The organism is Microbacterium sp. Be9, assembly GCF_011754135.1.
Classification (GTDB): domain Bacteria; phylum Actinomycetota; class Actinomycetes; order Actinomycetales; family Microbacteriaceae; genus Microbacterium; species Microbacterium maritypicum_A.
In genome coordinates this window covers 1-225,781 of the sequence record NZ_WNWT01000003.1, presented here as the reverse complement: position 1 = coordinate 225,781, position 225,781 = coordinate 1, and the positions used below count along the sequence as shown (strand labels likewise).

The window sequence follows — 225,781 nt, the reverse complement described above, 5'->3', positions numbered from 1 at the left end:
AGAGGACCGCAGGTCCTTCACGATGTCCCAGTGGATGGCCGACTCGTTCTTGCCCCCGCACTGCGGGTAGGAGCGGCCGAGCGCGATGTGCACCGTGCCGAGGATCTTCTCGTCGATCAGCAGGTCGCCGGTCATCGTCTGCACATGCGGGTTGGTGCCGATACCGAGCTCGCCCACGCGGCGGGCGCCGTCGGCCTCGAGGATGCGCTCCACGAGGTCGAGGCCGCGGGTGGCCGACACCTTCTCCACCCGCCCTGCCACGAATTCGAGCCGCAGGTCGGAGATGGTCGCCCCGCCGAACCAGAACGAACCGGGGAACGTGATGTGCCCGTCGACGCCGTCTTCCACCGGAGCGGTGGCGACCTCGCCGTCGGGCAGATTCGCCTCCCCCGCGAACGGCACCCAGGTGCGGCCGGCGCAGTTCAGGCGCAGATCGGTGTCGTCGTCGAGGATGCGCACGACCGACGTGCTCTTCAACTCGACGCAGAGCTGTTCGAGGTGCGCGCGGTGCGCGGCCCAGTCGGCGAGCGTGCCGGCGAAGAACTCCCGCTCCAGTTGCGCGCGGGGCACACCGATGAGCGCCGCCCACTCAGGGGTGGGGATGCGCACGAGAGTCCACTTGGTGCCCTGCCAGCGTGCGGTCGACACGAGGCCCTTGCCCTCGCGCTGCAGGCTGAGCCTGGCGCCGTCGATCTCCTCCGCCGGCGGTTCCATACCTCGGAACGAGACGTGCACATCGGCCCACTCCATCGAAGCCAGCTCGAGCGGTGCGGCCTCACGCAGCAGCGACTCGCTCCCGTGTTCGAGCGCGAACCGGTCGTACTTCTCCTCGACGAGCAGCACCTGGGGCATCCCGCCCCGGCGATACACCTCCTCCACGAAGGCGTCCACGGCATCGAGCACCGAGGAGGTCGTCGCGAACACCGAGACCTTCGTGCCCTCGCCGACCTCGTTCACCTCGGCGAGATGCTCCGCCAGTTCCTGCCACCTGCTCATCAGTCCACCTCTCTCAGCGCGCGCAGGGCGCGGTACGTCTTCGGGAAACTCTCGTAGGCGGCCTGCAACTGCGGGGCGGGATTCTCCTGGGGTACGACCTCGCCCGAGAAGGCGACCCAGCTTGCTGCCTGCTTCTCCGTCACGGCACCCAGGCCGATCGCCGCGAGCATCGCATCCCCGTAGGCCGCCCCGAGCGTCGCGGCGGTCTGCTGACGAAGACCCGTCAGGTCACTGACCGTCTGCACCATCACCTCGTTGTGCGTTCCGCCGCCGATCGCGACCACGCGCGGCTCGGCAGCACCGGCATCGAGCAATGCGGAGACCGCGAGCGCGATCGACTCCCCGACCCCTTCGACCACCGCACGGGCGAGATCGGCACGACCGGTCGCGAGCGTGAGACCGCTGAACAAGGCCCTGGCATCGGGGTCGTGCAGGGGTGTGCGCTCCCCGCTGAAATGCGGCAGGTGCAGCACGCCGTTCGCGCCCGGCGGCGCTGAGCGCACGAGTTCCATCAGGCGCGCGAACATCGCCGTGTCGCCGTCGCCGTGGTCGAGTCCGAGCATGTCGGCGATCCATCGCGTCGCCGTGCCCGCCGTCGAGGTTCCGGCAGCGAGGACATAACGCCCGGGCAAAGCGAACGGCGCCGCCCACAGCCGCGGATCCGCATGCGGCTCGTCGGTCACGCGGATGAAGTACCCGCTCGATCCGTACATGAGCATCAGGTCGTCGGTGGCCACGACCGATGCGCCGACCGCCTCGGCGACGGCATCCGTCGTGCCCACCAGCACCGGAGTGCCCTCGGGGATGCCGGTCGCCATGGCCGCCGCGGCTGTGACCGTGCCCGCGACATCCGTCGACCACCCGAGCCGCGGCAGAGTCTCCGGGCGGATCAGGTCGTCGATCCCATCGAGGCCCCAGTCGAGCCGAGCGAGGTCATAGCCGGGGTGGAAGTACCCCGCCGTCGCGTGGTCGATCACGACTTCGCCGGTAAGGCGCGCGACCAGGTAGCTCTGACTGGTGAGATACCACCGGGTGCGTGCGGCGACTGCTGGTTCGTTGCGCTCGATCCACAGGATCTTCGGGCCCGCGGACTGACTCGTCAGCGCATTGCCCGCCCGCCGGAAGATCTCCTCGCGCCCGAGGCGCGTCTCGAGGATGTCGATCTCCGCAGTGGCCCTGGTGTCGACCCCATAGAGGATGGCCGGGCGCAGCGGACGCAGCTCGGCATCGACCGGCAGCACGCACGGACCGATCGCGCTGCAGGCGACCGCGGCGATCACGGCATCCGGCATCGCCTTCCGTAGCGTCGAGGCGACCTCGACGACATCGTGCCACCACACTGCATCGGCATCCTGCTCGACCATGCCAGGCGCGGGAGTGCTGATCCCGTGCCGGACGCGCGCCTCGGCGTGCACGTGACCTGTGGCATCGATCAGCACGCCCTTGGTCTCATAGGTTCCGACATCGATGCCGAGGAACAGTTCCATCAGGATGCCTTTCGGATGCGCGGGTCAGGCCCGGGGGATCTCTGCGAGCGCGATCGTCTCGGTCTGACTGCTGGGTGCCCGGCGCGGCCTTCGTTTGACCCTCACCTGATCGAACACCATCACCGCGATCAGGATCACCCCCTGCGCGATCGCGTACTCGTAGGCCGAGAGCCGGATCGCCGTGAAGCCGGACTGCACGACCTGCAGCACGAGCGTCGCGAGGACCACTCCGGTGATGGTCGCGAACCCGCCGGTGGGGTTCGTGCCGCCGAGCACCGCGATCACGATCACGAGCAGCACGTACGACGTGCCGTAGTCGGCGCTCGCCGTCGGGTTGCGGGAGAGGAACACCAGACCCGCGATGCCGCCGAGCACACCCGTCGTCACGTACGTGCCGTAGAGCACGCTCGTGCTGCGGATGCCGGAGTACATCGCGGCCGTCGAGTTCGCCCCCTGCAGCTGTGTGCGTCGTCCGAACGGCGTACGCGTGATCAGCACCCCGATCAGAACAGCGACCACGAGGAATTCGAGGAACAGAAGAGGGATGCCGCCGACCGTCGCCTGCCCGACCGTGGAGAGCACCGCCGGGGCGCCGTAGAGCGTGGTGCCCCCGGTCCAGACGATCGCGATGCCGTTGAAGATCTGCATCGTGGCCAGCGTCGCGAGGATAGGCGTGATGCCTACCGTCGCGATCAGGAAGCCGTTGACGGCTCCCGCGAGCGCGCCGACCAGGACGCCGACCAGGGCGATGAGGCCGCCCATCGACTCGGCGGTCGCCGGATCGCTGCTGGCGATCGCCGTGAACATCGTGCTGACGGTGATCGCCGAGAGGTTCGCGATCGCCACCAGTGACAGATCGATCCCTCCGGTGAGCATGGCGAGCGCCATGGCGATGGCGAGGATGCCGACCTCGGGCGAGGCGACCATCATGTTCTGCAGGTTGATCGGATTGAGGAAGACCCTCGGGCTCAGGATCGCGAACAGTCCGAACGCGAGTGCGAACAGCACCAGCATCCGGCCGACGCCACGATTCACGTGGATACGGCCGAGCAATGACCGCACCGACCGATCGACCTGGTCGTTCATCCGGGCGAACTGCCCGGGAGGGGTCGTCTGAGGCATGGTCACTCCTTCACCGTGTCGAGGACGAACGTCCGACGAGAGGCGCGGCGGGCCATGACGGCCTGGATCCCCACGCCGATCACCAGCAGGAACCCGACGGCGGCACGCTGCCAGGCCGTGGGCACGCCCATCAGGATGAGACTGTTGTTGATGATCTGCACCAGCAGCACGCCGAGCACGGTGCCGGTGACGGTGCCGCGTCCGCCGAAGATCGAGGCCCCGCCGAGCACGACCGCGGCGATCACGTCGAGCTCGGTGCCGACCAGGTCTTGCGGGTTGGCGCTGCGCCCGAGCACGACGTGGATGAGTCCGCCGATCGCGGCGACCGCCCCGACGAGCACGTAGAGCATGATCTGCAGGCGCACGACCGGGAAGCCGGCCCGTCGCGCCCCCTCCAGGTCGCCGCCCATGGCGTAGATGCCGCGGCCGAACATCGTGCGGCGCAGAACGAACGCGGCACCGATCACGAGCAGCACGACCGGCACGATCAGCATCGGCAGATAGGCGCGGGTCGACTCGATCGAGATGAGGTTCGCCGTCGACAGCCAGGAGATGCCATCCGGCAGCTCGGCGATGTACTTGGAGCCGATGTACGCGAGCAGCACGCCCTTGAAGATGCCCTGCGTCGCGAGAGTCACGATCAGGGTGGGGAGCCGGAACCGGGCGATCACGATGCCGTTGACGAACCCGAGGGCGCCACCGATCACGATCGCGAACGCGAGGATGCCGATCAGTCCGAAGTCGAGGGTTCCGCCCTGGGCGAGTGACACGGTCGTGTAGGCGGCGAAGATGCCGATGGCCGCGAACGACACATCGATGCCGCCGGAGATGATCACGAAGAGCACCGCGAGCGCGAAGACCATCGGCACCAGAGTGGAGCGCAGGATGGAGAACAGCGTGTGCACGCTGAAGAAGGCGGGGTTCACGGCGCACATCACGATCACCAGGACGAGGATGATGCTCGCGAGCACGAGCTCGTTCGACATGCGTCCGATGCGGGGAAGGCGGATGCGGGCGTCAGTGGCGCTCACGCGGCCATCACCTCCTGGATTCGAGGCGCGGCGATCTCGTCGCCGGCCAGTCGTGAGACGATCTCGCCGCGGCGCACCACGAGCACGCGGTTGCAGAGCGAGACGAGTTCGGGCACGTCGTCGGAGATCATGATCACGCCCATCCCGTCGTTCGCTGCCTCGCGGAGGATCTGCAGGATCTCTTCCTTCGACCCCACGTCGACACCGACCGTCGGTCCGTTCAGGATCAGCACCCGCGGCTTGGTCGCGAGCCACTTGGCCAGTACGACGCGCTGCGCATTGCCGCCGGACAGCGATCGCACGGGCGCCTCGACGCTCGGCGCCTTGATGCGCAGGCGCGAGAACAGTCGGGAGATGGTCTCGGCGGTGCGCTTTCGACTCAGCAGCACCTTGCCGACCGCGTGCTCGCTCAGGGAGCCCGCGATGATGTTGTCGGAGATCGACTTGTCGAGGAACAGGCCCTGGGTGAGCCGGTCCTCCGGCACGTATCCGATGCCCGCGTCGACGGATGCCCGGATGCTGCCTGGTCGCACGGCGCGGCCGCCGACGGTGACGGTTCCGGACTGTGGAGTGAGCAGGCCGAACAGCGCATCGGCGATCTCACCACGGCCCGAGCCGAGCAATCCGGTGAGGCCGAGGATCTCGCCCGGCTGCAGGTCGAAGGAGACATCCGTGAAGGCGCCAGGCAGATCGAGGTGCTCCACACGCAGCAGCGGCTCAGCCTCCTCGTCGACCTCGACGACGACGCGCGAGTCATCCACCGCACGGCCGGTCATGGCATGGGTGAGGGAGGCCACGTCGAACTCGTCGGCCGGACCGTTCGCGACCAGGCGCCCTGAACGCAGCACCGTGATGTCCTGCGACACCTGCAATACCTCGTCGAGCTTGTGGCTGACGAACACCAGGGCGACGCCGCGTTGCTGCAGTCGGCGCACGAGAGTGAAGAGCCGCTCGACCTCGGAGTGGGTGAGAGCCGTGGTCGGCTCATCCATGAAAATGACCCTGGCATCCTGCACGAGCGCCCGGCAGATCGCGGTGAGCTGCCGGTCGGCAACCGAGAGCCGTTCGACATCGGTGTCGAGGTCGAGGGTGAGCCCCAGCTCCTCGACGATGCGCTGCGCCTCGGGACGCCGCTTCTTCGAGCTGTAGAGCTTGCGCCGCGCGGCGATCGCGGCCGGGAGCACGATGTTCTCGGCCACGGTCAGGTTGGGGAAGAGCGAGAAGTCTTGGTAGATGACCTGGATGCCGGCGCGCAGGGCCTGCGTCGGCGAGAGATGGGTGAGCGGTTCGCCATCGAGCAGGATCTCCCCCGCCTCCGGCTTCTCGACCCCGCTGATGATCTTGATGAGCGTGGATTTGCCGCATCCGTTCTCGCCGGCCAGGCAGTGCACCCGCCCGGGGTAGAGGGTGATCGCGACGTCGTCGAGTGCGACGACCCCACCGAACACCTTCCGCACCCCTGTGACCTCGAGAACGGGCCTGGGCTCGGGTGCGTGCCCCGCCTCGGGCGCCGGCTGCGCCTGTTCTGCGTTCATGTTCTTCCTCCGGGGCGGGGCCGCACGCTGGCGACCCCGCCCTGAGTCGTGGTGGACGTCGGGTCAGAAGTCGTAGTCGTCGACGTTGTCCTTGTCGACGATGACGGCGGCGTCACCCACGTAGACGTTGTCGAAGCCGTCGAGCTTCTTCAGCGAGTTGTAGCCTTCGATGCCGAGGTCGGTGCCGTCGGTGATCTTCTCGCCGTCGACGAGCAGCTGCGCGATCTTGAGCTGCGCCTTGCCGGCCATCGCCGGGTCCCAGAAGAAGATCTTGTCGATCGAGCCGTCGACGATGTACTTCTTCGCCACGGACGGGATGCTGGTGCCCATCACGCAGACCTGATCCTCCAGACCGGCCTCCTGCACGGCGCGGGCGATACCGGCGACGTCGGTGCCGGCCGACCCCTGGAAGCCCTTGATGTCGGGGTACTTCGCGAGCAGCTCCTTCGCCCGCTGGTAGGCGACGTTCTCGTCTTCCTTGCTCTCGACCGGCTCCTCGACACGTGTCAGGTCGGGGTACTCCGCCTGCTGCTGGTCGTAGGCGCCGCCCACCCAGTCCATGTGGGTCTTGGCCGTGAGGCCTCCGACGAAGGAGACGTACTGTCCCGAGTCGCCCATGCACTCGGCGAGGTTGTCCATGATCTTCGCGCCATAGGCCCGGTTGTCGAACGCCTCGATGTCGATGTCGGCGTTCTTGATGCCTGCAGCCTCGTGGGCGACGACGATGATCCCCTGGTCCCTGGCCTGCTTGAGCACGGACTCCAGCGCCTCTGGCGAGTTGGGGACGACCGTGATCGCGGCGGGTGACTGGGCGATCAGGTCCTGGATGATCTGGATCTGCTTCTCGGGGCTGGCGTCGTCCGCACCCTCCTGGCGGGCGTCGATCCCGGTTTCCTCGGCGAACTCCTTGACGCCGACCTCCATACGGTCGAACCAGCCGACACCCGAGATCTTGACTACGGTGACCATCGCGCCGTCTTCCGCGCTTCCGCCGGTATCGCCACCACCGGTGGTGCCGCCGACCTGACCGCAGCCGGCGAGGGCGAGCATCGCCACGGCACCGAATCCGACACCTGCAAGCAACTTCGTCTTACGCATGTTCCACTCCTTCGTGTGTGAACCAGTGTTAGTTTCCACCACCCCGACGGAGGAATGGGAAGAAATCTCATCGCTGTGGAACAGTAAAACGTGATCCCGCCGGTTGTCAATGCGAAATCTCACACCCGTTGCGCAACCGTTGCGCAACGGCGAGACCGAAGGAACGACGCAGCTAGAGCGCGGGAACGGCTTCGATCTGCACACCGGCCGCACGCAGGCCGACGAGCGCGGGATGGTCCACCGCTCCGTCGGTGACCAGCAGGTCGACCTCGCCGGGACCCGCGACATTCGTCAGGTGCACCCGGCCGAGCTTCGACGCGTCGGCGACGACGATGACGCGGTCACAGGCTTCGATCGCCGCGCGCTTCACCGCTCCCTCCTCGTTGCTGTAGTCGGAGAGACCGCGCTTGCCATCGACGCCGGAGACGCCCATGACGTAGACGTCGCAGTTGTAGCGCTTGAAGGCCTCGATCGACTCGGCTCCGACCAGGCTGAGTTCGCCGGGACGCACCCTCCCGCCGGTGACGAGGATCGTGGTGTTCGGCTCGTCATGGAGCTCGAGCGCGACGAGGATGCTCGGCGTGACGACCGTGAGTCCGAGGCCTTTGCCGACGATGGCCCTGGCCACCGCGAGGGCGGTGCTGCCACTGTCGAGGACGACGGTCTCGCCGTGATTGAGATGGGCGACGGCCGCTGCCGCGATATTGATCTTCTCGCGTGCGCCCATCAACGCCCGAGAGTTGAATCCGGGCTCCACCGCCGTCCCGTGGGCGGCGATCACACCACCGGTAACCCGGCGCACGCTGCCGCGCTCCTCGAGGAGTTCCAGGTCGCGCCGAATGGTCATCTCAGAGACGTCGAACTCCAGCGCGAGGGCCTTGAACTCGGCCTCCCCATCAGAGAGGACCCGCTGTTCGATCAGCGCGCGGCGCTCATGGGCTTCCATCCCGACCTCCTCGTGTGGCAGATCCCACCTTAGGCGACACGCTTGTGTGAATGAGTAACTTGTGCTTTGCTCATCGTGAATCTTTCACAGAGTTTGTGATCCATTCCGAAGAAACGAGGAAAGACATGCCCAACTGGCTCCCCGAGGTGTTCGGCACGCAGAAGCCGATCGTGGCGATGCTGCATCTGGCCCCGCTCCCCGGCGACCCCGGCTACGACACCGCGGCCGGAATGGCCGCGATCGTGAATCGCGCCAAGGGCGAGCTCGACGCGCTGCAGAGCGGCGGCGTCGATGCCGTGCTCATCTCCAACGAATTCAGCCTCCCGTACCTCACGAAGACCGAGCCGATCACCGCGATCAGCATGGCTCGCATCATCGGCGCGCTGCAGGGCGACCTCGCCGTGCCTTTCGGCGTGAACGTGCTCTGGGACGGCCGCGCCTCCATCGATCTCGCCACCGCCACCGATGCGGCGTTCGTTCGTGAGATCTTCACCGGCGTCTACGCCAGCGACTTCGGCCTCTGGAACACGAACGTCGGTGAGGTCGCGCGCCACCGACACCGCATCGGCGCATCGAACGTGAAGCTGCTGTTCAACATCGTGCCGGAGTCGGCGGCCTACCTCGCCGAGCGCGACCTCGGGTCCATCGCCCGCTCCACGGTGTTCGCGACCAACCCCGATGCCCTCTGCGTCTCCGGGCTCACCGCCGGCGCCCCCACTGACACGCAGTCGCTGGCCATCGTGAAGGAGAACGCCGGAGACGTGCCGGTATTCGTCAACACCGGAGTGCGCGCCTCCAACGTCGCCGACCAGCTGGCAGTGGCCGACGGGGCCGTCGTGGGCACCTATTTCAAGCACGACGGCAGGTTCGAGAACCGCGCCGACCGCGCACGGGTGGAAGAGCTCATGGGTGCTGCGAAGGCGTTCCGGTCGCAGCTGGCCTGACACGCGACCGCCGGCCACACGGAGCCGCCCCGCGATCCTGGTGACCGCGGGGCGGCTCCGTGTGCCTCAGGCGCGTCCCGTGCGGCTGCGCTAGGGACGCACCGGCAGCACGTCGCTCAAGTCGGCGCGCGTGCCCGAAGCATGGATGCGTCCGCCGTCTGCGGCATCCGCCCATCGCTCCGTGCCGGTGGACACGGCGATCCAGGTCGCCGCATCCATCTCCACCACGTTCGGCGGCGTGCCACGGGTGTGTCGAGGCCCCTGGATGACCTGCACCGCACCGAAGGGAGGCACTCGCACTTCCACGCTGTTGCCCGGCGCCTTCTCGTCGAGCAGCTGCAGCAGATAGCGCACGGCGGTGGCGAGATCGGTGCGCTGCGGCTTCACGCCCGAGGCATCCGCGGAGCGGACGGCATCGAGAGCCGCGCGTCCGTCGACGATGTCGATCTTCCTGGCCATCTCTCCAGACTACGACCGACCGCGCGCGACGAGTCCTATGCTCGGACGCATGAGCATGCATCCCCAGGGCGCCCGCGCCGAGCTGCTCGCGGCAGTCGCCGACCATTCGTGGGGCGTGCGGATCCCGCCACTCGCCGACCCGCAGAGCGCGCACGACGCGGCTGTGCTCATCCTGTTCGGCGTGCTCGATCGCATCCCCGCCCCCACGACCGACGCGGCCGTCGCCCGTGACCTCGACGTGCTGCTGCAGCGACGCGCGCCCACCCTGTCGTCCCACCCCGGTCAGGTCTCATTCCCCGGTGGACGCGTGGAGCCGGACGATGCCGACGTCGTCGCCACGGCGCTGCGCGAAGCCGAGGAGGAGACCGGGCTCGATCCGGCGGGAGTCGAGATCCTGGCCACGCTGCCGGAGATCCCGCTCGCCGCGAGCAACCATCTCGTCACGCCCGTCCTGGCATGGTGGCAGTCGCCGTCGCGGGTCGTGGCGGTCGATCACGCCGAGACGGTCGAGGTGTTCCGGGTTCCCGTCGCGCAACTGCTCGCCCCCGAGACCCGGTTCACCTCGACGATCACCCGCATGGGGCACACGTTCCGGGGCCCGGCGTTCGACGTCGACGGCACGATCGTCTGGGGCTTCACCGCGATGGTGCTCGATGCGCTCTTCGACGCGGCCGGCTGGACCGTGACCTGGGATGCTGCCGTCGAACGGACCGTCGACCTCTGAGCCCCACCGAAACCCGGAGCGCGACCCTCGGTAGTCTGGACGGGTGAAGATTCTCGTCCTCGGTTCCGGTGCCCGTGAGCACGCGATCATCCTCGCCCTGCGGGCCGAGCAGACGGAGCACGAGATCTTCGTGGCTCCCGGCAACGCCGGCATGGCACAGGATGCGAGCCCCGTCTCGCTCGATCCGCTCGACGGCGGCGCAGTCACCGCGTTCGCGCACGAGCACGCGATCGACCTCGTCGTGGTGGGCCCCGAAGCTCCGCTCGTCGCCGGAGTCGCGGATGCCCTGCGCGTCCGCGGCATCCCGGTATTCGGACCGGGCAAGGCCGCAGCGCAGCTGGAGGGCTCGAAGTCGTTCGCGAAGCGGGTCATGGATGCCGCCGGCGTGCCCACCGGCCGTGCCGTGCGCGCCGCCACCACGGCAGAGGTCGAGAACGCGTTCGACGGTCTCGGCGCTCCCTACGTCGTGAAGGCCGACGGTCTGGCTGCGGGCAAGGGCGTCATCGTCACGTCCGACCGCGCCGAGGCGCTCGCGCACGCCGAGCAGTATCTTCCCGCCGGCCCGGTGCTGATCGAGGAGTTCCTGTCCGGCCCCGAGGTCTCCCTGTTCTTCCTGAGCGACGGCGACACCGTGCGCGCGCTCAGCCCCGCCCAGGACTTCAAGCGCGCACTCGACGGCGACGCCGGCCCCAACACCGGTGGCATGGGCGCCTACTCGCCGCTGCCCTGGCTCACCGAGCAGTTCGGCAGCGAGCAGGCCTTCGTCGACGAGGTCACGCGCGACGTGGCACTTCCCGTGGTGCGCCAGCTCGACGCAGAGGGCACGCCGTTCATCGGACTCCTCTACGCAGGCCTGATCCTCACCCCCGCCGGCGTGCGTGTGATCGAGTTCAATGCGCGCTTCGGAGATCCGGAGACGCAGATCGTGCTCCCGCGACTGGTCACCCCGCTGTCGGACCTGCTGTTCGCCGCAGCCTCGGGAACCCTCGAGGACCAGCCGGATCCCGTTTTCAGCGACGATGTCGCCATCACGGTCGTGCTGGCCAGCGAGGGATACCCCGAGGCACCGCAGACCGGCCGCCCGATCGAGGGCCTCGCGGAAGCCGCAGCCGTCGAGGGCGTCCGCATCGTGCACGCCGCGACCGCGAGCCCGGATGCTCCCGGCGGATCGCTCATCGCGACGGGAGGCCGTGTACTGAACGTGGTGGCGGTGGCTTCCGACTTCCGCACCGCGCGCGACCGCGCGTACGAGGCGATCGCCCGCATTCATCTCGACGGCTCCCACTACCGCACCGACATCGCCGCTCGCGTCGCCGAGTAGCCCTCCGCGCCCCGGCCCTGCCCCGTCGGCCCGTCCCGCCCCCTCTGTGTGCCCCCTCCGCCGAGCGCACGGGGTCTCGACGAGTGCACGGCTTCCCGACGCGGATACCCCGTTCGCTCGGCGAGTTCCCGTGCACTCGGGAGCACCACGAGCGGGGATACGTGAGGTGCGGTCGCGCGAATTCGGGCGAATGCGGGAAGGAATCCTGCCAACGTGCGGATCCGCGATTGACACGGGGGACTTTCTTCAAGAAAGTTAGCGGATGCCGCTCCGCTCCGACTGGTCCTCTGCGACCTGCCCCATCGCCCGCACCGCCGACGTGCTCGCCGACCCCTGGGTGCTGCTCATCCTGCGCGAGCTCTTCTCCGGTCGCACGCGTTTCGATCAGCTTCGTGACGCCACCGGCGCCGCCGACTCGGTGCTCTCCCGTCGCCTGACCGCGATGGGCGAGGCCGACCTCATCGCCCGCGAAGACCCCGACGATGCGCGCAGCGGCTATCGACTCACGGCCGCCGGACGCGAGACGCTTCCGATCCTGCACGCCTACGCGCGGTTCGCTCGCATCACCGACCCCGACGGGCCGTGGGGACTGACCGTGAGCTGCGGCCGCTGCGGCGATGTCTCGGACTCCGTCGACTGGTGCGCGACATGCGCGGCACCGCTCGACGCCGGCAGCACCCGGTGGGCACGGCGCAGCATGGGCGGGGAGCCCTTCGCCCTTCTCGCCGGAGACGCGGCATGACCGCCGAATCGCTCGACGGTCCGATCGAAGAGCCCCTGACCGGACGGCAGCGCCGCTTCCACCCTGCCTGGACCGTGGCCCTGGTGGCCCTCATCGCGCTCATCGGCGCCGCCGGGTTCCGCGCCGCGCCCGGTGTGCTCATGGTGCCGCTCGAGGAGGAGTTCGGATGGACCACGGCGGAGCTCTCGCTCGCGGTCTCGATCAACCTGCTGCTGTACGGCCTCATCGCCCCGTTCGCGGCCGCCCTCATGCAGCGCTTCGGCATCCGCGCGGTCACGGTGGTCGCACTCTTCGTCATCGGAGCGGGCGCGGCGCTGAGCGTCTTCGTGGCGACTCCCGGCCAGCTCATCCTGACCTGGGGTGTGCTGATCGGGCTCGGCACCGGATCGATGGCCCTGGTGTTCGCCGCGACCATCACCGACACCTGGTTCGCGACCCGGCGCGGGCTCGTCTCCGGCGTGCTCACCGCCGGCAGTGCGACCGGGCAGCTGATCTTCCTCCCCGTGATCGCGGCTGCCGCGGAAGACGTCGGATGGCGCGGGGCGTCGCTCATCATCGCAGGCGGCGCCCTCGCCGTCGCGCCCCTCGTCTGGATCTTCCTGCGCAACAGACCGAGCGACCTCGGGGTCGCCCGGTACGGCGAGACCACGCCCGTCATGGCGGCGGATCCCGTTCCGCGGGGCACGGCGGCTCCTCGGGGCACGGCGGCTCCTCGGGGCACGGCGTGGGGTGCGGCGAAACTCGCGATCTCCACCCTGAGGGAGGCCGCTCGCACCAAGACCTTCTGGGCACTGGCGATCGGCTTCGCGATCTGCGGAGCGACGACCAACGGACTGATCGGCACGCACTTCATCCCGAGCGCGCACGACCATGGGATGGCGACGACGACCGCGGCCGGGCTGCTGGCCGTGGTGGGCGTCTTCGACATCGTCGGCACCGTGTTCTCCGGCTGGCTCACCGACCGGGTGAACCCGCGCATCCTGCTCGCCGCCTACTACGCGCTGCGCGGAGTGAGCCTGCTGTTCCTGCCGAGCCTGCTCTCGGCCGAGGTGCAACCCAGCATCATCGTGTTCATCGTGATCTACGGGCTCGACTGGGTCGCGACCGTGCCACCGACGATCGCGCTCTGCCGTGAGGTCTTCGGAGACAAGGGCCCGCTCGTGTTCGGCTGGGTGTTCGCGGCCCACCAGATCGGCGCCGGCATCGCCTCGGTCCTCGCCGGGATCGTGCGCGACCACACTGGCCAGTACACGTTCGCCTGGTTCGCCGCCGCCGGACTGTGCGCGGTCGCCGCCCTCGTCAGCGCGACCATCCGCCGCCACCCCGTATCCGTTCGCGAGTAGCTCACCCCATCCCGCACCGCACCGCACCGCACCGCACCGCACCGCACCGCACCCGAGTGCACGGGAAGCTGCCGAATGCACGGCTTCTGAACGCAAACTTCCCGTGCACTCGGCGAGTACACGGGAAGTCGACGCGGATGTGCGCGACGCGGATGTGCGCCAGGCTCAGAGCACCTTGGAGAGGAAGTCCTTCAGGCGTTCGTTCTTGGGCGAGCCGAAGAGCTCGGCGGGCGGGGCCTCCTCGACCACGACACCGCCGTCCATGAAGACCGTGCGGCCGGAGACCTCGCGCGCGAAGCCCATCTCGTGCGTCACCAGCACCATCGTCATGCCGCCGGACGCCAGGTCGCGGATGACCTGCAGCACCTCACCGACCATCTCGGGATCGAGCGCGCTCGTGGCCTCATCGAACAGCATGATCTCGGGGTCCATCGCGAGCGCACGCGCGATCGCGACGCGCTGCTTCTGACCACCGGACAGGGATGCGGGCTTCGCATCGGCCTTCTCCGAGAGACCGACCCGCTCCAGGAGCGACAGCGCCCGCTCACGGGCCTCGGCCTTCGTCATCTTCCCGCACTCCACCGGCGCGAGGGTGATGTTCTCGAGCACCGTCATGTGCGGGAACAGGTTGAAGTGCTGGAACACCATGCCGATGCGCTGGCGCACCTCGTCGAGCTTCACGCTCTTGTCGGTCAGGTCGACGCCGTCGATGATGACGTGTCCCGACGTGGGCTCCTCGAGCTTGTTGAGGCAGCGCAGCAGCGTGGACTTGCCCGACCCCGACGGACCGATGACCGCGACGACCTCGCCGTCTTCCACCGAGAGGTTGATGCCCTTGAGCACCTCGTTGTCTCCGAACGACTTGTGCAGGTCCTGCACCACGATCTTGCTCATGCGTTGAACGTCCTCTCCAGGCGGTTCGCGAGCAGCGTCAGCAGCGTGATCACGACGAAGTAGATGATGGCGACGATCGTCAGCACCTGTGCCGACAGGTACGTCGAGGCGATGATCTGGCGAGAGACGAACGTCAGTTCCGCCAGGCCGATCACACTGATCAGCGAGGTGTCCTTCAGCGTGATGATGCCCTGGTTGACGAACGACGGGATCATGATGCGGAACGCCTGCGGGAGCACGACCTTCTGCATGGTCTTCCAGTGGCCGAGACCCAACGAGCGCGAGGCCTCGTTCTGTCCGGGATCGACCGCCTGGATGCCTCCGCGGATGATCTCGGTCATGTACGCGCCCGTGTTGAGCGAGAGCGTGATCGCTCCCGCGACGAACGGGTTGAACGTGAGGCCAGGGAACAGCTGCGGGATCGCGAAGAACACGAAGAACGCCTGGATGAGGATCGGCGTCCCGCGGAACACGTAGACGTAGGCCGTCGCGATCCAGCGGAACGGTGCGAACTTCGAGACCCGGCCGAAGCCGAAGATGAGCCCGAGGATGAAGGCGGCCACGATGGCGACGATCGTCGCGAGGATCGTGAGCCACAGGCCTTCCATGAGCGCGGGCCAGTACTGCACCGCGACCGAGATGATGTCGGTCGGCTGCGACGATTCCTCGCCGCCCGCCAGGTACGTGTCGACGATCTTGTCGTACTCGCCCGAAGACTTGAGGTTCGCGAGTCCGGCGTTGAACATCTCGATCAGTTCGGGGTTCTGCCCCTTGTTCACCGCGAAGCCGTACTCGCCGCCGAGCTCGGGCTCACCGATCAGGCGGAAGCCGGAACCCTGCTGGATGCCGTAGGCCAGCACCGGGAAGTCCTCGAAGTAGCCGACCGCCTGGCCGGCCTTCACAGCGTCGACCATGTCGGTCGTGTCCTGGTACGGGGTGACCTTGAAGCCGTACTCGTCCTTGTTCTCGTCGGCGAAGGTCTGCCCCTGCGTGCCGGTCTTCACGGCCACGGCCTTGCCGTGGAGGTCATCGAGCGACTGGATGTCGCTCGACTCGAGCACGCCGAGCTGGATGCCGCTGGTGAAGTAGGGCTCGCTGAAGTCGAAGGTCTTCTGTCGCTCCTCGGTGATCGACATGCCGGCCATGACCGCATCGACCTGGTTCGACTGCAGCGCCTGCACCGCGGCGTCGAATCCGAGCTGGCGGATCTCGACCTCGAAGCCCTGGTCCTTCGCGATCGCGCGGAGCAGGTCCATGTCGATGCCGACGAGGTTGCCGTCCTTGTCGGTGAACTCGAACGGCGCGAAGGTCGTGTCGGTGCCGATGACGTACTTGTCGCCGTCGCTCGCGGCGGTGGCGGGGGCGGCTCCGGCGAGGAGCGCTCCGACGGCGATGAAGGCGACGAGCGCGGCCGCACCGGCGGTGCGCATCGATCGGCGCAGGCGGCCCGCCGCGGCGGATGGATTTCGGATCACGACGTGTGCTCCTCGGGTCGACAGCAGCGACCGGACGACCGCCGAGGATCTACCCTAGCTCGCGGCGAGTCGGGTCCCCGAAATATCGATCCAGTACCGCCGCACGCGGGGCCGCCCGGCCTCCGGCGCATCGATCACGTCTTCGAGCTCGCCACCGGCCCCCTCGATGGTGCGGATGGACCCGATGTTGTCGTCATCGCAGGTGAGCATCACGCGTTCGTACCCCTCCGCCTTCGCCTGGCGGAGAATCTGCCGCATCGCCTCGCGCACGATCCCTTCGCGGCGACGGGAAGGGATCACCGAGTAGCCGATGTGGCCACCGAAGCGACGCAGGTAGTCGTTGAGCTCGCGGCGGAAGGAGAGGAAGCCGACCACCTGGTCCCCCTCGGTGATCCAGTAGTAATCGCAGGGCACGTGGCCCTCCGGGAGAACCGCACCGGGTGTGGCGTACAGCTCTGCGCGCTCGACGAACTCCTCGAACGCGGCCCGGTCGGGCACGAAACCCTTCTCGAGACCGCCCCCGTCGACGTGTCCGCCCTCGAACTCGCCCACTGCGGCGGCCCAGGATTCGAAGAGGTCGGTGGTCGGTCGAGAGAGTGCGATCGTCATCGCCCGATGACACCAGAAAGGGGCCGTGTCCGCAAACCGGCGGACACGACCCCTTCCCGGGTTCGACTACTCGGCCTGCACGGCCGCGGGTGCCGCCGCCGCCGTCTTGTCGTAACGACCGAGGAACAGCGAGGCGATCAGGGCGACCGCCATGACGCACGCCGGCAGCAGGATCGACTGCGACATCCCCGCCGCGAACCCTTCGGCCACCTGGGGCGGCAGCGATCCGCCGGTCGAGATGCCCGCCGGGGCGTCGGCGAGGCCCGGAAGGTTCGCCTCGAGACGCGACTGCATGAACGCGGCGATGGATGCCGAGCCGATCACCGACCCGATGGTCCTGGTCGTGTTGTAGATGCCGGCGCCCGCCCCCGCCTGACGCGGCGGCAGCTTGCGCGTCGCCGTGGTGGCGAGCGGACCCCACATGCCGGCGTTGCCGATGCCCATCAGCGCAGAGGGAAGCAGGAACATCCAGATCGGGGTGTCCATGTTGATCAGTGCCGAGTACCAGACCAGCGCTCCGGCGACGCAGAGCAGGCCGGGGATGAGGATGATGCGCGGATCGACCCGGTCGAGCAACTTGCCCGCGGCCGGGGCGAGCACCCCCGAGAGCACCGCCATCGGGATCAGGAGCAGTGCCGCTTCGGTGGGCGTGAGTCCGCGTGCCGTCTGCAGGAAGAACATCATCGGCAGCGACATGCTCGTCACCGTGAAGCCGACGGCGGCGATCGCCACGTTCGCGCCCGAGAAGTTGCGGTCGCGGAACAGGTCGAGCGGCACCAGCGGCTCGCTGCGGGTCTTGGCCTGCTGGAAGATGAACAGCCCGAGCACCACGAGGCCGACGATGATCAGGCTCCATACCGAGATCGGCCCCCAGATCACACCCCAGTCGTACTTCTCGCCCTCCTGGAGTCCGAACACGATGAGGAACAGCGCCACGGCGCTCAGCACCACACCCACGATGTCGAACCGGTGCGGATGCGTCGCGAGCTTGGGCACCAGACGCCAGGCGAGCACGAAGGCGACGATGCCGACCGGGATGTTCACGAAGAAGATCCACTCCCAGCCGAAGCCGTCGACGAGCAGACCGCCCACGAGGGGGCCGACGAGAGTCGCGACGCCAGCGGTCGCCCCCCAGAGACCCATCGCGGCGCCGCGGCGCTCGGGCGGGAAGGTGCGGGTGATCACGGCCATGGTCTGCGGCGTCATGAACGCCGCTCCGAGACCCTGCACCGCGCGGGCGACGATCAGGCCCTCGAGTGTGGTCGACAGTCCGCACCACAGCGACGCGAGGGTGAAGACCGCGAGGCCGATCAGGTAGATGTTCTTCGGGCCGAAGCGGTCACCGAGACGTCCGGTGATCAGCAGCGGCACCGCATAGGCGAGCAGGTAGGCGCTCGTGACCCACACGACGTTGTCGAGATTGTTCGTGTTCGGGTCGAGCGCCGCCTTGATGGCCGGGTTCGCGACCGACACGATCGTGGTGTCGACGAGGATCATGAAGAAGCCGATGACCAGCGCCCAGAGGGCGGGCCAGGGGCTCGTGGGCTTGTGCCCCACGGAATAGGTGCCGGTCGACGGACCGGAGGTCGAGGGCGCGGACACCGGGGGGCGGTCTCCGTCGCGAGGGGTATCTGTCATTGCTGTGCGGCCTTTCGCTGAGCGCGGTAGCGGTCTGAGTTCTGGAATGCCGTGGGACCCCACGGCAGGACTTCGGTCTGGAGGCGGTCCAGGAGGGTGTCGAGCCAGCGCAGCTCGGCGTCCAGCAGTGCCTCCTGACGCTCGATCTCGACGAGCACCTGCTCGGGCACGCTCTTCTCCCTGGCCGTCCGCAGGCCGTCGCGGTGCCGCGCGTGATCGCCGACGAGCGCCACCCGCCGCTCCTGCAGGAGGTCGATCACCTCCGGCCTCTCGAGGTTGTGGGCCTCGGCGAGCGCGATGCGGAAGTCGGCGGGTCGGTCGATGCGGGGCAGCTCGCGCCGCACCCACGTGACGACCGCGTCACGTCCGGCATCCGTCAGGGAGTAGGTCGTGCGCTCCGGACGATTGCCCTCGCGGTCGATGCCGAGCTCATCGATCAGCCCGGCACGATGCAGCCGGGACACCGTGTGGTAGAGCGTCCCGTTGGTGATCGTGATCAGGCGATCATCGTGGCGGGCCCGCATGAGCCGCACCATCTCGTAGGGGTGCATGTCGCCCTCGCGCAGCAGCGCGAGCACCATCACCCCCATGGGGGTGAGTCGGTCGACGGCATCCTTCTTCATGTCCCCACCTCAAATAGTCCATGTGGACTATACGCCCCCCAACGGACACCGACAAGACCGACATCCGCGGTCCCTCAGCTGATCAGCCCAGAGCGGCCGCGAGCTGCGTCGCGGTGAGGGGTCGGTCCGCGTAGACGAGCCGCATCACCGCAGGATCGGGGTTGCCGACATCCGGCGCGCGATGCACGAGGTGGAGGCCCAGCTTCTCCGCGACGTGCGCCGACGCGCGGTTGTGCTCCACGAGATAGGCGATGACCGGGCGATCGGGGTCGATGAGCCGCGCCTGCTCGATCCCGGCGCGCGCCAGCTCGGTCGCATACCCGTGCCCGTGCTGGTCGGCCGCGATGCGGTAGCCGACGTTCCACACCTCGCCGCGAAGCAGCGTGCAGCCGCCGTTCCCGATGATCTCGCCCGTGTCGCGCAGACGTGCCACCCATGATCCGAGTCCCGCCTGCTCCCAGCTGCGGTCCCAACGCCTCATCATGTCGAGAGTCGCGGCAGGGTCGGTGTGTCGAAGGCTCGGGAAGTGCGTCCACACCCGCGGATCATTCTGGATCGCGAAGATCGCATCGAGGTCGGCGGCCACCGCCCGCGACAGACGGAGCCGGTCGGTGAAGATGTCGTCAGCCACGCCTCCACGCTAGACACCGGCTCCGACACCCGTCGGCGCGACCCACGGACGCGGGCGATCGCGGTCGCACGGAACCGGGATAATAGGCGGGTGAGCACACCTTCAGAAGGCACGGCACAGAGCATTCCCGGCTGGCGGCACATCTACTCGGGCAAGGTCCGCGACCTGTATGCCTCGGAAGACCCGGCGGACACCCGCATCCTCGTCGTGGCCTCCGACCGCGTGAGCGCCTTCGACTTCGTGCTCTCCCCCGGCATCACCGACAAGGGCGCCCTGCTGACACAGCTGAGCCGCTGGTGGTTCGCCCAGCTCTCCGACTTCCCCAACCACATCGCCGCGGGCGAGCTGCCCGAGGCCGTCGCCGATCGCGCCATGCTCGCGCAGTCGCTCGAGATGCTGCCGATCGAGTGCGTCGTGCGCGGCTACATCACCGGTTCCGGCTGGGTCGAGTACCAGGAGAGCGGCACCGTGTGCGGCATTCCGCTCCCGGCCGGCCTGCAGAACGGCGATCGGCTGCCCGAGCCGCTGTTCACCCCGGCGTACAAGGCGCCGATGGGCGAGCACGACGAGAACATCACGTTCGAGCGCGCCGTCGAGCTCGTCGGCGCCGAGCGGGCGGCCGAACTACGCGACACCTCCCTGGCGATCTACACGGCTGCGGCCGCCATCGCTGAGGAGAAGGGCCTGATCCTCGCCGACACCAAGTTCGAGTTCGGGACGGATGCCGACGGCACCCTGCGCCTGGCCGACGAGGTGCTCACGAGCGACTCCTCCCGGTACTGGGACGCCGAGGCCTGGCGCACCGGCACGACGCCGAGCGCGCGCATGGCCAGCTTCGACAAGCAGATCGTGCGCGACTGGCTGGCCGCGAACTGGGACCAGCAGGGCGAGCCGCCGCTGCTTCCGGACGACGTGGTCGCGCGCACCGCCGACCGCTACCGCGAGCTGATCGAGCGCCTCGGCGCCTGACTCGCGACCGTCGAGGCCACTCGTCACGCAGGTCCACGGACCGGTCCGCGGACGGATGCATGACCATCGGCTGCGCGCCCCTCATGCATCCTTCATCCGCTCCTGCACCTGAGCGCAGGTCGGCGCCCGCGCTCAGGAAAAACTCAGGAATCGGTAGTGTTGCTCCAGCACTCCTGCCATCCCCCGAACCTTGAGGAGCCCGCATGGCCCTGTGGAAGCTGCACGGAAACGGCCGCACGGTCGAGCCCGGTGCCGTCGTCCGTCCCGACGAGCGCCTGAACTGGCCCGCGACGATCGCGATCGGTCTCCAGCACGTCGTGGCGATGTTCGGCGCGACGTTCCTGGTGCCGATCATCACCGGGTTCCCGGTCGCCACCACGTTGCTCTTCAGCGGTGTGGGCACGATCCTGTTCCTGCTGGTCACCCGCAACAAGCTGCCCAGCTACCTCGGTTCGTCGTTCGCGTTCATCGCGCCGGTGACCGCAGCGACCGCGTCCGCGAACATGGGCACCGCCCTGGCCGGGATCGTCGCCGTCGGCGTGCTGCTGGCGATCATCGGCGTCGTGGTGCACACGGTCGGGGTGAAGTGGGTGGACCGCTTCCTGCCGCCGGTACTCGCCGGAACGATCGTCGCCCTCATCGGTTTCAACCTCGCGGGCGCAGCGCACAACAACTACGCCGCAGCGCCGGTGACCGCGACCTTCACCCTCGCCATCACCATTCTCTTCGCCGTCGTCTTCCGCGGCTTCCTCGGCCGCATCTCGATCTTCCTCGGCGTCATCGCGGGGTACATCTTCGCGGCGTTCCGCGGTGAGCTCGACTTCGCAGCCGTCGAGAAGGCGGACTGGGTCGGCCTTCCGACCTTCACCTTCCCGAACTTCACCGAGCCCGGCACGCTCACGGCGCTTGCGATGTTCCTCCCGGTCGTTCTCGTTCTGATCGCCGAGAACGTCGGCCACGTCCGCGGCGTCGCGACCATGACCGGAGACGCGACGGTGAACCAGCAGACAGGCAAGGCGCTGATCGCGGACGGCGTCTCGACGACCCTCGCCGGCTTCTTCGGCGGTTCCGGCACGACGACCTACGGCGAGAACATCGGCGTGATGGCGTCCACCCGCGTCTACTCCACCGCCGCCTACTGGGTGGCGGGCACGGCCGCGATCCTGCTCAGCCTCTCCCCGAAGTTCGGCGAAGTCATCAACTCGGTGCCCGCCGGTGTGCTCGGCGGCGTGACGACGGCGCTCTACGGTCTGATCGGGGTCATCGGCATCAAGATCTGGGTCGACAACCGCGTCGACTTCTCGCGCCCGGTCAACCAGTACACGGCGGCCGTCGCGCTGATCATGGCCGTCGGCGGCTTCATGATCAAGGACGAGGCCTCCGGCTTCGAACTCGGCGGCATCGTCATCGCCACGGTGGCTGCGATCCTCATCTACCACCTCGGCAACCTGATCGCGCGCCTGCGCAAGACGGGTGCCGACGACCCGAAGCCGCTCGAGGCGGTCGGTCCGCTCGGCGGCGACCCCGAGTAGGCCGCGCCGCGCACAGACGGAGATCCCGGATGCCTCTCGCGAGGCATCCGGGATCTCTGCGTTTCGGATGGTGCGCCAGAACGCTCAGTCGATGACCGCGAGCACCCCATCGGCGGCGACCATCGCGGACAGCTCGACCCGCTGAGACAGCGATCCGGATCTGTGGGCGGTCACCGTGGTCTCCATCTTCATGGCGTCGAGGACCGCGACCGGCTCTCCCTCCGCGACCTCGGTGCCGTCGTCGACGAGCCAGCGCACCAGCGTGCCCGGCACCGGTGCGCGCAGTTCGGTCGGGTCGGACGTGGGCGCTGCGGGCGCGGGGGCAGCCGGACGACCGAGGCCCGACAGCAGCCCGGCCGGGAGACCCAGCATCACGCGTCGGCCGTCGATCTCGACGGGGAAGCGCTGCAGTGCGGAGTCCGACACGGCCGCCGGCCGCGACTGCGTCTCCAGCTTCGGCAGCAGGGAGCTCTCGATCCACTGCGTGTGCACCGCGAAGGTCGCCGTGCCGAACGCCCTCTCGTCGAGCGCCATCACGTCGAACGGGATCACCGTCGCCGGCCCCTCGACGGTCAGCTCACGCAGAGCCCGCCGCGCCCGCACGATGGCCGCATCGCGGGACTCGGCGTGCACGATCAGCTTGGCGATCATCGAGTCGAAGGCCGGCTGCACGACGTCGCCCTCTTCGATGCCGCTATCCCAGCGCACGCCGGGTCCGCCGGGGATCCGCAGTCTCTCGACACGACCGGGGCTCGGCAGGAAGCCGCGCCCGGGGTCCTCGGCATTGATGCGGAACTCGAACGCGTGCCCGATGGGTGCCGGCGTCTCGACGAAGGACGGACCTTCCCCGAACGCGATGCGGAACTGCTCGCGCACCAGGTCGGTTCCGGTGACCTCCTCGGTGACCGGATGCTCCACCTGGAGCCTTGTGTTCACCTCGAGGAACGAGATGGTGCCGTCGGCCGCGAGCAGGAACTCCACGGTGCCGGCCCCGCGGTACTCCACCTCGCCGCAGATCGACCGTGCCGCGTCGTGGAAACGCGTCCGCTGTTCGACGGAGAGTCCCGGAGCCGGCGCCTCCTCGATGAGCTTCTGGTTGCGACGCTGCATCGAGCAGTCGCGGTCGCCGACCACCACGACACCGCCGCGCCCGTCGCCGAGCACCTGCACCTCGATGTGCCGCGGGCTCTCGAGGAAGCGCTCCACGAAGCATTCTCCGCGACCGAATGCCGCGATCGCCTCGCGAGTGGCCGCGTCGAAAGCCGCCGCGACCTCGGACAGCTCGCGCACCACCTTGAGCCCGCGGCCGCCACCGCCGAACGCCGCCTTGATCGCGATGGGGAGTCCGTGCTCCTCGGCGAACGCCACCGCCTCCTCAGGCCCGGCCAGCGGCTGGTCGGTACCGGCGGCGAGCGGCGCTCCGACCCGCTGCGCGATACGGCGAGCGGTCATCTTGTCGCCGAGTGCATCGATGCTCTCGGGCGACGGCCCGATCCAGACCAGCCCGGCCTCCTCGACGGCCCGTGCGAACGCGGCGCTCTCCGAGAGGAAGCCGTATCCGGGGTGCACGGCGGTCGCGTCCGCCCGGCGCGCGGCGGCGAGCAGCGCCTCGACGGAAAGATACGTGTCGGCCCCCGTTGCTCCCCCCAGGCCCACGGCCTCATCGGCCAGGCGCACGTGCAGGGCATCGGCATCCTGATCCGCATAGACCGCGACCGAGGTGTATCCGGCCTCGGCGCAGGCGCGGACGACGCGCACCGCGATCTCCCCGCGGTTGGCGATCAGGACCCTCTGCGTGGTCGGCTCGGTCGACACGGTGGTCATGAGGACTCCTTGACGGTGAAACGAAGACGCACTCCCGGAGCCAGTTGACCGGCGAGGTCGAGGCTGCGGTCCGTGAGGGCGCCGATGATGGGGTATCCCCCGGTGAGCGGATGATCCGGCAGGAACAGGACGGGCTGCCCATCGGGCGGCACCTGGACGGCCCCCGTGACAGCACCCTCGCTCGGCAGTTCGCCACCGACCGCGCGCTCCAGGGGCACCTCCCCCTGGAGCCTGATGCCGACGCGATCCGAACGCGGCGTGACGGTCCACTCCTGTCCGGTGAGGGTCGCGAGCGCGTGCCCCGTGAACCAGTCGTCCCGAGGGCCGAGCGTGATCTCGAGGTCGACGAGCTCTCCCGAGGCCGGGAGCTCGCGCGGCAGCGCATCGGGCTCGACGGGATGCGGCGCCGCGCCGCCGACCGGGACGACGGCACCTGCCACGAGCGCTTCCGGGCCGAGCCCGGCGAGGGTGTCCGCCGCACGGCTGCCCAGTGCAGGCACCGCATCCAGGCCTCCTCGCACGGCGACGACGTAGCGCAGCCCGCGCTCGGGGTGACCGAGGGTCAGTTCGTCGCCGTCGACGGTGGCGAAGGGCTCACCGTGCGCCACGGAACGGACGGTGCCGCCGACCTCGGTCAGGCGGAGCGCGCCGATCGCGCCGGCGACCGCGGCGACGCCGGCTCCCCGGAATCGCAGGACGGCTCCTCCGACGCTCTCGAGCACCGCGGCGTCGCGCGCATTGCCCACGGCACGGTTCGCGTCGTGCATGGCCCGGCGGTCCGCAGCCCCGGATGCCGAGACGCCGAGTGCCGCGTAGCCCGGGCGCCCGGCGTCCTGCACGAGCAGCTGCAGCGACGGGCGGACCACCTCGACGGCAGCTCCCGCGCCGAAACCCAGACCATCTGCATCCGTCGCGGAGTGTTGCGCCGCGACGCGCGGTGCGTGCGTCGGGTCGTCTCCGTTTCGGCCCGGGTGACCGCCCTCCAGCCGAGCGGCCTCCCGCACCTGCGCGAACCGCACCGCCGTCCCGGGCGACAGCAGCGCGGGCGGGTTCCGCTCGATGTCCCACATCACGGCATCCGTGCGTCCGATGAGCTGCCATCCCCCCGGGCTCTCCCGGGGGTAGACGCCGGTGAACTGCCCGGCGAGCGCGACCGAGCCGGCGGGCACGCGTGTGCGCGGCGACGATCGGCGCGGCACGTCGAACAGGGGATCGCTGCTCACGACGTATCCGAAGCCGGGGGCGAAACCGGAGAACGCCACCCGCCAGTCCGCGGCGAGGTGCCGGTTGACGAGTTCCTCCGCCGAGACGCCCAACAGCGATGCCGCCTCGTCGAGGTCTTCGCCGTCGTACCGCACCGGTACGGTGACCTCGCCGGTGCCCGGCGGATGCGCGGTGTCGATCTCGGTCGCGGCCAGCACCGCTGAGAGATCGGCGGCCGAGACCCGGACCGGATCGAAGCGCACGAGCACGGTGCGGGCGCCGGGGATGCGCTCGACGATGCCGGGCACGCCCTCCCACGCGAGGTTCAGGCGCATCGCCTCGTCGAGGTCGGATGCCTCGACGAGGAGAGCGTGATCGGATGCCGTGAGGATGCGCATCAGACGAGGTACTCCGCATCCGGAACATCGGTGATGAACATGTACCCGGGCGCGTGCGTGATCGCGAACGGCGGCCTCGAGGCCATGATCGCGGCCTGCGGGGTGACACCGCAGGCCCAGAAGACGGGCACTTCGCCGTCGCGCACCTCGGGAGCATCCCCGAAGTCGGGATGCGCCAGGTCGTGGATGCCGAGCGATGCCGGGTCGCCGATGTGCACCGGAGCACCGTGCACCGCGGGAGTGCGGCCGGAGATCTGCACGGCATCCGCGACGCGAGCCGCGGGGATCGGACGCATCGAGACGACCATCTCTCCGCGCAGTCGTCCGGCGGGCGCGCACGACACGGAGGTGCGGTACATGGGCACGTTCCGGCCGAGCTCCTGATGGCGGATCGGGATCCCTGCCTGTACGAGTCCGGATTCGAAGGTGAAGCTGCATCCGATGAGGAAAGCCACGAGGTCGGGATGCTCCGCCCAGGCCGCAGTCGCGTCGGCGACCTCCTCGACCAGTTCCCCGTCGCGCCAGATGCGGTACCGGCCGATGTCGGTGCGGATGTCGCTGCCGGGCGCGAGCCGTGACTCCACCGCGCCCTGCTCGATCACCTCGAGCACCGGGCACGGCTTCGGGTTCCGCTGCGCGAAGAGCAGCGTCTCGAAGGCCCAGTCGGCCGGCACCGCGATGAGGTTCGCCTGGGTCAGCCCGACCGCGACTCCGCTGGTCGGCTCGGCGTGACCGGCCCGGATCGCGGCGCGAGCAGCGCGTGCGTCGGCGAGTTGGTCGGCGGTGGCGAGAACGGTCATGTCAGGCGCCCGCGAACGGGGCGATCGTGATTCCCGCCTCCTGCAGCATCCGCTTGGTCTCCGCGGCCATGGCCACCGAGCCGGGACTGTCGCCGTGCACGCAGATCGACTGCGCGACCACGGGCACATCGGTGCCGTCGATCGCACGGATCACGCCGTCGGCGGCGAGGCGCACCATGCGCTCGGCGACCGCTGCCGGGTCGTGCAGCACCGCGCCCTCCTCGGTGCGCGAGACGAGCTGCCCGTCGGGCTGATACGCGCGGTCCGCGAACGCCTCGGCGGCGACGGCGAGCCCTGCCCGCTCGGCCACGTCGAGCACGACGCCTCCGGAGAGCCCGAGCAGCACCAGACCAGGGTCGATCGCGCGGATCGCGGCCACGACGTCCTTCGACTGCCGCTCGTCGCGGGCGATCGTGTTGTAGAGAGCGCCGTGCGGCTTGACGTACGAGACCCGGCCGCCGACCGCGGAGGCGAGCCCGATGAGCGCACCGAGCTGGTACTCGACGTGCGCCTGCAGCGTGGCCGAGTCGATGTCGACCTTCGTGCGTCCGAAGTTCTCGTAGTCGCGGTAACCGGGGTGCGCGCCGATCACCACGCCGTCCGCCACGGCAGCCGCGAGCGTCTCGCGGATCCCCTCGGGGCTGCCGGCATGGAAACCGCACGACACGTTCGCGCTCGTGACGAGGCGGAGCATGCTCGCGTCGTCGCTGACGATCCGGTCGGCGACGTTCTCGCCGAGGTCCGAGTTCAGGTCGATCGATGTCATGCGATCACGCTCCGATTCCGAGGAAGGCGAAGATGGGGCCGACCGAGACGATACCCATGTACCAGGTGAGCAGCGTCACGAGCGTACCGGCGACGAGCAGCCACATCGGGTACTTCTTCGAGCCGAGCAGGTCGCGACGGAACCAGCCGATGTACATGAACACCGTGAGTCCGATCGGCAGGATCAGGCCGTTGAAGCCGCCGACGAACACGAGGATCGCCGCAGGAGCGGTACCGATCGAGAGGTACACCGCCAGCGACACCACGATGAACGCGACGGTCGCGAGCTGCAGCGGCCACCCGCCCTTGAGCTTCGTGGTGAAGGTGGAGAGGAAGGTGGCGGAGGTGTAGGCCGCACCGATGACCGAGCTGATCGCCGCGGCCCAGAAGATCGCACCGAAGATGCGGAGGCCGGCGTCGCCGAGCACCGCGCCGAACGCCTGACCCGCGGGGTTCGCGCCCTGCCCGGAGAGGTCGAGCGTGACGCCGGAGGCCACGACGCCGAGGATCGCGAGGAACAGGACGTAGCGCATCACGCCGGTGACGAGGATGCCGTTGGTCGCCGCACGCATGACGGGGCCGGCGTGCTCCGGTCCGGTGTGTCCCGAGTCGAGGTAGCGGTGGGCGCCGGAGTACGTGATGTATCCGCCGACGGTGCCGCCGACGATGGTGGTGATGGTGGCGAAATTCAGCTCGTCGGGCACGAAGGTCTGGCGCAGCGCCTCGCCGATCGGCGGCTGGGCGATCACGGCCACGACCACGGTCATGACGATCATGGCGATTCCCAGCACGACCAGCACGATGTCCATCACGGGGCCCGCCTTCTTCACCAGGAAGATGATGATCGCGAGGGCCGCGGTGACCATGCCGCCGAGCTTGGGGTCGATGCCGAGCAGGGCGTTGAGTCCCAGTCCGCCACCGGCGATGTTCCCGATGTTGAAGGCCAGCCCGCCGATCACGACGAGCACGGCGATCAGGTGTCCGGAGAAGGGGATGGCGCTGTTCGCGAGTTCGCCGGCGCGCTTGCCGGACGAGGTGATCATGCGCCAGACGTTCAGCTGCACCGCGATGTCGACGAGGATCGAGATGAGGATCGCGAACGCGAAGGCGGCCCCCATCGTCGCTGTGAACGTGGCGGTCTGCGTGATGAAGCCGGGGCCGATGGCGCTGGTGGCCATGAGGAAGATCGCGCCGATGACGGCACTGCGGCCCGCGCGCTTCTTGGCGGACGAGAGGCGGGCTTCGTCCTCCGGGGAGAGGGAGGCGGTGGTCTGCTCTGACATGCGGGGGGTTCCCATCGTCGTTGGTGGGTGTCGGGTGACCCCCAGTGTAGAACGGATAGGCATTGATTGTTCAACAATCGTGTTACGGCCGTGCTACAGAACGGTTGCTTTCGTGTGATTTCCCTCCTGCGACCGCAGACGATGCCGCGGCTCCGCCGCCTACGATGAAGGCATGAACCAGCAGGGCCCGCTCGCCGACGTCCTCCGTCAGCGCATCATCGACGGCGACTTCGCGCCGGGGTCACGACTCTCGGAATCAGCCCTCGCCGAGCAGTTCGACGTCTCGCGCAACACGCTTCGCGAAGCCTTCCGTGTGCTCGCCGAGCAGGGCCTCGTCGAGCACATCCCCCACCGCGGGGTCTCGGTGGCGTCACCGACCATCGCCGACGTGATCGACATCTATCGGGCCCGCCGCGTGATCGAATGCACCGCACTGCGCCAGTCCGAGCCCGAGCACCCCGCCGTGCAGCTCATGCGCGAAGCCCTGGCCGAGGCCGAGGAGCAGCTGCCGCACGAGGATTGGCGACGTATCGGCAGCGCGAACATGGCCTTCCACGACGCGATCGTCGCCCTCGCCGACAGCGCACGGCTCGCCCGCACCTACCGCGATGTCGCCGCCGAGCTGCGTCTCGTCTTCCTCGAGATCGACGAGCCGAGGTCGCTGCACGAGCCGTACGTCCGTCGAAACCGCGCGGTGCTCACGGCTCTGCTGGAACAGGGACCCGAAGCCGCTGCGGAAGAACTCGAGCGCTACCTCACCGCATCGGAGCGCAGTGTCCTGGGAGCTTTCGCCCGCATGGGCCACGCCTGACCCCCGACGTCTCGCCGGGACGCACACCACCTTCGACCAGAACGACGTTCGGTATTTTTGACCTGAGTGCATAAATCTGTGAACGTGCCGGGAGATGCCTTGCCATCGCGTGAGAGCCATGCTTACCGTGAGCGCACTTCGACAGGATCGGCTGCGCAGAGTTGCTCACCTTTCCGCCGGGGGCCGCGTGCCGAGGGGGCGCGCGGAATCGTTCAGATCGAAAAGGACTACTACTTTGCGACTCACGAGAAAACTGGCGTTCGCCGCTACCGCGGCTGCTGCGCTCTGCCTCGGCACGGCCATCCCCGCTGCCGCGAATTCCGCACCCGACGCCGATGACATCCCCACCTTCCAGGAGTTCGAGGCGTCGACTTACCGAGACGTCGACGGTGCCTACGTCGTCAACGGAGACGAGGTGATCTCCAACCAGGGCGAACTGCGTTCGTTCTACGAGCAGCTCCTCGGCGCCGACCCCGTGACCAACGGTCTCATCGTCAACACCGTCAACAGCATCGACGACAAGTGGTCCGACGCGCAGGTGGCGAACCTCACCTATTGCGTCAGCACTGCCTTCGGTGCACGTCACGCCGACGTCGTGAACGCGATGGAAAGCGGTGCTGCCCTCTGGGAAGCCGCATCTTCGAAGATCGACTTCATCTACGACAGCAGCGCCGATGCCAACTGCACGACGCGCAACAACGCCGTCCTGTTCTCGGTGGAGCCGGTGCAGACGACGCAGTACATCGCCAGGGCCTTTTTCCCGAGCACCGCACCGCGTCTGCAGAACGTCCTCATCGACGACTCGATCTGGACCCCCGGCTCGTCCTGGACTCCGACGAACGTGCTCGGCCATGAACTGGGCCACGTGCTCGGCTTCCGCCACGAGCACACCCGCCCGGAGGCCGGCACCTGCTTCGAGGACAACAACTGGCGTCCTCTGACGCCGTACGACTCCTCGTCGATCATGCACTACCCGCAGTGCAACGGATCATCCGACGACCTGTCGATGACGAGCGTCGACACCGCCGGAGTCGTCTCCCTCTACGGGAACTGACACCGGTCAGCACGTCGGAATCAGCGGGGCCCGGTCGTTCGCGACCGGGCCCCGCGTTCGTCCGTCGTTCAGGCGGAGTCGCCCGGCAGTTGCTCGCGCCCCCGCAGAGCCGCCGTGGCCCGCGGCCGCGGCTCACCGTCACGCAGGGGAGCCGGTGGCGCGATGGACGCCGTGGGCTCGGGGAGTCCGTACCGTCGGAACATCCAGCGGCGGGCCTCCTCGAGCGGATACGTATCGCCGAAGACGGCGGATTTCACGAAGACACCCTCGATCGTGCTGCGCAGCATCACCTCTTCGAGCGCCGGGTCCTCGGCCCCCCGCGCGCGGAAGAGGTCACGGACCGCGTCCTCCGCCGCGGTGGCGCCCGCCTCGTGCCGGGCCTCCGACTCCGCGAAGAGTCGATGCGTGGCCGGCTGCTGCTGCATCGCGAGCACCGCGCGCTGCAGCGGTATCGCATAGGCGGTGGCCGTGAGAGCACCGTCGATCACCGCGGCGAGCATCTCGTCGGGCGTGCCCTCGACGCGGGCGAAGCCGAGCACGGTCTCGAACCAGCGATCGATCACGGCGGCGACGAGTTGCTCCTTGCCACCGAAGTGATAGTTCACGAGCCCCTGGGCGACGCCGGCACGCTTCGTGATCTCGGCGATGCTCGCCCCTGCGACGCCTCGTTCGCTGAACGTCTCGATCGCCGCCTGCAGGATGTTCTCCCTGGCACGCTCGCGGGCCAACCGGTTCTGCTCGTCGGAGCGCGCCACGTGGCATCCACCTCCTGAGTCCCGCCGGTCCGTCTTTCGAAATCGCCCCCCTGCCGTATAGATTACTCACTGAATGTTCGTTCAATCTATGAACCGACACGGATTCACCCTTCCCAGGAGCACCCATGCACTCTTTCGCGAGCGTCGACTTCAACAGCGTCACCTCGATCTTCGAATGGCTCGTGAGCCAGTGGTGGGCGTGGACGATCGTCGGGGTCGTCGTGCTGTTCTTCCTCGTGATCTGGATCCTGCCGGCCGCCAAGGTCAAGGCCTCGCCCGAGCACCCCACCACCGGGGTCGAAGCCGATGAGATCGCGCTCGGCTTCCTGCAGATCGTGAACCTGCCCTCAGGCGCCTGGAACGATCCGACCGCTTCGCTCCTCGACGACCGCGAGAAGAAGGTCCTCGTCGACCAGTGGGGCGTGCACACACGAGACGAATGGCTCGCCAACATCGAGCGCCTGAGCACCGTCCGCCGCCGTCGCGAGGTATGGATGCTGTACCTCGCCGTACGCACCGAACTCGCCCAGCGCCTCGGCCGCACGCCGAAGGCCAAGGAATGGCTCGCCGCCATCGTGCAGGAGGGCGGCGACAAGCGCGATGCACGCGCTTTCGTCACCTCGATCGAGTACGCCGAGACCGAGGTGCGCAAGCGCGTGGGCAAGGACATCGTCACCCCCGGGCTCTTCGTGAAGACCCTTGATGGCTACGGCCTGGGTCAGGCCGTAGCCATGACGACCTGGGGTGTCGCGCTCGGACACGGCGACGTCGCTGAGGCACGCGCGATCATCCACCGCATCAACGTCGAAGGGCGCCCGGCGTTCGAATCATGGGCCGACTTCGGCCTGAGCTACATCGTGGGACGTGTCATGCACTGGACGGACGGCAACGTCGATGAGAAGTCGTTCGAGAAGTTCGGCGACGGCTGGTCCGATTTCCAGGCCGCAGCGTCCGAGAAGCGCAACGGCCCGTGGGCGACGCTGTCATGGAGCCTGTGACCGTAGACCTGGAACCGCTGCGACGGAGCGCGGGCCTGCGCGACATCCGCACCTACGAGCGCATCTGCGGGATCCCGCCGCATCGCCGCTTCCTGGTGATCCTGGTGGTCGTGCTGCTGTTCGCCGCCGCGATGCTGACCGGGCTCTGGTTCCTCGGCCGCAGCGACATCCTCACGGTCGCCCCGATCCTCGGGGTGTTCGTGATCGGGTACACCGTGCTCGCCGCGGTCGGCTTCCTGTGGTGGGCGGTGAGATTGAGCCGGCGGGTGAAGGTCGCCGCGTTCGCCTGGCAGAACGGATGGGCCTACGCCGACATGCTCGAGCGCACCCGTCGCCCCGGCGCCGCGTTCGCCCGCGTGGTGCACGGGCGGGAGCGCGCGGTCATCGCCTGTGACGACACGCGGATGCCGTTCGAGTTGGGCATGCATCATTCGGTGTCACACGGGCAGGAGCGCGCCACGATCCAGCGGCCGTTCGCCTTCATCGAACTGCCGCTGCCGGCTTCCGTCCCGCACATCGTGCTCGCCAACCGGAAGCGCAGCATCGTCCCCACGCTCGGCCTCGGGCGTGGCGCCGCGCGCATGGATCTGGAAGGCGAGTTCGCGAAGACGTTCCGCCTCCTCGTGCCGGAGGGCTATCAGCAGGACGCTCTCTACATCTTCACCCCGGATCTCATGGCACGGGTTCTGGACCTCGGATCCGGCGCCGAGATCGAGCTCGTCTCCGACCGGCTCTACGTGTACCTCCCCGCAAGCACCCGATTCGACCGCGCCGAGACCATGACGGCCGCTCTCGTGCTGGCCGAGGAGTTCCACCGCCGCTTCGCCGCACGCACTGAGCTGTACCGCGACGACAACGCCGGCGACATCGCTGCCAGAGCGGGTGTGGCGGTCGGGCTGCGCGGTCAGCGACTGGGTGGTCGCGGAATCTCGGTCTTCGCAGTCGCGGGCACGACCGCGGTGCTGCTGCTGTCGGCAGGGCTCACCGCATTCTCTCTGTTCGGCGGCGACCTGCTCAGTACGTTCGTCGACTGACCACAAGACCCACGGCTGTGGGCCTGGCCCGGAGGGGGCGCCAGGGCCACAGCCGTGTTCATCCCCATCCGCCGATGAGTGGGAGCCGGATGCGACTCGTCAGGCGGATGCCCGGATCACGAGCTCCGTCGGCAGGATCGTCGTGGTCGGCGGGTCCTCCCCCGCGAGCCGCGACAACAGGATCCGGGCCATGGCCTCACCCTGCGCGTACATCGGCTGGCGCATCGTGGTCAACTGCGGATCGGTCGTGAGCGCGACCGAGGAGTCGTCGAAGCCGACCAGGGCGATGTCCTCCGGCACACGCACACCCGCCGAGCGGAGGGCGGTCAGGGCGCCACGGGCCATCAGGTCGCTCGCGACGAAGATCGCATCCGGACGCCCGCCGTCGAGCAGACGCCTGGCGGCCTCCGCACCGCTCGCCTCGCTGTAGTCGCCCTCCTCCTCGGCGTACGGGGCGAGGCCGGCATCCGCCAGAGCGGCGCGGAACCCCTGCACACGATCTTCCGAGGCGACCATCGTGAGCGGACCGGAGATCGTCGCGATGCGTGTGCGGCCGATGTCGATCAACCGCTGAGTGGCGTGCTTCGCTCCGGCGACATTGTCGACGTCGACGACGTAGTCCCCGTCGTGACGGCGCACCGGGCGGCCGCCGAAGACGACCGGTACGGCATCCGCGATCCGGTCGATGAACGCGTCGCTCGTGTGGTGCGAGACGATCAGCGCACCGTCCACGCCGCCGTTGCGCACGAAGCTGGTCATCTTGTCGCCGGGGTCATCGCTCGCGATGAGCAGGTTGAGCAGGTAGTCCGATCCGCCGAGCGCCCCGGTGATGCCCGCGACGATGGCTGCGAAGAACGGGTCGCCGAAGAAACGGGTGGTGTCCTCCGGCACGATCAGGGCGATGGCATGCGTCTGCCGTGAGGCGAGCGAGCGTGCGGCCCGATTGGGCACGTAGTTCAGCTCGTCGATCGCGGCGCGCACCGCTGCGAGGGCCTCCGGGCTCACGGCCGTCGACCCGTTCACGACCCGTGACACGGTCGACCGGGAGACACCGGCGGCGGATGCCACCTCTTCGATGGTCGCTCGGGGCGACATCAGCGTACGCACTCTTCCATCGCCCTATTCTCACCGGTTCGCGGGTGCGACGACGACCGTCTCGCTCCGAGTCGCGCAAATGGTCGCATCTCGGCCCCGGATACGACCATTCACGCGATTCGAGGGGCGGGCAGCGGGGTCAGAGCGCCCGGGCCGCGATGATGCGGGCGTACTCCCGACCTGAGTCCTTGAGCGTGCGCTCCTGGGTGTCGTAGTCGACGCGTACGATGCCGAACCGCTTGTCGTATCCCCACGCCCATTCGAAGTTGTCGAACAGCGACCAGTAGAAGTAGCCGCGCACATCGACACCCGCCTCGGCGGCATCGAGCACCGCGCCCAGGTGCAGGCGAAGGAACTCGGTGCGCTCGGCGTCGTGCACGCGCGTCTCGCCGTCTTCGACCGCCACGGCATCGTCGTAGGCCGCCCCGTTCTCGGTCATGTAGAGCACGGTGCCCGCGGGCTCGGCGTACTCGTTCCAGATCCGCTGCAGCACACGGGTGAGACCCTCGGGCTGCACCTCCCAGTTCTGCGCGGTGCGGGGCAACCCCCGCTCGACCGCGTGGATGCCGTCGCTCGACGGGTAGGGGCTGCGCCGCACGCGCTCGGTCTCGGGCTCCGCGGAGACCGGCCCCTCAGCCGGAGCAGTGCCCGATACGAGGTCGCCGTGGTAGTAGTTCACCCCCTGCGTGTCGATGTGCTGCGAGATCAGCTGGAGGTCGCCGCCCTGCACGGCCGCCTCGAACTGCGCGACCGCGTCGGCATCGACCGCGCGGATGTCTTCGACGATGTCGGCGGGGTAGCTGCCGCGGTAGATCGGGTCGAGGAACCAGCGGTTGAACTGTCCGTCCACGCGACGAGCCGCATCGACATCGGCCGGATTCTGCGGGTCGGCGGGGTCGGCGACCGTGTGGTTCAGGGTGATGCCGAGGTTGAGCGAGGCGTCGCGTCTGCGGAACTCCTGCACGGTCGTGCCGTGTGCGAGAAGCAGGTGGTGCGAGGCGAGCAGCCCCTCCGCGATGCTGGTGTGCCCGGGCGCATGCTCGCCGGCAGTGTACGAGAGGAACGACGAGCACCACGGCTCGTTCAACGTGGTCCACACGTTCACCCGGTCGCCGAGCGCGTCGTGCATGGTGCCGGCGTACTCCAGGAAGCGATCGACCGTGTCGCGGTTCGTCCAGCCACCGGCCTCCTGCAGGGCCTGCGGCATGTCCCAGTGGTACAGCGTCAACCAGGGCAGGATGTCGGCGGCGAGCAGCTCGTCGACCAGGCGCTCGTAGAAGTCCATGCCCGCCGTGTTGACGGCTCCACCGTCCGGACGCACCCGTGACCACGAGGTCGAGAAGCGGTACGTCTGCAGCCCGAGCCGCGTCATGAGCGCGACGTCCTGCGGGTAGCGGTGGTAGTGGTCGCAGGCGACGTCGCCGTTCTCGGCACCGATCACCGCGCCCGGCTCGCGCGAGAACGCGTCCCAGATCGAGGCCGTGCGCCCGTCCTCGAACGCCGCCCCCTCGATCTGGTACGCCGCGGTCGCGGCGCCGAACAGGAAGTTCTCGGGGAAGGAGCGGGTCATAGGGGTCATCCTTTCACCGCGCCCGCCATGATGCCACTGACCAGCTGCCGACCGGCGACCACGAAGAGCACGAGCAGCGGGAGGGTCGCGAGCACCGCGCCGGCGAGCACGATCGAGTAGTCGATGTAGTAGCCCGACTGCAGCTGGCTGAGCGCCGTCTGCAGGGTCGGGTTCTGCGGGGAGAGCACGATCAGCGGCCACAGGTAGTCGGTCCACGCCGTCATGAAGGTGAAGAGTCCGAGGATAGCCATGGCGGGGCGGGCTGCGGGGAGTCCGACGGTCAGGAAGGTCCGGAACTGGTTGGCGCCGTCCATACGGGCGGCCTCGATCAGCTCGTCCGGGATCACATCGACCAGGTACTGCCGCATGAAGAAGACGCCGAACGCGGTGACGAGTGTCGGCACGATGACCGCACCGATCGAACCGGTCCAGCCGAGCTCGCGCATCAGCATGAACAGCGGGATGATGCCCAGCTGCGTCGGGATCGCCATCGTCGCGATCACGAAGATCATCAGCCCGTCGCGTCCCTGGAACCGGAGCTTGGCGAAGGCGTAGCCCGCGAGCGTGGAGAAGGTGACGACCGAGAGCGTGATGATGCCGGAGATCAGGAACGAGTTGCCCAGCGCCAACCAGAACGGGATCGCGTCGAAGACCTTGGCCGCGTTCGTGAAGAAGTTGCCACCGGGGATCATCGGCAGCGTCTCACCGCGGGTGGCGTTCGTGCCGCTCGCGACGACGACCGACCACCACAGCGGATACACGCTGCCGATGATGAACGCGGCCAGGAGCCCGTATGTGAGGAAGCCGGGGCGGCTGCCGATCCCGGCGGTGCCGGACGATGCACTCCGGCGACGGCGGATCTTCTCGGGGACGCTCAGCGCCTGCGTGGCGGTCATCGCGCGTTCTCCTCGGTCGTGGTGGCGATCGTCGTTCCGGCGGCCGCCGCGGTCGCGGCCGCGTCGGTGGTGTGCGCGCGGCGGCGGGCCGCACGATTCTTCGGGGCGTCTCCTGTGGAGATCCGTCGGGAGATGAGGAAGTTGATCACGCCGATCCCGACGATCAGCAGGAACAGCAGGATGGCGACGGCCGATGCCTCCCCGAGGTTGCGACGGAAGAACGCCAGTTCCCAGAGGAACAGCACGGTGGTCTGGAACTGCCGGTCGCTGCCGCCGATGCCGCCGGCGGTCGACACGTCGAACAGGCGCGGCTCGGCGAAGATCTGCAGCCCGCCGATCGTCGCCGTGATGATGACGAAGATCAGAGTGGGACGGATCGTGGGGATGGTGATCGAGAAGAAGCGGCGCGCGGCGCCGGCCCCGTCGAGGGCCGCCGACTCGTAGAGGTCACGCGGCACGGCCTGCATCGCGGCCAGCAGGATGAGGGCGTTGTAGCCCGTCCAGCGGAAGTTCACCATGACGGCGATCGCGATGTGCGACAGCGCGGTGTTGTGCTTCCACTCCTGGTCCGCGATGCCGATGAGGTTGAGCAGGTTGTTGGCCAGACCGTCGGCCTCGTTGAAGATGCTCGAGAAGATGATGGCGACCGCGACCGGGGTGACCACGAACGGGATCAGCACGCTCATGCGCCAGAACGTCGGGGCGCGCAGGCCCCGGTCGAGGAGGTAGGCGATCACGAGGGCCACGGCCAGCTGCGGGATCGCGGAGAGCAGGAAGATGCTCAGGGTGTTGCCGATCGAGTTCCAGAACATCGCGTCGCCGAGGATCTCGACGAAGTTGCCGACCCCGACGAACTCGCCTTCGCCCTTGAGCAGGTCCCACTCGTGCACCGCCACCCAGACCGTGTAGAGCAGCGGGAACAGGCCGACCAGCCCGAACAGCAGGAAGAACGGCGAGATGTAGAAGTACGGCGAGGCGTTCTGGTCGAACCGTGAGACGCGGTGGCGCCAGGAGCGTTTCGGTGCGGCATCCTTCGCGGGGGATGCCGCGCGCTGCTGTTCCGCGGGCGGGGCGGTGAGTGTCATGGGGTGTCCTTGTCCCGGGGTTCCGAGGAGTTCCGGTCGCAGTTCCTGCCGCCGGCCGTGGGGTGGCGACGGCGGGAACTGCGACCGGAAGGGGGATGTCAGCCGACGAGGTCGTTCAGCAGACCGATGGCCTGGTCCCAGGCGCCCTGGGTGTCGGTGTCGCCGCGGTCGAGGCTGCTGAGCGCCGGACCGAAGACGTTCTCCTGGATCACCGAGTCATCGGCACCCTTGAACTGGGCGACGACGCCCTTGGCGCGCTCGGCGAGGATCGCCCCGGTCGGCGCGTCGTTGAAGAACGCGTTCGGCGTCGCATCCGCGGCGAGCGTCTCCTGCGCCTTGATCGTCGAGGGGAAGTTGCCCGCGGCGGCGGACTGCTTGACCTGCTGCTCGGGCTGCGTCAGCCAGTCGGCCAGCTCGGCGGCCGCCTTCTTGTGCTGCGAAGTCTCGGGGATCGACAGGAACGCGCCGCCCCAGTTCGCCGCTCCTCCGGGGAACACGTCGGCGAAGTCCCATCCGGTCGACGCGTCGCCGCCACCGGCTTCGACCTGACCCTGCACGACACCGAGCATCCAGCCCGGGCACACGAAGGTCGCGAAGGTGCCGTCGACGAAAGACTTGCCGCCGTTCCAGTCCCACGCGGTCTGCGCGGCGGACTGGCCGCCCTCGGTCGCGGCGCCCAGCAGCTCGAAGCGCTCCTTGAGCTCGGCGTTGTCCTCGACGTTCAGCTCGCCGTCGGTCGTGTAGTAGCCCTCGTCGAGCTGGTTCACCATGGCGTTCCAGACGAAGCCGGAGTGGTCGTACCAGGCCTTGCCGGTCTTCGCGGTGTAGTCGGCGCCCACCTGGAAGTAGTTCTCCCAGTCGCCGTTGAGGAGCTCGGCCACCGACTCGCGGTCGCTCGGGAGCCCGGCCGCCTCGAATGCGGCGCCGTTGTAGCAGATGCCGCTCGGGCCGATGTCGGTGCCGTAGCCGATGACGCGGCCTTCGGCGTCGGTCGCCTGGCCGTACTTCCAGTCGACCCAGTCGTCCTTGCGGTCCTCGATGCCGTAGTCGCGCAGGTCGACGAAGGTGTCGGAGACGTCCATGATCGCGCCGAGCCAGCCCTCTTCGACCGCGACGATGTCGCTGAGGCCGGAGCCGGCGGCGATCTTGGTGAACGCATCGGTGCGGGCGTTGCCGCCGGTGTCGATGTTGGTCGCCTCGATCGTGACGTTCGGGTGAGCCTTCTCGTACTCCTTGTAGAGATCTTCGTAGCCGAAGGTGCCGAACGTGGTGACGGTCAGCGTGACCTCTTCGTCGGCGCTCCCCTCCGTGGAATCGCCGGTGCTGCCGGAGCAGCCGGCGAGGGCGAGAGCGGAGACGGATGCCACGGCGGCAATCACGAGGATCCGGTTGCGGGCACGTGTGTTCACAGTTCACTCCTTTGTGGTGGTCGTGCGGTGTGTGGTGCGTCGAGACGTTGTGGGAGCGCTCCCACGAACTGAGCAGTCACTCTATGGGAGCGCTCCCACGGTGTCAACCCAGCCGCCGCGGGGTACCCTTGGGCAGTGCCCGAAGCCACGCTCTCCCCTGCCCTCGTCCGCGCCGAAGCCCTGATCCGCAACGTGCCGGACTACCCGCAACCGGGCATCATCTTCCGCGACATCACGCCACTCCTCGCCGACGCCGAGGCCCTCCGCGTGACGACCGAGGCGATCATCGAACCCTTCGCCGGCCAGTTCGACGTGATCGCGGGCATCGAGGCGCGCGGCTTCATCCTCGCCAGCGCTGCCGCCATCGCCGCAGGCGTCGGACTCATCCCGATCCGCAAGGCCGGCAAGCTGCCGCGCCCCGCGGCATCCGTCGACTACGCCCTCGAGTACGGCACCGCCACGATCGAGATGCACGACGACCTGCCCCCCGGATCCCGCGTGCTGCTGATCGACGATGTGCTCGCCACCGGAGGGACCCTCGCGGCCGGACGCGAGCTCGTCGAGCGCCTCGGCAGCCATGTCATCGGCATCTCGGTGCTGTTCGAGATCGACGGTCTCGGCGGCCGCGAGGCGGTCGGCGACCTGCACACCGTCTTCCACTCCGCATAACCCCCACCCCCCCACTCCCTCACGCCCCCACGCCCACGCACACGCACTGCTCGTCGAGCGCACGGGTACTCGGCGAGCGCACGGCATCCCCCCGCACGCGGGCCGTGCACTCGGCGAGATGTCGTGCACTCGACGTCGAGTGGGCGGGGCGAGGGCGGGTGAGCCGAGGGCAGTAGACTGGATGCGCCCGTCCGCCCGCGACTCTTGGAGCCGTCATGCCCACCATCGTCGTCGACGTCATGCCCAAGCCCGAACTGCTCGACCCGCAGGGGAAGGCCGTCTCCGGCGCCTTCGCCCGCCTCGGCGTCGAGGGCTTCACCGACGTCCGCATCGGCAAGCGCTTCGAGCTCACCGTCGAAGGCGAGGTCACCGACGAGGTTCTCGCCGAGGCCCGGCGCATCGCCGACGAGGTGCTCTCCAACTCCGTGATCGAGGACGTCGTCGGCATCGAGGTCGCGGAGTGACCGTTCGCATCGGCGTCATCACCTTCCCCGGCTCGCTCGACGACCGCGACGCCCAGCGCGCCGTGCGCATCGCCGGCGCAGAGCCGGTCGCCCTGTGGCACGGCTCGCACGACCTCGAGGGCGTCGACGCACTCGTCCTCCCCGGTGGCTTCAGCTACGGCGATTACCTGCGCGCCGGCGCGATCGCCGCGCTCTCGCCGATCATGAGCGAGGTCAAGGATGCCGCCGCGAAGGGAATGCCCGTGCTCGGCATCTGCAACGGTTTCCAGATGCTCGTCGAGGCTCACCTGCTGCCCGGCGGCCTGATCCGCAACAACCACCAGCACTTCGTGCGTCGCGACCAGAAGCTCACGGTCGAGAACTCCGACACCGCGTGGACCAATGCGTTCCGCACCGGCCAGGAGATCGTGATCCCGCTCAAGAACGCCGACGGCGGCTACATCGCCGACGAGCAGACCCTCGACCGTATCGAGGGCGAGGGGCTCGTGGCCTTCCGCTACGCCGGAGTCAACCCGAACGGATCGCTCCGCGACATCGCCGCTCTCACCAACGAGGCGGGCAACGTGGTCGGGCTCATGCCGCACCCCGAGCACGCCACCGAGGCGGGCTTCGGCCCCGACACCGCTGTCGCCATGCGCAGCGGCATCGACGGACTCGACTTCTTCACGAGCGCCATCGCCGCGGTCGCCCGCGTCGCCGCATAACCTCAGGCGGGTCCGCCGTCAGGCGGGTCCGCCGTCAGGCCGGTCGAACGGCAGGCCGGTCCGCCGTCAGGCCGGTCGAACGGCAGGTCAGTCGGCAGGCAGGGTGAACGGCAGGTCAGTCGGCAGGCAGGGTGAACGGATTGTCCCCCGCCGCCGCGAGCAGGTACCAGGCCGTCGCGCCCGTGTGCAGGCTGGCGTAGTAGAGGTCGCCGAAACCCGAGTCGAGACCGTCGTTCGAGGTCGCGACGATCCCCTTGCCGTCACCGTTCGGAGCATCGCGCTGCGCCAGACGGATGCTGCTCAGCAACGTCTCGGCCCGGTCGGCGTCTCCCGGGCCGTCGCGGAGCGTGAGGGCGAGCGCGAGGTGTCCGCTCCCCTCGAACCAGGCCTTCGACACATCGACCTCGCTGATCGAGGGGCCCGTGTACGGGCCGTCGGTGGCGATCAGGTTCGCGAGCGTCCAGTCCAGCGCGGCGCCGTAGCGGGGGTCGCCCGTGGCGAGTGAACTCCACGTCTGCGCATCCAGCGGAATGGGACGGGTGTTGATGGTCGAACCGTCGAGGCCCGTGCCGGTGTCGACGTGGCCGTCCGCACTCTGCATGGCCGCGACGAAGCCGGCGGCGACCGCTGCCCGATCGGACCACACGGGGTCGCCGGTGAGCTGAGCCAATTGCGTGAAGAACCCCGAGACGTCGCTGTTGTGCTCGGTGGACTTCCAGGTCAGCGACGTGCCGTCCTCGAGCTGACCCCCGGTGTACCCGTACGGGGCTCGGAGCATGTCGGCCGTGTTGTCCTGGATCCACTGGCCCACACGCAGCGCGCCGTCGAGGTACCGCGAATCTCCGGTGGCGTGCGCGAGACGCGCGAGAGCCAATCCGACCCACGCCTGGTTCCCGGTGAAGCTGCCGGGGCCGGTGATCTCCACCCGCCCCTCGCGGATGCCGTGCGGTTCGTACGACGCCCGTGTGCGGCCGTCGCCGATCGGGTCGTTCTCCTGCACGAAGAGCAGGGTGTCGCCGATCGCCCGCGCGCGACGGAGGTCGTCCGGAAGCCCCCTGGCGGTGTACGCGATGATCACGAGCGCATCGTCGTAGACGAACGAGGGGGTGAAGTCCCAGCTCGGAGTGGTGAAGAATCCGCCCTCGTAGCTGCGCGGCAGACAGTGTCCGGCTCCATCGCAGAACTGGTCGACGCGCGTATCCAGGAACTCGTAGGCCAGCGCGACGGACTGCGAGGGATCCAGGCCACTCGCACCGGATGCCTGGTCATCCGACGGGCGCATGGCTCCCCACGCGGCAGGAGCCGCGCCCACCAGCACAACTGCGGCGACGAGCGCGGCGGCGACCGCCCACGGCGCCGATCGGCGCGAAGATCCGGACATCGAGACCCCTCGGTCTGAACCGCGCGCGGGTCCGCAGCACGCGGGTGACCGGCAGGTCACCCAGCGAGCCTCGCACCCCGCATGCGCTCGCAGAAGCGGCGAAGGTCTAGAGATGGCTCTCCGATCGGCGAGTCCTCCGAACCGACCCGGCTACCGGTTCGCCGGTCCCCCGGGAGGCGGAGCGGTACCTCAGGCGAGCGCCGGCGGCCAGACGCCGATGATGATCGCCATGACGACGACCGTGACCAGCTCGTGCGCGATGTTCAGTGTGGTGAGTCGGGTCGAGCGCCCCTCGAACGCGTCGTGCGTGATGAAACGGGCGGCCGTGAACCCCGCCCACAGCGTGACAGCGGTGACGACGGCGCCCCAGAAGTACGATCCGCCGTAGAAGTGCCACGCGATCGACGAGGCGCCGGCGAGCACCCAGGCCGTGATGAAGCTCACGATGACCGTGGTGATGATCGGCCAGGCCGCTGTGGCCGCAGGACGATCCATGTCGACGTTCGCGAGCTTCGACCAGCGCGTGCCGAACACCTTCGGGGCATACCAGACCGAGCCGACGAGCATGCTCGACGCGGTGGCCAGCAGGACCGCCCAGTAGTTGATCTCGGGAACCATGACAGCCTCCACTCATCGGATGCCTCACCCTACTCCCCGCCTGCGATCGCACCGCCGGCGACACCGGTATGAGACCGCGACGGATGCCTGACCACGGACGCTGGACGATCATGCGAATGACCGACCGTCATGCAAGTGGCGCGGCCTCGGCCGGCGGAATCCGCGGCACCGAACCGATTCGATCCCCGCTCTGGCATGAATGTAAGCGTTTGCACTAGCCTGTTCCCATGGCACAGCTTGAGCAGATCGCAGCCCCCGGTTCCGAGTGGTGGCGCAGCGCCGTCATCTACCAGATCTACCCCCGATCCTTCGCGGACGCCTCGGGTGACGGCATCGGCGACCTGCCGGGCATCACCAGCCGACTCGATGCGCTGCAGGAGCTCGGCGTCGACGCGATCTGGCTGAGCCCGTTCATGACCAGCCCGCAGCGCGACGCGGGTTACGACGTGGCCGACTACCGCGACGTCGACCCGCTGTTCGGCACGCTGGCCGACTTCGACGACATGCTCGAGGCTGCCCATGCCCGCAACATCCGCGTGGTGGTCGACCTGGTGCCGAACCACTCGTCCGACCAGCACGTCTGGTTCCAGCAGGCGTTGAAGGCCGGCCCGGGCAGCCCCGAGCGCGCGCGCTACATCTTCCGCGACGGCAAGGGCGAGAACGGCGAGCTCCCGCCGAACAACTGGGAATCCGTGTTCGGCGGCGGCATGTGGGAGCGCGTCGTCGAGGCCGACGGCACGCCGGGCCAGTGGTACCTGCACATCTTCGACGCCACTCAGCCCGACTTCGACTGGACCAACGAAGAGGTGCGCGAGGAGTTCCGCTCCATCCTGCGCTTCTGGCTCGACCGCGGTGTCGACGGGTTCCGCGTCGACGTGGCCCACGGCATGATCAAGGCCGATGGCCTGCCCGACTACACGCCCCCGAGCGATGCCGATTCCATGGGCGGCGGCGAGTCGAACGTGCCGTACTGGGGCCAGGACGGCGTGCACGACATCTACCGCGACTGGCACAAGGTGCTCGCCGAGTACGACGGCGACCGCGCCCTGTGCGGCGAGGCCTGGATGCCGACGCTCAAGCAGACGGCCCTGTGGGTGCGTCCGGACGAGATGCACCAGACGTTCAACTTCCCGTACCTGATGACGCCGTGGAACGCGAAGGCCCTCGGCGACGTCATCCGGGAGTCGCTCGACGACTTCGGCGCGGTCGGCGCCCCGAGCACCTGGGTGCTCTCGAACCACGATGTGGTGCGCCACGCCTCGCGCCTCGCGCTGACGGCGGACAACCCCCAGGGCGAGGGCATCGGCCCGAACACCCCGAGCAAGCCCGACACCGCGATCGGCCTGGCCCGCGCCCGCGCCGCGACCACGCTGATGCTGGCACTGCCCGGTTCGTCGTACCTGTACCAGGGCGAAGAGCTCGGCCTGCCCGAGGCCATGGAGATCCCGGACGAGTATCGTCAGGACCCGACCTGGTTCCGCACGAACGGCGAGCGCTACGGTCGTGACGGATGCCGCGTGCCCCTGCCCTGGGAGGCCGAGGCTCCGGCCTTCGGATTCAACGACACCGGTCTCTCGTGGCTCCCGCAGCCCGCAGACTGGGCGGCCTACGCCCGCGACGTCGAAGAGGTCGATCCCGCATCGACGCTCGCGCTGTACAAGCGTCTGCTGGCCGCGCGCCGCGAGCACGGCTTCGGCAGCGGCTCGCTGGTCTGGGAAGACGCCGGTCCCGACGCGGTCGCCTTCCGACGTGGTGACGTGCACGTCGTCGCGAACCTCGGCACGGCGCCGATCGAGCTGCCGGCCGACGCCTTCGTGATGCTGCAGAGCCAGCCGTTCGAAGGCGCGTCGATCCCGGTCGACACCGCCGTCTGGTACACCACAGCGACGCAGGCCTGACATGCCCTTCCGGTCGCGATTCCTGTCGCTCACGCCCGCGTGAACCGGCAGGAACCGCGACCGGAGCACTTTCGACAGAGGAACACATGGCCAGCATCGATGAGGTCGCCCGGCTCGCCGGAGTCTCCACCGCGACCGTCTCCCGCGCACTGAGCGGACGCGGTCACGTATCCGAGTCCGCGAAGGAGAGGGTGCAGGCCGCGGCGCAGTCGCTCGGCTATGTCGTCTCGTCGCGGGCGTCGAGCCTGGCCTCGGGTCGCACCCGCAACGTCGGGGTGATCGTGCCCTTCCTCGACCGGTGGTTCTTCAGCACGGTGCTCTCCGGCGTCTCCGCCGCGCTCATGCGCGAGGGCTATGACATCACGCTGTACAACATCACTGCCGACAAGGACGTACGTCGGCACGTGTTCGACACCTTCCTGCGCCGACAGCGCGTCGATGCCGTGATCGCGGTGTCGATCGAGCTCGACGAGGACGAGACGCAGTATCTGCTCGACCTCGGACTTCCTGTGATCGCGATCGGCGGTCCGAACCCGAAGCTCGACACCCTCACCGTCGACGATGTCGCGGTCGCGCAACTTGCCACCGAGCATCTGATCAGCCTGGGCCACACCGATATCGCGCACATCGGGGCGAACCCGGAGTTCGACATCGACTTCCACATCCCGACCAACCGCCGCCTGGGGTTCGAGAAGGCGCTGGCGAAGGCGGGCATCCCCCTCAACCATGCCTTCCTCGAGCCCGCCGACTTCACGGTCGAGGGCGGCTACCGGGCGGCGAAGCAGCTGCTCGGCCGCCCGGGCCCCCGCCCGACCGCCGTGTTCGCGGCCTCGGACGAGATGGCCATCGGCGCACTTCTCGCGGCCCGAGACCTGGGCTTCAGCGTTCCCGAGGAGCTGTCGATCGTCGGCATCGACGGGCATGAACTCGGCGAGTTCTTCCGCCTGACCACGGTCGATCAGTTCCCGCTCGGACAGGGCGAGCGGGCAGCCGATGCCGTGCTGGCGAAGCTCGCCACCCCCGACGCCGTGCACATCCCGTCGGCGCTGCCCTACGAGCTGAACGTGCGCGGGACCACCTCCCGCCTGCTCTAGCGTTCACACAGGGTGGCGTCGCGCCAGGTGCGATAGCCGCCGTCGAGGTTGCGCGCGTCCACGCCTCGCTGCTGGAGGATCCGCGTGGCGATGTGCCCACGCAATCCGACCTGGCAGTGCACGATGACGGGTCCATCGGAAACCTCGTCGAGCCGTTCTCTGAGCTCGTCGAGCGGCACGTTGACGGCGCCGGGAATCGCGCCGGCAGCATGCTCGGCCGTCGAGCGCACGTCGATCAGTGTCGCTCCCCCACGCTGCTCCTCAGCGAGTTCATGCCATTGGATGGTCGGAGTCGTGCCGGAGCGGGTGTTCTCGGCGACGTAGCCGAGGATGTTGACCGCGTCCTTCGCCGAGCCGAACTGCGGGGCGTAGGCGAGTTCGAGATTCGCGAGCCCGGCGGCCGTGATGCCGGCCTGCATGGCGGTCGCCACCACATCGATCCGCTTGTCGACACCGTCTCGCCCCACGACCTGCACACCGAGGATCACGTCGGAGGCCGGGTCGGCGAGCATCTTCATGGACAGCGTCTCGGCGCCGGGGTAGTAGCCGGCGTGGGATCCGGGATGCACATGCACGACGTAGAAGTCACGTCCTGCGGCCCGGAGCTGCCGTTCACTCCAGCCCACCTTCGCTGCGTCGACCCCGAACACGCGGACGATCCCGGTGCCGAGCGCGGGGCGCGCCGTCTCCGTCCTCCCCGCGATGAGGTCGGCCACCATGCGTCCATGTCGGTTCGCGAGGCCGGCCATCGTGATGAGAGCCGTGTCGCCGCCCACGAGGTCGAGCTTCTCGACGCCGTCGCCCACCGCGAACACGTCGGGGGCGCTCGTGCGGCACATCGAATCGACCGCGATGCCGCCGGTCTCACCGAGCCGGATGCCGGCACCTTCGGCGAGCGCCGTCTCCGGTACAACTCCGGAGGCATCGATCACGAGTTCGGCGGGGACGGATGCCCCATCACTCAGCGTGACCCGCCCGGATACGGCACGCACGACCTCGACGCCGAGGCGCACATCGACGCCGTGCGCGCGGACCTCGGCGGTGATCGGTGCGGCCATCTCCGCATCGAGCGGGGAGAGGAGGTGGGATCCCCGCTGCACCAGCGTCACGGATGCGCCGCGAGCGACGAGGTTCTCGACCGCTTCCAGGCCCGTGTAGCCTCCGCCGACCACCACCACCGGAACGCCCGCCCGCGAGAGCGCGGCGTCGATCGCATCCGCGTCTTCGACCGTCCGCAGACTGCGCGTGCGGATGCCCGAGGAGGGCTCGTTCAGACGGGGGCGCGCGCCGGTGGCGAGGATCAGCCTGTCGTAGCTCTGTGTGAAGCGGCGCCCCGAGTCGATGTCCATGACCTCGACGAGCTTCTGCGCAGTGTCGATTCGCGTGACATCGTGACGCACACGCACATCGAGTCGGAAGCGGCTGCGCAGAGATTCCGGCGTCTGCAGGAGCAGCGATTCGCGTTCCGCGATCACCCCTCCGACGTAATAGGGCAAGCCGCAGTTCGCGTACGAGACCTCGGGCCCTCGTTCGAACACCATGATCTGCGCGTGCTCGTCGAGGCGGCGCAGGCGTGCGGCGGCGGACATGCCCCCGGCGACCCCACCGACGATGACCACGGTGAGCGGTTGCACCGTGGTCATCGCTGGAACATCCGCGAGAAGAAGCCGCCCTGCGCCTGCTCCTTCGGGTGTCCGGAACACCACTGCGCGGCAGGCACCGTTCGCCGCACGGCGTCGACGTGCTGACCGCACCCCGCCCAGGTCGTCTTGCCGCAGGTCTTGCAACGGACCGCTCGGCACATTTTCATCGTCTCCTCACCGATACCCCCGTGGGTATCGGTCCCCACTATACCCCCGGGGGTATAGTGGGGAGTCCAGCCGACACCCAGGGAGCGACCATGTCATCCGCAGACGCCGACACCCAGCGCACGATCGCCAACCGTCTCAAGCGAGCCCGAGGACAGCTCGGCGCCGTCATCGCCGCGGTCGAAGAGGGTGGCGACTGCCGGGCGGTGGTCACACAGCTCGCCGCCGTCACCTCGGCTCTCGACAAGGCGGGTTTCCAGATCATCGCCTCCGCCATGAAGGACTGCATGACCGAGCCCGAGGCGGAGACGCAAGCGGCCACCGACACCCGTGGAGTGTCGATGGCCGAACTGGAGAAGCTGTTCCTCTCCCTCGCGTGACCGGCGGCGCGGGTCAGCTCGCGACGATGAGACCCTTCGTCGCCGTGCGGGCGGCCTCGAAGCGGCGCTGCACATCGGGCCAGTTCACGAGGTTCCAGAACGCCTTGACGTAGTCGGCGCGCACGTTGAGGTAGTCGAGGTAGTAGGCGTGCTCCCAGACGTCGAGCTGCAGCAGCGGGGTGACGCCGAGCGGCGCGTTGCCCTGCTGGTCGAACAGCTGGAAGATCACGGGACGCGCACCCACGCTGTCCCAGGCGAGCACTGCCCAACCGGATCCCTGCACACCGAGTGCGGTCGCGGTGAAGTGGGCGCGGAAGGCGTCGATCGATCCGAAGGCATCGACCAGTGCGGCCTCGAGCTCACCCTCGGGTGCTCCGCCGCCCTCGGGCGAGAGGTTCTGCCAGAACACCGAGTGGTTGATGTGGCCGCCGAGGTTGAAGGCGAGGTCCTTCTCGAGCTTGTTCACGTTCGCGAGGTCACCCGCGCTGCGGGCGGCGGCGAGCTGCTCGAGTGCGGAGTTCGCCCCCGTGACGTAGGCCTGGTGGTGCTTGGAGTGGTGCAGCTCCATGATCTTGCCCGAGATGTGCGGCTCGAGGGCCGAGTAGTCGTACGGCAGCTCGGGGAGTGTGTAGAGCGTGGTCATGACGTCTTCCTTTCAGTGGTTGTTGTCGTGTGGAAGTGCGTGGAAACGGCGATCGATGTAGACCAGGGGGCGCCCGGAGAGACCAGGCAGCACCTCGATGACCTCGGCGATGACCACGGTCGACGAACCGACGGCGACCGTCTGGATCGGACGACAGCGCAGGGCCACCCTGGCCTCGGGGAGGTGCGGTTCGCCGGTCGGCAGCGTGGCCCATCCCTGCTCGGGCGTGAACCGCTCGGACCCGCTGACCGCGAAGCTCTGGGCGAGATCGGAGTGCTCGTCGTCGATGAGGTGCACCACGAAGGTGTCGGCACCGAGGATCGCTCCTGCAGAACCGGTGGCACGGGTCACCGAGAACACGATCGCCGCGGGATCGACCGCCACCGAGGCGACGCTGGACGCGGTGAGACCGACCGGCCCTTCCGGGGTGCTCGCGGTGATGATCGCGACTCCCGCCGGGTGGGTGCGGAAGGCGGCTTTGAGCGCCTCGCCGATCGGCGTGGGTACGGGTGTCGCGGTCATCGACCTGCCTCCATCATCTGCTGCTGCTTCGCATGTGCCAGCATCTCATCACGCTCGACGAGCTTCGTCCGCTCGCGACCGCGCTCCGCTCCGGCCCCGCGCTCGGCGGCGTCGATGCGCAGCCAGCCGTCGAGGTCGACCGCCTGCGAGAGATGGGCGATCGGATCGATGTCGCGCGCCCCGCGCTCGATCGCATCGAGGTCGTCGACGACGTGGCCGATCGTCTGCGCGGCATCCGACTTGGTCGACCCGATCAGCCCGACCGGACCGCGCTTGATCCAACCGGTCGCGTACAGTCGCGGGATCGGCGCTCCGTCCGCATCGACGACGCGACCCTCGACGTGCGGCACGACGCCGAGAGCGGCGTCGAACGGCACCCCGGGAACAGGTGTCGAGCGGTAGCCCACTGCGCGGTAGACGGCTCCGACGTCATAGCGCAGCAGCTCCCCCGTGCCGACCATGCGGCCCAGCTCGTCGGATGCGGTGCGTTCCATCTCGATACCGGTGACCGCGTCCGTGCCGAGCACGCGCACCGGACGCTGCCGCAGGTGCAGGTGGATGCGGCGCGAGGCGCTGCGGCTCGCGGGATCGAGGGCTGCCCATTCGGTCATGGTGCGCACGACGATACGGCGCTGCGAGAACTGCGCCACCATCCGCTCGGCGTGCTCGTCGAGGGCGAGCTCGTGCGGGTCGACGATCACATCGACGTCGTCCTGCTCGGCGAGCTCGCGCAGCTCCATGGCCGAGAAACGCACATCGGCCGGGCCCCGACGGGCGAACAGGTGCACGTCGCGCAGCGGGCTGGCAGCGAGCTGGTCGAGCACGGCATCCGGGGTGTCGGTGTGGGTCAGCGCCGACGCATGCTTGGCGAGGATCCTCGTCACGTCGAGCGCCACATTGCCGGCGCCGAGCACCGCGACCGCCTCGGCGGCGAGCGGCCAGGTGCGCGGCGCATCGGGGTGCCCGTCGTACCAGGCGACGAAGTCGGCCGCGCCGAACGAGCCGGGCAGGTCGATGCCCGGGATGTCGAGAGCGACATCGAGGTCGGCCCCCGTGGCCACGATCACTCCGTCGTACGCGGCACGCAGCTCGTCGATCCCGATGTCCACGCCGACCTCGACGTTGCACCGCAGCCGGATGCGCGGGTTCACGAGCACCTCGTGCAGGGCATCCGTGATCTTGCGGATGCGGGGATGGTCGGGCGCGACGCCGTAGCGGACCAGACCATACGGTGCCGGGAGCTTCTCGAACAGGTCGATCGATGCGGTCGGCACCCGGTCGAGCAGGATGTCGGCCGCGTAGATGCCCGCGGGCCCCGCGCCGACGACGGCGATGCGCGGTTCGGCGTTGGTCATGCGTGTTCCCCCTGTGGTGCGAGCGCGGCGATGATCGGGTGATCGAAGGCGAGCATCCCCGTCTTCGCGGCGCCTCCCGGCGACCCGAGCTCGTCGAAGAACTCGACGTTGGCCTTGTAGTAGTCCTGCCACTCGTCGGGCAGGTCGTCTTCGTAGAAGATCGCCTCGACCGGGCACACCGGCTCGCAGGCACCGCAGTCCACGCATTCGTCCGGGTGGATGTAGAGCGAGCGTTCGCCTTCGTAGATGCAGTCGACAGGGCATTCGTCGATGCAGGCCTTGTCCTTCACATCGACGCACGGCAGGGCGATCACATAGGTCATCGCGGGGTCTTCGTCCGGGTCACGCTGTCCTCATTCGTTCGTTCGGCCCGTCTCCGAGCCACCCCTCAACCGTAAAACCTCAAGTACACTTGAGGTCAAATCGAGGGACGGCAGACGGAGGGAGAGCACGCCGGATGAGTCCGCACGCACCAGACGAGCCGCTGACGATCGGCGAGATGACCCGACGCACCGGGGTCGCCGCCTCCGCCCTGCACTTCTACGAGACGCTCGGCCTGATCGCCTCGACCCGCACGCCCGGCAACCAGCGCCGCTACGCCCGGCACATGCTGCGTCGTGTCTCGCTCATCACGGTCGCGAAGCGCCTCGGCATCCCGCTGTCGGACGTGCAGACCGCGTTCGCCGACGTGCCCCTGACCGAGACTCCGAGCCACGCCGATTGGCAACGGGCGTCGAGACGCTGGAAGCGCGAGCTCGAGAAGCGTCGCGAGGGCATCGAGCGCCTCGAGCGCGAACTGACCGGATGCATCGGCTGCGGGTGCCTGTCGATGAAGGCGTGCGGCCTGCTCAACCCCGACGACGCCCTGGGCACCCAGGGCGCCGGCCCCCAGCGCCTGCGGGACTGACGCCTCTTTCCCGCGCGGACGGTCTCTGACATGATCGCGGAAACGCCATGAAGGGACACCGCCGATGAAGAAGCTCCCCACCACCGAAGAGATCGTCAGGATCCGCCGCGACGCGCTGCTCAACCGCGCTGTCGAGGCGTACAAGTTCTTCTATCCGACGGTGTCGATGGTGCTGAACTTCGAGTCCATCGAAGAGCTCGGGGCGCCCGCCAACCGCGGTCTCCTCATCCAGCTCACCACGCCGGACCTCGTCACCCTCACCCAGAACTCGGACACCCCCTACGGACTCGGGTTGGGCGACACGACCGACGGCCCCGTCGTCGTCGAGCTCCCCGCCGGTCCGCTGATCGGCGTGATCGATGACACGAACTTCCAGTTCGTCACCAACATGGGCGTCGTCGGCGAGGACGAGGGCAAGGGCGCCAAGTACCTGTTCGTCCCCCCGGGGTACGACGGACCCCTGCCCGAGTCCGGTTACATCGTCAAGCACCCCCCGACGAACAGGTTCCTGATCTGCGCGCGCGCACCGTTCCCCGACCCGGAGAAGGGGAAGGCCCTGCTGCGCACGCTGAAGGTCTACCCCTGGGCCGACGCGGAGAACCCGGCACCGAACGTGTTCGTGGACATGTCCGACCGCAAGGCCGTCGCGAACCCCTGCGTGGTCGACGGAACCATCGACTATTGGCATGCCCTCAAGCGCGCACTCGACATGGATGTGCCGTCCCCCGCGCTCTACAACCAGTACGGCATGCTCGCCGACCTCGGCCTGCGGGCAGACCGCCCCTTCGCGCCCGACGCGGAACTCGTCTCGATCCTGTCCGAGGCAGCCGAGAAGGGGAACGAGCAGCTCGTGGTGGCGGCGTTCGCCGACGACGCACCGGAACGGCTCGTCTGGCCTGACCGCAATTGGGAGTGGGTGGTCTACTCCGAGGGAGATTTCGGGTACTACGAGAAGAACTTCCTCAACCTCTCGGTGCGGGAGCGCTGGTTCTACCAGGCCACCCTCGAAACCGACAAGATGTTCATGCACAAGGAGGGCGCCGGCTCGCTCTATTGGCTCGCCGCGGTCGATGCGGACGGGGCCGCACTGGATGGGGCCACGTCGTACACGTTGACCGTTCCCGCACCCGTGCCCGCCACTCAGTTCTGGTCTGTCACCCTCTATGACCTCGACACCCGCTCGGAGATCAACACCCCGCAGTTCAAGCCCGTGCTGACAAGCCTGCGCGACGACCTCGCGCCCGACGGATCCGGCGGGATCACCCTTCATTTCGGTCCCGATCGACCCCGGGATGAGGTGCCATGGCTGCAGACCACCCCCGGTTCGCAGTGGTTCGCCTACTTCCGGATCTACGGCCCAGGCGCCCCCGCGTTCGACGGCACCTGGAAGCCCTCCGACTTCCAGAAGGCCTGAACCGAGCACACCGGGTCGATCGCGAGGTGCGCTCGCCCGCCGCGGCGGGTCAGCGCACCTCGAAGTCGGCGGAGAGGAGCACCTCTTCGCGGGAGCTCGGGCCGACCAGCAGCTCGAACGCGCCGGCCTCGACGATGCGGTTGCCCGCGGCGTCGACGATGGTGCAGTCGGCGACCGGCAGCTCCAGGCGTACCCGCACGGATGCGCCGGGGGTGACGTCGACCTGGCGGAAGGTCTTCAGCTCCTTGTCGGTCCAGCTCACGCTCGTCACGGAGTCGCGCACGTACACCTGCACGGTCTCGCGCACCGGCCGAGTGCCCGTGTTCGACACCGTGACGTGACCGACGATCGTGTCGGACTCCCCCAGCGTCGTCGCCTCGAGCGTCAGGTCGGAGTACTCGACCGTCGTATACGACAGCCCCTCGCCGAACGCCCAGGCCGGTGACTGCGTGAGGTCGGCGTAGCGGTCACCGTGCTGTCCGCGGATCTGGTTGTAGTACGTCGGCTGCTGACCGACGTGGCGCGCGAACGAGATCGGCAGGCGCCCGGACGGCTCGGCCGCGCCGGAGATGATGTCGGCGAGCGCACGGCCACCCTGCATGCCGGGGTTCGCCGCCCAGATCACGGCGGCAGCCTTCGAGGCCGATGCCGGGAGCACGAGCGGCTTCGAGGCCAGCAGCACGATGACCACGGGCGTGCCGGTCGCGATGAGCGCATCGATCAGGGCGTTCTGCCCGCCGATGAGTTCGAGCGTCGCGGTGGAGCGCCCCTCGCCGACCAGCTCGATCCGATCACCCACGACCGCGACGACGACGTCGGACTCGGAGGCCGCGGCGACGGCTTCCGCGATCATCGCGGCATCCGGCTCGCAAGCCTTCACGACCGGCGGACGCGGCTGCTTGTCGGGGAAGAACGGCCCCTGCGGGTCTTCTTCGAGAGTGAGGATGTCGGCGCCGCGGGCGTGCGTGACGGTCCAACCGTCGATCGCCTGCAGCCCGTCGAGCACGGTGGTGATCATCTCGCGCGGCTGACCGTCGAGCCAGCCCGCCTGCCCGGAGCCGCCGGCCCAGTCGCCGAGCTGCGTCTGCGCGTCGTCGGCGAGCGGACCGGTGACCGCGACCTTCAGCGCGGAGGTGGGATCGAGCGGCAGCACGCCGTCGTTCTCGAGCAGCACGAGCGAACGGCGGGCGACCTCGAGGTTCAGCTCGGCGTGCGCGGCACTGCCCACCACGGCGTCGAGTTCCGTGCCCGGCAGGCGCGGGTTCTCGAACAGGCCCAGCTCGAACTTCAGGGTCAGGATGCGGGCGGCCGCAGCGTCGAAGGCGTCCTCGGCGAGCATGCCCCGAGCGACGGCGTCGAGCGCACCCTCGAAGAAGGCCGGCGTGGTCATGATCATGTCGTTGCCCGCCCGCACGGCCGCAGCAGCCGCGTGCGTGATGTCGGGCTGGATCCGCTGCTCCCACACCATGCGCCCGACGTTGTCCCAGTCGGTGATGAGCGTGCCGGTGTAGCCCCACTCGCCGCGCAGCACATCGCTGAGCAGCCAGTCGTTGGTCGTGATCGGCACTCCGTCGGTGGTCTGGTAGCCGAGCATGAACGTGCGGCACCCCTCGCGGGCGACGCGCTCGAACGGCGGCAGGAACCAGGAGATCAGCTTGCGCCGTGAGATGTCGGCCTCACTCGCGTCGCGCCCGCCCTGGGTCTCGGAATACCCGGCGAAGTGCTTGGCGGTCGCGAGGATCGCGGTCGGGTCGTCGAGTCCGTCGCCCTGGTAGCCGCGCACCATCGCCGAGGCCAGCTCGCCGATCAGGAACGGGTCTTCGCCGAAGGTCTCGTCGATGCGGCCCCAGCGCAGATCGCGGGCGATGCACAGCACCGGCGAGAAGGTCCAGTGGATGCCGGTCACCGCGACCTCTTCGGCCGTCGCGCGGGCCACGCGTTCGACGAGGTCGGAATCCCACGATGCGGCCATGCCCAGCTGCGTCGGGTAGATCGTCGCACCGGGCCAGAACGAGTGGCCGTGGATGCAGTCCTCTCCCACCAGCAGCGGGATGCGGAGCCGGGTCTGCGCGGTGAGCTCGTTCGCCCGCAGGATGCGCTCGGGCGAGGTGTGCAGGATCGATCCGGCGTGACGGCGGGCGATGTGGTCGTCGATGTCGTCGCGGGCATCGAGCTGGAGCATCTGCCCGACCTTCTCCTCCAGCGTCATGCGGCTGAGGAGGTCGGCCACCCGCTCGGGGATCGAGAGTGCGGGGTCCTGGTACGGGAGCTGGGTGGTCAGGGTCTGAGAGGTCATCACTTCGTGTTCTGGGTCGAGTTCGGGGTCGAGGTCTTCGAGGAATCGGAGGCGTCCGGCGAGGTCGCCGACGTTACGGGATCGGAGGTCGTCTTCGGCAGGGGCACGCTGCGGACGGCCGTGACGGCGTCGTTCACGTTCAGCCCCTTCTTCTTCATCGCCCTGGCCCGCTCGCCGGCCGAGCGCAGGCGCGGGTTGACGTACTCGTCGATGCCGAAGTTGATGAGAGAGAGGGCCACACCGATGATCGCGATGCAGAGCCCTGCGGGCACGTACCACCACCACAGACGCGGGAAGGCGCCGTTCTGCTGCGCCCAGAACAGGATCGTGCCCCAGTTCAGATTGCTCACCGGGATCACCCCGATGAACGCCAGCGTGGTGAGGCCGAGGATCGCGGCGGTCACGGTGCCGACGAAGCTGGAGGCGATGAGCGCCATCAGGTTCGGCAGCATCTCGACCGTGATGATCCGGCGCAGCGGTTCGCCGTTCGCACGCGCGGCCTGGATGAAGTCGCGGTTGCGCAGCGACATGGTCTGCGCGCGCAGCACGCGAGCGCCCCAGGCCCACCCGGTGATGCCGAGCACCGCGGCGATCACGATCAGCGGCGGGTTCTCGAACTGCGAAGCGATGATGATGATGAGCGGGATGCCGGGGATCACCAGGAACACGTTCGTCAGCGCCGAGAGCGACTCGCTCTTCCAGCCGCGTACGTAGCCGGCGATCACACCGATGGTGATCGCGATGATCGTGGCGATGAAGGCGGCGAGGAAGCCGACGACGATCACACCGCGGGTGCCGTAGATGATCTGACTCAGCACGTCCTCCCCCATGTGCGTCGTCCCCAGCCAGTGCTCCCAGGAGGGCGGTTGCCGCAACGCCGTGCGATCCTTCTGCGTCGGCCCGTAGGGTGAGATCCACGGCGCGAGGATCGCGATGAGCACGAATACCCCGAGGATGATGAGCCCGGCGATCGACTTGGGGTTGCGGAACATCGCGAACGCCTGGGCGAGCTGCGACCAGAACGTCTTGCGAGGCGGAGCGCCCGCCGGTGGGGTGCGCAGGGTCGCGGTCTCCGGCATGCCGGAGACGACGGCCGACCCGTCGGGCGCGGTGCTCGCTGCGGTGGTGGGAACGGTCATGTCAGGACTCCATCTGGCGCGTGCGCGGGTCGAGGTAGGCGTAGACGACATCCGCGAGGATGTTGGCCACGAGCACCGACAGCGTGATCACGAGGAACACGCCCTGCATGAGAGCGAAGTCCTTGGCGTTGGTCGCGTCGAGCAGCAGCTTGCCGACGCCCGGATAGCTGAACACCATCTCCATCACGATCGTGCCGCCGACGATGAAGCCGATCGACAGCGCGAAGCTCTGGATCTGCGGCAGCACGGCGTTGCGAGCGGCATAGCCCCAGAGGACGCGCTTGTTGGGCATGCCCTTGGCCTGAGCCACGGTGATGTAGTCGTCGTCGAGCACGGTCAGCATCATGTTGCGCATGCCGAGCACCCATCCGCCGAGCGAGGCGACCACGATCGTCAGCGCCGGCAGCGTGCCGTGCATGATCACCTGGCCGATGAAGTCGAAGCTCCACTCCGGGGATTGACCCTTGTCGTACGCGTGCGATGAGGGGAACCACTTCAGGGTCGAGGAGAAGATCGCGATCGCGATGAGTCCGAGCCAGAAGTACGGGATCGTGTTGAAGAACGTGGTCACCGGGATGATCGCGTCGAGCTTGCTGCCGCGCTTCCAGCCGACGACGGCCCCGGCGATCGTGCCGATCGTGAAGGAGATGATGGTCGCGATGCCGACGAGACCCAGCGTCCACGGGAGGGCGGCGGCGAGCACCTCCGCCACGGGCCGCAGACCGTGCAGGGTCGAGATGCCGAGGTCTCCGCGCAGCAGCATCCCCCAGTACTCGAGGTACTGCTGCCAGATCGACTTGTCGGTGTCGATGCCGAGCAGGATGCGCAGCGCATCGGCGGCCTCGGGGCTCACGTTGCGGTTGCGCGCGAGGTAGGAGCTGACCGCGTCGCCCTTCATGAGGCGCGGAAGGAAGAAGTTGATGGTGATGGCCGCCCACAGGGTGAACAGGTAGAAGGCGGCTCGGCCGGCGAAGAAGCGCCACGGCACACGTCGGCGTCCGCGTTCCGCCGCGGTGGCGGTGGTGCCGACCTCGAGGGCGTCGCGGGCGACCAGGTCGTTGTCGTCGAGCTGGGGGAATGCGGTGCTCACAGGGTGCCTCCGTTCGATGCGGCCTGCGCGAAGAACGTGTCCGGGTCGGGGGAAGCGGATCGCAGTTCCCGCGTGTACGGGTCCTGCGGATGGAGGATCACGTCGTCGGCGGCGCCGTACTCCACGACGCGGCCCTGGTTGAGGACCATGATCTCGTCGCTGAAGTGGCGGGCGGTCGCGAGGTCGTGCGTGATGTAGAGCACGCCGAGTCCCTCTTCGCGCTGCAGATCCGCGAGCAGGTTCAGCACGCCGAGGCGGATCGACACGTCGAGCATCGAGACCGGCTCGTCGGCGACGAGGAGCGAAGGGCGGGAGGCCAGGGCGCGGGCGATGGCCACGCGCTGCCGCTGGCCACCCGACAGCTCGTGCGGGCGTCGATCAATCACCGCGTCCGCGTCCAGGCGCACGCGCGCGAGGAGCCGGCGCACCTCGTCCTCCGTCTGCTTCTTCGGCACGACGTCGTCGAGACGGATCGGCCGCTCCAGGTGATAGCGGATCGAGTGGTACGGGTTGAGCGAGGCGAACGGATCCTGAAACACCATGCGCAGCTGCTGCCGGTACTTCCGGAGCCCCTTGCCACGACGAGGGATGGGCGTGCCGTCGAGCAGCACCTCTCCGCTGGTCGGGGTCTCGAGCTGGGTGAGGATCTTCGCGATCGTCGACTTGCCGCTCCCGGACTGGCCGACCAGCCCGATCGTGCGCCCGGAGGTCAGGGTGAAGCTCACGTCGTCGAGGGCCTTGATCTGGCCCGCCCCGCGCACGTTGTAGGCCTTGGTGACACCGCGGAATTCGAGGGTGGTCATCGCACCAGCACCCCTCTCTCCCCGGTGAGCCGGGGGAACGACGACAGCAGTGTCTTCGTGTACTCGTGCTCGGGCTGCGTCCAGATGCGTTCCGCGGTCGCGAGCTCGATGATCTCGCCCTCCCGCATGATCGCGATCCGGTCGCTGATCTCCAGGAGCAGCGGAAGGTCGTGGGTGATGAAGATCACCGAGAAGCCGAATTCGTGCCGCAGCTGCGAGATCTGCTTGAGGATCTCCCGCTGGACCAGCACATCGAGGGCGGTCGTCGGCTCGTCCATGACCATCAGCTGCGGACGCAGCGCGAGGGCCATCGCGATCATCACGCGCTGGCGCATGCCGCCGGACAGTTCGTGCGGGAAGGAGCGCACGCGCTGGCGTCCGACCTTGACGATCTCCAGCAGCTCCTCGGCTTCGGCGCGCCGCTGCTTGCGGTTCATGTCCGGGCGGTGGATCTCGAAGACGTCCTCCAGCTGCGAACCGATCGTCGCCACCGGGTTGAGGGCGTTCATCGCCCCCTGGAACACCATCGAGACCTTGTCCCAGCGGAACCGCTGCATGGCATCCACGCCGAGGGCGTTGATGTCGATGTCGACCCCGGTCACATCGTGGAAGGTCACACTGCCGCCGGTGATGACCGCGGGTGCCCGGAGCAGGCGCTGCACACCGTAGGCGAGCGTGGTCTTGCCGCATCCGCTCTCACCGGCGAGACCGAGGATCTCGCCGCGCTGCAGTTCGAGGGTGACGTTCTTCACCGCCTCGACGGGCGGATCGACGTCGTACACGACCGAGAAGTCGCGCACGCTGAGCAGGGGGTCTGGCATGAGGGTGTCCTTCGTCGACCTGATCAGGGGAGCCCGCACCGTCGTCGAGGCGGGCTCCCCTGCAGGATGCTGCTTACTCGGCGGGCTTCAGCTTCGTGAGGATCTGCACGATGTTCTGCTGAGTCGGGTCGGCAGACGCGTACGGGTCCTCTTCCGAAGGCCATCCGACGTAGTTGCGGGTGTTGAACTCGCCCAGCAGCGGGTGCGCGCCCAGCGGGATGGCCGGCACCTGCTCGGAGAAGATCGTCTGCAGCGTGTCGACCGCGGCGGTGCGCTCCTCGTCCGACGAGGCGTTGGCGTAGGAGTTCAGCGCGGCCGTCGCCGTCGGGTCGTCGAAGCGACCGAAGTTGAAGCCGGCCTTCCCGTCCGAGATCCATCGCGGGTCCATGGTCGAGGTGTACAGGCCGTAGGCCGTGCCACTGTCCTCGAGCCAGTGGATGATCGCGGAGAACGTGCCGTTGTCTCGGGGATCGGCCCAGCCGCCCCAGTCGGGCATGTCGATCTTGACCTCGGCGCCGATGGCCTCCGTGACGTCTTCGGCGATCAGCTCCTGCGCGGTGTTCCAGTCGCTCCAGCCGGAGGGGACGGAGAGCGTGAACGAGACGGGTGCGCCGTCGGGGTCGATCAGCGCGTCGTCCTTCCAGGTGTACCCGGCGGTGGTGAGCAGGTCGCGGGCCTTCTCGGCGTCGACCGCGTACTCCTTGCCCTGGAACTCGGGCTGGATCTCGTCGTCGAGGATCGAGGAGAGTCCCGTCACCGACCAGACGGCCTCGCTGGCGCCTTCGCGGGCGATGTCGACGTAGGCGTCGCGGTCGATCACCCAGGCGAGCGCCTGACGGAAGGCCGGGTCGTCGAACGGCTTCTGCTGCAGGTTCATGAACAGCGTCGCGGAACCGGTGGTGGGAGCCGCCCAGAACTTGTTGTGCTCGGGATCGGCCGAGAGGAACTGCTCCTCGATCTGCGGGATGAACGCCTGCGCCCAGTCGGCGTCGCCGTTCGCGAGGGCCGTGGTGAGAGCCGTGTTGTCGCCGTACGAGACGTAGTGCAGCTCGGGCACAGCCAGGTCGCCGCCCCAGTAGTCGTCGCGGGCGTCGAGCGTGACCGACTCGGTCGACCAGTTCGAGAGGACGTAGGGTCCGGTGCCCACCAGGTCATCGCCCTTGACGGGGTCGGTGGCCGGGTCGTCGAGGTTCTCCCAGATGTGCTTCGGGACGATCGGCACGTGCAGGGCGCGGGCCTGGTTGACGTACTTCGACGCGGCGAAGGTCAGCACGACCTTGTCGCCGTCGACGGCAGCGCTGTCGAGCTGGAGGCCCGCGGTGTCGAGGGCGGGGGTGGAGGCGAGCTCGTAGGAGTAGACGATGTCTTCGGCGGTGAAGGGCTCGCCGTCGCTCCAGGTGACGTCGGCGCGAGGAACGACAGTGAGCACCGTGTAGTCGTCGTTCCATTCCAGGCTGTCGGCGAGCCACGGAGTGACGCCGCGGTCGCCGGTCTGGTTCACGAGGGCGAGGGTCTCGAAGATCACCTTGCCGTAGCCGTACTTCGAGGCGGACGAGTCGCCGACGAAGGGGTTGTTGGATTCGGTGGTGATCGCGCCGTCGGGCTTCGCGATGGTGAGGGATGCGGAACCGGCGCCATCGTCGGATCCACCGCCAGCCGAGCATCCGGCGAGGGCCGATACGCCGAGGGCGGTGATCGCGGTCGCGGCGATCAGAGACTTTCTGAGCTTCATTGCTTCTCCTAGGGCACGGGTCTTTGTGCTGCGTCGCCGGAGGACGGGAGTCCACCGACTGTCGTGATTTGCTTACTGTCGAGAAAGTAAGCTCTCGTGAGGTTACCGAGTAGTAAGTTTGATCGCAAGCACAGCCCGACGATGGAGAGGAGGCCGCGGTGGTAGACAGCGACCAGACAGTGCGCGTGCGCCCGGCGACCCTCGCGAAACGCGAGCAGATCCTCAAAGCAGCCGTCGAGATCTTCGGCAACAAGGGCTCGACCAACGGCACTCTGGCCGACGTGGCCGAGCAGGTCGGCATCACCCACGCCGGCGTCCTGCACCACTTCGGCTCGAAGCAGAAGCTGCTGCTCGAGGTTCTCGCCTATCGCGACCAGGCCGACGTCGCCGAGCTCGCCGAGAAGCACATCCCGGACGGCCCTGAGCTGTTCCTGCATCTGGTGCGCACGGCGTTCGCGAACGAGAAGCGGCCCGGCATCGTGCAGGCCTATACGGTGCTGTCCGCCGAGTCGGTGACCGACGACCACCCGGCGCGGCACTTCTTCGAGGACCGCTACACGACCCTGCGTCGCGAGGTCACGGCGGCGTTCCACGAGCTGTGCGCCCAGGAGGGTGTGCGCGATCCCGACACGATCGCCGCAGCCGCCGCCGCGATCCTCGCGGTGATGGACGGTCTGCAGCTGCAGTGGCTCCTGCACCCCGACGTCGTCGAGCTCGGCGGAGCCAGCGAATTCGCGATCCAGGCGATCGTGAACGCCGTGCTGCACCCCGGGCCGGCGCTGCCGACGTACGTGCACCCCGCCTGATCCGTCGATCGCGGGCCCTCGGCAACGACCGCCGGCCGGGCTAAGCTCGGGCCATGACGATCGACCTCGAAGCGCTCTACATCGACCTGCACCAGCATCCTGAGCTCTCGTTCCAGGAGACGCGCACCGCCGGCATCGCCGCCCAGCACCTGCGCGATCTGGGGCTCGAGGTCGAGGAGGGCGTCGGGGTGACCGGCGTGGTCGGAGTGCTGCGCAACGGCGAAGGCCCGGTCGTCTGGGTGCGAGCCGACATGGACGCACTGCCCGTCGAGGAGCAGACCGGTCTGTCCTACGCGAGCACGGCGAAGGGCGTCGACCCCGCGGGCACCACCGTTCCCGTCATGCACGCCTGCGGTCACGACATGCACGTCACCGCCATGATCGGTGCGGTCGAGAAGCTCGTCGCCGAGCGATCCGACTGGTCGGGCACCCTCGTCGTGCTGATCCAGCCTGCCGAGGAGTACGGCGCCGGAGCGCGAGCGATGCTCGACGACGGGATCCTCGACCGCTACCCGAAGCCCGACGTGGTGCTCGGCCAGCACGTGACCCCGTTGCCCGCCGGCGTGATCGGCGTGCGCAGCGGCACGCAGATGGCCGCCTCCGACGGACTCACCGTCACCCTGCACGGCCGCGGCGGACACGGCTCGCGCCCGCATGCCACGATCGACCCCGTCGTCATGGCCGCCGCCACCGTGATGCGCCTGCAGACCATCGCCTCGCGCGAGATCGACCCGCAGGGCGTCGCCGTCGTGACCGTGGGATCGATCCACGCGGGCCTCAAGAACAACATCATCCCCGCCGAGGCGAAGCTCGAGCTCAGCCTGCGCTATCCGAACGAGGAGATGCGCGACAAGGTGCTCGCGAGCGTCGAGCGCATCGTGCGGGCAGAGGCCACCGCCTCGGGCGCCGAGCGGGAGCCCGAGATCCGCACCGACCACACGCTCCCCGCCACCATCAACGACGAGGACGCCACCGTCCGGGTGACCGCGGCCCTGCAGCGCGCCCTGGGCGAGGCGGCCGTCATCGACCCCGGAATGTTCACCGGCAGCGAAGACGTCTCGTGGTTCGCCCGCGACGCCGGGGCACCCCTCGTGTTCTGGTTCTGGGGCGGCATCGACCCCGCCCGGTTCGCCGAAGCAGTCGCCGCGGGCCGCCTGGGCGAGGACATCCCCACCAACCACTCGCCGTTCTTCGCACCGGAGATCCACCCGACGATCGAGGTCGGCGTCACCGCGCTGTCGGCCGCGGCCCGGGAGTTCCTCGCGTAGAGGGCCGGGGCGATGCGCTCACCCCGGACATGACGATGGCGGGGACGACTTGGAGTTCGTCGAGTTGGTCACGTCGGTAGTGCTTGCGGGCTGATCCGTGCAGTTCAGGCAACGTGTGCCCACTCGCGCACCGCGGCGCGAATCGCCTCAGAGCGCGTGGCGATGCCCTCGGCCTCAGCGCGCGCCGTCAGGGCAGCGATGGTGGTTGCGTCGAGCCGGACCGGAATTACCACGCCGGGCCCATCGCCCACGGTCGGTCGACCTCGACGCGGCTTGGGAAGTGTCGACAGGTCATAGCCGGCCTCGGCCTCATCTGCCCACGCCTGGATCTGCTCGTCGGTCACGGGCCTGCCGTTCAACAGGTGCTCGCTCATGCCATTGGCGTATACGAAAATCACCGATTTGTGTATACGAACAAGAAGCCGTCGCGGCCCCGCACCGCGGATCAGCCTCCGAAGTCCCGAAAGCCGTCGGTCGATAGGCTTCGGCCATGTTGGTTCGAAGAGCGACAACAGCAGACATCGATCGGCTCAGCGCCCTCAACGCCGGGGTCCAACTGCTACACGCGGAGGGGAGACCCGATCTTTTCAGAGAGCCAGAACCGGAGGCGCTGCGTGCGTTCCTCGCCGAGCAGCTAGCTGAGGGTGCGATCGTCCTCATCGCGGACGTGGACGGCGCGGTCGGCGGCTACATACTCGCCGAGGTCAACGCGCGACCTGCGAATCCGTTCCGTCACGCGTCCAAGAGCCTGTATGTGCACCACATCGCTGTCGACCCCGGCCAACGGCGACAAGGCGTCGGTCAGCAACTGATGGACGCTGCCGTCGCCATCGGGCGCGCAGAGGACGTAGATGCGGTGAGACTCGATTCGTGGTCGTTCAACCACGACGCGCACACGTTCTTCGAGGCAATGGGGTTCACTCCGATCAACGTGGTCTTCGAGCGGCGTCTTCGCTAGTCGGCCGAAGCCGAAGGATCCCCGTTCCGCCGCACTGTCGGCCGGTCGAGGACCGTGTTGTCCCAGACCCAGGTCGCCCGCTCCTGCGGTCGGGCCTCCGCGACGTACAGACGCTGCCCACCGACGTACCGGCGGTTGGACGGCGCCTCCGGATCGGGGTCGTGGCTCCCCGGGAATCGGGCGTTGCCCCGGGGGACGCTGACCTCGAACGGCGCATGGACCCAGACCGTGGCATCCCACACGGCGGCGATTTCGGGGCGCTGGAGAAAGATCCCGTCGACGAGGACGACCCCCGTCGGAGGGACGGCGATCGGTGCAGGGTCGACGGGTTCGTCACGACCGACGTCCCAGACAGCCGGCGTGATCGCCCCGTGCGCGCGCAGGGAATCGACGACACAGGCGCGGAACGCGTCGTATCGGTAGGAACCGGAGTAGAAGCCCTCCGGTCCTGTGCCCGCTGCGATGCGCTCGGCCTTCGGGCGATGGAATCCGTCGATGCTCACGCCGACGACCGGCCGGCCTTCGCGTCGTCGAGCCTGTGCTGAGAGTTCGTGAGAGAGATGCGTCTTCCCTGCGCCGTCGAAGCCGTCGAGCGCCACCAGGATCCGATCGTCTGGACGGAGACTCTCGATCTCGTCCCAGAGCTGCGACAGCACTGCCGAGCGTGATTGCGTGGTGCGCACGGGCCCGGTCAGCCGCCGATCGCGTTCATCCCGCGGGCCGGCTGCAGGAAGGAGGGGTCGTCGATCGCGTGCCCCGGCAGCTTGCCGTGCACGCACGAGCGCAGCAATGTGGCGATCTCGTCGGCGCGCTCCCCCGGCGCAGCGGCCGACTCACCGCGCAGCAGCCCGGTCAGGTCGTACTCGGCGAGTGAGAAGAGGCAGTTGCGCAGCTGGCCGTCGGCCGTCAGCCGCAGGCGGTCGCAGGCGCCGCAGAACGGGGCCGTGACCGAGGCGATCACACCGACCTCATGCGGGCCGCCGTCGATCCGCCACTTCTCGGCGGGTGCGCCTCCCCGCCCCTCGACCGGATCGAGACGCCAGCGTTCCCCGAGCGACGCGAGGATCTCCTCGCGCGTGACCATCGAGGCCCGGTCCCAGGTGTGTCCGGCGTCGAGCGGCATCTGCTCGATGAATCGCAGTTGCGCGCCGACGCTCATCGCGAACTCCACGAGGTCGACCAGCTCGTCGTCGTTGACGCCGCGCATCGCGACCGCGTTGAGCTTGAGCGGGCGGAGCTCGGATGCCGCAGCCGCAGCGATGCCCTCGAACACATCGTCGAGGCGGTCGCGCCTGGTCAGGTCGGCGAAGCGCTGACGATCGACCGTGTCGATGCTGATGTTGAGGCGAGTGAGCCCGGCATCGATCAGGGCCGGGAGCTTCTGGGCGAGGCTGATGCCGTTGGTGGTCATCGCGACCTCGACGGGGCCCTCCTCCCCCTCGATGCGGGAGATTCGCCTCACCACCTCGACGATGTCGGTCCGCAGCAGCGGCTCGCCGCCGGTGAGCCGGAAGGTGCGTATGCCGAGGGCCGCGGCCACTTCGGCCACCTCGACGATCTCGTCGGTGGAGAGGATGCTCGTGCGGGCGAGCCACTCGTTGCCCTGCTCGGGCATGCAGTACGTGCAGCGCAGGGAGCAGCGATCGGTGAGCGAGATGCGCAGATCGCGATGCACCCGGCCGTGCGTGTCGACGAGACCTCCGCCGATTCCTGCGAGAGAGGCGGCCTGCGGAGACGGATCGACGCGCGGCGCGCGCACACCGATCACGACCGGTACGGCCGCCATGGCGCTTCCCCACTCCCCGTCATCTTTTGAGAGTAACCCGCGACGACCGGGGCAGGGCCGGTTTCGTGGCGACGACCGGCAGATTGCCAGTGTCCGGAAGCGTCGGCGGCGACTTCGTCAGAGCACGGGCACGAAGCTCACGTGCGCGGGGTCTACCCGCAGGTGGACCGCATCTCCCGGCGCGAGCACGGCAGCGTCGGCGAGGGAGACATCGACGGCGCATCCCGCGGTCTGCACGCGCACACCGGCGAGGGTGGGCTCGAGTCGCGTGACCTCGGTGCGCCAGGCATCCGGATCCGCGGCGTCGACGACGCGCACGTGCTCGGGGCGGAAGACCGCAGCGAGAGGGGTGCCGTCGACTGCGGCGAGCGCGAGCGAGCCGGCATCCGTGGTCGTGAGGTGCAGATCTCCGTTCCGCCAGGCGCCGCCCGCAGCGACCCCCGCCACGCGATTGACCCCCGCGATCGACGCGACGAACTCGGAAGCCGGAGCCGACAGGACGGCGCGCACCGGTCCGCTCTGTGTGACCCGACCGGCCTCGATGATCACGAGCCGCTCCGCCAGTGCGACGGCATCCGCGGCATCGTGCGTGACCGCGATCGTGGTGATCCCGGCCAGCTGATCACGCAACATCTGTCGGATGTCGCCGGCCGTCGCCGGGTCGAGCGCCACCAGCGGCTCGTCGAGCAGCACCGCGCGCGGGGACGCGGCGAGCGCCCGGGCGACCGCGACGCGTTGCCCCTCCCCGCCGGAGAGCTCGCGGGGCATCCGTCCGCCGGCACCGCGGAGTCCCACGCGCGCGAGCCATTCGTCCGCAAGGTCGCGTGCCGAGCCGGCATCCGCCCCGGCAGCTCGGGGGCCGAAGGCCACGTTCTCGCGCACCGAGAGATGCGGGAACAGCCGTGCATCCTGTCCCAGCAGCACGATGCCCCGATTCATCGGCGTGGTCCGCACGCGGGGCGCGGACACGCGGTCGACCACGCGTCCCGCGACGTCGATCTGCCCGGCGGTCAGTGGCTCGAGTCCCGCGAGGGCCTGCAGCAGCGTCGACTTTCCCGCGCCGCTCGGTCCCATGACGGCGACCGTCTCGCCGACTGCGGCCTGCACGGCGACCTCGACGGCGAAGTGCTCGCGCTCGACCACGATGTCGGCGCGCAGTCCCGGTTCGACGGCGGCGCGGCGCTCGGCCGGCAGACCGTTCGCCAGGGTCATCGCGCCGCCCCCGGTCGCCAGCCGCGCACGAGCAGCAGCACGATGATCGCGGTGGCGAGCAGCAGCAGGGCGAGGGCGACCGCCGTGCCCTGCGACACTCCGGCACCGTTGAACGCGGTGTAGATCGCGAGCGGCATCGTCTGGGTGACTCCCGGCCGGTTCCCGGCGAACAGCGCCGTCGCGCCGAACTCGCCGATGGCCCGCGCGAAGCACAGCACGACGCCGGCGACGATGCCCGGCGCGGCGAGCGGCAGGGTGATGCGGCGCAGGATCGTCCATCGTCCGGCTCCGAGCGCTGCCGCTGTGCGCTCGTAGTCGACGCCCGAGGTGCGCACCGCGCCTTCGACGGCCAGCACCAGGAAGGGCAGGGCGACGAATGTCTGTGCCAGCACGACAGCCGGGGTGCTGAACGACAGGCCGAGCCCGCCGAGCCACCCCGCGCGCCCGAACAGGTAGAGCAGCGCGACGCCGCCCACCATGGGGGGCAGCACCAGCGGCACCGTGACGATGGCACGCAGCACCGCGGCCAGGCGGGGCCCGGAGCGGGCGATGTAGAGCGCGAGCGGCACCCCGACGACGATGCACAGCACGGTGGCCAGCAGGCCCGTGCACAGCGAAAGCAGGAGCGCCGAGAGCGCAGCCTCCGACGTCACATCGGCGAAGAAGGTCGACCACTGCACCCGCGCCACGAGTGCGGTCAGCGGCAGGATGAGGAACGACAGTCCGATGAGGGCCGGAACAGCGAGCGCGCGCGGAGCGTATCCACGTGCGCCGGTCACGCTCACGGGGCCCCGAAGCCGAAGTCCGCCAGGATCTTCTGACCCGCGTCCGACAGCACGAACGTCACGAACGCATCGGCCGCCTCGGCGTTCGGCGCATCGGACAGCGCGGCGATCGGGTAGTGGTTGACGACCTCGTCCGCACCCTCGGGCACGATCACCTCGACATCGTCGCGACCGATCACATCGGTGGCGTACACGAGTCCGGCATCGGCCTCGGAGGCGGCGACCTTCGTGAGCACGGCCGTGACGTTCTGCTCGAGACTGGCGGCGTCGACCGTCACGCCCCCCGTCGAGAGCAGTTTCGCGGAAGCCGCACCGCACGGCACCTCGGGCGCACACAGCACCGTGGTCACGTCGGCGAGATCGGAGAGGGTCTCCACCTCGCCCGGGTTGCCCGCCGGCACCGCGATCACAAGGGTGTTGGAGGCGAACAGCGTCGGATCGACCGCCACATCCGCCGCCTTGTCCATGTTCGCCTCGTCGGCGGACGCGAATACGTCGGCCGGTGCTCCTTCGAGGATCTGCGTGACGAGGGTCGACGAGCCGTCGTAGACGGGTGTGAACCGCACGTCGGGGTTCTCGGCGGTGAACGCCTCGCCGATCGCATCAAAAGCCCCGCTGAGCGATGCGGCGGCATAGACCGTGAGCTCTCCGCTCACACCGCTCTTCTCCGCCGACGGCGAGGGCGAGGCGGTGCTCTCGGTGGCGCCCGCACAGCCGGTGAGGGCGAGTGCGGCCGCGGCGAGGACGGCGGCGAGGACGGCGGCGGCGCGGAGCGTGCGGTTCATGTCACCCTTTCGGTACTTCGACCACGACCTGGGTCGCCTTGACGGAGGCGGTGGCGAGCGCGCCGACCCCGAGGTGCAGTTCGCGCGCGGCCTCGGCAGACATCAGCGAGACCACGCGATGAGGACCGGATTGGATGTCGACCTGCGCCATCAGCCCGTCGATCTGCACCCGGGTGACGATTCCCACGAAGCGGTTGCGCGCGCTGGAGAGCACATCTCCGGCACTCTTCGCCTCCTCCGCGAGCGCGACGGCCCGTTCCGCGACGGCATCGCCGGGGATCTCGGCGGGCACGGCATCGGTGACCGGAAGCAGCCCCTGTTCGATCCAACGCCGGACGGTGTCGTCGCTCACGCCGAGCAGCTGCGCTGCGCGAGCGATCCGATACGTCTGCATGGAGAGAATCTACCGCAGAAGCGGAGATTTTCCTCGAAAATCTCCGAGTCTGCAATGATCCATACCCCTTCCGCTCCGCACGTCGACAGACCGTTCCCGTGTCCCCCGAATGGCCGATAGCGCGTGCGGCAGGGGTCGGCCAAGATGAGTGTCACCATGACGGCACCGAATCCACCGGCGGACGACCTCTCCGAGTTCGCTGAACTGATGTCCCACGAGCAGGAGTTCCTCTCCCCCCGTGATCAGATCGATCCGGAGGTGCGCCGAAAGCGCAGGCGGCGGGGGCTCATCATCACCGGGGCCTGCATCTTCCTGCTGCTGGCTGCCGCCGGTGGCTACATCGGGTGGGCGCTCACCGCGCCCGTGGATCCGCCGGCGGTGACCACGCAGACGCCGCAGGTCCCGGCCGTCGATGCGGCGGCGATCACCACGCCACCGGCGGGTGCGTCAGCGATCAGCATCGCCGGCGCGGACGCCTATCTGGGCGAGGGGGCGAGTGGCATCTGGTCGTCGAGCGGGACCGGCGAACCCCTGCCCATCGCGAGCATCACCAAGCTCATCACCGCACTCGTCATCCTCGACGCGTCGCCGCTCGCCTCCGTCGATGACCCCGGTCCCACCATCACGTTCGGCAAGGCCGACCACGACCTCTACGACCGGTACTACGTGCAGGGCGCCACGATCGCGCCGATGCCCACCGGCACGTCGATGTCGCTGCGCGATGCCCTGGCGGCCATGCTGATCCCCTCGGCGAGCAACTATGCCGAGGCGCTGTCGTCGCACGTCTTCGGGTCGCAGAGCGCGTTCCTCGGCGCGACGCGGGATTGGCTCGCCGCCCAAGGACTGACCGGCACGACCATCACCGAACCCACCGGCATCAGCCCGCGCAACACGAGCACGCCTGTCGATCTCGTGGCCATCGGAAAGCTCGCCGCCGCGAACCCGGTGATCGCCCAGATCGTCGCCACCCCGTCGATCACGCTCCCCGGAGCGGGCCTGCTCTACAACACCAACGGCCTTCTCGGCACCAGCGGGATCACGGGACTGAAGACCGGCACCCTCGGCGAAGGCACCTACAGCCTGCTGTACACGGCCACCCTCGTCGTGGGCACCACCGATCCGCTGGCCGTGACCGGCGTGATCCTCGGTGGGTCGTCACGCGATTCGGTGAACGCCGGTGTGCTCGCCGCCCTGGACGGTGTCCGCGCCGGCTTCCACGAGGTGCCCGTCGCCACCCCCGACCAGGAGGTCGGGACGATCTCGACGCCGTGGGGCTCCTCCGCCCGCCTGGTCATCGGCGAGGCGGCGTCGATCTTCACGTGGTCGGACACGCCGATCACCGTGACGATGGACATCGAGACGCCGCCGACCTATCGGGACGGCTCCACCGTGGGCACCGTCACCTGGACCGCCGGCCCGAACACGGTCACCGCTCCGGTCGAGATCAAGGGGAGCATCGAGCAGCCGTCCGAGTGGTGGCGCCTCACCCACCCGTCGCAGCTCGGTTCGATCGCAGACGCTCGACGCTGAGACCGATCGCCAGGATGCTGACCAGCACCCAGGCGACAGCACCGCACCACACCGCGAGCGTGCCGACGGCGACCAGCTCCCCGACGCCTGCGGCCCTGCCGAGGGCGATGGTCGCGGTGGCGTACATGCCGATCGGGAAGACGATGCTCCACCACCCCACGGTGAACAGACGCGCGCCCGGACGCGTGCGGAGATCGCGGATGCCGAGCCCCACGAGGAACGGGATGAGGAACGTTCCGAACGACCAGAGCGCCATCGCCACGACGGTGACCGCTCCCTCCGTGCCGGGGAGGACGGCGGAGTCTGCCGTCAGCAGACGCGCGGCGGCCAGTGCGGAGATCGCGGTCGATCCCGTCAGCACCCATGCGGTCGGCGCGACGTCGATCGCAGCGATCTCCTGGCCGAGCAGCCGCACCGTCACCGCCGCCATGAGAAGCAGATACAGAACGATCCCCAGGCACCAGAGCGCGAACGCCGCAAGGCCCAGCAGGGGGTGCCCTCCGGCGGTCGCGCTCGTCAGGACCGACAGCGACTGGGTGGCGACGACGAGGAGGAACCACCCGCCGTCGACCGTGCGGAGCAGGGGCCGCCGGGAAGCGTGCGTGACGAGCCACGGCAGCATCCCGTACGTCAGAAGCGCCCAGAGCAGCGCTTCCAGGGCGAGGGCGACGGGGAGGATCCCCTCGGCCCCGAGCGACGCACCCAAGGTGGCGGTGACCCCGGTCGCCGCCACGATCGTGAAGAACCCGAATGCGCGGCCCGGGTCACCGGCGTCACGGAGCACGGCGGCCGGCGCCAGGAGCACGCGCGCGACGGTGGCGATCAGCAGGAGCGCATACCCGCCGACGGCGAGCACGTACGCCACGGCCCCGATCGGGGACAGTCCGATCGCGACGAAAGAGGTGCCGACGATGCCGGTCGCCATCACGAAGGAGAATCCCGCGGGCGGAAGCCGTTCGATCATCGTGCGCACGGACATCACTCAGATCGACCGCCGGTACTCCTGCGGCATGCGGGCGAGGGTCCCCTGCTCCGCGCCCGTCTTCTCGCCGCAGTCCACCATCCGACACCTCTCGAAGATCGTCACCGATGTCGGCCGCGGTACCGCGCGCCTCTGCAGTCGAGGATGTCAGAACATCCGCCGCGGCACGATCAGGCGAGCCGCGACGTCGCGACCCGACGGGCATACGCTGAGTCCATGCAGCCTCTCGTCGCCCCCGCTCCCGTGCTGGAGCCGGAAGAACTCGTCCGCACGGCGCGGCACGCGGTGCTCGCCGGCATCGGCGAGGAGGGACAGCGCCGCCTCAACGCCGCTCACGTCACGATCGTCGGCGCGGGCGGACTCGGATCCCCTGTGCTCCTCGCCCTGGCCGCCGCCGGGGTCGGATCGCTCACGGTGATCGACGACGACGTGGTGGAGCTCACCAATCTGCAGCGTCAGCTCGCGCACCGGGTGGAGGACATCGGGACGCGCAAGACCGCATCGGCCGCACGCGCCATCACCGCCCTCGCCCCGCACACCGTCGTGACCCCGGCCCCCGAGCGCCTGGATGCGTCCAATGCCGAGCGCCTGCTCACGGGCGCCCACGTGGTGGTCGACACGAGCGACACGTTCGCGACCCGTCGTGAGGTGGCCGCCGCCTGCGAAGCGCTCGGACTTCCCCTCGTGTGGGGAGCTGTGCAGGAGTGGCACGCGCAGGCCACGGTCTTCTGGTCGGACCCGCCCGCGGGAGAGCCGGTCGTGCTCGCCGACCTCTTCCCGGTCGGCACCGAGGGCGAACCCCCCAGCTGCGCCCAGGTCGGTGTGCTCGGCGCCCTGTGCGTGCAGGTCGGCGGGATGCTCGCCGGCGAGGTGATCAAACTCGTGACGGGCGCAGGCGAGCCGCTGCTCGGACGACTCGCGATGGTCGATGCGCTCACGTCCCGGCAGCACGAGATCGTGATCCGCCCGGCAACCGCCACGACCCCGGAGGCCACCGCGGGGGCCCGCGCATGACCGGCCGCCGCACGGTCGAGGAACAGCTCGCGCGCGTGCTCGATGCCGTCCACGTCATCGAGCACGAGACACGGCCGGTGGCGGCTGCCGCGGGGCGCACGCTCACCGCTGCCGCAGCCGCCGCCCACGACATCCCCCTGTTCGACAACTCCGCCATGGACGGCTTCGCGGTACGACGTGCGGATGTCGCCGACGCGTCCGAGGAGAATCCGGTCACCCTGCGCGTGGTCGCCGACCTGCCCGCCGGAGTCGCCCTCGACCCTGCGCTCGGCGTCGGCGAAGCCGCACGCATCATGACCGGCTCGCCCACCCCCACCGATGCCGACGTGATCGTGCCCTTCGAGGACACGGCCGGCGGTCTCGCCGACTCCCTCGGCGAGGTGACGGTGCTGCACGCCCCGGCCAAGCCCGGAGTGTTCGTGCGCCGACGCGGAGCCGACCTGCGCGCCGGCGACGAAGTCGTGCACGCCGGCGAGCGCCTCGGACCCTTCCAGCTCGCCGCCGCAGTCGCGGCCGGCATCGTCGAGGTCTCGGTGACGCGGGCTCCGCGCGTGGCCGTGGTGTCGACGGGCAGCGAACTGCTCGCGCCGGGCGAAGCCCCCGCCCGCGGACGCATCCCCGACTCGAACGGTCCCCTGCTCGAACAGCTGGTCGCCGCAGCCGACGCCGAGGTGGTGCTGGTCGCGCGGGTTCCCGACGAGGCCGACGCCGTCCGAGCCGTGACCGCCGAGGCCGTCGCGCGCGGAGCCGATGTGATCGTGTTCACCGGCGGCGTGAGCGCGGGCGCCTACGAGCCGGTGCGTGGGGCCTTCGACGGCGGCGGACAGGTCGAATTCGCCGCGGTGGCCATGCAACCGGGCAAACCGCAGGCCTTCGGGGTGCTCGAGAACGGGTCTCTGGTATTCGGACTGCCGGGCAACCCCGTGAGCGTGGCGGTGTCGTTCGAGGTGTTCGTGCGCCCCGCCCTGCTCGCGATGCAGGGGCGCTCCGCGATCCACCGACTGCGCGCCGCGTTCACCGCCGACGCATCATGGACGCCGCCGCCGGGCCGACGCCAGTACCTTCCCGCCGTCGTCGACCTCGCGGCCCGCACCGTCCGCCCGGCCACCGCCGGCGGATCGGGATCGCACCTCGCGGGCGGACTCGCCCGTGCGCACGCGTTCGCGATCGTGCCGGCCGAGGTCGAGACCGTGGCCGTGGGCGACGTCATCGATGTCATGCTGGTCGGATGAGCTTTCCTCACCTGGACGCGGTGGGCCGCGCGCACATGGTCGACGTGACCGCGAAGCAGCCGACCGTGCGCACCGCGACGGCCCGAGGCTTCGTCCGCTGCAGCCCCGACGTGATCACCGCCCTCCGCGATGGCACCGTGCCGAAGGGCGACGTGCTCGCCGTGGCACGCATCGCGGGCATCCAGGCGGCCAAGTCCACCCCCGCGCTGCTGCCGCTGGCACACGTGATCGGCGTGCATCGGGCGAGCGTCGACCTCGAGATCGTCGACGACGGCGTGCGCATCGAGGCGACGGTGGGCACCGCCGACCGCACCGGTGTCGAGATGGAGGCGCTGACGGCCGTGTCGGTCACCGCCCTCGCGATCGTCGACATGATCAAGGGCGTCGACCGCACCGTCGTGATCGAAGACGTGCGGATCGTGGCGAAGTCGGGCGGCCGTTCCGGCGACTGGGTCCGTCCGGGCGAAGCAGACCCCGGAGACCCCCGATGACGCGGGTGCGCTACTTCGCCGCTGCTGCGGAGGCTGCGGGAACCGACGTCGAGGAGCGCGGGGAGCGGTCACTCGTCGCCCTGCGCGCGGCGGTCGTCGCCGAGCATCCGGCCCTCGTCGACATCCTGCCGCGCTGCGCGGTGCTCGTCGACGGGGTGCGCACCGACGGCGACCTCGCCCTCGACGACGCGGACCTCATCGACGTGCTCCCGCCCTTCGCGGGTGGATGACCACACGCCACCTGCAGGAACGCTGGCCGCTTGCAGGACCGATGACCGGCGTTTCCTCCTGCACGCGGCAAGAGCTCATGCAGATGGCGCGTCAGGAGCGACGGCTGCCCCTGCGGCTCAGCCGCCGATGCCCTTCCACGACGACGTCCCGTCGACCTCGAGCTGACGCTTCCAGACGGGGAGGTCGCTCTTGATCGCCTCGATGACCGCCCGGCACACCTCGAAAGCCTCGGCACGGTGTTCGGAGGCGACCGCGATCACCACGGCCGCATCGCCCACGTCGAGCCGTCCGATGCGATGGCTCACGGCCACCACGGCGGGGGCTTCCGCGCCGGCACCGGCCTGCTCGGCGATCCGCCGCAGCGTCGCCTCCGCATCGGGGTGAGCGCTGTACTCCAGCCCGACCACGGGTGTCTCGGCGTCGGGGTCGTTGTCGCGCACCCGCCCGACGAAGGTCGTCACGGCCCCCAGTCGAGGATCTTCGACCGCGGCGAGGTGCGCGTCGAGATCGAGTCGCTCCTCCGATACCGCTGCGATGCGCACGTCGTTCATGAGTGGTCTCCGCCCTTCACCTGATCCAGGATGTGCCCGGCGACGCCGAGCACCACGGGGACGCCGGAGGCGACGGCCCGCGGCGAACCGGGAAGGTTCACGACGAGCGTGCCGTCAGGATCGACGATGCCGGCGAGCCCGCGTGACAGCACGGACAGCGGGGTGTCGGCGAGTCCGCTGCGACGCAGCTCCTCGGCGATCCCGGGGATCTCTCGGGTGATCACGCGCCGCGTCCCCTCGGGCGTCAGGTCACGCGGACCGACACCGGTTCCCCCGGTCGTCACCACCAGCCGGATGCCGCGGGCGACGGCCCGGCGCAGAGCGTCCGCCACCGAACCCGCGCCATCGGCGACGATCTCGGCGTCGGGACAGTGCCATCCGGCATCGCGGAGCAGGCCCACGGCGATCGGACCTCCGCGATCCTCGCGCTCTCCGGAGAATGATCGGTCCGAGACGGTGATCACGAGTGCGGGGAGCGGGCCCATGGCTCCCACACTAGGCCCGAGCCGCCGACCGCGCACGGCTCTCAGTTGACCCGGATGAGTGAACGCTGCCAGCCCGACGAACCGTTCGGTGCGATCGGCGCACGCTCCTGGATCTGCAGATCGCCGTTCTTGTTGATCGCACGCACGGCGACGTAGTGCGTGCCGGGCGTGGCATCCCACTCCATGAACCACTGCACCCAGGTGTCGTCGTTGATCGGGGTCGACAGCGTCGCCGGCATCCAGTCCCCGTCGTCGATGCTGACCTCCACGCGCTCGATACCGACCGACTGCGCCCAGGCGACTCCGGCGATCGGGATCTTCCCGGCGTCGACCGCCTCGCCGATCTTGGGGGTGTCGACGCGCGAGGCGAACTTGATCGGGGCCTCCGCGCTGTAGCCCCGGGGAGTCCAGTACGCCTCGTCCTGGGCGAAGGTGGTGACCTTGAGCTCGGTGAGCCACTTGGTCGCCGACACGTATCCGTAGAGGCCGGGCACGACCATCCGCACCGGGAATCCGTGCTCGAGGGGCAGGGGTTCACCGTTCATCCCGACGGCGAGGATCGCGTCGAGGTCGTCGTCCGTCAACGCCGAGAGCGGCGTGCTCGCGGTGTAGCCGTCGACGCTGCGTGAGAGCACCATGTCGGCACCGGACTTCACTCCCGCCTTCTTGAGCACGTCGCGCAACGGCACCCCCAGCCACTTCGCGTTGCCGACGAGCTCACCGCCGACCTCGTTGGAGACGCACGTGAGCGTGATCGCGTACTCGTCGAGGCCCATGTCGAGGATGTCCTGGAAGCTCATCTCCACACGCTGGTCGACCATCCCGTCGATCACCAGACGCCAGGTGTCCGGATCGATCGAGGGCACCGTGAGTGCGGTGTCGACGCGATAGAAGTCCTTGTTCGGGGTGAACAGCTTGCTGAGCCCGGGGATGTCGAGCTCGGCGCCCTGCGGCACGGTCACCGTGGTCTTCGGGGAGGGCAGCTTGAGCGCACCGCGGATCGCTTCGACCGACGACACCGCCATGCTCACGGTGCGGGCGGTGATGCCCACGACCAGTGCGGATGCCCCGGCGAGCGCGGCGAGGACGAAGAAGCGGCGGCGGTCGATTCCGGGGCGGACGGACTCTCCCTCGTCGTCGGCACGGAGGATCTCGTCTCCAGCGGTCGACGTGTCGCTCTTCCGTTCGCTCTCGACGCCGACGACGGAATCCCTCCATCCGCGCAGGCGACGGCACAGGAGCACGAGGACCAACGACCCCACGACGGTTCCCAGGACCGGGGGCAGGAAGGCGAGCGGAGCGACGGCGGCCCGGGTCACGATCGCCGCGGTCGAGAGCGCACCCGCGATCACGAGAGCGATCACGCCGAGCGGCGGCCGTACGAACTGCAGGATGCCGGCGATCGCCGAGGCGATCACCACGGCCAGTCCGAGGCCGGCGAGCAGGGCGATCTTGTCGTATTCGCCGAACGTGGCGATCGCGAACTCCTTGAAGGGCTGCGGCACGATGTCGATCACGAACCCGCCCACGGCGAGGATCGGACTGGCTGCGCGCGCGAAGAGCAGTGCGAACAGCTCGGCCGTGGCGAGGAAGACGCCCCCGCCGATCACGCCCGCGAGGGCGGCCCAGACGAGGAACCTCTTGCCACTGCGGCGCTGCACCATGGTCGTCTCCTGTCCGACGTCACGTCGACACCGTCGCCGGTGTGATCCCCCGTTGTTCGGAGCGGAACCACGATCGGATGGGACTATCCCGCGGCAGACGGGCTCGACGGTCAGAGGCGGCGCACGGTGACGGCCTCACGTCCTTGGAACTTCCGCAGTGTCCGCATGCATCGGGAGCACAGGATCTCGACCCGGCGCGGGTGGCCTTCGCCGCAGACGCAGTCGACCGTCACGCGCCACTTGGCCTTGCGTCCGCACGGCTGGTAGCCGTCGTCGTCGCCGTGATCGCACTCGCACCGCTGCCGGTCGCGATCGAGCCCGGCGAGGTCGTCGACGCGCGCGAACTCATCGACGTCGTGCTCGGCGTCCACGGACACGGCTTCCTGCGTTCTCACCACCCGCCGATGCTCCCAGCACCGCGGCTCCGTCGCAACACCGCCACGCAGGGAGCCGCCCGTCCGCAGCTTCTCCGGAGTTGTGGACGGGTGCTCGGCGCGTCTTCGGTCAGACCCCGACGACGCGAGGGCCGGTCGGGGCGTCCGGGATCGACGGCGGGGCAGGAGGGGGCGGCGGGGCGAGCTGACGCTGCGGCACGCCGTGCGCCTCCCGGTGCAGGCGCTCCATGCGACTGTCGAGCTCGGCGGCGGCATCCGCGGCATCCGACAGGCTGTCGACGAGATGCGAGGGCACCTGGTTCGAGAACTTGTAGTAGATCTTGTGCTCCAGGCTGGCCCAGAAGTCCATCGCTATCGTGCGGAACTGCACCTCGACCGGTACCGACAGCGCACCGGTCGACAGGAAGACGGGCACCTCGATGATCGCGTGCAGGCTCTTGTAGCCGTTGGCCTTCGGCTGCGCGATGTAGTCCTTCACCGTGCGCACCGTGACGTCGTCCTGCGCGGTGAGCAGATCGAACAGGCGGTAGACGTCGGCGACGAAGCTGCAGGTCACGCGCACACCGGCGATGTCGGTGATCTCCGCGCGGATGCGGTCGAAGTCGGGTTCGTCGATGCCCTTGCGGGCGATCTTCTCCACGATGCTGTCCGGCGACTTCAGCCGGCTCTTCACGTGCTCGATCGGGTTGTACGCGTGGTCGTGCGTGAACTCGTCGCGCAGGATCGAGATCTTCGTCTCGACCTCGCGCATCCCGAACTCGTACTCGCGCAGGAACCGCTGCAGCTCATCGCGCAGCTCGCGGGCCTGGTTGATCGTGTCCTCGGTGACGTGAACAGTCGTCATGCCATCGACGTTACGGGTTCGTGATCGGAAACCGCTGTGGATCCCCGATGTCCTCACGATTCGCGAACGGGTTGACGCGGCCTCCCCCGCCGCCTAGAACGGAGCACATGACGACCGCAGGCGAGGACTGGACCGGGGCCTACATCGAGGCATGGAGATCGAACGATCCCGAGCGGATCGGAGCACTCTTCACGCACGACGCCCGATATCTCACGAGCCCCGATTCGGAGCCGCGCGTGGGGCGCGAGGCGATCGTGTCCGGGTGGATCGACGACGGCGATGAACCGGGCTCCTGGACGTTCGAGTGGGAGGTCCTGCACGAGGTCGGCGGCTTCGTGGTCGTCCAGGGGCGCACGGAATACCCGGCCGAACGCGACTACCTCAACCTCTGGATCATCCGGCTCGCTCCCGACGGGCGGGCGACGGAGTTCACCGAGTGGTACATGCCGCGTCCCCACACGGAGAGCTGAGCCCGCGGCGTTCATCGGACCCTCAGTCGGTCATGCGTCGCGCGGAGGGGAAGCGGATGCGGGCACGCTCGGCGCAGGGCCCGCGGCACCCGCCCGCGCGTCGACGAGGTGCTGTCCGGAGACGACGCCGGGAAGTCCGCGACCGTCACGTGTCGTGAACGGCAGCACGATCGCGGCGAGGAACAGCACTGCCGCCGCGAGGCCGAAGAACCCGCCGGGCAGCTGCAGCGCGCTGATCCCGCCGATGCCGCCCGCCCAGCGCAGGAGCCGCGCGAACGGTACGGGCAGGCGCGATCCCGCGTATCGGAGCTGCACCGCGATGTCGCCCACCGAGCGCCCGCCGACCAGGATCAGCACCAGGAACAGTGCTGAGGGGACGATGGTGGCGGCGGCGGATGCGAGGGCGCCGTCGAGCACCGCGGCGCGGTCGTCCACGACGAACTCCAGCCACACCTGCACGGTCACCCCGGCCCCCACGCTCAGGAACCCGTAGGCGAGGAAGTCGCACAGCATCGCGAGCAGGCGGCGGCCGCGGCTGACCGGACGGGGACGATCAGCGTCCGGGCTCACCTTCACGCCGCGCAGCGATCGCGGGACGAGGATCGCCGCGATGCAGCCGATGACCGCGCCGAGGGTGTTCGTCATGAGGTCGCCCACGTCGAAGAAGCGATACGCGCACGGGTAGACGCCCCACACGCCGGTCAGCTGCGTGGTCTCGACCAGCAGCGACAGGCCGAAGCCGGCGGCGAGCGCCGTGAGCACCCCACGACCGGCGAGCACTCGGACGAAGAAGCCGAGCGGCACGAACAGCAGCACGTTGAAGACCAGCTGCAGCAGAGCCGGCTGACGCAGCGGATTGCCCGGGGCCGCGAAAGCCTTCCGCACATCGCGCACGACCGACATCGGATCGGTGATCGCTCCGACGCAACGGATCGTGTCGGGGTCGGGCAGCGGCAGCAGGGTATAGGTCCAGACCGCCCAGAAATAGATCAGGGCCGACAGCCAGAGCAGCGTGCGTCCGAGGCCGAGTCGCCCGCGTCGGCGATAGCTGACCGCCACGAAGGGCACGAACAGGAGGATGCCGAAAGCCACCCCCATCGCGATCGCGATGAATCCGAGCAGCACCTGATTTTCCACCGCGTGCCAGTGTAGCTTTGCGCGTAAGGATTCCGTGAGGACCGCGCATCCCACCGTAGGGATTCCGTGAGGATCGCGTGAGGATGCCATCAGGAGGCGTAGTGTCGCCGGACGTGTCAGACGAAAACAGGGAGGGCGCGGACTCACCGCCGCTCGCCAAGCGCATCCTCATCGGAGAACCGCTGACGAGCCAGCAGGTCGACGACCAGCTGCTCCCGAAGCGGATGGCTCTTCCCATCTTCGCGTCCGACGCGCTCAGCTCGGTGGCCTACGCCCCGCAGGAGCTGGTGATGATCCTGCTGATCGGCGGGCTCACCTTCCTGTCGTTCACGCCGCTCGTCGCGATCGCGGTCGTGGTGCTGCTGATCGTGGTCGTGCTCAGCTACCGCCAGCTCATCAAGGCCTATCCCTCGGGCGGTGGGGACTACGAGGTCGCGTCGAAGAACCTCGGCGAGATCCCCGGTGTGATCGTGGCCGCGGCGCTCCTGGTCGACTACGTGCTGACCGTGGCCGTGTCGGTCGCCTCCGGTGTCGACAACATCATCTCGGCCGTGCCGGGGCTCGACCCGTTCCGCGTCGAGCTCGCCGTCGGCTTCGTGATCCTCATCATCGTCGTGAACCTCCGCGGGGTGCGCGAGGCCTCCCTGGTCTTCGCGATCCCGACGTACGTGTTCATCGGCTCGGTCGGCATCATGATCGTGACCGGCCTGATCCGCACCTTCCTGGGCGACGCCCCTGTCGCCTCGAGCGCCGAGTTCTCGGTGCAGGCCGAAAGCCTCGGCCAGGCGGCCGTGATCCTGCTGATCCTGCGCGCGTTCTCGAGCGGATGCTCCGCCCTCACCGGTGTCGAGGCCGTGTCGAACGGCGTTCCCGCCTTCCGCGCCCCGAAGGTGCGCAACGCCCAGTCGACACTCGTGCTGATGGGGTCGATCGCCATCTGCCTGTTCGCCGGCCTCACCGCCCTCGCCCTGATCACCGGCGTGCACTACGCCGAGAACCCGTGCGACCTCGTCGGCTTCGACTGCACGAATCCGCAGCCCAGCCTGATGGCGCAGATCGCCGCAGCGACCTTCGGCGGCGGCAGCATCGCGTTCTTCATCGTGCAGGCCGCGACCGCGTGCGTGCTGCTGCTCGCCGCGAACACCGCCTTCAACGGCTTCCCTCTGCTGGGCGCCGTGCTCGCCCGCGACGGCTACGCGCCGAAGTCGCTCAACACCCGCGGTGACCGCCTCGTGTTCTCGAACGGCATGATCCTGCTCGGCATCGCGGCTATCGCGGTGCTGGTGATCTTCCAGGCGAAGCTGACCACGCTGATCCAGCTGTACATCATCGGCGTGTTCGTCTCGTTCTCGCTCGGACAGATCGGGATGGTACGGCACTGGCGACGCGTGCTGCGCGGACCGGTCGAGGGCACGAAGGACTCGGGGATCGACGGCGCCTCGGCATCCGACCGCCGCTCGGCGAAGGTCGGACTCATCATCAACTCCACGGGCGCCGCGATGACCGTGCTCGTGCTGGTCATCGTGACGATCACCAAGTTCACGCACGGCGCATACCTGGTCTTCTTCGCGATCCCGATCCTCGCCTTCCTGATGCTGGGGGTGAAGCGGTACTACCGCGACGTCGAGCATGAGATCGCGATCGACGACACCACGAAGTTCGGTGCGACCGGCGACCTCGCCATCGTGCTCGTCAACCGACTGCAGAAGCCCGTCGTGAAGGCCATCGACTACGCGATCGCGGCCAAGCACGGCAAGACGCTGGCGGTGCACGTGGCCGTGGCCTCCGACGATGCGGCCCAGCTGCAGAAGGACTGGGCCGACCACCTGGTGCCGATCCCGCTCGTGATCGTCGAGTCGCCGTATCGCTCGTTCGCGCAGCCGGTGACCCAGTTCATCAAGCAGTACCGCGAGAAGCACGGCTCGTCGGTCGTGACGGTGTACCTGCCGCAGTACATCGTCGGCCACTGGTGGGAGTCGTTCCTGCACAACCGCCGCGCGCGCCGTCTCGCCAACCAGCTCATGCTCGTGCACGGGGTGTCGATCACGCTCGTGCCGTGGCTGCTCGACTCGTCGGAGCTCATCTACGGACGCCGCTCCCGTCCGCTGCCCGGTCAGGAGCGTGCCGGTCGTCCGGTCGTGGTGGCAGGCCGTCGCGCCCACCGCCCCGCCGGCCCGCCGCAGGACGGCGCCCCCGAAGCCTGAGATCCGCCTTCCGGTCGCAGTTGCTGCCGCCTCCTCGGCTCGCGGGCGACAGAACTGCGACCGGAGCGGGCTGAGCGACCCCTCAGGACCCGTCGAGCACGGCGCCCAGGATGCCGGCGGCCTCCGCGAAGCGGGCGGTGTCGGCGTTCGCGTAGTTGAGGCGCACGTAGGAGCCGGAGGGCTCCGCCGGGAACCACTCGGAGCCCGGGGCGATGATCAGACCGCGCACCTCGCACTCACGGACCACCCGCGCGACATCCGTCCCCTCCGGCAGCCGCACCCACAGGTTCAGGCCGCCCACCGGAACGCTCTCGATGTGCGCGGAGGGGGCGTGCGCGGCGAGGCTCGAGACCAGCAGGTCGCGGCGCGCGCGCAAGTGCTCGCGGAAGCCGCGCAGGTGCGTGCGCCACGCGGGCTGGGTGACCACGTCGAGGGCCGCGGTCTGCAGCACCCCGCTCACGTACATCGACTCGGCCGCGCGATCCGCGAGGATGCGCTCCCGCGCGGGTCCGCGCGCGATCACGGCCGCGACGCGGAGGGCGGGCGAGGCGCTCTTCGTGAGCGAGCGCAGGTACACGACGTGTCCGTCGTCATCGGACGCGGCGACCGGGCGCGGGTCGCCGTCGATCCCCAGGTCGTGCGCCCAGTCGTCCTCGATCAGGAAGGCCCCGTGCCGACGGACGGTCTCGAGCACGGCCTCCCCCGTCGCGACCGGCCACTGCGCGCCGGTCGGGTTGGCGAAGGTCGGCTGCGCGTAGAACGCGCGGGCTCCGGTCTGCGCGAACGCCCGCTCGACGTCATCCGGATCGGGTCCGTGCGGACCGGACGGGATCGGCACCAGCACGACGCCGGCCTGCGCGGCCGCGAGCATCGCCCCCCAGTACGTCGGCGACTCGATCAGCAGCGGCTGACCGACGCCGACGACGGCACGGAAGATCGAGCTCAGCCCGCTCTGGCTGCCGGAGATGATCAGGGCATCGCGCGCCGATGCGGGGGTGACCCCCGCGGGGGCGGAGGATGCGAGTTCCGCCGCGAACCACGCCTGCAGATCGGGAATGCCTGCGGCGGGCGAACGGGTCAGCGCCGCGTCCGACCGAGCGGCACGCACCAGGGCCTGTCGCACGAGCCGCTGCGGGAGCAGGTCGACCGCGGGGTAGCCCGAGTGCAGTCCGATCGCGTCGGGGGCGACGGTGCGCTGCGTCGATGACAGGCCGATGAGTCCCGCGGGCGCCGTGCCGAGGGCGGCCGTCTGCCAGCCGTAGTCGACCGAACGGGCGGCGGGCACGGCGCGCACGAACGTGCCCGCGCCGGGCCTGGACTCGACCAGACCGAGTCGCACGAGCTGCTGCATCGCCTTCTGCACGGTGATCGGACTCGCGCCGTACTGCGCCATGAGCGCACGATTCGAGGGGACTCGTGCACCCGGCGACGCGGTGGCGATCCACTCGCGGACTCCGGCGACGATTCGGTCACTGCTATCCTGACTCATGAATGTAGACAGTAGCGTTATCGCTCAGCGATCGACAGTGCTATCGACTCGTGCGGGCCTCTGGTGGGGGCTTCTCGGCGTCTTCGCCTTCTCCTTCACCCTCCCGTTCACACGCATCGCGATCGGCGGGCTCTCACCGCTGTTCATCGGCTCCGGGCGCGCGGTCGTCGCCGCCCTCCTCGCGGGAATCGCCCTGGCCGCGACCCGCCAGCGCCCCCCGACGATGACGCAGTGGGGCCGCCTCGCGATCGTCGCCGGTGGGGTGGTGGCCGGGTTCCCGCTGCTCACCTCCTTCGCGATGACCACGACCCCCGCCAGCCACGGTGCCGTCGTGATCGGTCTGCTTCCCGCCGCGACCGCAGTCGCCGTGGTGCTCCGCACGCGCGAACGTCCCGTCCGATCCTTCTGGATCTTCGCGTTCCTTGGCGCTGCCGCGGCCGTCGTGTTCGCCGCATTGCAGAACGGCGGACTCGGATCCCTCACGGGCGCCGACCTGCTGCTGTTCGGGGCCGTCATCGCTGCGGCGATCGGATACGCGGAGGGCGGTCTGCTCGCGCGTGAACTCGGCTCCTGGCAGACCGTGTCGTGGGCGCTGATCGTCGCCGCCCCACTGATGACGGCACTCACCGTCGCGTCGGCGATCCAGCAGCCGCCCGCCGCGACGCCCGTGCAATGGCTCGCGTTCGCCTACCTCGCGGCGGTGAGCATGTTCCTCGGCTTCTTCGCCTGGTACCGCGGTCTCGCGATCGGCCCGATGGCGCAGGTGAGCCAGATCCAGCTCGTCCAACCGGTGATGAGCATCGCGTGGGCCGCGCTCCTCCTCCACGAACAGATCGGTTGGGCGACCGCCGTCGGCGGACTCGCCGTGATCGCCTGCGCCACCCTCGCGGTGCGCACCCGTCTGACCGACCGCCGAAGAGAGGAATCCTGATGCGCCACACGCCCCGCTACCTGATGACCGATCCCGACGAGGTCAAGCGCCTCATCCGCGGGAACCCCTGGGCGACGTTCGTCTCCCCGGCCAGCGGCGGCCTGGTCGCCTCGCACTATCCCGCGCTGCTGATGGAGGACGACGACGACATCGTGATCGCGAGCCACTTCGGGCGCCCGGACGAGCAGCTCCACGAACTCGGCCGGCATGAAGTGCTCGTGATCATCCAGGGACCGCATGACTACGTGTCACCGACACTGTACGCACCGGGCGATCTGGTCCCGACGTGGAACCACGTGACCGCGCACCTGTACGGCATCCCCGAGATCCTGAGCGAAGAGGAGAACTACGCCATGCTCTCGCGGCTGACCGACCACTTCGAGGATCATCAGCAGCACGGCCGACACCTGTCGGAGGACGAGGAGGGCACCCGCCGCGCCGCCAAGGGCACGGTCGGACTGCGGATGCGCGTGACCCGCTTCGATGCGCGAGCCAAACTCAGCCAGAACAAGTCGCCCGAGGTGCGCGAGAACATCACCGCACGGTTCGCCGAGACGAACAGCGCGCTCGCGGAGGAGATGCGACGGGTCGGCGGGGAGACCCCGTGATCGACGTCGCCGGCCGCGCCTAGGGTGGAGCGATGACCGACACGCGAACCCCCGAGCCGTGGCCCGCGCGGACGGCCCGGCTGCAGGTGCGCCCGTGCACGCCCGCCGACGTCGATGCGATGTGGGAGTGGCGTCGGCTCCCCGAGGTGAACCGGTGGCTCGGTGCCGCTCCCGACACGCGAGACGCGTTCCGTGAGCGGTATCTCGACCCCGAGCGGCTCGCCTCCCTGTACATCGTGGAGCTGCTGCCCGACGCCGAGGGCACCGCCCCGACCCCGATCGGTGACATCATGGTGCGGCGCGGCGACGGGTGGGCGCAGCTCGAGGTCGACGCCCGGGCGAAGGGCGTCGAGGCCGAGCTCGGCTGGGTTCTCGACCCCGCGCACACCGGGCACGGCTACGCGACAGAGGCGATCCGCGCGGTGATCGACGTGTGCTTCGGCGCATTGGGCCTGCGCCGGGTGCATGCGGGGTGCTTCGCCGACAACGAGCCGTCCTGGCGCCTCATGGAGCGGCTCGGGATGCGCCGAGAGGAGTTCAGCCGGAAGACGGCATTGCATCGCTCGGGCGAATGGCTCGACGGCATGAACTACGGCCTTCTCGCCGAGGAGTGGCCGACCGCACGCTGATCGAGGCCCCGTGACGGCTCACCGCTGGGGTGCGTCCTGCGCGGACGAGCGTCCTAGATGCTGGTCCAGCAGTAGAGGCGGTGGTCGGACGCCGCGGCACGACGAGCGAGCGCGGCGAGGTCCCGCGCGAACGCGGCCAGCTGGGCCGGATCGGCCCCTTCGAGCTCTTCGGTCTGCGACCACGGCTCCGCGACCTCTGCCAGACGGACGTCGTCGGCGGCGGCGAGAGCGGCGGCCAGCGCATCCGTCACGGTGATGACGATCCGGTCGTAGTCGTCGCTCATCGCGAGGTTGTGGCCGGCACGCGGGTCGTCGGTCACCTCGTCGTAAGGCACGCCCGTCAGCAGCGCCTCGAGCGTGCCGAGCTGCACGACCGGGTCGATGCCGCCGAGCGTTCCGGCATCGAAGCCCGACTCCTCCGCGGTCGGTCCGCCCTCCACCTGGAGGACGGTGACGGCCCGCTCGTCGTTCGGCGCGGAGAAGTAGTCGTAGAGAACGCTCATGACCGACATCCTGTCAGGCCCGGCGCACTTCCTCTTCCGGCCCGCTCCCCCTTCCGGTCGGATTTCGTGCCGCCTCCGCGCCTCGGGGACGGCAGGAGGTGCGACCGGAACGGAGCACTAGCCCGAGACGAGCCAGAGCACGAGCACGGCGGCGAGCACGGTCGGCACCGCAGCCACCACACCCCACAGCATGAAACGGCTCCATCGGATCGTGACGCCCAACGCGACGATCCGGTGATGCCACAGGAGGGTCGCGAGCGACGCCCATGGCGTGATGAGCGGGCCGATGTTCACGCCGATCAGCAGCGCCATCAGCGCGACCGGATCGCCGGCGGCGGGCTCGAGCACCAGGTATGCCGGGAGGTTGTTGATCCCGTTCGCGCTCACGGCCCCGAGCGCGGCCAGCCGGAACAGGTCGCCGGGAGCGTCGCCGTTCGCGGTCGGCGAGGTCAGGAAGTCGAGCAGGCCCTGCGCGTGCGCCGCCTCGACCAGCACGAACAGCGACGCGGCGAGCGCGAGCGCCTGCCACGGGACGAGCGAGAGCCGCAGCGCCCGGCGCCGCCGGACCGCGAACAGGCCGATCAGCGCGAGCGCGGCGACCGTGGCCGGGATCCAGACATCGTGGGTCAGGGCGAGCAGCGGCATCAGCACGAGCAGGATGCCGGTCGCGCTCCAGAACAGCGTCGGGTCGGCGGGCCGCCCTGCCACCGGGGTCTCGTACGCACCGAAGACCGTGCGCCGATGCAGGATCGTCAGGATCGCGACGGGCACGAGGATGCCGACGAGCGTCGGTGCCCAGCTGAGCGCGAAGAACGCCGCGGGGCCGTCGCCGATGGCGGGGGCGGCGAGCAGGTTGGTGAGGTTCGAGACCGGGAGCGCGAGGGATGCCGTGTTGGCGAGCCACACGGTCGCCAGGGCGAAGGGAAGGGGTGAGACGCCGATGCTCTGCGCGAGGACGACGACGACCGGGGTGACGATCACGGCGGTCGTGTCGAGCGACAGGAACACCGTGCTCACCACGGCGAGCGCGACCACCAGCGCCCACAGCACGAGCACCCGACCGCGTCCCCAGCGGGCGAGTCGTTGCGAGACGACGTCGAAGACCGCGGCGTCGCGGGCGAGCTCGGCGACGATCGTGATCGCGACGACGAACCCCAACACGGGCGCGATCCGCTCGCCCAATGCCCCGGCGTCGGAGCGCGGCAGGAACCCGGTGACGATGCACACGAGGGCGACCACGACCAGCCCGGCGACGACCCACGTCCCGGCGCCGATCCGCACTCTTCTGATTCCCACCTCGTGAGCATATGGCCGACGCGGGCCGTTCCGGTCGCACTTGCTGCCGCCCGAGAGCATCGGAAGCGACAGCAAGTGCAACCGGAACGAGATCAGGCGGGAGCGGCGGGGACACGAATGCCGTGAGCAACCCGCATGCATCCGCGCGGAGGGCGTAGGGGAAGCGTGAGGATGGCGGCTGCCGGGGCCGTGCGGGAGTTGTATCGGATCCGTGCTCGACATCATCTACATCGCGCTGACTCTCGCGCTGTTCGCCCTCGTGTCCCTGGTGGCCAAGGGGGTGGAGCGGCTGTGATCGTCTTCGAGATCCTCGCCGCCGCCCTTGCGGTCGCCGCCGTCGTCTACCTCGTGGTCGCGCTCGTCGCGCCGGAGAGGTTCTGATGGACGCGACGATCTGGTTCGGCATCCTGCAGGTCACGGCCGTCGTGGTCGTGCTCGTGCTCCTCTACCGCCCCCTCGGCGACTACATCGCCCACGTCTTCACGTCGGCGCGCGACCTGCGGGTCGAGCGCGGCGTCTATCGGCTCATCGGCGTCGACTCGTCGTCGGAGCAGACCTGGCGCGCGTACGCCCGCAGCGTGCTGGCGTTCTCGGTGGTCGGCGTTCTGCTGGTCTACGGCCTGCAGCGACTGCAGGCGTTCCTGCCGCAGTCCCTCGGCCTCCCGGCGGTGCCGGAGGGGCTGTCCTTCAACACCGCCGCCTCGTTCGTGGCCAACACCAACTGGCAGTCGTACTCCCCCGAGCAGACCATGGGCTACACGGTGCAGCTCGCGGGTCTCACCGTGCAGAACTTCGTGTCGGCGGCGGTGGGCCTCACCATCGCGATCGCCCTCATCCGCGGTCTCGCTCGCCGTGGTTCCGCCACGATCGGCAACTTCTGGGTCGACCTGATCCGCGGTCTCGGCCGCATCCTCCTCCCGATCGCCCTCATCGGCGCGGTGGCGCTGCTCGCGGGCGGCGTGATCCAGAACTTCGCGGGATTCACCGACGTCACCACGGTGTCCGGCGGCACGCAGACCATCCCGGGAGGTCCGGTGGCCTCGCAGGAGGCGATCAAGCTCCTCGGCACCAACGGCGGCGGCTTCTTCAACGCCAACTCGGCGCACCCCTTCGAGAACCCGACCGGCTTCACCAACCTGCTGCAGGTGCTGCTGATCCTCGTGATCCCGTTCGCCCTCCCCCGCACGTTCGGCCGCATGGTCGGAGACCACCGTCAGGGCTACGCGATCGCCGCCGTGATGGGCACGATCTTCCTCGTCTCGACGTTCGCCCTCTCGGCGCTCGAGCTGGCCGGCCGCGGCACCGCTCCGGAACTCGCCGGGGCCGCGATGGAGGGCAAGGAGGTGCGCTTCGGCATCCTCGGCTCCACGCTGTTCGGCAGCGCCAGCACCCTCACCTCGACGGGTGCCGTCAACTCGATGCACGACTCGTACACCGCGCTCGGCGGCATGATGCCCATGCTGAACATGATGCTCGGCGAGGTCGCCCCCGGCGGCGTCGGCTCGGGCCTGTACGGCATGCTCGTGCTCGCGATCATCGCGGTGTTCGTCGGCGGACTGCTCGTCGGCCGCACGCCGGAGTACCTGGGCAAGCGGATCGGTCCGCGGGAGATCAAGCTCGCGAGCCTGTACATCCTGGTGACGCCGACCCTCGTGCTGGCCGGCACCGCGCTGAGCTTCGCGATCCCCGGCATCCGCGCCGATGTCGAGTCGACCAGCATCCTGAACCCCGGCGTGCACGGCATGAGCGAGGTGCTCTACGCCTTCACCTCGGCGTCGAACAACAACGGCTCCGCCTTCGCCGGACTCACCGCGAACACCCCGTGGTTCAACACCGCGCTCGGCATCGCGATGCTGCTCGGCCGGTTCCTGCCGATCGTGCTCGTGCTCGCTCTGGCCGGCTCGTTCGCGGCGCAGCAGCGTGTACCGGCGACCTCCGGCACCCTGCCCACGCACCGGCCGCAGTTCGTCGGCCTGCTCCTCGCCGTGACCGTCATCGTCACCGCGCTCACCTACTTCCCCGTGCTCGCACTGGGACCCCTCGCTGAAGGACTCGTCTAACCATGACCCTCATCACCACCCCCTCCGAACAGCAGGATGCTCCGGCATCCACACCCGCACAACCGCCGCGCTCCTTCGGCTGGTCGCAGCTCGTGCAGGCCCTTCCCGGGGCCCTGCGCAAGCTCAACCCGGCAGCGCTCGTGCGCAACCCCGTCATGCTGCTGGTCTGGGTCGGCGCCGCGTTCACCACCGTGCTCGCGATCGCCGAGCCGTTCCTGGGCGGCCCGGCCGACTCCGGCGGCACCGCGGTTCCCGCCCCCTTCACCTGGGGCATCGCGATCTGGCTGTGGCTCACCGTGCTGTTCGCCAACGTGGCGGAGTCGGTCGCCGAGGGCCGAGGAAAGGCGCAGGCCGCGAGCCTGCGCAAGACCCGCACCAGCACGATGGCCCGGCGTGTGGTCGGTTACGACAAGGCAGCGGATGCCGCCGCCGAGCACGCCGCGACCGCCCAGGTCTCGTCGGCCGAGCTGCAGCGCGACGACATCGTGATCGTGACAGCGGGCGAGCTGATCCCCGGCGACGGCGACATCGTCGCGGGCATCGCCACCGTCGACGAATCGGCCATCACGGGCGAGAGCGCGCCGGTGATCCGCGAGTCCGGCGGCGACCGCAGCGCCGTGACCGGTGGCACCCGCGTGCTGTCCGACCGCATCGTGGTGCGCATCACCTCGAAGCCGGGGGAGACCTTCGTCGACCGCATGATCGCGCTGGTCGAGGGGGCCAGCCGCCAGCGCACCCCCAACGAGATCGCGCTGAACATCCTGCTCGCGAGCCTGTCGATCATCTTCGTCGTCGTGGTGCTCGCCCTGAACCCGATCGCGTCGTACGCCGCCTCTCCCGTCAGCATCCCGGTGCTGATCGCGCTGCTCGTCTGCCTCATCCCGACCACCATCGGGGCGCTGCTCTCGGCGATCGGCATCGCCGGCATGGACCGCCTCGTGCAGCGCAACGTGCTCGCGATGTCGGGGCGCGCGGTCGAGGCGGCAGGAGATGTCACCACCCTGCTGCTCGACAAGACCGGCACCATCACCTACGGCAACCGCCGCGCCCACGAGGTGCTCGCCCTCCCGGGTGTCGACGGCCAGGAGCTGCTGCACGTCGCCGCACTGTCGTCGCTTGCAGACCCCACCCCCGAGGGCGCCTCGATCGTCGAACTCGCCGCCGCGAACGACATCCGGGTGACCGCACCGGAGGACGCGGTGGTCGTGCCGTTCACGGCGCAGACGCGCATGTCGGGCCTCGACCTCGCCGACGGCACGCAGATCCGCAAGGGCGCCGGCTCCGCGGTGCGGGCCTGGCTCGGGCTCGACGGCGACGACGTCGAGCTCACGACGCGCACGGATGCCGTGGCCGAGAGCGGCGGTACCCCGCTCGTGGTCGCCGTGAAGACGCCCGGTGCCGACGGTCGCGTCCTCGGCGTGGTGCACCTCAAGGACATCGTGAAGGACGGCCTGCGCGAGCGCTTCGAGGAACTGCGCGCGATGGGCATCCGCACGGTCATGATCACGGGCGACAACCCGCTCACGGCGAAGGCGATCGCCGCTGAGGCCGGGGTCGACGACTTCCTCGCCGAGGCGACGCCCGAGGACAAGCTCGAGCTCATCCGGCGCGAGCAGGAGGGCGGCCGTCTGGTCGCGATGACCGGCGACGGCACCAACGACGCCCCCGCGCTCGCCCAGGCGGACGTCGGCGTGGCGATGAACACCGGCACCTCGGCGGCGAAGGAGGCCGGCAACATGGTCGACCTCGACTCCGACCCGACCAAGCTGATCGACATCGTGCGCATCGGCAAGCAGCTGCTCATCACGCGCGGAGCGCTCACCACGTTCTCGCTCGCCAATGACATCGCGAAGTACTTCGCGATCATCCCGGCGATGTTCATGGGCGTCTTCCCCGGACTCGCGGCGCTCAACATCATGCAGTTGCACTCGCCGGCGTCGGCCGTCACCAGCGCGATCATCTTCAACGCGATCGTGATCGTGTTCCTGATCCCCCTGGCCCTGCGCGGAGTGAAGTACCGCCCGGCGAGCGCCTCGCAGATCCTGCAGCGCAACCTGCTGATCTATGGACTCGGCGGCGTGATCGCTCCGTTCATCGGCATCAAGATCATCGACCTCGTCGTCAGTCTCATCCCGGGCTTCTGACCCGGCTCGGAAAAGGAATCCAGACATGTCCTCCACACGCACCGCGGTCCGCACCACCGGTGTCGCCGTCCGCGCGATGCTCGTCCTCACCCTCGTGCTCGGCGTCGCCTACACACTCCTGGTCACCGGCATCGGGCAGCTCCTGCTCCCGTGGCAGGCCAATGGCTCCCCCCTTCCCGACGACAGGGGCAGCTCGCTGATCGGCCAGTCCTTCACCGATGACGACGGCGAGGCGCTCCCGGAGTACTTCCAGTCGCGGCCCTCCGCCGCGGGCGACGGCTACGACGGCGCGGGCTCCAGCGGAAGCAACCTCGGCCCGGAGAACACCGACCTGGTCGCAGCGATCGCGGAGCGCAAGGCCGCGATCGCGGAGCGCGAGGGGGTCGACCCGTCGCAGGTGCCGGCCGACGCGGTCACCGCCTCGGGTTCCGGGCTCGACCCGCACATCAGCGTGGCGTACGCACTGCTGCAGGTGCCGCGCGTCGCCGAGGCCCGCGGGCTCTCCGCACAGGAGGTGCGCGACCTCGTGGAGTCTAGGATTCAAGGGCGGGATCTGGGATTCCTCGGCGCGGAGCGCATCAACGTCGCCGAGCTCAATCTCGCGCTCGATGAACGGGAGGGCGAATGACCGCAGCGCCACTTCGTCGATCTCACGGCCACTCCCGCCGGGGGCGGCTCCGGGTACTCCTCGGAGCCGCCCCCGGCGTCGGCAAGACCTACGAGATGCTCGCCGAGGGACGACGCATGCTCGACGAGGGCCATGACGTCGTGATCGCGATCGTCGAGACGCACGACCGCGCCGCGACGCAGGCGCAGACCGCCGGAATCCCCGAGGTGCCCCGCCGGGTCGACCTCCACCGCGGGATCGCCCTGACCGAACTCGACGTCGACGCCGTGCTCGAGCGGGCACCCGAGATCGCCCTCGTGGACGAGCTGGCGCACACCAACGTCCCCGGCTCGCGCAACGCCAAGCGCTGGCAGGACGTGGACGAGCTGCTGGATGCGGGCATCGACGTGGTGACCACCGTCAACGTGCAGCACATCGAGTCTTTGAACGCCGTGGTCGAGAAGATCACCGGCATCGCGCAGCAGGAGACGATCCCGGACGCCGTGGTCCGCGCCGCCGACGAGATCGAGGTCGTCGACCTCGCCCCGCAGACGCTCCGTGATCGACTCTCGGCCGGACTCGTCTACCCGGCCGAGCGGATCGACGCCGCCCTGTCGAACTACTTCCGCCTCGGCAACCTCACCGCACTGCGCGAGCTGGCCCTGCTCTGGCTCGCCGACGAGGTCGACAGCGCGCTGCGCAGCTACCGGGCGGAACAGGGCATCGAGGGCAACTGGCAGGCCAGGGAGCGCGTGGTCGTCGCCCTGACCGGCGGCCCCGAGGGCGAGACCCTGCTGCGCCGCGGCGCCAGGATCGCGGCCCGCTCCGCCGGCGGCGAACTGCTGGCGGTGCACATCACCGCGCAGGACGGCCTGCGCGACGAGACACCGGGAGCCCTCGCCGCACAACGCACGCTCGTGGAGTCGCTCGGCGGCACCTACCACCAGGTCGTGGGCGACGACATCCCCGCCACCCTGGTCGAGTTCGCGCAGGGCGCGGACGCCACGCAGCTCGTGATCGGCGTCAGCCGGCGCAGTCGCGTCACCGCTGCGCTGACCGGTCCCGGCATCGGCTCTGAGGTCATCCGCCGCTCCGGCGACATCGACGTGCACATCGTCACGCACGCCGCAGCGGGTGGGCGGATGGTGCTGCCGCGCATCACCGGCGGAGCCCTGGGCTGGCGTCGACAGCTGCTCGGTTTCGGCGTCGCGCTCGTCTTCGGACCGATCCTGTCGTGGATCATGTTCACGTTCCGCAGCCCCGAGTCGATCACCGCCGAGGTGCTCGCGTACCAGCTGCTCGTGGTCGTGGTCGCCCTCATCGGCGGCATCCGCCCTGCGGTGTTCGCGGCGGTGCTCTCGGGCGTCACGCTCGACTTCCTCTTCGTCGCTCCGCTGTTCACGATCACGATCGCGCATCCGCTGCACGTGCTCGCGCTCGCCCTCTACGTGCTCATCGCGATCCTGGTCAGCATCATCGTGGACCAGGCTGCGCGACGGGCCCGCACCGCGCAGCGCGCCGCCGCCGAGGCCGAGCTGCTCGCCGCAGTCGCCGGCAACGTGCTCCGCGGCGACAACGCCGTGCTGGCTCTGGTCAGCCGCACCCGAGAGGCGTTCGGGCTGAGCGGCGTGCGCCTGATCGCTCCCGACGGCGAGGTGCTCGCGAGCGACGGCGAACCCGTGGCCGACGGACGTGCCACGACCATCCCCGTCGGCGTCGTCCCCGGGGGCGGGCCCCGTGCGGTGCTGGAGCTGAACGGCGAGCCGCTCGCCGGACCCGAACGCCGCCTGCTGGATGCGATCGTCGCCCAGCTCTCCGCCGCGATCGAGCACACCGATCTGCGTGCCACCGCGAGCGAGGCGGAAGCACTCGCCGAGACCGACCAGGTGCGCAGCGCCCTGCTGTCGGCCGTCAGCCACGACCTGCGCCGCCCCCTCGCCTCGGCGGTCGCCGCCATCGGCGGTCTGCGCGGTGCGCACGGACTGTCGGCCTCCGATCGCGAAGAACTGCTCGCCACCGCCGACGAGAGTCTCGCGACGCTGTCGACGCTGGTCACCGACCTGCTCGACGTGAGCCGCGTGCAGGCCGGCGTGCTCGCCGTATCGTCGTCGCGGATGGATGCGGCCGGCTGCGTGCTCGCCGCCGTCGATGAGCTGGGGCTCGGGCCGTCCGACGTCGAGCTCGCCCTCGATCCCGACCTGCCGCCGCTGCACGCCGACCCCGTGCTGCTGCTGCGCGTGCTGGTCAACGTGATCGCCAACGCCCATCGACACTCCCCCGAAGACGCACGGGTCATCGTCTCCACGAGCGCCCTCGGCGGCCGCGCCGAGATCCGCATCATCGACCGGGGCGACGGCGTCTCCCCCGAGCGGCGCGACCGCATCTTCCAGCCGTTCCAGCGCTTCGGCGACACCGACAACACGACAGGGCTGGGACTCGGACTCGCCCTGTCGCGCGGGTTCACCGAGGGCATGGGCGGTACCCTGACACCCGAGGACACGCCTGGCGGAGGCCTCACCATGGTCATCTCCCTGCCGCTGGCCGCAGGACTTGCCGACACGGAGGGCACGGAGTGAAGCTGCTCATCGCCGACGACGATCCGCAGATGGTCCGCGCGCTGAGGATCACCCTCGCCGCGCACGGATACGAGGTGGTCGTGGCTCCCGACGGGGCCGCCGCCATCGCTGCGGCCGCCCAGACCCACCCCGACCTCATCATGCTCGACCTGGGGATGCCCCGACTCGACGGCATCGAGGTGATCCAGGCGCTGCGCGGATGGACCAACGTGCCGATCATCGTGGTGTCCGGTCGCACGGGTTCGGCCGACAAGGTCGAAGCGCTCGACGCCGGCGCCGACGACTTCGTGACCAAGCCCTTCCAGGTCGACGAGCTACTGGCACGGCTGCGTGCGCTCTCGCGTCGCTCTATCCCGGCCAGCGGCGAGTCGACCGTGGCCTTCGGCGATGTGGTGGTCGACCTCTCGACGAAGACGGTGACACGGGGCGGAGCGCGCGTGCACCTGACCCCGACCGAGTGGCGGATGCTGGAGCACCTCTCCCGGCATCCGGGCGCCCTGGTCACGCGCCAGGACCTGCTGAAGGAGATCTGGGGCAGCGAGCAGGTCTCCGACTCCGGCTACCTGCGCCTGTACATGTCGCAGCTGCGCAAGAAGCTCGAGCAGGAACCCGGCGCTCCCGTGCACCTGCTCACCGAATCGGGGATGGGCTACCGCCTGGTGCTCTGAGCGTCGGCGTCCACGGCGCGCGACCGGCGCAGGACCGCCACGACCCCGGTGATGACGAGCAGCACCGCCACGGTGATCGCGGCGATCGCGGTCGGCGTGCTCTGAGGTTCTCCGGTGAGCCGTCCGACAGCGAGCCATGCCAGACCCCAGGCCGTCGCGAGGGCGGGGGCGATGCGTCCGGTGATCCAGGCGGCGGCGGCTCCGATCACCAGGACGACGACCAGCACGCCGATCGCCCAGGCATCGGCGGCCTGCGCCCAGCTCTGCGGTGCGATCTGCGTGAGCCAGGCGGCGGTGTTGGCGACGGTGGCGATCGTGACCCAGCCGAAGTGCAGGCCGTTCGCGCCGTCGGTGAGGATGCGATCGGCGAGGCTGCGGGCGGGGAAGCGACCGAGCAGCACGATCACTCGAGCGAGCACGGCCAGCAGCGCCGCGATCACGACGACAGTGAGCCAAAGCGTCAGGAATCGTGCGGTCACCAGCCACAGCCCGTTCAGCACCATCGACGCGGCGATCCATCCGCCCACGGCCTGCTGACGCGGGTCCTGCCGCTGGGCGGGAAACGCCTGCCACACCGTGTAAGCGAACAGGCCGAGGTATATCAGCGACCAGATCGAGAATGCGGGCCCCGCGGGCGCGAGGTACGAGCCCTGGGCGGAGAGGGCCCCGTCCTGCAGGTCATCGACGGACGCACCGCCGAATGCCCCCGCGCCGACAGCGGCCGCGATCACCATGAACGTCGCCGCCGCGATGATCAGCGACTGACGACCGATGCCCTCTGTGCGTGATTCCATGCTCCGCAGGCTACGAGACGCCCGCGCGCGACGCATCGCCCTTGACACCGGAACGGCATTTCGCTAACCAGGTTAGTCAAAACCTCCATCATGCCCGCCTCACGCGGAAGCTCGCGCAGAAGGATCAGGCGCGCGTGAAGGCCGCATCGATCAGGACTTCGGCGGCTCCCCTGGCCTGCGCGGCCACTGCCGGGTCGGCCGAGATCGCGGCCGTGCTCTGCGCCCCCTCGGCGAGGATGGACAGCTGCGCGGCGAGCGCGGGGGGCGCGCCCGTCTGGGCGACGAGACCCGCCATGTGCTCCTGGAACGAGGCCTTGTGCGCCCGTACGATCTCGGCAACCTCGGGATTCGTGCCGCCGAGTTCACCGAACGCGTTGATGAATGCGCAGCCGCGGAAGTCGTCGGCGCAGAACCAGTTCTCGAGATAGCCGTAGACGGCGAGGAGACGTGCGCGCGGGTCGCCGCCCGCATCCGCCACGGCACCCGACAGGCCCGACTCCCACTCGGCGTGCTTGCGTGCGAGCACGGCCACGACGATGTCGGTCTTCGACGGGAACAGCGAGTAGAGGCGGCGCAGCGAGACCCCGGCCTCCTGACGCAGCTCGTCCATGCCGACGGCCGCGTACCCCTTGCGGTAGTACAGCTCCTCGGCGGTGGAGAGGATGCGCTCGCGAGCCTCGTCTTCGGTCATGTCCAGAAGTCTACTTGACACGAGAACGAACGTTCTCTAGATTGGTCACATCGAGCGAGAACGACCGTTCTCACCGGAACCGAAAGGATCAGGATCATGGGTTACATCACCGTCGGCACCGAGAACAGCACCCCGATCGAGCTCTACTATGAAGACCAGGGATCGGGTCAGCCCGTCGTCCTGATCCACGGCTATCCGCTCGACGGTCACAGCTGGGAGCGTCAGACCCGCGAGCTCCTCGCTCAGGGCTACCGCGTCATCACTTACGACCGCCGCGGCTTCGGCGGATCGTCGAAGGTGAACACCGGGTACGACTACGACACCTTCGCCGCCGACCTGAACACCGTGCTCGAGACCCTCGACCTGCGCGACGTCGTGCTGGTCGGCTTCTCGATGGGCACCGGAGAGCTCGCACGCTACGTCGCCCGCCACGGCCACGACCGCGTCGCCAAGCTCGCCTTCCTCGCCTCGCTCGAGCCCTTCCTCGTGCAGCGCGACGACAACCCCGAGGGCGTGCCGCAGGAGGTGTTCGACGGCATCGAGGCTGCCGCCAAGGGCGATCGCTTCGCGTGGTTCACCGACTTCTACAAGAACTTCTACAACCTCGACGAGAACCTGGGCTCGCGCATCAGCGAGCAGGCGGTGACCGGCAGCTGGAACGTCGCGGTCGGCAGCGCCCCCGTGGCCGCCTACGCGGTCGTGCCGGCGTGGATCGAAGACTTCCGCACCGACGTCGAGGCCGTGCGCTCCGCCGGAAAGCCCACCCTGATCCTGCACGGGACGAAGGACAACATCCTGCCGATCGATGCCACCGCCCGTCGATTCCACCAGGCAGTGCCCGACGCCGACTACGTCGAGGTCGAGGGGGCTCCGCACGGCCTGCTGTGGACCCACGCCGACGAGGTCAACGCCGCGCTGAAGGAGTTCCTCGCCAAGTAGTCCCCGTTCGAATCGCGCAGATGGTCCCCTTCCTCGACGGAAGGGGACCATCTGCGCGATTCGAGGCGGGAGCTACACGTCGCGCGAGCGCCAGAGCAGCCAGACGAAGTACGGGGCACCGATCAGCGCGACCACGAGTCCGGCCGGCAGTTGCGCGGGGGCGATGACGGTACGACCGATCGTGTCGGCCACCCCCACCAGGAGTCCGCCCAGCAGCACCGCGACCGGAATCATCCTCGAGTGCCTCGCGCCGACGAGCGCCCGCGCCGCGTGCGGAGCGACGAGACCGACGAAGCCGATCACGCCGATCGCCGTCACGCTCAGAGCCGCGAGCACGGCCGCCACGACCAGCAACGTGAGCCGCACCGGCTCGAGACGGATGCCGACGAGCCGCGGGGTGTCCTCGTCGAGCGACAGCACATCGAGCTCGCGGCGGCTCATCACCACGAGCGGCAGGGCGATGGCCAGCACGATCGCCAGGGGCAGCACCTGCTCCCAGACACGGCCGTAGGTGGTGCCCGAGAGCCAGGTGTAGATCTTCGGAGTGTCCCAGGGGCTCGACCTCAGGAGGAAGAAGGTCGTGAGCGAGACGGTGAAGTACGAGACGCCGATGCCGATCAGCAGGAACCTGTCGGCGTTCAGACCACCGCGCCACGACAGCAGGTAGACGAGGACGAAGGCCAGCAGCGCTCCGGCGATGGCACCCGCGATCATGCCCGCGGTGGACGAGACGGCGCTCGTGATCACGAGCACCGCGCCGAGTCCGCCCCCGCCCGTGACACCGAGGATGCTCGGGTCGGCGAGGGGGTTCCGACTCACCCCCTGGATGATGGCGCCGGAGAGCGCGAGCGCTCCACCGGCGACGACCGCGGCCACGATGCGCGGCGCCCGCTCGTCCAGCGCGAAGGCGATCGCCGCCGGCGCCTCGCCCTGCAGCCACAGCGCGATATCTCCGGTCAACAGCCACGTGTGCCCGGCGAGCAGGCCGAGGAGCAGCACGCCGGTCACCCCGAGCACCACGACCGCCAGGGTGATGCGGAACCGCGCCCCGCTGCGCACGCCGAAGCGCACCCGCGGAGGCTCCCGCGTCGGGCCGGCGTCGCGCAGGCGTCGAGCCATGAGCACGAGCACGATCGCCCCCAGCAGCGTCGTCGCAACTCCGGTCGGGATGAGGATCGCCGCCTCGGCCCCGATGATCGCCCGCAGCAGAGCATCCGAGAGGATCACGACGATCGCGCCGAGCAACCCGGCGGCCGGGATCAGGAGCAGATGGCGGTTCAGGCTCGGCACCACCCGCGTCAGCAGGCGGGCGAGCACGGGCGCGCACAGCCCGACGAAGCCCATCGGCCCCGCCAGCGTCACCGATACCGCGGTGAGCGTGACGGCGAGCAGGATGCCGACGGCCCGCGTCGATCGGATCGGCACGCCCAGGGAGGATGCCGTGTCGTCGCCGAGCGCCAGGATGTCGAACCGACGCGCGAGCACCAGAGCAGCCGCCGTCACCACGACCACGACCGGGGCGGCTTGCAGGAATGCGGTCAGGCCCAGCTGGGACAGGCTTCCGCTCCCCCACGCGAGCAGCCCCTTGGTCTCTTCGTCGAACAGGATGAGCAGCGTCGAGGTGCCGGCCTGGAACGCGAGCGCGAGGGCCGTGCCCGCCAGGATCAGCCGCGTGGTGGACGAACCCGCACCGCCGGCGAGACCGAGCACGATCCCCGCCGCGACGATGCCCCCGGCGAATGCGACAGCGCCCGAAGCCCACACTGGCACGGCGATGCCGAACGCAGCGAGTGCCGTGACAGCCAGGTAGGCGCCGGCCGTCACCCCCAGCGTGTCCGGCGAGGCCAGAGCGTTACGGGCGAGCGACTGGAGGAGGATGCCGGCCACGCCGAGCGCCACACCCACGGCGACGCCGGCGGCGAGACGCGGCACCCGCGACCCCCACAGCACCTCGGTCTCCGCGAACACCGCACCGCTGGTGCCCTGCGTGAGATGCCAGCACGCGACGGCGACGAGCACCACGGCCAGGGCCACGAGGACGCCTATGCCCGTGAGGAGAGCCCCGGCCCGGCGTCCCTCCGCCTCGTCGGGTGCGACCGCAGGAGCCGGACGCGCCGACTCCGTCGCGGCCGTCTCGTCGAGGCGAAGGGCACCCGTCACTTCGAGAGCACCTCGAGGTAGCCGTCGATGATCTGCTGGGTGGAGCGCGGGCCGCCGAACGTCCAGATCCCGGCGGGGAAGGCGGTCAGGCGCCCCTCGGCCACAGCGGGAAGCGAGGTCCACGCCGGGTTGTCCTGCAGCGCGTCGATGAAGCTCTCCGACTCGGGATCTTCGGTGCCGGTGTAGAACAGACTGGCGTCGCCGACCGTGGTCATGCCCTCCACATCGGTCTGCCCGAGGCCGTAAGCGGGGTCGACCTCGCCGGTCCACGCGTTCGTGAGTCCGAGCTTCTCGCCGATCTCACCGACCAGCGACCCCTGACCGAACGGACGCAGCGCGACATTGCCGCCGTCGACCCAGCCGTCGAAGAACACGAACTCCTTCGTGGGCAGGTCAAGATCGGCGAGCTCGGCAGAGGCAGCGTCGAGGTGCTCCTGGAACTCGTCGGCGACGACCTCGGCGCGCTCCTCCCGCCCTGTCACCTGGGCGATGAGGTCGAGCGTGCCGAGCATCTTCGCGATGGGGTCGGCGGCATCCGCGCCGACGGTCGCGAGCACGGGCACGTCGTAGGCCTCGAGCTGGGAGACGATGGGGTCGTCCGCCGCACTGACCTCGACGATCACGAGGTCGGGCTCGGTGCCGAACAGCGTCTCCAGGTTCGGCTCCTGGCGGGTGCCCACATCGGTCACGCCCTCCGGGAGCTCCTCCGCGGTGACCCACGTGCTGTAGCCCTCGGCGTCGGCGACCGCGACCGGCGTGACGCACAGCGACAGCGCATCCTCGATCTGCTGCCACTCCAGCACCGCGATCCGCTCGGCCGGCTTGTCGAGCTCGACCGTGCGACCGAGATCGTCGGTGACCGAGACGGCGCCCGTCGAGGTCGCGGTGGTGTCGTCGTCGCACCCCGCGCTCGTCGACGCCGACGCGTCGGAGGCGGTGGGGGCCTGAGTGGTGCCGCAGCCGGCCAGGGCCATCACGAGCGCGCCGCCGAGGGCGACCAGGGCGAGGGATTTCTTCTTCATCGTGTTCTTCCTCCGGGAGGGTGGGGGTCAGGATGTCGCAGCGGCGCGATGGCGTCCGTGGTGTCGACCGCGCGGGAGCACCCGGACGAGGCCGGTCTCCTCATCGATCTCGGTGTCGATGCGCAGGCCGTAGACGTGTGAGAGATTCGCGCCGGTGAGCACCTCGGCGGGAGTGCCGACCGCGTGCACTCGACCGGAGTGCAGCAGCACCACGTCGTCCGCCACCGATGCCGCGTGGTCGAGGTCGTGCAGCACGACGCCGAGGGCGGTGCCGTGGTCGTCGGCGAGCTCGCGGATCAGATCGAGAGTCTCCACCTGGTAGCGCAGGTCGAGATGGTTGGTCGGTTCGTCGAGCAGAAGTACGCCGGTCTCCTGCGCCAGCGCGGTCGCCAGCCACACGCGTTGGAGTTCGCCTCCCGAGAGCTGGTCGACGGGACGGGAGGCCATGGCGCCGAGTCCGGTCAGGGCGAGCGCACGGGCGACAGCGGCACGGTCCGCATCGCTGACGCCGGAGAATCGGCCCCGGTGGGGGTGGCGACCGTACGCCACCACGTCGGAGACCTCGATGCCGGACGGATGCGGCCGCGACTGCGAGAGCATCGCGACGGCCTTCGCGAACTCCTTCGCAGAAAGGGCGGCGGCGTCGCGGGTCTCGTCTCCGGCGATGCGCACGCTCCCCGCCTCGATGCGGTGCAGACGCGCGAGGGCGCGCAGGACGGTCGATTTGCCGCTGCCGTTCGGGCCGATGAGCGCGGTGACCCGGCCGGGAGCGAGCTGTAGCGACACGTCGTGCACCACCCGGGCACGGCCGTATCCGAGCACGAGGGATCGGCCGTGCAGGGAGGGGGATCCGGTCGTCATCTCAGCCTCGCATGGCGACGCCGCGACGCCAGTAGCCCATGAACGCCACCTGCCCGCGATCGATGCCGAGGTCCTTGACCAGGTGGCGACGCAGCGTGGTGACCACGCCGCTCTCCCCCGCGATCCAGAAGTAGCGTTCGGCCGCAGCATCCCCCGTGGCGATGTCCTCGCCGAGACCGGAGTAGTCCGGCGTCTCCCACAGCAGGTCCTCACCATCGATGTCCTTCACCCGGATCTCGTCCGTGGCGTCGGCGTCGCCGAGGTGGGCGAGGACGGCGGGGATGAGCCGCAAGCCGTGCGGCTCACCGATGTCACGCGGCAGCCAGTGCACCTCGACCCCCGAAGGTGCGTCGATGCGGAGGACGTCGGCGGGCGAGGGCACTTCGATGAAGGCGACGCCGCGCAGATCCTGCGGTGCGTCCTCGAGGATGCGGGCGATCGCCGGAGCGGCCGTCTCGTCGCCGGCGAGCACGACCGATGCCGCGGTCCCCGGCGCGAACTCGGCCCCTCCGTGCGCGTCGACATCCACCCCGCGGCGGGGGCCGACCAGGTAGAGCTCCTGCCCGACCGCGGCCTGGCTCGCCCACAGCGACGCGGGTCCGGTCAGTCCGGGTTCGAGGTGCAGCACGAAGTCGACGTCCACCTCGGTGCCGGTCTCGTCATCGACCCGCAGCTCGCGCACGGAGTAGGTGCGCATGGACCCGCGCTCCTCCTCGGGCACCGCGAGGAACGCCTGCCACCAGTTGTCGGATGCCCTGTCGAGCTCAGGCAGGACTCCGGATGCGGGTGGGAACACCAGCTTGATGCGGCTGTCGAACACCTCACCCGGCGTGCCGAACTCGCTCAGCTCGTCGCCGCCGAACGTCACCCGCACGAACGAGGGCGAGACGCGCGCGACCCCCCGTACCTCGGCGCGGGTCAGGATGTAGGTCGGACGGTCGGTCGTGGTCGTCTCAGCGGACATGGTGCCTCCCGATGGGTGTGACCATCGGCTTGCCGGAGACCGGATCGATGGTGATCTGATTGGCGAGGCCGAAGACCTCTTCGACGAGTTCGGCGGTGACGATGTCCTGCGGCGCACCGGTGGCGTGCACCCGCCCGTCCTTCATGGCGACCAGCTCGTCGGCGTAGCGGGCCGCGAGATTGAGGTCGTGCAGCACCATGACGATCGTGGTGCCGCGCGAGACGCTCAGGTCGGTGAGCAGGTCGAGGACCTCGACCTGGTGGGCGACGTCGAGGAAGGTGGTCGGCTCGTCGAGCAGCAGGATGTCGGTCTCCTGTGCGAGCGCCATGGCGATCCACACGCGCTGGCGCTGACCGCCCGAGAGCTCGTCGACGCTGCGGTCGGCCAGGTCGGAGATGCCGGTGGCGTCGAGGGCATCCGCCACGACCTCGTAATCGTGGGCGCTCCATCGGGCGAGCATCTTCTGATGCGGGTGCCGTCCACGGCCGACCAGATCGGCGACCGCGATGCCCTCGGGCGCGACCGGCGACTGCGGCAGCAACCCGAGGATGCGCGCGACCTCCTTGGTGGGGCGGGCGTGCACCGATCTGCCGTCGAGCACGATCTGGCCGTCGCTCGGAGACAGCAGGCGCGCCAGCGAGCGCAGCAGCGTGGACTTGCCGCATCCGTTCGCCCCCACGATGGTGGTGATGCGACCGGGGGCGATCTGCAGGTCGAGGCCGTCGATGATGGTGCGGTCACCGTAGGCGAGCGTCACCCCCTCGGCGGACAGGCTGTGCGAGACGGTCATAGCGAACCCCCGGAGCGGTTGGTGCGGATGAGCAGGTAGATCAGGTACGGCGCGCCGACGACGCCGGTGATGACGCCGACGGGATAGCGGGTGCCGAAGGCGAACTGGCCGATCAGGTCGCCGCCGAGCACGAGCACGGCTCCGACGAACGCCGACGGCAGGAGCAGGTTGGCGCCGGGGCCGGTGATGCGCGCGGCGATGGGGCCGGCCATGAAGGCGACGAATGCGATGGGGCCGGTGGCCGCGGTCGCGAACGCGAGCAGCGCGACCGCACCGAGGATGAGGAGCAGGCGGGTGGCGTTGACCCGGATGCCGAGACCGGCAGCCGAGTCGTCGCCGAGCTGAAGCGCACCGAGCGCGCGCCCCTGCGACAGCATGAGCGGCACGATGATCGCCGCGGCGATCGCCATCGGCAGCACCCGCTCCCACGAGGCGTTGTTGAGGCTCCCGGTCAACCACTGCATCGCGGTCTGGATGTCCCAGTTCGCGGCGCGCGACAGCATGTACGAGATGACGCTCTGCAGCATCGCCGCGACGCCGATCCCGATCAGGATGAGTCGGGTTCCGGCGAAGCCGCCCTTGATCGAGAGCAGGTAGATCACGAGGGCGGTGACGACGGCGCCGCCGAGAGCGAGCAGCGACACGACCGGCCCGTTCACGGACAGCACGATGATGCCGAACACGGCCGCCGCACCGGCACCGTTGGAGATGCCGATGATGTCGGGCGAGGCGAGCGGATTGCGCAGCATCGTCTGGAAGCACACACCCGCCATTCCGAATGCGATGCCGGTGAGGACGGCGAGCACCGCCCGCGGCAGTCGCAGATCGCCGACGGTGAACGAGGCGCCCGGCACCGTCTCGCCGAGGATCACGCGGATCACCTCATCCGGCGTGTAGAACGTGTTGCCGACCATGAGCGCCACCGCGAAGAGGGCGAAGACCAGGACGCCGAGGACGATCGTGGCCACCGCATGCCGGCGGTGGCGCGAGCGACGCCCCGCGACGATACGCGCGATCCGGGCGGATGCCGGCTCGTCGACCCGGTCGAGGGTGTGCTCGGTGTGCTCTGTCGTGCTCACAGCTCACGCACCTTCTGCCGGCGGACGATCCAGATGAAGAACGGGGCGCCGATGATGGCGGTGATGATACCGACCTGGATCTCCTCCGACGATGGCGCGATCACGCGCCCGACGATGTCGCTCGCGGTCAGGAGGGCGGCGCCGGCGATGGCCGAGAACGGGAGCAGCCAGCGGTGGTCGGTGCCCACGAGCATGCGGCATACGTGCGGGATGATGAGCCCGACGAAGCCGATGGGGCCGGCGATCGCGGTCGCGGCCCCGGCGAGGATCACCGCGCCCAGCGCCGAGATCATGCGCGTGCGGAACACGTTCTCCCCGAGCCCCTTGGCCATCTCGTCTCCGAGGGCGAGGGAGTTCATGCCCCGGGAGCACAGGAAGCAGATCAGGGCGCCGATGGCCAGAACCGGTGCGGTGAGCGCGATGCGCGGCCACTCCGCGCCACCGACGCCGCCGATCTGCCACGACTGGAACGTCTGCAGCAGGTCGACGCGGGGCAGCATGACGGCGCTGATGAGCGAGGCGAAGGCGGCCGAGGTGGCGGCACCCGCGAGCGCGAGCTTGAGAGGTGTCGCTCCCCCGCGTCCGAGGGATCCGACCGTGTAGACGAAGACGGCGGCGAGCCCTGCTCCGGCGATCGCGAACGCCATCTGGCCGTAGGGGTCGGCGAGACCGAAGAAGGCGATGCCGCACACCACGGCCAGCGAGGCGCCGTTCGAGACGCCGAGGATGCCGGGGTCGGCGATGGGGTTGCGCGTCACGGCCTGCATGGTCGCGCCGGAGAGGGCGAGTGCCGCACCGACGAGGAGGGCCAGGACCGTGCGGGGGATGCGCTTGACGATCGCCGCCTGCGCGATCGTGTCGGTGTGACCGGTGAGGGCTGCGGCGATGTCGTCGAATGAGACGGCGCGCACGCCGAACGAGATCGACAGGATGGTGAGGACGACGAGCACCACGAGCCCGATGAGGAGCCAGAGGGTTCGCACCAGCACCGGGCGCCGCAGGTCTGCGGCCCCCGGTGCGGGCGCGATGACGGTTGCTGAGGTCACTGGGTATTCACTCCGCGGAGGCGGATCGAACGATTACGGAGCGAGCGGTGCAGCCAGGAGCGCGAGGTAGTCGCCGAGACCCCACGGAATCGACAGCGGCGACGGGTTCGCGGAGGCCGCGATGGGGGTGGCGTCGGGAAGGACCGCGATGCGGCCCTCGGCGATCGCCGGGATCTTCGACAGCAGCGGGTCGGCCTGCAGGAGCGGGATGATCGACTCGTCACCGTAGGTGATGAACAGGTCGACGTCGTCGAACTTCTGCGCCTCTTCCGCGCTGACCGTCAGGTAGAACTGGTCGCTGTCCTTGTTCTCCTCGACGATCGAGGGGAACGGCAGACCGAGATCGTGGAGATAGCCCGGGCGGGTGTCGATCGCCGTGTAGTACCCGATCTGGCTCAGGTCGGTCGGGTCGATGTAGGAGAACAGGACCTTCTTGTCCTTCAGCACACTGTTCGCCTCGAGCGCCTTCTGCGCGTCGGCGTCCAGCTGCTCGATCAGGGCGTCGCCCTCCTTCTCGAGGCCGAGGGCCCTGGAGTCCATCTCGATCATCTCGTCGACCGAAGTGCCCCAGGCGACCTTCGGGTAGGCGATGACCGGAGCGATCTTGGAGAGGGTGTCGTACTCCTCCTGCGTGAGGCCGGAGTAGGCGGCGAGGATCACGTCGGGCTCGGTGTCGGCGACGGCCTCGTAGTCGATGCCGTCGGTCTCGTCGAACAGCACCGGCGTCTCGGCCCCCATCTCGTCGAGCTTCTCCTCGACCCAGGGCAGCACGCCGTTGTCGTCATCGTCGCCCCACGACGCCTTGCTCATGCCGACCGGAACGATGCCCAGCGCCAGCGGCACCTCGTGGTTCGCCCATGCGACGGTCGCGACGCGCTCGGGCTTCTCGGTGATCGTGGTCTCGCCGTAGACGTGCTCGACTGTGACGGGGAAGGCGTCGTCGGATGCGGGGTTGCCGCCGGCGGTCGAGGTCGACTCCGGGGCGGAGGATGCGCAGGCGGAGAGACCGATGGCGAGCGCGGCGGCCGCGCCGATGGCGAGGATTCGAGAGGTGCGCACAGGCGTTCCTTCGGGTTCGGGGTGAGGGGGCGGCGCGTCACTTGCGCCCGGGCCTTTGGTAAGCCTCGCCTAATCTAACACGGAGGTTAGGGGAACCTCACCCCGGATTCCCGGCCGCGTGCTGCCTCTCGAATCGCGCGATTCGCCGCGAATCGCCGCCGGTTGGGGCCATTCACGCGATTCGAAAGCTGCGGGTGGCACGAAAAAACCGGCCGGATCCGTGAGGATCCGACCGGCTTCAGGAAGTCAGCGCGCGCTCAGAGAGCGCGGATGTTCGCCGCCTGCATGCCCTTGGGGCCACGCTCAGCGTCGAATTCGACCTTCTGGTTCTCGCGGAGCTCCTTGAAACCGGAGCCGGCGATAGCCGAGTAGTGGGCGAAGAGGTCGTCCGAGCCGTCATCGGGAGCGATGAAGCCGAAGCCCTTTTCCGCGTTGAACCATTTCACAGTGCCAGTGGCCATGTGTTTCTACTTTCTGTTGACTTAGCCGTTTACACGGCCTACGCCGAATCGGAACATCCGAGACGCGCGCACAGTCACGCTACCACGGCAGGCTGGGCAGGGACACGGAACTGTCGATTCTTCTGCACGAGAGCAGCTTCGGTGCGTGTGCTCACGCCGAGTTTGCGCAGCACGGCCGAGACGTGCACGCTCACGGTCTTGACGCTGATGAACAGCCGCTCGCCGATCTGCCGGTTGCTCAGCCCTTCGGCGATCAGCTCGAGCACCTGCCGCTCGCGAGCCGTGAGCAGGTCGTCGCCCGACGGCGGATCGGCGGGGGCACGCAGTCCGGCATCGGTGGCGAACCGGGCGACCGCAGCCCGCACCTGGGCGTTGCCGAGTGCCTCCGCGAGGCCTGCCGCCTCGGCGAGCACCGACGCCGCGGTGACGCGCTCCCCCTCGTGGACGAGCAGACGCGCGCGCTCGAGCCGGAGCACGGCGCGGAAGACGACCGGTACGTCTTCTCCCTCGGCATGGTGGAGGGCCGCATCCAGGGCGTCATGGCGCGGGTCGAGCAGCGCATCGAGGATCGTCGACCACGCGTCGTCCTGCAACTGCGCGGGTTGCGCGCACCACGCCGCACGGACGGCATCGGATGCCGTCGTGGTGTCGGCGCCCTCGGCGCGCAGCTCGGCGATGATCGCCCCGCCCTCCAGCAGCAGCCGGCGCTGGTGCAGCAGCGCCGGATGTTCGTCGCGCAGCATCTCGAGAATGGTGTCGAGCGCCCTCCGGAGATTCCCCTCGCTCTCGGCCACAGCCACCGTCATCATGATCCGGTCGTACCAGATCTGCCGCTCCGAGCCGCCCGTCTCCTCGAACGCCGGCAACCACTCCTGCAACAGCTCTGCTGCCTCGGCCGACCGTCCGCGCCAGGCCAGCACCCGCACGCGGGTCATGCTCATGTACATGCGGAACACACGCAGGGTTCCCTGTACGAAGTCGCGCGACAGCATCTCCTCGACCCGCTCGATCTCGCCGAGTTCGAGCAGGGGCACCACCATGTTCTGGGCCATGATCGACCCCGAGGTGCGTTCGACGCGGAGCTCGCGGGCACGCCGCAGTCCCTCTTCGGCGACCTCGACCGCCTCGCGGTAGCGGCCCAGCAGCGTGAGCAGGTCGGAGTAGTTGACGCGATAGCGCATCTCGGCCGTCGTTCCGGCCGCGAGCTCACGCGCCCGCTCGTACTCGCGCACCCCTTCGTCGACCCGGCCGAGGTGGGCCAGGGAGCCGCCGCGCACGTTCGCGGCGATCGACAGCTGGTCGGTGGAGTCGGCTCCGGCCGCCCCCAGCTCAGCCTCATCCGCGAGGCGGATCGCCTCTTCTCTGTCGCCCGCGATCATGCGCCGGCTCGCGAGCTGGTTGAGCAGCTCGGCCCGGAACACCTCGTCGCCGATGCGCTCCTCCGCGATGGCCAGGGCCTGCTGCAGCAGCGGGATCGCACCGAGGCGTCCGAGGTTGACGAGGTACAGCGCCTTGTTGCGCAGGAGTCGGGCATGCAGACGCGGGTCCACTGTGGCGGGGTCGATCTCGGCGAGCGCGACGTTCGCGACCGCGAGCGCCCGCTCGCCGTCGCCCGCATTGCGCAGGATCGATCCCAGCACGAGGAGCAGGTCGAGTCTCTCGACGCGTGCCGCCGCGGCGGCGTCGGGCACGAGCGGCCACAGTTCCAGTGCCAGTTCGCCGAAGCGGGCCGCGCTCGCGAACGCGTACTGCCCCTTCGCGTGGCGCATGGCGTCGGCGGCGGCGACGAGGGCCTTCCGATCGTCTTGCGCGAGCTGCCAGTGATAGGCGAGGGCCGCGGCGTCGCTGGTGTCCGACCCCGCGCACTGCGCCTCGAGCGCCTCGGCATAGGCGCGATGCAGGCGTGCCCGCTCGCCGGGGAGCAGGTCGTCGTGCACGGCCTCGCGCAGCAGGGCATGCCGGAACCGGTAGTCGTCGTCGCCCACGACGAGGATGCCGCTGCGCGTCGCCTCGCGGATCGCCTCGTCGAGGCGTTGCTCCGGCAGATCGACGAGGCCCGTGATCAGCGGATGGGAGAGCGGACGCTCGGCGCCGGAGACGACCTGCACCACACGCCGCGCATCGTCGCCGAGCCGGTCGAAGCGGGCGAGCAGCAGGTCGCGCAGACCGTCGGGGAGCGGACCGTTCGCGCACCCCGCGATCTCCTCGATGAAGAAGGGCACGCCCTCGGCCCGCTCCTGCATGCGATCGAGGGCGCTCTCGGTCAGCGCCCGGCCGGTGATCTGCTCGGCCAGCTCACGAACCGCGGCCTCGTCGAGCCGGCCGAGGGTGAGGCGCTCGAGCAACCGCGCGCGCGTCGCCTCGCCGATGAAGCGGCTCACCGCATCCCCGCGGCGCACATCGTCAGTACGACAGGTGAGGAGCAGCAGGATGCGGCCGCGGCTCAGCGCCCGCAGCAGGAAGGAGAGGATGGCGAGCGTCGACTCGTCGGCCCAGTGCAGGTCTTCGACCACGAGCACCTGCGGGGCGCGTTCGGCCGCCGCCTCGATGAGGGAGGCGATCGCATCGCGCAGGCGCTCGGGGCTGGTGCGGTCGCGATCGGTCGGGGAGTCGACGAGTTCGGGGAGCAGCATGCCGAGTGCCTCGACCCCCACCCCCACCGACTCGCGCACCCGGTCGACGCCCATGCGTGTGACGATCGAGCGGAGGATGCCGGTGAGTGGCCCGTAGGGCGTGCGCGAGGCGCCCAGATCGAGGCACCAGCCCACATGCACGTCGGCGGTCGGCGCGATCTCGGCGGCGAACTCGCGCAGCATGCGGGACTTGCCGATGCCGGCCTCGCCCTCGACGAGCAGCGCGGCCGGGACGCCGTCGCGCACCCCGGCGAACGATCGGCGCACCTCGGCGAGCTCGGCCTCGCGGCCGACCATCGCAGCGCTCGACGCGGAAGGGGGCATGGATTCATCGTCCCACCCCCGACCGACATTCGGGACGGTCTGCGGTTCGCGCTGTGCGACGCCGCTCACTGCGCGTGTGCCGCCGCCGCTTCGCATCCGCCCGCGACACGAGCCGTCGTCGGGGCGGTCGCAGACGTGGCGACCGCCGTGCGACCGAACGCGCGGCGCAGCATCCGCCGGACCACCCCTTCCGGACGCGGCACGATCTGGTCGGCGTGCTCGATCAGACGCAGCCTCTCCGCGGCGGCGCGCTCCATCTGCTCCTGGTCGTGCCGGGTGAGCTGCTGGCTGAGATACGGGTGCTCGTACATGGGGTTCTCCTCGACGGTTCGCTGTATCCCTACAGTCCGCTCTGAGGCACCCACGGGGCATCGGGCAGTTGCCCTATCTTTCGTGCATGCCGCTCTAGGGATGCCGGGCGCGCATCAGCGACAGGCGCGCGGAGGGGCGAGACCGGGCCGGCACCAGGATCGCGAGAACCCGAACGAGCGTCGCCATCCACAGGAGTCCGAGTCCGACGACGACGGCCTCGACAGCGGTGGCCGAGAAGAGACCGAACGGCACCCACAGCACGATCGCCGCCGCCAGGAGCAGACCGACGCCGATCGAGGTGATCAGGAGCGCTCGGGGGTGCCCGGGAACAGCGGCGACCGTGGTCGCGGCCGCCACGACGAACAGGACGAGCGTGGAGACCGCGGCGATGTCGTGCGGGATGGGCACACGATGCAGCGGCAGCAGCCCGACCGCAGCCAGTGCGATTCCGGTGGCCGCCCACGACGCCACGACGACGGCGATGCGGAAGAGTGCGGAATCCCCGAGCAGCCGGTGCAGGTCACGACCGATGTACGAGCCGACGGTCGCGATGAGAAGCCCCGCGACCAGGAGGGTGCCGTTGAAGGCCCACGAACCGGAGCCCAACTGGGAGAAGTTCTGCTCCCACCAGCGCGGATCAGCGGCCGTGATCATGGCGAACAGGGTGCCGATCACGAGGAAACCGAACAGGAGCGCGGCGAGGTCTGCCGTGCGCAGGTCGACGCCGGCGCCGAAGGCGAAGCGCCCGCCGATCGCCGCCGCCAGACCGGTGAGCAGTCCGCCGCCGATCGCCGCGAGCTGCAGTCCCTGGAGCCCGGCCGCGAGCACCTCGGCGGCGAGCAGCACTCCCATCGTCGTGACGGCTCCGAACGCGACGGTGAGGGCACCAGCCGAGAGATCGGAGACCACCGCCTGCCAGCGCGGCATCGGCCTCGTCTCGCCCCCTCGGTGCATCAGTGTGCTCGTGAGGAAGGCGCCCGCCGCGATCGCTCCGGCGATGAGCGCGGCGGGCATCGCGAGCGCCCCTTCGCCCGTGAGCGGGCGGCCGGCACCGCCCAGGACGAGCATCCCGATGAGCGTGCCGATCACGAAGCAGATCGCGGTCGCCCAGACCGCTCTCGTCTCGCCACGCAGCTTCGCGTCCCGCTCCATGCGCCCATGCAAGCACGCACCTCGGACGGGCGGAAGCCCGCCCGCCCGAAGCGATGCCGTCCGCGGAGAGTCAGGCCGCCAGGCGACCCACCGCTCTGGCGCGGATGAGCACGGCCGTGCCGTCGGAGTAGGCCACCGGCAGCTCTTCCACCGCGACGACCTCGATCGTCGTGGGATCGGCGCCGGCGAGCCGGGCACGCTCGGTCGCCTCGGCGGCGGCGTCCGCCCGGGATGCCCGCTGGTCGGTGGGATCGACGCGGTAGATCTTCTCGATCTGGCCGGCGACCTCGCCGAGGGCCGCCCCCACCGCATTGGCGGCGCCGAAGTGATCGGGGCGGATCACCTCGGCGACGCCGTCGAGCGCGGTCGGGGCGATGATGCCGCCCCCGCCGACCAGGATCACCGGTACCGGCGCGGCGTTCGGCTTCATCCGATCGATCGAGTCCTCGAGGATCTCCCGCATCGCGGTCCACGCCGCGGAGCCGACCGCCTCAGGAACGGCGGGGGAGTCGAGACCGTCGATCTCGGCGCCGCCGACCGCGAGCGCCACGTCGGTGGCCGTGAGGGTGCTGCCGCCGAACGCGAGACCCTCCTGCGGAAGGCGATAGCCCACGCTGTCCGGGCCGACGGTCGCGCCCGCAGGCGTCTCCCGGATGATCGTGCCGCCGCCGAGGCCGACCGACAGCACGTCGGGCATACGGAAGTTCGTGCGGATGCCGCCGATCTCGACCGCGTGCGCCGACTGCCGTGGGAACCCGTCGACGAGCACGCCGATGTCGGTCGTGGTGCCGCCGATGTCGACCACCAGGGCGTCGGTCGCGCCCGAGAGGTGCGCGGCGCCGCGGATCGAGTTCGTCGGACCGCAGCCGATCGTCAGCACCGGGAACTCGAGCGCGTACTCGAGCTGCATGAGGGTTCCGTCGTTCTGGCCGAAGTACGGGGTGGCCGGGATGCCCCGCTCCCGCAGAGCGGCGACGAAGCCCGCGGCCATCTGCCGCAGCGTCTGCATCAGCGCCGCATTCAGCACCGTCGCGTTCTCGCGCTCGAGCAGTCCGAGCGAGCCGATGCGCGCCGACCGCGACACGGGAACACCCAGCTCTTCCGTGACGATGGCGGCGACCCGCTCCTCCTGGCTCTCGTCGATCGGGGCGAACACCCCCACGACGGCGACTGCGTCGACCTCGCCGCGCATCCGTGCACAGGCCTCGCGCACGGCATCCTCATCGATCGGGGAGAGCACCCGGCCATCGACCTCGAAGCCGCCGTCCAGCAGGTGTGCCTGCTCGCCGATCGCCGCACGCAGATCGTCCGGCCAACCCTCCAGCGGCGGGACGGCCGTGGTGGCCGGTGCGCCGAGGCGGAGGATGCCGACGCGACCGAGACCGCGACGCTCGACGATCGCGTTGGTGCAGTGAGTGGTGCCGAGCATCGCGTGCCCGATCAGGGCGGCGTCGACGCCGGAGGCCGCGAGCACGGCGTCGATCGCCGCGGCCACGCCGTCGCCCGTGTCGGCCGTGGTCGGACGCTTCACCGAGGCGACCACGTCGAGCCGCTCGTCGAGGATCACGGCATCGGTGTTGGTGCCGCCGACATCGATGCCGATGCGATAGGTGCCGGCCATCACGCGGCCTCCTCGTCCGTCGTGCGCGCACCGGAGGGCTGCGCGATGTCTTCGACGGGAACCCACTCCACGTCGTATCCGAAGTGGGCGGGCCCTGCGGTCTCCAGCCCGATCGGCGTGCGCCATTTGTCGTGGCAGGGGATCGCGATGACCGCGACCCGCGCGCCGTAGCGGAGGGACTCCGTCGTGATGGGCATGCCGGTCGCCAGGTCGAGCACCGCGATCAGGTCGGGGGTCACCGCCGCCAGCACGCCGTCACGACGCCCGAGCAGCATCTCGTTCTGGAAGTCGAGACGGAACGCACTCCCCCGGTCTTCTCCGACGCCGACGAGTTCGGCTGCTCCCCGCGTGAAACCGCCGTCGACGGAGCGCTGCAGGTCGGCCACCTTGCCGTCGAACAGCCGCACCGCGGCGAGGTCGGCGCACAGAGCGTCGATGCGCTCGTCGTCGCGCAGTTCGCGTCCGCCGCCATCGCGCCCCCGGAGGATGCGTCCGATGCGCTGGGCGAGCCCCAGAGTGCCCGGGATCGCGCACTCGCGCACGACGTCGCCGCCGTAGGCGTAGTCGATCATGGTCGCCCCTCCGCCCATCTCGACGGTGACGGCCCGCGCGATGCGCTCCGACCAGCCGCCGTCGACCGGGCGGCTGACCACCTCGTTGCCGTGGTGATCGACGAGCACCGTCGTGCCGGGTCCGTAGCCGGCGAGATGGAACGTGACCATCTGCGCCTCCGGGAAGGCGCGTCCCATCGCGTCACCGTCGACCACCGGGAGTCCGGCGAGCGCGGCGGCCGCGATCGGGATCATGGAATTGCCTCCACCGACCTCGATCGGCATCACGGCCGTGGCCTTGCGACCCACCGCGCGTTCGATCGCCTGCAGGGCCGCGAGCAGCTCGGATTCGGCCTGGATGCGCTCCACGCTCACGGAAGGCGCTCCGATCCCGCCGATCGGGATCACGAAGTCGTCGTCGGTCAGGTCGTCGACAGCCACCAGCGGCACCGGTCCGTGCAGGCGGATGAGGCGCTTGGCGATGAGCGAGCCGACGTGCGGGTCTCCTCCGCCGCCGGTACCGAGCACCGCGGCGCCCAGGGCGATCTCGTCGATGTCGGCTTCTGTGAGGAAGGGAGCGGTGGTCATGCGCTCACCTCGTCCGTGACGGGGGCGGCCGGGTCCGGTGCCACGCGGCGGCGGAGCGGAAGCAGCAGGAGGTAGGCGACGAAGCCGACGAGGAGACCGTCGAGAGCGGAGATCGAGGTGATCGTGAACCAGCCGAAGCCGGGACCGTCCGCCGGGTTCGTCGTCGCGACGGCCACGACGATGCCGACCACCCAGGCCGTGATCGACCACCCGTCGACCAGCGGCACGGTGGCGCCGTGCGCCCAGCGCGCGGTCTTTCGACCGGTGAAGAACGACGCCAGGTACACGCCGCCGTAGGGGGCGATGATCGTGCCGATCACGAGGATGAACTGCACGAAGTAGTCGGCCGCGCCGATCACTCCGACGACGATGCCGATGGCGCCGAGCACGATGGTCACGGTGCGGCGGCTCAGGCGCTCGCTGATCGACGCGAACGAGAGGCCGGCCGAGTAGAGGTTGGTCGTGTTCGTGGTCCACTGCGCCAGGATCAGCACGACCACGGCGACGCCGCCGAGACCGAGGGCGAAGAAGATCGCCATCAACTCGGTGCCGTCCATGATGCGGGCGAGAAGGATCGCGACCACCAGGATGATCGAGTTGCCGAAGAAGAAGCCGACGAACCCGGCGATCATGGCCTGCTTCGGCGTCTTCGCCCACCGCGCCATGTCGGGGGCCAGCACGACACCGAGGATGAAGATGCCCATCACGAGCGACACCGCACCGCCGAACGTGAACGTCGCCTCGACCGGGGCCTCGAGCCCTGCCGCCCCGTTCACCGTGAACGCCACGACCACGCCGACGATCAGCAGGAGGAGGAGCAGCGGCACGGCGAGGGTGCTGAGGCGGTTGATCGAGCGGTAGCCCCAGAACGCGGTGATCGCCATGAGCACGCCACCGATCGCGGTGAACACCTGCACGGGTACATCGATGCCGGTGAACTCGGCGAACGCGATCTGCGCGTTCGCTCCGAAGAAGCCCGCCTGCACGGCGTACCAGCCGACCAGGCTGATCGCGATCGCGAGGGCGAGGATCGCCCCGCCGATGCGCCCGAACACCGCGCGGGAGATCATCGCGGTGGAGAGCCCGGTGGCGGCGCCGACGTAGGCGCAGGCCATCGCGAGCAGTCCGAGCAGCAGCGAACCGAGCATCGTCGCACCGATCGCCGGCCAGAAGGCCATGCCGGAGGCGAGCGAGACACCGAGGAACGCCCCGGAGAGGTCGATGCCGATCGCGATCCACACGGTGGCGATCGACAGCCAGCTCTTGCGCTGGTCCTGGGGCACGACGCCGTGCTCGTAGTCGGTGGTGGTCATCATCTTGTCCTTGAGAAGTGGCCCTGCGAGTCCGTCGGCGGGGATTCGGGTTCCCGTGGTGCGGACGACTCGCAGGGCGGGTCGGGGGCGGCCTGTCGTTGCGGCCGTGTCGTGCGATGCCGGGTCGGAGCTCGTGGCTCGGTGCCGGCGGGTCAGGCGTGTCCCGCGTCGATGCGGCGGTGGTTCATCGGGAGAGCGTGGTGTTCATCGGGAGAGGATCGTGGAGAGGTGCCGCCAGGCCTGGTCGAACCGTTCGCGGTAGACCTCGGGCGTGTAGTGGGTGAGCTGGAGGAAGAGGCCGTCCATGACGACGAAGACCAGTGCCGTGAAACCGTCTGCGTCACCGGCGACGAACGTCCCCGTCGCGACCCCGTCGTCATATGTCTGGCGCACCGCGGCGGCGAGGGTCGACTCCGAGTCGAGGAAGATCTGCCGCAGCTGCTCGCCACCGGGACCGTATTCGGTGACCGCGGCCCGCAGGCTGAACTCCGCGAGGTCGGGCCGGTCGCGGTAGTAGGCCTCGATGCCGCCGAGGAGGTGCTGCAGACGCGCGAGCGGCTCCATATCGGAGCTGCTCCGCACGAGCTCGTCGAAGAACGCGGTGTGATCGATCGACACCGCGGCATACACCTCGGCGTAGAGCGCCTCCTTGCTCGAGAAGTGCGCGTAGAGCGAGGGCGTCTTGATCCCGACGGCTTCGGCGATCTCGCGCAGGCTCGTCTCGGCGTAGCCCTGGCGCGCGAAGATCGTGCGGGCCTCCGCGAGGATCGTTGCTCTGGTCATCTTCCGCCTCAGACTCGTTACCTAACGACTGTTAGTTAGGCAGAGCGTAACCCCGCATCTTCCCGCGACGCAAGAGCCGCGCTCGGGGCATCCGCACGACTAGCGTTGAGGTCATGCGCATCCCCGCCGCGATCCGCGCCTCCCAGCGCTCCCCGCTGCTGCAGGTCGTGAAGTCGGCCGCGGCGACCATCGCGGCGTGGCTGATCGCCGGATGGGTGTTCCCCGCACAGCTGCCCGTCTTCGCCGCCATCGCCGCGCTGCTGGTGGTGCAGCCCAGCGTGAACCAGTCGCTGTCGAAGGCGCTCGAGCGCAGCATCGGCGTGATCGCCGGTGTCGTGATCGCCGTCGCACTCGGGCTGCTGCTCGGTTCGCCGAGCTGGATCGTGCTGCTCGCGATCGTCGTCGCGATGCTGGTGGCGTGGATCTTCCGCGCCTCGCCCGGCACCGGCAATCAGGTCGCGATCTCGGCGATGCTGGTGCTGGCTCTGGGCTCGTCGAGTCCCGAGTATGCGTTCGCCCGCATCGTGGAGACGCTGATCGGGGTCGTGATCGGCATCGTCGTGAACGCCCTGATCGTGCCTCCGGTGCTCGTCGCGCCGGCCCGTCGGGACGTGGGGCTCCTCGGCCTCGAGCTCGCCGCGAGCCTGGATCGCCTGGCCGACGCACTGCCCGAACCCCAGACGCCCGCACGGCTGCAGGAGCTGATGCTGGAGGTACGGCTGCTGCGGCCGATGAAGGAGGCCGCCGAGGCCTCGATCGCCGCCGGAGAGGAATCGCTCACTCTGAACCCGCGGCGCTCGACCCATCGTGCCGATCTGCGTGAGATGCGGGCGCTGCTCGACCGGCTCTCCCCGATCGTCACGCAGACGATCGGCATGACCCGGGCCTACTTCGACCACTACGACGACCGGATCGGCGAGGAGCCCGCCGTCGCCGCGATCGCCGAGCAGCTGCGACGCGCAGGGCACGACGTACGGCTCGCCGTGCAGGTCGCCGATGCCTCGCCGGAGCCGGACACCATGACCTCGGCGATCCCCGCGCTCACCGCTCCCCTCGTGATCCGGCCGCCGTCGTCACAGCACTGGATCCTGATCGGTTCCCTCATGGAAGACCTGCGCCGCATCAGGGGCGAGCTGCTCGACGAGGACTGAGCCCGCCTACTCTGGAGGCATGTCCGACATGACCGTCGCCGAAGCCCTCGGCGAACTCGCCGCACTGGAAGACCCGAAGATGCGCGCCGCCAACGAGAAGCGGGGCGATGACCACGGCATCAACCTCAGCCGGATGCGAGCGCTGGCCAAGAAGATCAAGACCGACCAGCCCCTCGCGCAGGAGCTGTGGGCGACCGGCGAGACGCCCGCACGGCTGCTGGCCCTGCTGATCTGCCGCCCGCGCGACTTCACCGCCGACGAGCTCGACGCCGTGCTGCGCGAGACCCGCCCACCCAAGGTCAACGACTGGTTCGTCAACTACGTCGCCAAGAAGACCCCGCTCGCCGAAGAGCTGCGGCTGCGGTGGTTCGACGACGCCGACCCCACGGTGGCTGCTGCAGCCTGGTCGCTCACGACCGTGCGCGTCATGAAGGACGCCGACGGCCTGGACCTTGCGCACCTGCTCGACCTGATCGAGCGGGACATGAAGGATGCGCCGTCGCGCCTGCAGTGGTCCATGAACGAGACCCTCGCGAACATCGGCATCTTCCACCCCGAGTACCGCGCCAGGGCGCTGGCGATCGGCGAACGCCTGCAGGTGCTCGCCGACTACCCGACCGCACCCGGCTGCACCTCGCCCTTCGCCCCGCTCTGGATCGGCGAGATCGTGCGGCGACGCGAGGGGTGATCGGCGCGGTATCGCCCCCGGGGACACGGGTGCGCGGGCGCGGCGGGATGAGGCTGGCTACGCTGAGGCCATGAGCACCCACATCGCCGCAGAGCCCGGTCAGATCGCCCCCATCGTCCTGTTCCCCGGCGACCCGCTGCGGGCGAAGTGGATCGCCGAGACCTTCCTCGACGATGCCGAGCTCTACTCCGAGACGCGCGGCATGCTCGGCTTCACCGGCACCTGGGAGGGGCATCGCGTGTCGGTGCAGGGCTCGGGCATGGGGCAGCCGTCGATGGCGATCTACGCGAACGAACTGTTCGACGCGTACGACGTGCAGACGATCGTGCGGGTCGGCTCGTGCGGAGCCCTGACCGAGCGCGTCAAGATCCGCGACATCATCATCGCCAACGCCGCCAGCACCGACTCCGGCATCAACCGGAGCCGTTTCCACGGACTCGACTACGCACCCGTGGCCGACTTCTCCCTGCTGCGCGCCGCAGTTGAGGCGAGCGAGGCCGAACCTCTGGATTCGACCGTGCACGTGGGTCAGCTGTTCTCGAGCGACCAGTTCTACAGCACCCGCCCCGAGCTCATGGAGCCGTTCGTGCAGCACGGCATCCTCGGCGTCGAGATGGAGGCCGCCGGTCTCTACACTCTCGCGGCGTACTACGGTCGGCGCGCCCTCGCGATCTGCACGGTCAGCGACCACATCGTCACGGGCGAGGAGACCTCGGCGCAGGAGCGCGAGCAGACCTTCGGCGACATGATCCGCATCGCTCTGCGCGCCGCCACCGCGGTCTGAGCGTCCCCGGCGCGCTCGGCCGCTACGGCGTGTCGCCGACCGCGTGCGGACGGGGCAGAGCCAGCATGGCGCCGGTGTCGGTGAACTCCTGCTGGATCTCGTCGTCGTGCCGGTACGTGACGAGACTCACCACGACGGCCGCGATCAGAGCGAGAACGAAGGCGGGAAGCAGTTCGTAGAGCCCGGTGTCGAGAGCCTTCCAGATGAACACGGTCGCGGCGCCGACGAACATCCCCGCCAGGGCACCCCAGTTGGTGAGCTTGCGCCAGTAGAGACTGAGCAGGATGACCGGACCGAATGCGGCGCCGAATCCGGCCCAGGCGAAGGAGACGAGTCCGAGGATCGTGTCGTTCGGGGTGATCGCCAGCACCGCGGCGACGATCGCCACGCCGAGCACGCCGAGCCGCCCCATCAGCATGAGGGTCTTCTGCGAGGGCGGCGTGCGCCGGAACACGCCGTACAGGTCTTCCACGAGGGCCGAGGAGCACACGATCAGCTGGCTGGAGATCGTGCTCATGATCGCGGCGAGCACGGCCGCCAGGACGAGGCCGGCGACGAACGGATGCAGCAGCGTCTGCGACATGAGCAGCACCACGGTCTCGGGGTTGGCGAGGTCGACGCCCGTCTTGGCGATGTAGGCGATGCCGACCAGGCCCGACAGCACGGCGCCGCCGAGCGAGACGATCATCCATGAGATGCCGATGCGTCGAGCGCTCTTCGCCTCCTGCGGCGAGCGCAGAGCCATGAACCTCACGATGATGTGCGGCTGTCCGAAGTATCCGAGGCCCCAGGCGAGCGACGAGACGATGGCGAGGATGGTGCCGCCCGTGAGCGCCGTTCCGGAGAGCATGGAGAGGTGGTCCGGCGCCACCTCGTTGATCAGCTCGCCCGTCTCGGCGAGTCCCCCGATCGCGACGATCGCCGCCACCGGGATCACGACCAGCGCGATCACCATCATCAGTCCCTGCACCACATCGGTCAGTGACGCACCGAGGAACCCACCGAAGAGCGTGTACGCGAGCGTGACGCCCGTGACAAGCAGCATGCCGGTGAGGTAGTCGCCGTCGAACGAGCTCTCGAAGAAGACCCCACCGGCGACCATGCCGGAGGAGATGTAGAGGGTGAAGAAGACGAGGATGACGACACCGGAGACGACCCGCAGCAGTCGCGTCGTATCCCGGAGTCGATTCTCGAAGAAACTCGGCACCGTGATGGAGTTGCGCGACACCTGCGTGTAGGCGCGCAGCCGAGGAGCCACGAGCAGCCAGTTCAGGTAGGCGCCGATGGTGAGGCCGATCGCGATCCACGCCTCGATGAGACCGGAGACGTAGATCGCACCGGGCAGCCCCATCACGAGCCAGCCGGACATGTCGGAGGCCCCGGCGCTGAGGGCGGCCACCCACGGCGGCAGATTCCGTCCGCCGAGCATGTAGTCCTCGTGATCGCCGGTGCGCCGGAAGGCTATCCATCCGATGAGCAGCATCGCCGCGAAGTACACACCCAGCGCGGCGAAAGTGAAGATCTGGTCGGGCATCGTCGTCGTCCCCCCTCGCGGTGGAGCCACCGCATCCGGTCGTCGTTCGATGATGTCAACCGCCGGCGGTGCCGCCCAGACGTCGCCCGGCGCGGCGGCATGTCGGTCCCGCAGAGCAGGTGCCCCCGCGCATGAGGGATGATCGAATCACCATGACTTCCTCTCCGCGGCTCGACCCCGCCCTCATCCCGGACGCCGCGGACCCGGATGCCGTCTACCTCGCGTTCGTCGAATGGGCGGAATCGACGGGCATCAGCCTGTACCCCGCGCAGGACGAGGCGGTCATCGAGATCGTCTCCGGCAACAACCTGATCCTCTCCACCCCCACCGGCACCGGGAAGTCGCTCGTCGCGATCGGTGCCCACTTCAGTGCCCTGGTCGCCGGACGGCGCAGCTACTACACGGCACCGATCAAGGCGCTCGTGAGCGAGAAGTTCTTCGCCCTGGTCGATGTGTTCGGCGCCGAGAACGTCGGCATGGTCACGGGCGATTCCTCCGTGAACGCCGATGCTCCGATCATCTGCTGCACGGCCGAGATCCTCGCGAACCTCTCGCTGCGCCAGGGAACGGATGCCGACGTCGGCCAGGTCGTGATGGACGAGTTCCATTTCTACGCCGACCCCGACCGCGGGTGGGCATGGCAGGTGCCGCTGCTCGAGCTGCCTCAGGCGCAGTTCATCCTGATGTCGGCGACACTCGGCGATGTGACCGAGCTCGCCGCAGACCTCACCCTTCGCACCGGCCGCGAGACGGCCACGGTCACCGGCGTCGAGCGTCCGGTCCCCCTGCACTTCTTCTACGAGACGACGCCGATCCACGAGACCATCGACGATCTGCTGAACACCGGACAGGCGCCGATCTACGTCGTGCACTTCTCGCAGGCCGCAGCGATGGAGCGCGCGCAGGCGCTCTCCAGCACCAAGGTCGCCACCCGCGAGCAGCGCGACGAGATCGCCGCCCTGATCGCCGAGTTCCGCTTCACGACCGCGTTCGGCAAGACGCTCTCACGGTTCCTGCGCGCAGGGATCGGCGTGCACCACGCGGGCATGCTGCCGAAGTACCGGCGTCTGGTCGAGCAGCTCGCCCAGCGCGGACTGCTGCGCGTTATCTGCGGCACTGACACCCTCGGCGTGGGCATCAACGTGCCGATCCGCACGGTGCTGCTCACGGCGCTCACGAAGTTCGACGGCACCCGGATGCGGCAGCTGAACGCCCGCGAGTTCCACCAGATCGCGGGCCGCGCGGGCCGCGCGGGCTACGACACCGCCGGCACGGTCGTCGCGCAGGCGCCCGAGCACGAGAGCGAGAACGTCGCTGCGGTGAAGAAGGCCGGCGACGACCCGAAGAAGAAGCGCAAGATCGTCCGGAAGAAGGCACCGGACGGTTTCGTGTCGTGGGGCGAGCCGTCGTTCCGCAAGCTCATCGATGCCGTGCCGGAGACGCTGACCTCGCACATGCAGATCACGAGCGCGATGATGCTCAACGTGATCGCCCGCGGCGGTGACGTGTTCGGCAATATGCGCGCACTGGTATACGACAACCACGAGCCGCGGAGGCGCCAGCGGGAGCTCGCGCTACGGGCCATCGGCATCTACCGCACGCTCCGCGAATCGGGCATCGTCGAGAAGACCCCCGAAGGAGAGATCCGCCTCACGGTCGACCTGCAGCCGAACTTCGCGCTCAACCAGCCGCTGTCGCCGTTCGCCCTCGCCGCCTTCGAGCTGCTCGACCCCGATCCCGCCGCCGGCACGGGGACCGGCTCCTACGCGCTCGACATGATCTCGATCGTGGAGTCGACCCTCGACGATCCCCGCGCCGTGCTCAGTCAGCAGGAGTTCCTGGCCCGGGGCGAGGCGGTCGCCGCGATGAAGTCCGAGGGCATCGAGTATGACGAGCGGATGGAGCTGCTCGAGCAGATCACCTACCCGAAGCCGCTGGACGAGCTGCTGACCGCGGCCTTCGAGACCTTCAGCGCGGCCCAGCCGTGGATCCGCGACTTCGAGCTGCACCCCAAGTCGGTGGTGCGTGACATGTACGAACGGGCCATGTCGTTCGGGGAATATGTCGCGTACTACAAGATCGCGCGCTCCGAAGGTGTGGTGCTGCGCTACCTCTCCGACGCGTACCGCGCGGCTTCGCAGACCATCCCGGAAGAGCTCAAGGACGAGGATCTGCGCGATCTCATCGAGTGGCTCGGCGAGCTCGTCCGCCAGGTCGACTCCAGCCTGCTCGACGAGTGGGAGGAGCTGATCGCCGGCGTCGACAACGGACACTTCGATCCACACGCGCCCGATGAGCCGATCGTCCCGCCCGCACCCAAGCGCCTCACGAGCAACATCCGCGCCTTCCGCATCCTGGTGCGCAACGAACTCTTCCGCCGGGTGCAGCTGGCGGCCAGGGAAGACGTGGACGCGCTGGCCGAGCTCGATCCCGGTTTCGGCGCCGACGCCTGGTCGGACGCGCTGGACGGGTACTTCGCCGACCACGACGAGATCCTCACCGGCGCTGATGCCCGCAGCTCGAAGCTGCTGATCCTCACCGAGGGGCCCGCCGCCTGGACCGCACGGCAGATCCTCGACGATCCCGCCGGCGACCACGACTGGGGCATCTCCGCGACGATCGATCTCGCCGACTCCGACGAAGCCGGTCAGGCCGTCGTCACGGTCACCGGAGTCGACCGGCTGTAGCCGCCGCCGTCGTTCGCGTGGCCTCCGCGCTCCACGCCGACCACCCGCCCGAACCGCCCCAGCGTCTCGCGCCGGTGCGAGGCGGCGATGACCGTGCCGTCGAACCCTTCGAGCACGTCGGAGATGATGCGCTCCGACTCGGCATCCAGGCTCGCTGTGATCTCGTCGACGATGAGCACCCGGGGCTCGCGGCACAGCGCCCGCGCCAGGGCCAACCGTGCCCGTTGACCACCGGAGAGCCTCACCCCGTGCTCGCCGAGCTCGTCGTCGAGGGTGATCCAGTCGTCGGCGCCGACCCGTGTGAGCGCCTCGCGCAACTGCTCGTCGGTGCGGACGCCGACACCCCGCACGAGGTTGTCGCGCACGGTGCCGTGGAACAGGCGCGCATCCTGCTCCACCACGGCCACGGTCCGGCGAAGATCTTCATCGCGGATGCGACCCAGCGGGTACGCGACCCCCGCCGCATCGACGAGAGCGATGGTGCCCTCTGCAGGGTCCCACAGCCGCGCGGCGAGCGCGATCACGGTGCTCTTGCCGGCGCCGGACGGCCCCGCGAGGGCGATGTGCTCACCGGGGTCGACGTCGATCGACCAGCCGCGCAGAACCTCCGTGCGGTCGTCGTAGGAGAACGCGACCCTCTCGAAGCGCACACCGAGCGGCCCCGGCGGCAGCGGGAGCGGACGATCGACCGGCGCCACGACCGGGGGGCGGTGCAGCCCTGCACCCACGCGATCGGCACTGGCGATCAGCGGATGCAGCTCCGACACCGTGTGCGCGGCGTCCGCCACCGCGGCGACGCCGGCGACGGCGAGGGCGATCACCGCGGGCAGCAGTGCCGCTCGCCCGGCGTCGACCGCCCCGTCAACCGATCCGTCGAGAAGGGAGACGGCGATCACCCCGATCACGACCGCGGTGAGGATCAGCTCGCGCGTGCCGTCGACGAGCTGGGCGATCACCTCCCGGCGGCGGGTGACGCGCGCCGACCGCCGGGTACCGTCGACGGCCTCGCGAACGACCCGGCTCTGCAGCCCGAAGGCGAGGATCTCGCGCAGCGCACCGAGGGCGTCGACCAGTCGTTCGGACTGCTCCTCGCGCTCCTGCTGCTCGCGCGCACCGATACGCCGCGACGGACCCGCCCCGGCCCAGACGGTGAGCGCGACCGCGACCGCTCCGGCGAGCATCACGACCGCCGCCACCGGCATCACCAGGAACGCGCAGACCAGGGCTCCGACGAAGAGCGTGAACGCGGCACCGATCTGTGCGACCGTGTGGGCGTAGAAGAACTCCAGCTTCTCGATATCTGTCATCGCAACCGACGCGGCCCGACCGGAGTGCTCGCGACGGCGACCGGGAACGCTGCGCGAGTACGCGTCGAAGAGCGCCATCCGCAGCCGGGCGAGCACGCGGTAGGCGAGGGCGTGCGACACGTCCATCTCGCGCCACGTGAGGAAGGTGCGCAGCAGCACGAGGCCTCCGAGGGCGAACCACCAGACCGCCGGCGGCCAGGTGCCGTGCACGACGGCCCCGCCGACGCCGAGCGCGGTGAGCACCGCGATGGCGGCGAGCGCGCACAGGCTCGTGGTGGCGATCAGGTAGCTGCAGGCGATGCGCCGCCATTCGGGTCGCAGCGGCGGAAGCAGCCGAGCGAGGATGCCCGCGGACGAGGTCATGAGGCCTCCTCCACGAGCATTCCGTCACGGAGCACCCGCACATCGGCGACCCTGGCCAGGGCCTCGGGACGGTGGCTGATCATGAGCACGATCCTCTCTGCGGCGACACGTTCGAGCGTCTCGGCGACGGTCAGGGCGCTGCGGTCGTCGAGGGCGCTGGTCGGCTCGTCGACGAGAAGCACGGGGCGCCGGGCGAGCAATGCTCTGGCGAGGGCGAGACGCTGCCGCTGCCCGCCCGACAGGCTCGTCCCCGCTTCCGCCACCCTCGCGTCGAGGCCTCCGGGGATCGCCCGGATCTCGTCGAGCACACCGGCTGCGGCGCACGCATCCTCCAGCGCCTCCTGCCCGGCGTCGAACAGATCGACGTTGTCCCTGATGGTCCCGGTGAACAGGACGGGGTGCTGGGAGACCACGGCGACATCGCTCGGGCGGAGCGGGCGCCCGTCGAGCTCGACCGTTCCCGCCGGGGGCGGGAGGAAGCCGAGGACGAGGTCGAAGAGCGTGGACTTGCCCGCACCGGAGGGGCCGGCGATCGCGTGCACCTCGCCACGCCCGGCACGGAGGTCGACCCCGCGCAGGACATCGTGATCGGTGCCGGGGTATCGGTACGACAGGCCGGAGATGCGGAGCACGTCTCCCCCGCCGGTCACCGCCCCGGTCTCGGGTTCCTCGATGCGCTCGATCTCCGTCGCGACCCGTGCGGACCGACGGAACGCACCGAGGGCCGCCAGCCCGGGAACCGCCGTGAGCCCGAGGAATCCGGCATGCCAGTGGCGCGAGAGGTCACGTACCGGCCGGAACGCCTCCGAGGAGAGCAGGAGCAGGGCGTACACCTCGATGGCCGGTGGCTGTCCGGTCATCACGGACACGACGGCCAGCCCGGCGGCGACCACCACTCCGGCCTGCACCGCGAAGTCGGTGATCGCCGTCTCGGCGAGCGACGATCGCATGACGCGTTCCGTGGCCACGCGCAACGACTCCGACCTCGCCTGCAAGCGCTCACGGGTCGCGGGGACATCGCCCAGCGCCCGCAGCGTCGACATCCCCCGGAGTGCCTCGAGCATGTCGCCGCTGAGAGCCTCGTAGCTGTCCCAGTGGTCGAATCCGCGCCGGGCGAGCATCCGCTTCCAGGCCAAAGGGCCCAGCACCGCGAGCAGGATCCCCGCGGCGACGCACAGCGCGATCACGGGCGACAGCACCGCGACGAGGCACACCGCGATCAGGCTGCCGACCACGAGCTGCGCCACCGCAGGGATGTACTTCGACACATAGGCGTCGGTGCCGTCGATGCCGTCGCCGAGCGCGAGCTGGGTCGAGCCGTCGCGGAGGCGGGCATCGTGCAGTCGTTCCGGCACCAGCGCCGCGGCGACGGCCGCACCTCGGAGGTCTTCCCTGACCCGCCCTCCGAGGCGGGCGGAGGCATCGCCCTGCGCAAGCGTCAGCAGCATCCGCGCCACCCCGATCGCGAGGATCCCGCCGATGCCCGCCACCGCGCCGGCCGTGTCACCGCGCACGAAGGCGGCGAGAGACCACGCGAGGGCGAGCGCCTGCGCGAGGTGCGTCGCGAACACGAGGAGGAGGAGCAGGATGCTCATGGATAGGAGCCAGGGGTGCCGTCGCGCTTCGCGCCACAGCTCGGGGACGATCATCATCGTGCACCTCCGCGGGAGTCGAGGACGGCGATCGCGTGGAGGATCCACCGGTCCCCCGTCGAGGAGAAGCCGGAGACCGGGCGCGTGCGCCTGTCTCCGGTGAGAGCTGCCTCGTAGCAGAGGCGTGCGGCGGCGAGATGGGCGCTCCAGAGGGTGGCGCCGACGATCGTCGAGGGTGCCCTGCTCGGCAGGGACCAGGAGCGCGCTTCGGTCGCACCGCGCACCCAGCCCTGTCCGGAGGCGCGGGCGACGCGCTCGACCTCGGCGGTCGGTGAGCCCCCGATCCGATCGGCGAACTCCGCGATGGCGGGCGAGCGTCGCGTGCCGAGAGCCTGCACAGCAGCGGCGTGCGGGGTCGGCACGTGCGGGATCCCGACGGCGGCGAGCGGGATCTCCGGCGCGAGTCCTCGGCGCATCCAGGCGTCGGCATCCGCAGCCCGGGGGACGCCGAGCATCTCCCGCAGCCGTTTCGAGGGACCGACCTGCACGGGCCCGGCGCGCTCCCCCAGCAGGAATCGCACGGCGGCGACCGCGTAGGCCGCATCCGCGATCCACAGGGGCCACGCCCGGTGCCGGTAGCGGCCGAACGACCGCCCCGGCAGCACGGTGAACACCAGGCGTGCGGTGCCGTCGTCCGATGCCGGCGACGGCCATCCGTCCGCACGGTCGGATGCGAGGACGCGACGATGGAAGACCCCTTCCTGGTCGACCGTCCAGCGCACACCGGTGGGGTCGATCAGGTGGGTCTGCACCGGATAGCACGCTCCGGCCGAGGGGACGGGGCGCCGACGGATGCGGGTGGCCGAGCCGTCGGCATCCCGGTGGTACTCCCCCGGGTGCCACAGGGCGTCGACGAGCTCTGACACTCCGCGGTGAGGTTCGTCCGCGACGGCGCCGACCCGATCCCAGGCGTTCGCGCGCGGCCCCGGCGGCAGGGGACCTGCGGGCATGCGCGAGGTCAGCGCCTCGTCGAGCGGGGCAGGAAGGCCGCGGCTCTCGCGGCGTGTGCGATCCATGACGGCCCTCACATGTGCGGAGCCGGGAGGAGCGTGAAGTCCTCCGGGCCGCCGGTCCAGGTGGTGCGCCAGCCGCGCTCCTCGGCCGCCTCGCGGAACCGTGGCATTCCGAGGTACGAGAACGCCGCCGGGGCGTTGGGCACCAGTCCGGTCACGATCGAACGCACCACGCGCAGGTCGGTGCGTCGCACGTCGGAGGTCGTGAGGTCGCGGGTCAGGACGCGGTGACCGCGATCGCGCAGACGCCCGTACACCTCGTCGATCGTGACCGGGTCCACCGCACTCAGCGGACGCACGCCCTGCGCGGGCGACTGGAACCGCCGGGCCTCGTCGTGCACGCTCGGGTCGAGCCACACCTGCACGTGCGCGCCGAGGTCGATCACGTTCTCGAACTGCGGCCCGGCCGCGGCGAGGTAGTCGGCGTGCGGACGGAAGTCGAGGGTGAGGCCCTTCGCCATCAGTCCCGCAGCGACCGCGCGGAACACCCATCCGTCGTCCGTCGTGCATCCCTGCGTGTAGATCCAGGTGTGCACCGCTTCGAGCACGGCCTTCCGCGCGGCCCGCGCCGGGTCGAGCGAGGCCGAGAAGCCTGCAGCGTAGAGCCCGCGCTCCTCGTCGTGCACGAGCGCGCCGATCGCGGGAGCGAACTCCGAGGGCATCGCCACCAGCCACACCCGCAGCCTGCTCCCCTGAAGATCGTCGAGCAGGCCGGGGACCGTGGCCGGATCGATGCCGAACGTCGGTCCGTCCAGGTGCCACCACACCTCGAGCGCATCCCGTTCGATGACCTCGATCACCCCGCGGTCGCGGGCGTCGTCGAAGCCTGCGCCGGTCGCGATGCCGGCGTAGTTCAGATGGTGTGTCCGCGGCAGCGCGCGGAACCGGGACTGCCGCCAGTTCAGGTGCACGAGAGAGTCCGGCACCCACACCGAGCCACCGTTGATCTCGTCGCAGCGTGCCCAGAGCGTCGGTGTGGAGGGGAGCAGACGCTGATACGCGAACCCGGGCCGTGCGAGCTGCCAGTCGGCGAAGCGCGGCAGATCGGGCTCGGCGACGACGCTCTCGCCCTCCGCACGCAGGTCATCCGCCGAGCTGACACGGAGCTCGTCGTGAGGAAGCTCATCGGGCAGCCAGTTGCCGCAGTACCGCTCCACGCCCTCGCCGATCGCGGCGATGCGCGCCTGAGCGGGGTCGCCGAACGATGTGCCGAGCGAGACCCGATCGGCGGGCCACTCGCCGAGGATCCGGGCGTCGGCCACGGATGCCGTCAAGGCCAGGTACCGGTCTGGGGCACCGATCGGATGCGGCACCTCCCGCACCGAGCGGATGATGCCGGCCTCCGCATCGACCAGCGCCTCGGCCGACAGCGTCGCCCGCGCTGTGCGGCGGTGAAGGTTGTCGTGCACGCTCATGCTGTCCTCTCGTACCGCCAGCGGCCGGTCTCGGGTTCGAAGGCGGATCTGGTCCGGCGGCTTCGCGCCGACGCCGGTGCGGGGAGCGCGGATGCCGTGGTCGGCAGGCCGGTCTCGGCGAGCCAGGAGTCGAGTACGCCGCCGATGCCGCCCGCACTGCGCAGCCGGGAGCGGACATCGTCGTCGTCGATGTCCGCGGCCAGTCGGTGTCCCCACGGACCGTCGACCAGGTGGACGGGGCCCCGCCAGGCGGCCGCGAGTCGACCGGCATGCGTGAAGAAGAAGTCGTGATCGCCGCGGATGAGCAGCAGCGGTGCGAGGAGCGCCCCGTAGGCACGGTCCAGGTCGACGGCCGGAGCAGACCAGAGGCGTCGCCATCCGGACAGGACCTCGGAAGACCACCCCCACTCGTCGGCGGCCCGATGCACGCCCACGTCGGATGCCCGCCGGACACGGGCCGAGAGCTGCTCGTCCGACAGCGGCGCCAGGGAACGCGGGCCGCGGCCGTGCTGGTGCCACCACCCGATCCGGTCGCGCAGCTGGGGACGCCCGTTCTCGTCCCACGCGGTCTCGGCGAGCCCGAGCGCCGGCACCTGGAGCACCAGGGCCTCGACGACGACGGCCCTGGCCGCTTCGAGTGCGGTGTGCGCGGCATACGAGCCGCCGGACAGCACGAGCGGGAGCCCGGGGCTCTCGGCCCTGACCTGCTCGACCACCGCGCGCCCGTCGCTGCGTTCCGCGAGGTAGGGGCGCCATTCACCGTCGGAGGAGTGGCGTCCGCGCACGTCATGGATCACGCAGCGGTAGCCCCGCCCGACCCAGGCGCGTGCGGTGTCGCCGTGTCGCCAGGCGCCGTATGGCGTACGGATGAGCACGACGCCGCGAGGTTCCGCGGGTTCCCAGACCCAGCCGCGCAGCAGGGCGCCGTCTTCCGCGAGCACGGCATGAGGGCGGGCATCGCGCGGCGGCGTCATCGGATCACCCGGCGCGGGGCCGCGGGGAAGGGCAGCACCGTGTGCGCGCTCACGGAACCGGTTGCGGGAACGACCTTCCAGAGCGTCGTCCGCAGCCGGTCGAGTTCTGCGTCCTCCTGCGCCCACGCGAGGACGGTGTGCAGCAGTCGGGCGAGCACGAGCGCTCTGGTCGCGTCGTCGAGCGCACCAGGGGTGAGCGGACGCGCCCGCTGCCAGGCCTCGGTCGACGCGGGCGCGCTGCTCGCGGCCACCCGTCGCGCGGCCACCTGCACGGAGGTGGGGTCGCCGGGGTCGACGGCGAGCGGATCGATCAGCACGACCTCGCCCTCCCGGTGCACGTGGAGCCACGCGGTGCCCCGCTCCGGAAGCCGATCGAGCTCTGCCCAGCGGCGGCGGCCGGAGGCGTCCTCGGCATAGGCGACCACGAGCGCGGCGTGCTCGGACGGTGCCGCCTCCGGATCCAGGACGGCGACCCGGGCGCCCCAGGCGGCGAGCACGCGCTCGAGGTCGTGCACGAGCGGGCCCGTTCCGAGGAGGCAGACGTCGCGGCGCTCCTGCGGCCAGCGGTGAAGGGCATCGGCGGACTCGCGTTCCTGCACCTCGAGCGTCAGCCGGTCGAGCGCGGTCGAGCGCTCTCCGTGGGCCCCGCTCTCGAGGGCCTCGACCAGAGCGGCGGCCGGCGCGTCGACCAGGACGAGTCGTCCGGTGCGCAGACGGATCCGGGGGCGGCCGTCGGCACCGACGACGAGATGCGCCCCGGTGTCGGGGAGCGGCAGGATGCGGGGTTCGGAAGTCATGGTGTCTCTCGGTGATGGGTCCGGCCGGGCGCGAACGCCCGGCCGGACGGGAGTGCGCTCGAAAGCGCGACGGAAGGATCCGCGATCAGTCGAACGGGTTCTCGACCAGGGCGTTCGAGTGCGATGCCGACAGGTGCGCCAGCTGCTCGGACTCTTCGATCTCGGCGAGGATCTGCTTTTCCATTTCGTGCTCCTTCTGTGAGGTGTCCGCCTCGCGGGGTGCGGGGCGGTGTCCACGGTGAGTGAACACTGACGACCCTAAATGATAATGATTCTCAATATCTACTAGGATCGCTGACATGTCCTCCTCCACCCCCCTCCTCGCCGCTGATCACCGGGCCGGAGTCGTCTACGAGATCCATGACGGTTCCCGGCGTGTCGCCGTCGCCGACAGCTGGCTCGCCGAGCATGCGGGCTTCCTCCACCTCCCCGCCGGATCATCCGGCCGCTGGGCGTTCGCGGACGACCGCGGCGGTGCGCTGGTCATCGCAGACGCGGACTCCGTACGACGCGTCCCGATCGCCATCCCGGCGGAGCATCTGGCCTGCGATCCGAGCGGACGCCACGTGGTCGTCACCTCCGGTCTGGGCATGAACGAGGAAGCCTGGACCGACCTGGTGTCCGTCGTCGATCTCGCGACCGACTCCTCCGTGCGCTTCCGCGTGCGCACCGGTGAGCCGGGCGTCGTGGTCGCTCCGGATCAGGCCACGGGAGAGCCGATGATCGTGCTCCGCCATCGCGAACCCGGAGCCGTCGAGGCACTGCCCCTCGCGGCGGCGCTCGAGGTCGGAGCGCACGCACCAGTCCTGCGCGGGCACGTCATCGACGACCTCGCCGCAGACGGACACGGCGACGTGATGGACCCCGCTTCCGGCCTCATCGGCATCGCGACGAGCCGCGGTCTGGAGCGCTTCATCGTCGACGGCGGAGTTCCCCGCGCCATCGGCATCGTCCCGTGGCCCGTCGCAGGGCGCGCGTACTACCTGCGCCTCGCGGGCGACACCGGGCGCGCCACCGGCATCGTCCGCGGAGGACCGGCCTCTCCCGGATCGTGGCCGGAGTGGACCAACACCTTCGTCGATATCGACCTCGCGTCGGGAGCCTCCCGCACCGTGCCGCTGCCGCCGGGGCTCGCCTTCCGTTTCGCCCTCGCCACGGGCGTCGCAGCCGTCTCCGTCATCCATCCCGACGGGGATGTCGTGATCGTGATCGATCGGGAGGACGCGCGCATCGCGCGGATCACCCCGATCCCGGCGATGACGCACCCGCCCCGCGCAGGACGATTGCCGTGGGACGGCGTCGACGGCCGCCCCGCACAGCGCCGGTCCATCGCGATCGACCCCGGCACCGGAACGATCGCCGTCACCAGCGGCGGAGACGGCACGATCCACCTCGTCGACGACAGCGGCATCTCGACCATCGAGCTCCCCACCCCACTCGACGAGGGCGGGCACCTGCTGTGGGCCGGTGCCGACCACCGCGTCGACGATCTGGTCGGCCGATGAGCGCTCGCCGATCCGCGCTCGACGACGCCCTCGCACGTGCGGAACGTCACGGTCGACCGGGTCTTCCCGTCGGGGGCTTCATCCTCGGTCGTGCCGACGGTCGCTCTCGTCGCGGTATCCACCGCCTCGACGGCACGACCGTGATCGAGCCCGACGGGCACCTCCATCGGATCTTCCCGTCGCCCGACCGTCGGCGCATCGCCGTCGAGTGGGCGCCCACCGCCGATGAGAACGCCGTCCTCGGCATCGTCGATGCCCACGGCGGCACCCTGCAGCTGCACCCCGACATCCGTCTGCGCTACGACACCGTGCTCTGGGCACCCGACTCGCGCAGCCTCGACGTCGTCGCGAGCCGCGACCGGATGCTCGTGACCCTGGACCTGCAGACCGGCGAGCAGCGGGCGGCCGCTCTCGAGGCCGATGCACGACTGCGACTGTTCCCCGGCGGGGAGAGCGGCCTGCGCGCCCTCAGCTCGGGTTCGCGAGGCACGACGCTGACCGACCGGGGCACCGGAGCATCGCTGGGTCGCTGGCCGGCGCTCCTGCGGGCCTCCCCTCTCGGCACCGGCGTGCTGGTGTGGCACGACCGCGGGCTCGACGCCGTGCCGAACGTCGGTGCCGGGAAAGACGATGCCGGAAAAGACGATGCACTCTGGCGCTGGCACGATCCCGACGCGCTGATCGTCGATGTCGCGGTGCATGATGACCGCGTCGTCGTCCTCGCCGTCGCCGACGGGCGCAGCGTGCTCATCGACCTGATCGACGGTGTCGAGGTCGCGCGCATCGAGGCCGCGTCGAGCCCCTCCGATGCGCTCACCACCACGATGATCGGCGTCGACGACGGCGTGCTGCGTCTCGGCGTCGAGGGCCCGCTCACTCCCCCTCGCCTCCTGCAGCGCGAGCGCCGGGGGACCGTGGTGGTGCCGGCCGCTGCCGTGCGGCCCCTCGGCACGACCGTCCGCCACGACATCCGCGCCGACGACGGCGTGATCCTGACCGTCCACGTGACCTCTCCCCCGGGAACGGAGGGTCCGCTGCCGCTGATCCTGACCTGCTACGGCGGGTTCGGCGTGCCGCACCTTCCGCTCTTCGAGCCGACCGTGCCCGCCTGGGTCGAATACGGCGGAGCGTACGCCGTCGCGCAGCTCCGCGGTGGTGGCGAGCGCGGAGCTGCGTGGCGCGAGGCGGGCCGCGGCAGGAGCAAGCACCGCACGATCGCCGACCTCGCCGACATCGCGCGCGGACTCATCGAGGCCGGGATCACGCGACCCGACCTCCTCGTCCTCGCCGGGGCCTCTCTGGGCGGGGTCGTCGCAGCCGGGTGTGCGATCGCGCACCCGGAGCTGTGCGCGGGATTCGTCACCACCGCCGCTCCCCTCGATCTGCTCCACCTGGACGATCATCCGCTCGGTGCACGCTGGCGAGCGGAGTTCGGCGATGACGGCACCCGCGAATCGCGCGCTCACCTCCGGGCCCTGTCTCCGCTGGCGCAGGCCGAAGCCCTTCCGGCCGGTGCCCTGATCCCCTCCTATCTCGGCGTCGTACTCGGTGAGGACACCCGAGTGCGCGCTCGCGACACGCACCGGATGGTCGAGGCGCTACGACGAGCCGGCGGGTCCGCCCGGCTCTGGACGGCTTCGGGGGCAGGACACGGTGCGAACGAGTCCGCCGCGCTGCACGAGCTGGGACTCACCGTGCTGGACTTCGCGGCCGAACTCACGACCGAATCCACGACCGAATCCACGACCGAATCCACGACCGAATCCACGATGGGACGCGCCCGATGAGCGAATCCACCGGAGCCCTCACCGGGACGGACACACGGCGCACCCCCGTTCGGCGCATCCCGCGCCTTCGTCGGCGCACCGGCGGCCGCGTCGGCTTCCGGCGGATGCTGCCCGTCGGCCCGACCGTGACGACGATCACGGTGCTCGCGGTGTTCGTCCTCGTGCTCTCGGCCGCCACCGGACCCGTCACGGTCTCTCCTCTCGATGCCGCGAAGATCGTGATCGGCCATCTGGCCCCCGGCATGCCCTGGATGTCCGACGGCACCCTCACGCCGTTGCAGGATCAGGCCGTGTGGCAGTTCCGGGTGCCGCGGTCGCTCCTCGCCGCGCTCTCGGGCGCAGGTCTCGCCCTCGCCGGGGCGATGATGCAGGCGGTCGTGCGCAACCCGCTCGCCGAGCCGTACATCCTCGGCGTCTCCTCCGGCGCGAGTGTCGGCGCCGTGCTGGTGATCGTGTCGGGCGGCGCCACGTTCCTCGGTCTCACGATGAGCGGGGCGGCGTTCGTGGGCGCGATGGTCGCCTGCATCCTCGTGGCCATGCTCGCGCGCATCCGCGGAGAGCTGTCTCCGACCCGCATGATCCTCGCCGGCGTCGCACTGGGCGCCCTGTTGAGCGCGGTGACCAGCTACCTCACGCTCACCACCGATGCCCAGAACGTCGTCAGCGTGATGTTCTTCCTGCTCGGCAGCGTGTCGGCCGCCGACATGTCGTCGCTGCTGATCCCCGCGGTCGCACTCGCCATCGCCTGCATCGCGGCCTTCGGGCTCTCGCGGTCGATGAACGCGCTGCTCGCCGGTGACGAGTCCGCGATGGCGGTCGGCGTACGAACGACCCGGCTGCGTGGGCTGCTGCTCGTGCTCGCCTCGCTCCTGACCGGTGCGATCGTGGCCGTGAGCGGCGGCATCGGCTTCGTCGGCCTCGTCGTGCCGCACATGGCGAGACTCCTGGTCGGGTCGGATCATCGTCGGATGCTGCCGATCACGGTCCTCGGCGGCGCGCTGTTCCTCATGGTCGCCGACCTGCTGGCCCGTACGGTCGCGATGCCGACCGAGATCCCCCTCGGAATCCTCACCGCCTTCGTCGGTGCTCCCTTCTTCCTGTGGTTGATGCGCAGTGGCGGCGAGCGCGCGGGGTTCGACCGATGAGCGTGCTGTTCGACGGCGTGAGCGTCGCGCGCGGCGGTCGCACCGTGCTGCACGGCATCGACGTCGAGGTCGGCACCGGGCGCATCGTGGGACTGCTCGGCCCCAATGGCAGCGGCAAGTCCACGCTCCTGCGCGCGCTCTTCACGGGTCAACGTCCGCACACCGGGCGCGTTCTGATCGACGGCGCCGACGTGTCGCAGCTGGCCCCGCGCGCCCTCGCCCGCACGGTGTCGGTCATGCTGCAGGACTCCCCTTCCGAGTTCGACCTGACCGTGCGGGAGACCGTGCTCGTGGGCCGTTCGCCGCATCGTCCGCCCTTCAGCCGGGACACCGCGGAGGATCAGCGCATCGTGGACGAGGCTCTGCGCACCGCCGACGTGCACGACCTCGGCGACCGCCTGGTCCGTTCGCTCTCGGGCGGTCAGCGCCAGCGGGTGATGCTCGCCCGCGCTCTCGCGCAGAGCGGCGAGATCCTCGTGCTGGACGAACCGACCAACCACCTCGACATCGCGCACCAGCTCGACCTGATGCGCGTCGTGAGCGGACTCGGCACGACCGTGATCGCGGCCCTGCACGACCTCAACATCGCCGCGGCGTTCTGCGACGAGGTCGCCGTGCTCGACGAGGGCCGACTCGTGGCCTTCGGTCCGCCCGACACGGTGCTCGCCCCGGCGCTCGTCGACGAGGTCTTCCACGTCACCGCCCGCATCGCCGTCGAGGTCGACACCGGGGCACGCGCGATGACCTTCCATCCCCGAGAGCCCGTCGGCCGCTGATCCCCCGGCATCCGAACTCATACCCCCACCCCGCACCAACGAAGGAGAACACGAATGACACCCCGTACCCGAACCACCCGCCTGCTGGCCGCCGTCACCGTCGGCCTGGGCGCGATCGCCCTCACCGCATGCGGCGGTGGGGTCTCGAACGGAACGGCACCCGCCGCCTCCGGTGAGGCGATCACGATCGAGAACTGCGGCCGCACGGTCGAGATCCCGTCCACCCCCACCGCCGTCGTCGGGCTGCACCCGTCGCAGACCGAGCTGCTGCTGCGCCTCGGCCTCGCCGATGCGCTCGTCGGCCAGGCCCAGGCCACGACCCAGAAGCTGCCGTCCGACGTCGCGGACCTCGCCGCCGAGGTGCCGGTCATCGGCGGTGACGCGCCTCCGAGCCGAGAAGAGCTCCTCGCCGTCGAACCCGACTTCGTCTACTCGCCCACGACGTACGAGTTCACTGCCGAGCAGGGATTCGCCAGCATCGAGCAGCTGGCGGATGCCGGGGTCGCCACGTACACCGCGACGGGCGGCTGCTTCGACCGCCGCATGGAGGGCACGGTCGACGACCTCTTCACCGACCTCGAGAACCTCGGCGCGATCTTCCACGTGGAAGACGAGGCGGACGACCTGATCGCGTCGTCGCAGGCCGAGCTCGCCACCGTGGACACCGCGATCGAGGGACAGGATCGCCCCCGCGTCGCGCAGGTCTTCATCGAGGGGACCACCCTCACCGCCATCGGCGCCGGCATCGAGTACGACATCCTGCAGCGCGCCGGTGCCGACAACGTCTTCACGCCGGAAGACCCCGCGTTCGCCGACTTCTTCGCCGCCGAGATCACCCCCGAATCCCTCGCCGCCGAAGCACCCGACGCGCTCGTCTTCGCGGTGTCCGACCCCGCTCACGAGGCCGCCGTCCGCTCCTACCTCGCGACGACCTTCCCCGACATGCCCGCCGTGCGCGACGGCCGCCTGATCGCGGTGCCCTCGACCGATCTGTTCCCCGGCACGCTCGGCAACGTCTCGGCGGTCCGGCTGATCGCCGAGGGCCTCTACCCCGACGCCGTCTTCGGCTGAGCCGCGTCGGTAGGCACTGCGCCCCGGGGACCTCGGTCTCCGGGGCGCAGACCCTCCGGGCTCGCTGTCAGGCCTGCATCACCGCGAGCACGTTGCCCGCGGGATCGCGGAACCACGCGATGTCCGGACCCCGACCGTTGCCGCGCACGATGCCGCGTTCGTCGGACGGGAATTCCTCATCGCTGTAGATCTTGGTCTGCACGCCCCGGGCGATGAGCTCATCCACGGCGGCGTCGACATCGGCCACCGGGAAGTTCAGGATCGTGAAGCTCGCCGGGGTGTGGTTCGGCTTCGAGTAGACGAGGATCGATCCGCCGCTCGGCAGCCGCAGGTCGAGGAAACCCATCGCGTTGCGCTCGACGTCGAGCCCGAGCGCCGTGCCGTAGAACTCCTCCGCCGCGTCGATGTCGTCGACGCTGAATCCGCTGAATGCGTTGTCCGCTGTGAAGGCCGCCATGCTTCCAGCATCCGCCGTCCTCCGCCGATTGTCGAGGCCTTCCTCGAACGCCTTCATCGAGCCCCTTCATCGGCGTCATCCCTCTCCCCCGCGAGGCACCAGCCGTGCCGTGAAGCGGTCGGTCACCCGCAGCGGATCGAACAGCGCCCCGAGCCCGAAGCGCACGAGCAGCGCATGCACACCCAGGCAGATCCCGATCACGATCGCGGTGAGAAGGATGGGGGCGACGGCCTCGACCACGTCCGTCGTCCGCCCGCGCGTCGAGCGCAGGACCGCATCGATGAGGGCGAGGGGCATCATGTGCAGCACGTAGATCGGCAAGGTGCGCTGTCCGATCCAGCGCAGGGGCCGCGCGACCACGTCGACGTGGCGGTCCAGGAGCACGCTGAGCGACACCCCGAACGCCACCGCGATCAGGGCGAGCGCGGGCCACACGCCCGGCAGCAGGCGGATGGCCAGGCCCGCCACGACGGCCAGCGCCGCGACGTACACGGCGGCGAGCGCGACGGTGCTCCACACCCCGACGCTCTTCGCGAACCGTTCGACGACCGCGCGCAGCCGCAGCCCCACGAGGAAGAAGAACAGGTTCTGCACCAGCTGCCACAGGTTGCCGAGGTCGGGGATGACCCCGGCCCCGGCGACCGCCGCGATCACGAAGGCGACCGGCAGCACCACGACCGCCGGGATGCGGCGACTCAGTCGACCGATCGCCAGGTACACCGCGAGCGCGAGCAGATACCAGAGGTTCGTCGGGCTGATGGTCAGCTGCGCGAGCAGCTCCCACCCGCTGGTCGCCCGAGCCGTGTCGAAGTCGGGCACCAGAGCGAGCACGAACGTCTGGATGACGACCCAGACGATGTAGAGCATCGTCAGCCGTGCCGCGCGCCGCCGCCAGGAACTGCCGTCGTCGACGAGCACCGCGCGTGCGGCGAACATCCCGGAGACCAGGAAGAACAGCGGTATCCGCAACGGCAGCAGCTGGGCGTTCAGCGTCGCCCAGGCGTCGGTGACCGGCCCCGCACCCGGGGCCTCGATCGCGTGCTTGGTCACGACGTGCCAGAGCACCACCAGGATGATGCAGATGCCCTTCGCGACATCGGGCCATCCGACGCGTGGCGCGGGAGCCGCCGTCACGACGCCGCGCGCACGAGCCGCGCCACCAGGTCGACGTATGTCACTCCCGCCGCGGCGAACATCCGCGGCACCTGCGATGCCGCGGTCAGCCCCGGCATCGTGTTGACCTCGTTCAGCACCGGACCGCGGTCGGTCAGGAAGAAGTCCATCCTCGCCACGCCCTCGCATCCGAGGGCATCGAACACGGCGATCGCCGCCCGCTTGAGCGCCGACACCTCACCGGCGTCGAGCTGCGCCGGAACCGTGAACCGCGCGCTGCCGTCGTACTTGGTGGCCGTGTCGAACAATCCCGTCGCGTGGATCTCGAGGGGCGGAGCGGCCCAGCGGATGCCGCCCTTCTCACGCAGCACCGCCACGTCGATCTCACGCCCCCGCACGACCTCTTCGACCAGGATCCGGCGGTCGAAGCGCGCGGCCTCGTGCAGCGCGGCGAGCAGATCCTCCTCCCGCGTCACGAGACCCACACCGTGGCTGGATCCGGACGACACCGGCTTCACCACGGTCTCGCCCTCGAACTCCACGTCGCCGATGTCGTCGGCCGAGACCAGGCGACCGCGTGCAGTGCCCAGACCGACGGCATCAGCCACCAGCTTCGTCGTCCACTTGTCCATGCCGATGGCTCCGGCGCGCAGGCCCGAGCCGACCACACGCACGCCGGCGAGCGCGCACAGCGCCGCGAGGGCACCATCCTCGCCCGGAGCACCGTGCACCGCGGGGAAGACCACGTCGGTCCGCGTGAGCAGCGGAAGGGCGAGGGCGAGCGACTCGGCGGCCGAGCTCCCGTGCGGGCGGCCCTCGACGCGCCAGATCCCGTCACGGTCGATCGTCACGCACGTGACCTCGTGATCGCCCATCCGCAGGGCCGCGGCGACCGCGGCTGCCGATGCCAGCGACACCTCGTGCTCGGCGCTCTGTCCCCCGCCGATGACCAGCACCTTCGTCGTCATGCGACACTCCTCTGCACTCGCGGCCCGATTCCGGTGACGATCGTGTGCGGGATGGTTCCCGCCCACCGCGCCCACTCCTGCACCGACGGCACGGCTCCCCCTTCGGGTCCGAACACGGTTGCGATCGTGCCCCGGGGGAACCGCACGGCGCCGGTGTCGATCACGATCTGATCCATGGACACCCTCCCGACGAGCGGATACCTCACCCCGTCGATCTCCACGCCGGCGCCCGCTTCCCGTTCCCGCGGGATGCCGTCGGCGTACCCGACGCCGACGACGGCCAGGTGCGTCTCCCGATCGGTCACCGCCCCGCCTCCGTAACCGACCGCGGTTCCTTCCGGCACGCGCACGCTGTGCACGACCGGTGCCGTCCAGCGCGCGGCCCCCACCAGCGCGGTCGTCTCCGACGGGTCGATCCCGACGAGTCCCGCCCCGATCCGCACCATGCCGAAATGGGTCGCCGGGTCGGTCAGCGCTCCGGACGTCGCGGCGAGATGCACGAGTACGGGGCCGAGTCCTGCGCGCAGCACGGCGTCGCGCCCCTGTCGCATCCGGAGCACCGCTGCCGCGTTCGCCGCCGGGTCGGCCTCATCGGCGCGCGGCAGATGCCCCATGACCCCCGTGATCTCGACCCTGCCCCGCCCGGTACGCGCCAGCCGGAACAGCTCGGACCAGTCGTCGAGAGGGCACCCTCCCCGCGCCATGCCGGTGTCGAGATGCAGGTGCACGCGTACCGGATCCCCGGCATCGGCGGTCAGTTGGCGCAGCTCTTCGACCGAACCGACGGCGATGTCGATGCGGTGCTCCGCGGCGACGTCCGCGTCGACACCTGACGGGTTCAACCAGGAGAGGATCGGCACATCGAGCCCAGCATCGCGGAGCGCGACCGCATCGGCGACATCGGTCACTCCCAGCCATCCGGCTCCGGCGGCGACCGCGGCCCTGGCCACGACGACGGCCCCGTGCCCATAGCCGTCGGCCTTCACCACGGCCATGATCGGCACGGCGGTCACGGCCTGCACACGGCGCAGGTTCTCGGCGACGGCACCGGGAAGGGTGTGGAGCGTCGGCGCGTGCAGACGCGAGTACGTGGTGCGCTCGGTGGCGAGAAGGGTGGTCATCGCTTCGTCCTCGGGTCGGCGGTCGGGTCGGCGAGCATCTCGGGGCATCCGTCGTCGACGGCGTCGGGACGCAGCTCGTAGTGCCACGACTCGTTCGCGTAGATCTGGCAGAGGCCGTAGCGCGAGCCGCGCTGGGCGAGCCAGTCGAGCGCCGACCACGGTCCGAGGTCGACCGCATCGCCCGTCACGTGCTCCGAGGTCTCGGGGGTGGCCACCCAGCGGCGCGCCTCTTCTTCTGATCCGTACTGGACGATGGCATCCTGCAGCATCCACTCCTGCAACGCGGGAGAACGCCATCCGCTGTTCACACGGATGGTCACCCCGTCGGCCTCGGCGTCGGACGCGGCGCGCTGCAGCGCCGCGAGCAGAGCGGGGTCGAGGTTGCCGACGGCGACCCTGTCGACCTCGAAGACCGTGGGCTTGTCATCGTCGAGGATCACACCGTCGGCCTCGGTCGGGGCGACCACCGAGCCGGCGGATCCCCCGGTCGGAACGGGCGTCGGGGCGGGCGAGGGGATCGTGTGCGCCGCATCGGCGAATGCCGCGGACAGCGACTGCTGCACCGCGAACGCGAGGATCACGGCCGCAGCGATCGCGATCAGCGTGACGACGACACGGCGACGGCGACGCACTCGCGGTGGATGGGGGATGGTGCGGGTGTTCATGCTCCCAGTGAAGAAGGGGGCCGGTTGCCGGGGCGTATGCGCTTTTGCATATGCTCGCGATATACCGCAGTGCGTAGGATCGCAGCCATGCGTGTACTGATCGTCGAGGACGAGCCCTACCTCGCCGAGGCGGTACGTGACGGACTGCGACTGGAGGCGATCGCCGCCGATATCGCGGGCGACGGCGACACCGCGCTCGAACTGCTGAGCATCAACTCCTACGACCTCGCCGTGCTCGACCGCGACGTTCCCGGCCCTTCCGGCGACGACATCGCCCGGTGGATCGTGGCCTCCGGCAGCGGCATCCCGATCCTGATGCTGACCGCCGCCGACCGCCTCGATGACAAGGCGACCGGCTTCGAGATCGGCGCGGACGACTACCTCACCAAGCCGTTCGAGCTGCGCGAACTCGTCCTGCGACTGCGCGCCCTCGACCGTCGCCGTCAGCGCAGCCGGCCGCCCGTGCTCGAGGTCGCAGGGCTGCGCCTCGACCCCTTCCGTCGCGAGGTGTACCGCGACGACCGCTACGTCGCACTGACGCGCAAGCAGTTCGCGGTGTTGGAGGTGCTGGTCGACGCCGATGGCGGAGTTGTCAGCGCCGAGGAGCTGCTGGAGCGCGCCTGGGACGAGAATGCCGACCCGTTCACCAACGCGGTGCGCATCACGGTGTCGTCGCTGCGCAAGCGCCTGGGCGAGCCGTGGCTGATCTTGACGGTGCCCGGCGTCGGATACCGGATCGGGACGGACGCCGATGCGTAGACGCCGCGGGATGAGCGCCCGCCTCAAGCTCACCCTCAGCTATGCGGGGATCGTGCTGGTGTCGGGACTCCTGCTTCTCGCCGCCGTGGCTCTGTATCTGCTGCGGTACGTGCCGGACGTGCAGATCCCGTACTTCGAGGTCCGCGTGCCGAACCGCTCCGACCTGATCCGGGCTTTCGTGCCGGTCGCCTCCACCGTCATGGTCGTGCTGCTCGCCCTGGGCCTGGGGGGCGGATGGCTGCTCGCCGGACGGATGCTGGCGCCGCTGGAGCGCATCGGCGACGCGGCGCGGCTGGCCGCGCAGGGATCGCTCTCCCATCGGATCGCTCTCCCCGGCCCCCGCGACGAGTTCCGCGACCTCGCCGACGTCTTCGACTCGATGCTCGAACAGCTCGAGGCGCACGTCGCGGAACAGCAGCGATTCGCCGCCAACGCCTCGCACGAACTGCGCACACCTCTCGCGATCTCGCAGACGCTGCTCGAGGTCGCGCACGACGACCCGGAGCGCGACGTCGACGAGCTGATCTCACGCCTGCAACAGGTCAACACCCGCGCGATCGACCTCACCGAGGCACTGCTGCTGCTCAGCCGGGCGGACCGACGAACGTTCACCCGCGAGATCGTCGATCTGTCGCTCCTCGCGGAGGGAGCAGTCGAGGCGCTGGTGCCCCTCGCGGATCGTCGCGGTGTCGCCGTGGAGGTGGGCGGCGTACCGGCACCGGTGCTCGGCTCCGCCGCCCTCCTGCCGCAGCTGGTGACGAACCTCGTGCTCAACGCGATCGTGCACAACCTGCCGTCCGGCGGAGCCGTCGCCGTGCGCACCCACTCGATGCCCCATGCGGTCGCGCTGGTCGTCGAGAACACCGGCGAGGTGCTCCCCGCCCACCGCGTGGCGACGCTCGTCGAGCCATTCCAGCGCGGAGCCGAGCGCACCCGCAGCGACGATCATGCCGGAGCGGGGCTCGGCCTCGCGATCGTCGACCGCATCACCCAGGCGCACGGCGGCACTCTGGTGCTCACCCCGCGCACTGACGGCGGCCTGATCGTGACGGTGTGGCTCCCGCATCCCTACCCGGTGGAGCCTCCCGCCTGACCGCACGCCGGTCGGTCGTGGTTCACGCCCTCCCGTTCACGTCCCGGGTCCGGTGCCCCTCGGGTCCACCCCGGTTCACGTCCCCTCGGCCGAGGCCCTCACGTCCGCCCGGTTCAGATGTCGGAGGATTTCACGGATGTCGGGCCGGAAGGCGGTCTCCCGCCCTACATCCGTGCATCCTTCCGACGGGTGAACCGAACGCCCGACCAAACACCCGAACCAGATACCCGACGCGACGCCGAAGACGAACCGGATGCCGCTCGACTCAGGCCACTCGGGGGTCGCGAGTCGCAGCGAGCTCACGGCCGTAGGTGCGAGCGTCGGCCTCGGCGTTCTCCTTGAGCTCGCGCGCCGTGTCGGCGAAGGCGTCGAGGGCCGGGTTCACGCCGACCAGGGTGAACGGACGCTGCACGACGCGCAGGTCGAGGCCCCAGACGTCTTCGAGCACGCGGCGCAGCCACCCGGTCGAGTGGTCCCAGCCCTCCTTGGGCGAGCCGGCCGCGTAGTTGCCGCCGAGGACCGTGACCAGCGTGGCGGGCTTGCCGTTCAGCGCAGTGCCGGTCGGGTCGATGCGCGCGTCGGTGTAGGCCAGGTCGAACCAGGTCTTGAAGTGCTGCGAGACGCCGTAGTTGTACAGCGGCACCGCGAACAGGAGCGCGTCGGCGCCGATCAGCTCATCGGCGAACTGCGAGGCGAGAGCGCGGGCATCGTTCTGCGCGGGAGTGCGCTGGGCCTCGTCGACGAAGCCGCCCGTGACGGCATCCGTCCAGGCGGTCGCGGGCACCGGGTCGCTCGCCAGGTCGCGGCGGGTGACCGTGGAGTCGGGGTGGGACGCGGTCCACTCGGCCTCGACGAGGTCGGCGAGCGCTCGGCTGGCGGACGACGCGGGAAGGATGCTGGCATCCAGGCGGAACAGGGACATGGGCCTACCTCTCGTTTTCGTAGTCGCTAGGTTTTTCTTAGCGGCAGTGATTAACGTAGCACGATAGGATGAGGGCATGGCCGAGGTCGACGAAGAGCGTCAGGTGTGCGACGTTGCCGTCACACTCGCCTTCAGCGTGCTCGGAAAGCGGTGGAACGGCATGATCGTGTCGTCGCTCGGCGGGGGGCCATCGACCTTCGTCGCTCTGCGTCGGGCCGTCGCCGGAATCAGCGACACCGTGCTCTCCGACCGCCTCGCCGAACTCGCCGAGGCCGGACTCGTGGCCCGCACGGTCGACGCGGGACCGCCGGTGACCGTGTCGTACGCACTCACGCCCGCAGGGGAAGGACTCCTGCCGATCCTCGACCAGCTCGGCCGGTGGGCCTCGGCGAACCTCGCCGTCCCCGCGCACTGACGCGGTCGTCGCTGCTCAGCGGATCTGCTGCGCCACCCGCAGGACGATCTCGCGGGCCATCGTCCGATGATCGTCGCTGACACTCGGCACTCGCAGCAGCACCTGGATTCGCGAGACCACGGTGGTCAACTCCGCCTTCTGCAGCACTCGCTGAGGCGGCAGTGCCAACAGCGCTCCCGCCTGCATGCAGAGCAGGCGGACCGCGAGGTTCGGATCGACGCGCTCCCACTCCGGAACCTGGGTCTTCACGGTCCCGAAGGAGCTCAGCGCCCCGTCGGCGTCACCCAGCTGCAGTTGGGCCTGCATCATGCGCGCCACGTCGACACCGACTTCACGATGCGCCTCGCCGTGCACTGCTCGGTCGATCCGCGCCGACTCACGGTACGAATCCAGCGCGCCGCTCGCGTCGCCGGAGAGCAGCATGACATCGCCGAGTGCGTAGAGGATGCTGGCGTGGTCGTCGCTGTCGGGCGCCGCCCGCCGCTGCAGATCGATCGCCTCACCCAAGGTCCGGTGGGCCTGCGAGAGCAGCTCGGCATCCGGCGGCTGCGTCTCCTGCGCACGCAGGGTGAGCAGCCGGCCGAGATGCAGAAGGGGAAGCGCGGTGTGACTGTGCGACTCGTGGTCCTCCCGGTAGAGCTCGATCGATTCCTCAAGTGCCGTCGAGGCCTGCTCCAGCTGGCCGTCCGCGATCAGCGCCATGCCCAGATCGTTGAGGTCCCGTGCCACATGCAGGCTGCGCTCGCCTCCGACTTCCCGATCGATCCTCAAGGCACGTCGAGCGTATTCCACCGCCTCCGAGGGATGGCCGGCCTCGATGCTGCTGCGCGATGCCATCGTCAGGAAGTGGCCACGCATCTCCTCATCCGCGCGCTCGACGAGCTCCAGATACCCTGCCACGCGCTCCGCGGCCGGCACATCCGAGAGGAAGAAGTGACCGTGGAGTGACTGCACGCCCTCATCGTCCGGCATCAGGCGCAGCGTCTCCGCGATACTGCGCCGCGCAGCTGCCGGATCCCCCAGCGCCTCCTCCGCCCAGGCGATGGTCACGTGCGCGGCTGCCCGCAGGTCATCCGGCGCCGTCGCATCGGCCACCACCCGCTCCGCCGCCTGCTTCGCCTGACCTGATTCCCCCGCCAACAGATGCACGCGGGCCTCGGATTGCAGGATGAACATCTGCGCGTCGGGACTCTCGTGCACGAAGGGAACCGCACGCGCCGCCTGTATCTGACGATAGGCGCCGCTGACCGAGCCCTGCTCCGCCAGCCGCTCCGCGAGCAGGGTCCGGGCGACGACTCGCGACGCCCTCTGCGTTTCCAGCAGGGGGTCCACCGCGTCGATCACTGCGGCGAGGCCCGGCAACAGGCTGCGCCCGGGAACATCGATGAGACCCAGGACCGCTTCGACGAGCAGATCGGCGGATTCCGCGCGCAGCGGCTGCTCCGTGAGGTCAAGAACGACGGATGCGGTGAGGGCATGGCTCTGGACGAGCGCGCCGCGAATGCTCACGACGCCGATGCCGATCAGTTCACGGAACGCCTCGTCGATGCGGAGCTGCGCATCTGTCTTCTCTGCGAAGGCCTTCTCGAACAGGCGCCGGGGAACGCCGGTGCCTCCGCTGACCGCCACGGCGACGAGCAGCTGCCACGTGAGTCTCCCGCCGGCGTCGTCGCGCACGGCGGCCAGGACGCCGACGAAGCCCGCGGACTCCGGCCGCCCGGCCAGGACGCGACTGGGACTCGAGCGCATCAGCGCGACCAGGGATGCGACCGATGTACCGGTCTCTGCCACATATCCGCACGCCGTGGACACGATCAGAGGATTTCCCGCGCAGGCGCCGAGCAGCTCGTCGATCTCGCCTTCCGAGACGTCGTCGGGGAGACGTCGCCGAGCGATGCCACGGAGGGTGGGGTCATCCGCACCGTCGACCTGCACGACGGCATGCTTCGGGAACGATGCCGCCGAGCGCGTCGTCACCAGGACCGTGCCGTTCGCGTGCTCCGACGGGAGCAGCTCGCGGACGGTGTCGAACGCCGGAGCATCGTCCACGACGACGAGCCACCCGCTGCGACGGGCGAGGAGAGATCGGACCTGCGACGGCAGGTCGCCCGTCGGCTGCTCGCCGAACTCCTGCAGCAGCGCCTCGCAGGCATCCAGAAGCAGCTGCGGCGTCTTGGCCGAGACCCACCACACGAGTTCGTGGTCTTCGTGCGCACTCCATGAACGTGCCGTCATCTCCGCGAGGACGCTCTTGCCGGCGCCCTGGCCGCCCGCGATGACGGCGAGGCGATGCGCCGAGAGGGTCTCCTCCACGACATCCTGCTCCGGTCGCGTCACGGGCTGTTCACTCAGGGGCAGGGTCGCGATGTTGGAGACCGCGCCCGAAGGGGTGCGGGCGAACATCGATGCCATTGCCTCCGGCACCCCCACGCCCGCACCCGAGTCGGCCGGCGCCGACCGAGCGAGCAGGAGCGGCAGGGCGAGCGCGCTGTCCGGCTGCCGTGCGGCTCTCTCGATCTCCTGTGCGAGCAGCCGGGCGGTCTCCTGCGCGAGTCGAGGGATGTCGATGGCCTGTTCGTCGAGCACGTCGAGCGCGGGAAGCGCCTGGCGGAGAGTGAGGGACCACCGGTCCACCCGGTCGGGCGCCGCCAGCTGGGGGTCGTGCTGAGCGAGCAGCCGGTACGCCTCCTGCGGCTTCAGGGAATCGGCGACGAGCGAGGCCGTCGCACCTCTGTCATCACGATCCTGCTCGGCGAAGGCCTGTCTCAGCGCCCGCGCCAAGCACGCGTGGAACTGGCGCTCCAGGGCCCCCCGACGCACGAAGGGCGCAGCCGCGCCGGCGATGCCCGCGACATTGGCAACACCCGAGATCAGATCCACCCGTCGATGCTATCGAGCGCGGATGCTCACCAGGGGCTGGGCTCGTAATCCTTGAGGAACACGCCGTGGATGTCTTCGCCGGCCTCGCCACGCACGATCGGGTCGTACACGCGGGCGGCGCCGTCGACCAGATCGAGCGGGGCATGGAAGCCCTCCTCGGCGAGGCGCACCTTCGTGTAGTGCGGACGCTCGTCGGTGATCCAGCCGGTGTCGACGGCGGTCATCAGGATGCCGTCCTTCTCGAGCATCTCGCCCGCGCTCGTGCGCGTGAGCATGTTGAGCGCGGCCTTGGCCATGTTCGTGTGCGGGTGTCCAGGGCCCTTGTAGCGGCGGGAGAACTGTCCCTCCATCGCCGAGACGTTGACCACGTACTTGCGGTGCGCATCGGACGCGGCCATCGAGGCACGCAGACGGCTGATCAGCAGGAACGGCGCTGTCGTGTTCGCGAGCTGCACCTCGAGCATCTCGAGCGGATCGACCTGCTCGATCGACTGCACCCAGCTGTTGACGCGGTTCACGTCGGGCACGAGGCCGCCGGCGTCGATCGCGGTGCCGTCGGCATGCTTCTCGAGCGACGACGATCCGGGCGCCATCGCGAGGCGCGCGAGATCTTCGGCCGTGAGTGCCTGACCACCCTGCTCGGCGACCGTGCCGCCGAGGGCCGCGACCGAGAGCAGCGGATGCGCATCGACCGAGGCCTGCAGCGCTTGCGGGTGCGGGTCGGCCGTGTGCCCGAAGGTCTCCATCTCGGGCAGGGGTCCGTCGGGGAGGGGCTGCAGCTCGGCATCCGCCAACAGGGAGTAAGCACCCGGCGAGCGGCGTACAGTCTGTGCGGCGTTGTTGATGAGGATGTCGAGCGGGCCCTGAGCGGCGACCGAGTCCGCCAGGCCGATCACCTGAGCAGGGTCGCGCAGGTCGATGCCGACCACGCGCAGGCGGTGCAGCCAGTCGGCCGAGTCGGGCAGGGCCGAGAAGCGTCGCACGGCGTCGCGCGGGAAGCGGGTCGTGATCGTGGTGTGCGCGCCGTCACGCAGCAGCCGCAGCGCGATGTGCATGCCGATCTTCGCGCGGCCACCCGTGAGCAGGGCGCGCTTGCCGGTGAGGTCGGTGCGGGCGTTGCGCTTGCCGTGGCTGAAGCGGGCGCAGTCCGGGCAGAGCTGGTGGTAGAACGCGTCCACCACGGTGTACGGCTGCTTGCAGATGTAGCAGTTGCGCGGCTTCAGCAGTTCGCCCGCGATCGGGGCGTCGACGACGCTGGTGGCGAGATCGTTGCCACGGGTCTCATCGTCGATGCGGTCGGGGGCACCCGTGGCGGTGCGGGCCACCACGGCTTTGTCGGCCTCGGCGATCGCGTCACGGATCTGCTTGCGGCGCACCCGCTTCACGTCTTTGAACATCGCCGCGGTGGCCTGGCGTACCGCGATGAAATCGGGGTGCTCGTTGTCGATCCGGTGCAGCTCGCGCAGCACGCGCAGCGTGGTGGCGAGATCTTCGGGGTCGACGCCCGGTCCGAGGTCGGGTGCAGCGTCGGAGGGGGCGTCGGTCATTGTGCCGATTTTACGCGAGTGTCCTGGGCATCCGCCCCGCCGCCCTCGCCCTCGCCCTCGCCCTCGCCCTCGCCCTCGGTGCCGAGTGCACGGCATGTCGCCGAGCGCACGGCGTATCAACGCCGAAGAGCCGTGCGCTCGGCGAGATCCCGTGCTCTCGACGCACACACGTCCCCCGTGGCGACACCTCGCTAGGCGATGCCCCCGCCGTCGACGACGAGCGCCGAACCCGTGACGTACGAGGAGTCATCGCTCGCGAGCCAGACCACGGCCTGCGCGACCTCGCTCGGCTCACCCATGCGGCGCAGCGGGCGATCGGCGGCCTCGGCGAGGAACGCGTTGGTGTCCTGCGCCAGCTGACGCGCTTCCTCCCGCAGCATCCCGGTGTTCACGTCGCCGGGGTTGACCGAGTTCACCCGGATGCCGGCGGGACCGTGGTCGATCGCGAGCGCGCGCGTCATGTTCACGACCGCGCCCTTCGAGGCGCAGTAGGAGATGGCCTGGCCACCGCCCTTGAGGCCCCAGCCCGATCCGGTGTTGATGATCGAGCCTCCACCCGCCGCCTCCATGACCGGAACGATGTGCTTGCACATCAGGAAGATCGAGCGCACATTCACGCCGAAGACGCGGTCCCACTCCTCGACGGTCGTCTCGACCGCAGTGGTGCGACGGATGATCCCGGCGTTGTTGAAGACGACGTCCACGCCGCCGAGCTCGGCCACGGAGGTCGCGATCACCCGCTCGATGTCGGGCTCGCTCGCGACGTCGGCGGCGATCGCGACGGCCGTGCCGCCGGTCGCGCGGATCTCCTCCGCGACGGCTTCGGCCGCATCCGCGTTCAGGTCGACGACGGCGACCGCCGCGCCCTCGGCGGCGAGCGCGAGCGCCGTGGCGCGACCGATGCCGCCGGCACCGCCGGTGACAATGGCCTTCTTGTTCTCGAGACGCATGGGGTGGCCTTTCAGGTTCGTTCAGACGGGTCTGTCGGGGGTCGGGATATGTCAGGTGAGGGTGAGTTCGGGCGCATTCACGGCATACAGGCTGCGGGTGCCGACGCCGGTGACGACGCGGACGTGCCCGGCGAGTCTCGCATCGAGTTCCGGGTCGCCGGTGTCGACGAGGAGCGGGCGTCCGTGCAGGTCGATGAGCTTCTGCTCGGGGGCGACGACGAGGAGCGGGTCGTCGCCGAGTGCGCGCAGCACAGACGCCGAGAGCTGTTGATTGCCGCGCCCGAGCAGGAATCCCTGCCCGCCGATGACGGTGACGACGGCCTGCGCCGGACCCTCGGCGATCTGGGCGAGCAGCTCCTGCTCACTCGCCCCGCGGACGAGGATGGCACCGTCGAGAACGACGTCGACGCCCAGCGGGGAACCTTCGACGCCGAGCTGCCGGGTGATCTCGGCGATCGTGCCTCCGGGGCCGAGGAGATAGCGCACGCCCGGTCGCATGCGGGAGACAGCCCCGCGGGCCGCAGCTTCGACCGCAGCCGCCTCGGTGACCGGCGTCGGCGCCTTGCGTGCCTGAGTGCGGCCCGCACGATGCGGCACCCGGAGCATTCCGTACAGCGTGGGGTCGACGCGGGCGCGCCGCATCGCGGCCTCGTCGATGTCGAGCACCTCACGCTCCTCGGTCGGGAGTCCGTCGTGCTCGATCCAGTCCGCGGCGATCGATCCCGCCGCCCGCGGACTGACCGCGAACACGGGCGAGTACATCTTCACGCCTGCCGGAACTCCGAGCACGGCCGGCAGACCGTGCGCCTGTCGGCAGCTTTCGGCGTCGAGCGCGGATCCGTCGTCGCACCTTCCGCCATCGGGCTTTTCACCCGACGGATGTGCCACGGCGCCGAGCCCCGAGACCGCGTCGCGCAGGGTGCCGTCGCCACCCACGACGAGGATCAGATCGGCCCCCGCCGCGGCCAACGCTGCGATCGCACGCGAGGTATCCGCCGCCTCCGTCACCTCGGTCACACCCGCCCCGCGCGAGCCCGCATCGCTCGAGCCGGCCCCGACGACGCACGGCACGAGACCTGCGGAGCGCACCGCATCGGCGCCCATCGCACCGGCGACGGTCGCGACCACGAGCCCCGGATGCCGTTCGGCGAGCGTCGTCAGGGCGAGGACCGCCCGCTCCTGCACGCGCGAACGGGCGCCGCGCGCGAGGGCGAGGCGCTGCATGTCCGCACCGTCGGAGCCGGCGAGCCCCGCGGGCCCGCCGACACCGGCGACAGGGTTGACGACGAGGCCGATCACGACGCGACAGACTCCGCGGGGAAGTACTTCCGCTGATACGCGCGCCACGTGATCGCCCACCGCTCCGGGTCGTCCAGGTCGTCATGGTGCGTGTGGTGCACGGTCTGGTTGTGCGGGGCGGTGCGCACCACCTCGGGGTTCTCGCGTGCTTCGCGTGCCACTTCGGCCAGGGTCGCCGCATATTCATCGAGCTCTGCCATCGAGTACGACTCGGTCGGCTCGAGCGTGAACGGCTGCGGCACCACGTAGGGGTGGTGACTCGTCCAGTAGTGCATCCCGAAGTCGGACATGCGCACGCCGATCTCCTCCGACGAGATGCCGGTCTCCTGGTACAGCCCCTCCCACGAGTAACGCACCTGCTCGATGCGGCGGCGACCCGTGGCATACGGCGCGGATGCTCCGGGGATCGCGAGCACACGAGCCATCAGGTAGTTGTTGTTCAGCACGGCGGTCTCTGCGGCGGCGAGCAGCCCCGGAGCCCCCAGTGCCATGATCCACGAGTAGGCCTTCACGAGCGCGGGGATGACGCCGAAGAACGGGCCGACCGCGCCGATCGACAGCTCCCCCGCCTCGGTCACGGCGAAGGTCCCGTCGTCGTCACGCACCACACGTGGCCCCGGCAGGAACGGGGCGAGGGCCGCGCTCACGGCGTTGGCGCCCGAGCCGGGTCCGCCGCTGCCATGCGGGGTGCCGAAGGTCTTGTGCAGGTTGAAGTGGCACACGTCGAAGCCGGCATCGCGGGCGCGCGTGACCCCGAGGATGCCGTTCGCGTTGGCCTGGTCGTAGGAGGCGAGGGCTCCGACCGCGTGCGCAGCGTCGACCCACTCCCGGATCGCCGGATTGTAGATGCCGGTGTCCTCCGGGTTCGTGACCATGATCGCCGCGGTGCGGGGCGACAGGGCGGCCTTCAACGCGTCGAGCGACGGATAGCCCTCGGCGTCGGGGTAGACCGTGATGACCTCATAGCCGGCCGCCTTCGCAGCGGCCGCGTTCGAGGGGTGGCTGAAGATCGTGGTGATGACCTCGCGACGCTGCTCGCCTTCGCCGTTCGCCTCGTGGAAGGCGCGGATCATGGCGATATTCGCCCAGATCGCCGCCGATCCGCCCTGCGTGTGCAGCGAGACCTCGTCCATCCCGGAGATCTCGGCGAGCATCCGCTCCAGCTGCCAGACGATCTCGAGCACGCCCTGCGCGTCGGCCGGATCCTGATGCGGGTGCATCGCGGTGAGCTGCGGAGTGTTCGCGAGCTGGTCGTCGATCTTCGGCGCGTACTTCATGGTGCAGGTGCCCTGGCCGATGTCGACGTTGAAGTCGGCGCCGAGATTCTCCTGCGACAGGCGCAGGTAGTGCTTGAGCACGCGCATCTGCCCCATCTCGGGCAGGTTCGGCTTCGCGGCACGGCGCAGGGAGGCGGGCAGCGCGGCGACCACGTCGCCCACGACCTCGCGAACGCCGGGCTCGACCTGCGACACCAGCACGCCGCGTTCACCGGGGGTGCTCAGCTCGAAGATGATCGGCTCGTCCCAGCGGGCCTGTTGGAATCGGCGCAGCGTCGGCTTCGGGGCGACGGGAAGACTCATCGGTTCTGCTCCTTCGCAGCCTGGTGTGATGCATGGGATGAAGACGCGTCGGATGCCGTGACCTCGGCGAGCGCGCCGGCCAGGGTATCGATGTCGGCCTGGGTGGTGAGCTCGGTGACGCAGACGAGCAGGCGGCGCTCCCCCACGACCACGCCGGGCTCGATGCCCTTGGTGCGGAGCGCCGTGACGACCGCTTCGGCCGTGACGTCGGCGAAGGTCACCGTGAACTCGCGCAGGTGCACGGCGTCGTCGTCGAGGGAGACACCCGGCACTGCGGAGAGCGCCTGCTGCGCGTACCGGGTGCGGGCGAGCAGCACCTCGCCGAGCTCGGCCATGCCGGCCGGTCCCATCAGCGCGAGGTACACCCCGGCGGCGATGCCCCAGAGGGCCGCGGCCGTGCCGACCCATTCCTTCCCCTCCTCGCGGTGTGCGAACGAGGTGCGGTCGTAGGCCACATCGCCGAAGCCGTACTCACCGGGCACGTCGGTGGTGGCGAGCCCGAACAGGCGCGAGGGCATCTCCATCACGAAGGTCGGGTCGTCGTGCACGGCGATGAACCCGCCGTGGGCGCCGCCGAACCACTGGTGCAGGCCGAGGGACTGGATGTCGCCGGTGACGATGTCCGCTCCCGAGACCGAGGGCGGGGCGAGGACGCCGTAGCCGATGGGGTCGGTGCCGACGACGACCACGGCGCCGGCCGCGTGGGCGGCATCCGAGATCTCCTGCAGGGACGCCTCCACGGCGCCGGTGGCGCTCGGCGTCTCGATCCAGACCGCGGCCACGTCATCGCCCAGCGCCGCGCGAACGGCGGCGACGTCGGCCGTACCGCCGACGGTGGGTACGAGCTCGAGCGTCAGGTGCGCGCGGACGTAGTCGTGCACCTTCGCGAGCTTCGCCGGCAGCACGTCGCTGACGACCAGCACCCGCCCGCGGCCCGTGAGTCGCCCCGACATCGTGAGGCCGGTCGCCGTCGCCTGGTAGCCGTCGTAGGTCGGCACGTTCACGACGTCCATCTCGAGCAGCTCGGCCATCAGCGATTGGTACTGGAACAGGGCCTGGAAGCGACCGTGGTCCTCGTAGGGCTCACCGGCGTACGCGGTCAGGAACTCGCTGCGGCCGATGACCTCGTCCACCACGGCGGGCACGTAGTGGTTGTAGGTGCCCGCGCCGAGGAAGCTCAGCCGCTCCTGGGTCGAACGGTTCTTGGCGAGCAGCCCCCGCACGTGGCGGGCGAGGTCCTGCTCGGCCGCGAACGGGGTCGGAAGGTCGAGCGGACGTCCGAGTCGCAGCGACTCCGGGATGTCGGCGTAGAACTCGTCGACCGAGGCGGCGCCGACGGCCGCGAGCATCGCCGCTCGGGAGGCCGGGGCGGTGTTGGGGATGTACGGATGCACGAACGGGGCGGTCATGCGTCCTCCTTCTCGGGGATCAGGGTGGCAAAAGGGATGGAGGCAGCGCGGGGTGCGGCGAGAACGGCGACGCCGTAACGGTCGAGCTGGAGCCGGTCCGCGTGACGGATGCCGGTGAGCAGGTCGACGCCCGGGGTCGGGATCTCGAACGCGACGGGGGAGCGCCCGTGGTTCAGATAGAAGGTGTAGTCGGTGGTGTCGTCGGCACGGGTGACGACCTCGACCTCGACGTCGGTGCGCTCGCGGGCGGGAACGCCGGCGGTGCGCAGCACATCACGGAAGACCGGGAGCAGGCCCTCAGGGTCGAACATCGCACTGACGTACCAGGCCGACCCCGCCCCCGTCGTGCGACGGGTCACCGCGGGCAACCCTTCGAGCTCGCCGCTCGCGTACGCCCCGCGTACCTCGACATCATCATCCGCTTCGAGCCACTCGCTCCACGAGGGCACGCTCAGGCGCTCGCCCGCAAAGTCGATGCTCTCGGTCAGACCGTCGGCGATCGGCCACTGCTCGTCGACCTCGATGCCGAGCAGGTCTCGCAGCAACCCGGGGGCTCCGCCGTCGTGCACCTTCTCCGTGGCGTCCACCACTCCCGAGAACGGTCCGACCACGAGGTGCCCGCCGCGCTCCACGAAGGCGGCGAGCGCCTCGGCCTGCGGCTGCTCGACGATGTAGAGGTTCGGCACGACGACCACGTCGTAGGCGTCGAAGGGGCCGGTGGCGCGAACGGCATCCACCGGCTGACCGAGCGTGTATAGCGCTCGGTGCCACGCGCGCGCCTGCTGTACCCACTGCAGCCGCTGCGAGGGCAGCGACTCGACCGCGCTGGTCCCCCACCAGGAGTCCCAGTCGACGACCAGCGCCACGCGCGAGCGCACCCGGGTTCCCCGCACCTGCTCGAGCTTCTTGAGTTCGAGCCCCAGCGCCTTGGTCTCCCGGAAGCTGCGTGAGCGCTCCCCGCGGTGGCCGAGCATCGACGAGTGGAACTTCTCCTGGCCGTACTTGGCCTGGCGCCACTGGAAGAACATCACCGCGTCGGAGCCGTGGGCGACGGCCTGCAGGCTCTCGATGCGGATCTTGCCCGGCGCCTTCGGCACGTTCACGTCGCGCCAGCTGGTCGCGCTGGCAGATGACTCCAGCAGCAGCCAGGGCTGTCCGCCCTTGAGCGAGCGCATCAGGCCGTAGTTGAGAGCCGCGCCGACGTGCGATGTCGGGTCGGCGGGCTCGGGGTAGGCGTCATCGGTCACCACGTCTTCGACGGCGGCGAAGTCCCAGTAGTCCAGGTCGCGGAACATGCTCATGAAGTTCGTGGTCACCGCGATGTCGGGGGTGACCTCGCGCAGCACATCGATCTCGACCTGGAACAGCTCCAGAAGGGCGTCAGACGAGAAGCGCTCGAAGTCAAGCAGCTTGGTCGGGTTGACAGGGCCGGGCGCCTTCTTCGGCGTCTCGATGTGCTCCCACGAGGTGTAGCGCTGACCCCACACGTTCACACCCCAGGCCTCGTTCAGACCGTCCAGATCGCCGTAGCGGTCCTGCAGCCAGCGCCGGAAGTGCCGGGCCGACTCGGGGCACCAGCACCGCGAGGTGTGGTCGCCGTACTCGTTCGAGATGTGCCACATCGCGAGGCCGGGGTGCTCACCGTAGCGCTCGGCCATGGCCCTGGTCATGCGGGCGACGTTCTCGCGCCAGACCGGCGATGACGGGCAGTACGTCTGGCGCGATCCGAACTCGAGCCGGTGCCCGTCGGCATCCCACGGCGCCATCTCGGGGTGGGCGCGCAGCAGCCACGACGGCGGGGTCGCGGTGGCGGTGGCGAGGTCGATCGCGATGCCCGCCTCCCACAGCAGATCGATGATGCGGTCGAGCCATGCCCAGTCGTAGACACCGGGCTCCGGCTCCAGCTGCGGCCAGCTGAAGATCGGCAGGCTCACCATGTTCACGCCGGCTTCGCGCATCAGGCGGATGTCTTCGTGCCAGATCTCTTCCGACCACTGGTCGGGGTTGTAGTCGCCGCCGTAGGCGAGGGCGTCGAGGCGGACGCGTCGGGTGGGCTGGTCGCCACCGGGTGCGGGCACGAAGTCTCCTCTCTGAGTCATCACCGGCTGATCCGGCGGTGCACTGGTGCGAATCCGGAATCGGCTGTATTCTGTATACAACACACTAGGACGTCGTCCCAGGCCCGTCAACCCATAGGCTGACGGGCAGGCGGCAGAAGAGGGGACGCATGGCGATCGAACGCAAGAACCTGCGCTCGCAGGTCCGGCAGGAGCTGCTGAACCGCATGCGCGCCGGACTCGTGCAGCCCGGCGAGGGCATCAACGAGGTCCAGCTCGCCACCGAGCTCGGCGTCAGCCGCACTCCCCTGCGCGAGGCGCTCATCGCCCTGGAGTCCGAAGGGCAGATCGAGAGCGAGAACGGCAAGGGCTTCCGGTTCGTCCCGCTCAGCGCCTCCGAGTTCCGCGATCTCGCTCCCGTCCTGGCGGCGCTCGAGAGCCTCGCGATCGAGCTCAGCCCGCCCGACGAGCTGCGTCGCATCGGCGCGCAGCTCAAAGAGATGGCCGACGCGTTCGCCGACGAGCTCGTGGAGCACCAGCTCGTCATCACCAAGGACGACGAGTGGCACAGCGTGATGCTGTCGGCCTGCCCCAACGCCCGCCTGCTCGCCGTCATCGACAACGTGCGCAGCTCGTTCCACCGCTACGAGTCGCTCCTCGTGCCCGAAGACGTCAAGGTCGAACGCGTCGCCGCCGAGCACGCCGAGATCGCCCGGCACCTCGCCGACGGCGATATCCCCGGCGCCGTCGAAGCGCTCAAGCTCAACTGGATGCACGGCATGCAGCGCATCCTCGACAACGCCACGAGCTCGTACTTCACGGCGTAGACCGCCCCCGCATCCCCTCACCCCTTCACCGCGCCGCCGAGGAGACCTGCGACGAACTGCTTCTGGAAGATCAGGAACAGCAGGAGCAGGGGCAGTGTCGCCAGCAGCGACCCCAGCATCAGGCCGGAGTAGTCGACGCGGCTCATGCCGATCATCGTGTTCAGCGCGACCGGAACCGTGTAGTTCGCCTCGGTGTTGAGCATGAGCAGCGGCCAGATGAACGCGTTCCACTGGCTGATGAACGTATAGATCACGAGCGCCGCGATCTGCGGCTTCGCGACGGGAAGCACGATCCGATAGAACGTGCGCAGCTCGCTCGCGCCGTCGATCCTGGCCGCCTCGATCAGGCTCGGCGGGAAGTCGAGGAACCCCTGGCGCATCAGGAAGATCCCGAACGCGTTCGCCAGGAACGGCAGGATCACGGCCTGATACGTGTCGATCCACCCCATGCCGGCCATGATCTGGAACAGCGGGACCAGCAGCACCTGCATCGGGATCATCATCGTCACGAGCACGAGCGCGAGCAGCACACCGCGTCCACGGAATCGATAGGTGGCGAGCCCGTAGCCGCACATGATGCTGACGATCGAGCTGAAGACCGTGTAGATCACCGCGATCAGCAGGCTGTTGAGCATCACTCGGCTGAAGCCGATGCTCTCCTCCAAGCGGGCGAGGTTCTCCCACAGCGCGTCGCCGGGGAGCACCGGGAGCGGCGTGCCGAACAGCTCCGAACTCGGATGGGTGGAGGCGATGACCATCCACAGGAACGGGATGATCGACACCAGCGAGGCCACGACCAGCAGCAGGTAGAGCGGCAGCCGCAGCATGCGCGAACGGGCGCCGCGCTCCCCCGCTCCGAGGCTGCGGGTGTCGCGGCCGGAGGTGACCAGGGTGCGGGTGGCGAGATCTGTCATGGCTTCTCCCTCATGACCCGGAACTGCACGACGGCGATGATCGCGGTGATCAGCACCAGCATCCAGGCGATGGCTGATGCGTAGCCGAAGTCGAACTGTCGGAACCCGACCTTGTACAGGTAGAGCACCGGGGTGAGCGTGGCGTCGTTGGGGCCGCCGCCCGTGAGGATGAAGTTCTCGTCGAACAGCTGCAGTGCGCCGATCGTCGAGGTGATCCCCGTGAAGATCAGCACCGGCCGCAGCTGCGGAAGCACCACGCTCCAGAACGTCTGCCAGCGTCCGGCGCCGTCGACCTTCGCCGCCTCGTAGAGCTCCGGGGGGATCGACTGCAGGCCGGCGAGGATGATGACCATGTTGTAGCCGGTCCATCGCCAGGTGACGGCGGCGATCACGGAGACACGCGCCCACCACTCGTTGTTCAGCCAGTCGATCGGGGCGACGCCGATCACACCGAGCATCTGGTTCACGGCGCCGCCGTCGGTGGCGAGCAGCACGCGGAACACGACGGCGTAGGCGACCAGCGTGGTCACCGCGGGCAGGAACGTGAGCAGGCGGAATCCCGAACGCCACCGCAGCCATGACTGGTTGAGCAGGTAGGCGAGCCCGACCGCGAGCACCATCATCAGCGGCACCTGGACGATGAGGATCAGTCCCGCGTTGAACAGGCTCTTCGCGATCAGCGGGTCGGAGAACAGCCGCTCGTACTGGCCGAGTCCGACGAAGCTCGTCACGCCGCCCTCGGTGCGGAACAGGCTCTGCCAGAGCGAGGCGCCCAGCGGATAGGCGAAGAAGAACAGGAGCAGGGCGGCAGCCGGCAGCACGAACCAGCGTCCGGCCCTGCCCGGGTCCAGCCGTCGGCGGCCGGACCCGGGCGAGGTCGCGGAGGTCATGGTTACTTCGCGACCTCTCGACCGGTGGAGGTGGCGAGCTGCGCGGCCGCATCGGCGAGCACGGTGGCGGGGTCGGCGCCGTTCAGCACGGCGGCGGCGACGGCGTTGGCGACGATGTCCGAGGCCTCTGCACTGTCCGAGGTGTAGACGATCGGCGGGATCTGGGCCGTGAGCTCTGCGAAGGTCTCGTAGACCGGCTGACCGCCGAAGTACTCGACCGGCTTCGAGAAGTAGTCCGATTCCAGTGCGGGCAGGTACGACGGAAAGAGTCCCTCGTTCGTCATCATCGACACCTGGTTGTCGGCATCCGCCAGCACGAAGTCGACGAACGCCGCGGCCAGCTGCGGGTTCTTCGCCTGCGCCGGCACCGCGAGGCCGGATCCGCCGTTGTTCGACGTGCGGGCACCGCCCTCGTCGAACGCCGGGAGCGGGAGCACGGCGTACTTTCCGCTCAGCTCGGGGGCGTCGCCCTGGAGCGTGCCGATCCACCAGACGGCGTCTGCCGTCACGGCGGAGTCGCCGTCTTTCGCCGAGGTGACCCGGCCGTCCCATCCGGTGACGTTCTTGATGAGACCGGCCTCGTTCATCTCCTGCAGCATGGTGAGCACGCGCACGGCTTCCGGCGAGTCGAGCGTGATCTCTCCCGCCTCGTTGAACAGCCCCTGCCCGAGCTGCTGCAGCAGCATCTGAAAGCCGCCACCGGCGGAGAGGTCGGTCGAGAGCAGCGTGTGGCCGGTCTTCTCCTTGATGACCTTGCCCGCCGCGATCAGATCGTCCCAGGTCGCCGCGGCCTCGATGTCGACGCCCGCCTGCTCGACGATGTCTGTGCGGTAGTACAGCGCCACGGTGCCGGAGTCCCACGGAGCGATGCGCAAGGACCCGTCGGCATCGGAACCCGCGGACCACTTGAACGGGTCGAAGTCGACTTCATCACCGCCCAGGATCGGGTTCAGGTCGAGCATCCCCTTCGGGAACTGCGTGATGTAGCCGGGGGCGGCATCCGTCTCGATCGTGACCACGTCGGGCAGGCCGGTGCCCGCTTGGAAGCCGACCGACATCTTGTCATAGGCGTTGTCGTAGCCCACGTCGACGACCTTCACGGTCGTGCCCTCGTGGGCCTTCTCGAAGTCGGCCGCGAGCCGCTCCAGGGCGACGGCTCCGACATCCCACGACCACACGGTGATCTCTCCGTCGAGCTTCGCGTCGGGGTCCAGCGCGACCGCGTCGGACCCTCCGGTCGGCACTCCTCCGGTGGCGCATCCGGCGAGCGCGATCCCGACCGCCGCGAGCGCGGCGATCCCTGTGAGCTTCTTCTTCATGTCTGACTCCTTCGTCGTTGAAATGAATATTGAATACAATCGAGTTCCGCAGTGTTCCGGTCGCCGTTCCTGTCGGTTGCCGCCCCGGTAAGCGACAGGAATCGCGACCGGAACGGATGCCGTCAGCTGAGCTGCACGGCGAGGTCGATGAACAGCGCAGCCGACCAGCCGAACGCGGTGGTCGCCGTACGCGCCTTCCGACCTGTGTGCGGGTTGAAGTACTCGTGCGGACCGCCGCCGTGGATCACGAGGGCCACGGTCTGCTCTCGCAGCTCCCGTGCCCGCTCGGGGTACCCCGACGCCTCCAGCCCCTCGGCGACCAGCATGCTCGTGTTGACCCACACCGGTCCGCGCCACATCCGCTCGTCCGAGAAGTCGGGATCCGATGCTGCGACCGTCGGCAGCCCCCAGGGCAGGGCGAAGCGCTCGGGGTCGTCGACGGCCTGGCGCAGCGCATCGGCGATCGGCGCCGGCAACGTGCCCGTGAGCAGCGGCATCAACCCGACGACCGTGTCGCTGAGCTGCGGCTCCCCGCCGCCATACGCGAGGAATCGCCCGAGGTCCGGATCCCACATGCGCAGCAGCCGCTCCTGCGTGCTCTCGGCCCGTTCCCTCAACCGCGAGACGTCGGCATCCGGTTCATAGCGGGTCAGCAGGTCCGCGAGCTCCACGTCCTGTCGCACGAGGTACGCACCCAGGTCGGGAGCAGCTGTCGGCAGTGGACCGTCGAAGATCGGGCTGTCGTCGAGCCCGGAGGAGTACGGGTGCCCGTACTCCGGCATCCCGTCGTGGTCGAGGTCGCTGCCGTCGAACCACCAGTCCTGCGAGCGGACGATGCGGGTCAACTGCCGGCGCGCGTAGTCGGGGGCGTCCTCGGCCTCGAGCACCTTGCGCAGCGCCCACGCGGCGAGCGGTGGTTTGGTGAGCGGCACGGGGGCGCTCGGGTCGGCGATCTGCGATCCGGCTCTGCGCAGGTTCGCACGGTCGCTCTCGGGCAGGTCGTCGCTGGTCGCGAGCACTCCGAGCTCGTGCACCACGTCGGGCAGCTGGCCGTCGGGCTGTGGGAAACGGAACGCGATGTCGAGCTGCTCGCGCGCGAGCTCCGGGTCGCCGTGTCGCAGTCCCACGGCGATGAAGTACGCATCCCACTGCCACAGGCCGACGTAGCCGATCTTCGACGGCACGATCGCCCTGGCATCGCCCAGCGACGGCAGCTCGACGATGTTCGCGCCGAGCACCCACCAGCAGAACGCCGTCATCTCCTGCAGGTCGCCGCGCACACTCGGGCACTTCGCGAACCAGTCGTCCCAGATCGCCTCGGTCGCGGCGAGCGCCGCAGCGTGGTCGCCGGGCTCGACCGTGACGGTGCGGTCGGCGTCGATGCGGAGGCGAAGACCGTCCCCGAGCGGATGCTCCTCGACACTCCCGTCCGGTCGCCGCAGCCGCACCCGCGACCCGGGTTCTCCGCCGAGGCTCAGCGTCGACGGATCGGCGAAGGTCAGCGTCGCCGCAGCAGCGCCGAACGTCACTCGCGCCGGATGCACGTCGGTCACCGCACGCGCCTCGCCTGAGGCGTCCACCACGATCAGCGCATCGAGCACGCGGCACTCCGACAGGCGCCGCTCATACTCCGAGGTGTGCACGCGCACGCCGTTCCCGTCCTCCGCGCGGAAGACGAGCACGCGCGAACGCGGCAACGTGAACGGCGCCGAGGCCAGGTCGAGGTGACGGCCGGCGAGGGCGGCGGCATCCGTCATCATCGCCCTCCCAGCCCCGATGCGGCCATGCTGTTGAGGATCTTCCGCTGACCGATGACGAACACGATCAGCATGGGCACGGTCGCGATCGCCGAGGCCGCCATCACGAGTCCGTAGTTGATCGAGCCCTGCTGTCCCTCGAAGGCGTTCAGCAGCAGGGGAACCGTGAACAGGTCGGGCGAGTTCAACAGCACGAGCGGGAACAGGAAGGCGTTCCACACATCGAGCGCCACGATGATGCTGAGGGCAGCGAGGCCGGGCTTCAGGTTGGGGAGCACGACGCTCCAGAAGATGCGCCAGCGACCGGCACCGTCGACGATCGCCGCTTCTTCCAGCTCACGCGGCAGAGCCAGCACGAACTGCCGCATCAGGAACACCGCGAACGGGTTCGCCATGATGCCCGGGACGATCAGCGCGAGGTGCGAATCCACCCAGCCGAGGTTCGACATCAGCAGATAGAAGGGGATCAGCGTCACCTGCTTCGGGATCATCTGCGTCGCGAGGAAGACGATGAAGAGCACCTTGCTGCCGCGGAACCGGATGCGCGCGAACGCATATCCCGCCATCGACGCCGTGAGCAGCGTGCCGACCACCACGAGGATCGCGATGTACGCGCTGTTCAGGTACGCCTGGCCGAACGGGACCGCGTTCCAGGCCTGGGTGTAGTTGTCGAACGTCCAGGGATCCGGGAGGAACTGCAGCGGGTTCTTCAGCAGCTGCGGCAGGGTCTTGAACGAGGTCAGCAGCATCCAGATGAACGGGAACACCATGCCGATCCCTGCCACCACGAGCACCACGTGCAGCAGGGTCGAACCGAGCCGGCGGCGTGCGCGGTCGACGGCGGGGCCGCCACGGCCACGGGACCGGTAGCCGGGCGCAGTGATCGCGATGGTGGAGTCTGTGGCCGGAGCAGGGCCGGTCAGCGGGGGCGTCTGAATGCTCATGCGGGGTCATCCTCGTAGTGGACGAACTTCTTCTGCGCGCCGAACTGCACCGCGGTGATGACGAGCGTGAGCAGGAGCAGGATGATGCTCGCGGCGCTGGACGGACCGAACTCGAACCGCCCGAAGCCCAGATCGAAGATGTGGTAGACGATCGTGCGGGTCGCGTTGTCGGGGCCGGCGTCCTGCACCAGCACATAGACCGTGTCGAACGTCTGCAGCGACGAGATGAACGCGACCACCGACGAGAAGAAGACGATCGGGGAGAGCAGCGGCAGGCGGATGCTGGTGAACAGCCGCCACGGGCCGGCACCGTCGATGCGCGCCGCCTCGATCACCGAGGGTGAGATGTTCTGCAATCCAGCGAGGAAGATCACGACGTTGAGGCCCATCGACGACCAGATGGTGACGATGCAGACGGCGAGGAGGGCCAGCTTCGGGTCCTGCAGCCAGTCGGGCGGGGTGACCCCGAAGACCTTCGCGATCGTGGTCGACAGCAGCCCGTCGGAGCGGAACATCTGCTGCCAGATCATCGCCACCGCGACCGTCGAGGTCACGACCGGGGCGAAGAACAGGATCAGGTAGAGCGTGCGCGTCTTGAGCTTCTCGAGTGCGACGGCGACGATCACCGAGAGGCCGAGGCCGATGGGGACCGTGACGATCGCGATGATGAGCGTGTTGAGGATCGCCCGACCGAGGAGCGGGTCGGTCAGCTGATCGGCGAAGTTGGCGAAACCCACCCAGGTGAGATCGGTCAGCCCGTCCCAGTCCGCGAAAGCGAGCACCAGGCTGGCGGCGAACGGCAGCACGACGAACAGCCCCATGCCGATCATCTGGGGGCCGACGAAGACGTACCCCCACAGCCGGTCGCGGCGACGCCAGAGCGCCTCCTTGCGCAGGGGCGGGGCGGATGCCGCAGGGGTGACCTGCGGCATCCTCCCGTTCTCGGTGAGAGTGCTCACTCCTACTTCTCCGACCGTTCCTTGACCACGTCGGCGATGGTGTCGAGCGTCTCCTGCGCGTCGGCCTTGCCCTGGTACAGCTTCAGGAACTCGTCGGCGATGGCGGTCGGCAGACCGGGCACGCGCGCCTCGGCGGGGTAGTCCTCGAACCCGATGTCGCGCATGTCGAGGAAGGTCTGGGCGTGTGCGGGATAGTCGTCCTCGAGCACGACCTCGTCAGCGCCCTTGATCGAGGGGACCGCGTTGCCGCCGCCCTGCAGACGGAAGGTCTGCCCCTCGGCGGAGAGGAACTCGGTCCAGAACGTGAACGCCGCGTCCTTCACCTTGGTCTTGCCGTTGATCGCGAGGAAGCTGGTCGCCACGCCGGTGGGAGCGGCTTCGCCGTCGGGGGTCGGCCACTGCACGATGTCGTAGCTGTCCTGCTCGCCCGTCGCATCGACCGTGCCGATCGTGTAGCGGCCCTGCACGAAGAAGCCGGCCTTGTGCGTGACGAACACGCTGTCGGCGCCGGCACCGTCAGGAAGGGTGTCGGCGACGACGAAGGTGCCGTCCTCGAACAGGTCGCCGAGCTGCTGCACCGACTCGACGGTGGCGGCGTCGTTGTTCGCGACGAAGGCACCGGAATCGTCATAGGGAGCATCGAGGCCCTGCGACGAGAGCCAGCTCCAGTGCGTCGCCCAGTAGTTCCAGTACATGGTGCCGGTGAGGCCCGCGTCGTGGAGCTTCTCGTTCATCTCCAGGAACTTGTCGGTGGTCCACTCGCCGTTCTCGGCGAGGGTCGCCGGGTCCTCCGTGATCCCTGCGGCCGCCAGCGCCTGCTTGTCGTACCAGAACACGTCGGGGTTCGAGTCGTTCGGGGCGGCGTACACCTCGCCGTCGTTCTCGGCAGCGCCGAAGAGCCCGGGGAAGAAGTCATCCTTCTTCGTCTTGCTGTCCTTCGAGTCCATCAGGTCGCTCAGCGGCATGAGCCGGTTCGAGTCGACGAACTGGCCGATCTTGTCGTCGCCCACGTAGAACACGTCGGGCGCGGTGTTGCTGGTGAGCTGAGCGAGCAGCTTGGAGTGGTAGTCGCCATAGTCCGCCACGGGCTGCAGCTTGACCTTGATGTCGGGGTGGCGCTCCATGAAGTCCTTGTTGAACTCCTCGTAGCGGGTGAGCTCGTCGGCCGTGCCCCAGGTCGACCAGACGACGGTGGCGTTGCCGTCGGCGTCGACGCCTCCACCGCCTCCTCCACCCCCACCGCTGCACGCGGCGAGTCCGAGTGCCAGAGCGCCGGCGGCACCCAGTGCCAGATACCGCGTCACGTTCGCACGTGCCATCTCGCTACCTCTTTCATCATTGGAAGATCAGGTCGGGATGCCCCTTCGGGCGTATTGGTATTCTGTATACAGAACGCAATCCTGTCAAGGAATGGGGCGACGGACCTGCCTATCGAGACCATCCCGTGACGTGCGGCCCGGACCATGGCGCAGACTGTCTTCATGACCGATCCCGATCCGCACCTGCTCGGCCCCGGACTCCTCCCGACGCCGTTCACCGCCGCCGAGATCCGCGACGCCACCGGCACGGGGATGGTGATCCACCTGCTGCTCGAAGGCCCCGACGGACCGATGGGCGAGCACGTCAACCGCTTCCACGACACCGATGACGAGGGAGCGACGCTCGACCGCTGGGCAGCGGAGGACCCCAAGGCCGTCGTCTCGAATCGGGTGACCTGGGCGGAACTGCAGGGCCATGCCGCCTTCGACGCCGGCACGACGAGCGTGTCGACCGTGAGCCTGACGACCCCGCTCGGTGCGCTCACCTGCCGCCGGTACGACACCGACGACGGCATCTTCTGGTTCTCGATCGACCACCCGGGCATGCCGGTGCAGTACGAGTCCGACGGCCTGCGCACGACCGTGCTGAGCATCGAGAACGACTGAGGGCGCGCGCCGGGAGGAGGCACCGTGTGCGGCGGAGAACTCCGCGTCGGGCGGACAGCCACGCGGCACGGCTCCTCCCGACACAGAGAACTCCGCCCCACGCCGGGTCCACCCGACGCGGTTCTCGCCGCAACGCGCCCGCGCCACACGAACGTCGGCGTCCCGGCGTAGGGTCGCAGCATGAGCAGCACAGCATCCGGAGAACGTCATGGAGTGGTCCCCTCGTACCTGCTCGCGCGTCTGGCCGAGTCAGGCCGATTCCCCAAGGCCGCCGCAGCTGCGAGACAGACGCTGACCGCCGGTCGACCACCCTTCCGCGCGCGCATCGACCTGTCGATCGACGAGAACGGCGACCTCGTGGCGCAGCTGTCCGATGCCCCCAACCGCACGATCAGCGACGCCGGCAACACGCAGCAGCTGCCCGGCGCGGTCGTGCGAGGCGAAGACGATGCCCCGGTCGATGACACCGCGGTGAATGAGGCCTTCGACGGCCTCGGCGCCACGTTCGAGATGCTGCTGGCCGCGTTCGAGCGCAACTCTCTCGACGACGCGGGCGCCCCGCTGGATGCGACCGTGCACTACGGCGTCGACTACGACAACGCGTTCTGGGACGGCGAGCGCATGGTCTTCGGCGATGGAGACGGCGAGGTGTTCCAGCACTTCACCGGCTCGCTCACCGTCATCGGCCACGAGCTCGCCCACGGCGTGGTGCAGCACACCGCCAACCTCGAATACCAGGGGCAGCCGGGTGCCCTGAACGAGTCGATCGCCGACGTGTTCGGCGCCCTGACCGAGCAGTACGCCCTGAGCCAGACGGCCGACCAGGCGACGTGGCTCATCGGTGCCGAGATCTTCACCGACGCCGTCGAGGGCGCGGCGCTGCGCTCGATGATCGCACCCGGCACCGCGTATGACGACGATGAGCTCGGCCGGGATCCGCAGCCCGACCACATGAGCGGCTTCGTCCGCACCACCGAAGACAACGGCGGGGTGCACATCAACTCAGGCATCCCCAACCGTGCATTCGCCCTCTTCGCGATCTACCTCGGCGGCAATGCCTGGGAGCGGGCGGGAACAGTCTGGTACCGCGCTCTCACCGGCGGCCTGTCGAGCACCGCGACCTTCACGCAGTTCGCCGACGCGACAGTCGCCGCGGCCACGGACATCGATGCCGCCACAGCCGCAGCAGCTCGACGGGCGTGGACGACCGTGGGAGTCTATGAGGATGAGCGAGTCCCCTCCACCGACTGACGCGCAGGTCGTGATCGCGGTGGTGCGCACCGGCGGCATCGCCGGCATCCGCCGTCAGTGGCATGTGGAAGCCGGCACTGACGACGCGGCGGAGTGGATCGATCTGATCGACCGCTGCCCGTGGGATCAGGAGCGGGACGGCGGACCCGGCGCCGATCGGTTCATGTGGAGCATCCAGGCGCGCACACCATCCGAGCGGCGCGAGCGCGAACTGCCCGACTCCGCGCTCGAAGGCCCTTGGCGGGCACTCGTCGAGGCCGTGCGCGCGGCCTCGGTCTGACGCCGTCAGCCGACGTACGCTCTCAGGTGAGCCGTCTGCCGACGGCGACACGAAGAGGGGGCTCGTGCTGACGATAGAAGAAGCTGAACGACTGCTCGGTGCGGCACGCGAAGCACACACCCGCGGCGATCCTCTCCTGCACCTGCACGTCGAGGTCAGCCGCCTCACCGGTGCCCCGTCGTCCTGGGGTTCGGCGGCGAACGACTACCTCCAGAACGAGAGCGTCGGCTACTTCCTCAGCGAGGTCGAGAGGGTCGGTTGGCGCCTCGAGCACACGGGATACGCCTTCGTCGGATCGGGCGCCACCACATCCGATCGGGTGATGAGCACCGGAACGGGCGTCGTGAATCACGGCGCCGTCTCGGGATACTTCACCTTCCGGCGCGCGGCCTCGGCCTGACAGCCACGACGTCGGCGACGACCACCGGAGCCGCATCCGATCAATCCCGTGTGAATCCGGCCTCCTCACGGCGGCTCGGGGTCACAATGGAACTCATGGGACTGTTCCAGCAGAAGCCTGAAGAACAAGAGAACCAGTGGGTGCTGCCCTCGGAGCCGCTCGAACGCTCCGAGTCCGAGGTGCTCGACACCGCGCCCGTCGTCGATCCACTGTCGATCGGGCTCGGCGCGGAGACCAGCGGCGACCTGAGCTCGGTCCTGTTCCCGGTCGCGCCCCCGGTCCCCGAGGCCGCCTCGACCGGCGACGCCGAGCCGCTGGACGACGAGCCGCTGGACGACGACCCCGAAGGCGACTGACCGACTGCTCGCCCTTCACGCGACAGGGCGACGTCGCGCTCACCGTTACGGTTGAGGGATGACGATCACCGCCGCCGCAGACGGCTCCGCCCTGGGCAACCCCGGCCCCAACGGCTGGGCCTGGTACATCGACGACGACAACTGGGCGGCCGGCGGATCGCCGCACGGCACCAACAACCAGGGGGAACTGCGAGCGGTGCTCGAACTGCTGCTCGCGACGGCGGGCACCGACGAGAAACTGCTGATCGAATGCGACAGCCGCTACGTGATCGACTCCGTGACGAAGTGGATGCCGGGCTGGAAGCGCAAGGGCTGGCGCAAGTCCGACGGCGGCCCCGTGCTCAACCGCGACCTGCTGGAGGGCATCGACGAGGCCATCCGCGGCCGTGACGTCGAGTTCTCCTGGGTCAAGGGGCACGCGGGGCACCCGCTGAACGAGGCCGCCGACGAACGTGCGAACGCTGCGGCCAAGGCATACCAGGCGAAGCAGGAACCACGTCGAGGACCGGGCTTCACCCGCGGCACGGATGCCGGAGCCGCGGTCGCCGCGTCGGCGCCGGTCGCCGCCTCCGCCCCCTCGGCGGCCCCCGCTCGGGCGGCCTCGCCGACGATGGCCTCCGCCGCCTCCCCGACCGCTGCGTCCGCCGTCGCCGAGCCGTTGTGGGCCGAGGCATCCGATCTCCTCGACGGCCTAGATGCGCCGGAAGACGACCCGATCGAGCTGCGCATCCCGCTCTCGTCCGACGAGCACGCGCGGCTGCGCGACCGCGCCGAGGCTCAAGGTGTCTCGCTCGAAGAGGCGCTCCGCCGCCTGATCTGAGCGCAGCGACCGAGGCGTACACTCGCATCATGTCGACTCCCGCCCGCACCATCGGTCGCCTCTTCCTCGGCGCCTCCCTCGTCTTCGCGGGGGTCTCGCACCTCACGATCGCCCGCGAGGAGTTCCAGGCCCAGGTGCCGGAGTCGCTGCCGCTGGACCCCGACACCACGGTGCTCGCCTCGGGCGTGGCCGAGGTCGCGCTCGGCTCCGCGCTGCTGCTGGCACGGCGCCGTCGACGTGCGGTCGGCACGTTCGCCGCCCTGTTCTTCGTCGCTGTGTTTCCCGGCAACGTGGCGCAGTGGATGCACCACCGTGACGGATTCGGGCTCGACACGGACATGAAGCGCTTCGTCCGGCTGTTCTTCCAGCCCGTGCTCGTCGCGCTTGCCCTGTGGTCGACCCGCGAACCCCGACGCTGACTCACGCCACGTCCTCTCCACCACCAGAACGCTGACCCTCCGCGCATGACGGGTCCTCCGAGCTGCGGTCCGTAGACTCGGCTGATGACGGAATGGGTGGTGACGCAGCGGTGAAGGCCCGCACCGTCTTCGGCCTGCTCCGCCTCGGCGCTGCCGCCGTCTGCCTGGTCGCACTCATCCATCGACTCGCCTGGGGACTGGCGTCGAACACCATCGCGAGCCAGAACTTCTTCGCGTATCTGACCAACCAGTCGAACATCGCGTTCGTGGTGCTGCTGAGCATCGCGGGGGTCATCGCCCTGCGCACGGCTCGCGATCCGCGCTGGCTCACGGTCGCCCTGGCGCTCGTGCTGACCTGGACGATCACCGCCGGACTCGTGTTCGCCATCCTGGTCTGGCAGGCCGGCATCCGCGGCATCCGCATCGATGTGCCCTGGTCGGATCAGGTGCTGCACTTCTGGCTCCCCGCCGTGACGGTGGCGGCGTGGGCACTGGCACCCGGCCACCGCTCCGTCTCCTGGCGGGTGATTCCGGTGACGCTCGCCTACCCGGTGATCTGGGGTGTCGCCACCATGATCCGCGGGCCGCTCATCGGCTGGTACCCGTACTACTTCCTCGACCCGCGACAGGTGAGCGGCCCGATGGAGTTCATCCTCTCGTCGGCGATCGCTCTCGGCACCTTCGCCGCGGTCGCCACCGTCCTCGTGCTCGTCAGCCGCATGCCGCTGCCGAGACGACTGCGCGTGGACGTCGACGCGAGCTCCGAGACCCCGACACCCGAGCAGGCGCCGATCGGTGAACGTATCGGTCAGACGTAGAGGGCCAGCGAGGCGAGGGCCGCTTCGATGGCCTCGTCCTCGTCGAGCTTCGCGAACTCGGCGGCCGCGGCACCTCCCACGATGCCCACGAGCACGTTCTCGCCGGTCGCGGGTCGCAGGTTGATCCAGGTCGGGATCACCGCATCGGCGCCGACCGCGTGCCAGATCGCCTCTTCGTTCTCCCAGAACGGCTCGTCCCACCGCAGCCACACGGTCTCGATCGCGCCCATGCCGAGCGCCGACACCGCACCGCGGTTGGAGAACGGCAGGGGTGGGTCGAACTCGATGCTGCGGTCCTGGAGCACACCCAGCGGCACGGTCACGAGCACGCGGTCGAACGACAGCGCCTCTCCGGTACCGAGGCGCACGCTCACTCCGGAGTCGTCGTACGCGAGGCGAGCGACCGGGGAGTTGAGCCCCACCTTGACGCCGTCCAGGGCCTGCTCGATGAATGGCGTGACGTCGCCGGTCGCCGCCTTCGGGTCTCCTGTCGGCAGTGGCGGCGCGAACCAGCTGGACAGTTCGTCGGCTCCGGCACCGGTGCGGGCGGCGAGGATCGCGAGCAGCGCATTCGTCGCGGGGTCGGCGGTATCGATTCCGGCGGCGGTCAGAGCATCAGCCACCGAGGAGTCTTCGGGCGCGGCCTGTGCCGCCGTGATCGCCGCGTCGAAGGGCTGAGGGTCGACCGGGTCGACAGCTCCGTCGGGTCCGCGCCAGATCTCGCCGGCCAGTTCGACGACGCCGACCTCTCCCTCGCTCATCCGGTCGAGCACATCAGCGTCGTCTGCGCCGAAGAGCCAGGCGCCGAGCTGCACCGGCACGGGCCACGATTCGTCGACGCGGGAGTAGACCCGCCCACCGACGCGATCCCTGGCCTCGAAGACCGTCACCTCCAGCCCTCCCTCGGCGAGCAGAGCGGCAGCGGTGGCTCCGGCGAGCCCTGCGCCGACGACGGCGACACGCTCTCCCGAGGTCGCCGGGATCAGGAGTTCCTCGGCCGCGCGCGCACCGGAGCCGATCGCGCCGCGCACCGTTCCGGGAGCATCCTCATCCGTCGCCTCCCCCGCGAAGAACAGGCGCCCGTCGACGGGCTTCCCCAGCGCGAGACGCGTGCCGGCCAGCACGCCCACTGGCGTGAAGCTGGCGGCGCCGAGCGCGAACGGATCGGTGGTCCAGGTGCTGCGGATGCTGCCGGCTGCCGCCGGGACACCGGGCGGAGGCTCGGGCTCGCGCGTGCGAGTGGGCGTCGGCGTGGGTGCCGGTTCCGGAGTGCAGGAGGCGAGAAGCACCGAAGCGACACCGGCTCCGGCGCCGAGGAGCAGAGTGCGGCGCGTGATCCTCATCGTGTCGCCACCTTATCCCGAACACCTGCGTGGAGGTGTGGCGCCTCGATGCTCGGCCTCGCCGGGTCAGACCGAAACGCCGGGTCAGGCCGTCTCGGGGGGAGATCGGCCTGACCCGGCGTGAACGCCTGAAACGGCGACTGCTTGCGCGCAGATGCAGCGTCAGACGGAGAGCAGCTCCCGCTCCAGGCGGGCGAACGACGACTCCATGCCGTCGGCCATGCCGGTGGCGAGGATCATGTCGCGCGTCTCCTTGTCGGGATACTCGATGAGCAGCGTGACGAGAGTCGCGCCGTCCTCCTCATACAGGTTCAGATCGTTGAGCGTCTCGGTGGGCATGCCCTGCATCCGCTCGGTGCTGACCGCCCGGCGCGGGGCGTCGATCAGCAGCGCCTCACCTTCGAACCCGAACGGCTGCCCCTCGGTGTCGCCGACCGGCGCCCAGGAGTTCCGGTACGACTGGCCCACCTCGGTGGCGGCCACGCACTCCGTCATCTCCCAGCCGTCGGGTCCGAGCATCCACTTGCGGATGAGCTCGGGCTCGAAGTGCGCGCGCCAGACCAGCTCCCGCGGCCCCTCGACCAGGCGGGTGATGCGCACGTGGGTGTCGTCGAGCAGCTCCACCCGTGTGCCCTTGCCCTGCGCGTACTCGCGGAGATCCTGCAGCACGGTGTCGAGCTGCGCCATCGCCATCTTGATGCCTTCGACCTGGCCCATCTCGACGACCTGCTCGAGCGCGTCGACGGAGTCGAAGTGGCTCGTGGTCACCATACGGGTGCCCTCGGCGGTGGGCTCGAACGAGAACGACATCCGCTGTGCGGGGAATCCGTCGAGCGGCTTTCCCTCCTCGTCGACGAACGAGTCGATGACCTCGAAGCCGTGCGGCGCGTCGATCGATACGAATTCCCACGCACCCGACGACTTCTCGCCGCGCGGACCGTTCATCGAGTAGACGGCACGCCCGCCGACGGTGTGGTCCCAGGCGGTGAAGGTGGCCGGCCATCCGGGAGGACCCCAGAAGCGCTCGAGCTGACGCGGGTCGGAGTACGCGCTCCAGACGCGGTCGATGGGGGCCGCGAAGTCGGCGACCACGGTCATGGTCAGGTTCTCGGCATCGGTGGTGACGTCGGTGACAGGCATGTTCAGTCTCCTTGTTCGTTCTTCGTGGTGTCGCTGGTGTCGGATGAGCTGGGCCGAGGCGTCTCGGCCAGCAGGTCGTCGAGTCGGGCGATGCGCGACCGCCACAGCTCTTCGTATCGGGCGAGGAGCGCCCTGGCGCGGGCGATCATCTCGGGGTTCGCGCGGACGAGCCGCTCGCGTCCCTCGGCGCGCTTGACGATGAGGTTCGCGGCCTCGAGCACGGCGACGTGCTTCTGCACCGCGGCGAACGACATCTCGTATTCGGAGGCGAGGGTCGAGACCGACTGCTCACGCTCGATCGTCCGGCGCAGGATGTCGCGCCGGGTCGACGTCGCCAGTGCGTGGAAGACACGGTCGACCTCCGCTTCGCTCAGTTCTCTTTGTGCAACCATTTGGTTGTACGTTATGCCCGCGGAGCGGGTGTGTCAAGAGGGAAAGTGTCGAGATCGCACTCTCGCGCCATAGACGGGGTGGGTATACTCCCGGATCAACAGAATGGAACACTTAACATGTTACGTAATATTGATTCCGGGCCGACGCAGGGTTCCACGACTGCGGTGCGGGTCTCCGCCGCGGTCGCTCTGACGCTGGGTCTCGTCGCCACCTCGACCACGCCTGCCTTCGCCCAATCCCCGATGGGTCGCGGTGGAGCAGATGCCGCCCATCGCGCACTCGACGATCTCGAGGAGTCGCTGGTGTGGCGATCCGACGCGAAGACCACCTATGGCGCCGTCGTTCCCGCGGTGAACGAAGCGATCCTCGCTCTGGACGAAGATCGCTCGAGGATTCCGCAGTACGAGAGCTTCAAGACGGCGTTGGAGCGGCTTCAGGTGGAATCCACCTACCTGCTCGATCTCGCCACGCAGCCCGGATACCAGCCGGGCGTGCTCGATTCCGTGATGTTCCTTCAGGGTTCGGTGGCGGAATGGCAGTACCGCGTGGCATCGATGGACGACTCTCTGAAGAAGCGCGACAAGACCCGCCCGGCGCGAGTGGAAGGATCGCGTGCCGATGTCAGCGCTCAGACGCAACCGGGCACGGTGTTCCGTGATCTTCCCGGCCTCCCGGAGATGGTCGTGGTGCCGAAGGGCGACTACGTTGCGGGGGCGACAGCGGAGGAACAGCAGATCTGGAACGTCCCGGAGAACCGTCGTGATTTCGAGACGCCCCAGCGCGACGTCACGATCAGTGAGGCACTCGCCTTCGGCACGACCGAGGTGACGGTCGGTCAGTTCAGTGCGTTCGTCAAAGAGACGAAGTATCGTCCTCGCGGTGGAGCTCGATGGTGGAACCCGCAGGATCCTTCCGCCATGCAGTTCAACGCTGCGCTGGACTACCTGAATCCTGGATTCCCCCAGACGACCGATTCTCCCGTCGTCGCGATCACGCGCGAAGATGCGAACGCATACGCGTCATGGCTCAGTGCGAAGACGGGGGAAACCTATCGACTCCCCAGCGAAGATGAATGGGAGTGGGCGGCGCGTGGCGGTGCGACCACGACGTTCTACTGGGGTGACGACCTCTCTCGCGTGAACGAGTACGCGAACAGCTTCGACCTCTCGTCGAAGGAGACCAACGGATTCGGCTGGGACAGCACCGGCGTCGACGACGGCTACCCGTACACCGCGCCGGTGGCAAGCTTCGCGCCCAACGGGTATGGGCTGTACGACGTGACCGGGAACGCGCGTGAATTCGTCGCGGACGACTGGGTACAGGATCTCTCCGCCGCAGCGAACGACGGGAGCCCGCATGACGGCGGAGTACCGTTCCCCGTCGTGCGTGGGGGCGCGTGGAACTATCAGCCCCAGAATCTGCGACTGGACTATCGCAGTGCCTACTATTCGTCGGAGACCGCGACCAACATGTTCGGATTCCGCCTCGTGCGCGTGCTCTGAACGGCGACGAAGACCGTCCACCACACGCTGCGGAGCGTCCTCGCCGAACGGTCGAGGACGCTCCGTCGCGACGGGCGCGCCCAACGACCGCCCCGGCCGGGCTCGTCGGGCTCCCTGCTCCGGCAGAGTCCGCTGGTGCCGGCGGCATCGCGTCGCCGACATCCATTCACGTGAATCCACCCCACATTTTCAGGCGTAGGCTGGAGTGAAGGACGGACCGTCCGAGAAGATCTCCCGGCACCGTGCCCGCCCGGAAGTGGAGTCACTCGTGGCTCAGTACGACGTCTCGAACCGCTCGGCGATCGTGACGGGAGCAGGCAGCGGAATCGGACGCTCGACCGCTCTCCTGCTGGCGAAGAACGGCGCATCCGTCGTCGTGAACGACCTGAACGCGGAGCACGCGAACGCGGTCGTCGAAGAGATCCGCGCTGCCGGCGGCACGGCAGAGGCTTCAGTCGGCGATGCGACGGATGCGGCCTGGATCGCTTCTTCCATCGAACTCGCCAACTCGCTCGCTCCCTTGCGCATCGGCGTCAACAACGCGGGCATCGGCGGCGCCAGCGCTCCGACGGCCGAGTACGAGGACGAGGCGTGGGACAAGGTCATCGCGATCAACCTCAACGCGGTCTTCCGCAATATGAAGGCACAGATCCCCTCGATCCTCGCGAACGGCGGCGGCTCGGTCGTGAACATCGCCTCGATCCTCGGCAGCGTCGGCTTCGCCGGCTCCCCCGCCTACGTCACCGCCAAGCACGGCGTGGTCGGCATGACCAAGTCGGCGGCGCTCGAGTACTCCGCCAAGGGCGTGCGCGTGAACTCCGTGGGCCCCGGTTTCATCGACACCCCGCTGCTCGCGAACATGGGCGACGAGGCGAAGGACTTCCTCGTGAGCAAGCACCCGATCGGACGCCTGGGCCAGGCCGACGAGGTCGCGAACCTCATCGCCTTCCTCGCCAGCGATGCGGCGAGCTTCATCACCGGCAGCTACCACCTCGTCGACGGCGGATACACCGCGCTCTGACACCCCCCTTTTCTGCCTCGGTGCCCTGCCCGCCCGCGCAGATGCATGAACAGAAACCAGATGCAGGACGAAACGCCGGACAGCACTCATGCATCCGGCGTTTCGTCCTGCGGGTGACAGCGGGCAGCGGGCTACTGGAGGGCGGCGAGCCGCAGGGTCGCAGTCGCGCTGTGAGCCGCCATGCCCTCCGAGTCGGAGATGACCTGCACGGCGTTCGCCAGCGCCGGGGTCGCCTCGCGCGTGATGCGCTGGTAGGTCAAGGGCTTGAGGAACCGCGAGACCGACAGCCCGGCGCTGTGCTTGGCTCCCCCGGCGGTCGGCAGCACGTGGTTGGTGCCGGCCATCCCCTTGTCGGAGTATGCGACCGTGCTCCACGGACCGAGGAAGATCGAACCGTAGTTGCGCAGATTGTCGTGGTACCAGTCGTCGTCGGCAGTCAGCAGTTCCAGGTGCTCGGGGGCGAGGTCGTCCATGAGCGCGGCGGCTGTCTCGCGGTCTTTCGCGACGGTCACGACTCCGTAGTCACGCCACGCGGCCCCCGCGATCTCCGCGGTCGCCAACGTCTCCAGCTGCCGGTCGATCGCGGCGATCACTGCGCGCCCGTGGTCCTCCGACGTCGTCACCAGCGCGGCAGGGGAGTTCGGGCCGTGCTCGGCCTGACCGAGCAGATCAGCAGCGACGAGCTCGGGATCGGCTGTGTCGTCCGAGATGACGGCGACCTCACTGGGACCGGCGAGCAAGTCGATCGCGACGGTGCCGAACAGCTGGCGCTTGGCCTCGGCGACGAACGCGTTACCCGCGCCGACGAGCATGTCGACGGGCAGTTCCCCGAGCAGACCGTAGGCCATCGCGGCGAGCGCCTGAACACCGCCGATGACGAACACCCGGTCGACGCCTGAGAGATAGGCGGCGTAGACGACCGCATCGTTCGCTCCTCCATCGGGCTGCGGTGGAGTGCAGGCGATCACGGTGGGCACGCCTGCGGCCTTGGCGACACCGACGGTCATGAACGCGCTCGCGGTGAGGGGGAACCGTCCCGCCGGCAGGTACGCCCCGACACGGGCAACCGGGATGTACTTGGCTCCGGTGACGATGCCGGGCACGAACTCGGTCTCGAAGTCGGTCAGGTGCTCCCGCGAGGCTCGCGCGAACGCCTGCGTGCGCTCAGCGCCCAGTTCGATCGCGGCTCGGAGAGCGGGGTCGAGACGGTCACCGCTGCTCGCGATCTGCTCGGCGGTGAGCTCGATGTCCGTGCCCTGGTAGTTGTCGAGCTTCCGGGCGTAGTCGAGCACCGCATCCATGCCGCGCTCGCGGATGTCGGCGAGCATCGCGGTGACGGTTTCGATGACAGCCGGGTCGCGCTGTGCAGCCGGCGCGTCGATGAGCGGAGTCTTGAGGTGGTGGAACGCGCCGTCGAGGCGGGCGAGCACTGTCGAGGAGTAACGCATGCAGGAAGGCTAGATCCGCTGCAATCATCCGACAACCCTGTTGATACGTGCCTTTCCATCGGGTTTACCATTGGCTGTGACCATCACCCAGCTGACGGCGTTCCTGGCATCGCTCGAACACGGCTCCTTCACCGCCGCGGCCGCCCACCTCGACATGACGCAGGCCTCTGTGTCCGAGCTCGTCGCGCGCCTCGAACGCGAACTCGGCGTCACCCTGTTCACGCGCGGCAGCCGCCGCCTGTTGCCGACCACGGCAGCGCTCGAACTGCGGCCGCACGCGACGCAGACTGTGAGCGCGGTCCAGAACGGGATCGACACCATCCGGGCTTTGACGTCCCTTGAGCGCGGCACGTGCACCTTCGGGGTGCTGCGCAACGCGGCGTACTATGCGCTGGCCGACCTCGCCGAGACGTTCCACCACCGGCACCCGAACGTGCGGCTGCGGCTGATCGGCATCAACTCGGCACACGTCGCCCGCTCGATCGCGAAAGGCGAGTTGGAAGCGGGACTGCTCGTGCTGCCGGTCGACGAGGACGGACTGGAGGTGCGCCCGCTGTTCCGCGACGAGGTGCTCTACGCCTCTGCCACCCGAGACCCGGACGATGGCCCCGTCACGATCGAGGAGGTCGCCGCCGCGAAGCTCGTGCTCTACGACGCCTTCGCCGGCTGGGATGACCCGACCCGACGACAGCTCCTCGAACGCGCCCGCCTGCAGGCACTCTCGATCGACCCGGCCGTCGAGGTCGAGCACGTCGAGACCGCTCTCGACCTGGTGGCCGCCGGCACCGCCGACACGATCGTGTCGCGGTCGATCGCCGAGGCGGACGGCTTCCCGAGCGGTGTCCGCACATTCGCCTTCTCGGAGCCGATGCACGACACGATCGCGCTCGTGCAGCGCGAGGGGGTGCTCCTGTCGCCGGCGACACAGCGACTGGCCGAGCTGGCGGAGAAGATGCTGCGCGAGCGGCTTCCGGAGCACCGGGGTCGCACCCCCCTCGACGCAGACCCGCTCGACTGAACTTCGCCCCCGATGCGGAGGATCACCCCGTGAGGAGGACTTCACCCCGTGGGGAGGAACCCGGCTGCCAAGTTCTCCGCCCGACGCCGAGTTCTCCGCCCGACACCGCACTCGACGCGTGCACCCGACACGGCGCATCCTCGATACGCCACCCGGACCCGACTCACACCCCACCCGGGGCCGCGCCAGACCTTCAGTACAGCTCGGCCCGACGGTCGCCGAAGAGGTGGTTGTGCGGCGCCAGCGTCTTGTCCCGAGCTGCAGCGAGAGACAACCGCGCGGTGGCCCCCATCACGGCCCGGAAGGCGACGATCCATCCCTGCTCATCGATGATGGCGGTGCCGTCCGTCCAGTCGACGCCCCGCTCCGACCCCCAGCGGTCGGCGACAACCACCGGGAGCCGCGAGGAGCGGGCGGCCGCCATCGCCTGGATAAGCTCCGGAGCGTGCTCACCCGCGGGACGCGGCACGAGCGGCCAGTTCACGGGCAGCGCCAGCACATCGGCCCCGGCAAGCGCGAGCCTTCGGGGCACCTCAGGAAACTCGTTGTCGTAGCAGAGCGCCACGCCCAGGCGTCCGAAAGGCACATCGACCACAAGACCGGCCTCCGATCCGCGGTCGAAGACGTGGATCTCCGCGCCCCAGAGGTGCGACTTGCGGTAGTCGGCCACGTGCCCGGTGCGGGTGAGTACCGCGGCGGAGTTGAAGAGCTGTTCGCCCGCCCGCTCCGCGGAGCCGACCACGACGACGGCGTCCTCCGGGATGGCCTCTTGCACGATGCCCCAGCGAGGATCATCCGCGGCGATCGACGCACCCCAGGCCTCCTCCCGATCGGCGAACACATACCCGCTCGTCGCGAGCTCCGGCAGCACAATCAGTTGCGCACCCGTGCGGGCAGCCGCAGAGATGGCGTCGCGGATACGGGCGAGATTTCCGTCCACGTCGCCGAGCACGATCTCCGGCGAGAGGGCGACGGCCCTGATCTCGTCGTCAGGCGTCGAGGCGGTCGCCGAGACGCCGGAGCGCGAGGGGCGGTCCGCGCCTCGCGCTCCTTCGCCCTCAGTCATCCTCGGTGGCGGTGACCATCACCCCGAGAGGCGCCAGGTAGCCGTTGGGGTCGATCGTCCAGTCGGCCGCGGCTGCGGCTTCGACGACCTCCGGTGCCCACTCGAGGTAGACACGGTCATCGCCGCCGTTGATCACGAGCACCGTGCCGGTTCCGTTCTCGTCACCCTCGATGCAGGTGTATGAGCGCCAGGCCCCCTCGGGAACCGAGAAGGCGTCGCCGGGGCCGAGGTTCACGGTGGTCGTGGAGTCGTCGTTGAGCGTGACCTCCCAACGACCGGTCGTGAACAGCAGGGCCTGAGTCTTGTCGTGGCGGTGGCGGAGCACTCCCTGGCCGGGCTCGGCCTTCACCCACGCGAGGTTGAAGGAATGGGGTTCGTGCACGTTCGGCACCTGACGGCGGTTCTCCGACATTCCGTAGCCGATCGCGGTGGCGAGCTCGACGCGTCCACCCTCGACCGCTGCGCACAGCAGCGCGGCTGCGGAGTACTTGCGGTCACCCGGCTGGATCACGCGCGAGCGCATGTCCTCGACCGTATACGTCGTGAGCTCGTCGATGTAGTGCTGCTTCATCGGTGTGATCAGCGCCACGTCGTCCGGCAGCACGTCGCCGGCGACGGTGTCGATCAGCCGGTTGTCGGCGGTGAGGTGCAGGCCATACGACTCCGCCTCGCGCAGAACCGACGGGCCCCAGATGATGCCGCCGTTGTCGTCGCGACCGAGCACCGTGTACAGGATGCCGTCGTCCGGACCCTCGTTCGTGAACCCGCGGAAGATCCAGGTCGGGATCGTCACGATGTCGCCGTCGTGGCTGACGTATTCACCCTGCGTGCCGTCCACGCCCCAGCGGAGGCGGAACTCGCCGCCGAGGTTGATGAACACCTCGGCTGTGAAGTGCAGATGCAGATTGTTCGAGATGCCGTTCGGCATGCCGGCTGCGCCCGTGTTGAACCCGTGGTTCTCCTCGAGGTTCACATACTGGTTCGCGTTCTGCGAGACCCCGGCGCCGATGAAGGCGTAGTTCTCCTTGCGGTCGGACCCCGGGGTGCGGCAGTCGATGAACGCCGAGTTGCAGGGCACCCAATCGGTACGCCGGATGGTCCGACGCTCGATCTCCGCGGTGTCGACGATGATCGTCTTCGTGTCGTCGATGACGTCACTCATGTTCTTCTCTCCTTCAGGAATCAGTAGATGTTGCTGGGGCCGACCGGCTCGTCGCCGCGCATACCGGCGATCTGGGCCCGCAGCGCGATGTCGTCCCAGAGACGCACCTCTTTGACGAGCGCCCCCTGGTGGAAGGTGAACTGCGAGATGCCGAGCACGTCGACCGGCTGGCCGGTGAGGGGACCGTAGTTGGCCTTGCCGTTGTAGGCCCCGGTGAACTTCCACGTGACGGCCACGCGTAGACCCGCGTAGCGCACGTCGTAGTTGGTCTGGATGTCGCGGATCTCGAAATGACCGCCGGGAAAGGACTCGAGGAACTTCAGCAACGCGCGGCGGTACCCCTCCGGCCGGATGACGACCCTGTTGCCGACGGTCTGGAGCACGAGGTCGCGGTGGAAGAACTTCTCCACCTTCTGCAGGTCGCGGTCGTTCCACACCGTCTGGATCATGTCGATCACGGTCTCGACCTCGGACCGGTAGTCGTCGGGCCGAGCCCCCGAGTCACCCTTCGCGATCGGGTCGGACGGCGCCGGCTCGGTCCACGAGCCGGTGTAGCCGCGGAAGGCCTGCGCGCGAGCCAGCTCGTCGAGATCGGCGCCCTGCGCCAGGGCTCCCGCCAAGGAATCGCGGACCACCCACTCCTCGACCATGCGCCCCTTGCGGTAGAGACAGTTGGCGATCGTGTAGCTGTGCTCGGAGGTCTGCAGCTGGCCGGAGAGCACGAGGTGCGAGCTGAGGAAGGCGTCATCGCCGCGCGCTTCCCAGATCACATCGGCCGCCTGGCCGGTGCGATCAGGCGTCGCAGAGATGCGCATGAGGGTGCCCTCGATCACCTCGTCGCGCGTGTTCGAAGTCCCGTAGGCCCCGTGAACGATCGAGTCGGGCTCGTAGTTCTCGCGAATGTAGTGGATCGACCGATCGACCCAGATCAGATCGGTGACTTCGCGGATGAAGTCGTCGGGGTCCTTGTACGGCAGATAGGCAACCGGGTCGAGAGACACGCTTTTCGCTCCTTCGAGATCAGAGTCTGCGGTTCATCCGTGATCGCAGGCCTCGTTCCCGTCAGTGTATGCGTATGCACAAGGGCGCGCAAGAGCGAAGTCAGCGCACACGTGATCATGTGCGGCTCGGAGCTCGCCTCGCGCCGGTGCGCCGCCTCAGAGCGAGGGGGCGGCCGCCAGAGTCCGCCGCGGAACGAATGCGGATCCGAAGCGCTCGCTCTCCCGCTCCGCCGTCGGATCCTCGATTCGCCGGACGATGAGACCGGCCGCAGCACGCGCCATGCCGGCGATGTCGTAGCCGACGGTCGCGAGGTCGATCAGCGGCCACGCGGCCTCCGGCAGATCGTCGAAGCCGATGATCGACAGGTCGTCCGGCACTCGCAGACCCGCGCGGTGGGCCGCATTGAGCGCACCGTACGCAACCACGTCGTTGCCGCAGAACATCAGCGTCGCGCGGGGGTCCGCCGCGAGGAGCTCGGCGGCCGCCGCCTCGCCCTCGGTGGTGTCGTAGGGCACACGGCGGGTATCGCTCTCGCTCAGCGCGAGACCGTTCGCGTGAAGCGCGTCGCGCAGAGCGGCCTCCCGGCTCTGGGCCGTGCTGGTGTTGCTCGGGCCGAGGACCGCCGCGACACGTCGGTGTCCCAGCCGTGCCGCCCGACCCACCGCCTCCAGATACCCCGGGACCGGGTCGACGACAGTGGCATCGGCGTCGACCATCGCGCCCGTGCGGTTGAAGTACACGAACGGCAGGCCGCGATCCTGCAGGCGCAGCGGCACCACCGAGTCGACCGTGGTGGTGGCGAGGATGACACCGTCGAGTCCGTTCGCGACCAGACGCTCGACCACCGTGTCATTGTCGGCACTCTCGGTCTGCAGCATCAACTGATACCCCCGCGCCTCGAGCTCACGATGCACCGGCGCGATGATGTGCGAATAGAACTGGTTATCGAGGTCGGTGAGCAGGAGGCCGATGCGCCGCGTACGACCGGAGGAGAGCGCTCGACCCGCCTCGCTCGGCACGTAGCCGAGCAGCTGGGCGGCCTCCCGGACGCGGAGCTTCGTGGCGTCGGAGACGCGCGCATCGTCGCGCAACGCCCGCGACACCGTCGGCTGGGAGACGCCTGCCAACCGGGCCACATCACGACTCGTGACAACCATTCGACACCTCCCCCTCGATTCCAGGGATTCTACTGCCCTTGACGCCGGAATGCATACGCGGTCATAATCAGCACATACGTATGCAATGAAAGGACGGGCCATGCCCCTGCATCTGAAGACCGCGCCGACGAAGACGTTCGCGGACACCGCTCAGCAGGACGTCGCCGAACGCGTGCGGGCGATCATCGGCGACATCCGAGCGGACGGCGACGTCGCCGTCCGGCGGTACGCCGAGCAGTTCGACGGCTGGAGCCGCGACTCGTACCGACTCTCCGACGACGAGATCACGGAGATCATCGGCACCCTCCCCGACCAGGTGATCGCCGACATCGAGTTCGTGCAGTCGCAGGTCCGGCGCTTCGCCCAGGCACAGCGGGACTCGCTGGTCGACATCGAGGTCGAGACGCTCCCCGGCGTCTTCCTCGGCCAGAAGCACGTGCCCGTGCAGGCCGCCGGTGCGTACATCCCGGGCGGCAAGTACCCGCTCACGGCCTCCGCTCACATGACGATCATCACCGCCAAGGTCGCCGGCGTCCCTCGCGTCGTCGCGTGCACTCCGCCGATCCGCGGCGAGATCCCCGCCGCCACCATCGCTGCCATGAAGATGGCCGGCGCCGATGAGATCTACCTCCTCGGCGGCGTACAGGCGGTCGCGGCGATGGCCGTGGGCACAGACTCGATCGATCCGGTGAACATGATCGCCGGCCCTGGCAACGCCTATGTCGCCGAGGCCAAGCGTCAGCTGTTCGGCGAGGTGGGCATCGACCTGTTCGCCGGCCCGACCGAGATCCTGATCGTCGCGGACGAGCACGCCGACTCCTTCTTCACGGCGGTCGACCTGCTCTCGCAGGCCGAGCACGGGCCCGACTCCCCCGCGGTGCTCGTCACCACCTCGCAGCGGCTCGCCGAGGACGTCATGGACTGGATCGAGAAGATCCTCCCCGGGATGCCGACTCGCGACTACGCAGGTCCTGCCTGGCGCGACTGGGGCCAGGTGATCGTGGCCGACGACCTCGACGAGGCGTACCGGATCGCCGACGGCTTCGCATCCGAGCACGTGCAGATCTTCACCCAGAACCCGCGCGAGGCGCTGACGAAGATGCACGACTACGGTGCGCTGTTCCTCGGCGAGAACACCTGCGTCTCCTACGGCGATAAGGTCATCGGGACCAACCACGTGCTGCCGACGCTCGGCGCCGCCCGCTACACGGGAGGACTCTGGGTCGGCAAGTACCTGCGCACCGTGACCTATCAGGAGGTGCAGAACACCCAGTCGTCCGCCGAGCTCGGCGCCGTCTGCGGCCGTGCGGCGCGCGTCGAGCTGTTCGAGGGGCACGCTCGCTCCGGCGATGCGCGCGCCTGGCGTCACGCCGGCACCGAGTTCGCCTGGATCGAGGAGAGCCACGCGGTCGGAGCGCAGTCGCGATGACCGACCTCACCGGTCGCACGGCCGTGATCACGGGCGGCGGCAGCGGGCTCGGGTCAGCCATCGCCCGGGCTCTGCACGCCGCCGGCGCGGACGTCGTCCTGGTCGGCCGCGACGAGCACAAGCTCGCCGCGGTCGCGGCGGAGCTCGGACCGAGGGCGCGCGGGTTGTCGTGCGACGTGTCGGAAGCGGCATCCGTCGACGCCCTGCGCGAGGCGCTCGGCGGCACGGAGGTGTCGATCCTCGTGAACAACGCCGGCATCCCCGGCCCGGTCGCGGCCCTCACCGACATCGCCGTGGACGATTGGGACGACGTGTTCGACGTGAACGTGCGCGGCACCTTCCTCCTCTGCAGGGCGCTGCTCCCCGGCATGATCGCGCGCGGCGACGGGGACGTGATCAACGTCGCCTCGGTCTCCGGCAAGCGGCCTCTCGCGCACCGCACACCGTACTGCGCGTCGAAGATGGCGGTGATCGGACTCACCTCGACCCTGGCTTTCGAGGTCGGGCCGGCCGGCGTCCGGGTGAACTCTCTCTCGCCGGGTCCGGTCGCCGGCCCCAGGATGGAGCGGAACTTCCGGCTGGAAGCCGAGCGGTCGGGCTCAAGCGTCGACGAGGCCGAGCAGGCCTTCGTCTCCCGCGCTGCGCTGGGACGCATGGTCACAGAGACCGAGGTCGGGCAGGCCGTCGTGGCGATGCTCGCCATGCCGGGCATGTGCGGTGCAGACGTCGACCTCTCCGCCGGGATGGTGGCGTGATGGCCCCGCGCGATCACACCTCCCTACGAGAGCGCGCGAACGCGGGCGACCAGCTGATCGGCGCGCTGCTGCGGATGCCGTCGGAGGAGCTCGTCGAGATGCTCGCCGTCTCGGGGTTCGACTTCGTGCTGATCGACTGCGAGCACGGGCCGGCCGATCTCGCCGCTCTGCGTCAGCACATCGCCGTCGCCGCCGTGCACGGGGTCCCGACGATCGTCCGGGTCGGAGAGCACGATCGCGGGCTGATCCTGCGGGCGCTCGACCAGGGCGCCGAGGGCATCCTCGCCCCGCACCTCGACACCGCCGCCGATGCGGTGGCTCTCATCGACGCCGCGTTGTATCCACCGATCGGCAGTCGCGGGTTCGCGACCTACAGCCGCGCGGGACGGTTCGGCCAGGTCGAACCTTCCGAGCATCGCGACTGGTGGCTCGAGAACACGCTGGTGCTGGGCATGATCGAATCACCCCGAGGAGTCGCCAACGTCGAGACGATCGTCGGGATACCGCGGCTCGACGGCATCATGGTCGGTCCGGCGGATCTCGCCGCGAGTTCGGTCCAGGGCGATCCGCCCATTGCGGAAGCAATAGCCGCAGTGCACGCGGCCGTGGCGGAGGCGGGTTCGCTGCGCATGGACATCGTCGGCACGCGCGCTGCAGCGGATGCGGCCTTCGCCGCAGGGGCGGACCTCGTGGTCTACAACCTGGCCGCGTCGCTTCTCACGCACCTCACCGACTTGGCCTCCCCCCTGCGCTGACTCAGCGCGCCCCGGCCCCCGTGAGCTGCAGGCGCCACGAACGCAGCAGCGCTCCGAAGGCCTCCGGGCGCTCGAGGGGCAGCAGGTGTCCGGCGTCGAGGGTGACGAGTCGGGCATCGGGCATTCGCTGCACGATCTCGGTATGGAAATGCGGCGGGCAGATCAGGTCGTCGAGGCCGGAGACGACCAGCGTCGGCGTCGAGACGGCGGGCAGCGCGTCGAGCAGGTCGCGACGACTGAGCTGCAGATGCAGCTGGGCGCGCAGCCGGGCCACCCCGGTGTTCTCTCCCATCGCGAGCGCGCGCTCGACGAGGTCGGGGCGCTCGCGTGCCGCGGCATCGCCCAGCAGCGCCGGCAGGATGCTCGCCTGCAACTCTCTCGCACCATCGCCACGATCGAGCCGCGCGAGCCAGTCCCGCCACCCCTCGCGCTGGGCGCTGGTCGGCGCCTTGGCGTTGGTCGACGCCAGGCACATACCGGCCACCTGCTCCGGGGCAGCGACGGCCAGCGCCATCGCCACGATCGCGCCGAGGGAATGCCCGACCAGCACGAACCGCTCGGGAAGATCTGCTCGCAGCACCCGCACCTGCTCGTCGATGTCGTCGCGATCGAGCACTGGGCGGACGACGGATTCGAGTGCGACATCCGCCCACAGATCGTGCGTGCAGTTCATGCCGGCGAGCAGCACCAGCGGCAACATCGTCACCCCTTCACAGCGCCGTCGCTGAGGCCGGCGACGAGGTACTTCTGCGCGATGAACGCGATGACGAACACCGGGATCGTGAGCAGCATCGATGCAGCTCCAGCCTGTTGCAGCATCGGCAGCGTCTGCCCGAGCTGTGTGGCGATGAACACCGGGGCCGTCTTCGACGAGGTGTCGGTGAGGACGAGCGCGGTGAGGTACTCCTGGAACGCGAACAGGAACACGAAGATACCCGCGGTGAGGATCCCGGGCCCCATCAGCGGGATCATGACGCGGCGCAGCATCCCGATCCTCGTGCAGCCGTCGATCATCGCCGCCTCATCGAGCTCCTTGGGGATCTCGGCGAAGAAGTTGCGCAGCAGCCAGATCGTGAACGGCTGATTGATCGCGACCAGCGCGATGGCCAGCGCGAACGTGGTGTCGTAGATGCCGAGAGCGCGGCTGATGTCGTACATCGGCAGCACGACCGCGAAGCGTGGCAGCGCGCGGAAGATCAGCGCGACCACCAGCAGCAGGGCGGAGATGTAGCTCGGAAAGCGCGAGAGCGCATAGGCCGCCGGGATGCCGATGATGAGGGCGATCACGGTGGAGACGACGGCCACCACGATCGTGTTCACCAGGTAGTCCGCGAAGTACGTGGTCTCCCAGAGATCGACGAATGCCTGCAGCGTCGGCTGGTAGTCCCAGAGCACGGGCGGGTTGGCGAACGCCACGTCTGTCGGCTTCGTCACCGAGAGCGTCATCCAGATGAAAGGACTCAGCATCACGATGCAGAGCACACCGAGCAGGAGGCCCGTGATGACGGGAGGACGCGCGGGGCCACGGCGTCGGCGCTTCGAGGCGCCTCCGGTCGTGATGGCCCTGGTCGAGAGGTCGGGCGCCATGAGACTCATCGTTCTGCCTTCGCTTCCTTGAAGATGCCCCGGATGAACGGGATCAGCATGACGAGGATCAGGAGGATCGTGAGCACGTTGATCGCGCTGCCGAGTCCCAGCTTCTCGGCGCCGTCGGCGAACGCCACGGAGTACACGTAGAGCATGATCGACTCGTTCCCGATCGACTGCGCCTGGGGCGACAAGGGGATGAGGTTGTCGAACATCCGCAGCACATCCATGATCGTGATCAGCGTCACGAACCCGAGTACGCCGCGGATCGTCGGGATGATGACGTGCAGGTGGGTCTGGAATGCGCTCGCGCCGTCGATCTTCGCGGCTTCCTTCAACTCGGCCGGCACACCCTGCAGTCCCGCGAGGATGATGAGCATCGCGAACGGAAGCATGTGCCAGACGGTGTTGGCGATCACGAGGATCGCGTTGGGCACCTGATCGGTGAACCACAGCACTTGTGTGCCCCCGAAGAACCCGATCAGGCGATTGACGACGCCACCGAAGTTGTCGTCGAACAACCACGAGAACGCGACGGCACCGACGAGGTTCGGCAGCACGTACGAGACGAGCATGATGCCGAGCACGAGTGGGCGGGACGTGGTGATGCGATTGATCCCGGTGGCGATGATGTAACCGGCGACGAGGAGGATGATGGTGGTGATCACCGTGACCGCCACCGTGAACAGAACAGCCTTGTGGAAGCGCGTGTCGGTGAGCGCATCGGTGAAGTTGGCCAACCCGACGAACGTGCCGGGAGTACCGTAGCGGACCTGCTCGAAGCTCCACTGCACGGTGCGGACCAGAGGTAGCACCAGCAGCGCAGACATCACCAGCAGGCTCGGGGCGAAGAGCAACCAGAACTCACGGGCCTTCATGTGCGTCCTTCCTGGACGGACTGTGGCCTGAACATCGCTCAGGCCACAGTCATCGACGGGCGGGCGTGGATCAGCCGGCGATCTTCTCGCCCGCTGCCTGCATCTGCGCGAGCCCGGCATCGACGGACACGTTGCCGTTGAGGATCTCGACCAGGATCGGCCGGATCTCGTTGGTGATGTCGGCGAGCGCCGGCGACACGATGGGCGGCTTGGCCGACGCGAGCGAGTCGTTCGCGGCCGCACCGTAGGGCGAGTTCTTCTCGGTGACCATGCCCTCGCGCGCCGGATAGGCAGCGGGGACGGAGGCCTTCGACGCGTCCTCGCTCACGGCCGAAGCCATCATGACGAACAACATGTCGTGATCGAGCTTGGTGTTGAACGGGATCGACCAGCCGTCGATCGACAGGCGGTTGTAGGAGTACTCCGCGTCATCCGTGACCTTCGGCGCCCCGGCGAACCCGAAGGAGTCGGCGAGCTTGGAATTGGCGGGCAGGGTCAGGTCGATCATGCGACCCGAGAACATGATCGACATCGCCGCGGTGCCGTTGAACATCTGCTGCTGCACCTTCGGCTGATCAAAGGTGGTCACCTGCGGATCCATGTAGGGCTTGAGCGCGAGCATCGCATCGACGGCCTGCTTCGCCTCAGGGGTGTCGAGAGTCACATCTCCGCTCTCGTCGACGAAGTCGCTGCCGAGGGAGTTCATCGCGGCCTGGAAGCTCGTCGTGACGTCGCTCGTGGCGAGCCAGGGCAGGGCGATCGGATAGTCCATGAGTCCGGCCGTCTTGATGGCGTCGGCCGCGGAGATCATCTCGTCGAATGTCGTCGGCACCTCGAGACCCAGATCGTCGAAGATGTCCGTCCGATAGGCCATCACGAACATCTGCGCCTGCATGGGCAGGGCGTAGAGCTCGCCGTCGAACGACATGCCCTCACGCATCGACTCGCTGATCGCGTCGAGGCCGTAATCATCCGCGTACTTGTCGAAGAGATCGTTCAGAGGAACGAGTTTCTCCTCCTGCGCGAGGCTGGGGATCACGAAACCGTAGGTCTCGACGATGTCGTACGTGCCCGTTTCGCCGGAGAGGGTGGCGGTGGTCTTGGTCACCTGCCCGCCGAAGTCGATCGGGTCGTGCTTCAGTTGCACGTCGTCGGTCGTGCAGCTCGACACCATGGTGTCGGTGAAGGGGTCGATGGCGGAGGAATTGTAGGCGAGGACGTTGACCGTGGTCGAGCCCTCAGGAGCGGTGTAGTCGCACGACACCGTTGTCGCGTTCTGGTTGTCGGTGCGGGTCCCGGCGCCGCAGCTGGAGAGGGCGACCATGCCCACGGCTGCGAGGGCGAGTACCGGCAATGTCCGATGCTTCATGTGTCCCATGACGCCGATGGTATACGTATGCAGTCAACTTAGGGAAGCCTATGTTTTCAGAAAGAGAGCGTATTGAATACGTATACTGCTCGCGCCCTTCCCCCTGGGGCGGATACACCGCCCTCTGACAGAATCGACGCTCGGCCATCGGGACCCGATTCTCGATGGCCGAGCGTCAGAAGCGGCGACGCGAACCCCCCGGTTGCGTGGCCGCGCACCTCCCCGCCCGCGAGCTGCACTGCTTTGCCCAGGAGTGCATCGGCGAGGGAGGCGAGCTTGTCGTCAGGCGACGGCGTGCATCACCCTCGCGGAGGAGCTCAGCGGCGTGAAGTCGATGTCGGTGAGGTCGAGGCCCCCGGCGCCGCTCGCCGCCGCCATCATCTTGACCAGCACCGGCCGCTGCAACTCCACGTCGGCGTCGATCGTGAAGCGGACCGGGATCGAGGCGTGCATCCACAGCGTCTCGGTGCGCGAGTCCGACACACGCAGCGTGAGCGGGAACGACTCGCCGCGGCGAAGCTTGGTGACCGCCACGAGACGGAGGTGAGAGAGCACCTCGTCGTCGACCTCGAACGTCTGCGACTCTCCGGCATAGCTGAGCTGACCCATTACTCCTCCTCCGATTTATCTCTCGGAAAATAGATTACTAGTTTAGCTAGCTAATTGGAAGTCGGCTCAGGTCAGGTCCGAGATCTCCTCGGTGAGACGTCGCAGGAACCGTGAGATCACCGCGAGCTGGTCGGGTGTGAACTCGCTCTCGATCCCCTCGACCCGCCGCGAGATCTCGTCGGCGGGAGAATGCAGGTCACGCAACGACGGGCGCACGATCTTCGAACGCGCGTCCTGGGGATGGGTGGAGACGACCACCTGGCCCCTTTCCGCGAGTCGACGGAGCACCGACGTGACCGCGGCGGTGCTCACGCCCAGATGCCCGGCCAGATCCCGCGGGGTCACCGGACGATCGGCGGGCGCTTCCGCGATCAGACGCATGGCGGCACGATCGGTCTCGTTCGGCTGGCGCCCCGCAGCGAGCCGGCGCCCGAGCCGCGCGTCGGCACGGCGAAGCGCATCCACCTCCCGCGCGAGTTCCGGTGTCGCGATCTCCAGCCTCTGCCCCATGTCACCACTCCCCATCTCCGCCGCCCAATGTTACCTCGACGAGCTGATTACTGGACTGTCTAGCAAAATGTGCGATCATCAGGCGCTTCCGACGATGAGAGGATGGAATCACGACGAGAAGGGACGTCATGGTCGATCCAATAGACCTCAAGGATGAGAGATACGTCCGCTACGCCGACCTGCTCGACCAGCTGCACGAGCAGTTCCCCACAGCCGGTCGCGAGCGGATCGCGCGCATCATCACCGCGGAGAACGATGCGATCACGGGCGGGTTCCTGCTCGTCGTCCCCGCCGAGGTCGCAACAGGGGCTGTCGAGATGCTCGAACGCGAGACGGCGCTCAGCGCAGACGGCGGAGAGGTGGTCGCCTGATGAACGACTCCCAGGAGTACGCACGTTCGGGCTACTGGTATCCGGACGGAGAGAGCGCTAGCACCGTCGACGTGCTCAACATGCTGCGACGCTATCGCGCAGCCGAGACCGCCATGCGCGCACGCACGCGCTCCTCGATGGGCATGAACGAGACCGACCTCATGGCGCTGCGATTCCTGCTCAGGGAACAGCGCGCCGGGCGGATCGTCCGACCGATCGACATCGCCAGGATGCTCAACATCTCGACCGCATCGACGACCACGCTCATCGACCGCCTGGAGAAGGGCGGCCACGTCCGCCGAGAGGCGCACCCCACCGATCGCCGCGCGGGCGTCGTGGTCCCGACGGTGAGCAGCGACGAAGAGGTGCGCGCCACCCTCGGCGCGATGCATCGCCGCATGCTGACGCTCGTCGACGAGCTCTCCGATCAGGAACGTGCCGTGGTCACCCGGTTCCTCGCCGGGATGACGGCCGCGATCGAGGAGGCGTCCGACCTCGACCAGGAGCTTCGCGACGTGATCCGCGACCAGGAAGGCTCCGAAGCCGCGGAATGACGCCCTACAGCCCCTCTGCGATCTGCTTGATCGCGGCGAGGCGGCGGTCCCACTCGCGCCCGATCACATCGAGCCTCGCGGCGGTGGCGGAGAGCTCGGCGCCGACCACACGGAAACGCACCTCGCGCCCCACCGGCACCGGCTCGACGAGACCCACCTCCTGCAGGACGGCGAGGTGCTTCGCGATCGCCTGCCGAGACACCGGAAGGCGCCCGGCGAGGGCGGATGCCGACGCATCGCCCTCGCCGAGAGCCGTCAGGATGCTCCAGCGCGTCTCGTCCGCGAGCGCCGCGAACATGGGCAGCAGAGTCTCCGTGGTCACGCTTCGCCTTCCACCAGTGCGACCATCTTGTCGAGCTCCAGGTCCCAGCCGGTGCGGTGGGACTCGAGGTTCGAGAGCGGATCCGACGTGCGCTCGAATCCGCTCTCCACGACCGTGAGCCTGGTGCCGCCGTCGGCCTCTTCGAGGGTGAAGGTGAACACGGTCGAGGTCGACTCGTCGATGCTCTCCGGCAGCTTCCCGAGCGCATCGTCGTTGTTCCAGCGGTAGGTGATGCGTCGCGGTTCGTCGTACTCCTCGACGCGCAACGGGATCACGTCGTAGTCGGGGAAGGTCATCGTGCCGGTGGCTCCGACGCCCGCACCCTCCAGCACCGTGCGCCCGAACCAGCGGGAGATGTGCTCGGGCTCGGCCACCGCTCGCCACACCTTGTCGACGGGGGCTGCGATCTGGATGCTCCGCCGAACGGAGAAGGTCTCCTCATCGACGACGGATGCCTCGTTGTGGGTCATGTTCACCATGATGGGTCCTTTCGTGGTCACCTGCATGCTCCGCCGGCCGATCGGCCAGCTGCAACTCTAGAGTTGCACATGCGATCCTCTTGCGCAACCCCCGGGTTGCACGCAAGATCCCCAGCCGCACCAGGCGGCGGGAGTGTTCCCGGATGCAGGACCAATCGCTGCGAGAACACCCTGCACCCGCCCTCCCGACATCCAAACGACACCCGCATCTCAGAGACGGAGATCAGCTGCGCGGTCGGCGCTTCTCCAGGAACCCCGCCAGCAACACGGCGACGAGAGCGGCGACCGGGGCGACGAGGAGCCCGGCGCGCAGGCTCTCGTTCTCGGCGATGTATCCCACGAACGGCGGGGACAGCAGGAAACCGAGGCGCAGCAGCCACGAGACGACCGTGAGCCCCACGCCGGGCCGCAGCCCCGGCAGCTCGTCCGCGGCATGCATGGCCGCGGGGATCAGAGTGGCGATGCCGAATCCGACGGCAGCGAAACCCAGGATCGTACCGGGCACGGTGGGGAACGCGAGCGCAAGCGTCATGCCGGCCGCGGCGATGAGACCGCCGACCCTGGCGACCCACCGCTGCCCGAAGCGATCCGTGAGCGGATCGCCGATGATCCGGCCGACGAACTGCGCGCCGACCAGGGCGATGAAGCCGAGCGGCGCGATCGCCGCGGCGGCCCCGAGCGAATCGGCGAGGTACAGCGTCGCCCACGAGTTCCCCGCATCCTCGGCGACGGCACCCGCCATCGCGATGAGGGTCAGCGCGATGATCGCGATCACGGTACGCGGGGTCACGCCGCGGCGCACCGCACCAGCGAGGTCGACGGGCTCCACTGCCGCCTCATCGGCGACCTCGTCGTCACGGCCAGGGAGGCAGAACCGCAGGGCGACGAGAGCGACCGTGGCGAAGACGGCCGTGGAGATGCCCAGGTGCACACCGAGCGGCAGCTGCAACGCGATCGCGACTGCGGCCATCGCGCCACCCAGGACCGCACCGATCGACCAGATCGCGTGGAAGCCGTTGATGATCGAGCGCCCGTAGCGCCGCTGCACCCGCAGGCCATGGGCGTTCTGCGCGACGTCGGTGATGGCGTCGGATGCTCCACCGAGGAAGAGCGCGACGGCGAACAGCACCCCGGACGGCGCGAGAGCCGCCGACAGCAACCCGAGGCTCGTGAGCACGGTGCCGATGACGGCGATGCGCGCCGACCCGAAGCGCCGGATCAGCACCGCCGCGAAGAGCCCGGCAGCGATGGCGCCGGCAGGGAAGGCGGCGATCGCGAAGCCGTAGCCGAGGTTGTCCAACCCGAGCGCGGACTTGATCTCCGGGTAACGCGGCAGGATGTTCGCGAACAGGGCCCCGTTCGTGAGGAACAGCGCGGAGACGGCGATGCGGGCGCGCCGGGACGCCTGATCCGGCACGGATCGTCGAATCGATTCGATTGAAGCCATGTCTACGATCGTACGGGGCGACGAGGGGCTCTGCCCACACGGATTCCGCGCCCGGCTCCACGGACGCCGACGGCCGCCTGCGCACCGCCCTCCTACAGACCGCCGCCGCACCCCGCAACCCCGTTCCGCGCGTCGGACGCCCGGCCTACGCTCGGGACATGCCCGAACTCACCCAGCCCACCGGTCGCGAAGAGACGCTGCGCGCCATCCCCCGCGACGACGGCTCCGCGCCGCGCGCCCTCGTCCTCGGTGCGACCGGATACATCGGAGGGCGGCTGACCCCGCGCCTGCTGAACGCCGGATACCGCGTGCGCGCGCTGGTACGGGATGCGGCGCGGGCGGCATCCTTCCCCTGGGGTCCGGACTGCGAGATCGTCGAGGGGTCGGCGGATGACGCGGACGCCGTCGCCGCGGCCATGGACGACGTCGACGTCGTGTACTACCTGATCCACTCGATGTCTGCGGGCAAGGGCTTCGAGGAGAGCGACGAGCGAGCCGCGACGACGGTCGCCGAGACGGCGGCCCGCGCGGGCGTGCGTCGGATCGTCTACCTCGGCGGCCTGCATCCGGACGACGCGAAGCTCTCACCGCACCTGCGCTCGCGCGTGCACGTGGGCGAGATCTTCCTGCGATCCGGCGTGCCGACGCTCGTGCTGCAAGCGGGCGTCGTGATCGGATCGGGCTCGGCGTCCTTCGAGATGATCCGTCATCTCACCGACGTGCTGCCGTATATGCCCGCGCCGAAGTGGGTGCGCAACCGCATCCAGCCGATCGCTGTGCGCGACGTGCTGCACTACCTGCTCGGAGCGGCGCGGGTCGACCCCGACGTGAATCGTGCGGTCGACATCGGTGGCCCCGACGTGCTGCGCTACGGACAGATGATGAACGGCTATGCGGTCGAGGCCGGGCTCCGGCAGCGTGCGATCGCAGCCCTCCCGGTGCTGACCCCCGGCCTCGCATCGCACTGGGTGAATCTGGTGACCCCGGTGCCGCGGTCGATCGCCCGCCCGCTCGTCGCGTCACTGCAGAACGAGTGCATCATGAAGGACCACGACGTCGACGAGCTCATCCCCCGCCCGGAAGGCGGGCTGACTCCCTACCGCCGCGCGGTCGATCTGGCGCTCGGTCGAGTCCGGGGCGACACGATCGAGACGAGCTGGCAGGACTCCGAGGTCTCCGGCGCGCCCAGCGACCCCCTGCCGAGTGATCCGGAATGGGCCGGACGCACGGTCTTCACCGACTCCCGCTCGGTCACCACGAGCGCCTCCCCGGCGGAGCTGTGGCGCGTGATCCTCGGCATCGGCGGCGAGAACGGCTGGTACTCCTCACCGCTGCTGTGGGCGGTGCGGGGGTGGATGGACCGCATCGTCGGCGGCGTGGGCCTCAGCCGCGGACGCCGGAGCCGCACCGCCGCCCGCGTGGGTGACGCGATCGACTTCTGGCGCGTCGAGGCCGTCGAGACGACGGATGCCGGATCGCTCCTGCGCCTGCGCGCCGAGATGAAGGTACCGGGCGAGGCGTGGCTGGAGTTGCGTGCCGTGCCCGACGACGAAGGCGCCCGCTACGAGCAGCGCGCGATCTTCTTCCCCCGCGGCCTGACGGGTCGGCTGTACTGGCTCGCCGTCCTGCCGTTCCACGGCGCCATCTTCGCCGGCATGGCCGCACGCATCACGGCCGCTGCCGAAGAGGCGAAAGAGGCGCAGGCATCCGTCGCGGCGACCGGCGATCCCGCCGATTCCGGCCGGCCCTCTGAGAAGGTGCCTGGTCCGGCGTGATCGCCTGATCTCCGCGCCGCTCCGCTTCAGTCCGCGCGAGGCTGCTCCGGAGCGACCGCGGCATCCGGAGAGACGGGGCCGTCCTCCAGCGCCGCGTCGACGACCGCATCCACCTCGGCCGGCGGGATGATGTCGATCGCCTCGGTCGCAGCCTCGTACACCTCGGCGAGCGAATCGTCGACGGTCGACTCGTCGATCCAGTCGAGATCGTCCTCGGAGTGGTCGTACGCGACGGGCACCAGCGCGAAGTCGTCGCCGTACTCCTCGAGTCCCGCCATGACGCTGTGCCGCACCGCGGCCTTGGCATAGCGCTCGCGCAGGATCAGCGGATCACGCCGCAGGTCCTTCATGAACGCGACCATCATGAAGGCCATGATGATCGCGAACGGCAGCGCGGCGATGATGGTCACATTCTGCAGAGACTTCAGGCCGCTCCCCTCCTCGCCCGTCACGAGCAGCACGGCGGCGATCACACCCACCAGCACACCCCAGACCACTGCGACCCAACGCGCCGGCTCCGGCCTCCCCTGCTGCGAAAGGGTGCCCATCACGAGCGACGCGGAGTCCGCTCCGGTGACGAAGAAGATCGCGATCAGCAGGATGAGCACGACGCTGGTGATCATCGAGAACGGGAGGTTCTCGAGCACGCCGAACAGCACCTCTTCCGGCGGATCGACCGTGAGGTTCGCTCCGCCCATCTGCTGCTGGATCGCCGTGGTTCCGAAGATCGCGAACCAGACGAGCGAGATGGCGGACGGGACCACGATGACGACCGACACGAACTGGCGCAGTGTGCGTCCGCGCGAGATCTTGGCGATGAACATGCCCACGAAGGGCGACCACGAGATCCACCAGGCCCAGTAGAAGATCGTCCAGCTCGACAGGAACGTCTGAGCAGCCTCGCCCTGCGAGGCCGAGCGACCGATCATCTGCGGAAGGTCGCCGATGAACTGCACGGCCACCGAGGGGATCACATTCAGGATGAGGAGGGTCGGTCCGACGAAGAAGACGAAGAACGCCAGCAGGAGCGCCACGACGGCGTTGATGTTCGACAGCGCACGGATGCCCTTCGAGACGCCCGACACGGCGGAGGCGATGAAGCAGGCGGTGAGCACGGCGATCGCCGCGATCAGCACGCCGTTGCCGAGCGGCCCCGCGCCGCTGACGATCTCGACACCGTGTCCGATCTGCAGGGCGCCGAGTCCGAGCGATGCGGCGGTGCCGAACAGCGTCACGATGATCGAGAAGATATCGATCGTGCGTCCGAGGGGCCCGGTCGTGCGTCCTTCGCCGAGCAGCGGGGCGAAGATCGAGGAGATGAGCGGGGTGCGACCGCGACGGAAGGCCCCGTACGCGATGGCGCCGCCGACGAGCGCGTAGAACGCCCATGCCTGCGGGCCCCAGTGGTAGAGCACCTGGGTCTGGGCCGTGTGCATCGCGTCGAGGGTGTTCGCCTCGACGGTGCCGGGCGGCGGGTTCTCGAAGAAGTTCAGCGGCTCTGCGGCGCCCCAGAAGACGAGACCGATCCCCATGCCCGCGGCGAACAGCATCGAGATCCACGAGAACATCGAGAACTCGGGCTCTTCGTCGTCACGACCGAGCGGGATGCGTCCGTAGCGGCTGAAGCCGACGAACAGCATGAAGACCAGGATGACCGTGGCGATGGTCGTGAAGAAGAAGCCGAAGTACTCCACCACCCAGTCGAGCACGGTGCGGGTCGTGCCGGCGAGGTTGTCGCCCGCGAAGACTCCCCACGCGATGAAGGCGAGGGTGAGGGCGACCGCGACGCCGAACACGAGCGGGTCGGTGCGATAGGTGCGCCCGGTCTCCTCGACCGAGACACCGGGCACGAGCGCCGGGTGCACGCTGCGGGGAGGGACGGCGGCGATGTCGCGGACGATCTTCCGTGCCGTCTCGGTGGCCTTGGCGGGGAGGCGGTTCGCTCCCGTACCGACGGCATCCGTGCGGGGGCGCGGAGGATTGTGTCCTGCGGAGCGTTCGTCGGGCTTCTCGTCAGGGGTCTCCATGGCATCCCATCCTGTCACGTGAGGTGGCCACGCACGGAGGCGAAAACCCAGACGACCCTCGCGATCCGCGGCGTGTCGGCGCACGGCACGCCGGACGGATGCCGGATGACCTGGGTTTCCCGGGCGTGCCGTTTCTACCGCGAGCGGCGCCCGCCGAACACGGAGTGCAGCAGCGGAAGCGCCGAGACGCAGATCAGGGTGATGCCCAACGGCGCGATCGAGGGGACGAGCAGCGCGCCACCGATGAGCATCGCGGCGAAGAGCACTCCCGAGGCGATGCGGCGGGCGATGCCTTCGAGCCGATCGAGTCGGCGTTCCAGACGGGAGGTGTCGAACGACACATTGCCGTCGTCGATGCGCGTGATGATCTTGTCGATCCGGCCGGGCAGATTCCACGTGGTGGCCATCGTGCCCATCGCCTGGTTCGCGAAGGCCTGCACGATGTTCCCGCTCTCGTCGCGCAGCAGACGACCGGCATAGGGTTCGGCGGCATCCCAGACGTTGAAGGCGGGATCGAGCCCGCTGCACATGCCCGACGTCAGCGAGACGGCACGGATCAACAGCAGCATGTTCTCGGGCAGCTGCAGCGGAAGCGAGCGCACCATGTCGCCGAACTCCTCCGCGAAATCGCGGAACTCGCGCGGATCGACCTTGCTCAGCTCGGCGAAACCCATGCCGCCGAAGCGGGCGAACAGCGTGCTCAGAGCCCGTTCGAGTTCGGCGGTGTCGGCGGAGGGCAGCAGCACGCCGATCTCCTGAGCCGCGGCGACGAGGCCGCGACTGTCACGCCCGGCGACCGCGATCAGGAGTGTGCGCAGCCCGTCGCGGAGACTCGCCGGGATCTCGGCCATCATGCCGAAGTCGATGAACGTGAGGCGGAATCCCGGCCCCGGCTCTCCGTCGATCGACGGCGCCGGAGTGACGAAGATGTTGCCCGGGTGGGGATCGGCGTGCACGAAGCTGTGCGTGAACACCTGGTCGAACATGACCTCGGCGAACACCGCGGCGACCTGCGCCGGATCGATGCCGGCCGCGCGGAGGGCGTCGGTGTCGTTGATCTTGATGGCCGTGACATCCGACAGCGTGAGCACCCGACGGGTCGACCGCTCCCACACGATCTCCGGGGTATCGACGCGAGGGTCGTCGGCGAAGTTCTCGCGGAAGCGTTCGGCACTCGCCGCCTCGTGCAGGTAGTCGATCTCTTCGAGGCTGGTCTCGGCGAACTCCTCGACGAGCGCCGGGGCGTCCACCCGGTCGGCGACGATGCGCACGCGGGTCAACCAGCGAGCGACGCGCCGCAGCGCCGCGAGGTCGACGGCGACGATCTCGTCGATACCCGGCCGCTGCACCTTGACCACGACCGCTCCGAGACCGGTGTCGGCGGCGTCGAGGGCCGAGAGCCTGGCGCGGTGCACCTGCCCGAGCGAGGCGGCGGCGAGCGGCGTGTCATCGAACCAGGCATACGCGCGCTCGAGAGGGATGCCCAGTTCGGCTTCGGCGAGAGCGCGGATCGCCGGCGTGGGCACGGGTGGGACCTCGTCCTGCAGCCCTTCGAGTTCCTTCGTGATCTCGGGCGGCAGCACATCGAGGCGCGACGACATGAACTGGCCGACCTTGATCATGAGCCCGCCGAGCTCGACCGCGAGCACATGGAAGCGCCGCGCGAAGGTCTGCATCCGCTGGCCACGGGTGCGCTCCGCGATCCTGCTCATCCCGAAACGCGGGAGGACGAGCTCGAACCACCAGATCTTGAGGAATTCCCGGCCGGCGAACGACAGGATGCGGCGGTACCTGGCGCGGTGAACGCCCTGTGCCGCAGCATCCGTCATCGCGTGACTCCTTCGCAGGTCCCCGCTCGATGCCGCACTGCGCGGTCAGTCCTGCGCGAGGATCGAGTACAGCCTACGGCGGGCCTCGTCGAGGACTTCGATCGTCTGCTGCACCTGCTCGGGCGAACCGCTCCGGCCGACCTGGGCTGCGGCGGCGGCGAGGTCGACGCCCGCCTTCGGCAGAGCGTTGAAACGGGCGCTGTCGCGGTGCCCGTCCTTGCCGGACGACGCCTCCCACGGAGCAGGGGTCTCGGAGTTCTCCTCGGACACGGCACGGCCGGCCTCGGTGAGGGAGTATGTCTTGCGACCGTTCTGCTCTTCGGCCTCGATGAGTCCTTCATCGGCGAGCAGCTGCAACGTGGGGTACACGGAACCGGCGCTCGGCTTCCAGGTGCCGCCGCTGCGCTCGGCGATCTCGTTGATGATCTGGTAACCGTGCATCGGCTTCTCGCCGAGCAGGGAGAGCACCGCCGCGCGGACATCGCCGCGGGCCATGCGCGAGCCGCCGGAGGGGCGGGACTCGAACGACTTGCGGAGCTGGTCCATGGCTTCGAAGATCGCGGATGCCGGGCCGCCGGGGCCCGTGCCGAAGCCGGATCCGCCGAAGAGTCCGCCGGGTCCGCCGTTGCTCCCGGGGCCGCTGTTGCCGCCGAACGGGTTGGAGGGGAATGCGTTGTTCATGATGACCTCCTGCTGTGGTGAACGATACTCAACGATATATCGTTCACCCTGAGGGTGGGGTGGGAGTTTCCGATGCGTCGACCCCGTGGATGACACCCCATGTCTTCGTCTTCGCATCGATGAGAACGGGCAGCTCGGCGTTCGGCGCTGCACGCCCGGCGGCGACGCATCGGCGGTCGCCGCACGCGTGCACCAGGTATTCGCGGCCCTGCTCGGGCCCCGGAAGACGCAGCTGCAGCTGGTACCGCACAGCTTCGTCGGTCGTCTCGAACGCCCCGACGACCGGCAGCTCGACACGGACCCCCGACTCCTTCAGCGTGACGGTCTCGTCCGCGTTCGCACTCGCGTTGATCCAGAGCCCGATGCCCAGCAGCACCATGAGCAGGCACCCGAAGCCGAGGAGGGCCAGCTCCCACCACCACGCAGACAGTGAGGGGAAGCTCAGAGCGAAGCCGATCACTCCCGACGCGACCAGCAGGCCGGCCGTGATGCGTTGACCCCAGGCGCCGCGACGGCTCGTGAGATCCACCTGAGTCCAGTCCAGAGACGCCGCGTCGCGCATGGCACCCACTGTAGGGGCCGGGCCCTCGTCAGCGCGACGGCCGGTCAGGGCGAGGGGAGGGTGAGGATCTCCGCGCCGTGCTCGGTGATCGCGATCGTGTGCTCGCTGTGGGCCGTGCGGCATCCGGTCGCACTGCGCAGAGTCCACCCGTCCGCATCCGTGCGGAGTTCGTCGGTGTCGGCCATGACCCAGGGCTCGAGGGCGAGCAGGAGCCCCGGGCGGAGCGTGTAGCCGCGGCCCGGACGCCCATCGTTCGCGACGTGCGGATCCTGATGCATGGTGGAGCCGATGCCGTGACCTCCGAACTCGAGGTTGATCGGGTAGCCCTCGGCACTCAGGACCGAGCCGATGGCGTACGAGAGATCGCCGATGCGCGCCCCCGGGCGTGCGGCGGCGATGGCTGCGGCGAGCGCGCGCTCGGTCGTCGCGATCATCGCGAGGTCTTCGACTGCGGAGCTATCGCCGACCACGAAGCTGACGGCGGCATCGGCGGAGACTCCACGGAGCGTGAGGGCCAGGTCGAGCGTGAGCAGGTCGCCGTCGGCGAGTCGATAGTCGTGAGGCATGCCGTGCAGAACGGCGTCGTTCACAGCCGTGCAGACGTAGTGCCCGAAGGGGCCCCGCCCGAACGACGGCGCGTAGTCGACGTAGCAGGATTCGGCGCCGGCCTCCTCGATCATCTCGCGGGTCCATCGGTCGAGGTCGAGCAGATTCACGCCGACCTCGGCGCGGGTCTTCAGCGCCTGCAAGATGTCGCCGACGAGCGCACCGGCGGCCCTGGCGCGGACGAGCTCCTCGGCGTTCAGGATCTCGATCATGGGTGTTCCTCCGTGTCGTTCGATGCGGCTTCGCTGATCCAATAACTATCCCGGTAATACTATCCCGGTATTAGAATGGGCGTCATGATGGTCCGCATGCCTCTGAGCCCGGCCGACGTCGAACGCGGCGAGCGTCTGGGAGCGTTGCTGCGCCGCGCACGCGGTGAACGATCGATGCTGGCGGTCGCGCTGGATGCCGGCATCTCCCCCGAGACGCTGCGGAAGATCGAGTCCGGCCGCGTGGCCACGCCGGCCTTCTCGACCATCGCTGCAGTGGCCGATGTGCTGTGCCTCTCGTTGGATGCGGTGTGGGCCGAGGTCGGCTCGCGCTCCGCAGACTCGGGCGCGCAGAGAATCGCCTCCTGAGCTCCGGATGAGCACGGGCTTTCGTCCCCTCCTCTGCTCCAATTCTCCGTCGCGGCCGCCCGTCGTTCGATCCCCCTTCCTCGTGTCGCGTGAACCGCGCACACGCCCGGCCGTCGCGCAAGCCCGGTGACGCACACAGGAAGTCGTGTTTAGCTCGGGGGATTGTCGACTTGGGGGAGTGAGACGTTTGTCACAGAGTGATCGGCCGGAGAAGAGCAAGGCATCCGCGGACAACATCCGCGTGAGTGTGATCGTCCCGGTGTACCGGCCCGGGCCCTCGTTCGACGACCTCATCGCGTCGCTCGATCGACAGACCCTCGGCACAGCCTCGCTCGAGGTGCTCCTGTGCGACGACGGCTCGGGCGAGCCCACCGGTGCACGTCTGGCAGCCATCGCCCGCGACCGCCCCCATGTGCGGGTGCTGTCGCTGGAGCACTCCGGCTGGCCCGGCATGCCTCGCAACCACGGCGTCGACGCTGCTCGCGGAACGTATGTGCAGTTCGTCGACCAGGACGACTACCTGTTCGACGGTGCGCTCGAGAAGCTGTGCGATTATGCCGACCAGCACTCGTCCGATGTGATCGTGGGCAAGGAGGTGGGCATCGGCCGTCGTCTGCCGAGCCGGATCTTCAGCCACGACGTCCCCGACGCGGTCCTCGGAACCGACCCGCTCCTGGAGATGCTCACCCCGCACAAGATGTTCCGCACCTCCTTCCTCCGGGCGAACGGCATCCGCTTCCCCGAAGGAAAGGTGCGCCTCGAGGATCACCTGTTCGTGATGCAGGCGTACTTCGCCGCGTCGACGATCTCGATCCTCGCGAGCGAACCCTGCTACGCCTGGGTCAAAGAACCGGGCAGCGCGAGCTCTTCTCGCATCGACCCGGAATCGTACTTCCCCCATCTCGAGACGGTGCTCGACCTCGTCGAGGCGCACACCGAGCCCGGAAAGCTACGCGACCGGCTTCTGCGGCACTGGTTCCGCGGCAAGATCCTGAAGCGGCTCTCCGGTCGACAGATGGCCCGCTATCCGAACGACTACCGCGACCGCCTGCTCGACGTCGTCACTCCCCTGGTGCAGAAGAAGTTCGGGCCGGGCGTCGATGCCGGTCTCGGCCTGCCGCATCGGATCCGCGCGAGCCTGCTCCGGGCCGATCGACGCGAAGACCTGTTGGCGCTTGCGCAGTTCGAGGCCGGGATCACCTGTCACGCGGCGGTGACCGAGGCACGCTGGTCTCGTGGAGGCGGCCTGCACCTGACGCTGCGCGTGACCCTCACGAGCGAAGGGCATGATGCCTTCGTCTTCGAAACCACGGTCGTCGAAGTTCCTGTGGCGGAATCCCCCGACCCGGACCCCCGGGCATCCGTCTCCCAGAACTCCGTCCCCCGGAACTCCGTCTCCAAGAAGAAGAAGAAGAAGGTGACGCGCCTGACCTCGCTTCCCGTCTCGACGATCGACGGCCTTCCGGAGACGCTTCTCGTCGCCGACCGCGAGCTTCGCAATGATCGGGTCGACCTCTTCCTCACCGACGGTGAGACCGGTGCCGAGCGCCGCATCGGAGGCCGCCACCCTCGCAACCTCGACGCCGCCCGCGTATCGATCGACCCTGTGAGGGTCTTCGGCCCGGACGACGAATCGCGTGGAGGCGCTCTGACCGTGAAGGTCCGGCGCGCGGGATGGACCTTCGAGACGCCACTCGTCGCCGCCCCGGCGGTGCTCGCCCGCGCGGGAAAGTCGCCCCTGCTTGCCGGCCGAAGCTGCACGCTCGCGGCCGGGGATGACGGCACGGTCGAGCTTCGCCGCGAATGGCCGGGCGGTCGCGTCAAGGACTTCGCCGGACGCGCTGTCCGTCGGGTCCGAGCACTCGCGCGGCGCCGCTGACACCACCCCACTCCGGCGCTCTCCTTCACCATCCCCGCATCGGCGTGCCTGCCCGCCACCAGCCCTGCCCGCCGTCAGCCCTGCCCGCCACCAGCCCTGCCCGCCACCAGCGGAGTCACCGCAGAGCCGCTCGTGCGACGACGCGCATCGCTGGAGTGATCGAGCCGAACGCTCCCGGCGATGAGAGTGCGCACAGGATCTCGATCACCCGCCCCGCCGCGTCTCGGTGATCGAAACGGCGGTCCGCACCGTCCTCCTGACGCGATCGCAGCGACCATTCGAAGCCCCATGCTCCGCCTCGTCGCCCCTCCGCTACGGCCGCCTCACCGCGTTCGATGAACTCGGGAAGCTCATCGAACGTGGCGACCGAGCCATCGGCGACGGCCAGCAGCGCCAGGGTCACCGTGCGCGGCTGCCCGCTGGGGAACATCGCCTCTCTTCCGATCGCGCGTACGGCCTCGACGATCCGCGCGAATGCACCCAGCCCGCCCTTCGCCAGTGCCTGCCCGCGGTGAGTGACCATGACGCGCCCGCGAAACCGGCGGACCGCCTTCGTGCGACGTGCGAGCAGCACCAGGGACTCCGCGGGGTCGGGCCGGCCGGGAGGCGCCGCGTCCGGCCAGCCGAGGGCCTCGACGGCGCGGGCGGCGACCGTGCGGGGCAGCCATCCGTCCGCCGCATCCTGCTCGACCCCGTCGGCACCGATCTGCGCCATCAGCGCCCGCACCCCCTCCGTCGCGGTCTCCACCGTCGTCGAACCAGCCATCACCGAATCACCCGTCACCGAATCGGGCGGTGCGGCGTCGATCAGCCCTGTGTCTTCGAGGTGCGCGAGAAGAGTCAGTCGACGCACCGGACTCAACGACTCGCACAGCGACGCCAGCGGTGAGGGGTCGCGCAGGGCGTCGCCGACCACTCCCCCCATCGACGGGTCGAGGCGCGGCTGCACCAGGCCGAAGCGCTGTGCGAGCTCGAACTCCACATGCTCCGCCCGGAACGGCGGTCGTCGCGTCTGCCAATCCCCCGGAACCCGCTCATCCTCGTCAGCAGGGCCCGCATCGACGACGGTGACCCGCGGATCGCCCATACGGGTCTCGAACGGACCGGTGATCGTCACGTCGACCGACTCGGCGACGCCGGGGATCGACACCTGCTGCGTGCGACATCGCCAGGGCAGGAGATCGATGAGGGGTGGCGGGTCGGATTCCTCCTCGCTCTCCGGGACGTCGGGTTCGCGCCCGAGACTGAGGCGGTACGCCTCCACGACCCAGTAGGAGGGGGCGTCGCGTGGCACGCGGAGGACTCGGGTGAGTTCAGGACGATCGGCGACAGACAGCCCGACGTGAAGTGCCCACGTCACGTGCACATGTTCAGAGAGGTTCATCCGCGCAACGCTAGAGCGCCGCCGACTGCACTCCCCGCCCCGGAAGCACGAGGTGTCGACAACTCGTCGAACACGGAGGCTGTGCAGGAGAGCCGCAACGACGAGCAGCCGCGTGGCCCCACGCGATCTACCGTTCGGCGAGCAGTTCCACGAGACGCGCCGCCTCGCCCTCCGGCATCCGGTACCCGTGCTCCGTTGCCGGGTAGACGCCAGCGCGCACCTCGGCCGTATACGCCTCGACACCCGTGATCGCGGCAGCGCGCAGATCGGCGTAGCGCTTCACGAACTTGGCCGCCCCGCCGTCGTAGAGACCGAGCAGGTCGTGGAAGACGAGTACCTGCCCATCGGCATCCGCACCGGCGCCGATGCCGATCACCGGGATGTCGAGCCGCGGCACGAGGGCAGCGGTCACCTCGGAGGGCACCGCCTCGACCACGAGCATCGAGCACCCGGCCGCCTGCAGCGCGAGGGCGTCGTCGATCACGGTCAGCGCGGTCTCGGCGGTGCGCCCCTGAGCACGGTATCCACCGAGCGCGGTGGCGGTCTGCGGCGTGAGCCCGACATGTCCGACGACCGGGATCCCCGCCTGCACGAGCGCACGCGCCCGGTCGACGGTCGTGCCGCCACGTTCGATCTTGACGAGGTCGCAGCCGGCCTCTTTGACGAAGCGCTGCGCGGTCGCGATGGCGATCTCGTCGGAGGCCTCGTACGATCCGAACGGCAGATCGCCGACGAGCAGCGGAGCAGTGAGTCCGCGCCTCACCGCCGCGGTCAGCATGAGCATCTCGTCGATCGTGACCGGCACCGTGCTGTCGTAGCCGAGCACCGTCATCGCCGCGGAGTCGCCCACGAGCACGACATCGACGCCGGCGGCCTCGACGATCTGCGCACTCGGGTGGTCGTAGGCGGTGACCATGACGATGGGTTCACGAGCCGACCTCTTCGCGGCGAGGGTCGCGAGGGTGACGCGGGGGCGGGGATCGGCGTGAGCACTCATGCGCGAGTCTCCGTATCGGTGGGATTCGTGTCGATGGAGTCCGCGGCATCGGCGACACGCAGGACGTGGTTGTCGATCAGACGGGCAGCGCCCACGTGCGCGGCGACCGCGAGGAGGGCGTCCCGGTCGACACGAGCGAGGGGGCGGAGCGTCTCGGCGTCTCGGAGTTCGAGGTACTCGGGGTCGATCTCCGCCTCGCCGAGCACGTCGCGCGCGGCGGAGAGGATGCTGCCCGCGTCGCGGTCACCCGCCTCGAGTATCGCGAGCCCGGCGTCGAGGGCGCGGTTCAGCGCCACCGCCTGTGCACGAGCGGCGGAGTCGAGGTAGACGTTCCGCGAGCTCATGGCGAGTCCGTCCGCCTCCCGCACGATGGGACACGCCACGATCCGCACATCGAGATCGAGGTCGCGCACGACGCGGCGCACGACGAGCACCTGCTGCGCATCCTTCTGCCCGAAGTAGGCGGTGTCGGGACGGACGATGCCGAACAGCTTCGTGACGACCGTGGCGACGCCGTCGAAGTGGTGCTCCCCACGGCTCGCGCCGTCGAGAACGTCGGTGAGACCTGCGACGTGGATGTTCGTCGCGAACCCGTCGGGATAGATCTCGGACGCGTCCGGAGCGAAGAGGATGTCGACCCCCTCGGCTTCGGCGAGCGCGGCATCGCGAGCCTCATCGCGCGGATACGCACCGAGGTCTTCGGTGGCGCTGAACTGGGTCGGGTTGACGAAGAGCGAGACGACGACGAGGTCAGATCCTTCGCGCGCGGTGCGCATGAGGGAGAGATGACCGTCGTGGAAGGCGCCCATGGTGGGAACGAGGCCGACCGTCTTGCTCTCGGATCTGGCGTCGCGGATCGCGGCCCGGACCTCGGGGATCGTGCGGAGGATTCTCATGCGGATGCCTCCTCGGTTTTCGTGATGAGGGTGGTGGCAGCAGGGCGTGCGGCGATCGCACGGGTGGCTGCAGCGAGCGCGTCGAACAGATCGGAGAGATCGAGCTCTTCGGCGGCAACGCGTTGACGCGCGACCGTCGCCTCGTCGCCGCGGGCGATGGGTCCGGTCAGGACAGGTGCCGCGCCGTTCGTCGCCCAGTTCTCGACCGTCCGGCGGACCAGCGGGGCCAGGAGCGCCCGTGCTTCGTCGTGGGGGATGCCTGCCGCCGAGGCCAGGCCTTCCGCGGCGTCGAGCACGGTGAGGATGAAGTTCGAGGCGTAGGACGCGGCCGCGTGATAGCTCGCGCGCTGCGCGTCGTCGACCGCGAAGGGACGCGCGCCGAGGGCGACGGCGAGCTGCTCCCCGATGTGACGCGCTTCTGGTGTGCGGCCGGCGATCGCGGCACCGATGCCACGGAACGCCTCGGGGCCCTCCGCGCCGGTGAAGGTCTGCAGCGGATGGAGGCTGAAGTCCACATCCGTGAGCGCAGTCGCGCCGGAGACATGTCCGAGGAAGCGCGTGTGGGACCGGGCGACGGCCGCAGCCTCGGCAATGACCGCATCAGGGACGCACAGGAGCACGATGTCCGCATCCGGGATCCGTCCGTCGCGTCCGATCGGGCCGAGCACCTCGATCTCCGCCGCCCGCAGAGCCCGCACGAGTACGCGTCCGAGACGACCGGCGCCGACGATGGCGATGGTCGTCCCTGGTGCGAGAGAGGCGGATGTGTGCATGTCGATTCCCCGGCCGGATCACGCGGTTCGGGTGCCAGAAGTATCCGCCTCGCGCAGCATCCAATCCAAATCGGGGAGCAGAACAGCAACACTTTCACGGAGAAAGGTTGTTCATCTGCACGATCAATTCGCTCGAAGATTGGCTTTTCGCCCTCCGTGGGATCGACGGCCCCAGAGGCGCAGGAAGAGCGATCGCTACTTCCGGCTCCTTCGCCTCATGACGATGGAGATGGCACTGAGCACCGCGAGAAAGATCAGCGTGAACCACATGATTTCCACGGTTCCACCAGACGCACGCCTCTCAATCGCGCGGCACCGAGTCGAGCAACCCGGGGAAGAGCGCGTCGAGATCGTCGCGCCGCAGCGTCAGCATCCGGCGGATCCCTGCCGTTCTATCTCGTCGCGGCTGCCGTGACGGGCATGGGATTCGGCACGGCGTTCTCGGGAGTCGTGGCATCGCTGGCACCGCGGATCCCGGCGACGCAGCGCGCCGACACGTTCGCCGTGATCTACCTGCTGGCGTACCTCGCGTTCGGAGTACCGGCGGTCATCGCCGGCTCGCTGGTCGGAGTCGTCGGCCTCGAAACGGTGTGTGTGGGCTACGGGATCGCCGTGATCGCCCTGGCCGGGATCGCCCTCACGCTGCGTATGCGCCGCGCGGCATAGACGCACGGGCGCCGCTCAGCGCACGACGAGCTCGGGGGTGATCAGTGCGTGCGCCGACCCCGCCTGAAGGGTGCGCGGGGCGACGATCTCCCCCGTCGGGCCCATGAGGAGTTCGAGGACGGCCGTCGCCACATCCTCGGGCCGTTGCTCGACGCTCGAGAAGCCCAGAGCCTCGGCCGTCGGGGTGTTGTCGAAGCCGATCACGGGAAGCGAGAGCCCGGCAGCGGCGACAGCCAGCAGCGCACCGACCGCGAGTGAGTCGCTGGCGCAGACGAGAGCGTCGGGCACGTGCCCCGCGGCGAGCGCCGCGTCGACACAGGCACGCCCGAGGGGAACCCCCTCCTCCGCGGTGAGCCGTTCGCCCTGCGCTCCGGCCGCGGCCATCGCCTCGCGCCAGCCGCGCTCCCGGTCGTCACCCGTGCCCGATCCCGTCGGCCATCCGAGGAACGCGACGCTGCTGCCGTGGGTCAGCGCGTGCTCGGTCGCGGCGCGCGTTCCCGCGGCGCCGTCGACATCGACCCAGAGGTGGCGCGGGTCGGCGATGTCGTCCTCCCCCCACGGCCGACCGAACGAGATGAAAGGCAGCCCGTCCTGATCGAGGCTGCGCACGCGCGGATCGTCGCGCGAAGTGCCGGTGATGATCGCAGCATCGATCTCCGACCCCTCCCAGAGCTCCGACAGTCTCTGGATCTCTTCTTCCCGCGTGCGTGCGGCATAGACGAGCATCCGCATCCCCCGCTCGCTCGCGCGCTCGGTGATCGCGTGCACGAAGCGGTCGAGGACGACGCCGGAGATCCCGCCGAGGTACGGATCGAGGCGGATGCCGATCGTCGAGCTGCGCCGCAACCGCAGCTGTCGCGCAGCCGCGTGACGTCGATAGCCGAGCTCGTGGATCGCCGCGATGACGCGTTCCCTGGTCGCCGGGCGGACGATGTCGGGAGTGTTGAGCACGTTCGAGACCGTCTGCCGGGAGACGCCCGCGCGCTCGGCGACGTCTTCGACGGTCGGCGCCTTCGCCATCGCACCTCCTCGTTCACGCCCGGGTTGACACTCCCCGCGACTCCCGCTTAGCCTATTCCACGCAGAGTTTGATCGTTCAAATTTCTGCGACGAACCCGCACGGTCCTCCCGAGGCCGTCGCCCGCAGTGACTCATCAAAGGAGAGAGACCATGACACGGCACACCACTCGCGCAGTCTTCGGTACCGGGGCGGTGCTGCTCACCAGCGCGCTCGTGCTCACCGGCTGCGGCTCCGGTTTCGCCGGAGACGACCAGAAGGCGGACGACGAGGGGCTCACCTCTTCCGACGACGCGCTCACCGTCCTGATCGGCTCGTCCGGTGACGCCGAGACATCCGCTGTGCAGTCCGCCGTCGACGCCTGGTCGGCCGAATCCGGCATCAAGGCGAAGGTGCAGACCGCGACCAACCTCGACCAGGAGCTGTCGCAGGGCTTCGCCGCCGGCGACCCGGCCGACCTGTTCTACCTCTCCGCCGACCAGGCCTCGGGCTACGCGGCCAACGGATCGCTCAAGGCCTACGGCGACGAACTCGCCAACAAGGACGACTTCTACCCGTCGCTCGTCGAGAACTTCACGGTCGACGGCACGTTCTACTGCGCGCCCAAGGACTTCTCCACCCTGTCGCTCATCATCAACACGCAGATGTGGACCGACGCCGGGCTCACCGACGCCGACCTCCCGAAGACCTGGGACGACCTCGCCGCGGTGGCGCAGAAGCTCACGACCGCGGATCACGTCGGTCTCGCCTTCGGCGCCGAGTACCAGCGCGTGGGCGTCTTCATGGCACAGGCGGGCGGCGGTCTCGTCGACGACGGCACGGTCATCGCCGACGATGCCGCCAACGTCGAGGCCCTGGACTACGTGAAGTCGCACCTCGTCGACGGCACGTTCGCGTACGCCAAGGATGTCGGGGCCGGATGGGGCGGCGAAGCGCTCGGCAAGCAGTCCGCCGCCATGGTGATCGAGGGCAACTGGATCACCGGAGCGCTCTCGAACGACTACAGCAGCCTGCAGTACACGGTCGCCGAGCTTCCCGAGGGCGCCGCCAGCAAGGGCACGCTGCAGTTCACGAACTGCTGGGGCATGGCTGCCGACAGCCCGAACCAGCAGGCCGCCCTCGACCTGGTCGAGTACCTGACGAGCGCCGACAGCCAGCTCGCCTTCTCGAAGGCATTCGGTCCGATGCCGTCCATCAAGTCCGCCGCCGCGGACTGGACCTCGGCGAACCCCGAGCTGGAGCCGTTCCTCGCAGGCGCGGAGTACGCGCAGTTCCCGCCGAACCAGGCCGGGACCGCCGACGTCATCGCCGACTTCAACTCGCAGCTCGAGTCGCTGAAGACGTCCGACCCGAAGACGATCCTCGACTCCGTCCAGTCGAACCTCGAAGCGGTCGTCAAGTAGCCATGGCGATCAAGGCAGCGCCTCGCCGCGGCAGGGCCTCCGGGCTCCGCCGCGGCGAGGCGGCAGCCGGATGGCTGTTCACGGCGCCGGTGATCGTGATCCTCGGCGTCTTCCTCCTCATCCCCGTCCTCATGGCGCTCTGGGTGAGCGTCTCGGACTGGGGCGGTCGCGGCAGCCCCCTCTCCGGTTCGGTCTCGTTCGTCGGCGCCGACAACTTCGCCGCCGTCCTCACCGACGGCGGTCTCGCGACCAAGGATTTCGGCACATCGCTGCGCAACAACGCCTGGTACGTGCTGCTCGTCGTCCCGCTGCAGACCGCGCTCGCGCTGTTCCTCGCGATCCTCGTGAACCGCGCCATGCTCCGCGGCCGGGGATTCTTCCGCACCGCCTATTACTTCCCCTCCGTGACCAGCACCGTCGCGATCACCGTGCTGTGGATGTTCCTGTTCACCTCGAGCGGAGCCGTCAACGATGTGCTCTCCTGGTTCGGCATCAACGGCCCCAACTGGTTCAACGATCCACGCGGCATCCTGCATCTGGCGCTCGGCACGGTCGGCGTCGATGCCGGCCCCGCGGCCCTCACCCAGGGCGGCACGCTCGGAGTGTCGTGGTGGGAATGGCTCGCCGGCCCCTCTGTCGCGATGAGCGCGTACATCCTGATGGCGATCTTCACGACCTCCGGAACGTTCATGCTCATCTTCCTCGCCGGTCTTCAGAACCTCGGCGCCGACGTCGACGAGGCCGCCATGATGGACGGCGCGAACGGCTGGCAGCGGTTCTGGCGCATCACGTTGCCCCAGCTGCGCCCGACCCTGTTCACCGTGCTCACCCTCGGCCTCATCGGCTGCTGGCAGGTGTTCGACCAGATCTACACGGGCACCAGGGGAGCACCGAGCAAGACCACGCTCACCCCGGCCTACCTCTCGTACCAGACCGCGTTCCAGAACCAGGAGTGGGGGCAGGGAGCGGCTATCGCGTTCATCCTGTTCGTCATCATCGTGATCTTCACGCTCCTGCAGCGATGGGTGCTGCGTGATCGGCCGGTCTCGAAGCGTCGCATCCGCGCGTACGCGTCCTCGTCCTCGTACGCGTCATCGTCCTCGTCGAAGGGAGCCTCGTCATGAGGCGGCTCTCGTCGAAGCAGCTGACCTGGCAGATCGCGCTCTACGCGCTGCTGATCATCCTCGCGGTCATCTACATCTATCCCTTCCTGATCCAGGTCGCGACGAGCTTCAAGACCGATGAGGATGCCGCGTCCAGTGGGATCACGCTCATCCCCGACGTGTGGACGTTCGCCGCGTACGAGCGCCTGTTCCGCAACTCCGACTTCCCCTCGTGGTTCGTGAACAGCGCGATCGTGACGATCTTCGTCACGGCCGGGCGCGTGTTCTTCAACTCGCTCGCCGGGTACGCACTGGCTCGACTCCGCTTCCGCGGGCGGGGTGTCGTCTTCGCCGCCCTGGTCGCCGTGATGTCGGTGCCGACCGTCGTGCTGCTGATCCCCAAGTTCCTCGTGATCAACCAGCTCGGCATCTTCAACTCGTATGCCGGGATGATCCTGCCGCTGCTCGTCGACGCGGCAGGGGTGTTCATCATGAAGAACTTCTTCGAGTCGATCCCCGAGTCGGTCGAGGAGCAGGCCCGCATCGACGGTGCCGGCACGTTCCGGCTGTTCTGGTCGGTGGTGCTGCCGATGGCGACGCCGGCGCTCGTGACGATTGTGATCCTGTCGTTCCAGGGCTCCTGGAACGAGCTCAGCCACTTCATCGTGTCCACCAACGACCCCGCCCTGACGACCCTGACCAAGGGCGTCGCATCCCTGGCCAGCGGCGGACTCAGCCAGGGCACCCAGTACCCGCTCAAGCTGGCGGCCGCACTCATCATGACGATCCCCGTCGCCGTGATGTTCTTCGTCTTCCAGCGCCGCATCATGAACTCCACAGAAGGAGCCGTCAAGGAATGACCCCCACCCCGCCCCTCCAGCCGCTGCTGGACGACGCCGTGATCATGCTCGAGGCACCGACCCAGGCATGGTCCGACGATGTCGGCCGCATGGGCACCGCTCCGATCCACGGCATCTACCACGGCGACGTGCGACACATCCGGAGCATCGAGACCACGGTCGACGGCACCGCGCTCGAATCCATCGGATGCACGTCGCCGGTGCCGCAGCAGGCGCTCCTGACGGATCTGCTCCGCGGGCTCGACGACGAATCGGCCGATCCGAAGGTGCGGATGGATCGCGACCGGCGGGTCGCCGCCGGTGCCTTCTCCGAGCGGATCACGGTCGCGTCGCACCTCGGCACCCCGGTTCCGATGACCCTCACCGTGCGCATGGTCCCGGACTTCGCGCCGATGCAGCAGGTCAAGGCCGGGCTCGCCGCCGATGCGGCCTGGACCTGGGACGGATCCGTCTGCCGCGCGGGAGAGGCGTCGTTCGCGCTCACCGCCCCCGAGGCCACGGTGGCCGAGGACGGAGACGCCTTGGTGCTGCGGTGGGATGTGGTGGTCCCACCGCGAGGCTCTGCCGCCGTGGTCTGGACGGTTGACCTCGACGACCCCTCCCTCGTCGTCACCGCCGCGCTGCCGTCGCGCGCGCCGCAGCCGACCGTTCCCACCGACTCGCGCGCGGCGCGCTGGATGGAGCAGGCAACCGCGGATCTCTCCGCGCTCCGCCTCGCCCTGCCCGCGCACCCGGAGGACGCGTTCTACGCCGCCGGAGCGCCCTGGTTCTTCACGCTGTTCGGACGGGACTCGCTCTGGGCCGCACGGCTCGCGCTCGCGATCGACCCCGACATGGCGGCCTCCACCCTGCGCGTGCTGGCGCGCCTGCAGGGCACCGCGCACGATGCGTCGACGGCCGAGGCTCCGGGCAAGATCGCGCACGAGCTGCGGAGCGGCGCCCTCTCGCTGCCCAACGAGGGCGTGCATCTGCCGCCGCTGTACTACGGCACCGTCGACGCGACTCCGCTCTGGGTCTGCCTGCTCGCCGACGCCCATGCCGAGGGGATGTCCGAGCGCGAGGTGCGGGCATTGCTCCCGGCTCTTCGGGCGGCGCTCACCTGGATGACGGTGCACGGCGACGCGTCGGGCAGCGGCTTCATCGACTATGCGGACGAGTCGGGCCACGGCCTCGCGAACCAGGGGTGGAAGGACTCTGGCGACTCGATCCAGTGGCGCGACGGGCGCCTGGCCGAGGGCCCCATCGCGCTGAGCGAGGTGCAGGGCTACGCCTACGAAGCCGCCATCCGTGGTGCCGACCTGCTCGACACGTTCGGTGAACCCGGCGCGGCCGAGCTCCGTACGTGGGCCGCAGATCTTCGCTCACGCTTCCGCGCCGCCTACTGGGTGACCACGCCCGAGGGCCGCTACCCGGCCATCGCCCTCGACGCGCACGGCGCCCCTGTCGACACCCTCACGAGCAACATCGGACACCTGATCGGAACCGGCATCCTCGACCCGGAGGAGGAACAGGCCTGTGCGGCACTGCTGACGGCTCCGAGCATGTCGAGCGGCTACGGCATCCGCACGATGTCGACCGAAGCCGCCGGCTACTGGCCGCTGAGCTATCACGGCGGCAGCGTCTGGGCACATGACACCGCGATCGCCGTGCACGGCATGATGCGCGCCGGGCTCGACACCGACGCGCGGATGGTCGCCGAGCAGCTGCTCGACCTCGCGGAGGGCTTCGAGTACCGCGTTCCCGAGCTGCACGCGGGCGATGCCCTCGTTCCCGGTGGCGCGCCCCTTCCCTATCCCGCGGCCTGCCGCCCGCAGGCATGGTCGGCCGCAGCCGCGGTCGTCGTCGCGCAGGCTCTGGGCTAAAGCGGGTCGATCGGCTGAGCGGGGCGATCGGCTGAGCGGTCGGCGGTTGGGCGGTCGGCGGTTGGGCGGTCGGCGGGGTTCGGCCTCAGCCGATCGTCCGGCCGTCCTTCCAGACGGTGCGCACGAGCGGCACTCCCGGACGGTAGGCGAGGTGGATGCGCGTCGGTGCGCCCAGCAGCACGAGGTCGGCCCTGGCACCGGGCGCGATCACGCCGATGTCGTCCCGACGCAGCGCCTTCGCGCCGCCGGCGGTCGCCGCCCACACGGCTTCGGCCGGGGTCATCCCCATGTCGCGCACGGCGACCGCGATGCAGAACGGCATCGATGAGGTGAAGCTCGAGCCCGGGTTCGTGTCGCACGCCAGCGCTACGGTCACTCCCGCGTCGATCAGACGGCGCGCGTCCGGATACGGCTGCCGCGTCGAGAACTCGACTCCCGGCAGCAGCGTGAGCACGGTGTCGGATCCGGCGAGGGCATCGATGTCGGCATCCGTCAGGTACGTGCCGTGGTCGATGGATGCCGCGCCGAGCTCGACGGCCAGCCGCACGCCCTCGCCCGGGCCGAGCTGGCTCGCGTGCACGCGGGGCGCGAGTCCGCGCGCGATGCCGGCCTCCAGCACGCGCCGCGACTGCGCCACCGTGAACGCACCGGTCTCGCAGAAGACGTCGATCCACTTCGCGTGCGCAGCGCAGGCGTCGAGCATGGGACCCGTGACCAGATCGACGTACTCGTCGGCGCGGTCGGCGTACTCCGCCGGGACGACGTGCGCCCCGAGGAATGTCACCTCGGGCGTCACCTCGGCGGCCAGGCGCACCAGGCGCTCCTCGTCGGCGACGCTCAGCCCGTAGCCGCTCTTGATCTCGACCGTCGTGGTGCCCTGTGCGAGCATCTCGTCGAGGAAGCCCCGCAGACGTGCGCGCAGCTCGTCATCGCTCGCGGCGCGGGTGGCGGCGACGGTGGAGCGGATGCCGCCCGCGGCGTACTTCTGCCCCGCCATGCGCGCCTCGAACTCGGAGGCACGATCGCCCCCGAAGACGAGGTGGCTGTGGCTGTCGACGAAGCCCGGGATCACCGCGCGACCCCCGGCGTCCACGACCTCGTCGGCGGTCGGCGCCTCCGCGGCGGCGCCGACCCACGCGATCCGCTCGCCCTCGATCAGCACTGCGGCATCGGTGAGGGTCCCGGTGGGGTCGTCACCCGTAGCGACGTTTGTGGTCAGTTCCGCGATGTTCGTGATGAGCGTTGCCATGTCCTGAGCCTGTCAGAGCATCGGGACCTTGAGGCCGCGCTCGCGGGCGACCTCGCGGGCGTGCTCGTAGCCGGCGTCCACGTGACGCATTACGCCGGTACCCGGGTCGTTCGTCAGCACGCGCTCCAGCTTCTCGGCCGCGAGTTCCGTGCCGTCGGCGACGGTGACCTGACCGGCGTGGATGGAGCGGCCGATGCCGACACCGCCGCCGTGGTGCAGCGACACCCACGAGGCGCCGGAGGCCGTGTTGAGTAGGGCGTTCAGCAGCGGCCAGTCGGCGATCGCGTCGGAGCCGTCCTTCATCGCCTCGGTCTCGCGGTACGGCGACGCCACCGAGCCGGAGTCGAGGTGGTCGCGCCCGATCACGATCGGAGCTGACAGCTCGCCCGACGCGACCATCTCGTTGAACTTGAGTCCAGCGAGATGGCGCTCCTTGTAGCCGAGCCAGCAGATGCGGGCGGGCAGCCCCTCGAAGTGCACCTTCTCGCCGGCCTTCTCGAGCCAGCGGTGCAGGGCGGCGTCTTCGGGGAAGAGCTCGGCGATCGCGCGGTCGGTCTTGTAGATGTCTTCCGGGTCGCCGGAGAGCGCTGCCCAGCGGAACGGTCCGCGTCCTTCCTCGAACTGCGGGCGGATGTACGCCGGCACGAATCCGGGGAACTCGAACGCACGGGCGAAACCGCCCAGCTGCGCTTCGGCACGGATCGAGTTGCCGTAGTCGAACACCGCGGCCCCCGCATCCTGGAACGCCACCATCGCCTCGACGTGAGCGGCCATCGACGCACGCGAGCGGCGGGTGAACTCCTCGGGGTCGCGCTCGGCTTCCGCCTTCCAGTCCGCCACGGCGATGCCGAGCGGGAGGTAGGCGAGCGGGTCGTGGGCGCTGGTCTGGTCGGTCACGATGTCGATCGGCACACCGCGACGCCGCAGCTCGGGGAACACCTCGGCCGCGTTGCCGACCACGCCGACCGAGAGGGCGTCGCCCGCCTCCTTGGCGGCGACCACGCGGGCGACGGCCGCGTCGAGGTCGGTCGTGTACTCGTCGAGGTAGCCGTGCTCCACGCGCCGGATGAGACGGGACTCGTCGACGTCGACGATCAGCACCACCCCGTCGTTCATGGTCACGGCCAGCGGCTGGGCACCGCCCATCCCGCCGGCTCCGCCCGTGAGGGTGAGCGTGCCACGGAGCGAGTCGCGGCCGAGCGAGCGGGCGACGGCGGCGAACGTCTCGTAGGTGCCCTGCAGGATGCCCTGCGTGCCGATGTAGATCCAGGATCCGGCGGTCATCTGCCCGTACATGATGAGGCCGAGCTCTTCGAGCTTGCGGAACTCCGGCCAGGTCGCCCAGTCGCCGACCAGGTTCGAGTTGGCGATGAGTACACGCGGTGCCCACTCGTGCGTGCGGAAGACGCCGACCGGCTTGCCCGACTGCACCAGCAAGGTCTCGTCGGGCTCGAGCTCGTCGAGGGTGCGCACGATCGCGTCGTATGCGTCCCAGCTGCGGGCGGCCTTGCCGGTGCCGCCGTAGACCACCAGGTCTTCGGGGTGCTCGGCCACCTCGGGGTCGAGGTTGTTCATCAGCATGCGCTTGGCGGCTTCCGCGCCCCAGCTCTTCGCGGTGCGCTGGTTGCCCCGGGCGGCCCGGACGACGCGGGGTCCCGAGACCGGAGCGTCGGATGCGGAGGTGTCGGATGCGGTGGTGTCGGATGCGGTGGACTCAGCCATGAGCGTGCTCCTTTGCGATGCGGGCGACGTCGCCCGACTGGACGAGGGCGGTGACGGCTTCCATCTCCAGTGAGAGGAAGCGGTCGGGTCCGGGGCCGTCGGCCACGGTGCGAACCAGGTCGCGCACGGCTCCGGTCGCGGGTCCGGCCTGCAGCGGGGCGCGCAGGTCGAGGGCGCGGGCGCCGGTGAGGATCTCGATCGCGAGCACACGGCCGAGGCCGTCGATCGCCCGGCGCAGTTTGCGGGCGGCCGCCCATCCCATGGAGACGTGATCCTCCTGCATCGCGGAAGAGGGGATCGAGTCGACGGATGCCGGCACCGCGAGGCGCTTGAGCTCGGAGACGATTCCGGCGGCCGCGTACTGCGCGATCATGAGGCCGGAGTCGACGCCGACCTCGTCTGCGAGGAAGGGCGGAAGCCCGTGACTGCGGGCCGGATCCAGCGCGCGATCCGTGCGACGCTCGGAGACCGAGGCGACGTCGGCGACCGAGATCGCGAGGAAGTCGAGGACCGCCGCGACCGGAGCGCCGTGGAAGTTGCCGTTCGACTCGATGCGTCCGTCGAGGGTGATGACGGGGTTGTCGATGACACTGGCGAGCTCGCGTCCGGCGATCAGTGTCGCATGGGCGAGGGTGTCGCGCGCGGCGCCATGCACCTGGGGCGAGCAGCGCAGCGAGTAGGCATCCTGCACCCGGCCGTCGTCGGGCCCCTTGTGGCTCGCGACCATGGGGGAGTCACCGAGGAATGCGCGCAAGTTGGCGGCGGATTCGGCCTGACCCGTCTGCGCACGAAGCGCCATCAGGTCAGCCGCGAACACCGCGTCGGTGCCGAGCTGCGACTCGACCGACATCGCCGCGGCGAGGTCGGCGGTGAGCAGGAGCGTCTCGAGGTCGTGGAGTGCGAGCACCAGCATGCCGAGCATGCCGTCGGTGCCGTTGATGAGCGCGAGCCCCTCCTTCTCGACGAGGGTGAGCGGCTCGATGCCGGCGGCGGCGAGGGCCTCGGTGGCGGGGAGCAGTGCGCCGGATGCATCGCGGACCTCTCCCTCCCCCATCGCAGCCAGGGCGATGTGGGCGAGAGGTGCGAGGTCGCCGGAGCAGCCGAGCGAGCCGTACTCGCGGACGACAGGCGTGATGCCCTCGTTGAGCAGCGCGGCGTAGGTCTCGACGACGACCGGACGCACGCCAGTGCGGCCGGAGGCGAGGGTCTGCAGCCGCAGGAGCTGGAGTCCGCGCACGACCTCGCTCTCGACCTCGGCCCCGGTGCCCGCGGCGTGCGAGCGGATCAGGCTGGCCTGCAGCTGCATGCGACGGTCGGGGGCGATGAAGGTGGTCGCGAGAGCGCCGAACCCGGTGGACACGCCGTAGTGCGGGTTCGGGTCCGCCGCGAGACCGTCGATCACGCGACGGGTGTCGGCGACGCGCGCGAGCGCATCCGCGTCGAGCTGCACTGGTGCGTTGCGACGGACGACGGCGACGACATCGGCGGGAGACAGCGGGGCCGCTCCGACCAGCACGGGGGCGAGTTCAGTCATGGTTCGATTCCACACCCGACGTGTGGCCGGGGACACCCGTTCGTGCCATGCTGTGTCTGTGATCCCAGACAAGACGGAGAGCGCGAAGGTGCCGGTGGTGGAGGTGCCGGAGGTGGAGGTGCCGGCGGTGGAAGCGCTGACCGCGCAGCAGCCGACCGCGCAGGTGCCTGCGGCGGAAGTGCCGACCGCGCAGGTGCCTGCGGCGGAGAACACGCTCCGCATCCTGAGCTATCTCGCCGGACGGCCCGCACCCGTGGCGGCGTCGGCGATCGCGCGCGAGCTCGAACTGCCCCGGTCCACGGTCTATCACCTGCTCACCACCCTGGCCGCTCACGGATTCGTGCTGCACCTGCGCGAGGAGAGACGCTGGGGGCTCGGCACCTCAGCTTTCGAGCTCGCCGGCGGTTACACCCGCCAACAGCCTTTGGCGCGAAGGGGCCGTCCTCTGGTGGCTGCGCTCTCGGACCGGTTGGGGGAGAGCGCGCACCTGGCGGTGATGAGCGGTGGGGACGTGCTGTACATCGTCGAGGAACGCGCACCTCGGAGGCCGGCGTTGGTGACGGATGTGGGTGTGCGGCTTCCCGCGCACCTCACGGCTTCGGGCCGCGCGATGCTGGCGGCGCTCCCCCGCGAGCAGGTGCGGGCGCTCTATCCGGACGTCTCGGCGTTCCCCGATCGCACGGGACTCGGGCCTCGCACGCCGCGCGAACTGCGCGAGCTGCTCCGCGATGTGCGGACGAGGGGATATGCGACGGAGAACAGTGAGATCGCGGACGGGCTGCGCAGTGTGGGCGCTGCAGTTCTCGATGCTGCCGGCTGGCCGGTTGCCGCGGTGGCGGTGACGTGGGGCCGTGCGGATCTGGATGAGGACCTGCTCGCTGCCGCTGTGCAGGAGTGCGCGGCCATGCTCGAGGCACGTCTGAAGCGCTGACCGGCGTCGCGACGGTCGTGTCAACGCAGAAGAGCCACCCCACGAGGGATGGCTCTTCGTGCTCTCCTCGAGCACAACGCAAGAAAGCCACCCAGCATTGGGTGGCTTTCTTGTTTAAAAGGAGTCCGGCGGTGTCCTACTCTCCCACAGGGTCCCCCCTGCAGTACCATCGGCGCTGTGAGGCTTAGCTTCCGGGTTCGGAATGTAACCGGGCGTTTCCCTCACGCTATGGCCGCCGAAACACTATTGATGTTTCAATCAAACACATAACAAAGTCATTGTTGTTATGCGGTTCTCGACCGTACATCGAGAACCACTCAGTGGACGCGTAGCACCAACAAACGGTGTGTTATCAAGTCATCGGCTTATTAGTACCAGTCAGCTGCATGCATTACTGCACTTCCACATCTGGCCTATCAACCCAGTAGTCTGGCTGGGAGCCTCTCACCCGAAGGTATGGAAATCTCATCTTGAGGCCGGCTTCCCGCTTAGATGCTTTCAGCGGTTATCCATCCCGAACGTAGCTAATCAGCGGTGCTCCTGGCGGAACAACTGACACACCAGAGGTTCGTCCAACCCGGTCCTCTCGTACTAGGGTCAGATCCTCTCAAATTTCCTACGCGCGCAGCGGATAGGGACCGAACTGTCTCACGACGTTCTAAACCCAGCTCGCGTACCGCTTTAATGGGCGAACAGCCCAACCCTTGGGACCTACTCCAGCCCCAGGATGCGACGAGCCGACATCGAGGTGCCAAACCATGCCGTCGATATGGACTCTTGGGCAAGATCAGCCTGTTATCCCCGAGGTACCTTTTATCCGTTGAGCGACAGCGCTTCCACAAGCCACTGCCGGATCACTAGTCCCGACTTTCGTCCCTGCTCGACCTGTCAGTCTCACAGTCAAGCTCCCTTGTGCACTTACACTCGACACCTGATTGCCAACCAGGTTGAGGGAACCTTTGGGCGCCTCCGTTACTTTTTGGGAGGCAACCGCCCCAGTTAAACTACCCACCAGGCACTGTCCCTGAACCGGATTACGGTTCGAAGTTAGATATCCAGAGTGACCAGAGTGGTATTTCAACAATGACTCCACACGAACTAGCGTCCATGCTTCAAAGTCTCCCACCTATCCTACACAAGCCACACCGAACACCAATACCAAGCTGTAGTAAAGGTCACGGGGTCTTTCCGTCCTGCTGCGCGTAACGAGCATCTTTACTCGTAATGCAATTTCGCCGAGTTCGCGGTTGAGACAGTTGGGAAGTCGTTACGCCATTCGTGCAGGTCGGAACTTACCCGACAAGGAATTTCGCTACCTTAGGATGGTTATAGTTACCACCGCCGTTTACTGGGGCTTAAATTCTCAGCTTCGCCTTGCGGCTAACCGGTCCTCTTAACCTTCCAGCACCGGGCAGGCGTCAGTCCGTATACATCGTCTTGCGACTTGGCACGGACCTGTGTTTTTAGTAAACAGTCGCTACCCACTAGTCTCTGCGGCCTCCAAACGCTTTCGGGAGTAAATCCCTATACGCCGAAGGCCCCCCTTCTCCCGAAGTTACGGGGGCATTTTGCCGAGTTCCTTAACCACGATTCTCTCGATCTCCTTGGTATTCTCTACCTGACCACCTGAGTCGGTTTGGGGTACGGGCGGCTAGAACCTCGCGTCGATGCTTTTCTTGGCAGCATAGGATCACCCACTTTTTATCCGCATCGTGTCTCAGCCTATGTGAATCGCGGATTTGCCTACGACTCGGCCTACGCACTTGCACCAGGACAACCATCGCCTGGCTTGGGCTACCTTCCTGCGTCACACCTGTTAATACGCTAACCGCACCAGAATGGGGTCGTGCGCTAGGCCCAGAGCGTCACCCCGAAGGGATCAGTCACTGGGATTCAGACACTTAGCACTACTGGATTAGCTTGGGCGGTTCTTCGCCGGTACGGGAATATCAACCCGTTGTCCATCGACTACGCCTGTCGGCCTCGCCTTAGGTCCCGACTTACCCAGGGAAGATTAGCTTGACCCTGGAACCCTTGGTCTTTCGGAGGACGTGTTTCTCACACGTCATTCGCTACTCATGCCTGCATTCTCACTCGTGTAGCCTCCACGGCTGGTTTACACCGCCGCTTCGCTGGCCACACGACGCTCTCCTACCCATCAACACGGCTGGACCACGAAGGCCTACCAATAATGTCAATGCCACAACTTCGGTGGCGTGCTTGAGCCCCGTTACATTGTCGGCGCGGAATCACTTGACCAGTGAGCTATTACGCACTCTTTCAAGGGTGGCTGCTTCTAAGCCAACCTCCTGGTTGTCAAGGCAACTCCACATCCTTTCCCACTTAGCACGCGCTTTGGGACCTTAGTTGGTGGTCTGGGTTGTTTCCCTCTCGACTATGAAGCTTATCCCCCACAGTCTCACTGCTGCGCTCTCACTTACCGGCATTCGGAGTTTGGCTGACGTCAGTAACCTTGTAGGGCCCATCGGCCATCCAGTAGCTCTACCTCCGGCAAGAAACACGCAACGCTGCACCTAAATGCATTTCGGAGAGAACCAGCTATCACGAAGTTTGATTGGCCTTTCACCCCTATCCACAGCTCATCCCCTCAGTTTTCAACCTAAGTGGGTTCGGTCCTCCACGACGTCTTACCGTCGCTTCAACCTGGCCATGGATAGATCACTTCGCTTCGGGTCTAGGACATGCGACTGAATCGCCCTATTCAGACTCGCTTTCGCTACGGCTACCCCACACGGGTTAACCTCGCCACATATCGCTAACTCGCAGGCTCATTCTTCAAAAGGCACGCTGTCACCCCTACTAAGGAGGCTCCAACGGTTTGTAAGCAAACGGTTTCAGGTACTATTTCACTCCCCTCCCGGGGTACTTTTCACCTTTCCCTCACGGTACTTGTCCGCTATCGGTCATCTGGGAGTATTTAGGCTTATCAGGTGGTCCTGACAGATTCACACGGGATTTCACGGGCCCCGTGCTACTTGGGATACTCTTCGCGCCAAGAGAAGCATTTCGACTACGGGGTTGGCACCCTCTATGACCGGCCTTTCAAGACCGTTCGTCTATACCTTCTTGTAACGCCGCCACCTCGGCAGAGATGACTGAAAAGTCCCACAACCCCCAACGTGCAACGCCTGCCGGCTATCACACACGCTAGGTTTAGCCTGTTCCGGTTTCGCTCGCCACTACTAACGGAATCGCGGTTGCTTTCTCTTCCTGTGGGTACTGAGATGTTTCACTTCCCCACGTTCCCTCTACCCGCCCTATATATTCAGGCGGGAGTCACTAGGTCGGCACGCCGCCCAGCGGGGTTTCCCCATTCGGACACCCTCGGATCAAAACTTGCTTATCAGTTCCCCGAGGCTTATCGCAGATTGCTACGTCCTTCTTCGGCTCCAGATGCCAAGGCATCCACCGTTTGCTCTTAAAGACTTGAAATCACATGAGTTTGAATCAAAAACTCGACCCCATCCGAAGATGGAATCTGAAATTGACTAATGATCTTTAAGATCATCTTGTGCAACTGACCGAAGCCAGCTGCAAGATGCTCGCGTCCACTGTGTAGTTCTCAAAGTACGGGCGGTGCCCCTATCCACAACCCCACACGGGGGAAACAGAAAGAGGCCCAGAGGTTCAGACCAGATCCCGAAAGATCCGCATCCGGTCCCTCAGGACCCAACAGCGTGCAGGTGCGACATCCGCCACCCTCCCCGTTCCAACCACCGAAGTGGCGTACTGGAGAAGAACAACATCCTTCGCACCATGTCAAATGTTCCACCCATGAGCTCCCAGCGAGAAACGAACGTTCTCGATCTGGGTTCTGGACACCCGAAAGTGTCAGATGCTCCTTAGAAAGGAGGTGATCCAGCCGCACCTTCCGGTACGGCTACCTTGTTACGACTTAGTCCTAATTACCGATCCCACCTTCGACGGCTCCCTCCACAAGGGTTAGGCCACCGGCTTCAGGTGTTACCGACTTTCATGACTTGACGGGCGGTGTGTACAAGACCCGGGAACGTATTCACCGCAGCGTTGCTGATCTGCGATTACTAGCGACTCCGACTTCATGAGGTCGAGTTGCAGACCTCAATCCGAACTGGGACCGGCTTTTTGGGATTCGCTCCACCTCGCGGTATTGCAGCCCTTTGTACCGGCCATTGTAGCATGCGTGAAGCCCAAGACATAAGGGGCATGATGATTTGACGTCATCCCCACCTTCCTCCGAGTTGACCCCGGCAGTATCCCATGAGTTCCCACCATTACGTGCTGGCAACATAGAACGAGGGTTGCGCTCGTTGCGGGACTTAACCCAACATCTCACGACACGAGCTGACGACAACCATGCACCACCTGTTTACGAGTGTCCAAAGAGTTGACCATTTCTGGCCCGTTCTCGTATATGTCAAGCCTTGGTAAGGTTCTTCGCGTTGCATCGAATTAATCCGCATGCTCCGCCGCTTGTGCGGGTCCCCGTCAATTCCTTTGAGTTTTAGCCTTGCGGCCGTACTCCCCAGGCGGGGAACTTAATGCGTTAGCTGCGTCACGGAATCCGTGGAATGGACCCCACAACTAGTTCCCAACGTTTACGGGGTGGACTACCAGGGTATCTAAGCCTGTTTGCTCCCCACCCTTTCGCTCCTCAGCGTCAGTTACGGCCCAGAGATCTGCCTTCGCCATCGGTGTTCCTCCTGATATCTGCGCATTCCACCGCTACACCAGGAATTCCAATCTCCCCTACCGCACTCTAGTCTGCCCGTACCCACTGCAGGCCGGAGGTTGAGCCTCCGGATTTCACAGCAGACGCGACAAACCGCCTACGAGCTCTTTACGCCCAATAATTCCGGATAACGCTTGCGCCCTACGTATTACCGCGGCTGCTGGCACGTAGTTAGCCGGCGCTTTTTCTGCAGGTACCGTCACTTTCGCTTCTTCCCTGCTAAAAGAGGTTTACAACCCGAAGGCCGTCGTCCCTCACGCGGCGTTGCTGCATCAGGCTTGCGCCCATTGTGCAATATTCCCCACTGCTGCCTCCCGTAGGAGTCTGGGCCGTGTCTCAGTCCCAGTGTGGCCGGTCACCCTCTCAGGCCGGCTACCCGTCGACGCCTTGGTGAGCCATTACCTCACCAACAAGCTGATAGGCCGCGAGCCCATCCCCAACCGAAATTCTTTCCAGACGCAGACCATGCGGTCACGTCACATATCCAGTATTAGACGCCGTTTCCAGCGCTTATCCCAGAGTCAGGGGCAGGTTGCTCACGTGTTACTCACCCGTTCGCCACTGATCCCACAGAGCAAGCTCCGTGTTCACCGTTCGACTTGCATGTGTTAAGCACGCCGCCAGCGTTCATCCTGAGCCAGGATCAAACTCTCCGTAAAAAAGAAATGCATACCCCACCGGGAAAACGGTGACGCAGCGAGTTTGATGCTGACCAAAGAGACAAATTCATTGCTGACTTCATCCATTGCCAACCCCACAAGGAGGTTGGTCTTTGATCCAAAGGAATTCTCACCCAGCCGAAGCTAGACGAGGATAATTTGGCATTTGACAAGTGCACGCTGTTGAGTTCTCAAGGATCGGATGCTCCCACGACCCAGCCATCACAGCCAGGCCCGAAGGGCAACTTCTCTATCTTACC

At 69.0% G+C, this 225,781-nt stretch carries 209 protein-coding genes and 3 rRNA genes (1 of these 212 cut by a window edge); 78 read left to right on the top strand and 134 right to left on the bottom strand.

The genetic code is table 11. The features are described from left to right. From GLO27_RS03910 to GLO27_RS03880, 7 genes are all read right to left on the bottom strand, one after another. Positions 1-996, bottom strand: the 5' portion of a protein-coding gene (locus tag GLO27_RS03910) for an aminopeptidase (protein WP_051670959.1). Its footprint begins 78 nt before the window's first position; the window shows 996 of its 1,074 coding nt (coding positions 1-996); the start codon lies at positions 994-996; its stop codon lies off the left edge, out of view. Next, a complete protein-coding gene (locus tag GLO27_RS03905; RefSeq protein WP_167253695.1) occupies positions 996-2,483 on the bottom strand; it encodes an FGGY family carbohydrate kinase in 1,488 nt (495 codons plus the stop codon). Before GLO27_RS03905 ends, GLO27_RS03910 begins: the two co-directional genes overlap by 1 nt. 24 nt (positions 2,484-2,507) lie before the next feature. Further along, positions 2,508-3,605: an ABC transporter permease gene (locus GLO27_RS03900; protein WP_243844725.1), complete on the bottom strand. Its 1,098-nt coding sequence runs from the start codon at positions 3,603-3,605 to the stop codon at positions 2,508-2,510. A gap of 2 nt (positions 3,606-3,607) precedes the next feature. Further along, positions 3,608-4,636 carry an ABC transporter permease gene (locus GLO27_RS03895; RefSeq protein WP_231479891.1) on the bottom strand — a complete coding sequence of 343 codons (1,029 nt, stop codon included), beginning with the start codon at positions 4,634-4,636 and terminating at the stop codon, positions 3,608-3,610. Further along, entirely contained in the window at positions 4,633-6,171 is a 1,539-nt protein-coding gene (locus tag GLO27_RS03890; RefSeq protein ID WP_021199206.1) for a sugar ABC transporter ATP-binding protein, read from the bottom strand. The genes GLO27_RS03895 and GLO27_RS03890 overlap by 4 nt, the downstream gene beginning before the upstream one ends. A 63-nt stretch (positions 6,172-6,234) precedes the next feature. Further along, entirely contained in the window at positions 6,235-7,269 is a 1,035-nt protein-coding gene (locus tag GLO27_RS03885; RefSeq protein ID WP_021199207.1) for an autoinducer 2 ABC transporter substrate-binding protein, read from the bottom strand. 172 nt (positions 7,270-7,441) lie between these two features. Further along, positions 7,442-8,215, bottom strand: coding sequence for a DeoR/GlpR family DNA-binding transcription regulator (locus GLO27_RS03880; RefSeq protein WP_021199208.1), 774 nt, complete (start codon positions 8,213-8,215; stop codon positions 7,442-7,444). Positions 8,216-8,340: 125 nt separating this feature from the next. Here GLO27_RS03880 and GLO27_RS03875 point away from each other — a divergent pair, with 125 nt between their 5' ends. Then, positions 8,341-9,159 (top strand): BtpA/SgcQ family protein, encoded by an 819-nt coding sequence (locus GLO27_RS03875; RefSeq protein ID WP_021199209.1) that lies wholly within the window; start codon positions 8,341-8,343, stop codon positions 9,157-9,159. 90 nt (positions 9,160-9,249) lie between these two features. On the opposite strand, the gene GLO27_RS03870 is transcribed toward GLO27_RS03875, so the two are convergent. Next, positions 9,250-9,618, bottom strand: a complete 369-nt coding sequence (locus tag GLO27_RS03870; protein ID WP_021199210.1) for a sterol carrier family protein — start codon at positions 9,616-9,618, stop codon at positions 9,250-9,252. A 49-nt stretch (positions 9,619-9,667) separates the two neighbouring features. Here GLO27_RS03870 and GLO27_RS03865 point away from each other — a divergent pair, with 49 nt between their 5' ends. The 4 genes from GLO27_RS03865 (at position 9,668) to GLO27_RS03850 (ending at position 13,748) form a co-directional block, all read left to right on the top strand. Continuing rightward, positions 9,668-10,342 carry a CoA pyrophosphatase gene (locus tag GLO27_RS03865; protein ID WP_081859751.1) on the top strand — a complete coding sequence of 225 codons (675 nt, stop codon included), beginning with the start codon at positions 9,668-9,670 and terminating at the stop codon, positions 10,340-10,342. A gap of 43 nt (positions 10,343-10,385) precedes the next feature. Then, positions 10,386-11,663 carry a phosphoribosylamine--glycine ligase gene (gene purD / locus GLO27_RS03860; RefSeq protein ID WP_167253693.1) on the top strand — a complete coding sequence of 426 codons (1,278 nt, stop codon included), beginning with the start codon at positions 10,386-10,388 and terminating at the stop codon, positions 11,661-11,663. A gap of 262 nt (positions 11,664-11,925) precedes the next feature. Beyond that, on the top strand, positions 11,926-12,405 hold the full coding sequence (locus tag GLO27_RS03855) for a helix-turn-helix domain-containing protein (RefSeq protein ID WP_167253691.1): 480 nt from the start codon (positions 11,926-11,928) through the stop codon (positions 12,403-12,405). Next, positions 12,402-13,748, top strand: coding sequence for an MFS transporter (locus GLO27_RS03850; protein WP_167253689.1), 1,347 nt, complete (start codon positions 12,402-12,404; stop codon positions 13,746-13,748). The genes GLO27_RS03855 and GLO27_RS03850 overlap by 4 nt, the downstream gene beginning before the upstream one ends. A 165-nt stretch (positions 13,749-13,913) precedes the next feature. On the opposite strand, the gene GLO27_RS03845 is transcribed toward GLO27_RS03850, so the two are convergent. The 6 genes from GLO27_RS03845 to GLO27_RS03820 form a co-directional block, all read right to left on the bottom strand. Next, complete coding sequence (locus GLO27_RS03845) at positions 13,914-14,642, bottom strand: amino acid ABC transporter ATP-binding protein (RefSeq protein ID WP_029258788.1); 729 nt, start codon at positions 14,640-14,642, stop codon at positions 13,914-13,916. Next, positions 14,639-16,117, bottom strand: a complete 1,479-nt coding sequence (locus tag GLO27_RS03840; protein ID WP_167253687.1) for an amino acid ABC transporter substrate-binding protein/permease — start codon at positions 16,115-16,117, stop codon at positions 14,639-14,641. The genes GLO27_RS03845 and GLO27_RS03840 overlap by 4 nt, the downstream gene beginning before the upstream one ends. A 54-nt stretch (positions 16,118-16,171) precedes the next feature. Continuing rightward, complete coding sequence (locus tag GLO27_RS03835; protein WP_029258789.1) at positions 16,172-16,726, bottom strand: GNAT family N-acetyltransferase; 555 nt, start codon at positions 16,724-16,726, stop codon at positions 16,172-16,174. Between the two features lie 66 nt (positions 16,727-16,792). Beyond that, positions 16,793-18,364, bottom strand: coding sequence for an MFS transporter (locus GLO27_RS03830; protein WP_167253685.1), 1,572 nt, complete (start codon positions 18,362-18,364; stop codon positions 16,793-16,795). Beyond that, on the bottom strand, positions 18,361-18,987 hold the full coding sequence (locus GLO27_RS03825) for a PadR family transcriptional regulator (protein ID WP_021199219.1): 627 nt from the start codon (positions 18,985-18,987) through the stop codon (positions 18,361-18,363). Before GLO27_RS03825 ends, GLO27_RS03830 begins: the two co-directional genes overlap by 4 nt. An 82-nt stretch (positions 18,988-19,069) precedes the next feature. Continuing rightward, positions 19,070-19,618 carry a GNAT family N-acetyltransferase gene (locus GLO27_RS03820; protein WP_167253683.1) on the bottom strand — a complete coding sequence of 183 codons (549 nt, stop codon included), beginning with the start codon at positions 19,616-19,618 and terminating at the stop codon, positions 19,070-19,072. A gap of 90 nt (positions 19,619-19,708) precedes the next feature. Here GLO27_RS03820 and GLO27_RS03815 point away from each other — a divergent pair, with 90 nt between their 5' ends. Both GLO27_RS03815 and GLO27_RS03810 read left to right on the top strand, forming a co-directional pair. Next, positions 19,709-20,587, top strand: a complete 879-nt coding sequence (locus GLO27_RS03815) for a phosphoribosylaminoimidazolesuccinocarboxamide synthase (protein ID WP_021199221.1) — start codon at positions 19,709-19,711, stop codon at positions 20,585-20,587. 203 nt (positions 20,588-20,790) lie between these two features. After that, on the top strand, positions 20,791-22,119 hold the full coding sequence (locus GLO27_RS03810) for a solute carrier family 23 protein (protein ID WP_021199222.1): 1,329 nt from the start codon (positions 20,791-20,793) through the stop codon (positions 22,117-22,119). Positions 22,120-22,203: 84 nt separating this feature from the next. Here GLO27_RS03810 and GLO27_RS03805 read toward each other — a convergent pair whose 3' ends face one another. Genes GLO27_RS03805 through GLO27_RS03785 form a run of 5 tightly spaced genes read right to left on the bottom strand, consistent with a single transcriptional unit; the run spans position 22,204 to position 28,392 of the window. Continuing rightward, on the bottom strand, positions 22,204-23,943 hold the full coding sequence (locus GLO27_RS03805) for a biotin carboxylase N-terminal domain-containing protein (protein ID WP_167253681.1): 1,740 nt from the start codon (positions 23,941-23,943) through the stop codon (positions 22,204-22,206). After that, on the bottom strand, positions 23,940-25,544 hold the full coding sequence (locus tag GLO27_RS03800) for an urea amidolyase family protein (protein ID WP_167253679.1): 1,605 nt from the start codon (positions 25,542-25,544) through the stop codon (positions 23,940-23,942). Before GLO27_RS03800 ends, GLO27_RS03805 begins: the two co-directional genes overlap by 4 nt. Then, positions 25,544-26,344: a putative hydro-lyase gene (locus tag GLO27_RS03795; protein ID WP_021199225.1), complete on the bottom strand. Its 801-nt coding sequence runs from the start codon at positions 26,342-26,344 to the stop codon at positions 25,544-25,546. The genes GLO27_RS03800 and GLO27_RS03795 overlap by 1 nt, the downstream gene beginning before the upstream one ends. 1 nt (position 26,345) lies before the next feature. Further along, the gene (locus GLO27_RS03790) at positions 26,346-27,110 is read right to left on the bottom strand and encodes a 5-oxoprolinase subunit PxpA (RefSeq protein ID WP_021199226.1); all 765 of its coding nucleotides are present in this window, start codon (positions 27,108-27,110) and stop codon (positions 26,346-26,348) included. Between the two features lie 4 nt (positions 27,111-27,114). Continuing rightward, complete coding sequence (locus GLO27_RS03785; RefSeq protein ID WP_021199227.1) at positions 27,115-28,392, bottom strand: NRAMP family divalent metal transporter; 1,278 nt, start codon at positions 28,390-28,392, stop codon at positions 27,115-27,117. A 172-nt stretch (positions 28,393-28,564) separates the two neighbouring features. On the opposite strand from GLO27_RS03785, the gene GLO27_RS03780 reads away from it, so the two are divergent. After that, positions 28,565-29,203 carry a GntR family transcriptional regulator gene (locus tag GLO27_RS03780; RefSeq protein ID WP_021199228.1) on the top strand — a complete coding sequence of 213 codons (639 nt, stop codon included), beginning with the start codon at positions 28,565-28,567 and terminating at the stop codon, positions 29,201-29,203. Positions 29,204-29,438: 235 nt separating this feature from the next. Further along, complete coding sequence (locus GLO27_RS03775; protein WP_167253677.1) at positions 29,439-30,257, top strand: M57 family metalloprotease; 819 nt, start codon at positions 29,439-29,441, stop codon at positions 30,255-30,257. A gap of 68 nt (positions 30,258-30,325) precedes the next feature. Here the strand turns inward: GLO27_RS03775 and GLO27_RS03770 are convergent, their stop codons facing one another. After that, positions 30,326-31,012 (bottom strand): TetR family transcriptional regulator, encoded by a 687-nt coding sequence (locus GLO27_RS03770; protein WP_021199230.1) that lies wholly within the window; start codon positions 31,010-31,012, stop codon positions 30,326-30,328. A gap of 125 nt (positions 31,013-31,137) precedes the next feature. Between GLO27_RS03770 and GLO27_RS03765 the strand changes: the two genes are divergently transcribed. Then, positions 31,138-32,010 (top strand): DUF1266 domain-containing protein, encoded by an 873-nt coding sequence (locus GLO27_RS03765; protein WP_021199231.1) that lies wholly within the window; start codon positions 31,138-31,140, stop codon positions 32,008-32,010. Then, the gene (locus GLO27_RS03760; RefSeq protein WP_167253675.1) at positions 32,007-33,044 is read left to right on the top strand and encodes a hypothetical protein; all 1,038 of its coding nucleotides are present in this window, start codon (positions 32,007-32,009) and stop codon (positions 33,042-33,044) included. The genes GLO27_RS03765 and GLO27_RS03760 overlap by 4 nt, the downstream gene beginning before the upstream one ends. A 99-nt stretch (positions 33,045-33,143) precedes the next feature. On the opposite strand, the gene GLO27_RS03755 is transcribed toward GLO27_RS03760, so the two are convergent. From GLO27_RS03755 to GLO27_RS03735, 5 genes are all read right to left on the bottom strand, one after another. Beyond that, a complete protein-coding gene (locus GLO27_RS03755) occupies positions 33,144-34,139 on the bottom strand; it encodes a LacI family DNA-binding transcriptional regulator (RefSeq protein ID WP_021199233.1) in 996 nt (331 codons plus the stop codon). 139 nt (positions 34,140-34,278) lie between these two features. Beyond that, positions 34,279-35,709, bottom strand: coding sequence for a GH1 family beta-glucosidase (locus tag GLO27_RS03750; RefSeq protein ID WP_208323523.1), 1,431 nt, complete (start codon positions 35,707-35,709; stop codon positions 34,279-34,281). Between the two features lie 5 nt (positions 35,710-35,714). After that, a complete protein-coding gene (locus GLO27_RS03745) occupies positions 35,715-36,605 on the bottom strand; it encodes a carbohydrate ABC transporter permease (protein ID WP_021199235.1) in 891 nt (296 codons plus the stop codon). Then, a complete protein-coding gene (locus tag GLO27_RS03740) occupies positions 36,602-37,690 on the bottom strand; it encodes a sugar ABC transporter permease (RefSeq protein ID WP_021199236.1) in 1,089 nt (362 codons plus the stop codon). Before GLO27_RS03740 ends, GLO27_RS03745 begins: the two co-directional genes overlap by 4 nt. A gap of 98 nt (positions 37,691-37,788) precedes the next feature. Then, a complete protein-coding gene (locus GLO27_RS03735) occupies positions 37,789-39,099 on the bottom strand; it encodes an ABC transporter substrate-binding protein (protein ID WP_167253671.1) in 1,311 nt (436 codons plus the stop codon). A 135-nt stretch (positions 39,100-39,234) separates the two neighbouring features. On the opposite strand from GLO27_RS03735, the gene GLO27_RS03730 reads away from it, so the two are divergent. The 3 genes from GLO27_RS03730 to purQ all read left to right on the top strand — a co-directional run bounded on the left by GLO27_RS03730 (position 39,235) and on the right by purQ (position 40,936). Further along, entirely contained in the window at positions 39,235-39,768 is a 534-nt protein-coding gene (locus GLO27_RS03730; RefSeq protein ID WP_029258801.1) for an adenine phosphoribosyltransferase, read from the top strand. 215 nt (positions 39,769-39,983) lie between these two features. Further along, complete coding sequence (gene purS / locus GLO27_RS03725) at positions 39,984-40,232, top strand: phosphoribosylformylglycinamidine synthase subunit PurS (protein ID WP_017204254.1); 249 nt, start codon at positions 39,984-39,986, stop codon at positions 40,230-40,232. Further along, positions 40,229-40,936, top strand: coding sequence for a phosphoribosylformylglycinamidine synthase subunit PurQ (gene purQ, locus GLO27_RS03720; protein ID WP_167253669.1), 708 nt, complete (start codon positions 40,229-40,231; stop codon positions 40,934-40,936). Before purS ends, purQ begins: the two co-directional genes overlap by 4 nt. Positions 40,937-41,051: 115 nt before the next feature. On the opposite strand, the gene GLO27_RS03715 is transcribed toward purQ, so the two are convergent. Together GLO27_RS03715 and GLO27_RS03710 are read right to left on the bottom strand one after the other, a co-directional pair. Then, the gene (locus GLO27_RS03715; protein WP_167253667.1) at positions 41,052-42,317 is read right to left on the bottom strand and encodes a hypothetical protein; all 1,266 of its coding nucleotides are present in this window, start codon (positions 42,315-42,317) and stop codon (positions 41,052-41,054) included. Between the two features lie 189 nt (positions 42,318-42,506). Then, positions 42,507-42,935: a DUF1761 domain-containing protein gene (locus tag GLO27_RS03710; RefSeq protein ID WP_021199241.1), complete on the bottom strand. Its 429-nt coding sequence runs from the start codon at positions 42,933-42,935 to the stop codon at positions 42,507-42,509. Between the two features lie 227 nt (positions 42,936-43,162). Here GLO27_RS03710 and GLO27_RS03705 point away from each other — a divergent pair, with 227 nt between their 5' ends. Then, positions 43,163-44,833: a glycoside hydrolase family 13 protein gene (locus GLO27_RS03705; RefSeq protein WP_167253665.1), complete on the top strand. Its 1,671-nt coding sequence runs from the start codon at positions 43,163-43,165 to the stop codon at positions 44,831-44,833. An 86-nt stretch (positions 44,834-44,919) separates the two neighbouring features. Continuing rightward, positions 44,920-45,927, top strand: a complete 1,008-nt coding sequence (locus GLO27_RS03700) for a LacI family DNA-binding transcriptional regulator (protein ID WP_021199243.1) — start codon at positions 44,920-44,922, stop codon at positions 45,925-45,927. On the opposite strand, the gene GLO27_RS03695 is transcribed toward GLO27_RS03700, so the two are convergent. Beyond that, positions 45,924-47,570, bottom strand: coding sequence for an FAD-dependent oxidoreductase (locus tag GLO27_RS03695; protein ID WP_167253663.1), 1,647 nt, complete (start codon positions 47,568-47,570; stop codon positions 45,924-45,926). The two genes, GLO27_RS03700 and GLO27_RS03695, sit on opposite strands and share 4 nt — an antisense overlap. A 257-nt stretch (positions 47,571-47,827) precedes the next feature. Between GLO27_RS03695 and GLO27_RS03690 the strand changes: the two genes are divergently transcribed. After that, complete coding sequence (locus GLO27_RS03690; protein ID WP_167253661.1) at positions 47,828-48,115, top strand: metal-sensitive transcriptional regulator; 288 nt, start codon at positions 47,828-47,830, stop codon at positions 48,113-48,115. A gap of 13 nt (positions 48,116-48,128) precedes the next feature. Here GLO27_RS03690 and GLO27_RS03685 read toward each other — a convergent pair whose 3' ends face one another. The 4 genes from GLO27_RS03685 to fdxA are packed head-to-tail and all read right to left on the bottom strand — an operon-like array spanning position 48,129 to position 50,958. Then, positions 48,129-48,758, bottom strand: a complete 630-nt coding sequence (locus GLO27_RS03685) for a superoxide dismutase (protein WP_167253659.1) — start codon at positions 48,756-48,758, stop codon at positions 48,129-48,131. A gap of 12 nt (positions 48,759-48,770) precedes the next feature. Then, positions 48,771-49,280, bottom strand: coding sequence for a flavin reductase family protein (locus tag GLO27_RS03680; protein ID WP_021199247.1), 510 nt, complete (start codon positions 49,278-49,280; stop codon positions 48,771-48,773). Then, a complete protein-coding gene (locus tag GLO27_RS03675; protein WP_167253657.1) occupies positions 49,277-50,635 on the bottom strand; it encodes an FAD-dependent oxidoreductase in 1,359 nt (452 codons plus the stop codon). The genes GLO27_RS03680 and GLO27_RS03675 overlap by 4 nt, the downstream gene beginning before the upstream one ends. Continuing rightward, positions 50,632-50,958 (bottom strand): ferredoxin, encoded by a 327-nt coding sequence (gene fdxA, locus GLO27_RS03670; protein ID WP_021199249.1) that lies wholly within the window; start codon positions 50,956-50,958, stop codon positions 50,632-50,634. The genes GLO27_RS03675 and fdxA overlap by 4 nt, the downstream gene beginning before the upstream one ends. 134 nt (positions 50,959-51,092) lie before the next feature. Here fdxA and soxR point away from each other — a divergent pair, with 134 nt between their 5' ends. Continuing rightward, positions 51,093-51,542 (top strand): redox-sensitive transcriptional activator SoxR, encoded by a 450-nt coding sequence (gene soxR, locus GLO27_RS03665; RefSeq protein WP_021199250.1) that lies wholly within the window; start codon positions 51,093-51,095, stop codon positions 51,540-51,542. A 64-nt stretch (positions 51,543-51,606) separates the two neighbouring features. Further along, on the top strand, positions 51,607-52,956 hold the full coding sequence (locus GLO27_RS03660) for a DUF1254 domain-containing protein (RefSeq protein WP_167253655.1): 1,350 nt from the start codon (positions 51,607-51,609) through the stop codon (positions 52,954-52,956). A gap of 49 nt (positions 52,957-53,005) precedes the next feature. Here GLO27_RS03660 and GLO27_RS03655 read toward each other — a convergent pair whose 3' ends face one another. The 6 genes from GLO27_RS03655 to GLO27_RS03630 all read right to left on the bottom strand — a co-directional run bounded on the left by GLO27_RS03655 (position 53,006) and on the right by GLO27_RS03630 (position 60,837). Then, positions 53,006-55,252 carry a glycoside hydrolase family 3 N-terminal domain-containing protein gene (locus GLO27_RS03655; RefSeq protein WP_167253653.1) on the bottom strand — a complete coding sequence of 749 codons (2,247 nt, stop codon included), beginning with the start codon at positions 55,250-55,252 and terminating at the stop codon, positions 53,006-53,008. Continuing rightward, positions 55,252-56,391: an ABC transporter permease gene (locus GLO27_RS03650; protein WP_167253651.1), complete on the bottom strand. Its 1,140-nt coding sequence runs from the start codon at positions 56,389-56,391 to the stop codon at positions 55,252-55,254. Before GLO27_RS03650 ends, GLO27_RS03655 begins: the two co-directional genes overlap by 1 nt. A 1-nt stretch (position 56,392) precedes the next feature. Continuing rightward, on the bottom strand, positions 56,393-57,481 hold the full coding sequence (locus GLO27_RS03645; RefSeq protein WP_021199254.1) for an ABC transporter permease: 1,089 nt from the start codon (positions 57,479-57,481) through the stop codon (positions 56,393-56,395). Further along, positions 57,478-58,284, bottom strand: a complete 807-nt coding sequence (locus GLO27_RS03640; RefSeq protein WP_021199255.1) for an ATP-binding cassette domain-containing protein — start codon at positions 58,282-58,284, stop codon at positions 57,478-57,480. The genes GLO27_RS03645 and GLO27_RS03640 overlap by 4 nt, the downstream gene beginning before the upstream one ends. Further along, positions 58,281-59,105 (bottom strand): ABC transporter ATP-binding protein, encoded by an 825-nt coding sequence (locus GLO27_RS03635; RefSeq protein ID WP_021199256.1) that lies wholly within the window; start codon positions 59,103-59,105, stop codon positions 58,281-58,283. Before GLO27_RS03635 ends, GLO27_RS03640 begins: the two co-directional genes overlap by 4 nt. Before the next feature lie 73 nt (positions 59,106-59,178). Beyond that, the gene (locus GLO27_RS03630; protein ID WP_029265087.1) at positions 59,179-60,837 is read right to left on the bottom strand and encodes an ABC transporter substrate-binding protein; all 1,659 of its coding nucleotides are present in this window, start codon (positions 60,835-60,837) and stop codon (positions 59,179-59,181) included. 158 nt (positions 60,838-60,995) lie between these two features. On the opposite strand from GLO27_RS03630, the gene GLO27_RS03625 reads away from it, so the two are divergent. Together GLO27_RS03625 and GLO27_RS03620 are read left to right on the top strand one after the other, a co-directional pair. Beyond that, positions 60,996-61,643 carry a TetR/AcrR family transcriptional regulator gene (locus GLO27_RS03625; RefSeq protein ID WP_021199258.1) on the top strand — a complete coding sequence of 216 codons (648 nt, stop codon included), beginning with the start codon at positions 60,996-60,998 and terminating at the stop codon, positions 61,641-61,643. A 53-nt stretch (positions 61,644-61,696) separates the two neighbouring features. Next, entirely contained in the window at positions 61,697-62,911 is a 1,215-nt protein-coding gene (locus GLO27_RS03620) for an amidohydrolase (RefSeq protein WP_167253649.1), read from the top strand. A 104-nt stretch (positions 62,912-63,015) separates the two neighbouring features. Here GLO27_RS03620 and GLO27_RS03615 read toward each other — a convergent pair whose 3' ends face one another. Further along, positions 63,016-63,285 carry a ribbon-helix-helix protein, CopG family gene (locus tag GLO27_RS03615; RefSeq protein ID WP_021199260.1) on the bottom strand — a complete coding sequence of 90 codons (270 nt, stop codon included), beginning with the start codon at positions 63,283-63,285 and terminating at the stop codon, positions 63,016-63,018. A gap of 116 nt (positions 63,286-63,401) precedes the next feature. On the opposite strand from GLO27_RS03615, the gene GLO27_RS03610 reads away from it, so the two are divergent. Next, entirely contained in the window at positions 63,402-63,869 is a 468-nt protein-coding gene (locus GLO27_RS03610; RefSeq protein ID WP_021199261.1) for a GNAT family N-acetyltransferase, read from the top strand. On the opposite strand, the gene GLO27_RS03605 is transcribed toward GLO27_RS03610, so the two are convergent. The 6 genes from GLO27_RS03605 to GLO27_RS03580 form a co-directional block, all read right to left on the bottom strand. Then, positions 63,866-64,552, bottom strand: a complete 687-nt coding sequence (locus GLO27_RS03605; protein WP_021199262.1) for a hypothetical protein — start codon at positions 64,550-64,552, stop codon at positions 63,866-63,868. The genes GLO27_RS03610 and GLO27_RS03605 overlap by 4 nt on opposite strands. 8 nt (positions 64,553-64,560) lie before the next feature. After that, on the bottom strand, positions 64,561-65,655 hold the full coding sequence (gene moaA / locus GLO27_RS03600; RefSeq protein ID WP_136023950.1) for a GTP 3',8-cyclase MoaA: 1,095 nt from the start codon (positions 65,653-65,655) through the stop codon (positions 64,561-64,563). 117 nt (positions 65,656-65,772) lie between these two features. Beyond that, positions 65,773-66,867, bottom strand: coding sequence for an ABC transporter ATP-binding protein (locus GLO27_RS03595; protein ID WP_167253647.1), 1,095 nt, complete (start codon positions 66,865-66,867; stop codon positions 65,773-65,775). Next, the gene (modB, locus tag GLO27_RS03590; protein ID WP_167253762.1) at positions 66,864-67,646 is read right to left on the bottom strand and encodes a molybdate ABC transporter permease subunit; all 783 of its coding nucleotides are present in this window, start codon (positions 67,644-67,646) and stop codon (positions 66,864-66,866) included. Before modB ends, GLO27_RS03595 begins: the two co-directional genes overlap by 4 nt. A 2-nt stretch (positions 67,647-67,648) precedes the next feature. Further along, positions 67,649-68,437, bottom strand: coding sequence for a molybdate ABC transporter substrate-binding protein (gene modA / locus GLO27_RS03585; protein WP_167253645.1), 789 nt, complete (start codon positions 68,435-68,437; stop codon positions 67,649-67,651). 1 nt (position 68,438) lies between these two features. After that, positions 68,439-68,831 carry a TOBE domain-containing protein gene (locus tag GLO27_RS03580; protein ID WP_021199267.1) on the bottom strand — a complete coding sequence of 131 codons (393 nt, stop codon included), beginning with the start codon at positions 68,829-68,831 and terminating at the stop codon, positions 68,439-68,441. Between the two features lie 156 nt (positions 68,832-68,987). Between GLO27_RS03580 and GLO27_RS03575 the strand changes: the two genes are divergently transcribed. Next, positions 68,988-70,361 carry a D-alanyl-D-alanine carboxypeptidase gene (locus GLO27_RS03575; RefSeq protein ID WP_167253643.1) on the top strand — a complete coding sequence of 458 codons (1,374 nt, stop codon included), beginning with the start codon at positions 68,988-68,990 and terminating at the stop codon, positions 70,359-70,361. Here the strand turns inward: GLO27_RS03575 and GLO27_RS03570 are convergent. Then, positions 70,315-71,340, bottom strand: a complete 1,026-nt coding sequence (locus GLO27_RS03570; protein WP_167253641.1) for a tellurite resistance/C4-dicarboxylate transporter family protein — start codon at positions 71,338-71,340, stop codon at positions 70,315-70,317. The two genes, GLO27_RS03575 and GLO27_RS03570, sit on opposite strands and share 47 nt — an antisense overlap. Positions 71,341-71,559: 219 nt before the next feature. On the opposite strand from GLO27_RS03570, the gene GLO27_RS03565 reads away from it, so the two are divergent. Genes GLO27_RS03565 through GLO27_RS03550 form a run of 4 tightly spaced genes read left to right on the top strand, consistent with a single transcriptional unit; the run spans position 71,560 to position 74,310 of the window. Next, positions 71,560-72,357 carry a HesA/MoeB/ThiF family protein gene (locus tag GLO27_RS03565; protein WP_029265097.1) on the top strand — a complete coding sequence of 266 codons (798 nt, stop codon included), beginning with the start codon at positions 71,560-71,562 and terminating at the stop codon, positions 72,355-72,357. Beyond that, positions 72,354-73,589, top strand: a complete 1,236-nt coding sequence (gene glp, locus GLO27_RS03560; protein WP_167253639.1) for a gephyrin-like molybdotransferase Glp — start codon at positions 72,354-72,356, stop codon at positions 73,587-73,589. Before GLO27_RS03565 ends, glp begins: the two co-directional genes overlap by 4 nt. After that, positions 73,586-74,080 carry a cyclic pyranopterin monophosphate synthase MoaC gene (gene moaC / locus GLO27_RS03555; RefSeq protein ID WP_167253637.1) on the top strand — a complete coding sequence of 165 codons (495 nt, stop codon included), beginning with the start codon at positions 73,586-73,588 and terminating at the stop codon, positions 74,078-74,080. Before glp ends, moaC begins: the two co-directional genes overlap by 4 nt. Beyond that, the gene (locus GLO27_RS03550; protein WP_029265098.1) at positions 74,077-74,310 is read left to right on the top strand and encodes a MoaD/ThiS family protein; all 234 of its coding nucleotides are present in this window, start codon (positions 74,077-74,079) and stop codon (positions 74,308-74,310) included. Before moaC ends, GLO27_RS03550 begins: the two co-directional genes overlap by 4 nt. Before the next feature lie 117 nt (positions 74,311-74,427). On the opposite strand, the gene GLO27_RS03545 is transcribed toward GLO27_RS03550, so the two are convergent. The 5 genes from GLO27_RS03545 to GLO27_RS03525 all read right to left on the bottom strand — a co-directional run bounded on the left by GLO27_RS03545 (position 74,428) and on the right by GLO27_RS03525 (position 78,250). Further along, on the bottom strand, positions 74,428-74,862 hold the full coding sequence (locus GLO27_RS03545) for a molybdenum cofactor biosynthesis protein MoaE (protein ID WP_029260055.1): 435 nt from the start codon (positions 74,860-74,862) through the stop codon (positions 74,428-74,430). Then, positions 74,859-75,347 (bottom strand): MogA/MoaB family molybdenum cofactor biosynthesis protein, encoded by a 489-nt coding sequence (locus GLO27_RS03540; RefSeq protein ID WP_029260056.1) that lies wholly within the window; start codon positions 75,345-75,347, stop codon positions 74,859-74,861. Before GLO27_RS03540 ends, GLO27_RS03545 begins: the two co-directional genes overlap by 4 nt. A 41-nt stretch (positions 75,348-75,388) precedes the next feature. Next, positions 75,389-77,011, bottom strand: a complete 1,623-nt coding sequence (locus tag GLO27_RS03535; protein WP_167253635.1) for a molybdopterin-dependent oxidoreductase — start codon at positions 77,009-77,011, stop codon at positions 75,389-75,391. A 110-nt stretch (positions 77,012-77,121) separates the two neighbouring features. After that, positions 77,122-77,409 (bottom strand): hypothetical protein, encoded by a 288-nt coding sequence (locus GLO27_RS03530; protein ID WP_136023941.1) that lies wholly within the window; start codon positions 77,407-77,409, stop codon positions 77,122-77,124. A gap of 106 nt (positions 77,410-77,515) precedes the next feature. Continuing rightward, positions 77,516-78,250 (bottom strand): GTP pyrophosphokinase family protein, encoded by a 735-nt coding sequence (locus GLO27_RS03525; protein ID WP_167253633.1) that lies wholly within the window; start codon positions 78,248-78,250, stop codon positions 77,516-77,518. Positions 78,251-78,357: 107 nt separating this feature from the next. On the opposite strand from GLO27_RS03525, the gene GLO27_RS03520 reads away from it, so the two are divergent. Then, positions 78,358-78,720: a nuclear transport factor 2 family protein gene (locus GLO27_RS03520; RefSeq protein WP_029260060.1), complete on the top strand. Its 363-nt coding sequence runs from the start codon at positions 78,358-78,360 to the stop codon at positions 78,718-78,720. Between the two features lie 30 nt (positions 78,721-78,750). On the opposite strand, the gene GLO27_RS03515 is transcribed toward GLO27_RS03520, so the two are convergent. After that, positions 78,751-79,857: a VanZ family protein gene (locus tag GLO27_RS03515; protein WP_292774546.1), complete on the bottom strand. Its 1,107-nt coding sequence runs from the start codon at positions 79,855-79,857 to the stop codon at positions 78,751-78,753. 83 nt (positions 79,858-79,940) lie between these two features. On the opposite strand from GLO27_RS03515, the gene GLO27_RS03510 reads away from it, so the two are divergent. After that, positions 79,941-82,061 (top strand): APC family permease, encoded by a 2,121-nt coding sequence (locus GLO27_RS03510; protein ID WP_029260062.1) that lies wholly within the window; start codon positions 79,941-79,943, stop codon positions 82,059-82,061. Between the two features lie 82 nt (positions 82,062-82,143). On the opposite strand, the gene GLO27_RS03505 is transcribed toward GLO27_RS03510, so the two are convergent. Beyond that, entirely contained in the window at positions 82,144-83,550 is a 1,407-nt protein-coding gene (locus GLO27_RS03505; RefSeq protein ID WP_167253631.1) for a PLP-dependent aminotransferase family protein, read from the bottom strand. Between GLO27_RS03505 and GLO27_RS03500 the strand changes: the two genes are divergently transcribed. The 3 genes from GLO27_RS03500 to GLO27_RS03490 are packed head-to-tail and all read left to right on the top strand — an operon-like array spanning position 83,549 to position 85,718. Then, positions 83,549-84,481, top strand: coding sequence for a DMT family transporter (locus tag GLO27_RS03500; protein WP_167253629.1), 933 nt, complete (start codon positions 83,549-83,551; stop codon positions 84,479-84,481). The two genes, GLO27_RS03505 and GLO27_RS03500, sit on opposite strands and share 2 nt — an antisense overlap. After that, positions 84,481-85,089: an FMN-binding negative transcriptional regulator gene (locus GLO27_RS03495; RefSeq protein WP_029265107.1), complete on the top strand. Its 609-nt coding sequence runs from the start codon at positions 84,481-84,483 to the stop codon at positions 85,087-85,089. Before GLO27_RS03500 ends, GLO27_RS03495 begins: the two co-directional genes overlap by 1 nt. 32 nt (positions 85,090-85,121) lie before the next feature. After that, a complete protein-coding gene (locus GLO27_RS03490) occupies positions 85,122-85,718 on the top strand; it encodes a GNAT family N-acetyltransferase (RefSeq protein ID WP_167253627.1) in 597 nt (198 codons plus the stop codon). 53 nt (positions 85,719-85,771) lie between these two features. On the opposite strand, the gene GLO27_RS03485 is transcribed toward GLO27_RS03490, so the two are convergent. After that, positions 85,772-86,221: a hypothetical protein gene (locus GLO27_RS03485; protein WP_029260067.1), complete on the bottom strand. Its 450-nt coding sequence runs from the start codon at positions 86,219-86,221 to the stop codon at positions 85,772-85,774. Positions 86,222-86,338: 117 nt separating this feature from the next. After that, positions 86,339-87,502 carry an SLC13 family permease gene (locus GLO27_RS03480; protein ID WP_167253758.1) on the bottom strand — a complete coding sequence of 388 codons (1,164 nt, stop codon included), beginning with the start codon at positions 87,500-87,502 and terminating at the stop codon, positions 86,339-86,341. Between the two features lie 306 nt (positions 87,503-87,808). Here GLO27_RS03480 and GLO27_RS20225 point away from each other — a divergent pair, with 306 nt between their 5' ends. From GLO27_RS20225 to GLO27_RS03450, 6 genes are read left to right on the top strand one after another with little or no spacing between them, the layout of a single operon-like run. After that, positions 87,809-87,898 carry a potassium-transporting ATPase subunit F gene (locus GLO27_RS20225; RefSeq protein WP_017201862.1) on the top strand — a complete coding sequence of 30 codons (90 nt, stop codon included), beginning with the start codon at positions 87,809-87,811 and terminating at the stop codon, positions 87,896-87,898. Next, the gene (gene kdpA / locus GLO27_RS03470; RefSeq protein ID WP_167253625.1) at positions 87,898-89,577 is read left to right on the top strand and encodes a potassium-transporting ATPase subunit KdpA; all 1,680 of its coding nucleotides are present in this window, start codon (positions 87,898-87,900) and stop codon (positions 89,575-89,577) included. The genes GLO27_RS20225 and kdpA overlap by 1 nt, the downstream gene beginning before the upstream one ends. A 2-nt stretch (positions 89,578-89,579) precedes the next feature. After that, a complete protein-coding gene (gene kdpB / locus GLO27_RS03465; RefSeq protein WP_167253623.1) occupies positions 89,580-91,721 on the top strand; it encodes a potassium-transporting ATPase subunit KdpB in 2,142 nt (713 codons plus the stop codon). 25 nt (positions 91,722-91,746) lie between these two features. Beyond that, positions 91,747-92,349 (top strand): potassium-transporting ATPase subunit KdpC, encoded by a 603-nt coding sequence (gene kdpC / locus GLO27_RS03460; RefSeq protein WP_029260071.1) that lies wholly within the window; start codon positions 91,747-91,749, stop codon positions 92,347-92,349. Further along, on the top strand, positions 92,346-94,904 hold the full coding sequence (locus GLO27_RS03455) for an ATP-binding protein (RefSeq protein ID WP_167253621.1): 2,559 nt from the start codon (positions 92,346-92,348) through the stop codon (positions 94,902-94,904). Before kdpC ends, GLO27_RS03455 begins: the two co-directional genes overlap by 4 nt. Next, positions 94,901-95,572 carry a response regulator transcription factor gene (locus tag GLO27_RS03450; RefSeq protein ID WP_029260073.1) on the top strand — a complete coding sequence of 224 codons (672 nt, stop codon included), beginning with the start codon at positions 94,901-94,903 and terminating at the stop codon, positions 95,570-95,572. The genes GLO27_RS03455 and GLO27_RS03450 overlap by 4 nt, the downstream gene beginning before the upstream one ends. Here the strand turns inward: GLO27_RS03450 and GLO27_RS03445 are convergent. Next, entirely contained in the window at positions 95,554-96,366 is an 813-nt protein-coding gene (locus GLO27_RS03445; RefSeq protein WP_167253619.1) for a tryptophan-rich sensory protein, read from the bottom strand. The two genes, GLO27_RS03450 and GLO27_RS03445, sit on opposite strands and share 19 nt — an antisense overlap. 124 nt (positions 96,367-96,490) lie before the next feature. After that, positions 96,491-97,057 (bottom strand): TetR/AcrR family transcriptional regulator, encoded by a 567-nt coding sequence (locus tag GLO27_RS03440; RefSeq protein ID WP_167253617.1) that lies wholly within the window; start codon positions 97,055-97,057, stop codon positions 96,491-96,493. 96 nt (positions 97,058-97,153) lie between these two features. Between GLO27_RS03440 and GLO27_RS03435 the strand changes: the two genes are divergently transcribed. After that, a complete protein-coding gene (locus GLO27_RS03435; protein ID WP_029260076.1) occupies positions 97,154-97,996 on the top strand; it encodes an alpha/beta hydrolase in 843 nt (280 codons plus the stop codon). A 72-nt stretch (positions 97,997-98,068) separates the two neighbouring features. On the opposite strand, the gene GLO27_RS03430 is transcribed toward GLO27_RS03435, so the two are convergent. The 16 genes from GLO27_RS03430 to GLO27_RS03355 form a co-directional block, all read right to left on the bottom strand. Further along, the gene (locus GLO27_RS03430) at positions 98,069-100,156 is read right to left on the bottom strand and encodes an iron ABC transporter permease (RefSeq protein ID WP_167253615.1); all 2,088 of its coding nucleotides are present in this window, start codon (positions 100,154-100,156) and stop codon (positions 98,069-98,071) included. Beyond that, positions 100,153-101,178 carry an iron-siderophore ABC transporter substrate-binding protein gene (locus GLO27_RS03425; RefSeq protein ID WP_021198336.1) on the bottom strand — a complete coding sequence of 342 codons (1,026 nt, stop codon included), beginning with the start codon at positions 101,176-101,178 and terminating at the stop codon, positions 100,153-100,155. Before GLO27_RS03425 ends, GLO27_RS03430 begins: the two co-directional genes overlap by 4 nt. Positions 101,179-101,205: 27 nt before the next feature. Then, positions 101,206-102,039: an ABC transporter ATP-binding protein gene (locus GLO27_RS03420; protein ID WP_021198337.1), complete on the bottom strand. Its 834-nt coding sequence runs from the start codon at positions 102,037-102,039 to the stop codon at positions 101,206-101,208. Position 102,040: 1 nt separating this feature from the next. Further along, entirely contained in the window at positions 102,041-103,003 is a 963-nt protein-coding gene (locus tag GLO27_RS03415; protein WP_029260077.1) for a siderophore-interacting protein, read from the bottom strand. Then, positions 102,993-103,793: an ABC transporter ATP-binding protein gene (locus GLO27_RS03410; protein WP_021198339.1), complete on the bottom strand. Its 801-nt coding sequence runs from the start codon at positions 103,791-103,793 to the stop codon at positions 102,993-102,995. The genes GLO27_RS03415 and GLO27_RS03410 overlap by 11 nt, the downstream gene beginning before the upstream one ends. After that, entirely contained in the window at positions 103,790-104,872 is a 1,083-nt protein-coding gene (locus GLO27_RS03405) for an iron chelate uptake ABC transporter family permease subunit (protein WP_029260079.1), read from the bottom strand. The genes GLO27_RS03410 and GLO27_RS03405 overlap by 4 nt, the downstream gene beginning before the upstream one ends. Beyond that, positions 104,869-105,918, bottom strand: a complete 1,050-nt coding sequence (locus GLO27_RS03400; RefSeq protein ID WP_021198341.1) for an iron ABC transporter permease — start codon at positions 105,916-105,918, stop codon at positions 104,869-104,871. Before GLO27_RS03400 ends, GLO27_RS03405 begins: the two co-directional genes overlap by 4 nt. A 33-nt stretch (positions 105,919-105,951) precedes the next feature. Then, a complete protein-coding gene (locus GLO27_RS03395; RefSeq protein ID WP_021198342.1) occupies positions 105,952-106,977 on the bottom strand; it encodes an iron-siderophore ABC transporter substrate-binding protein in 1,026 nt (341 codons plus the stop codon). Positions 106,978-107,234: 257 nt separating this feature from the next. After that, positions 107,235-107,438 carry a cold-shock protein gene (locus GLO27_RS03390; protein ID WP_017831237.1) on the bottom strand — a complete coding sequence of 68 codons (204 nt, stop codon included), beginning with the start codon at positions 107,436-107,438 and terminating at the stop codon, positions 107,235-107,237. Between the two features lie 74 nt (positions 107,439-107,512). Then, the gene (locus GLO27_RS03385; protein ID WP_167253613.1) at positions 107,513-110,395 is read right to left on the bottom strand and encodes a helix-turn-helix transcriptional regulator; all 2,883 of its coding nucleotides are present in this window, start codon (positions 110,393-110,395) and stop codon (positions 107,513-107,515) included. A gap of 65 nt (positions 110,396-110,460) precedes the next feature. Beyond that, positions 110,461-110,706 carry a hypothetical protein gene (locus GLO27_RS03380; protein ID WP_021198344.1) on the bottom strand — a complete coding sequence of 82 codons (246 nt, stop codon included), beginning with the start codon at positions 110,704-110,706 and terminating at the stop codon, positions 110,461-110,463. Between the two features lie 94 nt (positions 110,707-110,800). Next, positions 110,801-111,859 (bottom strand): hypothetical protein, encoded by a 1,059-nt coding sequence (locus tag GLO27_RS03375; RefSeq protein ID WP_021198345.1) that lies wholly within the window; start codon positions 111,857-111,859, stop codon positions 110,801-110,803. 70 nt (positions 111,860-111,929) lie between these two features. Next, positions 111,930-113,480 carry a hydantoinase/oxoprolinase family protein gene (locus tag GLO27_RS03370; RefSeq protein WP_167253756.1) on the bottom strand — a complete coding sequence of 517 codons (1,551 nt, stop codon included), beginning with the start codon at positions 113,478-113,480 and terminating at the stop codon, positions 111,930-111,932. Continuing rightward, entirely contained in the window at positions 113,480-114,619 is a 1,140-nt protein-coding gene (locus tag GLO27_RS03365) for a DUF917 domain-containing protein (RefSeq protein ID WP_167253611.1), read from the bottom strand. The genes GLO27_RS03370 and GLO27_RS03365 overlap by 1 nt, the downstream gene beginning before the upstream one ends. Further along, complete coding sequence (locus GLO27_RS03360) at positions 114,616-115,932, bottom strand: cytosine permease (protein WP_231479821.1); 1,317 nt, start codon at positions 115,930-115,932, stop codon at positions 114,616-114,618. The genes GLO27_RS03365 and GLO27_RS03360 overlap by 4 nt, the downstream gene beginning before the upstream one ends. Before the next feature lie 204 nt (positions 115,933-116,136). Further along, the gene (locus GLO27_RS03355; RefSeq protein WP_051667828.1) at positions 116,137-116,715 is read right to left on the bottom strand and encodes a TetR/AcrR family transcriptional regulator; all 579 of its coding nucleotides are present in this window, start codon (positions 116,713-116,715) and stop codon (positions 116,137-116,139) included. Positions 116,716-116,828: 113 nt separating this feature from the next. Here GLO27_RS03355 and GLO27_RS03350 point away from each other — a divergent pair, with 113 nt between their 5' ends. The 3 genes from GLO27_RS03350 (at position 116,829) to deoD (ending at position 119,338) form a co-directional block, all read left to right on the top strand. Then, complete coding sequence (locus GLO27_RS03350; RefSeq protein ID WP_021198350.1) at positions 116,829-117,866, top strand: FUSC family protein; 1,038 nt, start codon at positions 116,829-116,831, stop codon at positions 117,864-117,866. 19 nt (positions 117,867-117,885) lie between these two features. Next, positions 117,886-118,554 carry a DNA alkylation repair protein gene (locus GLO27_RS03345; protein ID WP_167253609.1) on the top strand — a complete coding sequence of 223 codons (669 nt, stop codon included), beginning with the start codon at positions 117,886-117,888 and terminating at the stop codon, positions 118,552-118,554. Positions 118,555-118,624: 70 nt separating this feature from the next. Further along, complete coding sequence (gene deoD, locus GLO27_RS03340) at positions 118,625-119,338, top strand: purine-nucleoside phosphorylase (RefSeq protein ID WP_167253607.1); 714 nt, start codon at positions 118,625-118,627, stop codon at positions 119,336-119,338. Between the two features lie 22 nt (positions 119,339-119,360). Here deoD and putP read toward each other — a convergent pair whose 3' ends face one another. Continuing rightward, positions 119,361-120,872 (bottom strand): sodium/proline symporter PutP, encoded by a 1,512-nt coding sequence (gene putP, locus GLO27_RS03335; protein WP_021198353.1) that lies wholly within the window; start codon positions 120,870-120,872, stop codon positions 119,361-119,363. A gap of 152 nt (positions 120,873-121,024) precedes the next feature. Here putP and GLO27_RS03330 point away from each other — a divergent pair, with 152 nt between their 5' ends. Then, a complete protein-coding gene (locus GLO27_RS03330) occupies positions 121,025-123,559 on the top strand; it encodes a DEAD/DEAH box helicase (protein WP_167253605.1) in 2,535 nt (844 codons plus the stop codon). On the opposite strand, the gene GLO27_RS03325 is transcribed toward GLO27_RS03330, so the two are convergent. From GLO27_RS03325 to amiA, 7 genes are all read right to left on the bottom strand, one after another. Continuing rightward, positions 123,520-125,229 carry an ABC transporter ATP-binding protein gene (locus GLO27_RS03325; protein ID WP_167253603.1) on the bottom strand — a complete coding sequence of 570 codons (1,710 nt, stop codon included), beginning with the start codon at positions 125,227-125,229 and terminating at the stop codon, positions 123,520-123,522. The genes GLO27_RS03330 and GLO27_RS03325 overlap by 40 nt on opposite strands. Beyond that, entirely contained in the window at positions 125,226-126,881 is a 1,656-nt protein-coding gene (locus GLO27_RS03320) for an ATP-binding cassette domain-containing protein (RefSeq protein WP_167253601.1), read from the bottom strand. The genes GLO27_RS03325 and GLO27_RS03320 overlap by 4 nt, the downstream gene beginning before the upstream one ends. Further along, positions 126,878-127,897 (bottom strand): hypothetical protein, encoded by a 1,020-nt coding sequence (locus GLO27_RS03315; protein WP_167253599.1) that lies wholly within the window; start codon positions 127,895-127,897, stop codon positions 126,878-126,880. Before GLO27_RS03315 ends, GLO27_RS03320 begins: the two co-directional genes overlap by 4 nt. 8 nt (positions 127,898-127,905) lie before the next feature. Next, positions 127,906-129,309, bottom strand: coding sequence for a YcaO-like family protein (locus GLO27_RS03310; protein ID WP_167253597.1), 1,404 nt, complete (start codon positions 129,307-129,309; stop codon positions 127,906-127,908). Further along, positions 129,306-130,283, bottom strand: coding sequence for a CocE/NonD family hydrolase (locus GLO27_RS03305; RefSeq protein WP_167253595.1), 978 nt, complete (start codon positions 130,281-130,283; stop codon positions 129,306-129,308). The genes GLO27_RS03310 and GLO27_RS03305 overlap by 4 nt, the downstream gene beginning before the upstream one ends. Then, positions 130,280-131,080, bottom strand: a complete 801-nt coding sequence (locus GLO27_RS03300) for a hypothetical protein (protein ID WP_167253593.1) — start codon at positions 131,078-131,080, stop codon at positions 130,280-130,282. The genes GLO27_RS03305 and GLO27_RS03300 overlap by 4 nt, the downstream gene beginning before the upstream one ends. Positions 131,081-131,165: 85 nt before the next feature. Continuing rightward, a complete protein-coding gene (gene amiA, locus GLO27_RS19715) occupies positions 131,166-131,264 on the bottom strand; it encodes a streptamidine family RiPP (RefSeq protein ID WP_017831216.1) in 99 nt (32 codons plus the stop codon). A gap of 115 nt (positions 131,265-131,379) precedes the next feature. Between amiA and GLO27_RS03295 the strand changes: the two genes are divergently transcribed. Genes GLO27_RS03295 through GLO27_RS03275 form a run of 5 tightly spaced genes read left to right on the top strand, consistent with a single transcriptional unit; the run spans position 131,380 to position 137,364 of the window. Beyond that, positions 131,380-132,585: a hypothetical protein gene (locus GLO27_RS03295; protein WP_167253591.1), complete on the top strand. Its 1,206-nt coding sequence runs from the start codon at positions 131,380-131,382 to the stop codon at positions 132,583-132,585. Then, positions 132,582-134,372: a prolyl oligopeptidase family serine peptidase gene (locus GLO27_RS03290; protein ID WP_167253589.1), complete on the top strand. Its 1,791-nt coding sequence runs from the start codon at positions 132,582-132,584 to the stop codon at positions 134,370-134,372. The genes GLO27_RS03295 and GLO27_RS03290 overlap by 4 nt, the downstream gene beginning before the upstream one ends. Continuing rightward, on the top strand, positions 134,369-135,517 hold the full coding sequence (locus GLO27_RS03285) for an iron ABC transporter permease (RefSeq protein ID WP_208323522.1): 1,149 nt from the start codon (positions 134,369-134,371) through the stop codon (positions 135,515-135,517). Before GLO27_RS03290 ends, GLO27_RS03285 begins: the two co-directional genes overlap by 4 nt. Further along, a complete protein-coding gene (locus GLO27_RS03280; protein WP_167253587.1) occupies positions 135,514-136,293 on the top strand; it encodes an ABC transporter ATP-binding protein in 780 nt (259 codons plus the stop codon). Before GLO27_RS03285 ends, GLO27_RS03280 begins: the two co-directional genes overlap by 4 nt. Positions 136,294-136,347: 54 nt before the next feature. Next, entirely contained in the window at positions 136,348-137,364 is a 1,017-nt protein-coding gene (locus GLO27_RS03275) for an ABC transporter substrate-binding protein (protein ID WP_167253585.1), read from the top strand. 67 nt (positions 137,365-137,431) lie between these two features. On the opposite strand, the gene GLO27_RS03270 is transcribed toward GLO27_RS03275, so the two are convergent. The 5 genes from GLO27_RS03270 to GLO27_RS03250 form a co-directional block, all read right to left on the bottom strand. After that, on the bottom strand, positions 137,432-137,821 hold the full coding sequence (locus GLO27_RS03270; RefSeq protein ID WP_029260102.1) for a VOC family protein: 390 nt from the start codon (positions 137,819-137,821) through the stop codon (positions 137,432-137,434). Positions 137,822-137,896: 75 nt separating this feature from the next. Continuing rightward, the gene (locus GLO27_RS03265) at positions 137,897-138,955 is read right to left on the bottom strand and encodes an acyltransferase family protein (protein ID WP_167253583.1); all 1,059 of its coding nucleotides are present in this window, start codon (positions 138,953-138,955) and stop codon (positions 137,897-137,899) included. Further along, the gene (locus tag GLO27_RS03260; protein WP_167253581.1) at positions 138,952-139,902 is read right to left on the bottom strand and encodes a D-alanine--D-alanine ligase; all 951 of its coding nucleotides are present in this window, start codon (positions 139,900-139,902) and stop codon (positions 138,952-138,954) included. Before GLO27_RS03260 ends, GLO27_RS03265 begins: the two co-directional genes overlap by 4 nt. After that, on the bottom strand, positions 139,899-141,023 hold the full coding sequence (gene alr, locus GLO27_RS03255) for an alanine racemase (protein WP_167253579.1): 1,125 nt from the start codon (positions 141,021-141,023) through the stop codon (positions 139,899-139,901). Before alr ends, GLO27_RS03260 begins: the two co-directional genes overlap by 4 nt. Beyond that, positions 141,020-141,688 carry a M15 family metallopeptidase gene (locus GLO27_RS03250; protein ID WP_031206686.1) on the bottom strand — a complete coding sequence of 223 codons (669 nt, stop codon included), beginning with the start codon at positions 141,686-141,688 and terminating at the stop codon, positions 141,020-141,022. Before GLO27_RS03250 ends, alr begins: the two co-directional genes overlap by 4 nt. Positions 141,689-141,775: 87 nt before the next feature. On the opposite strand from GLO27_RS03250, the gene GLO27_RS03245 reads away from it, so the two are divergent. Beyond that, positions 141,776-142,447 carry a response regulator transcription factor gene (locus GLO27_RS03245; protein WP_021198371.1) on the top strand — a complete coding sequence of 224 codons (672 nt, stop codon included), beginning with the start codon at positions 141,776-141,778 and terminating at the stop codon, positions 142,445-142,447. Positions 142,448-142,457: 10 nt separating this feature from the next. Further along, complete coding sequence (locus GLO27_RS03240; RefSeq protein ID WP_029260107.1) at positions 142,458-143,540, top strand: HAMP domain-containing sensor histidine kinase; 1,083 nt, start codon at positions 142,458-142,460, stop codon at positions 143,538-143,540. 265 nt (positions 143,541-143,805) lie between these two features. On the opposite strand, the gene GLO27_RS03235 is transcribed toward GLO27_RS03240, so the two are convergent. Further along, entirely contained in the window at positions 143,806-144,462 is a 657-nt protein-coding gene (locus GLO27_RS03235; protein WP_021198373.1) for an NAD(P)H-dependent oxidoreductase, read from the bottom strand. A 76-nt stretch (positions 144,463-144,538) separates the two neighbouring features. Between GLO27_RS03235 and GLO27_RS03230 the strand changes: the two genes are divergently transcribed. Next, positions 144,539-144,877 carry a helix-turn-helix domain-containing protein gene (locus GLO27_RS03230; protein WP_167253577.1) on the top strand — a complete coding sequence of 113 codons (339 nt, stop codon included), beginning with the start codon at positions 144,539-144,541 and terminating at the stop codon, positions 144,875-144,877. Between the two features lie 15 nt (positions 144,878-144,892). Here GLO27_RS03230 and GLO27_RS03225 read toward each other — a convergent pair whose 3' ends face one another. The 7 genes from GLO27_RS03225 to GLO27_RS03195 form a co-directional block, all read right to left on the bottom strand. Continuing rightward, positions 144,893-147,757, bottom strand: coding sequence for a tetratricopeptide repeat protein (locus tag GLO27_RS03225; RefSeq protein WP_167253575.1), 2,865 nt, complete (start codon positions 147,755-147,757; stop codon positions 144,893-144,895). 26 nt (positions 147,758-147,783) lie between these two features. Then, the gene (locus GLO27_RS03220; RefSeq protein ID WP_136023909.1) at positions 147,784-149,304 is read right to left on the bottom strand and encodes an SDR family NAD(P)-dependent oxidoreductase; all 1,521 of its coding nucleotides are present in this window, start codon (positions 149,302-149,304) and stop codon (positions 147,784-147,786) included. Between the two features lie 191 nt (positions 149,305-149,495). After that, a complete protein-coding gene (locus tag GLO27_RS03215) occupies positions 149,496-150,254 on the bottom strand; it encodes a glucose 1-dehydrogenase (protein ID WP_167253573.1) in 759 nt (252 codons plus the stop codon). Positions 150,255-150,305: 51 nt separating this feature from the next. Then, a complete protein-coding gene (locus GLO27_RS20220; protein WP_208323521.1) occupies positions 150,306-151,553 on the bottom strand; it encodes an NAD(+)/NADH kinase in 1,248 nt (415 codons plus the stop codon). Beyond that, on the bottom strand, positions 151,550-153,133 hold the full coding sequence (gene gcvPB / locus GLO27_RS03205) for an aminomethyl-transferring glycine dehydrogenase subunit GcvPB (RefSeq protein ID WP_167253571.1): 1,584 nt from the start codon (positions 153,131-153,133) through the stop codon (positions 151,550-151,552). Before gcvPB ends, GLO27_RS20220 begins: the two co-directional genes overlap by 4 nt. Next, positions 153,130-154,542 (bottom strand): aminomethyl-transferring glycine dehydrogenase subunit GcvPA, encoded by a 1,413-nt coding sequence (gene gcvPA / locus GLO27_RS03200; protein ID WP_167253568.1) that lies wholly within the window; start codon positions 154,540-154,542, stop codon positions 153,130-153,132. The genes gcvPB and gcvPA overlap by 4 nt, the downstream gene beginning before the upstream one ends. Beyond that, positions 154,539-156,620, bottom strand: a complete 2,082-nt coding sequence (locus GLO27_RS03195) for a beta-galactosidase (RefSeq protein ID WP_021198380.1) — start codon at positions 156,618-156,620, stop codon at positions 154,539-154,541. Before GLO27_RS03195 ends, gcvPA begins: the two co-directional genes overlap by 4 nt. A 149-nt stretch (positions 156,621-156,769) precedes the next feature. Here GLO27_RS03195 and GLO27_RS03190 point away from each other — a divergent pair, with 149 nt between their 5' ends. Continuing rightward, the gene (locus GLO27_RS03190; RefSeq protein WP_167253565.1) at positions 156,770-157,426 is read left to right on the top strand and encodes a GntR family transcriptional regulator; all 657 of its coding nucleotides are present in this window, start codon (positions 156,770-156,772) and stop codon (positions 157,424-157,426) included. A gap of 17 nt (positions 157,427-157,443) precedes the next feature. On the opposite strand, the gene GLO27_RS03185 is transcribed toward GLO27_RS03190, so the two are convergent. The 7 genes from GLO27_RS03185 to GLO27_RS03155 form a co-directional block, all read right to left on the bottom strand. Beyond that, complete coding sequence (locus tag GLO27_RS03185; protein ID WP_021198386.1) at positions 157,444-158,340, bottom strand: carbohydrate ABC transporter permease; 897 nt, start codon at positions 158,338-158,340, stop codon at positions 157,444-157,446. Next, the gene (locus tag GLO27_RS03180; RefSeq protein WP_021198387.1) at positions 158,337-159,230 is read right to left on the bottom strand and encodes a sugar ABC transporter permease; all 894 of its coding nucleotides are present in this window, start codon (positions 159,228-159,230) and stop codon (positions 158,337-158,339) included. The genes GLO27_RS03185 and GLO27_RS03180 overlap by 4 nt, the downstream gene beginning before the upstream one ends. A gap of 2 nt (positions 159,231-159,232) precedes the next feature. Continuing rightward, positions 159,233-160,549: a sugar ABC transporter substrate-binding protein gene (locus GLO27_RS03175; protein WP_029260121.1), complete on the bottom strand. Its 1,317-nt coding sequence runs from the start codon at positions 160,547-160,549 to the stop codon at positions 159,233-159,235. 122 nt (positions 160,550-160,671) lie between these two features. Then, the gene (locus GLO27_RS03170; protein WP_152525840.1) at positions 160,672-162,309 is read right to left on the bottom strand and encodes a glycogen debranching protein; all 1,638 of its coding nucleotides are present in this window, start codon (positions 162,307-162,309) and stop codon (positions 160,672-160,674) included. Continuing rightward, complete coding sequence (locus GLO27_RS03165; RefSeq protein ID WP_021198390.1) at positions 162,306-163,250, bottom strand: carbohydrate ABC transporter permease; 945 nt, start codon at positions 163,248-163,250, stop codon at positions 162,306-162,308. Before GLO27_RS03165 ends, GLO27_RS03170 begins: the two co-directional genes overlap by 4 nt. Next, positions 163,247-164,209: a sugar ABC transporter permease gene (locus GLO27_RS03160; protein ID WP_021198391.1), complete on the bottom strand. Its 963-nt coding sequence runs from the start codon at positions 164,207-164,209 to the stop codon at positions 163,247-163,249. Before GLO27_RS03160 ends, GLO27_RS03165 begins: the two co-directional genes overlap by 4 nt. Before the next feature lie 2 nt (positions 164,210-164,211). Continuing rightward, positions 164,212-165,528, bottom strand: coding sequence for a sugar ABC transporter substrate-binding protein (locus GLO27_RS03155; protein WP_136023896.1), 1,317 nt, complete (start codon positions 165,526-165,528; stop codon positions 164,212-164,214). A 162-nt stretch (positions 165,529-165,690) separates the two neighbouring features. Here GLO27_RS03155 and GLO27_RS03150 point away from each other — a divergent pair, with 162 nt between their 5' ends. From GLO27_RS03150 to GLO27_RS03115, 8 genes are all read left to right on the top strand, one after another. Then, complete coding sequence (locus GLO27_RS03150; protein ID WP_029260126.1) at positions 165,691-166,134, top strand: hypothetical protein; 444 nt, start codon at positions 165,691-165,693, stop codon at positions 166,132-166,134. A 180-nt stretch (positions 166,135-166,314) separates the two neighbouring features. Next, the gene (locus GLO27_RS03145; RefSeq protein WP_167253564.1) at positions 166,315-167,385 is read left to right on the top strand and encodes a M4 family metallopeptidase; all 1,071 of its coding nucleotides are present in this window, start codon (positions 166,315-166,317) and stop codon (positions 167,383-167,385) included. Beyond that, the gene (locus GLO27_RS03140) at positions 167,360-167,665 is read left to right on the top strand and encodes a protealysin inhibitor emfourin (protein WP_031206693.1); all 306 of its coding nucleotides are present in this window, start codon (positions 167,360-167,362) and stop codon (positions 167,663-167,665) included. Before GLO27_RS03145 ends, GLO27_RS03140 begins: the two co-directional genes overlap by 26 nt. Before the next feature lie 64 nt (positions 167,666-167,729). Then, positions 167,730-168,065: a hypothetical protein gene (locus GLO27_RS03135; RefSeq protein ID WP_021198396.1), complete on the top strand. Its 336-nt coding sequence runs from the start codon at positions 167,730-167,732 to the stop codon at positions 168,063-168,065. Between the two features lie 95 nt (positions 168,066-168,160). Then, complete coding sequence (locus GLO27_RS03130; protein WP_029260129.1) at positions 168,161-168,421, top strand: hypothetical protein; 261 nt, start codon at positions 168,161-168,163, stop codon at positions 168,419-168,421. A 58-nt stretch (positions 168,422-168,479) separates the two neighbouring features. Beyond that, positions 168,480-169,241 (top strand): ribonuclease H, encoded by a 762-nt coding sequence (locus tag GLO27_RS03125; protein WP_167253561.1) that lies wholly within the window; start codon positions 168,480-168,482, stop codon positions 169,239-169,241. A 29-nt stretch (positions 169,242-169,270) separates the two neighbouring features. Beyond that, the gene (locus GLO27_RS03120; RefSeq protein WP_167253560.1) at positions 169,271-169,660 is read left to right on the top strand and encodes a DoxX family membrane protein; all 390 of its coding nucleotides are present in this window, start codon (positions 169,271-169,273) and stop codon (positions 169,658-169,660) included. Between the two features lie 92 nt (positions 169,661-169,752). Continuing rightward, the gene (locus tag GLO27_RS03115; protein WP_029260131.1) at positions 169,753-170,478 is read left to right on the top strand and encodes a Pr6Pr family membrane protein; all 726 of its coding nucleotides are present in this window, start codon (positions 169,753-169,755) and stop codon (positions 170,476-170,478) included. On the opposite strand, the gene GLO27_RS03110 is transcribed toward GLO27_RS03115, so the two are convergent. From GLO27_RS03110 to GLO27_RS03100, 3 genes are all read right to left on the bottom strand, one after another. After that, the gene (locus GLO27_RS03110; protein ID WP_167253558.1) at positions 170,469-171,821 is read right to left on the bottom strand and encodes an FAD-dependent oxidoreductase; all 1,353 of its coding nucleotides are present in this window, start codon (positions 171,819-171,821) and stop codon (positions 170,469-170,471) included. The two genes, GLO27_RS03115 and GLO27_RS03110, sit on opposite strands and share 10 nt — an antisense overlap. 162 nt (positions 171,822-171,983) lie before the next feature. Then, positions 171,984-172,961 carry an SRPBCC family protein gene (locus tag GLO27_RS03105; protein WP_021198402.1) on the bottom strand — a complete coding sequence of 326 codons (978 nt, stop codon included), beginning with the start codon at positions 172,959-172,961 and terminating at the stop codon, positions 171,984-171,986. 2 nt (positions 172,962-172,963) lie between these two features. Next, a complete protein-coding gene (locus GLO27_RS03100; RefSeq protein ID WP_021198403.1) occupies positions 172,964-173,353 on the bottom strand; it encodes a metalloregulator ArsR/SmtB family transcription factor in 390 nt (129 codons plus the stop codon). 117 nt (positions 173,354-173,470) lie between these two features. Between GLO27_RS03100 and GLO27_RS03095 the strand changes: the two genes are divergently transcribed. Both GLO27_RS03095 and GLO27_RS03090 read left to right on the top strand, forming a co-directional pair. After that, a complete protein-coding gene (locus tag GLO27_RS03095) occupies positions 173,471-174,856 on the top strand; it encodes an SUMF1/EgtB/PvdO family nonheme iron enzyme (protein WP_167253556.1) in 1,386 nt (461 codons plus the stop codon). Between the two features lie 268 nt (positions 174,857-175,124). Further along, a complete protein-coding gene (locus tag GLO27_RS03090) occupies positions 175,125-175,877 on the top strand; it encodes an SDR family NAD(P)-dependent oxidoreductase (RefSeq protein WP_029265225.1) in 753 nt (250 codons plus the stop codon). A gap of 131 nt (positions 175,878-176,008) precedes the next feature. Here the strand turns inward: GLO27_RS03090 and hisD (GLO27_RS03085) are convergent, their stop codons facing one another. Beyond that, the gene (gene hisD / locus GLO27_RS03085; RefSeq protein WP_167253554.1) at positions 176,009-177,325 is read right to left on the bottom strand and encodes a histidinol dehydrogenase; all 1,317 of its coding nucleotides are present in this window, start codon (positions 177,323-177,325) and stop codon (positions 176,009-176,011) included. 76 nt (positions 177,326-177,401) lie between these two features. Here hisD (GLO27_RS03085) and GLO27_RS03080 point away from each other — a divergent pair, with 76 nt between their 5' ends. Continuing rightward, the gene (locus GLO27_RS03080; RefSeq protein ID WP_021198407.1) at positions 177,402-178,343 is read left to right on the top strand and encodes a LysR family transcriptional regulator; all 942 of its coding nucleotides are present in this window, start codon (positions 177,402-177,404) and stop codon (positions 178,341-178,343) included. Between the two features lie 193 nt (positions 178,344-178,536). On the opposite strand, the gene GLO27_RS03075 is transcribed toward GLO27_RS03080, so the two are convergent. From GLO27_RS03075 to GLO27_RS03060, 4 genes are all read right to left on the bottom strand, one after another. Next, on the bottom strand, positions 178,537-179,409 hold the full coding sequence (locus GLO27_RS03075) for a nitrilase-related carbon-nitrogen hydrolase (RefSeq protein ID WP_167253552.1): 873 nt from the start codon (positions 179,407-179,409) through the stop codon (positions 178,537-178,539). Further along, positions 179,402-180,571, bottom strand: a complete 1,170-nt coding sequence (locus GLO27_RS03070; RefSeq protein WP_021198409.1) for a cupin domain-containing protein — start codon at positions 180,569-180,571, stop codon at positions 179,402-179,404. The genes GLO27_RS03075 and GLO27_RS03070 overlap by 8 nt, the downstream gene beginning before the upstream one ends. 20 nt (positions 180,572-180,591) lie before the next feature. Next, the gene (locus GLO27_RS20215) at positions 180,592-181,572 is read right to left on the bottom strand and encodes an ester cyclase (protein WP_021198410.1); all 981 of its coding nucleotides are present in this window, start codon (positions 181,570-181,572) and stop codon (positions 180,592-180,594) included. A gap of 156 nt (positions 181,573-181,728) precedes the next feature. Then, complete coding sequence (locus GLO27_RS03060) at positions 181,729-182,730, bottom strand: LacI family DNA-binding transcriptional regulator (protein ID WP_167253550.1); 1,002 nt, start codon at positions 182,728-182,730, stop codon at positions 181,729-181,731. A 100-nt stretch (positions 182,731-182,830) separates the two neighbouring features. On the opposite strand from GLO27_RS03060, the gene hisD (GLO27_RS03055) reads away from it, so the two are divergent. The 3 genes from hisD (GLO27_RS03055) to GLO27_RS03045 are packed head-to-tail and all read left to right on the top strand — an operon-like array spanning position 182,831 to position 185,669. Further along, entirely contained in the window at positions 182,831-184,159 is a 1,329-nt protein-coding gene (hisD, locus tag GLO27_RS03055) for a histidinol dehydrogenase (protein WP_167253548.1), read from the top strand. Beyond that, complete coding sequence (locus tag GLO27_RS03050; protein ID WP_167253546.1) at positions 184,156-184,914, top strand: SDR family oxidoreductase; 759 nt, start codon at positions 184,156-184,158, stop codon at positions 184,912-184,914. Before hisD (GLO27_RS03055) ends, GLO27_RS03050 begins: the two co-directional genes overlap by 4 nt. Further along, a complete protein-coding gene (locus GLO27_RS03045; protein ID WP_021198414.1) occupies positions 184,914-185,669 on the top strand; it encodes an aldolase/citrate lyase family protein in 756 nt (251 codons plus the stop codon). The genes GLO27_RS03050 and GLO27_RS03045 overlap by 1 nt, the downstream gene beginning before the upstream one ends. Before the next feature lies 1 nt (position 185,670). Here GLO27_RS03045 and GLO27_RS03040 read toward each other — a convergent pair whose 3' ends face one another. The 6 genes from GLO27_RS03040 to GLO27_RS03015 form a co-directional block, all read right to left on the bottom strand. Then, positions 185,671-186,369 carry an alpha/beta fold hydrolase gene (locus GLO27_RS03040; protein ID WP_243844728.1) on the bottom strand — a complete coding sequence of 233 codons (699 nt, stop codon included), beginning with the start codon at positions 186,367-186,369 and terminating at the stop codon, positions 185,671-185,673. A 2-nt stretch (positions 186,370-186,371) separates the two neighbouring features. Then, positions 186,372-187,265, bottom strand: a complete 894-nt coding sequence (locus tag GLO27_RS03035; protein ID WP_167253543.1) for a carbohydrate ABC transporter permease — start codon at positions 187,263-187,265, stop codon at positions 186,372-186,374. Then, positions 187,262-188,134 (bottom strand): sugar ABC transporter permease, encoded by an 873-nt coding sequence (locus tag GLO27_RS03030; RefSeq protein WP_021198417.1) that lies wholly within the window; start codon positions 188,132-188,134, stop codon positions 187,262-187,264. The genes GLO27_RS03035 and GLO27_RS03030 overlap by 4 nt, the downstream gene beginning before the upstream one ends. A gap of 70 nt (positions 188,135-188,204) precedes the next feature. Further along, a complete protein-coding gene (locus GLO27_RS03025; RefSeq protein ID WP_084487238.1) occupies positions 188,205-189,512 on the bottom strand; it encodes an extracellular solute-binding protein in 1,308 nt (435 codons plus the stop codon). A 273-nt stretch (positions 189,513-189,785) separates the two neighbouring features. Then, entirely contained in the window at positions 189,786-190,112 is a 327-nt protein-coding gene (locus GLO27_RS03020; RefSeq protein ID WP_021198419.1) for a hypothetical protein, read from the bottom strand. Positions 190,113-190,178: 66 nt separating this feature from the next. Beyond that, positions 190,179-190,622, bottom strand: coding sequence for a MarR family transcriptional regulator (locus GLO27_RS03015; protein WP_029260137.1), 444 nt, complete (start codon positions 190,620-190,622; stop codon positions 190,179-190,181). Positions 190,623-190,750: 128 nt separating this feature from the next. Between GLO27_RS03015 and GLO27_RS03010 the strand changes: the two genes are divergently transcribed. Both GLO27_RS03010 and GLO27_RS03005 read left to right on the top strand, forming a co-directional pair. Next, the gene (locus GLO27_RS03010; protein WP_167253541.1) at positions 190,751-190,993 is read left to right on the top strand and encodes a hypothetical protein; all 243 of its coding nucleotides are present in this window, start codon (positions 190,751-190,753) and stop codon (positions 190,991-190,993) included. Then, complete coding sequence (locus tag GLO27_RS03005) at positions 190,993-191,547, top strand: MarR family transcriptional regulator (protein WP_021198422.1); 555 nt, start codon at positions 190,993-190,995, stop codon at positions 191,545-191,547. The genes GLO27_RS03010 and GLO27_RS03005 overlap by 1 nt, the downstream gene beginning before the upstream one ends. A 4-nt stretch (positions 191,548-191,551) precedes the next feature. Here the strand turns inward: GLO27_RS03005 and GLO27_RS03000 are convergent, their stop codons facing one another. From GLO27_RS03000 to GLO27_RS02990, 3 genes are all read right to left on the bottom strand, one after another. Continuing rightward, complete coding sequence (locus GLO27_RS03000) at positions 191,552-191,869, bottom strand: metalloregulator ArsR/SmtB family transcription factor (protein ID WP_021198423.1); 318 nt, start codon at positions 191,867-191,869, stop codon at positions 191,552-191,554. Then, positions 191,866-192,348 (bottom strand): SRPBCC domain-containing protein, encoded by a 483-nt coding sequence (locus GLO27_RS02995; RefSeq protein ID WP_021198424.1) that lies wholly within the window; start codon positions 192,346-192,348, stop codon positions 191,866-191,868. The genes GLO27_RS03000 and GLO27_RS02995 overlap by 4 nt, the downstream gene beginning before the upstream one ends. A gap of 223 nt (positions 192,349-192,571) precedes the next feature. Then, positions 192,572-193,795 carry an MFS transporter gene (locus tag GLO27_RS02990; RefSeq protein WP_167253539.1) on the bottom strand — a complete coding sequence of 408 codons (1,224 nt, stop codon included), beginning with the start codon at positions 193,793-193,795 and terminating at the stop codon, positions 192,572-192,574. A gap of 158 nt (positions 193,796-193,953) precedes the next feature. Here GLO27_RS02990 and GLO27_RS02985 point away from each other — a divergent pair, with 158 nt between their 5' ends. Beyond that, a complete protein-coding gene (locus GLO27_RS02985) occupies positions 193,954-195,570 on the top strand; it encodes an SDR family oxidoreductase (RefSeq protein ID WP_167253537.1) in 1,617 nt (538 codons plus the stop codon). A gap of 26 nt (positions 195,571-195,596) precedes the next feature. Here the strand turns inward: GLO27_RS02985 and GLO27_RS02980 are convergent, their stop codons facing one another. The 5 genes from GLO27_RS02980 to map all read right to left on the bottom strand — a co-directional run bounded on the left by GLO27_RS02980 (position 195,597) and on the right by map (position 201,487). Next, positions 195,597-197,597, bottom strand: a complete 2,001-nt coding sequence (locus GLO27_RS02980) for a BCCT family transporter (protein WP_167253535.1) — start codon at positions 197,595-197,597, stop codon at positions 195,597-195,599. Between the two features lie 134 nt (positions 197,598-197,731). Next, the gene (locus GLO27_RS02975) at positions 197,732-199,426 is read right to left on the bottom strand and encodes an AarF/UbiB family protein (RefSeq protein ID WP_167253533.1); all 1,695 of its coding nucleotides are present in this window, start codon (positions 199,424-199,426) and stop codon (positions 197,732-197,734) included. Positions 199,427-199,471: 45 nt separating this feature from the next. Next, positions 199,472-200,107: a PadR family transcriptional regulator gene (locus tag GLO27_RS02970; RefSeq protein ID WP_167253531.1), complete on the bottom strand. Its 636-nt coding sequence runs from the start codon at positions 200,105-200,107 to the stop codon at positions 199,472-199,474. A gap of 43 nt (positions 200,108-200,150) precedes the next feature. After that, positions 200,151-200,669 (bottom strand): MHS family MFS transporter, encoded by a 519-nt coding sequence (locus GLO27_RS02965; RefSeq protein WP_167253529.1) that lies wholly within the window; start codon positions 200,667-200,669, stop codon positions 200,151-200,153. Between the two features lie 44 nt (positions 200,670-200,713). Next, the gene (gene map, locus GLO27_RS02960) at positions 200,714-201,487 is read right to left on the bottom strand and encodes a type I methionyl aminopeptidase (protein ID WP_167253527.1); all 774 of its coding nucleotides are present in this window, start codon (positions 201,485-201,487) and stop codon (positions 200,714-200,716) included. 87 nt (positions 201,488-201,574) lie between these two features. On the opposite strand from map, the gene GLO27_RS02955 reads away from it, so the two are divergent. Continuing rightward, a complete protein-coding gene (locus tag GLO27_RS02955) occupies positions 201,575-201,853 on the top strand; it encodes a helix-turn-helix transcriptional regulator (protein WP_029260145.1) in 279 nt (92 codons plus the stop codon). A gap of 178 nt (positions 201,854-202,031) precedes the next feature. Continuing rightward, entirely contained in the window at positions 202,032-203,732 is a 1,701-nt protein-coding gene (locus tag GLO27_RS02950; protein ID WP_208323520.1) for a glycosyltransferase family A protein, read from the top strand. Between the two features lie 115 nt (positions 203,733-203,847). Here GLO27_RS02950 and GLO27_RS02945 read toward each other — a convergent pair whose 3' ends face one another. The 4 genes from GLO27_RS02945 to GLO27_RS02930 form a co-directional block, all read right to left on the bottom strand. After that, positions 203,848-205,116, bottom strand: coding sequence for a hypothetical protein (locus GLO27_RS02945; protein WP_167253523.1), 1,269 nt, complete (start codon positions 205,114-205,116; stop codon positions 203,848-203,850). A gap of 127 nt (positions 205,117-205,243) precedes the next feature. Continuing rightward, the gene (panB, locus tag GLO27_RS02940) at positions 205,244-206,113 is read right to left on the bottom strand and encodes a 3-methyl-2-oxobutanoate hydroxymethyltransferase (protein WP_167253521.1); all 870 of its coding nucleotides are present in this window, start codon (positions 206,111-206,113) and stop codon (positions 205,244-205,246) included. Continuing rightward, positions 206,110-207,009: a pantoate--beta-alanine ligase gene (gene panC, locus GLO27_RS02935; protein ID WP_167253519.1), complete on the bottom strand. Its 900-nt coding sequence runs from the start codon at positions 207,007-207,009 to the stop codon at positions 206,110-206,112. Before panC ends, panB begins: the two co-directional genes overlap by 4 nt. Beyond that, entirely contained in the window at positions 207,006-207,782 is a 777-nt protein-coding gene (locus GLO27_RS02930; protein WP_167253517.1) for a Rossmann-like and DUF2520 domain-containing protein, read from the bottom strand. Before GLO27_RS02930 ends, panC begins: the two co-directional genes overlap by 4 nt. Before the next feature lie 223 nt (positions 207,783-208,005). Here GLO27_RS02930 and GLO27_RS02925 point away from each other — a divergent pair, with 223 nt between their 5' ends. Beyond that, positions 208,006-208,197: a hypothetical protein gene (locus GLO27_RS02925; RefSeq protein WP_167253509.1), complete on the top strand. Its 192-nt coding sequence runs from the start codon at positions 208,006-208,008 to the stop codon at positions 208,195-208,197. Positions 208,198-208,202: 5 nt separating this feature from the next. Continuing rightward, positions 208,203-208,448 carry a hypothetical protein gene (locus GLO27_RS02920; protein ID WP_243844722.1) on the top strand — a complete coding sequence of 82 codons (246 nt, stop codon included), beginning with the start codon at positions 208,203-208,205 and terminating at the stop codon, positions 208,446-208,448. A gap of 15 nt (positions 208,449-208,463) precedes the next feature. On the opposite strand, the gene GLO27_RS02915 is transcribed toward GLO27_RS02920, so the two are convergent. Further along, positions 208,464-209,468 carry a LacI family DNA-binding transcriptional regulator gene (locus GLO27_RS02915; protein ID WP_167253515.1) on the bottom strand — a complete coding sequence of 335 codons (1,005 nt, stop codon included), beginning with the start codon at positions 209,466-209,468 and terminating at the stop codon, positions 208,464-208,466. Positions 209,469-209,618: 150 nt separating this feature from the next. Between GLO27_RS02915 and GLO27_RS02910 the strand changes: the two genes are divergently transcribed. The 4 genes from GLO27_RS02910 to GLO27_RS02895 are packed head-to-tail and all read left to right on the top strand — an operon-like array spanning position 209,619 to position 214,694. Further along, entirely contained in the window at positions 209,619-210,869 is a 1,251-nt protein-coding gene (locus tag GLO27_RS02910) for an extracellular solute-binding protein (protein WP_167253513.1), read from the top strand. A 2-nt stretch (positions 210,870-210,871) separates the two neighbouring features. Next, entirely contained in the window at positions 210,872-211,993 is a 1,122-nt protein-coding gene (locus tag GLO27_RS02905; protein WP_021198442.1) for a sugar ABC transporter permease, read from the top strand. Beyond that, positions 211,990-212,832, top strand: coding sequence for a carbohydrate ABC transporter permease (locus GLO27_RS02900; protein ID WP_021198443.1), 843 nt, complete (start codon positions 211,990-211,992; stop codon positions 212,830-212,832). Before GLO27_RS02905 ends, GLO27_RS02900 begins: the two co-directional genes overlap by 4 nt. Further along, on the top strand, positions 212,829-214,694 hold the full coding sequence (locus GLO27_RS02895) for a glycogen debranching N-terminal domain-containing protein (protein ID WP_167253511.1): 1,866 nt from the start codon (positions 212,829-212,831) through the stop codon (positions 214,692-214,694). Before GLO27_RS02900 ends, GLO27_RS02895 begins: the two co-directional genes overlap by 4 nt. A gap of 85 nt (positions 214,695-214,779) precedes the next feature. Here GLO27_RS02895 and hutI read toward each other — a convergent pair whose 3' ends face one another. From hutI to hutH, 3 genes are read right to left on the bottom strand one after another with little or no spacing between them, the layout of a single operon-like run. Then, on the bottom strand, positions 214,780-215,943 hold the full coding sequence (hutI, locus tag GLO27_RS02890) for an imidazolonepropionase (RefSeq protein ID WP_021198445.1): 1,164 nt from the start codon (positions 215,941-215,943) through the stop codon (positions 214,780-214,782). Positions 215,944-215,955: 12 nt separating this feature from the next. Continuing rightward, entirely contained in the window at positions 215,956-217,665 is a 1,710-nt protein-coding gene (gene hutU, locus GLO27_RS02885) for a urocanate hydratase (RefSeq protein WP_021198446.1), read from the bottom strand. Beyond that, positions 217,658-219,199, bottom strand: coding sequence for a histidine ammonia-lyase (gene hutH / locus GLO27_RS02880; RefSeq protein ID WP_021198447.1), 1,542 nt, complete (start codon positions 219,197-219,199; stop codon positions 217,658-217,660). The genes hutU and hutH overlap by 8 nt, the downstream gene beginning before the upstream one ends. 193 nt (positions 219,200-219,392) lie before the next feature. Here hutH and GLO27_RS02875 point away from each other — a divergent pair, with 193 nt between their 5' ends. Next, positions 219,393-220,130 carry an IclR family transcriptional regulator gene (locus GLO27_RS02875; protein ID WP_292777204.1) on the top strand — a complete coding sequence of 246 codons (738 nt, stop codon included), beginning with the start codon at positions 219,393-219,395 and terminating at the stop codon, positions 220,128-220,130. Between the two features lie 123 nt (positions 220,131-220,253). Here GLO27_RS02875 and rrf read toward each other — a convergent pair. The 3 genes from rrf to GLO27_RS02860 all read right to left on the bottom strand — a co-directional run bounded on the left by rrf (position 220,254) and on the right by GLO27_RS02860 (position 225,521). Further along, positions 220,254-220,370: ribosomal RNA gene (gene rrf / locus GLO27_RS02870) — 5S ribosomal RNA — on the bottom strand. A gap of 108 nt (positions 220,371-220,478) precedes the next feature. After that, positions 220,479-223,583 (bottom strand): 23S ribosomal RNA (locus GLO27_RS02865). 414 nt (positions 223,584-223,997) lie between these two features. After that, positions 223,998-225,521 (bottom strand): 16S ribosomal RNA (locus tag GLO27_RS02860). The 16S, 23S and 5S rRNA genes sit together here, the layout of an rRNA operon. Between the last annotated feature and the right edge of the window lie 260 nt (positions 225,522-225,781).

What these genes read in the sequence shown, in the direction of transcription:
- GLO27_RS03905 (WP_167253695.1), bottom strand. Translation starts at nt 2,483, where the DNA reads ATGGAACTGTTCCTCGGCATCGATGTCGGAACCTATGAGACCAAGGGC.
- GLO27_RS03900 (WP_243844725.1), bottom strand. Translation starts at nt 3,605, where the DNA reads ATGCCTCAGACGACCCCTCCCGGGCAGTTCGCCCGGATGAACGACCAG.
- GLO27_RS03890 (WP_021199206.1), bottom strand. Translation starts at nt 6,171, where the DNA reads ATGAACGCAGAACAGGCGCAGCCGGCGCCCGAGGCGGGGCACGCACCC.
- GLO27_RS03885 (WP_021199207.1), bottom strand. Translation starts at nt 7,269, where the DNA reads ATGCGTAAGACGAAGTTGCTTGCAGGTGTCGGATTCGGTGCCGTGGCG.
- GLO27_RS03880 (WP_021199208.1), bottom strand. Translation starts at nt 8,215, where the DNA reads ATGGAAGCCCATGAGCGCCGCGCGCTGATCGAACAGCGGGTCCTCTCT.
- GLO27_RS03875 (WP_021199209.1), top strand. Translation starts at nt 8,341, where the DNA reads ATGCCCAACTGGCTCCCCGAGGTGTTCGGCACGCAGAAGCCGATCGTG.
- GLO27_RS03870 (WP_021199210.1), bottom strand. Translation starts at nt 9,618, where the DNA reads ATGGCCAGGAAGATCGACATCGTCGACGGACGCGCGGCTCTCGATGCC.
- GLO27_RS03865 (WP_081859751.1), top strand. Translation starts at nt 9,668, where the DNA reads ATGAGCATGCATCCCCAGGGCGCCCGCGCCGAGCTGCTCGCGGCAGTC.
- GLO27_RS03855 (WP_167253691.1), top strand. Translation starts at nt 11,926, where the DNA reads ATGCCGCTCCGCTCCGACTGGTCCTCTGCGACCTGCCCCATCGCCCGC.
- GLO27_RS03850 (WP_167253689.1), top strand. Translation starts at nt 12,402, where the DNA reads ATGACCGCCGAATCGCTCGACGGTCCGATCGAAGAGCCCCTGACCGGA.
- GLO27_RS03845 (WP_029258788.1), bottom strand. Translation starts at nt 14,642, where the DNA reads ATGAGCAAGATCGTGGTGCAGGACCTGCACAAGTCGTTCGGAGACAAC.
- GLO27_RS03835 (WP_029258789.1), bottom strand. Translation starts at nt 16,726, where the DNA reads ATGACGATCGCACTCTCTCGACCGACCACCGACCTCTTCGAATCCTGG.
- GLO27_RS03830 (WP_167253685.1), bottom strand. Translation starts at nt 18,364, where the DNA reads ATGACAGATACCCCTCGCGACGGAGACCGCCCCCCGGTGTCCGCGCCC.
- GLO27_RS03825 (WP_021199219.1), bottom strand. Translation starts at nt 18,987, where the DNA reads ATGAAGAAGGATGCCGTCGACCGACTCACCCCCATGGGGGTGATGGTG.
- GLO27_RS03810 (WP_021199222.1), top strand. Translation starts at nt 20,791, where the DNA reads ATGGCCCTGTGGAAGCTGCACGGAAACGGCCGCACGGTCGAGCCCGGT.
- GLO27_RS03805 (WP_167253681.1), bottom strand. Translation starts at nt 23,943, where the DNA reads ATGACCACCGTGTCGACCGAGCCGACCACGCAGAGGGTCCTGATCGCC.
- GLO27_RS03800 (WP_167253679.1), bottom strand. Translation starts at nt 25,544, where the DNA reads ATGCGCATCCTCACGGCATCCGATCACGCTCTCCTCGTCGAGGCATCC.
- GLO27_RS03795 (WP_021199225.1), bottom strand. Translation starts at nt 26,344, where the DNA reads ATGACCGTTCTCGCCACCGCCGACCAACTCGCCGACGCACGCGCTGCT.
- GLO27_RS03790 (WP_021199226.1), bottom strand. Translation starts at nt 27,110, where the DNA reads ATGACATCGATCGACCTGAACTCGGACCTCGGCGAGAACGTCGCCGAC.
- GLO27_RS03785 (WP_021199227.1), bottom strand. Translation starts at nt 28,392, where the DNA reads ATGTCAGAGCAGACCACCGCCTCCCTCTCCCCGGAGGACGAAGCCCGC.
- GLO27_RS03780 (WP_021199228.1), top strand. Translation starts at nt 28,565, where the DNA reads ATGAACCAGCAGGGCCCGCTCGCCGACGTCCTCCGTCAGCGCATCATC.
- GLO27_RS03765 (WP_021199231.1), top strand. Translation starts at nt 31,138, where the DNA reads ATGCACTCTTTCGCGAGCGTCGACTTCAACAGCGTCACCTCGATCTTC.
- GLO27_RS03755 (WP_021199233.1), bottom strand. Translation starts at nt 34,139, where the DNA reads ATGTCGCCCCGAGCGACCATCGAAGAGGTGGCATCCGCCGCCGGTGTC.
- GLO27_RS03750 (WP_208323523.1), bottom strand. Translation starts at nt 35,709, where the DNA reads ATGACCCGCTCCTTCCCCGAGAACTTCCTGTTCGGCGCCGCGACCGCG.
- GLO27_RS03745 (WP_021199235.1), bottom strand. Translation starts at nt 36,605, where the DNA reads ATGACCGCCACGCAGGCGCTGAGCGTCCCCGAGAAGATCCGCCGTCGC.
- GLO27_RS03740 (WP_021199236.1), bottom strand. Translation starts at nt 37,690, where the DNA reads ATGACACTCACCGCCCCGCCCGCGGAACAGCAGCGCGCGGCATCCCCC.
- purS (WP_017204254.1), top strand. Translation starts at nt 39,984, where the DNA reads ATGCCCACCATCGTCGTCGACGTCATGCCCAAGCCCGAACTGCTCGAC.
- GLO27_RS03715 (WP_167253667.1), bottom strand. Translation starts at nt 42,317, where the DNA reads ATGTCCGGATCTTCGCGCCGATCGGCGCCGTGGGCGGTCGCCGCCGCG.
- GLO27_RS03710 (WP_021199241.1), bottom strand. Translation starts at nt 42,935, where the DNA reads ATGGTTCCCGAGATCAACTACTGGGCGGTCCTGCTGGCCACCGCGTCG.
- GLO27_RS03705 (WP_167253665.1), top strand. Translation starts at nt 43,163, where the DNA reads ATGGCACAGCTTGAGCAGATCGCAGCCCCCGGTTCCGAGTGGTGGCGC.
- GLO27_RS03700 (WP_021199243.1), top strand. Translation starts at nt 44,920, where the DNA reads ATGGCCAGCATCGATGAGGTCGCCCGGCTCGCCGGAGTCTCCACCGCG.
- GLO27_RS03695 (WP_167253663.1), bottom strand. Translation starts at nt 47,570, where the DNA reads ATGACCACGGTGCAACCGCTCACCGTGGTCATCGTCGGTGGGGTCGCC.
- GLO27_RS03690 (WP_167253661.1), top strand. Translation starts at nt 47,828, where the DNA reads ATGTCATCCGCAGACGCCGACACCCAGCGCACGATCGCCAACCGTCTC.
- GLO27_RS03685 (WP_167253659.1), bottom strand. Translation starts at nt 48,758, where the DNA reads ATGACCACGCTCTACACACTCCCCGAGCTGCCGTACGACTACTCGGCC.
- GLO27_RS03680 (WP_021199247.1), bottom strand. Translation starts at nt 49,280, where the DNA reads ATGACCGCGACACCCGTACCCACGCCGATCGGCGAGGCGCTCAAAGCC.
- GLO27_RS03675 (WP_167253657.1), bottom strand. Translation starts at nt 50,635, where the DNA reads ATGACCAACGCCGAACCGCGCATCGCCGTCGTCGGCGCGGGGCCCGCG.
- fdxA (WP_021199249.1), bottom strand. Translation starts at nt 50,958, where the DNA reads ATGACCTATGTGATCGCCCTGCCGTGCGTCGATGTGAAGGACAAGGCC.
- soxR (WP_021199250.1), top strand. Translation starts at nt 51,093, where the DNA reads ATGAGTCCGCACGCACCAGACGAGCCGCTGACGATCGGCGAGATGACC.
- GLO27_RS03660 (WP_167253655.1), top strand. Translation starts at nt 51,607, where the DNA reads ATGAAGAAGCTCCCCACCACCGAAGAGATCGTCAGGATCCGCCGCGAC.
- GLO27_RS03655 (WP_167253653.1), bottom strand. Translation starts at nt 55,252, where the DNA reads ATGACCTCTCAGACCCTGACCACCCAGCTCCCGTACCAGGACCCCGCA.
- GLO27_RS03650 (WP_167253651.1), bottom strand. Translation starts at nt 56,391, where the DNA reads ATGACCGTTCCCACCACCGCAGCGAGCACCGCGCCCGACGGGTCGGCC.
- GLO27_RS03640 (WP_021199255.1), bottom strand. Translation starts at nt 58,284, where the DNA reads ATGACCACCCTCGAATTCCGCGGTGTCACCAAGGCCTACAACGTGCGC.
- GLO27_RS03635 (WP_021199256.1), bottom strand. Translation starts at nt 59,105, where the DNA reads ATGCCAGACCCCCTGCTCAGCGTGCGCGACTTCTCGGTCGTGTACGAC.
- GLO27_RS03630 (WP_029265087.1), bottom strand. Translation starts at nt 60,837, where the DNA reads ATGAAGCTCAGAAAGTCTCTGATCGCCGCGACCGCGATCACCGCCCTC.
- GLO27_RS03620 (WP_167253649.1), top strand. Translation starts at nt 61,697, where the DNA reads ATGACGATCGACCTCGAAGCGCTCTACATCGACCTGCACCAGCATCCT.
- GLO27_RS03615 (WP_021199260.1), bottom strand. Translation starts at nt 63,285, where the DNA reads ATGAGCGAGCACCTGTTGAACGGCAGGCCCGTGACCGACGAGCAGATC.
- GLO27_RS03610 (WP_021199261.1), top strand. Translation starts at nt 63,402, where the DNA reads ATGTTGGTTCGAAGAGCGACAACAGCAGACATCGATCGGCTCAGCGCC.
- moaA (WP_136023950.1), bottom strand. Translation starts at nt 65,655, where the DNA reads ATGGCGGCCGTACCGGTCGTGATCGGTGTGCGCGCGCCGCGCGTCGAT.
- GLO27_RS03595 (WP_167253647.1), bottom strand. Translation starts at nt 66,867, where the DNA reads ATGACCCTGGCGAACGGTCTGCCGGCCGAGCGCCGCGCCGCCGTCGAA.
- modA (WP_167253645.1), bottom strand. Translation starts at nt 68,437, where the DNA reads ATGAACCGCACGCTCCGCGCCGCCGCCGTCCTCGCCGCCGTCCTCGCC.
- GLO27_RS03580 (WP_021199267.1), bottom strand. Translation starts at nt 68,831, where the DNA reads ATGCAGACGTATCGGATCGCTCGCGCAGCGCAGCTGCTCGGCGTGAGC.
- GLO27_RS03575 (WP_167253643.1), top strand. Translation starts at nt 68,988, where the DNA reads ATGACGGCACCGAATCCACCGGCGGACGACCTCTCCGAGTTCGCTGAA.
- GLO27_RS03570 (WP_167253641.1), bottom strand. Translation starts at nt 71,340, where the DNA reads ATGTCCGTGCGCACGATGATCGAACGGCTTCCGCCCGCGGGATTCTCC.
- GLO27_RS03565 (WP_029265097.1), top strand. Translation starts at nt 71,560, where the DNA reads ATGCAGCCTCTCGTCGCCCCCGCTCCCGTGCTGGAGCCGGAAGAACTC.
- glp (WP_167253639.1), top strand. Translation starts at nt 72,354, where the DNA reads ATGACCGGCCGCCGCACGGTCGAGGAACAGCTCGCGCGCGTGCTCGAT.
- moaC (WP_167253637.1), top strand. Translation starts at nt 73,586, where the DNA reads ATGAGCTTTCCTCACCTGGACGCGGTGGGCCGCGCGCACATGGTCGAC.
- GLO27_RS03550 (WP_029265098.1), top strand. Translation starts at nt 74,077, where the DNA reads ATGACGCGGGTGCGCTACTTCGCCGCTGCTGCGGAGGCTGCGGGAACC.
- GLO27_RS03545 (WP_029260055.1), bottom strand. Translation starts at nt 74,862, where the DNA reads ATGAACGACGTGCGCATCGCAGCGGTATCGGAGGAGCGACTCGATCTC.
- GLO27_RS03540 (WP_029260056.1), bottom strand. Translation starts at nt 75,347, where the DNA reads ATGGGCCCGCTCCCCGCACTCGTGATCACCGTCTCGGACCGATCATTC.
- GLO27_RS03535 (WP_167253635.1), bottom strand. Translation starts at nt 77,011, where the DNA reads ATGGTGCAGCGCCGCAGTGGCAAGAGGTTCCTCGTCTGGGCCGCCCTC.
- GLO27_RS03525 (WP_167253633.1), bottom strand. Translation starts at nt 78,250, where the DNA reads ATGACGACTGTTCACGTCACCGAGGACACGATCAACCAGGCCCGCGAG.
- GLO27_RS03520 (WP_029260060.1), top strand. Translation starts at nt 78,358, where the DNA reads ATGACGACCGCAGGCGAGGACTGGACCGGGGCCTACATCGAGGCATGG.
- GLO27_RS03510 (WP_029260062.1), top strand. Translation starts at nt 79,941, where the DNA reads ATGCCATCAGGAGGCGTAGTGTCGCCGGACGTGTCAGACGAAAACAGG.
- GLO27_RS03500 (WP_167253629.1), top strand. Translation starts at nt 83,549, where the DNA reads ATGAATGTAGACAGTAGCGTTATCGCTCAGCGATCGACAGTGCTATCG.
- GLO27_RS03505 (WP_167253631.1), bottom strand. Translation starts at nt 83,550, where the DNA reads ATGAGTCAGGATAGCAGTGACCGAATCGTCGCCGGAGTCCGCGAGTGG.
- GLO27_RS03495 (WP_029265107.1), top strand. Translation starts at nt 84,481, where the DNA reads ATGCGCCACACGCCCCGCTACCTGATGACCGATCCCGACGAGGTCAAG.
- GLO27_RS03490 (WP_167253627.1), top strand. Translation starts at nt 85,122, where the DNA reads ATGACCGACACGCGAACCCCCGAGCCGTGGCCCGCGCGGACGGCCCGG.
- GLO27_RS03485 (WP_029260067.1), bottom strand. Translation starts at nt 86,221, where the DNA reads ATGAGCGTTCTCTACGACTACTTCTCCGCGCCGAACGACGAGCGGGCC.
- kdpA (WP_167253625.1), top strand. Translation starts at nt 87,898, where the DNA reads ATGGACGCGACGATCTGGTTCGGCATCCTGCAGGTCACGGCCGTCGTG.
- kdpB (WP_167253623.1), top strand. Translation starts at nt 89,580, where the DNA reads ATGACCCTCATCACCACCCCCTCCGAACAGCAGGATGCTCCGGCATCC.
- kdpC (WP_029260071.1), top strand. Translation starts at nt 91,747, where the DNA reads ATGTCCTCCACACGCACCGCGGTCCGCACCACCGGTGTCGCCGTCCGC.
- GLO27_RS03455 (WP_167253621.1), top strand. Translation starts at nt 92,346, where the DNA reads ATGACCGCAGCGCCACTTCGTCGATCTCACGGCCACTCCCGCCGGGGG.
- GLO27_RS03445 (WP_167253619.1), bottom strand. Translation starts at nt 96,366, where the DNA reads ATGGAATCACGCACAGAGGGCATCGGTCGTCAGTCGCTGATCATCGCG.
- GLO27_RS03440 (WP_167253617.1), bottom strand. Translation starts at nt 97,057, where the DNA reads ATGACCGAAGACGAGGCTCGCGAGCGCATCCTCTCCACCGCCGAGGAG.
- GLO27_RS03435 (WP_029260076.1), top strand. Translation starts at nt 97,154, where the DNA reads ATGGGTTACATCACCGTCGGCACCGAGAACAGCACCCCGATCGAGCTC.
- GLO27_RS03425 (WP_021198336.1), bottom strand. Translation starts at nt 101,178, where the DNA reads ATGAAGAAGAAATCCCTCGCCCTGGTCGCCCTCGGCGGCGCGCTCGTG.
- GLO27_RS03420 (WP_021198337.1), bottom strand. Translation starts at nt 102,039, where the DNA reads ATGACGACCGGATCCCCCTCCCTGCACGGCCGATCCCTCGTGCTCGGA.
- GLO27_RS03415 (WP_029260077.1), bottom strand. Translation starts at nt 103,003, where the DNA reads ATGTCCGCTGAGACGACCACGACCGACCGTCCGACCTACATCCTGACC.
- GLO27_RS03410 (WP_021198339.1), bottom strand. Translation starts at nt 103,793, where the DNA reads ATGACCGTCTCGCACAGCCTGTCCGCCGAGGGGGTGACGCTCGCCTAC.
- GLO27_RS03390 (WP_017831237.1), bottom strand. Translation starts at nt 107,438, where the DNA reads ATGGCCACTGGCACTGTGAAATGGTTCAACGCGGAAAAGGGCTTCGGC.
- GLO27_RS03385 (WP_167253613.1), bottom strand. Translation starts at nt 110,395, where the DNA reads ATGCCCCCTTCCGCGTCGAGCGCTGCGATGGTCGGCCGCGAGGCCGAG.
- GLO27_RS03380 (WP_021198344.1), bottom strand. Translation starts at nt 110,706, where the DNA reads ATGTACGAGCACCCGTATCTCAGCCAGCAGCTCACCCGGCACGACCAG.
- GLO27_RS03375 (WP_021198345.1), bottom strand. Translation starts at nt 111,859, where the DNA reads ATGGAGCGGGACGCGAAGCTGCGTGGCGAGACGAGAGCGGTCTGGGCG.
- GLO27_RS03370 (WP_167253756.1), bottom strand. Translation starts at nt 113,480, where the DNA reads ATGGCCGGCACCTATCGCATCGGCATCGATGTCGGCGGCACCAACACC.
- GLO27_RS03365 (WP_167253611.1), bottom strand. Translation starts at nt 114,619, where the DNA reads ATGACCACCGCTCCCTTCCTCACAGAAGCCGACATCGACGAGATCGCC.
- GLO27_RS03360 (WP_231479821.1), bottom strand. Translation starts at nt 115,932, where the DNA reads ATGACCACCACCGACTACGAGCACGGCGTCGTGCCCCAGGACCAGCGC.
- GLO27_RS03355 (WP_051667828.1), bottom strand. Translation starts at nt 116,715, where the DNA reads ATGACCAGAGCAACGATCCTCGCGGAGGCCCGCACGATCTTCGCGCGC.
- GLO27_RS03350 (WP_021198350.1), top strand. Translation starts at nt 116,829, where the DNA reads ATGCGCATCCCCGCCGCGATCCGCGCCTCCCAGCGCTCCCCGCTGCTG.
- GLO27_RS03345 (WP_167253609.1), top strand. Translation starts at nt 117,886, where the DNA reads ATGTCCGACATGACCGTCGCCGAAGCCCTCGGCGAACTCGCCGCACTG.
- deoD (WP_167253607.1), top strand. Translation starts at nt 118,625, where the DNA reads ATGAGCACCCACATCGCCGCAGAGCCCGGTCAGATCGCCCCCATCGTC.
- putP (WP_021198353.1), bottom strand. Translation starts at nt 120,872, where the DNA reads ATGCCCGACCAGATCTTCACTTTCGCCGCGCTGGGTGTGTACTTCGCG.
- GLO27_RS03330 (WP_167253605.1), top strand. Translation starts at nt 121,025, where the DNA reads ATGACTTCCTCTCCGCGGCTCGACCCCGCCCTCATCCCGGACGCCGCG.
- GLO27_RS03325 (WP_167253603.1), bottom strand. Translation starts at nt 125,229, where the DNA reads ATGACCTCGTCCGCGGGCATCCTCGCTCGGCTGCTTCCGCCGCTGCGA.
- GLO27_RS03320 (WP_167253601.1), bottom strand. Translation starts at nt 126,881, where the DNA reads ATGATGATCGTCCCCGAGCTGTGGCGCGAAGCGCGACGGCACCCCTGG.
- GLO27_RS03315 (WP_167253599.1), bottom strand. Translation starts at nt 127,897, where the DNA reads ATGGATCGCACACGCCGCGAGAGCCGCGGCCTTCCTGCCCCGCTCGAC.
- GLO27_RS03310 (WP_167253597.1), bottom strand. Translation starts at nt 129,309, where the DNA reads ATGAGCGTGCACGACAACCTTCACCGCCGCACAGCGCGGGCGACGCTG.
- GLO27_RS03305 (WP_167253595.1), bottom strand. Translation starts at nt 130,283, where the DNA reads ATGACGCCGCCGCGCGATGCCCGCCCTCATGCCGTGCTCGCGGAAGAC.
- GLO27_RS03300 (WP_167253593.1), bottom strand. Translation starts at nt 131,080, where the DNA reads ATGACTTCCGAACCCCGCATCCTGCCGCTCCCCGACACCGGGGCGCAT.
- amiA (WP_017831216.1), bottom strand. Translation starts at nt 131,264, where the DNA reads ATGGAAAAGCAGATCCTCGCCGAGATCGAAGAGTCCGAGCAGCTGGCG.
- GLO27_RS03295 (WP_167253591.1), top strand. Translation starts at nt 131,380, where the DNA reads ATGTCCTCCTCCACCCCCCTCCTCGCCGCTGATCACCGGGCCGGAGTC.
- GLO27_RS03290 (WP_167253589.1), top strand. Translation starts at nt 132,582, where the DNA reads ATGAGCGCTCGCCGATCCGCGCTCGACGACGCCCTCGCACGTGCGGAA.
- GLO27_RS03285 (WP_208323522.1), top strand. Translation starts at nt 134,369, where the DNA reads ATGAGCGAATCCACCGGAGCCCTCACCGGGACGGACACACGGCGCACC.
- GLO27_RS03280 (WP_167253587.1), top strand. Translation starts at nt 135,514, where the DNA reads ATGAGCGTGCTGTTCGACGGCGTGAGCGTCGCGCGCGGCGGTCGCACC.
- GLO27_RS03275 (WP_167253585.1), top strand. Translation starts at nt 136,348, where the DNA reads ATGACACCCCGTACCCGAACCACCCGCCTGCTGGCCGCCGTCACCGTC.
- GLO27_RS03270 (WP_029260102.1), bottom strand. Translation starts at nt 137,821, where the DNA reads ATGGCGGCCTTCACAGCGGACAACGCATTCAGCGGATTCAGCGTCGAC.
- GLO27_RS03260 (WP_167253581.1), bottom strand. Translation starts at nt 139,902, where the DNA reads ATGACGACGAAGGTGCTGGTCATCGGCGGGGGACAGAGCGCCGAGCAC.
- alr (WP_167253579.1), bottom strand. Translation starts at nt 141,023, where the DNA reads ATGACCACCCTTCTCGCCACCGAGCGCACCACGTACTCGCGTCTGCAC.
- GLO27_RS03250 (WP_031206686.1), bottom strand. Translation starts at nt 141,688, where the DNA reads ATGAACACCCGCACCATCCCCCATCCACCGCGAGTGCGTCGCCGTCGC.
- GLO27_RS03245 (WP_021198371.1), top strand. Translation starts at nt 141,776, where the DNA reads ATGCGTGTACTGATCGTCGAGGACGAGCCCTACCTCGCCGAGGCGGTA.
- GLO27_RS03240 (WP_029260107.1), top strand. Translation starts at nt 142,458, where the DNA reads ATGAGCGCCCGCCTCAAGCTCACCCTCAGCTATGCGGGGATCGTGCTG.
- GLO27_RS03235 (WP_021198373.1), bottom strand. Translation starts at nt 144,462, where the DNA reads ATGTCCCTGTTCCGCCTGGATGCCAGCATCCTTCCCGCGTCGTCCGCC.
- GLO27_RS03230 (WP_167253577.1), top strand. Translation starts at nt 144,539, where the DNA reads ATGGCCGAGGTCGACGAAGAGCGTCAGGTGTGCGACGTTGCCGTCACA.
- GLO27_RS03220 (WP_136023909.1), bottom strand. Translation starts at nt 149,304, where the DNA reads ATGACCGACGCCCCCTCCGACGCTGCACCCGACCTCGGACCGGGCGTC.
- GLO27_RS03215 (WP_167253573.1), bottom strand. Translation starts at nt 150,254, where the DNA reads ATGCGTCTCGAGAACAAGAAGGCCATTGTCACCGGCGGTGCCGGCGGC.
- gcvPB (WP_167253571.1), bottom strand. Translation starts at nt 153,133, where the DNA reads ATGAGTCTTCCCGTCGCCCCGAAGCCGACGCTGCGCCGATTCCAACAG.
- gcvPA (WP_167253568.1), bottom strand. Translation starts at nt 154,542, where the DNA reads ATGACCGCCCCGTTCGTGCATCCGTACATCCCCAACACCGCCCCGGCC.
- GLO27_RS03190 (WP_167253565.1), top strand. Translation starts at nt 156,770, where the DNA reads ATGGCGATCGAACGCAAGAACCTGCGCTCGCAGGTCCGGCAGGAGCTG.
- GLO27_RS03185 (WP_021198386.1), bottom strand. Translation starts at nt 158,340, where the DNA reads ATGACAGATCTCGCCACCCGCACCCTGGTCACCTCCGGCCGCGACACC.
- GLO27_RS03180 (WP_021198387.1), bottom strand. Translation starts at nt 159,230, where the DNA reads ATGACCTCCGCGACCTCGCCCGGGTCCGGCCGCCGACGGCTGGACCCG.
- GLO27_RS03175 (WP_029260121.1), bottom strand. Translation starts at nt 160,549, where the DNA reads ATGAAGAAGAAGCTCACAGGGATCGCCGCGCTCGCGGCGGTCGGGATC.
- GLO27_RS03170 (WP_152525840.1), bottom strand. Translation starts at nt 162,309, where the DNA reads ATGATGACGGATGCCGCCGCCCTCGCCGGCCGTCACCTCGACCTGGCC.
- GLO27_RS03165 (WP_021198390.1), bottom strand. Translation starts at nt 163,250, where the DNA reads ATGAGCATTCAGACGCCCCCGCTGACCGGCCCTGCTCCGGCCACAGAC.
- GLO27_RS03155 (WP_136023896.1), bottom strand. Translation starts at nt 165,528, where the DNA reads ATGGCACGTGCGAACGTGACGCGGTATCTGGCACTGGGTGCCGCCGGC.
- GLO27_RS03150 (WP_029260126.1), top strand. Translation starts at nt 165,691, where the DNA reads ATGACCGATCCCGATCCGCACCTGCTCGGCCCCGGACTCCTCCCGACG.
- GLO27_RS03145 (WP_167253564.1), top strand. Translation starts at nt 166,315, where the DNA reads ATGAGCAGCACAGCATCCGGAGAACGTCATGGAGTGGTCCCCTCGTAC.
- GLO27_RS03140 (WP_031206693.1), top strand. Translation starts at nt 167,360, where the DNA reads ATGAGCGAGTCCCCTCCACCGACTGACGCGCAGGTCGTGATCGCGGTG.
- GLO27_RS03130 (WP_029260129.1), top strand. Translation starts at nt 168,161, where the DNA reads ATGGGACTGTTCCAGCAGAAGCCTGAAGAACAAGAGAACCAGTGGGTG.
- GLO27_RS03125 (WP_167253561.1), top strand. Translation starts at nt 168,480, where the DNA reads ATGACGATCACCGCCGCCGCAGACGGCTCCGCCCTGGGCAACCCCGGC.
- GLO27_RS03120 (WP_167253560.1), top strand. Translation starts at nt 169,271, where the DNA reads ATGTCGACTCCCGCCCGCACCATCGGTCGCCTCTTCCTCGGCGCCTCC.
- GLO27_RS03115 (WP_029260131.1), top strand. Translation starts at nt 169,753, where the DNA reads ATGGGTGGTGACGCAGCGGTGAAGGCCCGCACCGTCTTCGGCCTGCTC.
- GLO27_RS03110 (WP_167253558.1), bottom strand. Translation starts at nt 171,821, where the DNA reads ATGAGGATCACGCGCCGCACTCTGCTCCTCGGCGCCGGAGCCGGTGTC.
- GLO27_RS03105 (WP_021198402.1), bottom strand. Translation starts at nt 172,961, where the DNA reads ATGCCTGTCACCGACGTCACCACCGATGCCGAGAACCTGACCATGACC.
- GLO27_RS03100 (WP_021198403.1), bottom strand. Translation starts at nt 173,353, where the DNA reads ATGGTTGCACAAAGAGAACTGAGCGAAGCGGAGGTCGACCGTGTCTTC.
- GLO27_RS03095 (WP_167253556.1), top strand. Translation starts at nt 173,471, where the DNA reads ATGTTACGTAATATTGATTCCGGGCCGACGCAGGGTTCCACGACTGCG.
- hisD (WP_167253554.1), bottom strand. Translation starts at nt 177,325, where the DNA reads ATGCGTTACTCCTCGACAGTGCTCGCCCGCCTCGACGGCGCGTTCCAC.
- GLO27_RS03075 (WP_167253552.1), bottom strand. Translation starts at nt 179,409, where the DNA reads ATGACTGAGGGCGAAGGAGCGCGAGGCGCGGACCGCCCCTCGCGCTCC.
- GLO27_RS03070 (WP_021198409.1), bottom strand. Translation starts at nt 180,571, where the DNA reads ATGAGTGACGTCATCGACGACACGAAGACGATCATCGTCGACACCGCG.
- GLO27_RS03060 (WP_167253550.1), bottom strand. Translation starts at nt 182,730, where the DNA reads ATGGTTGTCACGAGTCGTGATGTGGCCCGGTTGGCAGGCGTCTCCCAG.
- hisD (WP_167253548.1), top strand. Translation starts at nt 182,831, where the DNA reads ATGCCCCTGCATCTGAAGACCGCGCCGACGAAGACGTTCGCGGACACC.
- GLO27_RS03050 (WP_167253546.1), top strand. Translation starts at nt 184,156, where the DNA reads ATGACCGACCTCACCGGTCGCACGGCCGTGATCACGGGCGGCGGCAGC.
- GLO27_RS03045 (WP_021198414.1), top strand. Translation starts at nt 184,914, where the DNA reads ATGGCCCCGCGCGATCACACCTCCCTACGAGAGCGCGCGAACGCGGGC.
- GLO27_RS03040 (WP_243844728.1), bottom strand. Translation starts at nt 186,369, where the DNA reads ATGTTGCCGCTGGTGCTGCTCGCCGGCATGAACTGCACGCACGATCTG.
- GLO27_RS03035 (WP_167253543.1), bottom strand. Translation starts at nt 187,265, where the DNA reads ATGAGTCTCATGGCGCCCGACCTCTCGACCAGGGCCATCACGACCGGA.
- GLO27_RS03030 (WP_021198417.1), bottom strand. Translation starts at nt 188,134, where the DNA reads ATGAAGGCCCGTGAGTTCTGGTTGCTCTTCGCCCCGAGCCTGCTGGTG.
- GLO27_RS03025 (WP_084487238.1), bottom strand. Translation starts at nt 189,512, where the DNA reads ATGGGACACATGAAGCATCGGACATTGCCGGTACTCGCCCTCGCAGCC.
- GLO27_RS03020 (WP_021198419.1), bottom strand. Translation starts at nt 190,112, where the DNA reads ATGGGTCAGCTCAGCTATGCCGGAGAGTCGCAGACGTTCGAGGTCGAC.
- GLO27_RS03015 (WP_029260137.1), bottom strand. Translation starts at nt 190,622, where the DNA reads ATGGGGCAGAGGCTGGAGATCGCGACACCGGAACTCGCGCGGGAGGTG.
- GLO27_RS03010 (WP_167253541.1), top strand. Translation starts at nt 190,751, where the DNA reads ATGGTCGATCCAATAGACCTCAAGGATGAGAGATACGTCCGCTACGCC.
- GLO27_RS03005 (WP_021198422.1), top strand. Translation starts at nt 190,993, where the DNA reads ATGAACGACTCCCAGGAGTACGCACGTTCGGGCTACTGGTATCCGGAC.
- GLO27_RS02995 (WP_021198424.1), bottom strand. Translation starts at nt 192,348, where the DNA reads ATGGTGAACATGACCCACAACGAGGCATCCGTCGTCGATGAGGAGACC.
- GLO27_RS02990 (WP_167253539.1), bottom strand. Translation starts at nt 193,795, where the DNA reads ATGGCTTCAATCGAATCGATTCGACGATCCGTGCCGGATCAGGCGTCC.
- GLO27_RS02985 (WP_167253537.1), top strand. Translation starts at nt 193,954, where the DNA reads ATGCCCGAACTCACCCAGCCCACCGGTCGCGAAGAGACGCTGCGCGCC.
- GLO27_RS02980 (WP_167253535.1), bottom strand. Translation starts at nt 197,597, where the DNA reads ATGGAGACCCCTGACGAGAAGCCCGACGAACGCTCCGCAGGACACAAT.
- GLO27_RS02975 (WP_167253533.1), bottom strand. Translation starts at nt 199,426, where the DNA reads ATGACGGATGCTGCGGCACAGGGCGTTCACCGCGCCAGGTACCGCCGC.
- GLO27_RS02970 (WP_167253531.1), bottom strand. Translation starts at nt 200,107, where the DNA reads ATGAACAACGCATTCCCCTCCAACCCGTTCGGCGGCAACAGCGGCCCC.
- GLO27_RS02965 (WP_167253529.1), bottom strand. Translation starts at nt 200,669, where the DNA reads ATGCGCGACGCGGCGTCTCTGGACTGGACTCAGGTGGATCTCACGAGC.
- map (WP_167253527.1), bottom strand. Translation starts at nt 201,487, where the DNA reads ATGATCGAGATCCTGAACGCCGAGGAGCTCGTCCGCGCCAGGGCCGCC.
- GLO27_RS02955 (WP_029260145.1), top strand. Translation starts at nt 201,575, where the DNA reads ATGGTCCGCATGCCTCTGAGCCCGGCCGACGTCGAACGCGGCGAGCGT.
- GLO27_RS02945 (WP_167253523.1), bottom strand. Translation starts at nt 205,116, where the DNA reads ATGAACCTCTCTGAACATGTGCACGTGACGTGGGCACTTCACGTCGGG.
- panB (WP_167253521.1), bottom strand. Translation starts at nt 206,113, where the DNA reads ATGAGTGCTCACGCCGATCCCCGCCCCCGCGTCACCCTCGCGACCCTC.
- panC (WP_167253519.1), bottom strand. Translation starts at nt 207,009, where the DNA reads ATGAGAATCCTCCGCACGATCCCCGAGGTCCGGGCCGCGATCCGCGAC.
- GLO27_RS02930 (WP_167253517.1), bottom strand. Translation starts at nt 207,782, where the DNA reads ATGCACACATCCGCCTCTCTCGCACCAGGGACGACCATCGCCATCGTC.
- GLO27_RS02925 (WP_167253509.1), top strand. Translation starts at nt 208,006, where the DNA reads ATGGAGATGGCACTGAGCACCGCGAGAAAGATCAGCGTGAACCACATG.
- GLO27_RS02920 (WP_243844722.1), top strand. Translation starts at nt 208,203, where the DNA reads ATGGGATTCGGCACGGCGTTCTCGGGAGTCGTGGCATCGCTGGCACCG.
- GLO27_RS02915 (WP_167253515.1), bottom strand. Translation starts at nt 209,468, where the DNA reads ATGGCGAAGGCGCCGACCGTCGAAGACGTCGCCGAGCGCGCGGGCGTC.
- GLO27_RS02910 (WP_167253513.1), top strand. Translation starts at nt 209,619, where the DNA reads ATGACACGGCACACCACTCGCGCAGTCTTCGGTACCGGGGCGGTGCTG.
- GLO27_RS02905 (WP_021198442.1), top strand. Translation starts at nt 210,872, where the DNA reads ATGGCGATCAAGGCAGCGCCTCGCCGCGGCAGGGCCTCCGGGCTCCGC.
- GLO27_RS02900 (WP_021198443.1), top strand. Translation starts at nt 211,990, where the DNA reads ATGAGGCGGCTCTCGTCGAAGCAGCTGACCTGGCAGATCGCGCTCTAC.
- GLO27_RS02895 (WP_167253511.1), top strand. Translation starts at nt 212,829, where the DNA reads ATGACCCCCACCCCGCCCCTCCAGCCGCTGCTGGACGACGCCGTGATC.
- hutI (WP_021198445.1), bottom strand. Translation starts at nt 215,943, where the DNA reads ATGGCAACGCTCATCACGAACATCGCGGAACTGACCACAAACGTCGCT.
- hutU (WP_021198446.1), bottom strand. Translation starts at nt 217,665, where the DNA reads ATGGCTGAGTCCACCGCATCCGACACCACCGCATCCGACACCTCCGCA.
- hutH (WP_021198447.1), bottom strand. Translation starts at nt 219,199, where the DNA reads ATGACTGAACTCGCCCCCGTGCTGGTCGGAGCGGCCCCGCTGTCTCCC.